Below are 224391 nucleotides of genomic sequence, written 5' to 3'. Positions count from 1 at the left end.
AATGGCGGTCGTGTTGCCGCTGCCAACGTAGCGGCGAGACAAATGCTGGGAAATGAAATGGTTGGACGCGACCTGCGCTTTGCCATTCGTCACCCGCGAGCGCTGGAGATTATTTCTGCCGGCCGCGAGGAAAGCCTCGAGGTGATCGGAATCGGGGCGGCCGACCGTCCGTGGCACCTCAGTGTACGTCCGCTGGCCAAGGATTCCGTCCTCGTACGGCTGAGCGATCGATCTGCTGTCCGATCAGCGGAGCGGATGCGCACCGACTTCGTCGCCAATGCCAGCCACGAGCTGCGGACACCTTTAGCGACCATCATCGGCTATGCTGAAACGCTGGCCGAAGAAGGGCCGGTCGACGATGCAATGCGCGAGAGCTTTGGTTTGACGATTGAAACGGAAGCGCGACGCATGCTTCGCATCGTCGAGGACCTGATGAGCCTGTCGCGGATCGAGGCCGACAGGTTCCGCCCGCCGGACGAACAAGTGGATCTTGGTGAGGTGGCCCGAATTGCAATCGAAAATGCTGCTCCGTTGCTGGATCGGCGAAAGTCTCGGATAGAATCGGACATTGACCCGAAGCTGCCGTCAATCGCGGGAGATTTCGCGCAATTGCTCCAGCTAGCGGACAATCTCATCGGCAATGCCATTCGCTATGGCTGCACCGACCAGGCCTGCACAATCGAGGTCAGGGTTCGTAGCGACGGGGCCCGGGTGATGTTTGTTGTCAGTGACCAGGGAGAAGGAATCGCCGCCGATCATTTGCCGCGGCTGACCGAGCGATTTTACCGGGTCGATTCTGCCCGGAGTCGTGAATCCGGCGGCACGGGGCTCGGTCTCGCCATCGTCAAACACATCGTCGAACGACACCGAGGGACGCTCGACATTCGATCGGCGCCCGGCCGAGGAACCGAGGTAAGCGTCGCCCTGCCGATCGCATAAGCGCACTGCCGACTGTCATGAAACCGTAACAGATTAGTCACAGGGACGCGACGAACTCGGCGCTAGGAGCGCATTGACGTCGGCGACGGGGCTGACCCCATGGGGAGTATGGCGATGAAGAAGATGCTGGTTGCGCTGCCGCTGGTGGCGTTGGTCGCGGCTTGCGGCGGCAAGGATTCGGGTGGCGGTTCCACGCAGCTCAAGATCGTCGGCTCTTCGACCGTTTATCCGTTCACCACGGCCGTCGCCGAAGACTTCCAGCGCGCCAATCCGGGCACCAGCGTGATCGTCGAATCGACCGGCACCGGTGCAGGGATCAAGCTATTCTGCGGCGGCATTGGCGGGCAGTTCCCCGACATGGTCGATGCGTCGCGGCCGATGAAGGCCAGCGAATATGCCGACTGTGCCAAGGTCGGCGCGAAGAATGTCGTCGAAGTGCCCATCGGCATCGATGGCCTGACCCTGATCCAGGCCAAGGACCACCCCCCGCTCAACCTGACCGTCGAACAGATCTACAAGGCACTGGCGGCCAATCCGTTTGGCAAGGGCGCCAACACGGCGCAAACCTGGAAGGACGTGGATCCTTCGCTCCCAGCGACCAAGATCCGGGTCCTCGGACCGCCGCCGACATCCGGCACGCGCGACAGCCTGGCTGAACTCATCCTCGAAAAGGGCTGCGACACCGACCCGGCGATGAAGGATCTCAAAAAGGCGGACGACAAGAAGCACAAGGAAACCTGCACCAAGATCCGCGAGGACGGTGCCTATGTCGAAGCCGGCGAAAACGACAATCTCCTGGTTCAGAAGATTTCGGCCGATCCGGGCGCGCTCGGCGTCCTGGGTTACAGCTTCCTCGAAGAAAATGCCGATAAGGTCGCGCCGGTTTCGATCGGCGGCGTTGCGCCGACCGAAGCGACGATCAGCGACCTCAGCTATCCGGGCAGCCGCCGGCTCTACATCTATGTTAAGGGCGAGCACATCGCCGCCAAGCCGGCCATCAAGAACTTCATCGAGGCCTATTCCAAGGCCTGGAGCAAGGGTGGCGTACTCGAGAAGCGCGGCCTGGTTCCGCTGAACCCGGCTGAGGCTGCCGCCGCGACCCAGCAGGCGACCGCACTGACGCCGCTTGATCCCAGCGGCCTGAAGTAAGCCGGAGCAACGGGCGCCATGTCCCTGACCATTGCGCTCGTCGCGGTCCTCTTGATCGCCGCAGCTGCTGGCCTGTTTGCCCGTAACCGGGCGAGCGGGCTGCGCGGCGGCAGCGAGCGGCTGAACAGCCTGCCCAACTACCATGGGCTTTATGTTGGCCTGTGGGCGGCGCTTCCCGCACTGTTGTTCCTGGCGATCTGGGCGCCGACCCAAACCGCCCTGATCAATGAAGCGGTACTGGCTTCACCCGCCGGGCAGCAGTTGCCCGACTTCGATCTCGCGCGCGAAACCATCCTTGGCGAAGCGCAGGAAATTGCGGCGGGTGAACGTGAAGCGGGCTTCAATCCGGAATCGACCGCACTCGCGCCGATCTATGCCGCGGCAAGCGCCAAATATTCCGCGGTCGGCGGCGCGATAGCCGTCGTCATCGCACTGGCCGGCGCATTCCTGGCGATGCGCCGGATCCGCGTCGATTTTCGTGCGCGTTCGGGGGTCGAGCGCTGGCTGATGGGATTGCTCGTTGCGGCCTCCCTGCTGGCGATCCTGACCACATTGGGAATTGTGCTGTCGCTGCTGTTCGAAAGCCTGCGCTTCTTCAAACTTGTCAGCCCGACTGAATTCCTGTTCGGGACCAGCTGGAGCCCGCAAATGGCGCTCCGTGCCGACCAGGCCGGCTCGTCCGGCGCATTCGGCTCCATCCCTTTGTTCTGGGGCACTGTCTTTATCGGTGCGATCATCGCCATGATCGTCGCGATCCCGCTGGGCCTGATGTGCGCAATCTTCCTCACCCAATATGCCCATCAGACCGTGCGGGCATGGCTGAAACCGATCCTCGAGATTCTCGCTGGCGTGCCGACCGTGGTCTACGGATATTTCGCCGCGCTTACCGTTGCCCCGCTCGTCCGTGACTTCGGACTGGCGATCGGCATCAGTTCGGCTTCGTCGGAGAGCGCGCTCGCGGCCGGGCTGGTCATGGGCATCATGATCATTCCGTTTGTGAGCTCAATGGCCGACGATAGCATCGCCGCGGTCCCGCAGGCGATGCGCGATGGCAGCCTGGCGCTGGGCGCCACCCGATCCGAGACGATCAAGAAAGTCGTACTGCCAGCAGCGCTGCCGGGAGTCGTCGGTGGCGTGCTGCTCGCAGTGAGCCGCGCGATCGGCGAGACGATGATCGTGGTGATGGCCGCCGGCCTATCCGCCAATCTCACCGCCAATCCGTTTGAAAGCGTGACCACCGTCACCACCCAGATCGTTCAGTTGCTGACCGGCGACCAGGAATTCGACAGCGCAAAGACGCTCGCCGCATTTGCCCTGGGCCTGGCACTATTCCTGATCACCTTGGTCCTCAATCTCATCGCGCTCCGCGTGGTGCGCAAATATCGGGAAGCTTATGAGTAGCGCGGACGCCGCCGTTTCCCGCTGGACCGGCGAGGGCATGCAAAAGCGCGTGGCGAGGCGTTACGCGGCGGAACGGCGATTCCGTTTTTTCGGCTTCGCCGCCGTAAGCCTGTCGGTAGCTTTTCTCGCCTTCCTGCTGGTCACCATGGCGTGGAAGGGGCTGGGCGGTTTCACGCAAACCGAGGCCAAGCTGGTAATCGATTTCCCGCGATCCAACCTGATGCTCGATCCGGCAACGCTTCGCGGTCCGCAGGCTCAGGAGAGCGTCGCTACGGCGGGGCTCGATGGCGTGCTGGAGCAAGCCGCGATTGCCCAATTCGGCGAGGGCGGCAGCGAGATGTTCGGCGGCGCGAGTGCCCGGGCACTGGGCGACCAGCTGATCGCCGACCCCGAATTGCTTGGGAAGAAGGTCGAACTGTGGCTTCCGGTGTCGTCGAAGGCCGATGTCGCTGCCAAGGGTGACGGCGATCCGGCGATCGAGAAGCTGGTGGCCAGGGCCGATACCAAGCGGGCGTTGAATTCCGGCTTCCTTACCGAATCCGATGCGACCGATCCTTCGGAAGTTGGCGTATGGGGAGCGCTCAAAGGCAGCTTCCTGACCATCCTGGTGACCATGGCGCTGGCTTTCCCGATCGGCGTGCTGGCGGCACTCTATCTTGAGGAGTTCGCTGCGCGGAACCGCTGGACCGACATGATCGAAGTATCGATCAACAATCTGGCCGCGGTCCCATCGATCATCTTCGGCCTGCTCGGCCTCGCCGTATTTCTCAATTTCATGCATTTGCCGCGCTCGGCTCCGCTAGTCGGCGGACTGACCCTGGCGCTGATGACCATGCCGGTAATCGTTATCGCCGGGCGCAACGCCATCAAGTCGGTGCCGCCGTCCATTCGAGACGCCGCGCTCGGCGTCGGCGCCTCGAAGATGCAGGTGGTGTTCCATCACGTCCTGCCATTGGCGCTGCCCGGTATTCTCACGGGCACCATCATCGGCATGGCCCGCGCGCTGGGAGAAACCGCGCCGCTGCTGATGATCGGCATGCGCGCATTCATCGCCTCCCCGCCCCAAGGCATCACCGACCCGTCGAGCGTGCTTCCGGTCCAGATCTTCCTGTGGTCCGACGAAGTCGGTCGTGGCTTTGTCGAGAAGACCAGCGCGGCCATTATCGTGCTGCTGATCTTCATGCTGCTGATGAATGGGCTCGCCATCTATCTCCGCAACAAATTCGAACGCCGCTGGTAGGCAGAATGAAAATGATCGAAACAATCGTCCCGAAACCGACCGAAACCGACGAGGTCAACATCGTCGAAGGACCACCCAAGATGAGCGCCCGCGCGGTCAGCGTGTTCTACGGCGAAAAGCAGGCGCTGAAGGACGTCGACGTCGACATCCACGACGACAAGGTTACGGCCTTCATCGGGCCATCGGGCTGCGGCAAGTCGACATTCCTGCGTTGCCTGAACCGGATGAACGACACCATCGCCGGAGCTCGTGTGACCGGTAATATCGACCTCGACGGCGACGATATCTACGCGTCGAAAATGGATGTGGTGCAGCTTCGCGCCCGGGTCGGAATGGTTTTCCAGAAGCCGAACCCCTTCCCCAAGTCGATTTACGAGAATGTTGCTTATGGCCCGCGGATCCATGGCTTGGCCGATAATAAGGGACAGCTCGACGAGATCGTCGAGAAGTCGCTGAAGCGGGCGGGCCTGTGGGAAGAGGTCAAGGATCGCCTGCAGGAGAGCGGCACAGCGCTTTCCGGCGGACAGCAGCAACGCTTGTGTATTGCCCGGGCGATTGCCGTCGATCCGGAAGTGATTTTGATGGACGAGCCCTGTTCGGCGCTCGATCCGATCGCCACGGCAAAGATCGAAGAGCTGATCCACGAGCTTCGCGGCCGCTATGCGATCGCCATCGTCACCCACAACATGCAACAGGCGGCACGCGTGTCGCAGCGCACCGCATTCTTCCACCTTGGCGAGATGGTTGAGTACGGCAAAACCACCGACATTTTCACCAACCCGCGCGAGCAGCGCACCCAAGACTACATCACCGGCCGTTACGGCTGATCGGAGACAAGACCATGGCCACCAGCAGTGGACATACGATCAAGGCATTTGACGAAGATCTCGACCGGCTAAGGGCGCTTATCAGCCAGATGGGCGGGCTCGCCGAACACGGAATCCGTGAGTCATTGCGCTGCCTCGTGCAGCACGACCTCGACGGCGCTGCAAAGGTGGTTGAGGACGACAAGAAGCTAGATGCGCTGGAAATCCAAACGGAACAGAGCGCGGTCCAGTTGATCGCGCTCCGAGCGCCGATGGCGGCCGACCTTCGTGACATCGTCGCGGCCATGAAAATCTCGAGCGTGGTCGAGCGGATCGGCGACTATGCGAAGAACATCGCCAAAAGGGTGCCGCTGCTTGACAAGAGCCATGCTATCGAGCCGCTTTCACTGCTTCCGGAAATGGGGCGCATGGCGACCGAAATGGTCCACGACGTTCTGAATGCATTTATCGCCCGCGACGCGGCGGCGGCGGAACAGGTCATCGAACGCGACCGGGCGGTCGACGATTTCTACAATTCGATATTCCGCACGCTGCTGACCTACATGATGGAGAATCCGGGAAACATCGGGCAATCGGCGCACCTATTGTTCATCGCCAAGAACGTCGAACGGGTCGGAGACCACGCGACCAACATTGCCGAAATGGTCTATTACGCCGCCACCGGCGACTATTATGTCGACCGCCCGAAAGGCGCGGATTCGCTGGCGGATCTGGACTAGCGTGGCGATGCTTCCCAAGCGCTTGCTGCTGGTCGAGGACGATCGCGCGCTCGCCGAGCTGGTGTCATTTCATTTTGACCGCGCGGGCTATGCCGTGACCCGCACGGGTGATGGTGAAGAGGCGCTGATCCTTGCCGACGAGGTAAAGCCCGATCTGGTGCTGCTCGATTGGATGATCGAGGGGATCAGCGGGATTGAGGTATGCCGTCGGCTTCGGCGCCGCCAGGCAACCGCCAACGTGCCGATCATCATGCTGACGGCACGCGGCGAGGAGGACGACAAGATTCGCGGACTGGAAACTGGCGCCGACGATTATCTGACGAAGCCGTTCAGCCCGAAAGAACTGGTCGCCCGAGCCGGCGCGGTGCTTCGCCGTGTCCGCCCCGCGCTGGCCGCCGAAGCCTTGTCTTATGCGGGGGTGGAGATGGATCTGGTCGCCCACAGGGTCCGCCGCGATGGTCACTCGATCCAGCTCGGCCCGACGGAGTATCGCCTGCTGCGCCACTTCCTCGAGAATCCCGGGCGGGTATTCTCGCGCCAGCAACTGCTTGAGACGGTCTGGCCGCATAGTGAAGACATCGAGCTCCGTACGGTCGACGTCCACATCCGCAGGCTGCGCCTGGCCGTCGGTGAGCCGGACTTAATCCGGACCGTTCGTTCGGCCGGTTATGCGCTCGACGCGGAAGGGGTTGCCTGAGGCATCCCGCCGACGCATGGGCTTGACCCATGGCACGCAAGAACAAAGGCAAAGGCGGCGGCAATCCCAACCGGCCCCGTTTCTGGGGCAAGCATGCTGTTGCCGCTGCGCTCGATAATCCCGATCGGAAGGTACTGAAAGCCTGGTCCACGGCCGAGGCCGCGGGTGTCATGAACTTCCCCAAGGAATTGCCGGTCGTAAGAGCGGAAGCGCCCGACCTGGGCCGGATGGTGCCACACGACGCGCCACATCAAGGTGTGGTGATCGAAGTCGAGCCACTCGAGGATATTTGGCTGGCGGACTTGCTGGCCGAGGCACCAGAGACGGCCGTGCTGCTGGTACTCGACCAGGTAACCGACCCACATAATGTCGGCGCCATATTGCGCTCCGCCGCGGCTTTCGGTGCGATCGGAATCGTCACGCAGGACCGCAACTCACCGCCCGAAGGCGGTGCGTTGGCCAAGGCCGCCTCGGGAGCGCTGGAACGCGTTCCATGGGCGCGCGTCGTCAACCTGGCGCGGGCGTTGGAAGAGATTGCGGAAGCCGGTTTCTGGCGAATCGGCCTGGCCGGCGAGGCGAAAACAGACCTCAAGGATGCGTTGGGTCCGAAGCGGGTGGCTCTTGTCTTGGGGGCAGAGGGACCAGGAATGCGGTCCAATACGCGCGAGCATTGCGATGCATTGGCCAGGCTGCCCATTACGCAGGGCATCGAAAGCCTTAACGTATCCAACGCGGCCGCAGTCGCCCTCTATGCAGCGAGCGTCGCCTGATGGTCCGGACGGTAAAGTCCCTGCACGCCAGCCTTGATGCGCTGGCCGAGCGCGAAGCGGCGTTCGCCAAGGTTATCGAGAGTCACGGGCGGCCAGAGCCAAGGAAAAGCGAACCGGGGGTGGAAACGCTTCTACGGACGATTGTCGGCCAGCAAGTCAGCGTGGCTGCGGCGCGGTCGATGTGGAACAAACTCGCTGCGAAATTCGGCCAGCCAGTAGAGCTGAAAACTTTGCTCGCGGCCAGCGACGAGGAGATGCGCGAAGCTGGGATGTCCCGGCAAAAAGCCGGTTATCTACGGAGCCTGGCGGGATTGGTACTGTCAGGGGAGCTTGATCTTGCTCAATTGCCGGATGACGATGAGGAAGCGATCAACCAGCTGACCAAGATCAAGGGCATTGGTCGCTGGTCGGCGGAAATCTACCTGCTTTTCGCGGAAGGGCGCCACGACGTCTGGCCAGCTGGCGACCTCGCTGTGCAAATTGAAATCGGCAAGTTACTTGGGCTGGAAGGTAAGCCGACCGAGAAGCAGCTGCGGGAATTGGCCGAGGCCTGGCGGCCCCATCGCGGCGCCGCTGCGGTCCTTGCCTGGCACAGCTACAATGCCCCGCCGCTAGACTAGACGGCGCTTTTAAGAAGCTATTGCCGGCTAAGGCCCATGCTGTGGGGCCGGGCGCTGAGTCCGCGGAAGATCCGCGGGCCCAGATCAAGCCGGAATGGCGCCAGCTTGTCGTCGCGATCATTGCCTCGCCCGACGAGGAAGCTGGCAGACGCCTGCCCCTCCCCGCCCGTCGAGCGGAACAGGATATTGAACGCTACCAGTGGCACGAACAGCTTGCGACCTTCGACCTCAAAGCTGTGCAATTGATCGAGCGGCAACCTGACTGCGCTCTTGAGCGATACTTTGCCATGTGGCGGAATGCCGGCCATCCGGTCTCCCGTTGCCTCGGGCTGCTCGAAGAAGGCGGCAATCTCCTGATCCTGTCCGGCATGCGCTGGAACCAGCTTGGCTTCGACCAGCACATCACGTGCCGGCGCGGCGCCACTGTTGGTCAGGACGACATCGAATTGCAGCATCACTTCGCGCTCGGTGATCACCGCTCGATCCGGCACGAACTGGAAGTTGAGCTCCGGCTTAAGACCGGTCGACCTGATCAGGCCGTCGTCAGCCAACGGAGGCAACACCGGTTTGGCGGCAGGCGACGGAATAGGATCCGGCCGCGGTGCAGGTTGGGCGCGAGGCGGAGTCGGGTCGGGCCGCGGTCGCGCCGGCGGCAGCGAAGCCGGTTCGACCTCTGCGTCCGGTACCAGCCCCGCAAAGGCCAGGCGCCCCGGATCGCCTTGTCGGCGGTTACGATCTCGGCGGCTCCAGGCGACGAATGCGCCGCCGCCAATCAACGCCAAAAGCGCGGCAAGCCACGGCCACGACCAATATTCCTTGGACGTGCCAAGTGCGGATGGAAGAGATTGAGAAACGTCGATGGGCTCGGGTGCTGGATCGGTTCGAACCTCGAGCGGCAGCGACGGAGATGAAGCCACTGGTCCTGCCGGCAGGCCGGGAGACGGTGTCGCCTGACGTGCCGGAGCAATAGCAGATCGCGATGTCGCATCTTGAGTCGGTGCCGGACGGCCATTGGACGCGGGCGGGATGGAGTCAGCCGCGGGTGATTCCGTCCGCGATCCGACGGTGGCGGGGACCGGGTCTGGGGCCGAGCTTGCGGATGGGCGCTCGGCAGGGCGCGTCACCGTGCCTTGAAGGTTGAAGTTCTGAAGCTGGGATGGACCGATCGTGTCGGAGGATGCCGGCGGAGCGGCCGTAACGTCGACGGGGGCCGCGCTATCCTGAGCCGATGCTGGCGATGTCCAGGCGAGCGCAATTACAGCGAAAGACCCGCCCAAAGCCCTAAATGTGACGCGGCGACCTGCCGTCATTCTTCCCCGCCCTGCTGGATGAGTCTTGCCCGCCTGCCCCAACGGCGCGCTTGCAGCGCCGCTATTGGCGATGAAATCGCAGTAAGACAAGCACTTCCAAGTTGAGCAGAGCTTTAACGGGCGCCGGCCCGATCAATCTCGGCGTCGCAACGCGGCAGCATAGCGCGCCGCCTTCTCGGCATAATGGGCGGCCGACAATCGCAGCATCGCCGCTTGCTCCTCGCCAAGCTGGCGGATCGCCCTGGCCGGCGAGCCAACGATCAGGCTTCGCGGCTCAAATATCTTGCCTTCGGTCACCAGCGCGCCCGCGCCGACGATGCACTGCGCGCCAATCAATGCGCCGTTGAGGATTCGGGCGCCCATTCCAATTAGCGCCTCGTCCTCAACGGTGCAGCCGTGGAGGATCGCCTGATGGCCGACGGTCACGCGAGCGCCGAGAGTCAATGGCGCTCCGGGGTCGCTATGCCCGATCGCGCCGTCCTGGAAGTTGGTCTCATCACCGAGGATGATCGGGGTGTTGTCGGCGCGGATCACGGCGCCGAACCACACACTGCAACGATTACCCAGCCGGACGTCGCCGATCAGGTCGGCCGACGGCGCGACCCAGGCGCCCTGTCCCAGCGTCGGTAGGATTCCGTCGATTTCGTAGAGCGGCATGGCGGCAGGCTAGCCCGTTATGGCGGCCCCGTCGACACAGCCCCTTCGCATCGGCGCGGAACGCGGCTAGGCTGGGGCCTGCTCGGAACGCAGGGGGACGGACCCATGAGCGATAAGCAAGACCCGCGCCGGGCGGAGCGCGTAGCGCTTCGCGCCGACATCGACTTCCGGCGCGCCGGCGAGCATCGCTGGCGTGTCAATATCCTCGACTTTTCGCCCGAAGGCTGTCGGATCGAGGCGCCGGTCAAGGTGACGGTCGACGACACCATCTGGATATCGCTGCCGGGAATCGAGACGATCCAGGGCACGGCCTGCTGGGTCAAGGAATGGGAAGTGGGCGTGGAATTCGCCAACCCGCTCTACCCATCGGTGTTCGAAATGGTGAGGGAGCGGATGAGTAAGGCCAAGTGAGCCGGCCGCTACTGGTCATTGACGAAGGAACAACCTCGACTCGGGCGATCCTGTTTGCGCCGGACGGATCCCTGACTGCATCAGCCCAGCGCCCGCTGACGCAGCATTATCCCGAGCCCGGGCAGGTCGAGCATGACGCCACCGAAATCTGGCGCAATACGCTGGAGGTTGCACAGGAAATGGTCGCGGCAGCCGGCGGGGCGGCCAATATCGCCGCGATCGGCATCACCAACCAGCGCGAGACCGTGGTCGCCTGGGATCGCTCGACCGGTGAGCCAATCGGTACCGCGCTGGTGTGGCAGGACCGCCGGACCGCGCATCGCTGCGCCGAGCTCAAATCGGCAGGGCATGAAGGCATGATCCAGTGGCGGACCGGCCTGCTGCTCGATCCCTATTTCAGCGCGTCGAAGATGGAATGGATCCTCCGCAACCGGTCCGAGGCCCGCGCGGCGGGCAATCGGCTGGCGTTTGGGACGATCGACAGCTGGCTGATCTGGAAGCTGACCGGCGGCATCGTCCACGCTACCGACGCAACAAACGCCAGCCGGACGATGCTGATGGCACTTAACGGCTCCGGGTGGGACGATGAGCTTTGCGCCCTGTTCGGGATAGACCCCGCCTCGCTTCCCAGCATCGTCGACAGCGCCGGCCAGATCGGGACGACCGATCCCGCACAGTTCGGAGCGCCGATCCCCATCTGCGGAGTGGCGGGCGACCAGCAGGCGGCGACCATCGGCCAGGGCTGCCTCACGCCTGGCGATACCAAGGCGACCTTCGGCACCGGCGCCTTCATTCTGACCAACAGCGGCGAAACGCCGCCGCATTCGGCCAACCGGTTGCTTTCGACCATACTTTGCCAGATCGGCGGCGAGCGCAGCTATGCGTTGGAGGGGAGCGTTTTCGTTGCCGGCAGCCTGATGCAATGGCTTCGGGATGGGGTCGGGCTAATCGTCACGGCGGCGGAAAGCGAACAGTTGGCGCGCTCGGTCGCCGACAATGGCGGCTGCTACATGGTCCCTGCCCTTTCCGGCCTCGGCGCGCCGCACTGGCGGCCCAACGCGCGTGGAGCGATCAGCGGCATCAGCTTCGCCACGACAAGGGCGCATATCGTCCGTGCCGCGCTGGAGGCGCAGGCCCACCAGGTCCATGACCTGATGATCGCCTTTGCCGCGGACGGGGTCCGCTGGGGGCGCCTGAAGATCGACGGCGGCATGGTGTGCAACGACTGGTTGGCGCAGGATTTGGCCGACATGCTCGACCTCACCGTCGAGCGGCCGGCGTTCATCGAGACCACCGCATTGGGCGCGGCGATGCTGGCTGCGGTCGGCGCGGGGATCTATTCCGGCCTGGACGCGGCCGCGGCGGCGATGCGGGGCGCGGTTACGACCTTTGAGCCGAACATGGGCGCGGACGAGCGCGAGCGGCGGCTCATGGGTTGGCGGGACGCATTGGGGAGAGTCTAGTTTGATCGCAATGTTCGGCTGTCCCCCGGACAGCCTGTGCTTTGATCGCTGGCTTCGCCGATCCCCCGGATCGGCTGCAGACAGCGATGGTGCCCAGGAGAGGACTCGAACCTCCACGCCCTTGCGAGCGCCAGCACCTGAAGCTGGTGCGTCTACCAATTCCGCCACCTGGGCACAGGTGCATTCGATTGCCGGTAGGCGGCGGCGCTTAGAGGGGCACGGCTGATTCTGTCAACAGCGTCATGTCGAGGCCGCTGCCGCACCTAGCCCGGGACATATTCGAGCAGGTCGCCGGGCTGGCAATCAAGCCGCTCGCAAATCGCTTCCAGGGTCTGGAACCGAACTCCCTTCACCTTGCCCGACTTGAGCAGCGAAAGATTGGCTTCGGTGATGCCGATCGCATCCGCCAGATCCTTGGACTTGACCTTGCGCAGGGCGAGCATGACGTCGAGGCGGACTATGATCGCCATCAGACGATCTCCTCCAGCTCGCTTTCGATGGCACGGGCCTGCTCCATCATCCGGGCCAGCAGAAACAGGAACAGCGCCCCGGCGAGTACCAACAGGTCGCTGAGCTCAAACGTCAACACGGCGCGCCCGCCCCCGTCGGCCAGCTTCCCGGCAATGGCGATTGCCGGCCCGGCAGAGACGTCGACCAGCATGGCCATGAACAGCCAGAAGGCAAACCCGCGAAACGAGCGCGTCACGCGCGGCCCGAATAGCGGACCGTCAGCGACCGCGCCCAGCATCTGCGCCAACCGCACCAGGGCGATTACAAACATGAGCAAGGTGAGGTCGATCAGCGCCTGTCCCGCCCATCCCGCCATGTCGGTATGGGTTTCCACCCGCAGCGGTCCGAGCGGCGAGCCCAGCCGGTTGAGCAGGTAAATGGCGACGATCAGGCCGATGCCGATCCAGACCAGCATGCGAAGGCGGCGGGCAGACCGGGCGATAGCGGGATTGTTCATCTTGACCTCATTATCGTTTTGCGATAATTTTTTTCACTTCTACAGCATAACCTTAAAGGCAAACAAGATGAGAATCCATATGCGACTCGCCGTTTGCGGTCTTTTGTTCGCCGCATCGACCGGCCTGTTTCTCCACGCCGCTTCGGCCCAGATCGCGACTCCCGCCGTGTCCGCCGTGGCCGGGCGCTCGCCGGCGATCCCCTTCGAACTCTATCGCGGCAACCGGATTGTTCTTTCCGGCCGGATCAACGGCGTCGAGACGGAGATGATGCTGGACAGCGGCGCCGGCGTGACCACGCTCGACAAGGCGTTCGCCGCCAAGATCGGGCTCAAGGGCGGACAGAAGATCGATGCTGAAGGAACTGGTGGCAGGCAGGATGCCGAGCTGTACCAGAACGTCACGATCGAAGCCGGCAACCTCAAATTTTCGGGCGCGACGGTGGTCGCGATCGATCTGACGCAGATCGCCAAGACGATCGGCCGGCCGATACCGGTGGTGCTGGGTCGCGAATTGTTCGTCAACAGCGTCATCGGCATGGATTTCGAGCAGGGCGAGATGACCCTCGCATCGCCGCAGGGCTTCACGCCCCCGGCCGGCGCGCACGAGGTCAAGCTGACGCGCGACGACACGCTTCATTTTCTGCCTATCTCGATTGGCGGCCTGCCTCCGATCGATGCGGCGTTCGACATCGGCAACGGCGGGGCGATCAGCCTGTCCCAGGAATATCATAGCAAGCAGCCACTGATCGCCTCCTTGCCCTATGGAACCAGCCTGGCAGGCGGAGTCGGCGGGCTGCACGAGGCCAGGCGCGTGACCCTGCCCACGGTTGAAATCGGCGGGTTCACTTTCGACAATGTTCCGGCCGACCTCGGCGGAAAGCCGAACGGACCCTATGCCGGCAAGGCCAATGTCGGCATCCAGATGCTGAAGCAGTTCAAGCTGACCATGGACCTCGGCCACGACCGCATCTGGCTGGAACGGGGCAAAAGGCCGGTTGAATTCTTCAAGGACCGGAGCGGGCTGTTCACCCTCCTCGAAGGCGACCATTTCAACGTGCTGCATGTGTCGCCGGGCAGCCCGGCCGATCGGGCCGGCTTCAAGAAGGGCGACAGACTGACCGCCATCAACGGGGTTGCAGTCGGGCCGGCATTCTACAACGGCCAGCTGTCGGGCTGGGCGCGCGGCGTGCCCGGGACCCGGGTCGAAATCCGCAAGTCGGATGGCGCGACTGTCACGCTGACCCTGGCCAACTACTATTAGTCTCATGACCGGCCCGCGCCCCTTGTCAGCGCGGGCCGCCCGGTCCTAGGACAGCCGGCGATTCCACCCGGCCAAGGACCGATTTTCCATGAGGCAAGCAGGCACGCCGCCGCTCATCACCATTTTTGGAGGAACCGGCTTCATTGGCCGATATGTGTGCGAGGCGCTGCTGAAAGCCGGGGCAAGGCTCCGCGTTGCCGGCCGCGACCCGCGCAAGGCCTGGTTCCTGCAGCCGCTGGGCTCGGTCGGACAGGTTTCCGCGGTCGGCGCCGACCTCGCCAAGCCGCCCACCATCGAGCATGCCCTCGACGGCGCGGACGCGGTGATCAACCTGGTCGGGGTGTTCAAGGGAAATCTGGAAGCCCTCCACGTCCAGGGTCCGGGCAAGCTGGCCGCCGCCGCAAAGAAGGCCGGCGCCAAGGCTTTCGTCCATGTGAGCGCGATCGGCGTCGATGCTGAAAGCGAATCCACCTATTCCGAGACCAAGGCGCGCGGCGAGCAGGCGGTAAAGGCCGCCTTCCCCAAGACGACGATCATCCGATCGAGCACCGTGTTCGGGCCGGAGGACGATTTCACCAACCGCTTCGCGGCGATGGGCGGCTGGCCGCTGCTGCCCGTGATCGCGCCGAAGACGCGCTTTCAGCCGGTCTATGTTCGCGACCTTGCCCGGGCGATCGCCATGGCTGCGCTGGACCCCAAGGCACATGGCGGCAAGACCTATGAGCTGGCGGGGCCGGAAGCGATGACCATGCTCGACCTCAATGCGCGGATCATGGCGCTGAGCGGACAGCAGCCCGAACTGGTCGAGGTGCCCGATTTCGTCGCGTCGGTTATTGCCGCGTTCGGCTTCCTCCCCGGCGCGCCGCTCTCCCGCGACCAATGGCTGATGCTTCAGAAGGACAATGTGCCAAGCGGCAAGCATCCCGGCTTCAAGGAGTTCGGGATCGCGCCGACCCCGCTTGGCGCCGTCGCGCCCGAATGGCTCGGCCGCTATAAGAAGGGCGGCCGCTTCGCGCCGAGCGCAGCCTAACCCGTGCCGGTACTGCTGCTCGTCATCATCCTCGGCATCGTCGAGGGCGTCACCGAATATCTGCCGGTCAGCTCGACCGGGCACCTGATCCTCGCCACCGAGCTGCTCGGCTACAAGGCCGACCAGTGGGCGCTGTTCAATGTCGCCATCCAGCCGGGCGCGATCCTGGCGATCATCGTCCTCTACTGGCGGACCTTCGTCGACGTGCTGGTCGGCCTGTGGCAGCGGCGGCCGAGCGCCTTCGCTTTTGTCCGCAACCTGGCTGTCGCGTTCATCCCGGCGGTCGTGCTTGGATTGGCGCTCGGCGACGATATCGAGCTGCTGCTCGGCAATGCGGTGGTGGTCGCCTGGGCGCTGATCGTCGGCGGCGTCGCCATCCTGATCATCGAAAGGCTGGCCAAGACCACCGACAAGGGCGGCGTGCAGAATGTCACGCTGATGCATTCGATCGGCATCGGGCTGGTCCAGTGCCTGGCGATGGTCCCGGGCGTCAGCCGGTCGGGCGCGACCATCCTCGGCGCAATGTCGATGGGCGTCGATCGAAAGACCGCCGCGGAATTCAGCTTCTTCCTTGCCGTGCCGACGCTGACCGGGGCGACCGCACTACAGCTTTACAAGCATGGCTCGACCATGCAGCCGGGCATGGGCGGCTGGATCCTGCTAGGGAGCCTGGTCAGTTTCGTGGTCGCGGTGGTGGTGGTCAAAGCGTTCGTATCGATCATCCAGCGCTACGGCTTCGCGCCATTCGCCTGGTACCGGATTATCGCCGGAGCAGTGGCGCTGGTTTGGCTTGCCGCACGCTAAAACATTGACCGGCAAGCGATAATCGCCATCCTAGGGGCGACTCGCGGGAGATTTGCAATGCGTACCATCTGGATTGCCCTGCCCCTGATGCTGGCCGCGACGCCTGCCGCGGCGGCACCGAAGGACATTCAAGTTCCGCGCGAATTCAGCGATCCGGCGATGGCCGACAAGCTCGGCAAGATGGCCGGCATCCTCACCCGCGCGCTGATGGACATGCCGGTAGGCGAGGTCGAAGCGGCAGTGCAGGGACGCGAGCCGACAACGGCCGACCGGGCCAAGCGAGTGCGCGACGAGATCGGCGGGCCGCAGGCGGAGCGGCAGGTCGAAGCGCAAGTGGCGCAATCGGGGCGGCAGATGCAGGCGGTGGGCCAGGCGCTGGTCGAATCGCTGCCGTCGCTGATGTCGGCGCTGGGAGATCTGGAGTCGCGGATGGAACGGGTGACGGCCAACATCCCGGACCCGACTTACCCTAAGCGCTGACGTCATTGCGAGCGGAGCGAAGCAATCCAGCTTTGCGACGACTGGATTGCTTCGTCACTTCGTTCCTCGCAATGACGGGTTGTTACAAATTCAACCGCCGCTAAAGCTGCCGCTTCCATGTGGCAGTTGTTCCAATTCCCTCTTTGTCCCTTTTCCCGCAAAGTCAGGCTCGTCCTTGGCGAGAAGGGCGTGGCGCATGAGCTGGTGCGCGAGAATCCGTGGGAGCGGCGCGATGAATTCGTCGACCTGAACCCGGCCGGCGAGACACCGGTAATCGTCGATTCGACCGCGGGGATCACCTTGATCGGAAGCCAGCCGATCGTCGAATATTTCGAAGAGACAGTCGACAAAATGCCGATGATCCACGGCAATGCGGTCGCCCGGGCCGAGATTCGGCGGCTGACCGTATGGTTTGACGAGAAGCTCTACCGCGAAGTGGTCGAGCCTTTGATGAACGAGCGTATGAGGAAGCGGCTGGTGAGCCGCGAAAGCCCGGATACGCGGGTGCTGCGCGAGGCGATGCGGATCGCCAACGGCCACCTCGACTATGTCGATTATCTGCTCGACCATCGGCGCTGGATCGCAGGCGCGGGCCTCAGCCTGGCCGATTTCACGGCGGCAGCGCATTTGAGCGTGATCGATTATCTCGGCGCGCTCGACTGGCGCGGCCACAAGCAGACCAAGGACTGGTATGCGGTGATGAAGTCGCGCCCGGCGTTCCGCCCGCTACTCGGCGAGCGGATGGAGGTGATCGTCCCACCGGCGCACTACGATAAGGTGGATTTCTAGCAAAGCTGCCGAGTGCAGCTGAGCGATTGCGCAGCAATCGTGAGGCAGCACGAAGAGACGGCGAATGCCGGGCGGCCTGCCGCGAAGCGGACAGGACCGACGGCGCGGATTCACTCCGCGCCGCGACCCCTCCACCAGCTACGCTGGTTCCCCTCCCCGTTCCGGGGAGGAGCTACGCCCACTTCGCTGCCACCAAATAATTCAACCTCAAATCCTCGCTCAAATGCAGTCCGCGCGTCGGGCTCATCGCAATGCCTTCGAAGTCGATGCACTCCAGCCCCGCATGTGCCAGCAGGCCCCGCATCATGTCGGGGTCGATGAATTTCTCATAGTCATGAGTGCCCTTGGGGATCTGGCCGAAGCCCTCCGCCAGGGTGATGGTCAGCAGCTTCGACCAGCCGGTCTTGTTGGGGGTGGAGAGGATCATCAGCCCGCCTGGAGCGAGCCGCGCGGAAAGCGCGTCGATGAAGTCCTGCGGGTCGGCGACATGCTCGACCACCTCCATCGCCGTGACCAGGTCAAATCGACCGTCGATGTCCTCGACGCCGGTGGCGCGATAGTCGATTTGGAGCCCCTGCCCGATCGCATGATCCCGGGCGACCGCGATCAATTCAGGAGCGGCGTCGACCGCCGTGACCCTTGCCCCCAGCCGGGCGAGCGGCTCGGCCAGCAGGCCCGCGCCGCAACCGACATCCAACGCACTCTTTCCCTCAAGCGGCTTGAAACCGCATTCGTCGCATTGCCAATGCTGGTCGATCATGTCGCGGACATAGGCGAGGCGCACGGGATTGAGCTTGTGCAGCATCGCCGACTTGCCGTTCGGGTCCCACCAGTCGGCCGCCATGCCGCCGAAATGCTGAGCTTCCTTGTCGAGGATGCTTGTTTTGGCCATGGCCTCTCCCTAACAGCAGGCCGCCATTCAAGCCAAGGACCAGATTTGCCCCGCCCAAGAACAAGAATAGTAATGAAATTCGGCGGAACCTCGATGGCCGGGATCGAGCGCATCCGTGTCGTGGCCGCGCGGGTCAAGCGCGAAGCCGACGCGGGCAACGAGGTCCTCGTCGTGGTCTCCGCCATGGCTGGCGAAACCGACCGTCTGGTCCAGCTGTGCCGCGAGGCATCCGCGCTGGCCGATCCCCAGGAATATGATGTGGTCGTCGCCAGCGGCGAGCAGGTGACGGCGGGGCTCCTTGCCATGACGCTGCAGAATATGGGCGCCAAGGCGCGCAGCTTCATGGGCTGGCAGTTGATGCGGGCCTCCGGCGTGCACGGCAACGCGCGGGTCGAAAAGGTCGAAGGCGCGCTGCTCGACGAAGCGCTGAACGAGGGCACTGTCGCGGTCATCCCCGGGTTCCAGGGAGTAAGCGAGGACGGCAGGGTCGCGACGCTGGGCCGCGGCGGGTCGGACACGTCGGCGGTGGCGATCGCGGCCGGGGTCAAGGCCGACCGCTGCGACATCTATACTGACGTCGACGGCGTCTACACGACCGATCCAAGGATCGTGCCGCAGGCGCGCAAGCTGACCAAAATCACCTTCGAGGAAATGCTTGAGCTGGCAGGTGTCGGCGCCAAGGTGCTGCAGGTACGCTCGGTCGGGCTCGCCATGCGCGAAAATCTTCCGCTGCGCGTGCTGACCGCATTCGATGATTTGCCGGGGACCGAGATCGTCCCCGAGCTAGGGGAAAATGACATGGAGCGAAACGCCATCGCCGGCATCGCCGCCGACCGCAACGAGGGGCGGATCACGCTGACCGGGATCGCCGACCGGCCCGGGATGGTCGCGGCCGTGATGCAGCCGCTGGCCGACGCCGGCCTGTCGGTCGACATGATCGTTCATGCCGCGACCGAAGGGCAGAACGCGAGCGACCTGACCTTCACCGTACCGGAAGCGATGATGGCGCAGGCGGCGGCGGTGCTGAACGCAAGGAAGGGCGACATTGGCTTTTCCGAAATCCATACCGACGATGCAGTCGCCAAGGTGTCGATCGTCGGGGTCGGTATCCGCTCCAATCCTGAGCTGGCCGCCAAGATGTTCGCCACCCTGGCGACAAGCGGCATCAATCTGCTGGCAGTCAGTGCCAGCGAGATCAAGGTCAGCGTGCTGGTGAAGGAGGATGAGATGGAGCTTGCGGTCCGGGTTCTTCACACAGCTTTCGGCCTCGATGCGCCGCGGGGAGAAGCAGCATGAGCGGCGAAGGCCTAATCGCGGAAGCCCGCGTGATGCATGGCGACGGCGGCATGGTGCGCCTCAAGGAATTGATGGCCCGCGGCACGGAATTCCTTGGGACCGAATGGGCGATCCTGGGTGGGGCGATGAGCTGGATTTCGGAGCGTCACCTCGTGTCCGCGATCAGCAATTCCGGCGGCTTCGGCGTGATCGCCTGCGGGGCGATGAGTCCCGAGTTGCTCGATGGAGAGATTGCGGGGACCAAGGAGCGCACGGCCAAGCCGTTCGGCGTCAACCTGATTACGATGCATCCGCAATTGAGCGAATTGATCGATGTCTGCGCCAGGCATGAGGTGACCCATGTGGTGCTCGCCGGCGGCTTGCCGCCGGGCGGCGCGATTGAGCGGATCAAGGGCAATGGCGCCAAGCTAATTGCCTTCACCCCGGCGCTTGCCTTGGCCAAGAAGCTGATGCGGTCGGGAGCCGACGCGCTGGTAATCGAGGGGATGGAGGCCGGCGGCCACATCGGACCGGTTTCGACCAGCGTCCTTGCGCAGGAAATCCTGCCGCACGTCGCCGCCGACATCCCGGTGTTCGTCGCCGGCGGGATCGGGCGAGGCGAGGCGATCGCCGCCTACCTCGAAATGGGCGCGGTCGGCGTCCAGCTCGGCACACGGTTCGTCTGCGCGCATGAGTGCATTGCCCATGCAAATTTCAAAAAGGCTTTCATCCGCGCATCGGCACGCGACGCGATCCCGTCCGTGCAGATCGACCCGCGCCTGCCGGTAATTCCGGTACGCGCGCTCAAGAACCGCGAGATGGAGAATTTCGCCGCCAAGCAGCGCGAGGTTGCGCAAAAGCTGGACGAAGGCGCGATCGAAATGGCCGAGGCCCAGCTTCAGATCGAGCATTATTGGGCGGGAGCGCTCCGCCGCGCGGTGATCGACGGCGACGTCGAGAGCGGATCGGTGATGGCCGGGCAGTCGGTCGGCATGGTCAACCGCGAGGAGCCGGTCGCCGACATCATCCAGGAGCTGGTCGACGAGGCCGCGGCGGCCCTGGGTTCGCGCGGCTAGCCCTGGTCCAGCCGGGCGATAAATGTCTGATACATTTTCCTCGGCCCAGAGGGCGCTGTTCGTCAAAAAGGGATTGGCCATGCACCCTGGACTGTTGGTTGCCACCGCGATGCTTCTCGGCTCCGTCGCCAACGCCCAACCCGCTGCGCCCCAGGGCCACGCAGCGAAGGGTCGATCGCAGATCTACCTGACGCTGATGGGCGAGCCGTTTCGCGGCCAGCCGGGCGCACCGCCGCCGCTCGACGACTGGATGGCCCGTGCCGACACCAATCATGACGGATCGATCAGCCTGATCGAGTTCGTTGCTGACGCCGGCCGGTTCCTGGACCTGCTTGACGTGAACAAGAACGGCCGCATCGATGCAGACGAGATCCAGCGTTATGAGCAAGTGGTCGCGCCGCCGGCGGTAAGGCTGGCAGGCGGCCTTCGGCCACCCGGATATCGGTCTACCGGTGCATCCCACGATACCTACTCCGGGGTCGACATGGGAGATGCGCAAGAGGGCGATCCCGATGCAGGCATCCAAATGCCTGGCGGGACCGGGTTCGGTCGAGGACCTGCGATGATTGCCGGATTGCCGCAGCCGGTGGCCATGGCCGACATAGATCTCAATCGGATCGTGACCAAGGAAGAATTCCAGCGGGTGGCGGTCCGGCGCTTCCAGGCAGCCGACTTCAATGGCGATCATGCCCTGTCCCGCGACGAGCTTTCAGGAAACTCGCGAAAGCATCGCTAGTTAGCGCCCACCATAGTGCTAGCCTGGAGAAGCGCGGCTGAGTTTCAGCCAGCGCCCTTGGAAAGCTGGGGCTTTCCTTGCATAGCATCGGTTCATGCCCCTGACCGCAGCCGCCTCCGCCCGCGAGATATTGACCGGCTTGCACGATGTGATGGCCAAGCGCGGCTCGGCGCAGGCCAAGCTGGACAAGGTGGTCGACCTCATCGCCGAGGCGATGCAGAGCGAGGTCTGTTCCATTTATTTGTTGCGCGAGCGGGCGCTGGAGCTGTTCGCAACCCACGGCCTCAGGAAGGAAGCGGTGCACGTCACCCGCCTCGGCCTTGGCGAGGGCCTGGTCGGCACAATCGCCGAGGAAGGGCGCATCCTGAACCTGGCCGAGGCCGCCAGCCATCCCGAGTTCGTCTATCGGCCGGAAACGGGCGAAGAGCGATTCCACAGCTTCGCCGGCGTGCCGATCATCCGCCGCGAAGCCGCGATCGGGGTTCTGGCGGTGCAGCATGCCGATCCTCGCCGTTACGACGATGTCGAGATCGAGGCGCTGCAGACCGTGGCGATGGTGCTCAGCGAAATGATCGCCAGCGCGCGGCTAGTCGACGGGGCCAGGACCGCCCGGCGCGATGCCGGCATGCAGCGGATCGAGGGGCTGAAGCTGGTCACCGGCATGGCCAAGGGCGTTGCCGTATTCCACCAGCCTAAGGTGGTGGTCGAACATACGGTCGCCGAGGACACCGAGGCCGAGCGCACCCGCGTGTACGCGGCATTCCGCAAGATGCGCGAGCAGATCGACAATATGACCCGCGAGGCCGAGTTCGGTACCGCCGGCGAGCATAATGAGATCCTCGAGACCTATAAGATGTTCGCCTATGACGAGGGATGGTCGCGGCGGATCAACGAGGCGATCGACAGCGGGCTTACCGCCGAAGCCGCGATCGAGCGGGTCCAGCAACGCACCCGCGCCCGGATGCGGGAAATCGACGATCCGATCCTGAAGGAGCGGATGCACGACCTGGAGGACCTGTCCAACCGCCTGATGCGGATCGTATCGGGCCGGATGGGGACCGCGGCGCAAACCGGGCTTACCAGGGATGCGATCCTGATCGCCAAGAACCTCGGCCCGGCCGAATTGCTCGAATATGACAAACGCCGCCTGAAGGGCGTGGTGTTGGAGGAAGGGTCGTTGACCGCCCACGTCACCATCGTTGCCCGGGCGATGGGCGTGCCGGTGGTCGGCCGCATCGGCGACATTCGTCACATCGCCAACGAGGGTGACACGATCCTGGTCGACGGCGACATGGGCACGGTTGTGGTCCGCCCCAACCGGCCGCTGGTCAACGCCTTCGAGCAGCGGATGTCGCTCAGCCAGAAGCGCCGCGCCGAATTCGCCGCGATCCGCACGCTGCCGCCCGAGACGAAGGACGGCGAGCGCATCACGCTGATGGTCAATGCCGGCCTGGCCGAGGATGCAGCCATGTTGGAAGCCGCCGGGGCCGACGGCATCGGACTGTTCCGGACCGAATTCCAGTTCCTGATCGCCGCGACCCTGCCGGGCCGCGAAAGCCAGCTTCGGCTGTACAAGAATGTGCTGGAGGCGGCTGGCGACAAGCCAGTTGTATTCCGCACGGTGGACATCGGCGGCGACAAGGCCCTGCCCTACCTGTCCGAGGAACAGAAGGACGAGAGCGAGAATCCGGCGATGGGCTGGCGCGCGCTGCGCCTCAGCCTGGAACGCAAGGCACTGATGAAGGCGCAGGCGCGAGCGCTGATCGAGGCGACCGCTGGGAAGACGCTGCGCGTAATGTTCCCAATGGTCAGCGAACCATGGGAATATGAGGAAGCGCGCGCCCTGTTCGAGGAGCAGATCCAATGGGCCAAGGGCGCCAAGCGGGGCGTGCCCAAGGCAGTCGAGTTCGGCGCGATGCTGGAAGTGCCGAGCCTGGCCGAGATGCTCGACCTGCTTTTGCCGCGGGTTGATTTCCTGTCGATCGGGACCAACGATCTTACCCAATTCCTGTTTGCCGCCGACCGGGCCGACCCGCGGCTGGCAGAGCGTTACGATTGGCTCAGCCCGGCGATCCTGCGCTTCCTGCGCCGCGTCGCGATCCAGGCGAAAGCAGCGGGCGTGCCAGTCCGCGTGTGCGGCGAGATGGCCGGGCGGCCACTCGAGGCGATGGCGCTGATCGGCATCGGCATCGACAGCTTTTCGATCACTCCAGCGGCCGTCGGGCCGGTCAAGGCCATGGTCCGGTCCATCGAGGCCGAAGCTGTCCGCAGCAAGGTAACGGCACTGCTTGCCAAACCGCCCGCCAACATGCGGAAATCGCTGGCCGATTGGGCCAAGCGGCACAGCGTCGCGATCGGCTGATTTTTCACCTCGAACTGCGGTTGACAGCGGGCCGTCCGCTCCCGACAACGGGCGCAAATTCAATGGCATCATCGGTTGGGGAAACCAATGGACGAGACGGAATTGGACGACGTCATCACGGTCGGCCAGCGCCTCAAGGAAGCTAGAGAAGCCAAGGGACTTTCGGTCGAGGATGTGGCCGCGCAGACCCGTATTCCGACGCGGCATTTGACCAGCCTGGAAGAAAGCGATTGGGATAAGCTTCCGGCCGCCACCTACTCTATCGGCTTTGCCAAAAACTATGCCGGCGTAGTTGGCCTCGACCGTAACCAAATCGGCGACGAGTTGAGGGCGGAAATGGGTGGCCGGCTAGCTGCCGCAGTCCATCCCGAGGTTTACGAAGCCGTCGATCCAGCGCGCACCATGCCAAAAGGCCTGGTGTTCGGCGCTCTCGGGGTGCTCGTGCTGGTCGTGCTTGCGCTGAGCTGGCTGAGCAATCGCTCGATGCAGCCTGACCAAGCGGTTGCCGAAGAAAATGCCGTTGCGTCCGTCGAAGCCGCCGCTGCGGCACCGCCACCGGTTGCATCCGCACCGACGTCGGGACCGGTGGTGCTCACCGCCACGGCACCGGCGTGGATCCAGGTCACCGACAATGGTCAGACGCTGTTCTCGGGCGAGCTTGCTCCGGGCCAGAGCTATACCGTCCCGGCGACCGCAACGGCTCCGCTGTTGAAGGCCGGCAAGCCCGAAGCGCTTCGGGTCAGTGTCGGCACCGCGATCGCGCCGCCGGTCGGGCCGGCCGGCAAGGTCGCCGCCAATGTCAGCCTGCGGCCTGCGGACCTGATGAAAGGACCGCCCAGCACAGCAGTTCAGCCCACCGTAGTACCGGTTGCACCAAATGTGCGGCCGGCAACGCCACCGCCCGCCCGTCGCCCAACACCGGCAGCGGTCGAGCCTGCTGCGCCGAATGTCCCGCAGGCCAATGCGACCGCGCCTGACGCGACCAATTGATTCACCCGAGCGACAGCCAATGCCTGCCATCCTGTCTGCGCTAAATTCCGACATTTCGAGGACTATCATGCGTTTCCGTTCTACCCTTCTCCTGTTAGCCGCGTCCGCTATCGCCCTCACCCCCGCCGCCGCCCAACGCCGTCCCGCAACACCCGAGCAGCGGATCGACCGGCTGGAGCGCCAGGTCCGGCAGGTGCAAAAGCAAGTATTTCCCAAGGGCCAACCGGCCGACACAGCCGGATTCAGCGACGATCCGGCGGCGACCCAGGATTCGGTGACCAACCTCAATGGCCGATTGGACGCGGTCGAGCGTCAGCTGGCCGATATCCTGCGTCAGTCCGAGGAGAACGGAAATCGTGTCGCGCAAATGGAGGCCGAGGTCGCCCGGCTTCGCGCCGACCAGGATCGCCGCCTGCGCGCGCTGGAAACGGCGCCGGCGGACAATCGGGACGCAAGCGAGCAAAGCGGCCAAGGCGACCAGGCCGAGGCCGCCCCGCCGCCGTCGCGGCCGAAGGTGGAGAATGGACCGGCCAAGCTTCAGCCGGTGGCAACCGCAACCGACGCCGGACTCGATCCCGCAGAAGCCGCCTATGACGAAGGCTATCAGCTGTGGACGGCCGGCAAATATGATGCGGCGATTAAATCGCTGCAGGCCTTCACCAAGAAATATCCTGACCACCGCCGTGCCAGCTGGGCTTATAATCTGGCCGGGCGGGCGCAGCTCGACAAGGGTCAACCGCGCGCTGCGGCCGAGACATTGCTGGCCAACTATCGCCGCGACCCAAAAGGCGAGCGTGCCCAGGACAGCCTGTTTTACCTCGGCCAGTCGCTGGTGAAGCTGGGCCAGCCGGGGCAGGCCTGCAAGGCCTATGCGGAGCTTGAAGAGGTTTATGGCGCCAGTCTTCGAGCCCCGCTCAAGACAGCCCTACCCGGCGCCAAGGCCGAGGCCAGGTGCAGCTAAGGGCATTTGCCCTATGATCCCGGCGGCAGAAGCTTCAATCCGCTTTGCCGCCGATCTCGATGCCCTTTCGCCCAGGGATGCGCGGATCGGCATCGCTGTCTCCGGCGGCCCGGATAGCCTGGCGCTGTTGTTGCTGGCGGCGGCGGCGCGGCCGGCAAGTGTCGAAGCGGCGACGGTCGATCATGGCCTAAGGCAAGAGAGCGCCGAAGAGGCGGCGATGGTTGCCGAGCTTTGCGCCGAACTCGATATCCCGCACCGGACCTTGATCGCCGATTGGAGCGAACCGCCCGCGGCCAATGTGCAAGCCGAGGCCCGGGCAATGCGCTACCGGCTACTCAACGAGTGGGCGATCGATCGCGGCCTGTCGGCGATCGCCACGGCTCACCATGCCGATGACCAGGCGGAAACGCTGCTGATGCGGCTGTCGCGCGGCGCCGGCGTCGGCGGCCTTGGCGGAACCCGCGCCCGCCGCGCCTTGTCCGAGCAAGTCGACCTGATCCGCCCGCTGCTTGGCTGGCGCAAGACGGAGCTAGCGAAACTGGTCGCCGAGGCCGGACTGACTCCGGTCGACGATCCAAGCAACCGCGATCCGAAGCATGACCGCAGCCGTATGCGGGAATGGCTTGCCGGCGCCGATTGGGCCGATCCGGCGCGCCTGGCGGTCAGCGCCTCGGCGATCCGCGAAGCCGACGAAGCGCTCGACTGGGCGTTGGCCCCGCTGATTGCGTCGCGGGTCAAGCAGGATGGGGGGGCACTGATCATCGAGCCGTTCGACCTGCCGCGGGAATTGAAGCGCAGGTTGCTGCTGGCGGCGTTCGCCGAGTTTGGCGTGGTAGCGCCTCGTGGTCCCGACCTGATCCGCGCGCTGGAAGCTCTTGAACGCGACGAGACCACGACCCTGTCGGGGCTAAAGCTGGAGGGCGGGACATTTTGGCGGCTGTCGATGGCCCCGGCCAGGCGGTCGTGATGATTGCGGAGATGTTTGTTGCGAGGCCGTGATGGACTCGACGTCACCCCCAATTCCGTTAAATTCCCGTTCAACGACTCGTGAGGGTCGCGCTTCACTAGGGGAGGGGGCGCTTGGAAACCGACATTCGATATTACCGCCGTAGAGCGTGCGAAGAGATGAGCGCCGCATCGCGTGCGGTAACGCCCCAGGCCAGGGAGAGGCGGCTCTACCTGGTCAATCTTTACCTGGACCGCCTCAAGGCGCTGAATGCGCCGTCACCATTCGATGACGAACTTCGCCCCGGTTCGGCCTTTGCCTGGGCACAGCGCCATTCGGGGCACGCCTGAATATTGAGCCACCGAGCGCAGGCGAACGATCGCGCAGCGATCAAGCGCCAGCGCGCAGAGATGGCGAAATTCAGACGGCCTGCGCTGCTCAACGATTGCACACAATCGTTTCGCTGCGCTTGGCCACTCTAGCACCGTTCCATTGTCATTAAGGGGAATGCGCCTATTTTAGGCACGCATTCTCAAGGAACGGATACGTGGACGAAAAACCAAGCGACAAGAAGCCCGGCAATCCCTGGACCAAGTCCCTGCTGATCTGGGTGGCAGTGCTGTTTGGACTGGTGCTGTTCGTCCGCGCCTTCGACAGCGGCAGCGCCGCGCAGGGCGAGCCGCTGGCCTATTCCGATTTCGTCGCCCAGGTTGACGAAGGCAATGTCCGTTCGGTGACGATCGCCACCTCCACGGTCGGCAATGTGACGATCAGCGGCAAGATGGCCGACGGCAAGGCGTTCCGAACGGTCGCCCCGCCCAACACCAATGTGGCCGACCGGCTGGTCGGCAAGGGCGTCGGCGTGGCGGTCAAGGCCGAGGAACAGTCGAGCGTCTGGCTGATCCTGCTTTACCAATCGCTTCCGTTCCTGCTGATCCTCGGCATCAGCTTCTTCGTCATGCGCCAGATGCAGAAGAATGCCGGCGGCGGAGCGATGGGCTTCGGCAAGAGCCGCCATCGCATGCTGACCGAAAAGCAGGGCCGCGTGACCTTCGCCGACGTGGCCGGCATCGATGAGGCCCGCGAAGAGCTTCAGGAAATCGTCGAATATCTCAAGGACCCCGGCAAGTTCGCGCGGCTGGGCGGCAAGATTCCAAAGGGCGCATTGCTGGTCGGCTCGCCTGGCACCGGCAAGACATTGCTGGCCCGCGCCATCGCCGGCGAGGCTGGCGTGCCGTTCTTCACCATCTCCGGCTCCGACTTCGTCGAGATGTTCGTCGGCGTCGGCGCCAGCCGAGTCCGCGACATGTTCGAGCAGGCCAAAAAGGCCGCGCCGTGCATCGTTTTCATCGACGAGATCGACGCCGTCGGCCGCCACCGTGGAGCCGGGCTCGGCAACGGCAACGACGAGCGCGAGCAGACGCTCAACCAGCTGCTGGTCGAGATGGACGGCTTCGAGGCCAACGAAGGCATCATCATCATCGCTGCGACCAACCGGCCCGACGTTCTCGACCCGGCGCTGCTGCGCCCGGGCCGGTTCGACCGCCAGGTAGTGGTCCCTCGACCCGATATTGACGGCCGCGAGCAAATCCTTGGTGTCCACATGAAGAAGGTTCCCCTGGCGCCGGACGTCGATCCGCGAGTCATTGCCCGCGGAACTCCGGGATTCTCCGGTGCTGACTTGGCCAACCTGGTCAACGAGGCCGCACTACTGGCCGCCCGCAAGGGCAAGCGGCTGGTCGCTATGCAGGAATTCGAGGAAGCCAAGGACAAGGTCATGATGGGCACCGAACGGCGCTCCATGGTCATGACCGAAGACGAAAAGCGGATGACCGCCTATCACGAGGCCGGTCACGCGATCGTCGCCCTCCACGAAGAGGCGTCGGACCCGATCCACAAGGCGACGATCATCCCGCGCGGCCGCGCGCTGGGCATGGTGATGCGCCTGCCCGAGCGGGACAATTACAGCTACCACCGCGACAAGATGTACGCGAACCTCGCCGTTTCGATGGGCGGACGCGTCGCCGAAGAGCTGATCTTCGGTTACAACAAGGTTTCGTCAGGCGCCTCTTCGGACATCAGCTATGCCACTGGCCTGGCCCGCGACATGGTCACGCGTTGGGGTATGTCCGACGCGCTGGGACCGCTGCAATATGCCGAGGCCGACGAAGAGGTTTTCCTCGGCTATTCGGTCAATCGGCAGAAGAACATGTCGAACGAAACCGCCCAGGCGATCGACAAGGAGATCCGCCGGATCGTCGAGCAGGGCTATGACCGGGCCAAGCACCTGCTGACCGAGCATGGCGACGAGCTGGAGAAGCTGGCGCAGGCGCTGCTCGAATATGAGACGCTGTCGGGCGACGAGATCAAGATTGTCCTCGAAGGCGGGTCGATCGACCGTGGCGGCATCAAGGGACCGGTCATCCCGTCAGCTGGATCGTCGATCCCGAAGGCCAAGCGGCCAAGGCCCGGCATCGGCGGCGCAGCTCCGGCGGGGACCTAAAGGACGCCGATCGCCACGGCAGTCAGGAAGAACAGCGTCCCGGCAATAAAAGAGAAAGTGACCAGCGCGAAGGTGCGGAGCACCGCGCTGGTTCGCGAAAGGCTGTAGGCCCCCTTGAGTTGCCGGTACATGTGGATCGGCGGGATGAAAAACAGCATCGAAGCGAGGCCGGAATAACCACCCGCGACGAGCAGGCCGCCGGCAATTACCAGCATCATCATGAACGATAGCGAATAGGTCACGAACACGGTGTGGTCGTAGAGCCGGTAGCGGCGGCTCATCGGGAACAACAGCCACAGGAAGGGTGCCGAAAAGGGAATCAGGAGCCAGCTATATTTGGAGGCGGCGTCCTGAATACCCGTGACCATCAGCTCCGGATTTTCCTGCCCGCGCTTGACCGCTTCCTTCACCCAGCCCGGCGCTTGGTCACTGTCGTCGAGATCGGTCTGGAACACCTGGCCGTTCTGGACGCGCTGGAGGTGAGCTAGATCCCTGTTCTCTTCGGCGATCTTGCGATCGATCGCGGCCAGATTCTGTCCGGCCGCCTTTGCCGCCGTCCGCTTCATCTCAAGCTCGATGATCTTGGCGCGCTCTTCCTTGACTGCGGTGCTGACACCCGACTTCACGGCCTCGGTGTCAGGATCGATCGCGCCGGTCGAGTTGAGCACCGCGAACATCAGGAAGACACTGAACAAATAGAGGGCCACCGGAGAAATGAACCGCGCGCGCTCGCCGGCGATGTAGCGCCGGGTGAGGTCGCCGGGGCACCAGGCCAGCATCGGCAGGGTTCGCCAGAACTTACCTTCGAAGTTCAACAGCCCGGCGACGAAATCGCCCATGAAAGCCCTGAGCGAGCGATGGATATGTGCCTTTTGCCCGCAGGCCGAGCAATAGGGCCCATTGAGGGACGCGCCGCAGTTAAGGCAGTTATTCTCGTGGGTGTGCCCGTCGTCACCAGCTTCGCCAGCGGCCGGTTCGACCGCCCGAGCCAGCAGCCCGCCGGTCACTGCCTCGCCGATGCCCTCGAGTTCGCCCATTCACATCCCCCATCGGGCACCCATCAAACTACTGTTTTGATGGGACCCTGCCGCCCTCTTACCTCTTGGCAGTGCAGCGTGCTAGCGACCTGATATGCGCATCGGCCTCCTAGGCGGCAGCTTCAATCCGGCTCACCGCGCCCATCGGCGGATGAGCCTCGCGGCCATGGAAGCGCTCGACCTCGACGAAGTCTGGTGGCTGGTGTCGCCGGGCAACCCGCTGAAAAACAAGGCGAAAGACATGGCGCCTTTTGCGGCGCGGCTTGGTTCGGCGCGGGCCATGGCACGGGGCAGCCGGATCAAGGTCAGCGATTTCGAGGCAAGGGCCGGCACCCGCTACACCGTCGATACAATTCGCCTGATCCTTCATCGCTGGCCCAAGCACCGTTTCATCTGGCTGATGGGCGAGGATACTGTGGCCCAATTCCATCAGTGGAAGGACTGGCGGACCCTGGCTCACATGGTGCCGATTGCGGTGCTTTCCCGGCCCGGCTATGATGACGATGCCCGTGCGGCGCGCGCGACGGGCTGGTTGCGGTGGTTCGTCCACCCCGCACGCCAGGCAAAAAATTGGACGGAATGGAGTGCACCGGCGATTAGCTTCCTTCGCCTGCCACCCGACCGAACTTCCGCCACTAGGCTGCGCGCACTTAATCCTGACTGGCATCGCCGCTTTTCGTCTCGCCGGCGACGCCCGGTCCATCCCTAGAGGAGTCCCTTTGGCCGATCCCAACAATGTGCCTGACGCCTCGGCCAAGCCGGTCGACGTCGAGGCGCTGCATAACCTCGTCATGAAATCGCTGGACGACGACCAGGCGGTCGAGGTGGTGACTATCCCGCTCGCCGGAAAATCGTCGATAGCCGACCATATGGTGATCGCCTCCGGCCGTTCATCGCGCCAGGTCGCGTCGATGGCCAACAAGCTCGCCGACCGCATCAAGAAGGAATTCGGCCGTCCGGTGCGGATCGAAGGACTGCCGGTGGCCGACTGGGTGCTGATCGACGCCGACGACGTCATCGTCCATCTGTTCCGGCCCGAGGTACGGACCTTTTACAACCTCGAGCGCATGTGGGCGTTCGGCGATGAGGCTCCGGCCAAGGCCGCCACTCCCGGCGCCTAGTGCTGCTCCACATCATCGCGCGCGGAAAAATTGGCCGGTCGCCCGAAGGGGAGCTGACCGAGCGTTACCTGAAGCGCATCAACTGGCCGACCAAGGTGACAGAGCTGCCCGATCGCGGCGGAGCGATGCCAGATCCAGTTCCAAATGGGGTAATCGTGGCCTTGGACGAGCGCGGCAAGACACTGTCGTCGATCGAATTTGCCAGGAAGCTGGAAGGCTGGCGCGACAATGGGCGGCGCGAGGCAAGGTTCCTGATCGGCGCCGCCGATGGCCACGACCAGTCGATCAAGGACAAGGCCGACCTGCTGCTGTCGTTCGGCCCCGCAACCTGGCCGCACATGCTGGCCAGGGCGATGCTGGCCGAGCAATTGTTCCGGGCAACCAGCATCCTCGCCAATCATCCCTATCATCGCGAGGGATGATGCGCGGCCTGTCCATACTTTTGCTGGCGATCGCTCCCGTCGTGGTGGCGGCCAGCGCCCCCGTCGCACCGGTGGGGCCGTCAGCCAATAGCAGGCTGGCGGAGGCGGAGGCTGAAGCAAAGGCGGCGGCAACGCGGCTGCAGGCGCTTGAGAGCCAGGCGGGCAAGGCCAAGTCCGAGGCGGATCGGCTTCGGGCCGAGCAGGTTGCGGCCGCGGCGGCGATCGAGGAGGCCGAGGCCAGGATCAGCGAATCCGGCGCCCGGTTGCAGCTGGCACGCGCCGAGGCGGCGCTCGCCGAACAACGCCTGGCCGACCGCAGGGCCCCGCTCGCGGCACTGCTTGCCGGTCTCGCTACCATGGGGCGCCAGCCCCCGCTGCTGGCACTTGCCGACCGGGGTTCGATCGATGAACTGGTCCGGGTCAAGGCGCTGCTCGACGCGACCATGCCCGTGATTGAGCGCCGAAGCGCGGCATTGAAGGGTGAGCTGGATCAGCGACGAAAGTCCGTCGAGGCCGCGGCAGGAGCGCGCGACGACCTGGCAAAAAGCCGCGCCGAGCTTTCACGCCGCCAGCAGCGCTTCGCCGAGCTGGAGACGAGGGCCGCCGACCGCGCCGGCCAGCTGGCCGGAGAGGCGTTCGGAGCCGGCGATCGGCTATTGGTCAGCAACGAGGCGCTGTCGAGCGCCGGAGTCGAGGCCGTTGAACGGCACGCCGCACTGCGCAGCGCCGCCGATACCGCTGCTCTGGGCCTCGCGCCGCCCCGGCCGATGCGCGGCGATTCCGCGCTTCCGCCGTCGGATTTCGCGTACAGCCTGCCAGTGGGGGCTCCGCTGACGGACGGGCTCGGCAGCATCAGCGGCGCAGGCATCATCTCCCGCGGACTGAAGTTCGACACGGCGCGCGGCGCCCAGGTCATCGCGCCCGCCGACGGCGAGATATTATTCGCCGCCCCTTACCGGGGCCAGGACGGCCTGGTGATCATCGACCATGGCAATGGCTGGACCAGCCTGTTGCTCGGTGTCGCGAGCGACAAGCCCAAAGGAGCAAGGATAGTGCGCGGCGAGTATCTCGGGCGGGCGCTGGGGTCGGTCGGGGTCGAATTGAGACGAAATGGCCTTCCGGTTTCGCCCGCCTTAATCGCAGCTTCATCTGTTCCGCTGTCAAATAGCGGCGATAAACGTTAAAACGACGCGACGCACCCTGACAGGAATTTAAGATGCAACGCCTTGCCAAGCTTCTCCCGCCCCTCGCGCTGGTCGGCGCACTGGCGATGGTCCCAGTGGCGACGACCGCCATGGCCGCGGCCGAGACCGATACGCAGAAGGAACTGGAAACCTTCTTCAGCGTGTTCGAGCGGGTCCGCGCCAACTATGTCGACAAGGTCGACGATCATACGCTGATCAAGGGCGCGATCGACGGCATGCTGGCCGCGCTCGACCCGCACTCCAGCTATGCCGAGGCAGCGGATTTCGCCCAGCTCAAGACCACCACTGACGGCAATTATGGCGGTCTTGGCCTTTCGGTTTCGGCCGAGGACGGAGCGGTCAAGGTGATCGCACCGATGGAAGATACGCCGGCTGACCGCGCCGGCATCAAGGCAGGCGACTACATCACCCACATCGACGGCGAGTTCCTCTACGGCTTCTCGCTCGACGAAGCGGTCGAGAAGATGAAGGGCAAGCCGGGCACGACGACCAAACTGACCATTGTCCGGCCGGGCCGCGACAAGCCGTTCGACGTCACCATCACGCGCGAGCGCATCGAGCTGAAGCCGGTGAAGTGGGAAGTGAAGGACAATGTCGGCATCATCAACGTCAACGGCTTTTCGGCACAGACCGGGGCACTGACGCGAGAGGCACTGATCGGGATCGACAAGGCGACCGGCGGTCGCGCGCTCGGCTACATCGTTGACCTGCGCTCCAACCCGGGTGGCCTGCTCGACCAGGCGATCGAGGTCAGCGACGCGTTCCTCGAGCAGGGCGAGATCGTGTCCGAGCGTGGCCGCGATGCGGGCGACATCGAGCGTTTCTATGCCAAGCCGGGCGACATGGCCCATGGCAAGCCGCTAATCGTGCTGGTTGATGCCGGCTCCGCGTCGGCAGCGGAGATCGTCGCTGGAGCCCTGCAGGACCATCGCCGGGCGATCGTCATGGGTGAGCGGAGCTTTGGCAAGGGATCGGTGCAGAGCGTGATCCAGACCGGGCCGCAGTCGGCGCTTCGGCTGACCACCGCGCGTTACTACACGCCGTCGGGACGGTCGGTGCAGGCCGGCGGGATCGACCCCGACCTGACCGTGCCGCAGCTGAGCGATGAGGATTACAAGTCGCGCCCCAAATTGCGCGAGGCCGACCTTCGCCGGCATTTGGTCAGCCAGGCCAAGATCAAGGACGAAGTGCTGGAGGATGACACGACGCCCGATCCGCGCTTCGTGCAGACCGCGGCCGAGCTGGAGAAGAAGGGTATCAAGGATTACCAGCTCGATTACGCGCTGAAGACCTTGAAGCGACTGGGTCCGCCGCCGGTCAACCTGGCCAGCAAGTCGGGCCGCTAATGCTCGCACGGTCGGTGCCTGCGGGCGAAACTCGCCTCAAACAGGCGCGCTTGCTTGCCTTGCTGATCCCGGCCGGATTGCTGGGCGGGGCCCTGTTCTCGCAATATGTCGGCGGCCTCTATCCGTGTGAGATGTGCATATGGCAGCGCTGGCCGCATGGACTGGCTATCCTTCTGGCGCTGATTGCGCTGACCTCGCCGATCAATTCGGCGCGAACCCGGATGACGATACTGCTGGCCGCCTTTTTGATCGCCGTTTCCGGCGCCATTGGCCTGTTCCACGCCGGTGTTGAATATGGCTGGTGGGAAGGGCTGACGCGATGCAGCACCACTGGCGCCGCCAGCCTTGAGGACATTTTGGCGGTGCCGCTGGTCCGCTGCGACCAGGTGCAATGGACGTTCCTCGGTATTTCCCTGGCTGGATGGAACGCGATCATCTCGTTAGGCGGAGCTGCTGTGGTCACATTCTTCGCCATTCGGAAAGCCCGGTGAGCGGCTGGCATCCCGGAGAGCGGCGCCCCGACCGGGAATCGATGCTGCGGGTCAACCAGGCCGGCGAATATGGCGCGACCCGCATCTATGCCGGCCAGCTTGCCGTGCTCGGCCGAAGCTCGACCGCCGCGCACCAGATCGCCCGCATGGCGGCGCAGGAGCAGCGCCACCTCGACCGGTTCGACAAGATGATGGCCGAGCGACGGGTTCGCCCGACCGCCCTGCAACCGTTGTGGAGCGTCGCCGGATTCGCCCTTGGCGCCGCGACCGCGCTGATCAGCGAACGAGCGGCTATGGCCTGCACCGAGGCGGTCGAGACCGAGATCGACAAACATTATTCGGAACAGCTGGCCGCCCTGGGCGAGGAGGACCCGGAATTTGCCGCGGATATCCGCGATTTCCAGGCCGAGGAACTGGAACATCGCGAGACCGCGCGCGAGCATGGCGCGCAGGAGGCGATCGCCTATCCACTACTGACCACCGCAATTCGTGCCGGATGCCGGTTGGCAATCGAGCTCTCCAAACGCATATGAGCGGAACCGGGATCCCGGCTCGGCCGCTTTAGCCCTTCGAGAAGGACGTGTGATCATGTCGAAACTGCCGCTGCTGAGTTTTGCCGTCACGGGAATTGCGCTTGCCCTTCCAGCGCTGGTCGCGCCGGAGCCGGCGCTCGCCCAAGGCGCCAAGATCAGCGAGATCATTGTCTACGGCACCGACCCCTGCCCGCGTTCGACCGACGACCAGGTCGTCGTCTGCGCCCGCAAGCCGGAGAGCGAGCGCTTCCGGATTCCGGAGCGCTATCGGCAAAGCGGGTCGCGCCAGTCGCGCGAATCCTGGGCCAATCGGGCGACCGCGTTCGAAACCTATGGCCGGACCGGAATCAACAGCTGCTCGCCGGTCGGGCCGGCCGGCTTCACCGGCTGCACGCAGGATCTGATCAACCAGGCGTTCAAGGAGCGCCGCGAGGAAGCCAAGGGCGCGGCGCCTCCCGAAGAATAGGATTGAGAGCAAGGCAGGCATGACCAACCAAGTGAAACTGGCAGTTTCCGTCATTGCCGCGGCGGCCGCGATCGGCCTGCCGTTGACGGTCAGCTGGAGCCGCCAAGCCGAGGCCGCCGCCAATGTCCCGCCTGCGTCGATGGTGGCACCGGCCGGCTCCCATCGCGAAGTCGCCGTCCTGGCCGGCGGCTGCTTCTGGGGCATTGAGGGCGTCTATGAGCATGTCAAAGGTGTCAGCGATGTCACGTCCGGCTTTGCCGGCATGCAGGCCCGGGGCGCCACCTATGACAAGGTTTCGACTGGGACGACCGGAAATGCCGAGGCGGTTCGGATCGTCTTCGACCCGCACCAGGTCAGCTATTCCGAGCTCCTGCGCATATTCTTCGCGGTCGCCCACGACCCGACCGAAGTAGATCGCCAGGGTCCCGATGTCGGCACCCAGTATCGCTCGGCGATATTCCCGCAGTCGCCGGCCCAGGCCAAGGTGGCGAGGGCCTATATCGCTCAATTGCAGAAGGCCCATGTGTTCAAGCGGCCGATCGCGACGCGGATCGAAAGCGGCGGGTTCGTTGCCGCGGAGGCTTATCACCAGGACTTCATGCGCAAGAATCCGAACTATCCGTACATCGTCTTCAACGACCGGCCGAAGGTCGCCGCGCTGAAGCAGCAATTCCCTAATTACTGGCGGGGCTAAGCGGCCGCCTAAAGCCCGAAACGGATCGTGCCGCGGACCGTGGTAGGTGCGCCGGGGGCGATATTGTTGTCACCGTTCGCAGTCGGGAAATAGTCGGCGCCGAAGATGTTTTCGACATTTACCTGCGCTTCGACCTGCCTGGTGATCTTGTAGAAGATGGCGCCGTCGACGCGGGCGTAGCCGGGCAGTTTCACCTGGTTGTTGATGGTGGTGAACGACTTCGACCGGGCGATTATGCCGAGCCCGACCCCGAGCGACTGGGTCACGTCATAGCGATTCCACAGGGACGCGGTGCGGCGCGGTACGAGCGGCACTTCGCAGTCACCACTGGGGCAGGCCGTGGTTGCTTCGGTGACCTCGGCCTTCTGCCAGGCAAGTCCGGCCGACATCTGCCAGTGGCTGGTGACGTTGCCGGTCAGGCCGAGCTCGATGCCCTTGCTGCGCTGCTTGCCGCTCAAGAGGAAGGTGCCGTTGCCGCTGGGATCGGCGACACGGGTGTTGGTACGATCGAGCTGGTAGATCGCCGCAGTCGCCAGCAAGCCGTCGATCGGCTGCCACTTGGCGCCGATCTCGTAATTGTCGAATCGTTCTGGCTTCAGCGCTTCGGTATTGATGTCGAGGCCGCCGAACTGGTCGCCCGACTGCGGCAAATATGACCGGCTGAAGCTGCCGTAGAATGACAGCTTGTCGCTGGGCTTGAGGATCAGTCCCAATCGCGGGGACCAGAATTTGTCCCTTCGACCGAACTCGCCGCCCAGCGGCGCCGGGCGGAAATCGTCCACGCTCAACTTGAACGAGTCGAAGCGCAGGCCGGCAATAATTTCGATCCAGTCGGCCGGGCGGATCTGATCCTGCACATAAACCGCGGCAATAGTCGCCTTGGTCCGGTTGTCGGCGTCGGTCCCAGCGCGCGCGAATGTGATTCGGCCATCAAGGTCGACCGTGGGATCGCTGAGCGGAACGATGTTCGTGCCAGCGTCAAAGAACCCGGTCTCCCGCAAGTTGCGGGACTTCTGCTGACCGACCTCGAAGCCGAATAACAGGGTCTGGTCGATGCCGCCAAGCTGATTTTCCCAGATGAGGTCGGTCTGGTTGAACAAATTCTTGCGGGTAGTGCCGTTGTTATAGGCGTTCAGCGTAACCGTATCGTTGGCCTCGATGAGATTGGCGGCGAAGATGTTCTGATAGAATTTGTCGAAATGGCCGTAGGACAGGCGATTGCGGAGCGTCAGCCCCTCGCCCAGCTGGTGTTCGACCGCGAGTACCCCGATGTGCGCGTCGACCTTCGCAAGGCTCTGATCCGGATCGCCGAAGAAGATGCTGTCAAAGCCCTTTAATGGCTCGTCGATCGCGGCCGGGTCCGTGACCGACGGAACGCCGCGGTCGGCGGTGCGGCGGTCGTGGAAATATTCGTAGCTGAGGTCGATCCGTGTCGCCTCGCCGGCTTGGATTCCGACGGTAGGATTGATGCCGTAGCGCTTGAGGTCGACGTGATGGCGGAAGCTGTCGCCATCCTCATACAGTCCGTTAACGCGCAGGCTCGCGGTCCCGCCCAGCGGCTCATTGACGTCGCCGGTCAGACGAAAGCCACCCTCGCTGTCGCCAGAGGCAGCGAAATTCTCGAAGGCCGCCGGAGCGCCGCGCTTGGTCACCCGGTTTACCACTCCGCCGCCGCCGCCGCGGCCGAAGATCATCGCGTTGGGGCCTTTCAGCACCTCGATGCGATCGACATTGTAGAAATCGCGGAAATATTGGACGTCGTCGCGGACCCCGTCGGTGAAGAAATCGGCGGTGCTGCTGTTGCCGCGCAGCACGATCGTATCGCGATTGCCTTCGCCGGAGTTGAAACTCGCCCCAGGCACGTAAAGCACGACATCGGAAATCGAACGCAGCGTCTGATCGTCGATCTGCTTCGAGGTGATGACGCTGACCGATTGGGGCACGTCCTTTAGCGGCGTGCAGGTCTTGGTCGCCGCGCAGCTCTCTTTCGCATCATAGCTTCCACGCTGACCGACAACGATGATCGGCTCGGCAAGCTCGGCAAGCTCGACTTCCTTGCTGCTGGCGTCGGCAGACACGTCCGCAGCGAAAGCAGGCATGGCAAGGAAACTGCTGGCGAGCAAGGCGGCGGCGGACGCACGAAACATGTAACGAATTCCCCTTCGACCGGATGGCCTGAAGGCGGATTAGCGTTAATGATAGTCATTCGCAATAGCGAACTATCGGCTACCCGAAAGTGCGGCGCTCTAGGCGAAGTGGAAGGCCACCAGCAGGCCTTAGTGTGACCATTCCGGCCGGCCGGACGTCATGCCCGGCTTCTACAAAGCGCCATTCGGCGAGCCACGTCGCCAGGATGGTCAGTGCCTCGGCGGTGGCGAACTGGGCGCCAACACAGGTCCGCGGGCCGCCGCCGAACGGCAGATATTGGAAGCGGTGGCGATCGCCCTTGCCGGCGAAGCGGTCGATGTCGAATGCATCGGGATCCCGCCAATATTTGCGGTGGCGGTGGAGCATCCACGGCCAGATCGAAACGATGTCGCCCGCTGCCACCTCATGCTCGCCGATGCGATCATCGGCGATGGCCTGCCGGTCGAAGCGCGGCACCGGGGGGTAGAGACGCATCGATTCCTGGACGAACAGGCGAAGCCGCTCGACACGCTCGGCAATGTCATCGGCGCCTCCGGCAAGTGCGGCGCGCGCTTCCACGGCAAGTTCCTCCTGCAACTCCGGCTGGGCGGCCAGCAGGAACAGCGTCCAGCTGATGGCATTGGCAGTGGTTTCGTGGCCGGCGAGATAGAAGGTCGCGGCATTGTCGATCGCCAGCGCCCTCGCCTCCTCATCGGGAAAGCGGTGGCGCAGCGCCTCGATCACGCCGGTGAGGAAATCTCGCGCGACCCGGCCATGCCAGCGGTCGTCGACCACTTCGGCCAGGGTTCGGCGCAGGAAGATCTGACCGCGCTTGCCCGCCCGGCCCTTGGGGGTCACCGGAAACTGGGGGAGACGCAGCAACGCCAGCATCCGCGCTTCGGAGAAGCCTTCAATCGCCGCCGCGATATGCGCCATCGACGATTCCGAGATCAAGCGCGGGTCGCCGCCGAACAGGGCCAACGCAATCACCGTCATGGTGGTGCGCGTCGCTTCGGCGGCCATGTCTTGCCGGCCCTCGCTCCACCGCTCCATCGCTTCGCGCGCGGCGCGCACGAACATCGCCCGCTGCGCCTCGACCGCGCCAGGGGAGAAGCTGGCCGCTACGATCTTGCGCTGATCGCGCCACAATGCGCCGTCGGACGTCAGCAGGCCGCGGCCGATGATCGGATCGAGCAGCGTCTTGACGATGTCCGGCTTCACATAATTGGCGGCCTGACCAAGCAGGACATGCTCGATCAGGTCGGGATCGAGCAGGATGTGGACCTTGAAGCCGAGGATGTCGCGCTTGAGATAATCGATCTCGAACGCGCGTTCCGACCATCCATAGACCGATGTGCGGGCGCGCTCGCCGAAGAAACCACGCCAGGTTGCGACCGGCTTGGCCGGCCGCGGCGGATAGGGCGGGATGAAGGCCATTGTCATTTGGGCGAACTCACTCCGCCGCCAATAGCTCCTCTGCCCCGCCAAGGTCGACCGAGACCAGCCGGCTGACGCCGCGCTCGATCATCGTCACGCCGTAAAGCCGGTGCATTCGGGCCATCGTCACCGCATTGTGGGTAACGATGAGGTAGCGGGTGTCGGTCTCGCCGGTCATGCGGTCGAGAAGGTCGCAGAAGCGGTCGACATTGGCGTCGTCAAGCGGCGCGTCGACTTCGTCCAGGACGCAGATCGGTGCCGGGTTGGTCAGGAACAGGGCAAAGATCAGCGCCACAGCTGTCAACGCCTGCTCGCCGCCCGAAAGCAGGGTCAGCGACTGGAGCCTCTTGCCCGGCGGCTGGGCCATGATTTCAAGCCCCGCTTCAAGCGGATCGTCACTCTCGACTAGCTCCAAATGCGCCTGGCCGCCGTCGAACAGGGTGGTGAACAGGCTGCGGAAGTGGGTGTTCACCTTCTCGAACGCATCGAGTAGCCGAACGCGGCCTTCGCGGTTGAGGCTGCCGATCGAGCCGCGCAGGCGGAGGATCGCCTGAGCCAGCTCTTCCTTCTCGGCGACATTGGTTTCGCGGCTGGTGTCGAGCTCGGCCAGCTCCTGCTCCGCGACAAGGTTGACCGGGCCAATCCGTTCGCGCTCCGCAGTCAGGCGGTCGAGCGTTTCCTTCTCGATCTCCGGGTCGCCGAGGTTGGCGGAGTCGAATCCCAGCTTTTCCGGCAATAATGGCGGCGGGCATTCGAATTTTTCCCCGCACAATCGGGCAAACTCCATCCGCCGTTCGACATGGGCGTCGGCGCGGGCAGCGGCTCCGGCGCGAGCTTCGCGGGCCGCGGCGGAAGCTTCCCCTGCCTCGGCAAGGGCTCTGGCGGCGACGGCCACGGCCTCCTGAGCGTCACGCTCGGCCTCGGCCGTCTTGGCGATTTCCGCCTCACTGGTCGCCGCGTCGCGCTCGATCCGGTCGATGTCGGCGGCGTGGCGCGCAGGTTCATCGGCCAGCTCCTCCTGTTCCTCCTCCATCGCCATCGCCCGGGCGGCGGTTTCGGCAAGCCGCTTCTCGGCCTGGAGCGAACGGGTGCGCCATTCCCCTGACTCTCGGCCGGCGGCAGCGTGGCGCTCGCGATCGGCAGCGGTTTCACGGGCCCGGGTCGCCGAACGAGCGCGGCAGTCGGCGACCGCCTCGCCGGCCGTCGAGGCCTTGGCGCGAGCCGCTTCGACCTCGGCCTGCAGCGTGTCGGGGTCGGGCAGGGCAGCAAGATTTCGGGTCGCGACGTCGACGGCCTCTTTCGCCGCTTCGGCCAGTGGCACCAGGTCGGCGCGGCGCTCCTCAATCCCCGAGCGCTGGGCGTCGAGCCGCTCAAGCGCGGCAGTGGCGACATCGCCAGCCCGGGTCGCGTCACGACCGGCCCGTTCGGCCTCGGACGCGGCCTTGCGCGCGGCTTCGGCCTCGGCCCGATGCGTTTCGACCGCCTGGGCGGCGGCGTCACGTGCTGCCTGGGCGCCAGCAACGGCCTGCTCAAGCCCGGGCAGTTGCCGGTCGATTTCGGTCAGCCGATTGGCACGCAACAGCCGCTCGGCTGCAGCCGCGCCGCCGCCGACGCTGACGAAACCGTCCCAGCGCCGCATGACGCCATCAAAAGTAACCAGCCGCTGGCCGACCGCCAGTATTTGACCCGAGTCGCTTTCAACAACGCCGACCTGCGCCAAGCGGCGGCGCAGGGCCGCCGGCGCGTCGACATGATCGAGCAGTCGTTCGAGGCCGACTGCCAGCGGCGGATCGCCAGCCTCCCCGTCGCTGCCTTGCCAGCGGCGCGGACCTTCGCTGCCAAGCACCGCCTCAATATCTTCGCCAAGTGCCGCCGCGAGCGCGCGCTCATAGCCTGGCGCGGCCTTGAGCTCGGTCAGCGCCGCGCCACCTCCATGGTCGAGCGCCCGCGCCAACGCGTCGCGTTCGGCCTTGGCCGCACTCTGCGCCGCACGAGCTGCCGCCAGCGCGCTTTCAGCCTCGTCGCGGGCGGTCGCCGCGTCCGCGCGTTGCTGCTCGGCCTGGGCCAGCGCCACCTCCGCATCGGCAAGCTGGCGAGAGGCCTCGTCAGCCGCCGCTTGCGCTTGCCCGATCGATGCGCGCTCCGCCGAACCGTCGCCAATCCCGGCCAGCTGCTGGATCAGCCGATCGGCATCGGCGGCGAAGCGCGCCGCCTGCGCATTGGCGGCATCCAGCGCGGCCTGGGCCACGCGGCGTTCGGCCCGCATGGCGGCTTCACGCGCCAACACTCCGGCAAGGGCGGCTTCGGCTTCGCGGGATTCCGCCTCGGTTTGGGTCAGTTCGGTCGCGATCCGGGCGGCGATCGTCTCGGCATCGGCCAGCCGTTCCTCGATCGCACGCCGTTCCTGGTCGAGTGTGTCGATCGCCCTCGCCGCGTCGGCCTTCAATGCCACCTCGCGCGCGGTTTCGGCCGATAGCGCCTGCGAAAGGCGCTCCAGTTCCGCTAGCCGGCGCACCACCGTATCGCGCTTGGCACGGGCGGTGGCCAGTTCATGCGCCAGGGTGCGGCCGGCATCGCGCGCCGCGACGGCGGAGTTGCGCCGCTCGGCCAGCGCGCCGGCGGCCTGTTCCTGAAGCGATTGCGCGGCAAGGACCGCCTGCTGCAACCGGGCGACCTCGCCCTCCGCGATCCTGGCTTCCTCGGCCGCTTCAGCCGCCGCGCGGTCGGCGTCTGACCAGCGCGAATAGAGCAGCTTGCCCTCGGCCAGCCGGATCTTGTCGGTCAGCGCGCGGTAGCGTTCGGCTGCCCGCGCCTGCCGCCTGAGCGCCGAAGCACGCGCCTCCTGCTCCGTCAGTAGCTCGTCGAGCCGTTGGAGATTGGCTTCCGTCGCGCGGAGCTTCTGCTCGGCATCCTTGCGGCGCGCATGGAGGCCCGAAATGCCCGCCGCCTCTTCCAGCATCATCCGGCGCTCGACCGGCTTTGCGGCGATCACCGCGCCGATCCGCCCCTGGCTGACCAGCGCCGGCGAATGAGCACCGGTTGCGGCGTCGGCGAACAGCAGCGAGACGTCCTTCTGGCGGACATCGCGCCCGTCGATCCGGTAAGCGGAGCCGGCGCCGCGCTCGATCCGGCGGGTCACTTCGCTCTCGCTATTTTCGTCGTTATCGGCGTCGCCGGCCTCGCGCTCGATCAGCAGCGACACTTCGGCGAAGTCGCGCGCCGGCCGGGTGGCAGTGCCGGCGAAGATAATATCCTCCATCCCGCCGCCGCGCAGCGACTTGGGCGATCCTTCGCCCATCACCCAGCGGATCGCCTCAAGCAGGTTGGACTTGCCGCAGCCGTTCGGGCCGACCACGCCGGTTAGCCCCGGCTCGATTCTGAGTTCGGCAGGCTCGACGAAGCTCTTGAAGCCGGTGAGTTTCAGCCGGCGGAAACGCAACGATTTACCCCCTCACGCTCCATCAGCTTGCAAGCGCGTCCTTGATGGCCGGCTCGAGCTTTTCCCAAGTGGCGGTCTGCTCGACCAGTGAACCGTTGATCAGGAAGGATGGCGTACCCGGAATATTGTAGGTCGTCCCGGCGTCGGTGTTCATTTGGACCAGCTTGTTGATCTCCGCCTCGTCGGCCAGGCACTGATCGCCCTTGGCGCGCGGAACGCCCCGCATCGAGGCATATTGTTTCAACCCGGCAAGATCGGCGATCGCCGAAAATTGCTGGGCCGGGGACATCGTCTGCAGATTCTGGATCGTAGCCTGGTCTGCCGCCTGGACCTTGCCGATCCAGTCCTTCTGGTCGGCAAACAGGTTGCGGGTGAGGCCGAAGAAGCTTGCCTCGCCGCCGCAGCGGGCCAGCAGGGTCGCGGTCATGTCGAACGGATCGCGGACGTAGTTGCGGAATTCCCAGCTAACCAGGCCCTTCTTCACATAATTGTCGACCAGTGCCTGGGCGCCCTGATGCTCGAACTCGGCGCAGTGCGGGCAAGTAAGCGAGCCAAACTCGACCAGCTTCACCTTGGCGTTGGGATTGCCCATGACGAAGCCGCCCTCGGCCGACTTCTTGACGATGGTCGACCAGTCGCCGTTGTTGGGCGCCGGCACCGGCGCCGCGGCGACTTCCGCGCCGCTCGAATTGCTCGCGCTTTTTTCAGCGTTGCAGGCAGTGGCGAGCAGCGCCGCCGAGGCGAGGAACAGGACAGAGATTCTCATGGGGGTCATTTGCTCCGGATGATTGGAATTGGAGTGGAAGGAAGCTTGTCGACAGCGGGAGCGCCGCGCGACCCGGCGAGCTTGCCGGCAAGCGATTCGAGCACGGTTCGAAGCTCAGGGTCGGCGATCTGGCGCAAGCCTTCGCCCAGCTCCTTGGGCACCGCGGCAAGCGGCGGCCGCTCGATCGGTGACCTGGCTCTAGGTATCCGTCCCTGGCTGAAGGCGACCTTGGTGACCGCCTCATAACCGAAGAAGCGATTGACCCTCTCGATGATCAGCGGGCCGAGATGCTGGATCAGGGGCGCATGAGCGCCCTCGACGCTCAGGGTCAGCGTTCCGCCCGACTTCTTGCCCGCCGGAAAGCGGATCGATTCCGGGGTCGACACCCTGGCATAGCGCTCACCGACGATTTCCGCCCAGCGGCTGACCACCGCGCCCTGCATGAATCCGAATCGCTTGAAGGTAATTCCAGCAATATCGCTGACAAGGTCGCCGCACGCGCGGACATGGCCGACGCGCGGAGCTTCTTCCTTGGATTCGGGACGCGGGGACTTCGCCATTTGTAACGACCATGCCATAGCGCTTTCATGCTCGCCAGTGCCGCTGAACGGCTCCTGACTCATTATGACCGATATGCACGGGCCTTGCCGTGGCGAAGCCCGCCCGGAAGCGCCCCGCCCGACCCCTATATCGTGTGGCTGAGCGAGGTGATGCTGCAACAGACCACGGTCGCGACGGTGAAGCCGCGCTTCCGCCGGTTCATCGCCCGCTGGCCGACGGTCGAAGCGCTGGCCGCGGCGCCGGACGAGGAGGTGCTGAGCGAATGGGCCGGTCTTGGCTATTACGCCCGGGCAAGAAATTTGATCGCATGCGCAAGAGAGGTGGCGGCGCTCGGCGGCTTCCCTCGAACCGAGGCGGCCTTGCGCGAATTGCCAGGGCTGGGCGCCTATACCGCCGCGGCAATCGCTGCCATCGCCTTCGGCGAACGGGCGGTCGTGGTCGACACCAATGTCGCCAGGATCGTTGCCCGTCACAATCGCATCGACCGCCCAATTGAAAAGGCCGGCGACGAAATCCGGAGATTCGCGGACGCGATGACACCAACCGACCGGCCGGGCGATTATGCGCAGGCGATGATGGATCTTGGCGCGACCGTCTGCCGGCCGAAGCGGCCCGACTGCGCCGCATGCCCACTCTCAGCCGACTGCATGGCATTCGCCGGCGGCGATCCCGAAGCCTTTCCCGTTGCAAAAGCGAGACTCGAGCGCCCGCATCGGCATGGCCTGGCCTGGTGGATCGAGCGCAATGACGCGATCTGGCTCGTCCGTCGCCCGGCCAAGGGCATGCTCGGCGGAATGGCGGCGCTGCCGGGCCCGGAGTGGGGAGACGAATGGCCTGCCGGGCCGACGCTGACCAGTATTGCGCACGGCTTCACGCATTTCACGCTATCCCTGCATATCGTTGCCCGGTCGGAGCCGATTGGTGATGGCTGGTGGCAACCGCTCAACTCGATCAGCGGGGCAGGCTTGCCTACACTCTACCGAAAGGCCGTCGATTCAGTCGTCACCAGAAAGGAAGCCCTTGCCGCCTGATCCATTCTTCAGTGGCGAAGGCCTCGACCGCGCCGACCATCTGCGCGCCGATCCGGCGGCTGTCGCAGCGTTTCTCGATCGGCCCGATGCGCGAGAATTGCAGTGGGTCGAAGGCGCGCCTGCACTCGACGAAGAGGGCAAGCTTTGCTGGGGAGCAGTGACTGGCGAGCCGCCGCTGTTCCTGGGCTTCGACAATGGCGCGCCGCGCTTTTCCAGCTTGCCCGACGGAAGCACGCCGGCCAATGCCTATGCCCACATCCATTTGCTGGCGCAGCTCGACGCCAGGGATGCGCCGACCTTCTCGGCCGCGCTCAGCCTGGCGAACTGGCATCGCCGTCACAGCCATTGCTCGGTCTGCGGGCATCGGACCGAGCCCAATCGCGGCGGCTGGTCGCGCGCCTGCCCGAACTGCGGCGCAGAACATTATCCGCGCTCCGACCCGGTGGTGATCATGTTGGCGGAGCATGAGGGCAAGCTGCTGCTGGGGCGCCAGCCGCAATATCCGCCCGGCCGCTATTCGGCGCTCGCGGGTTTCGTCGAGCCGGGCGAATCGATCGAAAATGCGGTCGCGCGCGAACTCAAGGAAGAGGCCGGAATCGAGGTTGGCGACGTCCGCTATTTGTGCAGTCAGCCCTGGCCGTTCCCGTCGTCGCTGATGATCGGGGCGCACTCGATTGCCGCAAGCGACCAATTGGAGATCGACCGCAACGAGCTCGACGACGCCCGCTGGTTCAGTCGCGACGAGGTGGTTGCCGCCCTTGCCGGAGATGCCTCGGCACCGTTCCAGGCGCCGCCCAAATGGGCCATTGCCCGAACCTTGTTGGAACGCTGGGTCGATGGCTTGATGTAAGCAAGGCTCCGTCTTAAAGGCGCTGGCACGGTTTCTTTCCATTCGGCTTGTCCGCAGGGGTTTCATGAACGATCGCAACAACACTATCGCCGGCTGGGTCCTGTTCGCCGGTATCGTCGCGCTGGGCTCGTCGATCGTCTCATCCGAAGTGTTCAACACGCACCGGCCGGAAACGATGGGCTATCCGATCGAGGGCGTCGAAGTCGAAGGGGCAACCGCCGAGGCGGCCAAGCCGATCGAATTCTACCTGGCCTCGGCCGACCCGACCAAGGGCGAGCAGGTGTTCAAGAAGTGCACCGCCTGCCACAATGCCGACAAGGGCGGAGCCAATGCGCTCGGCCCGAATCTGTGGGGTGTGCTGGGCGAGCCGGTCGGCAAGGGCGCGCATGGCTTCGCCTTCTCCGAGGCGCTGTCAGGCAAGGGCGGCAACTGGGACTGGAACAGCCTCAGCGATTGGCTGTCCAACCCCAAGAAGTTCGCTCCGGGCACCAAGATGACCTTCGCCGGCCTCGGCAATCCCGAGGATCGCGCCAATGTCATCGCCTTTTTGAACGCGCATAGCGACGCGCCGAAGCCGCTACCCGCCGCCCCGGCCGAAGCTACCGCGGCGGCCGACGACAAGGGAGCGGACGGCAAGGATGTGGCAGCGGGCAATGAAGCTGCTCCGGCTGGCAACGAGGCCGCACCGGCCAAGCCTGCCGACAAATAGACCGGCGTGTAGGCCGGCGTGCCGATCAAATAGAAAGGGCGGCCTCGAGCCGCCCTTTATGTGTCCGCTGGAGATTAATAGTCAGCAGACCTCATAATGGTGGCAGACGGCGTCCCATGCCTCTTCCGCCGTTTCGACCCAGGTGATGAGGTCGAGATCGTGGGGCGAGATAACGCCCTCCTCGGCCAGCCCTTCGAAATCGATCACCCGCTCCCAGAATTCGCGGCCAAACAGAAGGATCGGCAGCGGCCGGACCTTGCCGGTCTGGATCAGGGTCAAAAGTTCGAACATTTCGTCGAACGTGCCGAACCCGCCGGGGAACACCGCCACCGCGCGGGCGCGGAGCAGGAAATGCATCTTCCTCAGCGCGAAATAGTGGAACTGGAAGCTCAAGTCCGGAGTGACATAATTATTGGGCAGCTGCTCGTGCGGGAGCACGATGTTAAGCCCGATCGAATCCACGCCGACATCCTGTGCGCCGCGGTTGGCGGCCTCCATGAACGACGGGCCGCCGCCCGAGCAGACGACGAAGTGGCGCTTGCCGTCCTCGTCAACCGGATGCTTGCTGACGCGAGCCGCGAGTTTCCTTGCCTCGTCATAATAATGGGACTTGGCGACCAGCCGCTCTGCGACCTTCTTGTCCCAGTCGGTCCGCGCCGCTTCGAGCAGCGCGTGGGCCTTGGACGGTTCGGGCACGCGGGCCGAGCCGTAGAAGACGAAGGTCGAGGCGATGTTGGCCTCATTCATCAGCAATTCGGGCTTCAACAGCTCGAGCTGGAAACGCACCGGCCGAAGGTCGGGGCGGAGCAGGAACTCATTGTCCTGGAAGGCGAGCTTATAGGCCTCGCTCTGGGTTTGCGGGCTGGAAGGCACATGCACCGCGGCGCGGGCATCGACCTTGGCTTCGGCGAAAATCCGCTTCGGAGGTTTGGGATCAGTCATATCGGGGGAGCGGCTTAGCGTCAGCCGCGACAAGCGCAAAGCCTCAAACGCCTCCAGGCTTGCAGTATTTCTGCCGCTCTTCGGGCGAGGAACGGAGCCGCGTATCGAGATAATATCCAGCGGCTTCCGTCACATAGTCGCCGTGCTCGGCATCGATGAACGGTGCCGCATCGCGTTTCCATCCGGCGACACATTCTTCCTTGAGGCGGATCGACTGGCCGCAGTCGATGAAATTGTCGAACGCCTTGCGCCATTGGTTGAACTGGTCGCGATTCATCGGCGCGCCATGGCCGGGGATCAGCCTCGTGAACGGCGTCGCCGCCACCTCGCCCAGTGCCTTCTGCCAACCTTCGGCGCAGGCGGTATCCATGAACGGCACGATATCGACCACCAGGTCGCCGACGATCGCCAGCCCCTCGTCCGGCACGTAAAGCCACAGATCGGCCTCGGTCGCGGCATAGGGCGCGACGTGGACGTCGAGCTTGCGCCCGGCGATCTTCATTATTGCCGACTTGGTCACGGGGACGGTCGGGCGGAGCGTGTCGGGATTGTCGAGGCGGTGGCGGGCGCGGATCAGCTGCGCCTTGACGTCCGCCGGAGTCTTGGGATCGGCGAGGCGCTTGTCGGTCTGCTCGCGGCCACGCTGGAGAAAGCTCTTCAGCGCTCCTTCGATGGCGGTCGTCGCATAGACCTGCGCCCGGGGATAGGCCGTGCGAATGTCATAATTGCCGGTGGTGTGGTCGAGGTGCCAATGGGTGTTGACGATTACCGCGATCGGCTTGCCCCGCTGTTTCGCGTAAGCCAGCAAAAGTTCGGCATGCTCGGGGTGCCGGCCGGTATCGACGACGATCAGGCCCTGCGGTGCATCGAGGAAGATGCTGTTGCCATCTGGGCCCTTGTCGAGCGGCACGGAGCCCGGAATCAGCGTGTAGCTGGGCTCGACAAGCTTGACCTTGGGCGCCGCGGCGCCGGTCAGCAGCCCCGCCGCTGCCACAACCAACAAGATTGAACGCTGCATCGCCGCCTCCCCTTTTGGGAAGCAAATCACCGATTTTGCCAATCAGGAAGCCTGCTTCGACGAAAGGACGAGGCGACCGGCTTAATACACCCGCGCTTTGGGCTTGATGTAGTCGATCTCGTCGGTGAGCGTGTAGGTGTGGACCGGGCGATAGTCGATTTTGACGCCGCCTCCGTGGCCGCCCCAGCCGTCGAACCAGGCGACGGTGTGCTTCATCCAATTCTTGTCGTCGCGCTCCGGGAAGTCCTCGTGCATATGCGCGCCGCGGCTTTCCTTGCGGTTGGCGGCGCAGTGCATGGTGACCACCGCCTGGGCGATAAGATTGTCGAGCTCGAGCGTTTCGACGAGGTCGCTGTTCCAAATGAGGCTGCGGTCGGAAACGCGAATGTCAGCCATCTTCTTGTAGACCGCGTCGATTTTCGACTGGCCTTCCTCCAGCGTGCGCTCGGTGCGGAACACGGCGCAATCGGCCTGCATCGTACGCTGCATCTCGTCGCGGATTTCGGCGGTCGGCAGCGAGCCTTCAGCGTGGCGGAACTTGTCGAGCCGGGTCAACGCCAGGTCCGATGCGCCGTCCTTGAGTAGCGGCTGGGCGGCGCCAGGCTTGATCACCTCGGCGAGACGGAGGCCGGCGGCGCGGCCGAACACCACCAGGTCGATCAGGCTGTTGGAGCCGAGACGATTGGCGCCATGGACCGAGACGCAGGCTGCCTCGCCGACCGCGAACAGGCCAGGGACCACGCTGTCCGGCTGGCCGTCCTTCAGCGTTACCACCTCGCCATGATAATTGGTCGGGATCCCGCCCATATTATAATGGACCGTCGGCACCACCGGCAGCGGCTGGCGGGTGAGGTCGACCCCGGCGAAAATCTTGCCGGTCTCGGTGATTCCGGGAAGCCGCTCATGCAGGATCTTGGGGTCGATATGGTCGAGGTGGAGGAAGATATGATCCTTCCGCTCGCCGACGCCGCGGCCCTCGCGAATCTCCATCGCCATCGACCGCGACACGACGTCGCGGCTGGCGAGGTCCTTGGCCGAGGGAGCATAGCGCTCCATGAACCGCTCACCCTCGCTGTTGGTAAGGTATCCGCCCTCGCCGCGCGCGCCTTCGGTGATCAGAACGCCGACGCCGTAAATGCCGGTCGGGTGGAACTGGACGAACTCCATGTCCTGCAGCGGCAAGCCCGCGCGGAGGACCATGGCGTTGCCGTCGCCAGTGCAGGTGTGAGCCGAGGTCGCCGAGAAGTAAGCGCGGCCATAACCGCCGGTCGCCAGAACCACCGCTTGCGCGCGGAAGCGGTGGATCGATCCGTCGTCGAGGCACAGCGCGACCAGGCCACGGCATGCGCCGTCCTCCATGATCAGGTCGAGGGCGAAATATTCGATGAAGAAGTCGGCGTCATACTTCAGGCTCTGCTGGTAGAGCGTGTGGAGCATGGCATGGCCGGTCCGGTCGGCGGCGGCACAGGTTCGCTGAGCGGCCGGTCCCTCCCCCATGTTCTGGGTCATGCCGCCAAAGGCGCGCTGGTAGATTTTGCCCTCTGCGGTCCGGCTGAACGGCATCCCGGCATGTTCAAGTTCGTAAACCGCCGCCGGAGCCTCGCGGACCAGATATTCGATCGCGTCCTGGTCGCCGAGCCAGTCCGACCCCTTGACGGTGTCGTACATGTGCCAGGTCCAGTGATCCGGCCCCATGTTGCCAAGCGAGGCGGCGATTCCGCCCTGCGCCGCGACGGTGTGGCTGCGGGTCGGAAAGACCTTCGTGACGCAGGCGGTCTTCAGGCCCTTTTCGGCCGCACCCATGGTCGCGCGAAGGCCGGACCCGCCGGCGCCGACGACGACGACATCATAGACATGATCGACGATTTTATAGGCGGTCATGCGGCAACCGGTGCGAACACGATCCTGGCCAGCGCGAACAGCGCGACCGAGGCGCCCGCAATCGCCGCCATGGTCAAAAGATAATGGAGTGCGATGCGGTTGCCGTCATCATGCACATAATCGTCAACGCTGACCTTGAGGCCATCGAGGCCGTGCTTGAAGGCGGTGACGATGAGCAGCGCCATCGGAATGGCGGCCCACGCCGAGCCGAGCCATTCCTTGAGCGTCGCCAGCTCAAAATTCGGCAGCATCAACAGCGAGAAAAACAGCCACAGCGACAACAGCAGCAGGGCCACGCTGGTAAAGCGCTCCTCCAGCCAATGGCCGCCGCCGTGATGGGCCGATCCCAGCCCGCGAACCTTGCCCAGCGGGGTCGCGCTTTCTCCCTGGCTCATTTGCCCACTCCCATCAGAATGTACCAGGTGACGGCGGTCGCGGTCAGCGATCCTACCAGGGTCATGATCGCCCAGAAGCGGTTGACCTTGAGCTCGTAGCCGGAGCCGGTGTCGAGCACGAGATGGCGAAGGCCCGAGAAAAGATGCTGGAAGAACGCCCAGGTCAGGCCGACCAGCACGATCATCCCGGCCGTGCCGGTAGCGAGCTTGACGAATTCGCCGTAGGCGGCCTCGCCGCCCGCGACCGCGACCAGCCACCAGGCAAGCACCGCCAGGCCGGCGACGGTGATTGCGCCGCCGGTAACGCGGTGGAGGATGGAGACCGTCATGTGCGGCCCCCATTTCCAGATGGTCAGGTGCGGCGAAAGTGGTCGCTCGGCTTTGCTGTTCATGGGTCCTCGAACCGACGCTGGGAAAAGGTAAGCGTCCACTAGGCACCGGATCGCCAACGCGCAAGGTTGGAGGGGGCTAACCCGCCTTTAACCATTCACCCCGCATAGCGGTGCTTGAAGTCAGTTTCAGTGGGGATTCCGGTTCAAATGGCACAGGTGGTTCAAGCGATGTCGAACGGCGATTATGATCTGGCGCGGAGCCTGCATCTGTACGACACAAATGGCGACCTGCCCGGCCGCTCGCGCGAGCTGTGGAAGCTGATCAAGGGCGACGGCAAGGAGCTCGCCCGCGAATTCTGGCGCCGCTACGGTATCTCGCCCGAGGTCCGCGAGCAGTTCGACGAGCAGCGGATCGATCAGCTGGCCGACAAGATCTTCCCGTTCATCCAGGCCAAGTTCGAGCGGCTCGACAATCCGAAATGGACCCATGAGGCGCAAGGTTATGTCGCCAAGGCGCTCGGCGCGGGCCTCACCCTGTCGACCTTGCTCGCCGGCATCAACGCCGAGACCGAAGCAGCCTATGCGGTCATGCGCCGCCTGGTTGACGACGAGGAGAGCCAGATTCGCTTTGCCCGCACCCTGTCGGAAGTCCAGGCGATCGAGATCGACTGTTTCATCCACCACGGGATCACCATCACCCGCAAGGAAAGCGAAGTGGCCCAATCGCACCAGGCCGGCAGCTTCAACAGCAAGGTGATGGGCGTGGTCCAGGATTGCACCCGGGAAAGCGACGAATTGCGCGCCCAGGCCGGACATAGCGCGACCGCGGCCCGCGGCATGCTGGGCAAGACCAGCGAAGTCGCGGCGGCGGCCGAGCAATCGGCGGTGGCGATGCGCGAGGCAGCCCAGACCGCGGCCGGTCTCATTCGCGCCATCGAGGATGCAAGGACCGAGGTCGAAGTCGCCGCCGGCGTCGCGACCAAGGCCGGCGACCAGGCCGACAAGGCCGTCGAGGTCAGCAAGGCCCTGTCGAACCACGTCGAAGCGATCGAATCGATCCTCGGCCTGATCCGCGACATTGCCGGACAGACCAACCTGTTGGCGCTCAACGCGACCATCGAGGCCGCTCGTGCCGGGGATGCCGGCCGCGGCTTCGCAGTGGTCGCCCAGGAAGTAAAATCGCTCGCCGCCCAGACCGCCCGGGCAACCGACGACATCACCAACAAGATCACCGCCATTACCGCCGCGACCAAGCAGACGGTCGAGGCCAATGGCTCGATCAGCGCCACGGTCGAGGAAGTCGAGGCTTCCGCCAACCGGATCCGCCAGGCGATGGAGCTCCAGGCCCAGACGGTGACAATGATTACAGCCGCGGTCGACGAAACTGCGCTGGCCGCCGACTCGATGAGCTCGACCATCGCAGCGATCCGCTCCGACACCGAGCAGGTCGCCAAGGATATCGACAGCGTTGAGCAAGGCTTCGGTCGCTTCGGGGCCCGCATCGCCGATTTCCGGTCCGCTACCAGCGAGTTTGTTTCGACCTTCGCTGCTTAAGCGGCGAAGCCGCCTCCTATTGGCGCCAAATCAACAAAATCGTCATTCCCGCGAAAGCGGGAACCTAGGTCGTTTTTCTGGGTCCCCATTTTCATGGGGATGACGAAATAGGGTGGGCTGGTCTACGCCAGGCCCATGAACATCCTCCTGACCGGCGCCAGCCGCGGCATCGGCGCCGCAACGCTCGAACTGCTTGCTTCCACCGGCCACCAGGTCGCCGGCCATTCGACGATGGGCGACAACGGCCTGATTGCCGGAGACCTTGCCGACCCGGCGGCGACGCGCCTTATTTGGGACGCCGCGCTCGACAGGCTGGGCGGGCGGATCGACGCGCTGGTCAACAATGCCGGCATTTATGAGGGTGTCGCCGACGACGCGGCGGACCAGGAATGGCACTCGGCCTGGGACCGTACGCTCAGGATCAACCTGCAGGCCACCGCCGACCTCTGCCGGCTGGCCGTTGGGCATTTCAAGGCAAACGGCGGCGGGCGCATCGTCAATGTCTCGAGCCGCGCCGCCTATCGCGGAGACAGTCCCAGCCATTGGCACTATGCAGCGTCCAAATCGGCGATCATCGGCATGACCAAGACCATCGCCCGCGGCTACGCCGCCGACAACATCCTCGCCTTCGCGGTGGCGCCCGGCTTCACCGTTTCGGAAATGACCGAGGAATATCTGGCCGGGCGCGGCGGCGCGGCGATCGTCGCCGACATCCCGCTCGGCCGGGTGACGAGCACTTTGGAAGTTGCCGAGGCGATCCGCTGGCTGGCAATCGACGCTCCCGCCGCCTCGACCGGGTCGGTGATAGACCTCAATGGCGCCAGCTATGTTCGCTAGTATCGCGTTTCTTGCCCTTGCCGCACAGCAGATCGTCGTCCCGCTCGGCAAGACCCCGCGCCAGATCGAACGGCCGATCCACCCGGTCGAGGAATGGGGGCCGATCTGGGCGGCAAACTGCAAGGATTGGGACGAGTGGGACAAGCCCGCGCCGCCTGTTCGAATTCACGGCAACACATACCTGGTCGGCACTTGCGGCATCAGCGCGATCCTAATCGCCGGAGAGGACGGCCATGTGCTGATCGATGGAGGGACAGAGCGGGGCGCCGACCTCATCGCCGAGAATATCCGCCAGCTCGGCTTCAAGCTGAAGGACATCAAATATCTGCTGATGAGCCATGAGCATCTCGATCATGTCGGGGGAATGGCCCGGCTGCAGCAGCTGACTGGCGCGACGCTGGTCACCTCACGCGCCGCGGAAACCGTGATGAACAGCGGCGCAGCGAGCGCGGACGATCCGCAGGCTGGCGAGCACCCACCCTTCCGTGCGGCGAGCGTCGGCCGGGTAGTCGGCGACGGAAGCGATGTGCTGATCGGCAATATCAGGGTGTTCGCCATGACGACGCCCGGCCACACGCCGGGCGCGCTCAGCTGGCGCTGGGAAAGCTGCGATGGCGGCGTCTGCCGGACGATCGTTTACGCCGACAGCCTGACGCCGGTCAGCCGCGACGATTACAAGTTCAGCGCGCATCCGGAATCTCTCGAAGCCTTTCGCGCATCGATCGCCAAGATCGCAGCCAGCCCCTGCGAAATCCTGCTGACCCCCCATCCCTCATCCAGCGCCATGCGCGATCGGATGATTGGCAAGGCTCCGCTGTTCGATCCGGACGGCTGCAAGAATTATGCGGCAAAGCTCAGCAAAAACCTGGACGAGCGGCTGGCAAAGGAGGCGGCGGGCCAATGAGCTGGCGGGTCACGCTTCGCTGCAGCCGGGCCGAGGCCGAGGCGCTGCCGGAAAGCGCGGACCTGTTCGCCCATGCCGAGGAGCCGCCGGTGATCGTCGCCGACGAACCCGACCCGCACGCGCCCGACGACTGGCGAATCCACGCCTATTTCGCCGAGCAGCCGACCACGCAGGAGCTGGTCCTGCTCCGCCGCCTGGCGGCGAATGGCGAGCCGGAGGTCGAGCACCTTGAGGACACGACCGACTGGGTGACGATGAGCCAGCAGGGGCTGGGTCCGATCCGCGCCGGGCGCTTCTTCGTCCATACGCCGATGCATTACGCCGATCGGCCGGCCGACACGGTCAATTTCGAGATCGATGCAGGGCTCGCCTTCGGCACCGGCCAGCACGACACCACCGCCGGATGCCTCGCAGCGCTCGACCGGCTGGAAGTGGCCGGCAAGCGATTCGCCAATATCGCCGATATCGGCACCGGCACCGGGCTGCTGGCATTCGCGGCCATGGCGCTGTGGCCGGAAGCGCGGGCAATCGCGACCGATATCGACGACATCGCGGTCAAGGTCAGCGAAGAGAATGCGGCGATCAACGGCGTAAAGCTCGGCCATGGGCCGGGTCAGCTGCTGCTCGCCGTCGCGGACGGGATGGACCATGCGCTGATTGCCGCCCGCGCGCCCTATGATTTGCTGATCGCCAACATCCTCGCCGGTCCGCTGATCGAGCTGGCACCCGATTTCGCCAAGACGGTCGCGCCCGGTGCAACCCTGATCCTCGCCGGTTTGCTCGACACCCAGGCCGATGCCGTCATCGCAGCCTATCAGGCGGAAGGGATGGCGCTGGTCGAGCGGAGCAAAGGCGAGTGGTCAGTGCTGGTATTGGAAGCCGGCTCCTAAGCCCCCGCCACAATCTCCGCCCATTCGCCCTCGCCGATGACGCGGATGCCGAGCTCCTCGGCCTTCTTGAGCTTCGATCCCGCACCGGGTCCGGCAACGACCAGGTCGGTCTTGGCGCTGACCGAGCCCGCCGCCCGCGCGCCGAGCCGCTCGGCCTGGGCCTTGGCCTCGTCGCGGCTCATGGTTTCCAGGCTACCGGTGAAGACGATCGTCTTGCCGGTCCATTCCGTCGCCCGCGCGGTCGAGACGAAGGCGGCGGGTCGCGCCAGCGCCAGCAATTCGGCCAGTTGCTCGCGATTGTGCGGTTCGTGGAAGAAATCGACCAAAGCTTCGGCCACGACCGGGCCGATGCCATCGACCGCAGACAGCTCGGCCTGTGCATCAGGTCCCCGTGCAGCCTCCTCCAGTCCTTCGACCGAGCCGAACGCCTTCATCAGATCCTTGGCGGTAACGATGCCAACATGGCGAATGCCGAGGCCGAACAGGAAGCGCGCCGGATCGAAGCCGATTCGAGCCTCGATCGCGGCGAGCAAATTATCGACCGACTTCTCCTGCCAGCCTTCGCGGCCAATCAGCGCGCCGCGATGGTCCTTGAGGCGGAAGATGTCCGCTGGCCCATGCAGCCAGCCCAGTTCGAAGAATTCGACGATGCTCTTCTCGCCCAGCCCGTCGATGTCCATCGCCCCGCGCGAGACGAAATGGCGGAGGCGCTCGATCCGCTGGGCGGGACAGATCAGCCCGCCGGTGCAGCGGACATCGACCTCACCCTCCTCGGCGACCGCTTCCGAATTGCACTCCGGGCAATGGTCGGGAAAGAAGTAAGGCGCTCGCGTTTCATCGCGGGTGAGGTTCTCGACCACCTGCGGGATGACGTCGCCGGCACGCTGGATCCGCACCCGGTCACCGATGCGCAGGCCGAGCCGGGCGATCTCGTCGCGGTTGTGGAGCGTGACATTGCTGACGATCACTCCGCCGACCCCCACAGGCTTCAAGCGCCCGACCGGGGTCAGCTTGCCGGTGCGCCCGACCTGTATGTCGATCGCCTCCAGCGTCGTCTCGGCCTTCTCCGCCGGGAATTTATGGGCAAGGCCCCAGCGCGGCGCGCGTCCGACCTGGCCAAGGCGATCCTGCCAGTCGAGCCGTCCAACCTTATAGACCACGCCATCGATGTCGTAGGGCAAGTCGGCGCGTTCCCGCTCGATCAATGCGTAATGGGCCAGCGCCTCCTCGACCGTTTCGCACTGCACCAGCAGGTCGCTGACCGGGAAGCCGAAGCTCTCGATCTTGTTCATCGCCAGCAGCTGCAGCATGGCAAGCGGCTCGCTGACCTCGCCCCAGCCATGAGCAAGGAAACGCAGCGGCCGTGCCTCGGTCACGCTGGCGTCCTTCTGCCGCAGCGAGCCCGCGGCGGCGTTTCGCGGGTTGGCAAAGACCTTGCCGCCCGCCGTTTCCTGCCGCTCGTTCAAGGCAGCGAAATCGGCCTTGGACATGTACACTTCGCCGCGCACTTCGAGCACGTCGGGAGCGCCCTTGATCGATTGCGGGATGTCGCGGATCGTTCGGGCGTTGGGCGTCACATCCTCGCCGACCATTCCGTCGCCGCGCGTCGCCGCCAGCACCAGCTGACCTTTCTCGTAGCGCAACGAGCAGGAGAGGCCGTCGATTTTGGGCTCGGCAGTCATTGCGACCGGCTCGCCCTCAGGCAAATTCAGGAACCGCCGAACCCGGCCAACGAAATCGCGTACTTCCTCGGCGCTGAACGCATTGTCGAGGCTGAGCATCGGCCGGGCATGGGTGACCTTGGCCAGCGCCGAAGTTGGCGCCGCGCCCAGCCGCTTCGACGGCGAATCCGCTCTCACCAGCTGTGGATATTGGGCTTCCAGCTCACGGTTTTCGCGGACCAGTGCGTCATAGTCGGCGTCCGAAATCTCCGGCGCGTCCTGGTCGTGATAAAGCTTGTCGTGATGCGCGATCTGCTTGGCGAGGCGCATCAAACGGTTGGCGGCTTCTGCTTCGTTCATTCCATCCCCGCCAGCAACTCCGCCATCCTTGCCACGCTGTTCATGTTTCTTGCCGTGCCCTGTTTGACGGCGGGCAGCTTCAGCTTCGTCTTGCCGATGCCCTCGCCATAGCTGACATAGAGGAGCCGAGGCCCTAGCGCCAACCGCTCGCCCTCAACGTCGCGTGCTTCATCGATCATCGCCTTCACCGGCTCTTCGTCGACGAAATGAGCCATGACTCGGCTCGGCTTGTCGTCGCTGAATGGGTTTTTCTTCACCGCCTCCGCCATTTCCCTGGCATTGCGGACGAAGGCCGGCACCGGCTTGCCGAAATAATCGACCAGCCGCTGTTCGATCCGCTCCTTGACCGTGCTTTCGGCGAGATCGCTGGCGAACAGCAAATTGCCGCTATTGATGAAGGTGCGGACCTGTTTGAAGCCGCAGGCCTTGCCGATCGCCGTCAGCTCTTCCTTGGGCAGTTTCCCCGTCCCCGATACATTCACCGCGCGGACCATCGCGACGAAAGCGGTCACCCCAACACTTCGGCCAGGAAGTTTTCAAGGCTGGCCCAGCTGCGCCTTGCCGCCGCCTCATCGTAGGCCACGCCGGCGACGCCGATTTCGTGGGCCTTGGGATTGGTAAAGCCGTGGCCGACGTTTCCGTAAGCATGGATCTGCCAGTCGGCGCCGCCGTCGGTCAGTTCCTTGCCAAGCGCAACCACTGCTTCGGGCGGAACCATCGGGTCTTCCCAGCCATGATAGGCGGAGACCTTGGCCTTGATCGGCTGCGGCGGCAGGCCGGGCGGGTCGAACAGGCCGTGGAAGCTGGCCACGCCGGCCACGTCCGCCCCGGACCGCGCGATATCGAGCGCGCACTGGCCACCGAAACAGAAGCCGATCACGGCAACCTTCTCCGCATCGACCGCGTCCAGGTTCCAGGCGACTTCCAGCACGGCAAGCAGGTGATCGCGCAGCGCCGACCGGTCCTCCCGCAGTTCGCCCATGGCGGCGAAAGCCTCGCCGCGGTCGATCACCGGCCGGAAGCGCTTGGCGAAAAGGTCCACCACCAAGACGTTATATCCAAGCGCAACCAGCTTTTCCGCCATCCCGATCTCAAGCGGCTGCACGCCCATGACTGTTGGCAGCAGGACGACTGCCGGCCTCGCGGCACCGCTACCGTCATGGACCAGCACATGATCGAAGGTCCGGCCGTGATAGTCCTGCTTTAGGGAAAGTTGCTCGGTCATGCTGCCTCCAGTAGCCGTGCCGCCTGGGCGCGGGCTTCGTCGGTGATCGCCGCGCCCGACAGCATCCGTGCTATCTCCTCGCGCCGCTCGTCGTTCGTCAGCTTGCGCACATGGGTACGTGTAACGCCGTCCTCGTGCGCCTTTTCGATTCGATAATGGTGCGCCGCGCGTGCAGCCACCTGCGGAGAATGGGTCACCACCAGCAGCTGCGATTTCCGAGCCAGCCTGGCCAGCCGCTCACCGATCGCGCTGGCGACCGCACCGCCGACGCCGCGGTCGATCTCGTCGAATATCATCGTCTGGGCGGTCCCCGCTTCGGCCAGCGCAACCTTGAGCGCCAGGATGAAACGCGACAGCTCGCCACCCGATGCGATCCTGGTCAATGGCCCGAACGGAGCGCCGGGGTTGGTCGACACCTCGAACTCGACCCGGTCGATACCTGACGGGCCCGGCTCGGCCTCGGCCATGGCGGTGCGGAATTTCGCGGCATCGAGCTTGAGCGGGTGAAGCTCCCCGGCAACAGCTTCGTCCAGCCGTGTCGCGGCGCGAACGCGATCCTCGCGTAGCGTGCGCGCCGCGTCATCATAACGGGCGCGGGCTTGGGCGAGCTGGCCTTCCAGCCCGGCGATACGTTCGCCGCCCGCCTCGATCAGCGCCAGCTTGCCCTGATATTCCTCGCCCAGCGCGGCCAGCACGTCGGGCTCGACCCGATGTTTGCGGGCCAGCCCGCGGATATCGAACAACCGTGCCTCGACTGATTCCAGCCGCGCAGGGTCGAACGCCAGCGCCTCGGCGGCGCGAGCGATCCGGTCCTCCGCCTCGCTGCCCTCGATCAGTGCCCGGTCAAGGCTGGCAAGCGCCTCTGCCAGCAGCGGGTGATCGGCGGCGCCGCGTTCGATCTTGCGGGCGGCGGCACGAAGCTGCGCCAGCGCGCCCTCTGACCCGCCGAGCAACTCGTCGAGGCCGGTCAGCGCCTCACCCGCCTTGGCTCCGGCCTGCATCAAGGCCCGTTGCTCCGACAGGCTGGTTTCCTCGCCAGGTTCCGGTGCCAGTGCGGCGATTTCCTTGGCGGCATGCTCCAGGTAATCGCGATCGCGTGCCGCCGATTCCGCAGCTGCTTTGCCCTCGGCTAGCTCGAGCTCGATCCGCTCAACCTCGGCCCAGGCAGTCGCGACCGCGCGCATGTCGATCCGCCCGAACAGGTCGAGCAGCGCGCGGTGGCCGCGGGGATTGAGCAGTCCGCGATCGTCGTGCTGGCCGTGAATCTCGACCAGCCCGTTGGCAATGTCGCGCAGCACCGCCGCCGACACGCCTGCCCCGCCGGCAAAGGCGCGGCTGCCGCCGTCGGCCTTAAGCGTCCGCCGCACCAGCAGGGGCTCGCCCGGCTCGGGCACTATGCCCTGCTCGGCGAGCACGGCGATGGCGGGATGGTCCGACGGCAGCTCGAATTCGGCCGAAACGCTGGCCTGGTCCTGCCCGCTGCGCACAAGACCGGTGTCGGCGCGGACGCCGAGCGCCAGGCCAAGGCTATCGAGCAGGATCGATTTTCCGGCTCCGGTTTCGCCAGTGAGGACTCCAAGCCCGGGCTCGAACTCCAGCTCGAGCCGGTCGATCAGCACTACGTCACGGATCGACAGCTGCCTTAGCACGCCGCCGAAATCCCCTTAGCTGCTGGTCTGGGCAGCAAGCGCCTGGGGGACGTGCCGCTCGATCAGCTCATAGCTACGCTTGTACCATTTGCTGCCCGGATAGTTGCGGCCGAGCACGGCCGCCGCCTTATGAGCTTCATCGGGCAGCCCCAGGTTCAGATAGCTTTCAACCAGCCGCTCGAGCGCCTCGGGCGTGTGGCTGGTGGTCTGATATTGATCGATCACCGTGCGGAAGCGGGTCGTGGCCGCCAACCAATTGCCCTGGCGCTGGTAGAATCGGCCGATCTCCATCTCCTTGCCGGCAAGGTGATCGTTGATCAGATCGAGCTTCAGCCGGGCATCCGACGCGTAGCGGCTCTGCGGATAGCGGCGGATCAGCTCGTTGAAGCTGTCGGACGCCTGCTGGGTGATCTTCTGGTCGCGCGTGACGTCCTCGATCTGCTGATAATAGCTCATCGCGATCAGATAGTTGGCGTAGGGCGCGTCCTTGTTGCCCGGGTGGATCGTCAGGAAGCGCTGCGCCGAGCTGACCGCGTCAGGGTATTGCTGCGCCATATAATAGGAAAAGGCGCTCATCAGCTGAGCGCGGCGGGCCCAGACCGAGTAAGGATGCTGGCGCTCGACTTCGTCGAACAGCTTGGCCGACGCTTCATAGTCGCCCTTGTCCATCCGCTCCTTGGCCAGGCTGTAAAGCGTATTGACGTCGCGAGCGATGTAGGCGGTGTCGCCTTTCACCTTCTTGCCGGCGCAGCCGGCGACAGGAAGCAGGATTACAGGCAGCAATAATAGTGCCGCGATACGGGTCTTGTTCACCATGGAGACTTTCCTAGCGCGGGCTTCACACAAGTCCAAGCGGCCTTTCGCTCACCTGAACGCTCAAGCCGGCTTTGCGACCGTTTTATCTTCTTCGTCCTCGGTTTTGAGGAAGCTGTCGGGCTTGAGGCCGAGCCAGACCAGTGCCGGGGCGGAGATATAGATCGACGAATAAGTGCCGATGAACGTGCCCAGCAGGATCGCGACCGTCAGGCCGAACAGCACGTCGGGGCCCAGCATCAGCAGAACCGCCAAGGCCAGCATGATCGACAGTGAGGTGACGATCGTCCGCGACAGCGTCTCGTTCAACGAGAAGTTGAGCAGCGAGACGATCTCCATCTTGCGGTATTTGCGCAGATTCTCGCGGATTCGGTCGTAGATTACGACCGTGTCGTTGAGCGAATAGCCGACGATCGCGAGGAAGGCGGCGACGATATTGAGGTCGACCTGCAGCTGGGTCAGCGAGAAAAAGCCAAGCACCATCGCCACGTCGTGGAACAGGGTGACGAGGGCGCCGACCCCGAACTGCCATTCGAAGCGGAACCAGATGTAAATGGCGATGCCGATCATCGCGAAACTGATCGCCAGGGCGCCGTCCCACGCCAGTTCGCCGCTGACCTTGCCCGACACCGATTCGCCAGCCGTCACTTTGACGCCGGGGTAATCCTTGATGATCATGCCACGGACCGCCGTCACCACCTGGTTGGCGGCAGCCTCGGGCCCTTCCGGCTTGGGCAGCCGGATCTGGTATGTCTTGTTGTCGCCGAACTGCTGGATGCTGGCCTCGCCGACGTTCAAGGTGGCGACCTTGCCGCGCAGATCCTCGATATTGACCGGCTGGGCAAAGGTCGCGCGCACGACCTGGCCGCCGACGAAGTCGATGCCGAGGTTGAGGCCGCGAACGCCGACCAGCACCAGGCTGCCGACAGTGGCGATGATCGACAGGATGAGGGCGATGTTGCGCCACCTCATGAAATCGATGTTGGTGTTGTCGGGAACGAGTTTCAAAAGTTTCATCGGTTCATTCCCGTCAGATGTTTAGGGCGCGCGGGCGCGTGGACTTGACCCACAGCGCGACCAGCATCCGAGTGAAGTTCACCGCCGTGAACACCGATGTGATGATGCCGATGAGGAGAACGACCGCGAAGCCGCGGATCGGGCCCGAACCGAAGTACATCATCAGCGCGGCGGCGATGGTGTTGGTGATGTTGGCGTCGAAGATGGCCGTCGAGGCTTCCTTGTAGCCCGTCTCAAGCGCATCGAGCACTCGCCTCCCCCGTCTCAGCTCTTCGCGGATGCGCTCGTTGATCAGCACGTTGGCATCGACCGCCGCACCGATGGTCAGAACGAAACCGGCAATGCCCGGCAGGGTTAGCGTGGCGTTGAACACCGCCATGATGCCAAGGATCATGAAGGCATTCACCAGCAGCGCGATCGAAGCGTAAACGCCGAACCGGCCATAGGTGATGATCATCAGCCCGATCACCGCCAGCGTCGCGAAGATGGATGCAATGGTGCCGGCCCTGATCGAGTCGGCGCCAAGCTCGGCGCTGACGGTCCGCTCCTCGACCACGTTGAGTTTCACCGGCAACTTGCCCGAGGCCAGGCTGACCGCCAGCTGGTTGGCGCTATCGACGGTAAAGCTGCCGCTGATCTGGGCACGGCCGCCGAGGATCGGCTCGTTGATGTTCGGTGCGGACAGCACCTTGTCGTCCAGGATGATGGCGAACGGCTTGCCGACATTTTCCTGCGTGACGCGGCCGAAACGGCGCGCACCTGCGGTGTTGAAGCTGATGTCGACGATCGCCTGGCCGTCCTGGTCGAAGCCCTGCTTGGCGTTGACCAGCTGTTCGCCCGACACCATCACGCGGCGTTGGACGGCGATGGCGCCTTTGCCGTCAGCCATCGGCAACACCTGGCTGCCCGGCGGGGCACGGCCCTGGGCGACCTGATTTGGATCGGCATTGAGGTCGACCAGCTTGAATTCGAGCCGGGCGGTCTGGCCGATCAGCTGCTTCAGCGCCTCGGGATCCTCAACGCCGGGGACCTGGACGAAGATTCGCCGGTCGCCCTGGTTGATAACGGTGATTTCCTTGGTGCCGCCGGGATCGATGCGGCGGCGAACGACGTCGCGAGCCACGGTCAGCGAATCCTTGAGCGCCTGCTTCGAACCCGATTCGGTCGGGGTCAGGACGATCCGGTTGCCGTCCATCGTGCTGACTTCCCAGTCGCGCGTGCCGGTCAGGCCCTGCGGCTGGCTCAAGGTCCGCATCCGTTCGAACGCGGCATCAAGCTGGGTCGGGTCGCGAACGACGAAGCTCAGCTTGCCGCCGGACGTTGAAACATCGCCGATCTGGATGCGCGGCTCGCCGCGGCGAAGCTCGGTCGTGACCTCTTCTTCCTTGGCCTGCAGCCGCTGCTTCTGGGCATCGGCGAGATCGGCTTCGAGCAGCAGCTGGCTGCCACCGGCAATGTCGAGACCAAGGTTGATACGGGCGCTTGGAAGCCAGGCCGGCCAGCGCTCCACCTGGTCCTTGGGGAGCAGGCTGGGGATCGCCAGCAAGATGCCGGCGAGGATGGTCAGCGTAACCAGCCAGACCTTCCAGCGGGGAAAATCAAACATGTTGGACGCGGCCCTTTAGTCGTTTGCCGGGGCAGCGGTGCCGCCAACCTGGCTGAGCGTCGACTTGACCGCCTGGACGCGGACGTTCGGCGCGATCTCAACTTCCACTTCACTGTCGCCGACCTTGGTGACCTTGCCGATCAGGCCGCCGCCGGTAACGACGCGGTCGCCCTTTTTGACTGCAGCAACCGCGGCCTGATGGTCCTTCATCCGCTTTTGCTGCGGTCGGATCAGCAGGAACCAGAAGATGACGAAAACCAGGACCAGCGGGATGGTCTGGATGAAGAAGCTGGCTCCGCCCGTAGGAGCGGCGGCGGCGAGAAGCGTCGTGATGGTCATGGGATTGGAAAACTCTTCTTCATATGCGCGCCTGTAATGCCCCAAGCGCAGGAAGTGGCGGGCCGCCTATCACGCCGTGGGCTGCCTTGCCAAGCGATGCTCGTCGCCTTAGATGCGCCGCTCTCGCGTCCGAACGGGCGCGACCGGTCGGGGCGTAGCGCAGCCTGGTAGCGCATCACACTGGGGGTGTGGGGGTCGCTGGTTCGAATCCAGTCGCCCCGACCATTTTCCTTTCGCGACCGTCCGGGGGACGGCCTCAAAATGAAAATCCGACGGATGTCGAGTGATGACAGCCGCAACGCGATCGCTACCCTTCCCAAATGATCCGCCGTCGTCGAAAGCTCCGCTGGCCGGCCCGCATCGCTCTCGCGATCCTGGCGATTCCCGGATTTTATCTGTTGGCCGCGCTGATCGGCGCGCTGATCCCGGTCAATAACAGCTGGCGCGAGCCGAAACAGGGAATCACCATCTATCTCGCCAATAATGGCGTCCACGCCGACCTGGTGCTTCCGGCAGTTGTCGAGGGGCTCGACTGGCGGCCGCTGGTGCCGAGGTCGGACATGGCCAATGTGCCCGCCGATGCGCGGTGGATCGCGTTCGGGGCCGGCGAGCGGCAGGTCTATCTGGAAACCCCGACCTGGGGCGACCTGTCGATCAAGACCGCGGCGAAGGCGCTGACCGGCGGCGAGCAGGTAATGCATGTCGAATGGGTCGAGGACCCACGCTTCGCCGCTCGCGCCATTCGCCTCACGCCCGAGCAGTATCGCCGCTTGTGGGCCGCGATCCGGGAGGGCTTCGCGCTCGACGCGAATGGAAGGCCGATCCGCATCGATCATCCGGGCTACGGCCCCCGAGACGCCTTCTATCGCGGCAGCGGCAAGGCCAATGCCATCCACACTTGCAACCAATGGGCGGCAAGCCGGCTTCGCCTTGCGGGCGTGCAGGCGCCGCTGTGGTCGCCCTTCGTCCAGGGGATGGTCGCCTATTATCGCCCGGCCCAACCTCAATCGTCACCCCGGCCCTGAGCCGGGGTCTGCCTTCTCTTCACTTCGCGGGAATAAAAGGCGGATCCATGTCCGGACCGGCACTGTCCCCCAGACAGTGCCGCATGCCGGTCATCAAGCCCGGGATGACAACTAAAGGACATATCTCGATAGGTCGGTGTCCTTGGCGATTCCGGCGAGCTGCTGTTCGACGAAGGCGGCGTCGATCACCAGCGTCTCGCCCTTGCGATCCTCGGCCGTGAAGCTGATGTCCTCGACCAGCCGCTCCATCACCGTCTGCAGGCGCCGCGCGCCGATATTTTCGACCGCGTCATTCACTTCGGCGGCGATCCGCGCGAGCGCGGCAATACCGTCCTCGGTAAAGTCGATCGTCACCTCCTCGGTCGCCAGCAAGGCGCGATACTGCTCGGTCAGGCTGGCGCGGGTGGCCGACAGGATGCGGACGAAATCCTCTTCGCTGAGTGCGCTCAGCTCGACCCGGATCGGCAGCCGGCCCTGAAGCTCGGGCAACAGGTCGGCCGGCTTGGCGACGTGGAACGCGCCGGACGCAATGAAGAGGATATGGTCGGTCTTGATCGGCCCATATTTGGTCGCGACCGTGGTCCCTTCGATCAGCGGCAGCAGGTCGCGCTGGACGCCCTCGCGGCTGACCGAACCGCCGCGAACGTCGCTGACTGCGATCTTGTCGATCTCGTCGAGGAAGACGATGCCATTGGCCTCGGCGTCCGACAGCGCGACGCGGGTGACGTCGTCCTGGTCGACGCGCTTGTCGGCCTCCTCCTCGACCAGCTTGGCGAAGGCGTCGCGGACCTTGAGCTTGCGCCGCTTCTTGGGCGGGCCGCCCATCGCCTTCGACATCATCTCGCTAAGATTGATCATTCCGACGCCGCCATTGCCGGGGATTTCGAACGGCATGTTGGGCGCCTCCGCGACCTCGATCTCGACCTCGGCATTGTCGAGGCTGCCGTCAGCGAAGCGTGCGCGGAAGCTGGCGCGGGTTGCCTCCGACGAGCCTTTGCCGGTCAGCGCATCGAGCAGCCGGTCCATCGCCGCGGTTTCGCTCGCCTCGCGAACCTTTTCGCGGCGCCGCTCGCGCTCCAGCCGCACCGCCTCCTCGACCAGGTCCCGGGCGATCTGCTCGACGTCGCGGCCGACATAGCCGACCTCGGTGAACTTGGTCGCCTCGACCTTGACGAACGGCGCGTCGGCCAATTTTGCCAGCCGCCGGCTGATCTCGGTCTTGCCCACCCCGGTCGGGCCGATCATCAAAATATTCTTGGGCGTGACCTCGTCGCGCAGTTCGGGCGACAGGCGCTGGCGCCGCCAACGATTGCGCAGCGCGACCGCGACCGCCTTTTTCGCGTCATGCTGGCCGACGATATGCTCGTCGAGGGCGGCGACGATCGCCTTGGGAGTAAGACTGTCGTTCATCTCTTCGGTCGCCTCGGCGGGTTCGAATGCAAGGGGCTGGTAGTTCATCCCCGATTAGATTGGAGGCGCGTCAGGGCACTTCAAGCGGTGCAGCGGAAGTCCGCGAACAGCCTTTTGTGCGAAGAGATGATGCGGGCGATGTCGTCGGGCTGTGGGGTCGCGTCCCATTCGCCGCGCTCGAACGTCCCGCCGAGCAGGATGCCGTCGCCCCTCGGAAACATGTAACCGGCGCTGCCAGCGAAGGCATAGCGAACCTCGTGCTGCGGCTGGAGCACCGCCAGTTGCCCGCGAACCGGTGTAAGTTTCTCGTCTCCGACCAGCGCCTTGGCGCCAATTCCCGTGCAGTTGAACGCGAGCGTCTCGGGCAAGGCGGCGACGTCGGCCAGGCTTTCGAACTTGCGCATGCGGATCGTACCGCCCGCATTAAGCACCTCGCTGGTCAATTCCGCCATGAACCGCGGCGTCTCGACATACATGGTGTCGAAGGCGACCACCCGCGCAACCGGGAAAGGATGTTCTTCGGGACGCAACAATCGCCCGTTTGGATAGTAAGGATTCATCCAGTCATTGGGGTAGATCGTGTCGCGCGTTTCCTCATAGGTGCGTTGCCAGCGGATGCCGTAGCGCTCCCCGACCAATGCCTGGAATCGCTGCCAGCTATAAGCCATCGCCGACTGAAACTGGGCCATCCATTCTGGCGTCACTTCCCCTTCGCGGTAATGCCCGAACGGCGAGACCTGCCCGCCCGCAACAGCCGATGTCGTGTCGGGTGGTAAAGCGGCGGTATAAATCCTGACCGGGAAGCCAGCCTCCTGCACCAGCCGCGCGGTGGTCAGTCCCATCACCCCGCTGCCGATCACTGCGACAGGTCCTGAATGTCCCTGGAGTCCCAGGTCGGTCGCCAGCCGAGAGCTTCCCCAACTCAGCGTGATACCGGCGCCGCCGTGGCCATAATTGTGGACCAGAGATTTTTCGCCGAGAGCCTCGCGCCGAACGACGAAGCCTGCCGAGCGATACGGCCTCAGGCCCGCGACGGTGCGGATCACCCGGCTTTCATCGACCAATACCTTGGGCAGTTGCGTGCAACCGGCAACCGCGAGCGGTCGCGTGCCGGTCGTCGCGCACCCAGCGAGCAGCGCGGTCGAGCTGATCGCAAAGGTTCGGCGGTCGAGAAACATCGTTCTTACACTGCCGTTCGTGTCGAGCGAAGTCGAGACACGTTGGCGGTCCGTCCCTCGACGTCGCTCGGGACGAACGGACTAGCTACTATTCAATCGTCTCAATCGTCAGCTGGTCGTTGGTGAAGACGCACACTTCGGCAGCGATCGCCATCGCGCGCCGTGCCAGCTTTTCCGGATCCTGCTCATAGTCGCTGAGCGCGCGCGCCGCGGCGAGCGCATAATTGCCGCCCGATCCGATTGCCGCGATCCCGCCTTCGGGCTCCAGCACGTCGCCGTTGCCGGTCAGGATCAGCAACGTTTCCTTGTCGGCGACGATCATCATCGCCTCCAGGTTGCGTAGATATTTGTCGGTCCGCCAATCCTTGGCCAGCTCGACCGCCGCGCGAAGCAACTGTCCGCGGCTCGCCTCCAGCTTCTTCTCCAGCCGCTCGAACAGGGTGAAGGCATCGGCGGTTGCGCCGGCGAAGCCGCCGATCACGCTGCCGTCGCCAAGCCGCCTCACCTTCTTGGCGTTGGGCTTGATGACCGTGTTGCCGAGGCTGACCTGGCCGTCACCGGCGATGACGGTCCTGCCGTCCTTCTTCACGCCCAGGATGGTGGTTCCATGATATTTTTCCATGAGCGCGATGTGGGAAGGCCGTTCGGGACGTGCAAGCGTGAGCCTGCCAGTCGGGCAAAGCAGGCTCTAACGCCAGAATTCGAACCGGCGGTCGGGGATCAGCCACATGGCGGTGACGGCTACGTATATGGCCACCGCGATATAGGGGGAAACGAACGCCAGGCCCGTCGCGGTGGCATAGCCGATCAGGCTGACCCACTCCTTCTGCTTCGCGCCGACCGCCTCCTTGACCCTGGATTCCTCGCCCTCGGCGGCGATCAAGGCACGCTCGAGGAGATAATAGCAGAAGGCCGCCAGGATCAGCACGACGCCGTAAGCGGCGACGGGCAGGGCATGCACACCCTCTTCGCCGATCCAGCGGATCAGGAATGGCACCAGCGACAGGCTGAACAACAAGGCGTTGTTGGCCCATAGAACCGCGCCGTTCACCTTCTTCGCGGCTTGCAGCATGTGATGGTGGTTCGACCAGTAAATGCCGACATTGACGAAGGCGAGCAAATAGGCAGCGAGCAACGGCAGGACCGGCTTCAACGAGGCGAGATCGGCGCCATGCGGAGTCGGCAGTTCCAGCACCATGATGGTGATGATGATGGCGATGACCCCGTCGGTGAATGCCGCCAATCGTTCCGGTTTCATGCTTGTGCCCCTTCCGTCATTGCGAGCGAATCGATGCAATCCAGCCTGGATTGCCGCGTCGCCTCCGGCTCCTCGCAATGACGAGCCAAGTCACCGCTCCACTCCCTTGGCCTTACCCCAGGTCCGGGCCATGGTGTAGCCCAGATAGCCGGTGCCGAAGAGCATGTAGAGTTGCTCCGGAAGGCCCCGCAAATAGCTGCTCATTCCATTCGCAATGCCCCTCGCCAGCCTGGGGTCGAAAGCGGCGATCAGGCCCATCGGGATCGCCCACAGGATCAGCGCATACATGACATAGAGGAAGCTGGGGCGAGCGCGGCTGGTCCAGGGATCGGCCGACTGCGCTTCGGCGACGATCGCCTGCATCTGCGCTCCGATCGCCTGCATCTCCTGGTCGCCCTGCAGCTTGATCAGTTCCAGCTTGGCGCGGTCGCGCGCTTGGGGGTCGGGAATGATCTTGTCGAGCAGCTTCGATACCGGCCCGACGATCGCTTCGAATAGTGCCATAAATCCTCCAAATCTTCACAAATGTTCACGGTCATGGCGGTTATTTATGATATTGGTCATTCACCAATACGGTTCGCCAGCCACCCATATAGAAACGCCTCATTGGCTGGACGCTTCTCCGCCAGGCGGAGATATCTTTCCCCCTGCAATGCCTCGAGCGCGCGGAGCAGGACGGTCTCGCCGCCGGTCTTTCCGCGAGCCTCGAGGAAGGCATCGAGCGCGGCGATCGTCGCCGGCCCAACCCGTCCGTCCGGCACCAGGTCCGGATAATCCTTGCCGCCGCGGTTGAGCGCGGTCAGCGCCCGCTGGAGGAATGTGGCCGCCACCGCTGGGCCCATGTTCGCGCCGGTATCGAACAGCTCCGCCGCCACCCGCGGTGATCGCTTGGCGATATCGTCGAAGCGAGGCCTAAGCCAGTAGAGCCGGCGATAGATTGCCGCCGCTTCCTCGCGCGGCAACGTGGACATCGGCCCGGCATAGCCATGGGCCCGGGCCACGCCTTCCGTAATGCCGAACCGCGTCGGACCGCCCTTGTCGGCGGGTTGGTTCACATAGCCGCCCTCCCGCTCGATCAGCTCATCGATCAGCGCGTCCACGTCCATTTCCCGCTCCTCCGGTCCACCGAGTCGCGAGTGAATTACCTATTTGGTTATCTGTAGGACAGTGGTTGAAACCGAATTTGGTTCGAGCGGCAGCTAACCCTTCGACGAAGCCTTGGCTTCGACCAACCGTTTCTCGAAAATCTCGTGCGGCTTTTCCTGGACGTAGAAATGGGCGGCGTTTTCGCCGGTGAAGACGATCTTCGATCCGACGCCGAACTGGTCGATCTGGACCGCGGCGACGAGATCGAGATTGATCCACACCGGCTCGCCGCCGCCTTCCTTATTGTCCTGGCGTGTGCAGCAAATGAATCGCGCCATTCCTCCCCCTCCATCCTTTCCTACGCCGGATGCGGCACATTGTTCGCCGGTTGAAGCTCCGCGACCATAGCCTCGCGAATGACGAATTTCTGGACCTTCCCGGTGACGGTCATCGGAAAGGCGTCGACGAAGCGAATGAAGCGCGGAATCTTGTAATGCGCAATCTGGTCGCGGCAGAAATCGCGCAGCTCCTGCTCGCTCATCTGCTCGCCGGCCTCCAGCCTGATCCAGGCGCACACCTCCTCGCCATATTTCTCATCAGGCAGGCCGACCACGGCGACATCCTCGACCTTGGGATGGCCGAGCAGATACTCCTCGATTTCCTTGGGATAGATATTCTCGCCGCCGCGGATGATCATGTCCTTGATCCGGCCGACGATCTCGGCATAGCCCTGCTCGTCGAAGGTGGCGAGGTCGCCGCTGTGCATGTAGCCGTCGGCGTCGATCGCCTCGGCGGTCTTCTGCGGGTCGTCCCAATAGCCGATCATCACCGAATAGCCCTTGGTGCAAAGCTCCCCTGGCGTTCCCACAGGTACGATATTGCCCTCGCCGTCCACCATCTTGCATTCAAGGTGCGGCTGGACCCGGCCGACCGTTTCCACCCTCTTTTCCAGCGGATCGTCGGGATCGGTCTGGAAACTGATCGGGCTGGTCTCCGTCATGCCGTAGCCGATCGTCACCTCGCTCATGTGCATTCGTTCGATCACCTCGCGCATCACCGGCTCGGGGCAGATTGCGCCGGCCATGATCCCGGTGCGAAGCGACGAGAGGTCGTATTTGTCGAAATCGGGCGCCGACAGCTCGGCGATGAACATGGTCGGGACGCCATAAAGCGCGGTGCAACGTTCCTGCTCAATCGCTTTCAGCACCGATTCCGGTTCGAACGCATCGCTTGGGAAGATCATCGCCGCACCATGGGTCAGGCAGGCGAGCACACCCATCACCATGCCGAAGCAATGGTAAAGCGGCACCGGGACGCACAGCCGGTCGTCGGCTGTGAAATCCTGCGCCGCGCCGACGAACATGCCATTGTTGAGGATATTGTGGTGCGACAGGGTCGCACCCTTGGGCATGCCGGTGGTGCCGCTGGTGAACTGGATGTTGATCGCGTCGCGGGCGCTTAGCGTCTGCGCCCGCCGCGACAGCTCCTCGCCGTTTGCGGCACGCGCCGCCAGCTCGTCGAAACTTATCCAGCCGGGGCGCTTCGCGGACCCAAGCTTGATCGCCATTTCCAGGGTCGGGAGCTTGGCCGAGCTGAGGTGCCCGGGCGTCGAGCCCGCCAGCTCCGGCGCCAGCGTTTCGACCATGGCGAGATAGTCGCTGCTCTTGAACTCTTCAGCCGCGACCAATGCGCGCACGCCGACCTTGTTGAACGTATATTCGGCCTCGCGCAGCCGATAGGCGGGATTGATTGTCACCAGGATCAGGCCGGCGCGGGCAGCGGCGAACTGGGTCAGCACCCATTCGACGCAATTGGGCGACCAGATGCCGATGCGATCCCCGGCCTCAAGTCCGAGATCGATCAAATTACTCGCCAACCGGTCGACCTGTTCCAGCAACCCCGCCCAGGTCAGGCGGACATTCTGGTGAACCGAGACAATCGCATCTCGATCGCCCCATTGTTCGGCGGCGTTCACCAGCGCCTGGCCGATGGTGTGCTCGACCAATGGTGGGCCCGGCAGACCCTTGAAATGACTCAGCATAATCGCCTCCGTCGCGAGTAACTGATGCGCCGGTGCGACGGGAAAGGCTAGCCGTTCCAAATTGCCGGCGGCCAATGTCCGGAATGTGTGGATAGCAGACGTTAGGGGAGCCGAGGCGTAATCGCGCTTACGTTGCGGCAGGACTAGCAGGCGCGGGATCGATTCCCAAACGCAGCTGAGCATCCGCGAGCGCCTTCTCGAAGCGCTCGTCACCCCTCAGGAAGTCCAGGTCAGGGTCGAAAACGGCCGCCTTCACCAAGGTTAAATTAGCCTCGGCTAGGACAGGCACCAGCACATCAACTGATGCCTCCCGGTCCTGCAGGTAGGCGCTCAGCACGCAGCCAAAATTATACCGCATGTTCAAGTTGTCGGGGTCAATCAGCATCGCGCGCTCGATCGTTTCCATCGCCTGGTCGCGGTTTCCGGCAATCGCGTGCCCGCCCGCGCAAATGCCTAGCGCCGCACCATTGCTCGGGTCCTCGGCAAGCACCTTCTCCGCTTGAGAGTGCATCATTTCCGCCCCGCGCAGCACGCCTTCGCGGTCGCCCAGCGCCTGGTAACACATCACCAGCATCCCCCAGCTATGATAGTCGGTCTCGATGAGTTCGACCGCCTTCTCATAGTGGCGCATCGCATCGGCCGTCTTGCGTTGCGCCGTGGCGATCCGGGCCGCTTCCCGATTCACCTCCCATGAGTCCGGATCAAGCTCCAGTGCTTTGCGGATCTGTCGATTGGCGGAATCAAGATCGCCTTGTTCAGCAAAGATGTGCGCTCTTACGGCATAGGCTTCGGCGATGGTCGGGTCGATCGCCAAGGCCCGGTCCGCCGACGCTTCGCCATCTTCATCCGTAACCCCGAAATAATAGCGAAGGCTGACCTGTGCCAGCGCCATCAGGGCCCAGGCCTGTGCATAGTTCGGATCGATTTCGACCGCGCGCCGGGCAAGGCGGATCACGCGCTGCTCCCGCTTGATGTCGCCATAATTGCCCGAAACCCAATATTTCCGAGCCATGAGATAGAAATTATAGGCGTTGGCATCGCCGGTTCCGCGGCTCTCAATGGCCGTCTTCTCTTCGGGAAGGAGATTGACCTTGAGCGCGCTTACGATCGCCTGGCTGATCTCGTCCTGGATCGCGAATATGTCGGTGAGGTCCCGGTCATAACGTTCCGCCCAGACATGGCCGCCGCTCTTCCCGTCAATCAGCTGGGCCGTGATCCTGACCCGGTTCCCCGACTTGCGTACGCTTCCTTCAAGCACGTGGGTGACGCCCAGCTTTTGCGCGATTTCGGCGACGTCGATGGCAAGGCCCTTCAGCGAGAAGGCGGTATTGCGAGCGATCACCTCCAGGGCCGACACCTTCGAAAGATCGGTCGTAATGTCCTCGCTGATGCCGTCGCTGAAATACTCCTGCTCGGCGTCCCCGCTCATATTCTGGAATGGCAGAACACAGACGGAGACAGGCCGTCCGGCGATCCGGGATTTGGGACCTTGCTCAATGGCGCCCCCTGCCAGCGCCTGCACGCTTGCCGTCAGTTTGCGCCATCCAGGCACGTCGGAGGCTCCGTCCCAGTCCTTAAGGTCCGCGCATTGGATTTGATTGAACGGCATCGGCGGGATCGTGTCGTCAAGACTGGCTTGAACCAATGTTCCTAACTGGCGCGCGGCGTCGGCCTCTGATCTCACCCACTGCGACTTTGCCGAATCCGCGGACCACAGGACGAGAACCGCCTTGGCCGACTTCAGCTGTTCGTCGATAACGTCTGCGTAAGCTCGATGCGCTGGAAGTTCAGCGTCTCGCCACACGTCATAGCCCAGCGCTTTCAACGCATCTGCCGCTCGCGTGGCAAACGGCTCGTCCGGCCGCGCGTAAGATACAAAGACCTGCGCCATGCTCCTACGCGATCGTTATCAGGACTCAATCGCGATGTCATTGCAGCAGGGCGCCGCCCTGGACGGGCAGCCAATGTCAGCAATGGGTCGATTTCGGCCATTGGAATTCGATGGCCCTCTCCCTTGAGGTCGGAAGGACCGCTGCTAAGTTACCGCCATGTTCCGCACCCTATCCGTCGCGCTTGCCGCGCTCGCGCTCACGCCTGCCCCCGCCCTTGCCAAGCTGACCCCGGCCGAAACGCGGATGGTTCGCACCGTCGATGCCGAACAGGCGCGGACGCTGGCCATGCTGGAACGCTGGGTCAACCAGAACAGCGGATCGCTCAATATCGAGGGCGTAACCAAGGTCGGCGAGATGCTTCGCGCCGAGCTGGAGCCTTTGGGGTTCAAAGTGCAGTGGATCGACATGCGCTCGACCGGCCGCGCCGGGCACATCGTCGCCACCCACATGGGCAATGGTCGGGGCAAGAAGCTGCTGCTGATCGGCCACCTCGACACGGTGTTCGAGCCGGACAGCCCGTTCCAGCAATGGAAGCGCACCGGCAATGACGGCGAAGGCCCCGGCGCCGGCGACGACAAGGGCGGAATGGCGGTGATGGTGGCGGCGCTCCGCGCGATGCGCGATGCGGGAACGCTAAGACAAGCCAACATCGAGATCGTCCTGACCGGCGACGAAGAGGACAGCGGCAACCCGATCGAGGTTGCGAGGGCCGACCTGGTCGCAGCTGGAAAGCGCGCCGACGTCGCGCTCGACTTCGAAGGCCTTGCGCAAGATGTCGGCCTGGACGGATTGCGCGACATGGGGTCAATCGCCCGTCGCAGCTCGAACAGCTGGACCCTGACCGTCACCGCCCGGTCGGGCCATAGCAGCGGCATCTTCACGCAAGAAGCCGGGAGCGGCGCGATCTATGAGCTGGCGAGGATCATTGACAGCTTTCGCCGCGAGCTGCCGGAGGACAAGCTGACCTTCAACGTCGGCCTGGTCGGTGGCGGCGCGACCACCAAGCTCGACGAGGGCCGCATCCGGCTCGATGCGACCGGCAAGACCAACATTATCGCAGCAACCGCAGTTGCCCGCGGCGACCTCCGCGCGCTCTCCCAGGAGCAGTTCGACCGAACCCAGGCCAGGATGCGGGCGATCGTCGCCAAGCCATTGAATGGCGCAACGGCGAAGATCGACTTCGACCGCGACGGCTATCCGCCAATGGCTCCGACCGAGGGGAACCGCGCCCTGCTCGGCAAACTCAACCTGGTCAACCGCGATATGAACCTGCCGGAAATGGGTGAGCTCGACCCGGTCAAGCGCGGAGCGGGAGACATAAGTTTTGTCGCCGCGGACGTCGACGGGCTGGTCGGGCTCGGCCCTGCCAGCCGCGGAGATCATGCACCGGGTGAGACCGTCGACATCGCGTCCATCTGGCGCCAGGCCAAGCGCGCCGCGATCCTGATGAGCCGGCTGGCCGCCGAACGCCGCTAGGAACTTCCGCGGTTGGCCCGTCGTTTCGCCGCCGATGGGAAAAGAGACCCGGAACGGTAACGCGTCCAATGGCAATCAGCGCAGCTGGCTGTACCGGCTCGGCTGCGACGCTTCGGCCTGGTTCTCCGACCTTTCCGCTCATCCCTATGCGCAGATCGGCGTCATCATTATCTGCATTGCCTGGTTCGCGCTCGGCCTGGGCGCCGATCTCCTGACCGCTGCGCTCTCGATCCTGGCCATCTCGCTCAGCCAGATGGTGCTCAATCGCCAGAACGAGCGCGAGATCGAGGCGCATCGCCGGGACGTCGCGATGCACGCCAAGCTCGACGAGCTGATCATCGCCGCTCGCCGGGCGCATAATGAGATGGCAGGGATTGAGGATCTGCCCGAAGAAGAAATCGTCCAGCTGAAAGAGCAGCGGTTGCAGCTGGCGAGCGGCGATCAACCGCAGGGCATCCGCAAGCCCTAGCCGCGCAGGCACTCCGCCAACGCTCGCCGCGGCTCAGCAGTGGCGGGAACCACCAGAGGTGCCAGCCCGGTCAGGGAGACATTGACGGTGCCGGGACCCGCGAAAGCCTCGGCAATATCGCGGACGCTGTCGCTAACCGAAACCGACGCGCGCCACTGGCCGCCCCGGCCGTCAGTATCGGTCACGGCCGCAATCGGCACCGAGGCCGCCTTGCCATTGCCGGTAAAGCTCAATGTTGCATTGCCGCCGCCGGTCGGCGGCAGGTAGCGCACGAATACCAGCTGATTGTCGCCCTCGCGCTGCCTGTCGCACTGGATCGAGAAGGCAGGCGTCCCCGGCGGGCCGAACAGGGCTGTCCGGTCGGTCGCCCGATAGGCCCATTTGAGGCCGCCGGTGGCGGACGGCAAGGCCGCCTGCTGGATCGCTTCCGCCGCGGCTGCATTGGCGGGCGCGGCAAGCCCGGCCGCCGACACATCGCCGCTGAGCTCCACGGGCGGCGCGACGGCATTATCGTCGACCGGATCCTGCTTGGCGCAGGCCAGCAAAGCCAGAAACCCGAGGAACGGAAATAACGCAGCGAACCTCCACATGCCTTGTCAACGCGGCTGAGCGCGAAGGGTTCAGCGATTGACAGCAAGAGGCAAATTGCGGCTGATGCGGCGGCTGGCCCTTTCCCCGCCCGCGTGACGTTCCCTGGGCGGCGAAACGAGCCGGTAATTGGAGGGGGATGCAAGATGCAAGATGTGCAAGCCGCGAAGGCGCCGGTCCACCTGTGGATCGTCGGCCTGTTGTCACTCCTGTGGAACGGGTTCGGTTGCTACGACTATCTGATGACCCGGATGCGCAACGAGGCATATTTCGAAAGCATGGGCGGGGGCGTCGATCCGCAGGCCATGCTGGCCTGGGTCGACAGCTTCCCATTCTATGCCCAATTCGGCTGGGGGCTAGGCGTGTGGATGGGCCTGGCCGGTTCGATCCTGCTGCTGATGCGCCACCGCTGGGCAGTCCCGGCGCTGGGCCTGTCTTTGCTCGGCGCGATAGTTGGCCTCGGCTACCAGATCTTCCTTGCGCCGCCCGCGCCGCCCCCGATGAACGAAGGCGGCATGGCGTTCATGCCATGGGTGATCATCGGCGTCGCGGCGCTGCTCTATTATTACGGGCTTCGCCAGCGGAAAGCGGGCGTGCTCCGCTAGAGCCTAGCGCGATCGGATGAACTGGCGAATGTCGCGGGTCAGCTTGGCCCGGTCCTCGTCGCGCACGTACATCATGTGTCCGGCGTGATAATAATGGAACTCGACCCGGTCCTGGGGGATGCCGGTCCGCGACAGCGCATATTCGGCCGCGAAGAAAGGCGTGGCGAAGTCGTAATAGCCCTGGCCGACGAACACCCTCAGCCCTGAATTCTCACGCAACGCCCTGCCGATATAGGGAGTGACGTTGAGGTAGGCGTTGGTGTCGCGGCCGCCCGCCAGATTCCAGTCCCAGCTCGGGATCAGCTGCGAGATCGACTGATATTCGCGGTCGGTCTTGAAGCCGAGGCCGTCGCGTTCCCAGGCGTTGACGGCGGCGGTATAGCCCGCATCGATGCCGTAGAAGCTTGGGTCGTTGTCGATATTCTCGCCAGCGCTGTCATAGTCCTTGCCGGTGTAGCGGCTGTCGAGCCGGCCGACGGTGAGGCCGCGGTCGCGCAGCAACTCCTTCCAGAAACGGTCCGGGGTGACTCGAAGGTCGGCTCGGTCGAGGAATGCTTCGCTAAGACCGGTGAAGTGCGCCAGCCGGCTGCGAACCGAAGCGCGTTCTTCCGCGCCAAGGTTCTGGCCCTTGAGCAGCGCCGCCGCATAAGGGCCGATCGCGAAGGCTCGTGCCTCCTGCGTGAACTGCTCGACCGACGGGGCCTCGGCCTTGCCATGATAGAGCGCAACAGCTGCCATCGACGGGAGGTTGGTGATGTAGCTGAGCTCGTTTCCGGGCGTGTCTGCTCCGGCGGCGAAATCGAGCACGGTCGAGATGAGAATGATCCCGTTGAGCCCGACGTCATTGTAGGTCGAGCCTTCAAGCTGGTTGACGACCGCTGCCGAACGGGTCGTGCCATAGCTTTCGCCGCCCAGATATTTCGGGCTGTTCCACCGGCCGTTTTCATTGAGCCAGCGGCGGATCACCTCGGCGACCGACTTGGCGTCCGCGGTTACTCCGTAAAATTCCTTGGGATCGGTCTTGCCGATCAGCCGGGAGAAACCGGTTCCCGGCGGGTCGATGAACACCAGGTCGGTGACGTCGAGCAGGCTGTCGGGATTGTCGAGCAGCGGATAGGGCGGACCGCCGTCGTCGCGAGCATCCGATGGGATCGCGACCCGCTTCGGCCCGAACGCACCCATCTGCAGCCAGACCGTGCCTGAGCCGGGCCCGCCATTGAACAGGAAGGTGACCGGCCGGGACGGGTCGCGCCCCTCCTTGACGTAAGCGATGGTGACGATCGCGGCCTTCTGCGTGCCATCCTCGGCCGACAGGATGGTCTCGCCGATCGTCGCGCCATAATTTACCTTCTGCCCGCCGAAGACGCCGCTGAGGCGCGTCGTATGAACCTGCGGGACGACCTTCTCAGCCGGCGCCTGCTTGTCGTCCTTGCCGCCCTTGTCCTGGGCCATTGCCGGCGCCGCCGCCAAGGCAAGCGCCAGCGCGCATGTAATCGAAAGCCTCATTCATCCCTCCCGCGAGTCGTTTTGCGGGACCATGGCGCGGGAAGCTCGCGCGACAAAGGGCCGTCGATGAACGGGCGCTACGCGGCTGCGTGCGGCGGTATTATGAAAGGTCGGTCCCGTCGAGTGCGGTCGCGACCTCAGTCGACCCTCCGAACATCTGCGGCATGGCCAGCGCATCGAACCCATAAATGTCGGGCCGGAAGGTCACTCCATTCGCCGTCGCTGCGACAGTCAGATAGGTCATGTAAACCGGCACGGGCCGAGGCAGGTCGACTTTCGCCTCCAGCCCGTTCTGCGACTGCGGCACATAGCCGAACACCCAGCCTGCGAAGCGCTTGTAATCCTCCAGCCGGACGCAGCCGTTGCTGAGGTGGCGCTCGTCCTGCGCGAACAGCTCGTCATGCGGCGTGTCGTGGAGGTAGATGCCGAAATCGTTGGGCATTTCGAACTTCATGTTGCGCATCGAATTCCACGGTCCGGGAAGCTGGCGGACATGGACCGTGGGCTTGACCTTGCCCGAGGCGATGCCTTTCCAGTTGACCGTCTTTGGATCGATGATCCTGGCGTTGGGGCCCCAGTCCGACAGCACTTCGTAATGGAAGTCCTTGAAATAAGAGAGGCCCATTTCGCCGACCTTCTTGGCGGTGAGGCTGCGGACCAGTTCGGGCGGCACGTTCCAATAGGGATCGACCCGGGCGTTGCGCATCAGCACCGCCATGATCGGGGTCTTGGTCTTTGGCGCGCCGACCACGACGCGCATCTTGTCGGCCATGCGGTCGCGGTTGAAATAATAGACTTCCGCCGCGCCGCTATCGACCACCACATAGCGGTCGAACGCGCGGATCGCCGGAAGGCGATAGGCCCGCTCCATGTTGATCGCGATCCGCCGCGCAAAATAGGTCGAACCCCGGTTCAGGGAAGCGATGGTCGCCTTGCCGGCGATACCGTCGGGGTTCCCGAGGCCGTGCACCGCCTGATAGGACGACACGGCCTGCGCTAACTGATCGTCATAACCACCGGAGCCCGACAGCCCAAGGCGGGTGCGGAGCAAAGCGACGCGCTTGCCGGTCGAGCCGCGCTTCAGCGCCGCGCCGGCCGGAATCTTGGTCTGCGGTAGGCGGCCCCAGCTCGCCTGATATTGCTGCAGCCCTTGCGCCAGCTGGTCGAACAGCGGATTGGGCGCGCCGCGGCGGTTGGCGGCTGGGTTGAACAGGCGTTGCAGCCAGTTCTGCGGCTTCTGCTTACGCCGGGCGACGGTCGACATCTGCGGGTCGACATAGACGAAGTCGATGCCCTGCTTGATGGTCCGCGGAACCGCGACCGGTTCGTCGCCGCGCGGCTCAGCCATGAGCGGAGTCGTGGCCAGCATCGCCGCCGCGCCCAAAATAAGAACAAGCTTCAGTCGCATAAATTTTGCGCCGCGTTTGCGGCGCATTCCCCGTGAAATTTCGCTATCCCAACTCACTTGCAGGCTTTGGGTTGCGTCAAGCTGAACCGCTGGCGCCCCGCCATTTCATCTGGCAGCCTGCAAAAGTGGCGCGAACCATCATCCTCTACGCCCTGGCGCTCGCCGTCGCCGCGGCGCTGCTGCAATGGATCGAGTATCGCTACCTGGCCCACGCCTTCTCGTTCGAAATCTACCTCGCGCTGGTCGCCGTCGGCTTCCTCGCGCTCGGCGCCTGGGTCGCGCGCCAGCTCACTCCACGTGCCGCGCCAACGCCCTTTGAGGTCAACCGGGCGGCGGTCCGATCGCTCGGCCTCACGCCGCGCGAGCATGAGATTCTCGAGCGGCTGGCGTCGGGCCAGTCGAACAAGGAACTAGCGCGGGCGCTCGACATCTCACCCAACACGATCAAGACCCATCTCGCCCGCCTTTACGAGAAGCTTGAGGTCCGCAACCGCGTCGAGGCGATCGAGAAGGCACGCTTCCTCGCCCTGATCGCCTGACCGGGCGATTACCGGCAAATCACCCATCCGGGTGATAGGCCCGCACCGATTTTGCCTGTATCCCCAACTGCAATTGGGGAGGCCAAGCATGACTCGCTACGCATTGATTTATGGCGCGATCGCCGGTGCCATCGCCGGTGGCGTGCTGACCATCGGCATCGCCTCGGATTTCTCCAACCATACGACCAGCCTGTGGTTCGGCTATCTGGTGATGCTGGTCGCGCTGTCGCTGATTTTTGTCGGTGTGAAGCGCTACCGCGACGTCCAGTGCGGCGGGGTAGTCAGGTTTGGCAAGGCGTTCGCACTTGGGCTGGCCATCGCCACGGTGGCGGGGCTGGTCTACGCCCTAATGTGGGAAACTTATCTGCAGGTCTCGGGCTATGACTTCATGGCCGACTATACCCGGTCGGTACTCAAAAGCATGCAAGCCGAAGGTGCCACGCCGGCTGCGGTCCAGGCCAAGGCGGCTGAGATGCAGTCGATGGCGGAGAGCTACAGAAACCCGCTGTTCCGGATCCCGATGACTTTCATCGAGATTTTCCCGGTCGGGCTATTGGTGGCGCTGATCTCGGCCGCGCTGCTGCGCAACCCTAAGGTGCTGCCGGCGCGGCAGCGCTAGCGCTTCCCGCCCCACCTTCTCTGCGTCTTGCCAAAGCCGGTGCGCCGCGTGCCCGGTTTTCCCTGGTTGGAGTTGCCGACCGGCCTCGGCACGACGCGTTCGGGATCGGGGATGCCGAGCTCATCCTCTTCCAGCCGGCGGATCTCGTCGCGAAGGCGGGCGGCTTCCTCGAACTCAAGGTCCGCGGCGGCTTTCCGCATCCGCTCCTCAAGGTCGCCGATGTAGGCACGGAGATTGTGGCCGACGAGGTGCGGCCGCTCCTCGTCGCCGGTTTCGACCAGCGCTCCATCGCGCAGCGTGACGTCGCTCATAATGTCGTTGATGTGGCTCTTGATCGAGGCCGGGGTGATGCCGTGCGCCTCGTTATAGGCGACCTGCTTCTCGCGCCGCCGCCCGGTCTCGGCCAATGCCCGCTCCATCGATCCGGTGACCGTGTCGGCGTAGAGGATCACCCGCCCGTCGATGTTGCGCGCGGCGCGGCCGATGGTCTGGATCAGCGACGTTTCGGAACGCAGGAACCCTTCCTTGTCGGCGTCGAGGATCGCAACTAGCCCGCATTCGGGAATATCGAGCCCCTCGCGCAGCAGGTTGATGCCGACCAGCACGTCATAGACGCCGAGCCTCAAGTCACGGATCAGCTCGATGCGTTCCAGCGTTTCGACGTCGCTGTGCATGTAGCGGACGCGTAGGCCCGCCTCGTGCAGATATTCGGTCAAATCCTCGGCCATTCGCTTGGTGAGCGTGGTGACCAAGGTGCGATAGCCTTTGGCGGCGGTTTGCTTCGCTTCATGGACCAGATCGTCGACCTGGTCTTCGACGGGCTTGATTTCGACCGGCGGGTCGATGAGCCCGGTCGGGCGAATAACCTGTTCGCTGAACACGCCGCCGGTCTCGTTCATTTCCCAGGGGCCCGGCGTTGCCGAGACGAATACCGATTGCGGGCGCATCGCATCCCATTCGTTGAAGCGCAGCGGGCGGTTGTCGATGCAGCTCGGCAGGCGGAAGCCATATTCGGCCAGCGTGATCTTCCGCCGATGGTCGCCGCGCGCCATCGCCCCAATTTGCGGCACCGTCTGGTGGCTCTCGTCGACAAACAGCAGCGCGTTGTCCGGCAGATATTCAAACAGGGTTGGCGGCGGCTCGCCAGGCAAGCGGCCAGTGAGGAAGCGCGAGTAATTCTCGATCCCCGCGCAAGACCCGGTGGCGGCGATCATCTCCAGGTCGAAATTGGTCCGCTGCTCCAGCCGCTGCGCCTCGAGCAGCCGCCCTTCGGCCTGAAGTTCCTTCAGCCGCTCGGCAAGCTCATGCTTGATCGCCTCCATCGCCTGCTTGAGCGTCGGCCCGGGCGTGACATAGTGCGAATTGGCGAACACTCGGACAGTGTCGAGGCTGGCGGTCTTCTTGCCGGTCAACGGGTCGAATTCGGTGATCTCCTCGACCTCATCGCCGAAGAAGCTGATGCGCCACGCGCTGTCCTCATAGTGCGACGGGAAGATTTCCAGGCTGTCGCCGCGCACCCGGAAATTGCCGCGGGCAAAGGCCTGGTCGTTGCGCTTATACTGCAGCGCGACCAGCTTGCGGATGATCTCGCGCTGGTCGATGCTCTCGCCCTTCTTCAGGTCGAAGATCATCGCCGAATAAGTTTCGACCGAACCGATGCCGTAGAGGCAGCTGACCGAGGCGACGATGATCACATCGTCCCGCTCCAGCAGCGATCGCGTCGCCGAGTGGCGCATTCGGTCGATCGCCTCGTTCACCGAGCTTTCCTTCTCGATGTAGGTGTCGGACCGCGGCACATAGGCTTCGGGCTGGTAATAATCGTAGTAGCTGACGAAGAACTCGACGGCGTTGTCGGGGAAGTAGGCCTTGAATTCCCCGTAGAGCTGGGCGGCGAGGATCTTGTTCGGCGCCAGCACCAGCGCTGGGCGCTGGGTCGCCTGGATGACCTGCGCCATGGTGTAGGTCTTTCCCGACCCGGTGACGCCGAGCAGCACCTGGCTCACCTCGCCATTGTCGCGGATGCCTTCGACCAGCTCCTTGATCGCGGTCGGCTGATCGCCCGACGGCTGGTAATCGGATTTGAGCACGAACGGTTTCCCGCCCTCGGCCTTGTCGGGCCGCTGCGGACGATGCGGAACAAAGGTCTCGCCGGTCTCCGGTTCGGCGAGGCTGGTACGGATCTGAATCGGCATTGATGGTTATATGGGGGCGGCCGGTGCAGGGGGCAAATGCGTCATTTGACTCCGTACCGTAGTACGGAATGCATAAGGCTGCCGACTCGGAATAACAGGGAGGAATCAACATGTCCGTAGCAGTAGAACAAAGTACGTCAGAGGCAGGCCATTCGCATGGCCAGTCAATATTTGCGCGGCGGCCTTTTCTGACCGCGGTGCTGGTCGGCGTGGGCTCGCTCGCTCCGCACTTCTTCCTTTCGCCGCAGGCTTCGCTCGGCTTTTCCGCCGTGCTCATCGGCCTGATCGCCGGCATCTATTTCGGCTTCGCGGTGACGCGCGGATCGCCCCGCGACCAGTTCGTCGAATTCAACGTCAGCGGCGCCTTCGCGGTGGCGGGCATGATTGGCCTGCTGGTCGCACCGATTGTCCTGCCGCTGACCTATTTCGGCCATGCGCTGTGGGACCTGGCGCATCACAACCGTTGGAAGCTGCCGCTGGTCTCCATCCCGCAATGGTATGTGCCGTGGTGCGTGATCATCGATGTGATCGTCGGCGCCGGATTGATTCTGCTGTGGCGGGCGAACGGAATTCTCTGACGGTCAGCACTAACTGACGTTGGTACCTGGGCCATGCGGGTGGCGGCGCCTGATTGGAAGTTGCAGGTGAAACGTCGCCCCCTGGTCCGGGCTAGGCGAAGCCCAGAGGCGCCCGCCATGCTCTTCAGCAATGGTGCGGCAAAGCGGCAGGCCCAGGCCGGTGCCGGTCGCCTTCGTGGTGAAAAATGGGTCGAAGATCCGCTCGCTGCTCTCGGCGGCAATGCCGACACCGCTATCGCTGACTTCCAACAGCAGATCGTGCCCATTCAGTTGCGCGGAACGAATGGCAATACGGCGGTTCCGCCCGCGCTTTGGTTCGAGCGCCTCGATTGCATTGGCGAACAGGTTGACGAGTACCCGCTGGATCTGGACTCGATCGGCGTTGATTGGCGCCAACGCCTCATCGAGCGAGAGCTCCAGCGTAATTTTCTTGGCCGCCAGTTCCCTGTCCATCAATGAAGCCGTTTCGCGCACCAGCTGGTTCAGGTCGAACTCGGTTTGCAAATTGGGTCCCTTGGCGAACATCGCGCGGATGCTCTTGATCACGTCGAAGGTCCGCTGCCCGGATTCGCTGATGGCCCGAAAAGACCGAATGGCCATTTCAACGTCCGGTCGCGGCTTGTTCAGGGAATTGAGGCCTGCGGAGGCATGTAGGGCGACTGCAGTAAGCGGCTGGCCGACTTCATGAGAGATGGCGGCGGTGACGGTGTCCATCGACACCAGCCGGGCTTCGCGCTCTCGCCTTTGGGCGGCAGTCGACAGGGCCAGGCGCGAATAGAGCCAGCTGGTTTCAGCGATCAATGCCAGCATCACAATAAGGTTCGAGAAGAGCATCAGGGCGAACAGGCCATACCAGCCTACGGTGAATCGGGCGTCGATCACTACGTTGAGCAATGCCTGGACCAGCCAGCCGGCCAGGGCGACAAGCAGCCACAGATCAAGCACCGAGCTGCGCTTTCGGAGAAGCGCAACCGCCGCGGCGGCATAGATTGCGAAAACGATAAAATGATAGGCGGCCGCGTAGTTTTGGTTCCGCTCGGCATGATTGACGAAGAACGGCGGAAGCAGGTCGTGCCATCTGGTGGCAATGAGCGTGACCGCTGCCGCAACGGCGATTGCGGCCCAGACCCACACCATGATCCTCACCGACGGTCTTTCCACGCCGGGATGAGAAGATGCGTCGGCCTGCTTGAAGTGAACATAGGCAAGGATCGCGATCGGCAGTGCGGCGCGCCGGATCGTATAGATCCAGGCAGTCGTGTTGACCCCCGCGCCAAGCAGGCCATCCGGTGCGAAGGCTCCCGGGAAAGTGAGCATGTGCGGGATAAGAAGCAGTGCCGCAAAGACAAATCCGGTAGCCAGGACGATCAAGGCCCGCGACCTGAAGACGATCGCCTGGGCATAGAGCAGGGTGGCCGTGATCAACTCGCCGACGAACATGATGCCGTCGATCATCGGGATGAACGCCTGGACCTCGTGCAGCCTGATGCCGCGCACCGGCAAGATGACCAGCAGTGCGACGATCAGCAGGGCGACGACCGCGAGACTGAACCGCGTTTCCCGCTGGTCCGGTGACTTATCGAAGAGCCCCAATTGGTCCTGCGCCACTTTTCCCCCCAAGGGCCAGCACATCCATATGAATTGAAGCCTCTACAGACATACCAGACTGCGCTTGTAATAAAAGGCGACAGTCATGGTACATTTCGCGCCACTAAGTGGCGCGGGTAATCGGTGCGAGCCCCAAGCGGGTAGAACAAGTGACCGCGATCGGTCCACAGCGGAAATTGGCAATTGGCGTTATTCGCTATCCAACTTCGCCCATGGATTCAGGTCGGGCTCTCCGACCTTGAACAGGCGGTTGCGGTCGCGATGCAGGAATGGCTCGGCCTGCCCATGGACCTGCAGGATCGTGTCGAGGACGTAGCTCCATGACCCGTCGTCGTGGAAATCGACCTCGATCGTGTAGCTGTCGGTGCGGAACGCCAGCTCGAGAAAGGTGGTCGAGCAGATGCCATATTCGCTCGTGCCCCGCTCCGCCTTCAGCACCAGCTTCCTGGCGTCCGGGGCAGCATGGCCCGCGGCGATCGCCACCTGGCCGCGCGGGATCGCCACGGTTTGCAGGACCAGTCCGGTCGCGGGCTCCCACAGCCAGTAGCCGACCTGGTCGTGAAAGGTGATTGCTTCCTCGGGCGAGTTGATGTGGACATGATAGCGCAGGCCGTAGAACAGCTGCGGGCCGTTGGGCTGCGCGTCGATCGGCTGCATCACGATCCGCTCGGAATAGTCGCGGTGCTCGGGCCCGTCGCCCTTGGGATTGATGTCGTGCCCGCGGTTTCCTTCCCAGATGCCGGCAAGCCGGCGCAGCGGCCCTAGGTTGGCAAGCGTGTCGACCGCTTTGTCGGGCTCGGTGAAAATGTCGTCAGGGATGTCCATACCCCGCAATTTACATCGCCGTAGCGCACCCGCAATGTAGTATCGGACCATGAAACAGGCGGAGGGCGGGTTGATGCTTCGGACGATCGTTGCCGGTTTGCTCTTAATCCTGGCGGCTTGCGTCACGCCGCGCTCGACCCCGCCCCAGCCCAACTATTATGTGATGCGCCATCTGCACACGCCGGCGGGCGTCAACGACCCCGACCTCACCGCCGAAGGCCAGCGCTATGCCATTGCCGTGGCCGACTGGTTTCGACGCGATCCGCCCGACGTCATCTATGTGAGCAGCCCGAAGCGCGCCCAGCAGACCGCCGCACCGCTCGCCGCGCGGCTCAAGCTCACGCCCAAGGTTTACGACCCGAAAGACACCGCCGCACTGGTTGCCGCGGTTAAGGCGGAGCACGGCACAATTTTGATCGTCGGCCACAGCAACACCGTCCCCGACATCGTCGAGCAGCTAGGCGGGACCCGCCCCCCACCGCTCGTTCACGAGGATTTCAGCGACATCTGGCACATCGCCGGCCCTGGCCACGTCACAACCCGGGATAAGCTGAAGCTGTAATCCTCCCGGCCTAAAATGCCGTCCGGAAGGTTACGATCGGACCGCTTTGCGCCACATTGTAGAGGAAGTCCCCATGGTCGTAATTGACCTTGAAGTGGCGCCAGCCGGCCCCCAGCGTCATCTTGTGGTTGAGCTGGTAATTGACCGTCGCATTGCCTTGCCAAGTGAGATCGGACCCCATCCCGAGGCCGCCGATGTCGCCATACAAGGCCAGGCTCCATTTGCCGCCTAACGGGGCGTTGATGCGCGCGGCGACCAGCGGATCGAACCAATTCTCCGTGACCGCTCCGTCCGCGCTGCGGTTCGGTCCGTCGAGCTGCAGGCTGATCTTCAGGAAATTCATCCTGCCGCCGGCCAGCAGGTCGACGGTTACCGGCCCCTTGTTGGCCACTCGGTAGCCGCCGAGCAGCGTCACCTCGGCCGTTCGGGAATCCAGTTCGGCGTCGAGGAAGTCCTGGTTGCGGATATCGATGCCATGCTTGGCTTCAAGGTGGATGAAGGTCAGGTCGCCAAGGACCACGAAGCGGTCGCGCTGCGCCTCCGCAGCGCCCATGAAGGCAAATTTGAATGCCTTCAGCACATCGCCAAACGACAGGTCGAGACCGACCGGTTCGACCGGCCCGATGACGTCGGTCGAGCCCTCCGCGCCGGCGAACCAGACATAGCCGATCGTCGCGAACTGCCACTTCCCGGACTGCGACTGGGCCTGGCTATCGCCGGCCTCCGCCGGAGGCTGTGCCTCCTGGGCCTGGCTGTTTTCCGTCGCATCGACCGTCGATGCCTCAATGTCGGCAGCGCGGGCGACACTGGCCGAGCCGGCGAGCGCAAGCGCGCACAGTCCCCGGGCAAGGAGTATCCGCGCCGCGCTCATCGCTCGATCCGCGTGATCTTTGACCCTTCGAGCCCGAGGCCTGCCATCAGGCCCTTCTGTCCGAACGGCATGGCGTAAACGTCCTTCGCGATCGTCGTGGACGTGGTGCTCATTGCCGCACCCTTGTCCACCACCACCACGCTCGGACCGGATCCGATCGCCCATCCGTCGCTCTTTTTCAGGTAGGTGAGCGCCTTGTCGTTCATCAGGAAGAGCGCGTAGCTGAACGATTGTCCGCCGGCCTGCAGGCCGAAGGAAGCGGCTCCGATTTTGTAATAGCCGACGGCCTTTCCTTTGACGAATAACACGCCCTCTCCGCCCATGCCGCCGATCATCAGGCCGGCCTTGACGATCTTGGGAAACACCAGGATCGCGTGGGCATCCCGGGCATAGCGCTTGGCCCGGTCCGATTTGGCGTAAAGGTTATTGAGCGCCGCCTTGCCGTCGGCGTTGAGTTCGGCGGCTGTCGCCGCGCGGGCCTGCTCCACGAATGGATTGGCCACGCTGGCCAGAATGAGGCTTGCCGCCACAAGCCAATGTCGAATGCCGTTCACTTGCCAACCTCCCCATTATGATGCGCGATCATTTTGGGCGGCGGATGCGGGGTTCCACCATCAGTAATTGAACTGAGCCCGACATCGAAAAATGTCGCGTCGAAACGAACGACCCCCTCACCCGTTTGGGGGTGAGAGGGTCGACGGGGGAGCGGTTAGTTGGTCTAGAAGTTGAGCCGCAGTCCGCCGCGGATACCAATGCTGCCATAGTCGTCCTTGCCGACCTTGGCGGTTCCTTCGAGGAAGCCGGACATGGTGCCCTTCCCTTCGATCGAAATGCCGGCGTTGAAATCGGCATAGTCGCGCGGTTGATGGACCCGGAGTTCGATCGCTCCGTCGTCCCCGAGTTCGATATGGCCGTCGCCTTCGAACTCATGGACCCAGGCGCCGCCGGCGTAGAACAGGCCCCCATTGCCGCCGCCGGCCGCGAACGGGAAACCGACCCGCCCGCCGATCTTGCCGCGCAGGCTCTTGTCGTCTTCGAACCGGACCTTGGTGCCCATGATCGAGACGCTGTCGATGATGTTTCTTACTCACATCAAAATTTCCAACGAGCAGGCCAAACAGCCTTGGCTGGATGTTGCCGTCTGCAATCATGGTGGCCGGCTAAGCACGGACGGCGACGCGATCCGGTGCTGCCAATGCCTCAGCCAGCTTACAATGGTCCCACACAGTGAGGGCGAATTCCGGCTTGAATGGGTCGCGCGCCCTGCTCTCGACCAGGGAGCAACGAAATGTGCAGCCTGAAGACCATTCGCCACAGCGAGCAACCGTCCGCCACGCCGGCCTTTGAGGCTGCGCGTCACATCGAAATTCAACTCCGCCATGCCGAACAATTCGCCTACTTTGGTGTTCAAGACATGGCGATGGAATGCGCGGCGATCGTCCGTGCAACCCAGGCGCTTCGGCCGTGACTGCAATCGCCGGCACGGTTCCATATGGCGGCCAGCGCGCGGCGCTGCGGATCGTGCACACGATATTTTGCCTAGGGCTTAACCTGGCGATCACTCGGGTGCGCACCAGCCGCTACGCTCGTTACGTCATGGCGCTGCTTATCCTGAATGAAATTCGCGGCGCCTACGTCGTCTACACCACCGCCGACCAATTGCTGATGCCGTGGATTCAGTGATGCTCGCGGCCATCCTCATCATGCTCACCGCTTTCAGCTTCACTCTCGGCTGGAGAGCGGCTGGCTTCCGGCCAAACAGAATCTGACCGCAACTCGCGTGCTGCATAATGCCTCCATATCGATGAGCGATATCGGAGCAGTTTGAAGGCGCCGGCAATCGTCGGGGAATTCGGCTGTTCGTTCCAGGAAGACCGTCCGGTCCATGAGCATCCCGCTCGTCCTTGGCGCCAATTGTCGCGATGCGCGAGCACTTAAGGACCCGCTTGAAAACACTCCAAAGGGCTCGGGATTAGGCAAGGGAAAACACCCCCGGTGAAGTCATGACAAATTCCTCGAGTGAGCCCCGTCCCATGATTCTGGTCGTCAGCCACCGAGAATCAGAACGACGCTATCTGTCGCGCATTCTGGCCGGCGCCGGCTTTGCGGCGATTGCCGTTGCGTCGCTGGAAGATGCCGAGGCAGCGACGATCGACCGGACGCCGTCAGTCATGATCGCTGATCTTGGGCGCGAGCCGGGGATCGAGCCCGGCGCGGTTCGCAACTCGATCGCCGTCTATTTCGAAACTCCGATCGAAGTGCCTGTCATTGCCATCGTCCCGAAACGATGTGCCGAGTTGGGGACGGCCGCCCTGGCGGCTGGAGCAATTGACGTCTTGTTTAGACCGCTGGTGGAGCGCGAATTGTTGATCCGGCTGCGGTCGGTCCTCAAGCGCTGGCATGTCGCCATGACGCCCGCCCCCTTGATTGATGGCAAGCTGACACTCGTGGAAAACAAGATCCTCGCCCATCTCGATGCACGGCGCGGCAAGCCTGTCGCCAACGATGAGCTGATCGGTCATTTGGGCGGCATTCATAGTGTTGCCCACCTGCGCCTGCTGATTGCCGGGCTGCGCCAAAAGCTCCATTTACATTCGCCGCCGAGGTCGATCGCGACCGTCAGAGGAGTCGGCTATTCGCTGATCGTCGACTGATCCGGTGTGAAGCCTGCCCAATTCTGCAGTGGCTGCTGCCTCAAAGTCTTAGCCATCCCGCGATCAGGCTAGCCGTCAGTGCGGCCATACTCGCGCCGAGCGCAAGCGCCGCGCTCACGCCCTTTCCCCGCGCATAGACGAGTGTGATTCCGAGCTTGACCGACATGTTGGCAAGGATTGTTCCGCCAAGTGCCAGCGCGGCCAGGGCCGCGGCGATGGCTTCGGCAGGCAGCCCGCCAGCGGTGACGATCGCCGCATCGACATCCATCGACCCCATGATCAGCAAAAGGACGGCGATCCCCTCCGCGCCAAACTGGCCTTCGGCCCAGCGCGCGATGACTGCCGCGACGGCGATAAACAGCAGGAACCCAAGCGCGGGACCCAACGCGATCGGGTTCCCTGGCGGGCTGGGACCTTCGCACTGCGACGCCCTGCGATAGAGCCACCAGCCGGCGATCCAGGCGACCGCCAATGCAGGCGCCACGACCAGCACGAACGCCGGCAGTATGCGCGGCGCGAGCAACGCAACCAGCACAATGACACGCAGGTACATAACCGCGCTGGCGAGGGCGATCCCGGCTGCCTCCGCGCCGCCCGCCTCTTTCGAGCCAAGGCGCTGCGCAAGCGATTGGGTAACGGCCGTGGAGCTATAGGCGCCGCCGATGAGCGCGGTCGCGATCGTGCCCCGACGCGCCCCAAAGATGCGGTTGGCGACATAGGCCGCGAAGGAAAATCCGGTGACCAGCACGACCACCCACCACAGCTTCCACGGATTCCACGCGCCATAAGGCCCCATGGACTCGTTGGGCAGGAATGGCAGCACACCGAGCGCGATCACCGTGAACCGGGCGAGCGCCTTGACATCGCGTTCGTCGAACTTGCCGACGAAGCCATGCAATTCCTCGCGCATTGCAAGGATCAGGACGATGACGGCCGTGCTGGCGAGAGCCAGGCCGATGCTGCCCATCCCGGCGAGGAACGCCACCGCGATCGTCGCGGCGGCGGCGATAGGGCTGGTGGCATCGCCCCTGGCTTTCAGCTTGGGGGCATAGGCGAGCCCGAGGAAACCCAGCATGCCGAGGACAAGTGCCCCCGCCACCATCGGCTGGGCGGGACCGATCAGCCCGGCCGCGCCCGAGCCCAGGCCCAAAAGGCTGAAGGTACGGACCCCGGCAACCCGTTGGCCCTCCGGCTGGTCGCGCAGCTTGAAGCCGCGTTCCAGGCCGACCAGCATGCCGACCAGCAATCCCGACCCGACGCACAGCGCCTGCTGAACCCACGGTTCGAAGCCGGACGTCACCGGTTCAGGTGCTCCGCGTGCCAACGGATATGGTCGGCCATGAAGGTCGAGATGAAATAATAGCTATGGTCGTAACCCGGTTGGCGACGCAGCGTCAGCGCCATGCCGGCTCCGGCGCAAGCGCGCTCAAGCAGCTCGGGCTTCAATTCGCGCTCGAAGAATGGATCGGCATCGCCGACATCGACGAGCAGCTCGTCCAGCCGCGCCCCATCCTCGATCAGGGCAACGGCATCATGAGCGCGCCACGGCAGGCGATCCGGACCCAGATAATTTCCAAGCGCCTTCTCGCCCCACGGCACCTGGCCTGGAGCGACGATCGGCGCGAACGCCGAAACCGAACGAAACCAGCCGGGATGCCGCAGAGCCACGGTCAGCGCGCCATGCCCGCCCATCGAATGACCGGTAATAGCCTGCCGTTCCAGGTCGACCGGAAAATGCTCGGCGACCAGGCCAGGAAGCTCTGACGTGACATAGCTCCACATCCGGTAATTGGCCGCCCACGGCTCCTCGGTCGCATCGACGTAAAAGCCGGCCCCGAGCCCGAAATCCCATGCTCCGTCAGCATCGTCCGGCACGCCCTCGCCCCTTGGCGAAGTGTCCGGCGCAATGAAGATGATGCCATGTTCGGCACAGGCGGCGCGATACTCGCCCTTCTCGGTGACGTTAGCGTGGGTGCAGGTGAGGCCGCTAAGATACCAAAGTACCGGTAGCCTCGCGCCCGGCTCATGTTCGGGCACGAACAGGCTGAACGCCATGTCCGTGCCGGTGGAGGACGATGCATGGCGATAGACGCCCTGCACCCCACCATGGCTGTTCACCTCGCTGACGGTTTCGATCGTCATTGCTGCGGGCGGTACAGGCCGCACAGCTTATTGCCGTCGGGGTCGCGCAAATAAGCAAGGTACAGCTTACCGAGCGCATTCTCACGATAGCCAGGCGGATCTTCGCAGGATGTGCCCCCATTGGCGCAACCGGCCGCATGCCAGGCATCGACTTCCTCGGTTGTGTCAAAGCCAAAGCCGATCGTTCCGCCATTGGCGTGGCACGCCGCCTGTCCGTCGATCGGGTTGGAAACCATGAACACCGCGCCGCGCCGGCCATAGCTCAGCCGTCCCTTGTCGTCGGTCCGGCCTTCCTTGCCGAACAGCGCGTCGTAGAATTTTTTCGAACGCGGAAGATCGTTCGAACCGACCATCACATGGCTGAACATTTCATCCTCCTCTAGATCTCAACCGCGACTGTCGCTGTCGCCGGATCGCCGGTATTTGGCATGTCCTTCGGGTCGATCAGCAGCAGCTGGACTTCCCCATTTCGCGCGCAGGGGCGGTGCTCTGTCCCCTTGGGCACGACAATCAGTTCGCCCGGCGAGAGTGTCACCGTCCGATCGCGGAATTCCATGTCGAGCTCGCCTTCGAGGATCAGGAACAACTCGTCGGTGTCGTCATGGTGGTGCCAAATGAATTCGCCTTCGACCTTCACCAGCCGCACTTCATGATCATTGTAGCGAGCGACGATCCGCGGCGCCCAATGATCGGCAAAGCCGTCCAGCTTTTCGGCGAGATTGATCTTGTCAGCCATCAATAGACCACCACGCTGCGAATGCTTGTCCCCGCATGCATCAGGTCAAAGCCCTTGTTGATCTCCTCCAGCGTCAAGACGTGCGTGATCATCGGGTCGATGGCGATCTTCCCGTCCATATACATGTCGACGATCTTGGGGACGTCGGTACGACCCTTCGCACCGCCGAAAGCAGTGCCGCGCCAATTGCGCCCGGTGACCAGCTGGAACGGCCTTGTGGCGATTTCCTTGCCGGCTTCAGCGACACCGATGATGACGCTTGTGCCCCAGCCGCGGTGGCAGCACTCCAGCGCCGTGCGCATCACTTCGGTGTTGCCGGTCGCGTCGAACGAATAGTCGGCGCCCCCGTCCGTGATCTCGACGATCTTGGCGACGATTTCCTCGCGGCTCATGCCCTTGGTGTTGAGAAAATCGGTCATGCCGAACTTGCGGCCCCATTCCTCACGGTCGGGATTGATGTCGATTCCGACAATCTTGTTCGCCCCGACCAGCCTGGCGCCCTGGATGACATTGAGGCCGATGCCGCCGAGCCCGAACACGACGACATTGTCGCCCGGCTGGACCTTTGCCGTATTGGTCACCGCGCCGACGCCCGTGGTGACGCCGCAGCCGATGTAGCAGCTCGTCTTGAAGGGCGCGTCCTCGCGGATCTTGGCGACCGCGATCTCGGGCAGCACGGTGAAGTTCGAAAAGGTCGAGCAGCCCATATAATGGTAGATGGTCTGCCCCTTATGGCTGAACCGGCTGGTGCCGTCCGGCATCAGCCCTTTGCCCTGGGTTGCCCGGATCGCGGTGCAAAGGTTGGACTTGCCGCTGAGGCAGGTTTTACACTTGCCGCATTCCGGCGTGTAAAGCGGGATGACATGGTCGCCGGGCTTCACGCTGGCGACGCCCGGTCCGACCTCACGGACCACGCCTGCGCCCTCATGGCCAAGGATCGAGGGGAAAATGCCCTCGCTGTCGAACCCGTCGAGCGTATAGGCATCGGTATGGCAGATGCCGGTCGCCATAATCTCGACCAGCACTTCACCTGCCCTGGGGCCCTCCAGGTCGAGCTCGACAATCTCGAGCGGCTGCTTGGCTTCGAAGGCGACGGCGGCGCGGGTCTTCATGAGTCGGTATCCCCTGGTGGTTTTCGCCGCCTTGCCACGCCGAAGCGCTTCGGCCAATGCTCCACTGCAAAAGGGAAATTATGGCGAACGACTGGCTCCTGGGGCGCCATGCCCTGATCACCGGCGGCGGCACCGGCATCGGCGCTTCGGCCGCGACGCATCTCCACGCGGCGGGCGCCAAAATCTCGCTGCTCGGCCGGAGGATGGAACCGCTTCAGCGGACTGCGTCGATCGTCGGCGGAAAGGCGATTTCCTGTGACGTGACCGACCGCGACGCCATCGCCCGCTCTTTCGACGAGGCTCGGGAGGCGAACGGCCCGATCAGCTTCCTGATCGTCAATGCCGGAATCGGCGACAGCGCACCGTTCGGGCGGACCACGCGCGAAGCATGGGACCGGATCATCGCCACCAACCTCAGCGCCGCGTTCGATTGTGCCCAGCTCGGCCTTCCGGACCTATTGGCCGGGGAAGATAGCCGCCTGGTGTTCATCGCCTCCGTTGCCGGTCTCAGGGGCGCCGCCTACGCCGCGCCCTATGCCGCTTCCAAGCATGGCCTGATCGGGCTGATGCGCAGCATGGCGGTCGAATTCGCGCAGTCGAACATGACCGTCAACGCCATCTGTCCGGCCTTCGTCGACACGCCAATGGTCGACGAATCGGCCGAGCGAATCGCGTCTGTATCCAGGCGCAGCCAGGACGAGGCACGCCAATCGCTCGCCGCGATGAACCGGCATGGCAAGTTGATCCATCCCGACGGCGTCGCGACGATGATCCTGACACTATGCCTGCCGCAAAGCCGCGACGTGAACGGCGCCGCGCTAACCATTGACGGGGGCACCACCGCGTGAAGTTCAACCCCAACAGCTTCAGCCCAAGCCATTTCCTGTGGGACTTCGCCGACGGCGTCGCGACCATCACCCTCAACCGGCCGGACAAGAAGAATCCGCTGACTTTCGAATCCTACGATGAGCTTCGAAGCACCTTCTGGTGCCTCGACCAAAGCTGGGACGTCAAGGCAGTGGTGATCACCGGCGCGGGCGGCAATTTCTGCTCGGGCGGCGATGTCCATGAGATAATCGGCCCGTTGACCAGGATGGATGAGCGCGGGTTGCTCAAGTTCACGCGAATGACCGGCGACCTGGTCAAGGCGATGCGCGCCTGCCCGCAGCCGATCATCGCCGCCGTCGAAGGGGTATGCGCCGGCGCCGGCGCGATCATGGCGATGGCCAGCGACCTGCGACTGGCGGCGCCCGATGCCAAGACGGCCTTCCTGTTCACCCGTGTTGGCCTTAGCGGAGCGGACATGGGCGCCTGCGCGATCCTGCCGCGGATCATCGGCCATGGCCGGGCGGCGGAGCTGCTGTTCACGGGACGAAGCTTTTCCGCCGAGGAAGGCCATGGCTGGGGCTTCTGGAACCGGATTACCGCCAATGTGCTCGGCGATGCCCAGGACCTGGCACTTGAGTTGGCCGGGGGTCCCAACGTCGCCCATGCGGTGACCAAGAAGCAGCTCGACGCCGAATGGCATGTGCCGATCGACGAAGCGATCGAGCAGGAGGCCCAGGCGCAGGCGCTTTGCATGCAGACCAATGATTTCCGCCGTGCCTTTGAAGCATTCGCCGACAAGCGGAAGCCGGAGTTCAAGGGTGACTAGGACAGGCCTCGACTGGCTCGACTGGCCCTTCCTCGAGGAGCGCCATCGCCAGCTTCATGCCCGCGTCAGCGACTGGTGCGCCGAGAATATCGGCGAACATCATGACGACGATGTCGACACCGAGTGCCGCAATCTGGTCGCTTCGCTGGGTTCGGCGGGAATATTGAAGCTGTGCGTTGCCGATGGCGATCGGTTGCCCGATGTCCGCAGCCTGGCGCTGACCCGAGCCCTGCTCGCCAGCTGCTCCGGCCTAGCCGACTTCGCCTTCGCCATGCAGGGTCTTGGGTCGGGCGCGATCTCGCTGTCGGGGAGCGAGGCGCAAAAGGCCGATTGGCTGCCCAAGGTCGCATCGGGCGAAGCCATCGCCGCCTATGCGCTGACCGAACCGGAAACCGGCAGCGATGCCGCCAATATCGCCATGCGCGCCGAACAAATCGGCGGCGAATGGCGCCTGACCGGCGAGAAAAGCTACATCAGCAACGGCACCATTGCCGACGTGCTGACAGTGTTCGCCCGCACCGGCTCCGTCGAAGAGGGAGCGCGCGGCATTTCCGCCTTCATCGTGCGCGGCGACGATAGCGGCCTGTCCGTCGCCGAACGGATCGAGGTGATCGCCCCCCACCCGCTGGCGCGCCTCAGTTTCGACGGCGTAAGCGCCGAGCTGCTCGGCACGGAGGGCGAGGGCTTCAAGATCGCCATGCAGACGCTGAACCTGTTCCGGGTGACGGTCGGTGCCGCCGCGGTCGGCTTCGCCAGCAGGGCGCTGCGGGAAGCGGTTGGCTTCGCGACCACCCGCAAGCTTGGCGCCGGTACGCTGGCCGACAATGCGGTAACCCAGGAGAAGCTCGCCGAAATGGCGCTGGCGATCGACGCTTCGGCGCTGCTGGTCGCCCGCGCCGCCTGGCAACAGGACATGGGCAAGGCCGACAACCGCCGCGCCGCGGCCATGGCCAAGCTCCACGCCACCGATGAGGCGCAGAAGGTGATCGACATGGCGGTGCAGATGCATGGCGGGCTCGGCGTCACCAGGGGCGCCAAGGTCGAGGAACTGTACCGCGAAATTCGCGCCCTGCGCATCTACGAAGGCGCGAGCGAAGTGCAGCGGATGGTGATCGCCAAGGATCTTCTCAAGGAGCATGGCCGATGAAGTCTCTTCTTCCCCCCGGCTGGCCTCGGCCGAAAGGTTATTCGAACGCCATTAGCGCGCGCGGAAGGATGATTTTTACCGCCGGAATCGTCGGCTGGGACGAGCGGGAACATATTACGTCCTACCGTCTCGATGGCCAGTTTGCGCAGGCGTTGCGGAACATTCTCGCTATCCTCAAGGAGGACGGCGCCGGCCCGGAACATATCGTCCGTCTGACCATCTACGTCACCGAGATCCAGGAATATCTTGGCCAGCGTGACGAACTGGCACCGATCTGGAAATCGATCATGGGCACCAACTATCCGGCGATGGCACTTGTCGAAGTTAAACGGCTGGTCGAACCCGCCGCCAAGGTCGAGATTGAGGCGACGGCGGTGGTGCCGGAGTGAACATTATCGTCATCGCGAGGGGCGCAGCGACGCGGCGATCCAGTCTGGATTGCTTCGCTTCGCTCGCAATGACGAGCTAAGGAATGGCCGCTTACGACTCTTTCGTCCGCGACCGGCTGCCGCCGCCCGGCGAGCTGCCGGAATTCTTGCCTCTCGACTATCCTGAGCGCCTCAACGCGGCGGCCGAATTGCTTGGGGGCGGCAAGCCCGGCGACCTCGCCGTCGTCAATGCCCATGGCCGCTGGACTTATGGCGAGCTTGACGATTTCTCGGGCCGCATTGCCCGGCTGCTGGTCGAGCAGCAGGGACTGATACCGGGCAACCGCGTGCTGCTGCGCGGGCCCAACGGCTACACTTTGTTCGCCGCCTGGCTGGGCGTGCTCAAGGCCGGCGGCATTTGCGTGACGACCATGCCGTTGCTCCGCCCCGGCGAGATCGCCACGGTGATCGACACGGCCGAGATTGCCCATGCGATCGTCGACAGCCGCTTCATCGGCGATTTCCGCGCAGGCGCCGACCAGACGCGCTACATCAAGCATCTCGTCAAATATGATGGCGACTATGGCAAAGGCGAGCTGGAGACGCGCTGTGCGACCCTCGCCCCGCTTGCGCCGGTCGATACCGGCCGCGACGATCCGGCGATGGTCGCCTTCACCAGCGGCACCACCGGTATTCCCAAGGGCTGCATCCAGTTCCACCGCGACATTCTCGCGCCGTGCGACTGCTTCGCCGCGACCTATTTCCGAATGGGCGCGGGCGACATCGTCATGACCAGCGCGCCGATCGCCTTCACCTTCGGCCTGGGCGTGACGCTGCTGTTCCCGCTGCGTTTCGGCGCGGCCGCCGCAACCATCGAACAGCCTTCGGCGCCGGCCATGATGGAGGCGATGGTGACATTCGGCGTGACCCATCTCGCCACCGCACCGACGGCATATAAGGCGATGCTTTCGCAACCCGGCCTCGGGGAGGTGCTGAAGTCGCTGAAGTCCTGCCTTTCGGCCGGCGAGCATTTGCCCAAGGCGACGTGGGAAGCATGGAAGGAGCACACCGGTTTAAGCATTGTTGACGGCATCGGCTCGACCGAGATGATGCATATCTTCATTTCCGAAAGCGGCGACGCGATCCGCCCCGGCTCAACCGGCCGGGCCGTTCCCGGATATGAGGCGACGGTTCTGGACGACGATGGCAAGCCGCTGGCCGAGGGCGAGGGCCGGCTGGCGGTCAAAGGGCCGACCGGGTGCCGCTATCTCGATGACCGACGCCAGCTCCGCTATGTCGAACATGGCTGGAACCTCACCGGCGACACCTACCGCAAGGATGCCGAGGGCTATTTCTGGTATGTCGCGCGCAGCGACGACATGATCGTCTCGAGCGGCTACAATATCGGCGCGCCGGAAGTGGAGAATGCGCTGATCGGCCATCCCGCCGTCGCCGAATGCGCGGTGATCGGCGTGCCCTGCCCCGAGCGCGGGCAGAAGGTGAAGGCCTTCATCGTCGCGGCGGCCAATGTGACGCCGAACGAGGCCTTAATTTCAGAACTCAAGAATTTCGTCAAAGCAACGATTGCGCCATACAAATATCCGCGCGAAATCGAGTTCGTGGACGCGCTGCCCAAGACCGCGACGGGCAAATTGCGGCGGATGGAGTTGCGGAGCAGATAGTTCCCCGGCCTTCGCCGGGGAACAGCTCACTCAAACTCCACAATGACCTGATCGACCGCGAGACTGTCGCCCGCCTTGGCGGCAGTCGCCTTTACCGTCGCGCTTTTCTCGGCACGGAGGATATTCTCCATCTTCATCGCCTCGACCACCGCGACCGGCTGGCCCGCCTCGACCTTGTCGCCGGCCTGGACCTCCAGCCGGGTCAGCAGCCCCGGCATCGGCGCCAGCAGGAAGCGCGACATGTCGGGCGGCACCTTCTCGATCATGTGCCCGGCCAGCGCGGCGATATGCCTCGGGACGACCACCACGCGATGCGCCGCGCCGCGCGTTGTCAGGGTCCAGCCACGGCCCCGCTTCGCCACCTGGACGATGCGGCTGCGCCCGTCCAGGTCCGCCACCAGCAATTTGTCGCCGGGCTGCCAGTCGCCGACCACGTCGATCGCTTCGCCGCCGTCGACGATGGCGAGGTTGCCCCCGTCATAGGGAGCGATGGCGACGGTGAAATCCTGTTTGCCGATGCGGACGACCTGAACCGCCTCGGGGAACACCGGTTGGCCGAGCTGCCCGTCGATCAGCGCGGCGCGAGTTTCGTAGGTCAGCTCGACGATCGCGGCCAGGGCAGCCAAATCGCCCAAGAGCTGCTCGTCCGCCGGCGCGCCGTGGAATCCTTCCGGATATTCCTCGGCGATGAAGCCGGTCGTCAGATTCCCTGCCCGGAACCGGGGATGCTGGAGCAGCGCCGAGAGGAAATCGACATTGTCTGAAATCCCGTCGAGTTGGAAGGCGTCCAATGCCGCCACCGCCTCGTCGATCGCCGCTTCGCGGGTCGGCGCCCAGCTGATCAGCTTGGCGATCATCGGGTCGTAGAACATGCTGACTTCGCCGCCCTCATAGACGCCGTCGTCGACCCTTATGCGTGGCTCGTCATTGCGAGCGGAGCGAAGCAATCCAGACTTGCCGCTACTGGATTGCTTCGTCGCTTCGCTCCTCGCAATGACCGATGGTGACTGAGCTGGTGGCCTGTACGTCGTTAGCCGCCCCGTGCTCGGCAAGAACCCGCGATAGGGGTCCTCGGCATAGACGCGCGCCTCGATCGACCAGCCGTTGAGGGGCACATCTTCCTGGGCAAGCTTGAGCTTCTCGCCCGCGGCGACGCGGATCATCTGTTCGACCAGGTCGATGCCGGTGGTTTCCTCGGTCACCGGATGCTCGACCTGCAGCCGGGTGTTCATTTCAAGGAAGTAGAAGCTCTTTCCGCTCGGGTCGGCGCCGTTGACGATCAGTTCGACCGTGCCGGCGCTATGATATCCAACCGCCCGGGCCAGCGCGACGCACTGCTCGCCCATCGCCTTGCGCATCTCGGGCGTCACGAACGGCGACGGCGCCTCCTCGATGACCTTCTGGTTGCGCCGCTGGATCGAGCATTCGCGCTCGTTCAGGTAGAGGATGTTGCCATGCTTGTCGCCGAGCACCTGGATCTCGATGTGGCGCGGATCCTCGATGAATTTCTCGATGAACACCCGGTCGTCGCCGAACGAGTTTAGGCCCTCGCGCTTGGTCGCCTCAAACCCTTCGCGGACGTCCTTCTCATTGTAGGCGAGCCGCATACCCTTGCCGCCGCCCCCGGCCGAAGCCTTCATCATCACCGGGAAGCCGATGTCCTTGGCGATCTTCACGGCCTCCTCGGTCGTGGCGATGTCGCCGAGATAACCGGGGACGACATTGACCCCAGCCTTGGACGCCAGCTTCTTGGATTCGATCTTGTCGCCCATCGCGGCGATGGCTTTTTCCGGCGGGCCGATGAAGGCGATGCCGGCCTTGTCGAGCGCCTTGGCGAAACTTGTCCGCTCCGAGAGGAAACCATAGCCCGGATGAACCGCTTCGGCCTTGGTCGCTTTGCAGGCATCGATGATCAGCTCGGCCTTAAGGTAGGATTCCGCGGCAGGCGCCGGGCCGAGCCGTACACTCTCGTCGGCCATCCGGACATGGGGCGCGCGGGCGTCGGCGTCGGAATAGACCGCGACCGTCTTGATCCCCATCCGCTTCGCGGTGCGGATCACGCGGCAGGCAATTTCGCCGCGATTGGCGATCAGGATTTTCTTGAACATGTCGGCTCCCACAAGCCGTCACCCCGGACTTGATCCGGGGTCCGCCTGTTTTGTCTTTGAAGGCTTAAGAACAAGGCAGATGCCGGATCAAGTCCGGCATGACGAAAGCGCGACTCACTCCGCCGCTTCCTCGACCGGCGGTTTGTTGTGGCCGAGCAGGCGCAGCACCTCGTCCGCCGCATCGGCCAGGTTGGTGCCCGGCCCGAAGATCGCCTGCACGCCCGCCTCGCGCAGCATGGCATAATCCTGCGGCGGGATGACGCCGCCCGCGACCACCTTGATGTCCGCCCGGCCTGCTTCCTTCAGTGCCGCGATCAACTCCGGAATCAACGTCTTGTGGCCCGCCGCCAGGGACGAAGCGCCGACCACATCGACGTCGCTCTCGACCGCAAGCTCGGCGGCTTCGCGCGGGGTCTGGAACAAGGGCCCGGCGATCACCTCGAAGCCCAAATCGCCGAATGCCGAGCTGACCAGATTGGCGCCCCGGTCATGGCCGTCCTGGCCCATTTTGGCGACCAGGATGCGGGGCTTGCGGCCCATTCGCTCGGCGACCGATTTCGTGCCCGCGACTGCCTCGCGCCAGCGGCCGTCGTTGCGCTTCCCATAGATGCCACTCACCGGCTCAGGCTTGGTATGGTAGCGCCCGAACGCCCGCTCCAGCGCGTCCGAAATCTCGCCCAGCGAGCAACGCACCCGCGCGCAATCGACAGCGAGAGCGAGGAGGTTTCCGTCGCCCCGTGCGCCCGTCTCCAGCATATCCAGTGCCGCTCGCGCCTTGGCCTCGTCGCGGCCCTTGCGCATCTTCTCCAGCCGCGCGATTTGCCCAGCGCGGACCTTGGCATTGTCGACCTCGAGAATGTCGATTTCCGGCTCGCTCTCCAGCCGGTAGCGGTTGACGCCGACGATCACCGTCTCGCCGGTGTCGACCTTGGCCGCGCGTTCGGCGGCGGCTTCCTCGATCCGCATCTTGGGCAGCCCCTCGGCGACCGCCTTGGTCATGCCGCCGTGCTGCTCGACCTCCTCGATCAGCGCCCAGGCGCGTTCTTCCAGCTCGCGGGTCAGCGCCTCGACATAATAGGAGCCGCCGAGCGGATCGGCGACCGCGGTCACGCCGCTCTCCTCGGCCAGGATCAGCTGGGTGTTGCGCGCGATCCGGGCCGAGAAATCGGTCGGCAGCGCGATCGCCTCGTCGAAGCTGTTGGTGTGCAGCGACTGGGTACCGCCCAGAACCGCCGCCAGCGCTTCGATCGTGGTGCGTATGACATTATTGTAGGGGTCTTGCTCGGTCAGCGATACGCCGCTGGTCTGGCAGTGGGTGCGGAGCAGTTTCGACTTCTCCGTTTTGGCGCCAAGGTCGGTCATGATCCGTGCCCACAGCGTCCGCGCCGCACGCAGCTTGGCGACCTCCATGAACAGGTTCATGCCGATGCCGAAGAAGAAGCTCAGGCGCGGCGCGAAATCGTCGACGTCCAGCCCGTCAGCCTTCGCGACCCGCACATATTCCATGCCGTCGGCGAGCGTGTAGGCCAGCTCCTGCACGGCGGTCGCCCCGGCCTCGTGCATATGATAGCCGCTGATCGAGATGCTGTTGAACTTGGGCATCTCCTCCGCGCAGTAAGCGATGATGTCGCTGACGATCCGCATCGAAGGCTCGGGCGGGTAGATATAGGTGTTGCGGACCGCGAACTCTTTCAAAATGTCGTTCTGGATGGTCCCGGTCAGCGCCGCCCTTGCGACGCCCTGCTCCTCGCCCGCGACGATGTAGAAGGCCATCACCGGAAGCACGGCGCCGTTCATCGTCATGCTGACCGACATTTCGCCGAGCGGAATGCCGTCGAACAGCAGCTTCATGTCCTCGACGCTGTCGATCGCCACGCCGGCCTTGCCGACGTCGCCGGCGACGCGCGGATGATCGCTGTCATAGCCCCGGTGAGTAGCCAGATCGAAGGCGACGGAGAGCCCCTTCTGCCCCGCCTTCAAATTGCGTCGATAGAAAGCGTTGGATTCCTCGGCGGTGGAGAATCCGGCATATTGGCGGATGGTCCAGGGTCGGCCTGCATACATGGTCGCATAAGGGCCGCGCGTATAGGGCGACAGGCCTGGCAGGCCGCTGTCGATCGCCGCCGCGTCGTCCGGTCCGTAGACGTTCTTGAGGCGGATGTGCTCGGGCGTGTCGCGCGACAAATCGCGGCCCTTGCTCTCCTTGTCGGCCAAGGCTTTCCAGTCGTCGATATCCGGCTTCTTGCTCATTGGTTTCGCCCTAGCGCCGAGCGGAGGCAAAGCCAAACCTTCAACGCGGCTCGATCACGACTTCCGATGTAATCGAATTGGCGATGAAGCAGGCCTCATGCGCCTTGTGGTGGAGGTCTTCGAGCATCTCTTCGGTGGGCGCTACATCGCCGTAAGCGATCCTTGGACGAAGCGTGATGCGGGTGATGCGGGTCTTGCCGTCGCTGCCTTGGCTCATCTCGCCTTCGGCCTCGTCGTCATAGCTGGTGACGATCACCCCCGCCCGCCGCGCGAAATCGAGGAAGAACAGCATGTGGCAGCTGGAAACGCTGGCGACAAAACCTTCCTCCGGATCGACCGCATCGGGATTGGCCCAGGGCATCGGCACGATGTGCGGACTGGCCGATGCGGCGACATTGGCCAGCCCGTCGAAGTTCCAGCTGTGCGCGCGGCTGTACTGGCCCTTGGCGAAGTCCTCGCCGGGCGAGGAAAACCAGCGGATCGTGGCATAATGCTTGGCCATTGTTCCTCCCTTATTCCTCCGCGGTGCCGCGCTGAAGCGCATAGTCGACCCCTTCGGCAAGGACCGAAGGAACGACGGCGTGCCCTCCCTCGAACGACCGGAAGCGAAGGTCGAATCCGGCGCGTTTGAGCGGCGCCACAATATCGTTCCGGGTGCGCTCGAACGGCAATACCCGATCGGCCGGCGAATGGGCGATGAACAGGCGCTGCTTCGATCCGGTTGGGGATGGCTCGACGTAGAGGCCGGGGGCAATGGCGACAATGCCGCGAAATATCGATCGGTTGGCGAGGCCAAGGCTTAGCGCAAAGCTGGCGCCGTCGGAGAAACCGACCAGCAGCACCGACCGCGCGTCGGCATCACTTGCCCCTAGCGCTGTCGACAGTGCCGCCTCGATCCGGTCGGTATCGGCTCCGAACAGTCGATACACATCGCTTACGCCATCCAGCGAGGCCCGCCTCACCATCCTGACCGTATCCCATGTCGGCCCTTTCGATTGGACCGACAGCAGCAGGCATCCGCAACGGTCGGCCTCGGCACGGGCGCCTTCGATGAAGCCGCTCGCCGACATGCCCGCCCCATGCAACAGCAGGAGAAGGGGCCGGCGCCCGCCTGGGCCGCCCGCAGGGCGATAGAAATAGGCGCCCTCGCCTATCGTCTGGACGCCGGCTTTGTCGGCGGGCGCAACGGCGGTCGCGGTCAGCGACAGCTTGGGCGAGCGGGCGGTTCCGGCCGCGGGCCAGGCCGCCAGGACCAGCAAGGCGATCGGCCAGCGGGCCTTCATCTTCAATGCGCCTGCTTCGGGCTTTCCATAATCTCCGTCAGCACTCCGCCCATATCCTTGGGATGGAGGAAGAAGATCGGCGTGCCATGCGCCCCGATCCGCGTCGGCCCAAGGATCCGCACGCCCTTGCCGTCATAGAAGGTCCGCGCTGCTTCAATGTCCGGCACCTCGAAGCAAAGATGATGCTGGCCACCCTCGGGATTGCGCTCGAGGAACTTCAGGATCGGCGAGTCCGCGCCCAGCGGCTCGATCAGCTCGATCTGGCTGTTGGGCGTTTCGACGAAGCACACCCGGACGCCCTGGGCCGGCAGGTCGAACGGATCACGCACAACCTCGGCGCCCATATGGTCGCGATACATGGCAACAGATTTTTCGATCGACGGGGTGGCCACGCCGACATGGTTCAATCGTCCGAGTTTCATAGGTCTGTGCTTCTCAAGAGGCCGACGATCATCAGCGAGCAAAAGGCAGAAAACAGCACTGCAACGAGTCCGGCAAGAGAGCCAACGAAAATGAAAAGGCGGCGTCGCGCCAGTTGCCGATGATGCCCGATTCGGCCGCTATCACTTGTGACCCCGCCTTGTTGAACCGCCCGCCAAGCCGACCAAAAGCACCATCCGCCGGCTACACCTGATCCCAATGCCAGGGCTCCCAGAATGATAAAGGCGCTATCCATTACAGCGGAATATTGTCGTGCTTCTTCCACGGATTTTCCAGCTGCTTGTCGCGCCGCTTGCGCAAGCCCAGCGCGATCCGCCGCCGCGTGGAATGAGGCATGATCACTTCGTCGATGAAGCCCTTCGACGCCGCGACGAACGGGTTGGCGAAGCGCTCTTCATATTCGCGGGTGCGTGTCGCGATCTTGGCGGGATCGCCCTTTTCCTCGCGGAAGATGATCTCGACCGCGCCCTTGGCGCCCATCACCGCAATCTCGGCGGTCGGCCAGGCGTAATTCAAGTCGCCGCGCAGATGCTTCGACGCCATGACGTCGTAGGCCCCGCCATAAGCCTTGCGCGTGATTACGGTGATTTTCGGCACCGTCGCCTCGGCATAGGCGAACAGCAGCTTGGCGCCATGCTTGATGATGCCGTGATGTTCCTGGCCCACCCCTGGCAGGAAACCCGGCACGTCGACGAAGGTGACGATCGGAATATCGAACGCGTCGCAGAAACGAACGAACCGCGCGCCCTTTTTCGATGAGTTGATGTCGAGCACACCGGCCAGCACCATCGGCTGGTTGGCGACCACGCCGACCGTCTTTCCCTCGATGCGGCAGAAACCGACGATGATATTTGCGGCATGGGCCGGCTGGATCTCGAAGAAGTCGCCTTCGTCGGCGACCTTCCGGATCAGCTCATGCATGTCATAAGGCTGGTTGGCCGATGGCGGGATCAGGCTGTCGAGGCTGTCCTCGATCCGGTCCCAGGGGTCGAAGCAGGGCCGCTCGGGAATGTCGTGGCGATTGGAAAGCGGCAGGAAGCCGAAGAAATCACGGGTGGCGAGAAGTGCGTCGATGTCGTTTTCGAACGCGACGTCGGCCACTCCCGATTTGGTGGTGTGCGTGATCGCCCCGCCCAGCTCCTCTTGCGTCACAATCTCATTGGTGACGGTCTTCACCACCTCCGGGCCGGTGACGAACATGTAGCTCGAATCCTTCACCATGAAGATGAAGTCGGTCATCGCCGGCGAATAGACCGCCCCACCCGCGCAAGGCCCCATGATCACGCTGATCTGCGGGACGACGCCGGATGCGAGCACGTTACGCTGGAACACCTCGGCATAGCCGCCGAGGCTCGCGACGCCCTCCTGGATGCGCGCGCCGCCTGAATCGTTGAGGCCGATCACCGGAGCCCCGACCTTCATTGCCGCGTCCATCACCTTGCAGATTTTTTGCGCGTGGCGTTCTGACAGGGAGCCGCCGAACACGGTGAAGTCCTGGGCGAACACATAAACCAGCCGGCCGTTGATCGTGCCCGATCCGGTGACGACGCCATCGCCCGGGATCTTCTGCGTCTCCATGCCGAAGTCGACGCAATTATGCTCGACATATGTATCGACTTCTTCGAACGAGCCTGGGTCGAGCAGCACAGTAAGCCGCTCGCGCGCGGTCAGCCGCCCCTTGGCATGTTGCGCCTCGATGCGCTTTTCGCCGCCGCCCAGCCGCGCCTCGGCGCGCTTGGCCTCAAGCTGTTCGATGGTGGTCGCCGACATAGCCTCTCCTCGATGTGCGGGTGGCACGACTGAGGCACCGAGCACAAGGGAGCATTTGCCTTAGACAAATGGGAGCTTGTGTCGAAGAGATGCTGAAGTTCGGACGGCCTGCGGCGAAGCCGACAGGACCGACGGCGCGGATTCACTCCGCGCCGAAATACTGCCGTTTCAACAGGGCCGTCACGCGAGTGAATCGCGTGACGTCGATCGGGTTCGGTTTCACCGACCCGTCGGCCGGCCCGCGCCGTCTCTTGACGTAACGACGCTCGCTTCGCTCCGCTTTCGTTACGCTCGGCGGCTTAGTCGCGGTCGAGCAGCTCCTTGAGCTCGCTCAATTCCCATTCGTCGTTGCGGCTGAACGGCAGCCGGCGGCTGAGTGCAGCATAGCCAATGCGTCCAATCCGATTCTTGATCTCTTCCAGCCTGGCGAAGGCGGCGCGAACCCGTGTGGCCTGGTCCTCCTCAAGCTTCCGATCCCGATCGAGCAATTCCTCTTCGGCGGCCAGCACCAGCTCGGCCTTGACGATGCAATAGTCGCGAACCAGCGCGGCCTGGTCCGGCTTAAGCTGCGCCGAAAGCGCGGCGATCCTTTGCCCGCTGTCATCGCTTGGGAAGGCACCCGACTGCCATTCCTCCAGCCAGCGGCGATGCGTCTCGCGATCCTCGATCAGCCATTTGTGTGTTTCGCTTTCGCCGAACCTCATCACGCCGATCAGCAGGACCGGGGCGGCGATCAGCGTGACAATCATATCTTCCATCGGATGGTTGGGGAATTGATTGAAAGCCAAATGGATCAGGCTCGCCAGCAAATAGCCGGGCAGCAGCCAAACAGGGTTGAACATCCTGCCGCCCTGTTGCCGCAGCGATCGCTGGCCCAATCCATGCGCGGCCACGGCGAGCACTGCGGTGGTCGTCCCGTGCATCACGGCGGTGCCCAGTCCCCGAACCAGCCAAACCGAGGTCGTCAGCTCGGGGAAGCGGGCAAGGTAGAAAATATTCTCGATGACCGAGAAGCCGGCGCCGATCGCAAACCCGGAAATGACCGCATCCAGCTTGTAGCCGATCCGGTTGCTGAGGATCAGAACCGCCAGCGCGCAGCCCTTAAGCGCTTCCTCGATGAACGGGGCGACGATCCGGCTGTAAAAGCTGTAGCCGATGGGCAGCGTGTCGAGCATGCGGCCGCTGATCGGCCAGGCGACCAGTCCAGCCACGCAGCCGAGCAGCAGGCAGCCGATCATCTCCCACGGCGACATCAGCTTGAACACGTCGAGCCAGGCGAACAGCACCGCCATCAGCAGCACTGGGGTAAGGGCCACGACCCAATCGATCAGTTCAAATGACGCCACGGATGCGACCTTACATGATTTTCAGTGATGCAAGCCACTCCGTTCGCCCGTCGATGTCCTTGTCGCCGACACCGTGGGCGACGCCAAACGAAAAAACCATCGGCAGCCGCATCGCGACGGTGAAGGCAAGGTCGACCTGCGCGCCGAAATCGTGGAGCCGATAGCTCCGGCCTTCAGGCGACTTGAGCAGCATGGTTCCACCGAACAGTGCCGGACGCGCATAGCTCATGTAAAAGATCGGTGCGCCCAGCTCGGCAAACCTTATGGGCGGCAAATTCACTTCGCCTGTCAGCTTGGCGAATTGCCGAGCGGAGATCTGGTCGATTTCGAAGCCGGGGAAGCTTTCCAGCTCGCGGTAGCGTTTCTCCGGCCGGTTATCGACATAGTTGTTGCGGTAGCTGCCAAAGTAAAATGCGCCCAAGGGATTGTCCGATTTGCCACCCACCAGACCGCCCTGGGCGTAAATCCAGGCCGATGTATTGGCCAGCGGCAGCGGTAGGCCGTAATCGACGCCGCCCCAGATGTGTGGGTAATAATCGCCGTCTGCTGCGTCGGCCCCGCCGACCAGCTGCCATGCAACGCCTTTCTCATGATCGACGCCGCCCAGCGACTTGCGGGTATTGGTGTAACGAACGCCCGCTTCCGCCGAGAATATGTTCTTGGGGCTGGGGATGTTTTGCGCCGAAGGCAGTTGCTCCAGGCCGAAATAGGCGGCGGCGCTGCCGAACAGGTCGAGCTGGCGCGGCGGATCGTAAATCTTGGTCTTGTTGTAGCTGACGATAACCGCATCGCCCTTGCGGCTGCGCAGCACCGGACCGGCCAGGTCGTAAATGTCGGCATCGTCGTGCCAGTAGCGCAGCTTCCAGTTGAGCGTGCGATATTCGATGTCGGCGTGGAACCACTCCTTGTCCGGAATGCCGTCCCACGGCGACACGCTGAAGCTGGCGCTCAGCTGGTGGAACTGCATCGGGTCTTCAAAGTGCAGGTAGTAACCAGCGGCCGGCTTCTGCTTATAGCCTTCGACGATCGGGTAGGCGGAGGCCAGCTTCATCCGCTTGGTCGCATTATATTTGCCACGCTCGGTGACCAGCGGATCAAGATCGACTTTGGCGGGCGATCCGACGCCCCATTGCTTGAGTTCCGGGTGGGTATTGACGACCTTGGTGCCGAGGAACTCGACCGTGCCGAGATCGTCGCGCTTTTCCGGGCGAATGATCGAGGGGTTCAGCCCCTCCCCGGTATATTCGTAGACCAGCAGCTGCCCGTCCGGCCGCAGCATCGGCCGGAAGAAGCCGGTCGAGGCATTGCTAAGGACCTCATATTGCTTGGTCGACAGGTCGAAGCGGAAGACATTGGAAACGCCGGTATAATAGCTGGTGCCGTAAAGCGACTTGCCGTCGGGCGCGAAGGTGAAGCCTTCCGGCGTCGATGGCGGCAGGTCGAGCCGAGCCACTTCGTCCAGCATCCCCGATTGCTCGAGCGCCGAGCTTTTCCAAACCCGGACCGACTGAGTGCCGTTGATCTCCCCATAGCTGGCCGAAACCAGCGATCCGTCGGGCGAGAAATCGAGATCGAACGGCGTGATCCCATAGTCGAAGGTAAAGACCTGGTTGAACGAGGTGTAGGGCGGCGGCAGGCGGACGATGGTCGCGTAGCCGTTCTGGTGGCGAATGCCCCACAGGGATTTGTCGCGCGGGTTGATGGCGAAATCGCCGATCCGCGCGTCTTTCACCAGCGTGCGCTTCTGGCCGGTGTCGACGTCGATCTCGATGATGTCGCGAAACGCGTAATTATCCTCGGTGTAATAGGCTTTGCGGCTGTCCGGATCATAGGCCAGGCTGGTAACTCGATAGAGCATCATGCCCTTTATCTCGGCCAGCTTGCGCAGCTTGCCCGTGGCCAGGTCCATCGTGCCGACAAAGCCGATCTCGCCGGGATAGCGGAAGGCAGCCACCAGCTGGTTGTTGCGCTCGTCGACGAAGCCGCGTGAGATCGAGCCCAGGCCCATCGGACTGAGGTGCCGCACCTCGGTCAGCGGATAGGCCGACAGCTTCGCCAGATTCTCTTGCTGGAACTGCCGTTCCCACTTGTGCCAGTCGGCCCATGCATCATCGAGCTTCTTGCCGAATACGCGCTTGAACTGGCTGGCATAGAAACCGGCGCTGCCCTCGTCCCGCCGCAGCCACTGGACGACCTTGTCGGGCCCGTAGGTCAGCGCCAGCCAGGAGAAAAAGCGTGTGCCGTAGAGATAGTCGTTGACCCCGACCTGGAAATCGATCGCGGTGCCCTCGCTCTCCAAGCCGAGCGGTGAATAAAGCTTGTCCTTGTCCCGAACCTTGGCGCGGAACACCATCTCGTCAAAGGCTCCCTGGCCGCGGCCGAGCCCGCCCGCCATCCAGGTTTCGAAGAACACCGCCGATCCCTCGAGATACCAGCGCGGGACATTATTCCGGGGCGTCGCCAGATAGTTGTAGAGGATCGATTCCGGATGCTCCTGGATCGGCATCGGCTTGCCTGCCAGGAACCGCCGCCAAAAGGCGTCGTGCTTGTTCCAGACATCCATCGTCGCGACGTGCGCCAGCTCATGGTTGATTAGCGTGAAGAACCGTTCGCCCGGAGTGAAGGTCTCCATCGTCTGCGATAGCGGCGCGACGTCGAGCAGCACGGCATTGTTGGGCGACGAGCGCGCGGCCGCATTGCCATAATCGCCGAAGTCCTTGAGCAGGACCGTGGTCCGGTCCCACGGCTTCCAGTCGAACCGCTGCTTGTGCCAGGCGATGGCATTTTCGAACGCCCGGCCCAGGTAGGGCGTCAGATATGTCTGGACCGGGTCGAAATAGAGCAGCGAAAAATTGTCGGTTTCGAGCGTCGACAGATCCAGCCCGCCGGCACTCGGTGGGACATGCTCCGGCTCCTTCGGAGCGGGTTCGGGCTTCGGCTGGTCGGGCGGAGTTTCCGGTTGGGCGACGGGCTCGGCGACCGTGGTGGTCGCCGGCTGGGGAGGGGGCGGATCGGTCCGTTCTTGCGCGACGGCGCCGGCCGCCGCGCTGACCAGCAACGCAGCCGCGCCTCCCCTGACTAGCTGGCGGCTACGCCACTTCGCCCCGCTCATCGCCCCCCTTCCGGCCTTTCGGCCGCCGCTACTATCTCGCCTGCGCGGTAAAAGCCCCACTCTGCTGTAGTGCGGCAGCAAATGACGGGTTCAACGCCAGGGAGTTAAACGCCGGCTGCCGTCCAAGCGCCGTGAATGCGTCAGCATTCTTGGCGAAAGCGGCCAGCGCATTCGGCTGCTTGGCCAATTGCGCGAAGGCATTTGGATTGGACGTCATCGCGGCGAAGGCCTGCGCATTTGAAGTCAGCGATGCCATCATTTGCGCATCCACCCGTCCCTGCGACGCCATCTTGGCGGCATTCGCCTGGGACAGGAAGGCATTGGCGCTCTGCGCCGCCGCGGCAAGGCCCTTGGCGTCGCGGGACGCCGCCTGGAACGAGCGCGCATTGGCCGCCATGCTGTTCAGCGCAGCGGTATTGGTCGCCGCAGCCAGCAATTGCGGATTGGTCGCCAGCGCATTGAACGCCACCTGGTTCTGGGCGATCGCGTTGAACACCTGCGAATTGGCCGTCAGATTGGCCATCGCGTTGGAGTCAGCCGCGAGCTTGGCGAACGCCGCCGCATCCCTCGACATGGCCGTGTTCGCCTGGGCATTGGCCGCCGCATCCTTGAATGCCTGCGCATCCTTGGAGAATTGAGCATAGGCCCGGGCATTGGCGGCCATATTGGCTAGCGCCTGCGGGTGATTCGCCAGCGAGGCAAACACCTGCGGATATTGCGCCATGACGCTGAACAGTTGCGGCTGCAGCGCCAGCTGGCTGAATGCCTGGCCATTTTGCGCCAGCGCGGTAGCTGCCTTGGCATCAAACGCCTGCGACAGGTGCCCGTTGGCCGCGAAAGAGGCCGCCTGCGCCGCCGCCGACTGCAATGACGCCTGGTTTTGCGCGAGCGACTGCAATGCGGCGCTATTCTGGGCGATGGCATTGAACACCTGCCCGTTGGCCGTGATCGCGTTCAAGTCCCGCGAGTTGGCGGCAAGCTTGGCGAATGCATTGGCCTCGCGGCCCATCGCCGGCATTGCCTGAGGATTCTTGACCGCTGCCGCAAAGGCTTGCGGATCCTTCGAGAATTGGGCGAAGGCTTGCGGTTCGCGCGCCATGGCCAGCACCGCCGCCGGGTAGCGCCCCAGCGCTTCGAAGGCGGCCGGATTGGCGGCCATTGCCGAGAATAGCTGGGCCGATTGGGCATTGGTTTCACGCCCGGCGGCAGCAACTGCCTGAGCCTGCGCAGCCATTTTGGCAAAGGCATTCGGATCCTTCGCCAGGCCTTCGAATGCCTGGGCATTAGCTGCCAGCGACGCAAGTGCCGCCGGATTCTGCGCCAGGACGGCAAAGGCCGGATCGCGAGCGAGCGCCTGGAAGTTCTTGTCCTTGGTCATCAGCTCGAAGACGTCAGTCTGCATCAGCTTGGCGACCGATGTATCGCCTAGCGTTACGTCGCCCTCGCCGACCTGGGGCGACACATAGCGCCCGGCTGGAGCAATTGTCCCTTCCACCGGTCCGAGCGGCGGATAGACCCGGCCAAGCCCGTAGGCGGCAACGGCAACAGCCACGACAGCTGCGCCGGTGATAAGATATTTGCGGTTACTGGTATGGGTCGACTCGATAACGGTCACGTTGCACCCCCTCGCTTTGTCACCAATCGTACATCATTAACTTTTGGTTAACTAATGTCAACAAATGGAAGGCTAAAGCGTTCCAAAATTGCCGATTAGTCGAGGGCGCCGGCGTCAGGCCTCGTTGGCGTAGCTGTCCAGTTCGTCTCCGACGAGCTTCACCACATGGATAACGTTGGTCGTTCCGGACGTCCGGAACGGGACGCCGGCCATGATCAATATGCGGTCGCCGCCTTCCGCAAAATGATGGCGAAGGACCATTCGCTTGGCCTTGCCGACCATCTCCTCGAAGCTGGAGACGTCACGCGTATGTACCGCATGGACACCCCACTGCAGTCCAAGCCGGCGCGCAACCTTCATGCTCACGGTCATTGCCAGGGTCGGCACCTGGGCTCGCTCGCGGGCGATCCGCCGGGCGGTCGATCCGGACGCGGTGTAACAGGCCATCGCCCGTGCCCCGATGATCTTGACGATCTGCGCCGCGCTTTCCGATAGCGCGTCGGCGGTGGTGGCCTCGGCGGGCGTCTCGGTAAAGTGAATCCGTGCCGAATAGACCGGGTCGGCTTCGACGCTGCGGCCAATCTTGTCCATCATCGCCACCGCCTCGACCGGAAAGGCACCCGCGGCGCTTTCAGCCGAAAGCATTATTGCGTCGGCGCCTTCATAAATGGCGTTGGCGACGTCGCTGACCTCGGCGCGGGTCGGGGTCGGTGCGACGATCATCGACTCCAGCATCTGCGTTGCCACCACCACCGGCTTGCCGGCCTGCCGGGCGGCTGCGACGATTTTGTTCTGCAGCGGCGGCACCCCTTCCGGCGGCAGCTCGACGCCAAGGTCGCCTCGGGCGACCATCACCGCATCGGCAAGCTCGAGGATTTCGCCCAGCCGCTCGATCGCTTGCGGCTTTTCGATCTTGGCGAGGAGCGCGGCCCGGTCTTCGACCAGCGTCCGGGCTTCGGCCACATCCTCTGGCCGCTGGACGAACGAAAGCGCGATATAGTCGGCGCCCTGCTCCAGCGCGAACGCTAGATCCTTGCGGTCCTTGTCGGTCAGGGCCGGGATCGGGATCAGCGCGCCGGGAACATTGACGCCCTTGTTGTTGCTGACCTTGCCGCCGACTTCGACCACAGTCGCGATCTTGTCCTTCTCGACCGCCGCGACCCGGAGCCGGATCTTGCCGTCGTCGATCAGCAGGTGGGAGTCTTTCGACAGAGCTTCGAACAGCTCTGGATGCGGCAGTTCGACACGGGCCGCATCGCCCGGCTCGTGCAGGCGGTCGAGCACGAACATATGGCCTTCGGTGAGCTGGGCAGACCCGCCCTTGAACTTGCCTACCCTGAGCTTGGGGCCCTGCAGGTCGAACACGATCGTCATCGGACGGTGAAGTGTCTTCTCCAGCGCCCGGATCGCCTCGACCAGCTTGGCTTTCTCCGCCTGGCTGCCGTGGCTCATGTTGATCCGGAAGGCGTCCGCGCCCGCCTCGACCAGCGCGCGAATCATTTCCGGGCTCGACGAGGCCGGACCCAGCGTTGCCAGGATTTTCACTTTCCGCTCACGGGGTTTCAGCATTGGCTTGCCATAGCGGCTGTTGCTCCCTGTTCAACCGGCTTGAGGCCGACCGGCCGGTCGCCTACTGAGCCGGCTCAATTGCAGTTTCATGAGATTCGAAGAGGGCACCCCATGAGTGAAGGCGTTGTCGCGGCAGACCAGCTGCGGCTGTTCATCGAGCGTATCGAGCGACTTGAAGAAGAGAAGAAGGGCATCGCCGACGACGTCAAGGACGTCTACGCCGAAGCCAAGGCCAATGGCTATGACACGAAGACGATGCGCAAGGTCGTCGCCTTGCGCCGCATGGAGACCCATGTCCGGCAGGAAGCCGACGCGCTGCTCGAAACCTATCGCTCGGCGCTCGGCCTAGGCTAAGAGGACGCAAATGGCCGGCCATTCCAAATTCAAGAACATCATGCATCGCAAGGGCGCGCAGGACAAAAAGCGCTCGGCGATGTTTTCCAAGCTAAGCCGCGAAATTACGGTCGCGGCGAAGATGGGCCTGCCGGATCCCGACATGAACGCCCGGCTCCGGGCTGCCGTCCTGGCTGCCAAGGCTCAGTCGATGCCCAAGGACAATATTCAGCGATCGATCGACAAGGCGTCGGCGAGCGATGCCGAAAATTATGAGGAGGTCCGCTACGAAGGCTTCGGCCCGGGCGGCGTCTCGATCATCGTCGAAGCGCTGACCGACAACCGCAACCGGACCGCGACCAATGTCCGCACCGCCTTTTCAAAGAATGGCGGCAATCTGGGTGCCAGCGGCAGCGTCAGCCACGGTTTCGACCGGATGGGGTTGATCGAATATCCGGCCAGCGCTGGCGATGAGGAAAAAATTCTCGATGCGGCGATCGAGGCCGGCGCCGACGACGTCCAGAGCGACGAGGACGGCCACGAAATCTGGACCTCGATCGACACGCTGCACGAGGTCGCCAAGGCGCTCGAAGCGGCGATCGGCGAAGCCGAGGCGGTCAAGCTCGGCTGGAAGCCGCAGAACGAGACGGTCGTGGTCGGCGACGACGCGGCGACGCTGATGAAGCTGATCGACGCGCTGGAAGAGGATGACGACGTCCAGACTGTCTGGGGCAATTATGATGTCCCCGACGAGGAGCTGGAGAAGCTTGCCTAAAGTCCTGGGATTGGACCCCGGCCTGGGCGCGACCGGCTGGGGTTTGATCGAGGCCGAAGGCAATCGCCTCCGTCACCTCGCCAATGGCCAGCTCAAGACCGACGCGTCGGAACCTTTGCCCCGCCGGCTATCGCACCTCGCCTCCCAACTCGAGTCACTGCTCGCCGATCACGCCCCTGACGCGGCCGCGGCCGAGGAAATATTCGTCAACAAGAATCCGCAATCGACCTTGAAGCTCGCCCAGGCCCGCGGCGTGGTGCTGATGGTCGCCGCCCGCGCCGGGCTCGACGTCGGCGAATATGCTGCCCGGCTGGTCAAGAAGGCGGTGGTCGGGACCGGCTCTGCCGACAAGGCGCAGGTCCATGCGATGGTCCAGCGCCTCCTCCCAGGCTGTGCTATTTCAGGCCCCGACGCAGCCGATGCGCTGGCGGTGGCGATCACTCATGCTCACCACCTCGCCAGCGCCCGGCGCCTCGGCTGAGCTAGGTCAGCACCACCTCGACCTTCTGCTCCTCGGCCAATTCCTCAACCGGACGCCCTTCGATGAAGTTAAGGATGTCCGCGTTGATCAGGTCGGGATGCGTCGCATGGCAGCCATGCGGCAAATCCTTGTAGGTCTTGAGTGTCCCGTTGGGCAGCAGCTTGGCCGCCAGCGGCCCTGAGTCCGCGTAGGGCACGATCTGATCGTCCTCGCTGTGGATCACCAGCACAGGCTGCTGGATCCTCTTCAGATCCTCGGTGAAGTCGGTCTCGGAAAAGGCCTTGATGCATTCATAACCGGCCTTGACGCTGCCCATCATCCCTTGCCGCCACCAGTTGCGGATCAGGCCTTCAGACACCTTCGCACCAGGGCGATTGAACCCGTAGAACGGACCGGTGGGCACATCGAGATAGAGCTGGGCACGATTGTCGGCCAGCGCCTTGCGAAAGCCGTCGAACACTTCGATCGGGGTTCCGCCCGGATTGCTGTCCTTCTTGACCATTACCGGCGGGACGGCATCCAGCAGCACGGCCTTGGACACGCGGCCCGGCTCGGCCTGGGCGACATAATGGGCAACCTCGCCGCCGCCGGTCGAATGGCCGACATGGACCGCGTTGCGAAGGTCGAGCGCAGCAACCAGGTCGATGACGTCGGAGGCGTAGGTATCCATCTCATTGCCGCTGTCGGTCTGGCCAGAGCGGCCGTGACCGCGCCGGTCATGGGCGATCACCCGATAGCCCTTGTCGAGGAAGAACATCATCTGGTTGTCCCAGTCGTCGGAACTGAGCGGCCAGCCATGATGGAAATGAATTGGTTGCGCGTCCTTCGGACCCCAGTCCTTGTAGAAAATCTCGGTTCCGTCGCGGGTATTGATCGTCGGCATCGGGCAGCCTCCTTGGCTCCAGAGTGATTCCCCGCCCCCAGTCCGTCTCGCCGCTTATCATTGCGCTTTTGCGTCAGCCCCTGGCCAAAGGAGTCCGACTCGTCGCAATGGCGAACGGCAATTTTCGCTTATCACGATTTGCTACGCGCCGCGCTGGCCTATGCGCAGCTTTTGTGACTCGCTTGCGCCGGCGATGAATTGGCCTAGACGTTTGGGCCATGATCGCCCGCCTCGCCGGAAAGCTTGTCGAGACCAGCGCCGACGGCGCCATCATCGACGTTCAGGGCGTCGGCTACCAGGTGCAGGCCAGCGGACGCACGCTGGATGCCCTTGGGCCCGCCGGGGGCGATGTCGTCATCCTGACGGAGCTACAGGTCCGCGAAGATGGCTGGACCTTGTTCGGATTCGGCTCGGCAGGCGAACGCGAAACATTTCGCGCCTTGACCAGCGTCCAGGGGGTTGGCGGTCGGGTGGCACTGGCGATCCTGTCGGTGCTCGACCCGGTTGAACTTGCGACTGCCGTCTCGCACGGCGACAAGGCCATGGTCGCGCGGGCCAACGGGGTCGGCCCCAAGCTCGCCCAGCGGATCGTCAACGAACTGGCCGGCAAGCTTGGCGCCCCGGCTCTCGCCGGCAGCGCGGGCGCTCCTGCCCCGCGCGGCGGAGTTGCCGCCGACGCGCTGTCGGCGCTCGCCAACCTCGGCTTCAAGCCGGCCGAGGCCAACGCCGCGGTTGCTGCCGCCAACGACGAGCTGGGTCCCGAAGCCAGCCTCGACGCACTCGTCCGGCTCGCGCTGAGGAAGGCGGCCAAATGATCATCGCCCTCTACAGCGCCAAGGGCGGGGTCGGAAAGACGACGCTGGCCGTCAACCTCGCCTGGGCCAGCGCCACTTTGTCGAAGCGCCGCACCTTGCTGTGGGACTTGGATGCCCAGGCCGCCGCCACCTATATCCTCGGCCAGGATCCGCCCGGCGGCCACAAGGCCGAACGCAGCATCATCCGCGATTCCGATCCCTCCAAGCTGATCCGCGCGACCGCCATCGAGCGCCTTGACCTGCTGCCGGCCGATCAGTCGCTACGCGACCTCGATCATGCCTTCCACGACCTCGGCAAGCGCAAGCGGCTGGCCAAGGTCGCCAGCAACCTGACTGGCGATTATGACCGGATCATCATCGACTGCCCGCCCGGCATGACCGACACGGCCGACCAGATATTGCGCGCGTCGGACCTGGCGGTGGTGCCGGTAATCCCCGCCGCCCTGTCGCGGCGCGCACTCGACGAGATCAAGGCGCACGTCGCCCAGAAGAAAGGGCCCAAGGTGGTGCTGGCCCCGGTCTTTTCGATGGTCGACAGGCGCCGCGCGCTGCACCGCAACGCATTGATTGCGCAGAAGGGCTGGCCGGTGATCCCGATGGCCAGCGCCTATGAACGGATGAGTGAGGAGCGCGCGCCGGTCGGCGAGCTGTTTCCACGGTCCAATCTGGCGGTCGAAGCGGTTGCCGACGTCTGGCGGCGGATCGAGAAAGCGCTGGCGAAGTGACCATCCATTCCGCCTCCTGCCGCTGCGGGCAGCTCAAAGCCACTGTCGCTGGCGATCCCGTCCGCATGTCGGTCTGCCATTGCCTCAATTGCCAGAAACGCAGCGGAAGCGCCTTCGCCGCCCAGGCTCGCTGGCCGGCCGAGCAGGTTACGCTCGAAGGCCGCTCAAGCTCCTTCGAACTGGTCGGCGACAGCGGCAAAGCGGCCAGATTCTATTTTTGTCCGGAGTGCGGCTCCGACGTCTATTACGACAACAACGACAGGGTCGACGGGCAGATCGCCATTCCGCTCGGCGCCTTCGACGACCCCTATTTCCTGACGCCGAACTATTCGATTTACGAAAGCCGCAAACACGGCTGGGTCGAGATAGTGGGCGACGGCGTGGAGCACGATTGACCGCCAACACGGCCTCCTGCCGCTGCGGCCAGTTGCGGGCCACGGCCCAGGGCGATCCGGTGCGGGTCTCCATCTGCCATTGCCTTGCCTGCCAGAAGCGCACGGGCAGCGCCTTTTCCGCCCAGGCTAGGTGGGAGGCGGAGCGCGTCACGTTCGAAGGCGAGTCCCGGCGGTGGGTCCGCACCGCCGACAGCGGTCAGCAAACCACCTATCATTTCTGCCCGAACTGCGGCTCGACGGTCCATTACGGCGGCGGCAATTTTCCGGAGCTGGTGGCGCTGCCGCTCGGGGCGCTCGAAGACCCCTATTTCGACTGCATCGACTATTCGGTGTGGGAACGCCGCAAGCACCCCTGGGTGCAACTGGTCGGCGAGAATATCGAACACAGGGACTAATTCGGTCGGGGGGAAATATGTCACGGCGGCTTTTATCGATCGTCGGAGCGCTAGCGCTCACGGCGTGCTCTGCGGGAGCGGACACCAAGACGGCGGAGGTTGGCGTCGCCAATTTTCACCGGGATGTGGATGCCGGCAAAATTGCGCAAATCTACGATACGTCGGCACCGGAAATGAAAAGCTCAATCACTCGCGACGAATTCGTCAAATTATTGACCGTGATGCGCACCAAGTTGGGCCCCTACAAATCTGGCAAGACCACTGCCTGGAACATCAATGTCGGTACTGGAGGCCACCTTGTGACGTTGAACCGCGAGGTGCAATTCGAACGCGGGCCTGGTACCGAGGAATTTGTTTTCCGCGTTGAGGGCGGGAAAGCCGTGTTGGTTGGTTGGCACGTCTATTCCAATGTTCTGATCACCGGTTAGCCGCCCCACGCCTCCCGATACACCCGCAGGAAATTGCCTCCCATCAGCTTCTCCAGCCGCGCCTGGCTCCAGCCGCGCCTGGCAAGATCGTCGGCGAAGCGGCGGTAGCGGTCGACGCTATTGTAATCCTCGACCAGCGGATAGACCCCGACCGCCTCTCCCGGGGCGGCGATGCCGGCCTTGATCCGCTGTTCCTGCCATTCCTTCAACTTCCGCTTGGTCTCTTCGTCGAGCGTGGTCGGAAGCACGCCGTTGTCGGTGCCAATGCCGACATGATCTTCGCCGGCGACGTTGGCGACATGTTCGACATGGGCCAGCAGGTCCGCGCCTTTGGGATGACTGTCGAGCGTCAGGAACGGCATGAAATAAACGCCGACTACCCCGCCCTTGTCGGCGACCGCCTTGATTGTCGCATCGTCGGTATTGCGGGGATGGTCGGTCAGCGCCTTTGCGCCGGTATGGCTGATGACCAGCGGCCGCTTGGCCTGCGCCGTCGCCTCGGCCATGGTTCGAGCGCCGCCATGACTCAGGTCGAGCAACAGCTTTTCCGCCTCGATCCGCTCGATCGTCGCCCGGCCGAGCTTCGACAGGCCGGCATTGGCAGGTTCCAGCGCGCCATCGCCGCTGAGGTTGCGATTATTGTAGGTCAGCTGGACGGTCATCACCCCGTCCTTCTTTAGCTGCGCCAGCCGGTCGAGTTCGGGCCCAACCATCGACGTGTCCTGAGTGCCGAGCAGCCAGGCGAACTTCTTTTCGCGCTTGGCCTTCAAGATGTCGGCCGCGGTCCTCACCATCACCAGGCGGTCCGGATTGGCGTTGAGGATATTCTTCTTGGCCGCGACATCCTTCTGATAGTCCGCCCAATTGTCGGCACCGTTGCCGACCGGGAACACCGTGTCGCGGAGCAGCGTGACGCCGGTTGCGACCATCTCGCTCCATGCCCGGTCGCTGAGCCGCAACTGCTCCTCCGGGCCATAGGGATCACCCACGCCGCCCAGCGCATCGATCACGATTGCCTGGTCGTACCACCCCGCCCTGGATGGCTGCGGCTTGCCCATGGCGGGCGCGGCCGCCAGTGCCGCGCTCCCCGCCAACATCGTTCGCCGGTCGATCAACATGCCCCACCTCCCTGTTCGCGGCGCAGCGTGACCAATTGCGCGGGCCGATGCAACTTGTCACAAGGTTCGCGCATGGCCACCGATCCCGCCCGCATCACTACGCCAGAGCGGACCGCAGAGGACGCGGATGTCGCCCTGCGCCCCAAGAGCCTCGACGAATTCATCGGCCAGCAGGCAGCGCGCGAAAACCTCCGGGTGTTCGTCCATGCCGCCAGGGCGCGCGGCGAAGCGCTCGACCATGTGCTGTTTCACGGCCCCCCGGGCCTCGGCAAGACCACGCTCGCCGGGATCGTCGCACGGGAAATGGGGGTCGGCTTTCGCGCCACCTCGGGCCCGGTGATCGCAAAGTCGGGCGACCTTGCCGCATTGCTGACTAATCTTGAGGACGGCGATGTCCTGTTCATCGACGAAATTCACCGACTCAATCCCGCGGTCGAGGAAGTTCTCTATCCGGCGATGGAGGATCGCGCGCTCGACCTGATGATCGGCGAGGGGCCATCGGCCCGTTCGGTCCGGATCGACCTGCCGCGCTTCACCTTGATCGGGGCCACGACCCGCCAAGGGCTGCTGACGACTCCGCTGCGCGACCGGTTCGGGATCCCGGTCCGGCTGAACTTCTACACCAATGAGGAGCTGGAGCAGGTCGTCCGCCGCGCCGCCCGGCTGCTTGGCGCACCGACCACCGCTGAAGGCGAGCATGAGATTGCCCGGCGAAGCCGTGGCACGCCGCGCATTGCCGGCCGCTTGCTGCGGCGCGTCCGCGATTTTGCCCATGCCGCCGGCTCCCCGGCGATAGACGCCGAAGTTGCCGACCGCGCCCTGACCCGGCTGGAGATCGATCGGCTCGGGCTCGATGCGATGGATCGGCGTTACCTCACCATGATCGCCGACCTTTACGGTGGCGGCCCGGTCGGGATCGAGACGCTGGCGGCCGGCCTCAGCGAGCCGCGCGACACGCTTGAGGAAGTGATCGAGCCCTATCTCATTCAGCTGGGCCTCATCGCCCGCACGGCACGAGGTCGCTGCCTCAACGGGCGCGGCTGGACCCATTTGGGCCTGACACCGCCGCAGGGAGCGCAGACGGGATTGTTCGACCAGGGAGACAAATGATGTTGGTTGCCGCCGTCCTGCTCGCCGCCGCCCAGGCCGGCACCGCCCCGGCCTTGCCCGACTATTCGAGCGGATCGAACTGGCTGTGCCTGCCCGGTCGAACCGACATTTGCTCGACCCCGCTCCGGACGACGGCGCTGAATCCCAACGGCTATGGTTCGACGGGGCAGTCGCCAGTGGTCAAGAATGCCGGAGTCGACTGTTTCTACGTCTATCCGACGGTCAGCCGCGACAAGGGCGTCAACAGCGACCTTGTGCCTGATGAGGAACGGGTCGCGGTCGAGGTGCAGTTCGCCCGATTTGCCGGGACCTGCCGCACCTTCGCTCCGATTTACCGGTCGATGACGGTCGGACTGATCACCGCCGTCGCCGCCGGCGCCGACTATAAGGGCCCGTTCGCAACCGCCTATGGCGACGTTCGCGCCGCCTGGCGGGAATATCTTGCAAAGTACAACAAGGGGCGGCCGTTCGTGCTGGTCGGCCATAGCCAGGGCAGCTGGATGCTGCAGACGCTGATCGCGCAGGAAATTGAAGGCAAGCCGATCGCCGGCCAGATGAAGCTGGCGCTCATCCCCGGCTTCAATGTGCTTGTTCCGCAGGGGAAGCTGGTCGGGGGCACCTTCAAGTCCACGCCGCTTTGCTCGCGGCCCGGCCAGACCGGCTGCGTCATGACCTGGACCAGCTACCGCGAGAAGAATGCTCCGCCGCCGGGCGCCATATTCGGCTATGCCGAACTTCCCGGCATGACCGTCGCCTGCACCAACCCGGCAGAGCCCGGCGCAACGGGCTGGATGCCGCTCGACAGCTATTGGTACGCGTTCAGCAAGCAGCCGGTTCCGGGCGGCCCAATCGAATGGTCTGCCGAAGGCTCCCCGCCCTCCCCCTTCCTTCGCACCGAAGGACTGGTGTCGGCCAGGTGCGTCAACGAAGGCCCGCGCGGCTATCTTTCGATCCGCACCAACGCCGACCCCACCGACAAGCGCACCGACCGGATCGGCGGCGAGGTCGGAGTGCTCGGTTTCTTCATTCCAGGCTGGGGCATGCATCTGGCCGACATGAACGCGCCGATGGGCGACCTCATTCGCGAGGTCGAAGCGCTGAACGGTGCCAAGTCGGCCAGCGGCCAGCCCCGTTAGGGCCACTTTTCGCCCTCCAAGGGTTGCGGGCCGAGTCCGGGGCTGGTTAATGCGGAAACGATGGATTCATCCCCCTTTGACCAACCATATCGCGGCGGGTTCGTCGGCGATCAGCACCGCTTCGCGCTGACGGTCTATTTCGAGGACACCGACACCGCCGGGATCGTCTATTACGCCAATTATCTGAAGTTCATGGAACGTGCGCGCTCCGACATGCTTCGGGCGGTCGGCATCGACCAGCAAGCGGCCAAGACCGCCGGCGAAGGCGTCTATGCCGTCGCCGAAGTCGGCATCCGTTACCTCAAACCGGCGCAACTCGGCGACGATTTGCTGGTTGTATCGACCGTCCAGCAGGTGCGGGCAGCGAGCGTCACCATTCATCAACGAGTCATGCGGGGAACTGAAACATTGGCGGATGCTAACGTCACCGCTGCCTTTCTCGACCCGAACAACCGGCCCAAGCGGCAGCCCCGCGCATGGGTCGAGCAATTCAAGCAAATCAGCGAGAAATAATGCCTGACGTGCAAGCAGCCGCAGACCTGATGAGCCCATTGAACCTGTTTTTGCAGGCGGACGTGGTCGTCAAAATCGTGATGCTCGGCCTGTTGTTGGCCAGCATCTGGACATGGGCGATCATCTTCACCCATTCGATCCGCCTCAAGAGCATCAATCGCCAGACCGAGCGGTTCGAACGCGACTTCTGGGCGACCAGCGACATCGACGCGTTTCACAACAGCCGCGGCAACGACCGGTTGCCGATTGCCGCGGTCATGTCGGCGGCGATGGACGAGTGGCGCCGCTCGACCAAGACCGCGCAGGTCGACCGAGCTGGCACGCGCGAACGCCTCGCGAGCCGGATGAATGCCGCGGTCGCGTCGGAGCTGGATCGCCTCAGCGACCGGCTCAACATCCTCGCTACGGTAGGGTCCGTCGCGCCCTTTGTCGGCCTGTTCGGCACGGTGTGGGGCATCATGCGTAGCTTCACCGCAATCGCCGGCGCCAACAACACCTCGCTGGCGGTGGTCGCGCCGGGCATCGCCGAAGCATTGTTCGCGACCGCAATCGGCCTGTTCGCGGCAATTCCAGCGGTCATCGCCTATAATCGGCTGACGCACGGCCTCGACCGGCTTGAGGCGCGGCTCGGCCGCTTCGCCGACCGGTTCCACGCCACCTTGAGCCGCGAGCTCGAAGTGGAGATCGCCTCGGGTCACTGATGGGCGCCAACCTCCCTTCCTCGTCCCGCCACAGTCGCCGCCGAGCGCCGATGTCGGAGATCAACGTCACCCCGCTGGTCGACGTCATGCTGGTTCTGCTGATCATCTTCATGGTCACCGCGCCGCTGCTGGTTGCCGGCGTTCCGATCGACCTTCCCGAAAGCCGGGCCGGAGCGCTCGACCAACAGGCCAAGCCGGTCCAGATTGCGATGGACGCAGGCGGCCGGATTACCATCGACGACTTGGCCGTAGCCGATGCCGAACTGCCCCGGGCGCTGGCCAATATCGCCGCCCAGCCGCAGCCGCCCGAAGGCCGCCGCATCTATCTTCGCGCCGACCGCACGCTGGATTACGGCCGGGTGATGCGCGTGATGGGTGAGCTAAACCGTGCCGGCCTCAACCGGGTCGCGCTGGTTTCGGTCGGGCCGGAACAGCGGCCATGAAGCTCGACCGCGCGGAATGGACCGGAACGGGCGCGGCCCTGTTGTTTCACGTCGCCCTGATCGGCGCACTGTCGCTGAGCCTTGCCCACGTCGCCAGCGTCCCCGAATCGCCAGCCATGGACGTCGAGTTCGTCGAGGACATCGGCGAAACCGCCGCAGCCCCGCAGGCGATCGCCGTCCCGCCGCCGCCGAGCCAGGCCCCCGAGATTGGAGAGGCCGAACCAATTGAGCCCGCCCCGGCAATCCAGCCCAAACCACAGCCAAGCATCGTCCCTGCCCCAGCCAAGCCCCAACCGGTTCGCCCGGCCAAGCCCGCGCCCCGCGCTTCGCGCATCGGCTCCGACTTCCTCAAAGGCATAGAGGACGACGACCTCGCACCCCGGGCCGGCCCCTCGAAACCGGCGGCTCCGACCTTTAATGCGACCGCGCGCATGAGCATCGGTCAGGCGATCCTCCGCCAGGTCCAACCTTGCGCCGACCGCCAGCCATTCATCGGCGAAGGCGCCAGCCAGGTCCGGTTGACCGTCAATCTCAAGCTTGCCCGGAACGGCCGCCTGATCCGCCCCCCAGTTGTGCTCCGGACTTCCGGCGATCCCGACGACCGTGCCAAATATGGCGAGCTGCTGGAGGACCAGGTCCGCCGCATCTTTGCCGATTGCAGCCCCCTTCGCCTTCCGGCCGAGCTTTATGACACGCCCACCGGCGGCTGGAATGACTTCACCTTCACCTACAGGGTAAATTGACCATGCGTCTGATCCTTACCGTCCTGTTCGCCGGCCTGGCCGGCTCCGCCGTCGCGCAGGAGGACCAGGCCCCGGAACTGGTCGGCGGCAGCGTGCGCACCAGCACGGCGATCGCCGTCCCGGTCATGCCGGGCGATGTGGTCGGCCGACAGGTGGCGGAAGTGATTGCGTCCGACCTCCGCTCGACCGGCATGTTCACGCCGTTGGGGCCGAGCGGCCTTCCATCCTACTCCGTCGACGAGGCGAGCAGCCCGGCCTATCCGAACTGGCGCAACGCTGGAGTCGCCGCGCTGGTCTCGGGCTATATCGAGCCGCGCGCCGACGGACGCATCACCCTCGCCTGCTATCTGCACGACGTCACCGCCGGCCGGATGCTGGCCAATCAGGGTTTCGCTGTCACCGCCTCCGACTGGCGCCGCGCCGCCCACAAATGCGCCGACCTCGTTTATTCGCGCCTGTCCGGGCAGCAGCCCTATCTCGACACCCGCGTCGTCTATGTCGCGGAGACCGGTCCCAAGAATAACCGGCAAAAGCGCGTCGCGATCATGGACAGCGACGGCAGCAACCACCGCTATCTGACCATTGGCCGCAACACCGTAGTGACCCCCCGTTTCAGCCCGCGCGGCGACAAGCTGGTCTATGTCAGTTACATCGGCCGGAAGCCTCGCGTCCTGCTCTATGATGTCGCGAGCGGTCAGGAGCGGCTGCTGATCCCCGGGGATCACATCAGCTTCGCCCCGCGCTTCTCTCCCGATGGCCGCGACGTGGCCTTCTCGATGGCCGAAAATGGCAACACCGACATCTACATCGTCTCAGCGAGTGGCGGCTCGCCGCGCCGGCTGACCAGCGCGCCCGGCGCCGACACTTCGCCCAGCTTTTCGCCCGACGGCCGTCAGATCGTGTTTGAAAGCGACCGCTCCGGTACTCAGCAATTATACCTGATGGGCGCCGACGGCGGTGGGCAGCGGCGGATCAGCTTCGGCGGCGGCCGCTATGCCTCGCCAAGCTGGAGTCCGGCCGGCAATCTGATTGCCTTCACCAAGATCGCGGGCCCGTTCCGCATCGGGGTGATGAACGCTGGCGGAGGCGGCGAGAAGGTTCTTACCGACGGGTGGCAGGACGAAGGTCCCAGCTGGGCGCCCAATGGCCAGTTCGTGATGTTCCATCGCACGCCGCAGGGAGCCGGCGCGGCTCGGCTCTATGCCGTACCGGTCGACGGCGGAGCTGCTCGCTTGATGCCGACCCCGGTCGGCGGATCCGACCCCAGCTGGTCGCCGTTGAACAACTGACATCGCGCAACTTACCCGCATTTCGACCTTTATCCTGAACAGGAAACCCAAGGAGTGGATATGAACAAGACCGTATTGATCAGCATGACCGCGCTGGCCCTGGCCATCGGCGGTTGTGCCAAGCGCACTCCGCCGCCCGCGGACGTTACCCAGCCGCCGGTAACCCAGACCGATCCCAACTCGACCGATCCCAACAGCCTGGAAGTGGTCGAGCTACCGGCGCTCCAGGCCGACCTGGTCGCCAAGGCGGGGTCGGACACGGTCTATTTCGGGACTGACGAATATTCGCTCGACCAGGCGACCCAGACGACACTCGCCGCGCAGGCTCGCTGGATGCTTGCGACGCCCAATGTCCGCGCTTCGATCGAGGGCCACTGCGACGAGCGCGGCACCCGCGAATATAATCAGGCGCTGGGCGAGCGCCGCGCCAATGCGGTTCGTGACTTTCTCGTGGCGCAGGGAGTGCCGACGTCGCGGCTGGTGGTGACGAGCTGGGGCAAGGAGCGCCCGGTGGCGACCGGTTCGAACGAAGAAGCCTGGGCGCAGAACCGCCGCGCCGTGACGGTGATTATCCGCTGAGAATTGCGCCCGGGATCCGGCCCGCATGAAGCGTGCCGGGTCTCCGGCTCAGCTTAGGCCGCGTGGCGTTGTTGGCCGCTATGGCCAAGCCAGGCACGAGCCTGGCGCTGCGCCTCGGCAATTTCGCGCGCCGTCATCTCGATCGAGATTTCGGCCCGGCAGGCCTGGCTGCGGGTATCGCCGGACAGAGCGGCAAGATTGAACCATTTATGCGCTTCGATCAGGTCAACGGCGATTCCGCCGCGGCCGGTCGAAAATGTGACCCCTAGTTCGTAAAGCGCCTCTACGCTTCCGGCCTCCGCGTCGGCCATCCGGCTGCGGAGGAAGAAGTCGGCACTCTTCTGACTGATCGCCATGAAACGTCCCCTGTTTCTCGTCTGGAAGCGAAATTCGCGCCCAAGGGACAAATAAATGGTTAACGGCGCGGTGACCCTGTCGGTCAGACTGTGTCCGAAATGACACTGACATTGTCGATCAGTCGGACATTTCCGAGGAATGCGGCGGCAATCAGCCGGCCATTTTGCCGGTAGCGGTCAAGCGGTTCGAGGCTGTCTCCGTCGACATAGGCGACATAATCGACCGGCCCGAACCCGGCCTCTACAAGCCGGGCGATCGTCCGTTCGATCGCCGCTGCCGGTTCGTCGCCGCCGGCAATGGCGGCAGCCAGTTCCCGCAACAGTTGAAACATCGCCGGCGCTTTGGCGCGATCATCCGCGTTCAGCAGCGCGTTGCGCGACGACATTGCCAGCCCGTCTTGCTCGCGGATGGTCGGGTGGCCGATGACCTCTATCGGCAGGCCAAGGTCGGCATTCATCCGCCGGATCACGGCCAGCTGCTGCCAGTCCTTCTCGCCGAAAATCGCGACATTGGGCATGGTAGCTATGAACAGCTTGCTGACCACGGTGGCGACGCCATCGAAATGGCCCGGCCGATGCTCGCCTTCCCAGCGCCCGCTGATCCCGGCCACGCTGACCGTGGTCGCGAAGCCCTCGGGATAAAGCTGGTCGGGCGTCGGCATCCACAGCAGGTCGCACCCCGCCGCCTCCAGCTTGGCCGCATCCTCTTCTTCACGCCGCGGATAGCGTGCGAGATCATTGGGGTCGTTGAACTGCAGCGGATTGACGAAGATCGTCGCGATCACCCGGTCCGCGCGAGACTTCGCCGCAGCGACTAAAGCCAGGTGTCCGGCGTGCAGCGCGCCCATCGTCGGCACCAATGCCAATTTTTCACCAGCTTCCCTCGAAGGGGAGAGGGCCGGGAACAAATCGCTTAACCTTCTAATGATTTGCATGCGATTCCGGCCTTCGATATCTCTATGGCGGGGGCTGTCCTTATTCGGACGGTTGTGGGATTCACAAGGGGAATAGCAGGCCATGGGCCAGCCGCACTTCATCGTTTTCGCCAATGAAAAGGGCGGCACCGGCAAATCGACGACCGCGGTCCACACCGCCATTGCGCTGGCAGCGTCCGGCCACCGGGTCGGCGCGCTCGATCTCGACCAGCGCCAGCGGACCATGACCCGCTACCTTGAAAATCGCGACGCCACGATGCGCCGGCTCGACAGGAAATTGCCTTTTGCCGCCTATGAAGTGCTGGAGGACCAAAGCGAAACCGGACTCGATGCCGCAATCTCGCGCCTCTCCGAGCAGGCCGACGTTCTGGTGGTCGATACGCCGGGCCGCGACGATCCCATTGCCCGCGCCGTCATTCTCAAGGCGGATACGCTGGTCTCGCCAATGAACGACAGTTTCGTCGACCTTGACCTGATCGGCCAGGTCCATCCCGAAAATTTCAAGGTGACCAAGCCAAGCTTCTACGCCGAGCTGATCTGGAACAGCCGCACCCAGCGCGCCAAGGAAACCGGCAAAAGTGTCGATTGGGTGGTCCTGAGGAATCGCCTCCAGCACATTAGTTCGCACAACCTTCAGCGGGTCGGAGCCGCTCTCGATGAGCTGGCCCGCCGCGTCGGCTACCGGGTTATTCCCGGCCTCGGCGAACGCGTCATCTATCGCGAACTGTTCCCCAAGGGCCTGACCTTGCTTGACCTTGGCGAACTCGGCGAAGTTGGCCTCGGTCATATCGCCGCCCGCCAGGAACTGCGCGAAATGATCGCCGGTCTCGCCATCCCTGGCGAGGATGAAGTGAAGGTCGCGGCCGCCGGCTAGGGAACCGCCGCCGCTTTCCGTCATTGCGAGCATAGCGAAGCAATCCAGCTTTGCGCGGACTGGATTGCTTCGTCACTGCGTTCCTCGCAAAGACGATTCCCGAGAAACGACAAGCGGGCAAAATGACTTATATTTTCAATCGCACCATCCTGCGCGAATATGACGTAAGGGGTATCGTCGGGCAGACCCTAAGCGCCGACGATGCCTATGCGCTGGGCCGCAGCTACGCCGCCCTGGCGACATCCGAGGGGGCGACTCGTGTCGCGGTGGGTCGTGACGGCCGCACCCATTCGCCGGAAATGGAACAGGCACTGGTTCGCGGCCTGACCGAGGGTGGCCTAGACGTCGTGCGGGTTGGCATGGGTCCGTCCCCGATGCTTTACTTCGCCGTCTCGACTCTCGACGTCGACGGCGGCGTCCAGGTCACCGGCAGCCACAATCCGGCCGATTACAACGGCTTCAAGATGCTTCTGAACGGTCGCTCGGTTTTCGGCGCGGAGATCCAGGACCTCGGCCGCCGCGCAGCCGAGGGTGACTGGAGCGAAGGCCGCGGCGAAGTGACCGAGACCGACATCGTCGATGCATATGTCGATGCCTTGGTCAAAGATTTTGACGGCAAGGCCTACCGGATCGGCTGGGACGCCGGGAACGGCGCTGCCGGCCCGATCCTCGAGAAGCTGGTGCGGCGCCTGCCGGGCGAGCATTTCACCCTCTACACCGACGTCGACGGCCGCTTCCCCAACCACCATCCCGACCCGACCGTCGAAGCCAATCTTGCCGATCTGAAGAAGCTGGTTGCGGACCATGACCTCGACTTCGGCGTTGCCTTTGACGGCGATGCCGACCGCATCGGCGCAGTCGATAGCAAGGGCCGGGTGATCTGGGGCGACCAGCTGCTGATCATCCTTGCCGGCCCGGTGCTGAAGGACCTGCCCGGCGCGACGATCATCGCCGACGTCAAGGCCAGCCAGACCCTGTTCGATCGCATCGCCGACATGGGCGGCAAGCCCCTGATGTGGAAAACCGGGCACAGCCTGATCAAGTCGAAGATGAAGGAAACCGATGCGCCGCTCGCCGGCGAGATGAGCGGGCACATTTTCTTCAAGCATCAATGGTACGGCTTCGACGATGCGATGTACGCGGCGGTGCGGCTGATCCGAGCGGTATCGGAAAGCGGCAAGTCGCTGACCGAGCTCAAGTCCGAAATGCCCTTGTCGGTGGCGACTCCAGAGCTACGCTTCCAGGTCGACGAGAGCCGCAAGTTCGCGGTCATCGATGAGGTCGCCGGGCGCCTGGCTGCAGAGGGCGCCGACGTCAATTCTACCGACGGCGTCCGTGTCAGCACCGCTGATGGCTGGTGGCTGCTGCGCGCTTCCAACACGCAAGATGTGCTGGTGGCCCGCGCCGAAGCCAAGGACCAGGCCGGGCTCGACCGGCTGATGGCGACCGTCAACGACCAGCTCACGAAGAGCGGCATTACCGCGGTCGAGGCTGCCCATTGACGATTTCGTGACGCGGGGCAGCGGATTCGCTATGGAGAGTCCATGTCCGACCTGCGTTCGATAGATGCTGGCGATACGGCGATGGGCGTGCCCACCGAGAGCCTCTGCCGAGTGCTCGAACTGGCGGTGGCGGACAGCCCCCTCGAGGAAACGCTCGGTGAGCTGATCGGCATTGTCGAATCGACCTCGCGGACGGGAGTGCTGGGCTCGATCCTGTTGCTCGACCAGGACGGCATACATCTTCGCCATGGCGCTGCGCCAAGCCTGCCGGAAGCCTATTGCGCGGCGATCGACGGCGCCGTGATCGGCCCCTCTGTCGGCTCCTGCGGGACGGCCGCCTACACCGCCGAACCGGTGTTCGTCAGCGATATCGCCAATGACCCGCTGTGGGCCGATTTCCGGGAGCTGGCCGAAGCAAATGGCCTGGGTGCCTGCTGGTCGACCCCGATCCTGACCTCGGGCCGCAAGGTGCTCGGCACCTTCGCCATGTATCACCGCGGGCCGCGTGAGCCGAACGTCAGGGACCTGGTTCTGGTCGATCTTGTCACGCAAATTGCCGCGCTGGTAATCGATCGCGATCGCGCCCAGTCGACCCTGCGCCACATTGCGAAAATAACGAACTAAGCGATTGTTGTCCGGCAGTCCCCCGGGCTGCCTCAGCGTCAATCGTCCTCGTCTTCGTAACCGACCAGGTTTAATTCGCGCGCCTTGATCTGGTGCAGCTGGCACCAATGCATCAGCGCATCCTCGCGGCCGTGGGTGATCCACACTTCCCTGGGCGCCACTTCCCTGATGGTCCGGGTCAGCTCGTCCCAGTCGGCATGGTCGGAGATGATCAGCGGCAGCTCGACGTTACGCTGCCGCGCGCGTTGGCGAATCCGCATCCACCCTGACGCCATCGCCGTGATCGGGTCGGGCAGTCGGCGCGACCAGCGGTCGTTGAGCGCGCCAGGGGGACAGAGGATGATCTTGTCCTGAAGCTCGGCCTTGGGCACCCCAGTAGCCAGTCTAAGCTCGCCCAGCGGGACGCCCAACTCTTCATACAGCCGGCACAGCCGCTCCAGCGCGCCGTGGATATAGATCGGGTCGTGAAAGGCCCGCCTGCGCAGCTCCATGATCACCCGCTGCGCTTTCCCCAACGCATAGGCCCCGACCAGGACGCAGCGCCCCGGCTCGGCCCGGAGGCGATGGAGCAGCCGATCGATCTCGCTGCCCGTATCGGGGTGGCGAAACACCGGCAGGCCGAACGTCGCCTCGCTGATGAAGATATCGCATGGCGTCACTTCGAACGGCGGGCAGGTCGGGTCGCTCCGGCGCTTGTAATCGCCCGAGACGACGACTCGCTCGCCACGATGCTCGAGCAAGATTTGCGCGGAGCCCAGCACATGGCCGGCGGGAACGAAGCTGACGTCGACGTCGCCGATCCGCACCTTCTCGCCATAACCCACCCCAACCCCGCGCTGGTCGCCGTAACGCGCCTCCATGATCGCCAGCGTCTCCGGCGTCGCCCACACCTTGCCATGTCCACCGCGGGCATGGTCGGCGTGGCCATGCGTAACCAGCGACCGGTCCCTGGGCCGCGAGGGATCGACCCAGGCGTCCGCCGGTTTGACGTAAATGCCTTCGGGAAAAGGCTCGATCCAACTGCCAAGGCGCGCCATATCGCTGATGTGAGAGCCCTTCCCCTTATTGTCGAGCAGTGGTTCGCGGACCGTGGCTGGATCCCGCGACGCCACCAGCTGGAAATGCTCGGCGCCGCCAGCTCGGGCCAGCATATGCTGCTGGTCGCCGCGACCGGCTCGGGCAAGACTCTCGCCGGCTTCCTGCCGACCATAGTCGACCTCATCGAGAATCCGGCCGAGGGCCTTCATACCCTTTATATTTCGCCGCTGAAGGCGCTGGCGGTCGACGTCCAGCGTAACCTCCTCGCCCCGATCGAGGAGATGGGGCTCGACATACGGGTCGAGACCCGCACCGGCGACACGCCTTCGGACCGCAAGGCCCGCCAGCGCGTCCGCCCGCCGCAAATCCTGCTGACCACGCCTGAAAGCCTCAGCCTGCTTTTGAGCTACCCCGACAGTGCCTTGCTGTTCGAAAGCCTGAAGACGGTGGTTGTCGACGAAATCCACGCCTTCGCGCGTGAAAAGCGCGGAGATTTGCTTGCCCTGTCGCTGTCACGCCTGCTGGCACTAGCGCCCTCACACCGCCGGGTCGGCCTCAGCGCGACCGTCGCCGATCCCGATGCCTACCGCAGCTGGCTCGCCCCCGATGCCGACATGGATCTGGTCCGCCTGGTCATCGGCGATCCCGGCGCCGAGCCCGACCTATCCATCCTGATCCCGGAGAACCGCATCCCCTGGGCCGGCCATTCGGGCTATCATGCGGTGCGCGATGTGATGAAGCTGATCGAGCAGCACCGCACCACGCTCATCTTTTGCAACACCCGCGGCCTCGCCGAGCTCACTTTCCAGAAGCTGTGGTCGGTCAACGACCAGTCTCTGCCGATTGGCATCCATCACGGCAGCCTGGCGGTCGAGGCGCGCCGCCGGATCGAAGGTGCAATGGCGGCCGGCAAGATTCGCGCACTGGTCGCCACGGCCAGCCTCGATCTCGGCATCGACTGGGGCGACATCGACCTGGTCATCCAGATGGGGGCGCCCAAGGGCAGTTCGCGCCTGCTGCAGCGCATCGGCCGCGCCAACCACCGCCTCGACGAGCCCAGCAAGGGCCTGATCGTTCCCGGGAACCGCTTCGAATATCTCGAGGCCCGCGCCGCGCTGGATGCGATCGACGATGGCGAGCTCGATCCTGACAGTTTCCGCCCCGGCACGCTCGATGTCCTTGCCCAGCACGTCATGGCCATGGCCTGCGCCGGTCCGTTCGACGAGCGCGAGCTGTTGGCCGAGGTCCGTTCCGCCGCGCCCTATGCTGCCTTGAGGGACGAGACTTTCGGCGAAATCCTAAGTTTCGATGCGACCGGCGGCTATGCTTTGAAGGCCTACGACCGTTTCCGCCGGATTGTGGAAGAAACCCCTGGCCGCTGGCGATTGGCCAAGCCTGCCGTCGCGCAGCAGCACCGGATGAACGCCGGAGTGATCGTCGAGCAGCCGTTGATGGATGTCCGCTTCAAGGGCGGCCGACGGCTCGGCACGATCGAAGAGGGCTTCGCTTCGGTCCTGGCACCGGGAGATCGCTTCTTCTTCGCCGGCCTCAGCCTCGAGGTCGAGCGGATCAAAGACACCGACATCATCGTCCAAGCGTCGAAGAAATCGGCGCGGATCGTCACCTATGGTGGCCAGCGCATGTCGATGTCGACGCACCTCGCCAACCGGGTCCGGGCGATGCTTGCCGACCGCAACGACTGGCATCGCTTTCCTGACGACGTCCGTGAATGGCTGGAGGTCCAGTCGGAACGCTCGATCCTGCCGGAACCGCATCAACTGCTGGTCGAGACATTCCCGCACGAGGGCCGCCATTACATGGTCGCATACAGCTTCGAAGGTTGGAACGCGCACCAGTCCCTCGGCATGCTGCTCACCAAGCGGATGGAAAATGCCGGCCTCAAGCCCCTCGGCTTTGTCGCCAACGACTATGGCCTCGCCTGTTACGGGCTGGAGCCGGTCACCGACCCCCAGTCGCTTTTTTCCCCGGACATCCTCGAGCGGGAATTCGTCGAATGGGTCGAACGCTCCTTCCTCCTGAAGAACGCCTTTCGCGAAGTGGCGGTGATCGGCGGCCTGGTCGAGCGGCAGCATCCGGGGAAGCGCAAGACGGGGCGCCAGGTCAGCTTCTCGACCGACCTCATCTATGACGTGCTCCGCAAATACGAACCCGACCATCTGCTGCTTCGCGCTGCCTGGGACGATGCGCGCACCCGGCTGACCGAGGTCGGCCGCCTGGTGCGGCTGGTCGATCGCGCCGCCGCGACCATGGTCCATGTCGAGGTTGACCGAATCACGCCAATGGCGGTGCCGCTGATGGTGATCATCGGGCGCGAGGCAGCACCGGAAGGGACTGCCGACGAAGCGTTGCTGGTCGAGGCCGAAGCGCTGGCCGAGGAGGCGATGCGGGTCGATTAGTTCATTCGGCCTCAACCTGCCGGATCGTAGGGCGAGCAAATGCGCGCGCCGATCTTGCTAGTTCTTCCGCTCGCCCTTGCCGGGTGCACCACCATTGCCAGCACGGCGGTCGACGTAGTCACCCTGCCGGTCAAGGCTGTGTCGGCGGGGGTAGATGCCGCGACCACCAGCCAGTCGGAGGCCGACGAGAAACGCGGCCGCGAGCTGCGCAAGGCCGAGGAGAAAGCCGGACGCGAGGCACGCGAGCGTGAGAAAGCCTGCCGCAAGGCGGCGGAGCGCGACGAGCCCTGCCCGCCGCCCCAAGACTGACAAGAGGTTGCCGTTCGCCCCGAGCGTAGTCGAGGGGCGTGTCTCGACTACGCTCGACACGAACGGCGAAGGTTATTTTCTGCCTGTTGAGCGCGCTACCTCATAGAGGAAATCGGCGTAGAGAATCGCCTGGCCGTCGAAGCCAAGCACTTTGGGATTGCTGCTGTCGATGAGCAGCCATTCGTTGGGCGCGTGCGCACCGCCGCCGCGTCCGCCGCCGAACTGACCGGCGGCCAGCTTCAACGGCTCTCCGGTGAATACCACGCCCGGCCAGCTTCCGGCCGACCGCGCCGACATGGTCATCGGGATTCCCGCCGCTGCCAGTGTTGCCTGTTCAACCTTGATAAGGCGGCTGTTCTCGTCGGTTTGCGTCGGACTGTAGCCGCCGCTGACGTTGACCTCGATATCGCCGAACCCGCGCTTGGCGAGGTGCGCCTTGATCTTCGAAACCGCCTCGTCCTTGGTCATGTCGGGCACCAGCCTGAGGTCGAGCTTGGCTTCGGCCCGACCCGGCAGGACCGTTTTGCCGCCCGGTCCGGTGTAGCCGCTGACCAGACCCTGGATGTTGACCGTCGGTTGCTCCGCAAGCCGATATTGCGAGGTCAGATAATCCTCGTCCTTGTACCAATGCTTGATACCAAGGACCTTCATGTCATCGGCCTCACTTCCGGCGGCGACATCGGCGGCGATGATTTCTTTCTGACGAGCCGTCAACGGCTTCACATTTTCATACCAGCCGTCGATTGCCGGCGTCTGGCCGTCCTCGGACACCAGCGTGTTGAGTGCCTTCACTAGGTGCCAAACCGGGCTGTCGACACTGGCCTTGAGGCTCGAGTGGACGTCCTTGTTGGGTCCCCGGCCCCATTTCTCGCCACTTGAGATCAGCTGCAGCTCGACCACGCCCTTGGCGCCCAATGACAGCGTGACGGCGCCATCGACCGATTGGCTGGCCGACGGAATGATGATTCCGACTGCCTTCTCCAGCGCCGCGCGAACCTCGGGCTGGGTGACGATCTGCGAGAAGTGGGTCGAGCCGATTTCCTCTTCGCCCTCGGCCACGAATACCAGATTGACCGGAAGCTTGACCCCGGCGGTCTTGAATGCGCGCAAGGCGGTCAGAAAAGCGGTTTCCGGCCCCTTCTGGTTGACCGCGCCGCGGCCGATTAGCGCCTTGCCCTCGCCCGCCCGGTCGACGATCCGACCTTCAAGCGGCGGCGACGACCATTCGGCCGGCTCATAATGTTTGACGTCGTACATGAAGTAGATCGCCAGCGTGTCCTTGGCGCCGGCATCGAGCGTGGCGAAAACGCCCGGCACGCCGTCGGTTGCGACCACCTTCGCCTGCTGGAAGCCGGCATCGAGTGCCAGCTGGCGCATATATTCGGCGCCTTCCTTGTGATTGAGATTCATGTTGGCGATGGTCGGCAACTTGATCCAGTCGCGCAGCCGCTCGATCGATGAGTCATGGTCGGCCTTGATCGCGGCGACAACCTTGTCGCGTCCCGGATCGCCTGGCTTGGCCGTCGCTGCCTGAGATACGCAAAGCGCCAGGCCCAAGGCCACGCTTGCCGTCAATTTCCGCATATGGATTCCCCCTCTTTTTTAACGTTGCGGATCGAGACTGGAACCTTCTCGCCTGCTCGTCCAGAGTGCGCGTGCATGCGGTACTTCTTGGACACCGAATATAATGGCTTCGGCGGAGCGCTATTGAGCCTGGCGCTGGTCCCCGAGGATGGCGGCGAGGAGTTTTACATTACGCTGGAATGCGATGCCGAATTGGATCCTTGGGTCGAGCGGCACGTCATCCCCTTCCTCGATATGGTACCCGAAGGACTGGTCAGCGCTCGAATGTCACGCCAGTCGGCGGCAACTGCCCTTGCTTCCTGGCTGGCGCATGACGAGGCGCCCGACATCGTTGCCGACTGGCCCGAGGATTTGGCACAGATCTCAATGCTGCTGGTGACCGGCCCGGGAACGATGATCCAGGTTCCGCCGCTCAGCCTTCATTTTGTGCCGCTGCATGGCTTCTCGACCGCGGCCAACAGTGTCGTCCCGCACAACGCCCTCCACGACGCCCGTGCACTGCGCGATCATGTGATGGGGATCGAGCCCTAGCCCGTCATCGCGAGCCGCGAAGCGGCGCGGCGATCCAGCCTTGACTGCTTCGTCGCATTGCTCCTCGCAATGACGCCCAAGTTCGACTAGTCCGAATCGATGGTTCCCCTTTCGTTCGCCGGTCAGAATTTCTTCGCAACGCCGGAGGGCGCGCTTCACTGGCCGGCGGAGCAGGCGCTGCTGGTGGCCGACCTGCATCTCGAAAAGGCCAGCTGGTTCGCGAAGGCGGGGCAGTTCCTGCCCCCCTATGATTCGCTGGCGACCCTTCAGGCCCTCCAGGGCGACGTCGAGCGAGCCGCGGTCAAGCGCCTCTATTGCCTTGGCGATTCTTTCCACGATCGTTTTGGTTGCGAGCGGTTGCCGGCAGCGGCCCGCGATCTGCTTGCGTCGATGACTTCCAGGATCGATTGGGTGTGGATCGTAGGCAACCACGACATCGGTTTCATCGACCATTGCGGCGGCCGGATCGAGGAGGCGTGCGAGGTCCGCGGAATCGTCCTTCGCCATGAAGCCGAGGAGGGCGATCCGCGGCCAGAGATGTCCGGACATTTCCATCCCAAGTTCCGCCTGAGCCTGAGAGGGCGCCACGTTTCGCGACGCTGCTACGTCGCCGGCGCGACCAAGCTGATCCTGCCGGCCTATGGGGCTTTCACCGGCGGGCTCGATGCTGGCCATCCAGAAATCGTGAAGAAGGTCGGGCCGGGCGCCTCGGCGCTGGTGCCGTCGAGCAACCGGCTGCTGCGCTTTCCGATTGCCGCCTAAGCAAGCTTCGCCGGAATCCCGGCTTGCCGCTCCCTTAGGCGAGCTTCGCCGGGATTAGGCCGCGAACGATGTTGCCGATGAAAAATCCGCCATCAAGGTCGGCCGGCGTCAGGTCGGCTTCCTCGGCGCGGCCTTCCTCGATCAGCTTGGCGCGGAGGATCCCCGGCATGATCCCCCGGGTCAGCGGCGGGGTCTGCAACTTGCCGCCGCGCTCCACGAAAATGTTGGTCCGGCTGCCCTCGGTCAGTTGGCCTTCCGGATCGGTGAAGATCGTCTCATAGGCCTCTTCACCCTGCCGCGCTTCGTCGAGGAAGCGGCGGTCGGTAGTCTTGTAGCGCAGCCGGAAATCGCTCGGATCGACCGGCAGGGGCCGAACCGCAACGGACACGGGCACCTCTGCGGGATCGTCATATTGCTTGACCTGGATCGCCATCGATCCAGTGCGGGAAAGTAGCAGGCGAACCATGGCGCGGTGCTTGCGGCCAAAGGTGGCCGCCTGAAGCTCGTTGCGCGCGGCATGGCGATCGAACTTGAAATCGAGGTCGGTGGCGGAGCACTTCATCCGGTCGAGGTGCCGTTCAAGCTCGACGATGCCCTCGCTTGGATCGAACCCCATGGTTTCGATCAAATCAAAATCCTGCGCGTTGCGCCTCACGAAATCCCCCTTCAACAGGCACTCCGCCCACTCATCGCTTGGGACGCTATCGACGACAAGCCCCGAACCGAGCCCGAGCCGCGCCTTGGTGTTGCCTTCAGCCAATTCGAGCGTCCGGATCAGCACATTGAAAGCCGCATCGCCCGGCTCTCCATGCTGGTTCGGTTCGATCCAGCCCATCGATCCGGTGTACGCACCCCGTGGCTCCGGTTCGAGGCGGGCCAAAGCCTCGATCGCCGCAATTTTTGGGGCGCCGGTTACCGAGCCGCACGGGAAAATGGTCCGGATAACATCGACCGCGTCGCATTCGATCCTGAGGCGCGCGGTGATCCGGCTGACCATCTGGTGGACCGTTGGATAGGTTTCGACCACGAACAGCTCGGGCACCTCGACGCTGCCCGGCACTGACACTTTCGCCAGATCGTTCCTCATCAGATCGACGATCATCAGATTCTCGGCCTGCTGCTTCTCGTCCGTTGACAGCTGTTCTGCCACTGCCCGGTCGGCTTTAGCGTCGGTCAGACGCCCTGCCGTGCCCTTCATTGGCCGGGCCTCGATAATGCCGTCGCGAATCGTGAAAAATTGCTCGGGCGACAGCGAGACGATCGCGCGGCCGCCATGGACCAGCACCCCGCCCCAGCCGGACTTCGAGGATTGGCGCAAGCGGGCATATAGCGCCAGCGGCTGGCCGGCGATCGCAACATCGCAGCCGAACGTCAGGTTGGCCTGATAGAAATCGCCCGCAAACAAATGCTCGCGGACCTGGTCCGCGGCCGCTTCATAGCTGGGCCGCCCGATACGCGGCCGAACCGGTCCGATATAGGCCCCGTCCGGCGAGGGCAGCAGCGTCTCGATATCAGGCGTTTCATGACCCTCGAACAGGCCGAAGCAGAGCAAGGGGCCTTCGCCGCGCCGCGCACTTCCGGCCAGCTTGGATTCGAAGGCATGGCCCGCCTCATAGGCGAGATAGCCGGCCGCGTGTCGCCCCGCTCGCAGCCCGGCCCGGATGCGCCCCAGAGCGGGTTCGACCTCGTCAAGATCATGGGCGGCGATGATCTCCACGGGTTGGCGGTAAAGCCGCGGGGCCGCGCCCCCTTCCCGCGCATCGTCGAACAGCAGCCACATATGATCGCCTTGCCCCCACCAACCGGGCTCCGTAAAGCCTCCGCCTCACGGTCCGAGGGGTTTCATCCACATGCGTTCAGCCTTGATTATTGCCGCCCTGCTTATTTCTTCGCCGGCGCACGCCCAGCAGCCGATCGACCCCAAGGTCCAGGCGCGGATCTACCGAATCCTCGAGAAAACGCCGCTCATCGACGGTCATAACGACATTGCCGAGCAGCTTCAGGAAAGCCACGGCTTCAGTGTCGAGCGATTGGCCGATGGCACCGACAAATGGCCGGATCATCCGCTGATGACGGACATGGCGCGGCTTCACGCGGGGCGAGTCGGCGGCCAATTCTGGTCGGTCTATATCGATGGCACCTATACCGGGGACGAGGCGATCCGCCGCACCATCCAGCAGATCGATATCGTCGATCGCATGATCAAGGCCTATCCCAACGATCTCGAGAGGGCCCTGACCGCGGACGATGTCGTCCGAATCCACAAGAAGGGCAAAGTCGCCTCGCTGATCGGTATCGAGGGCGGGCGGCAGATCGGCGGCTCGCTCGCGGCCCTGCGCCAATTCTACCGGCTTGGCGCTCGCTACATGACGCTAACCCACAACCAGACCACCGAATGGGCCGACAGCGCCACGGATGATCCCAAATTTGGCGGCCTCAGCCCGTTCGGGATCGAGGTGGTGCATGAGATGAACCGGCTCGGCATGCTGGTCGATCTGAGCCATGTCTCGGCCGACACGATGAAGGACGCGATCGCCGCAAGCAGGGCGCCCGTCATCTTCTCCCATTCGTCGGCGCGCGCCCTGGTCGGCCACCTTCGAAATGTTCCCGACGACGTGCTTCAGCTGCTTCCGGCCAACGGCGGAGTCGTGATGGTCAATTTCGTGCCCGACTTCGTCTCCGATGCGGTGTGGCATTGGGGCGCCGAGAAAAACGCCGAGGAGGCCAGGCTCAAGGTGTTTCATCGCAACAGCAAGGCTGAGGTCGAGGCCGGGTTGAAAGCCTGGGAAGTGACGCATCCCCGGCCCGCGGCGTCAGTCGCCACCGTAGCCGACCATGTCGAGCATATCGCCAAGGTTGCCGGTTACGATCATGTCGGCCTTGGCGGCGATTTCGATGGAATTCCCTATACGCCCGAGGGCCTGACCGGCGTCCAGGACTATCCCAACCTGTTGGCTGAACTGATCCGCCGCGGCTGGAGCGACGAAAATCTCCGGAAGCTGGCGGGTGCCAATGTCCTGCGCGCCCTTGGCCGTGCCGAAGCGGTATCGGCCTCCCTGGCAAATACTGCCCCGTCCCTCGCGACGTTGGAACCGGCCAAGTGAGCGATCCCCCGCTTCGCGCCGCGATCGTCCCCGTCACTCCGCTGCAGCAGAATTGCACCCTTTTGTGGTGCACCGAGACCATGCTCGGTGCCTTCGTCGATCCGGGCGGCGACCTTGACCGGTTGAAGGCCGCCGCCGCCCAGCACGGCGTCACAATCGAGAAAATCCTGCTCACCCATGGTCACATCGACCATTGCGGGCAGGCCGGGATTCTCGCCGCCGAATTGGGCGTGCCCATCGAGGGTCCGCACGAAGAGGATCTGTTCTGGATCGCCCGGCTGGAAGATGACGGCCACCGTTACGGCATCGACGGCAAGCCGTTCCAGTCGGATCGATATCTGGTCGATGGCGACACGGTCACGGTCGGCAAGCTGACACTCAGCGTTCGTCACTGCCCGGGCCACACGCCGGGCCATGTCGTGTTTTATCACCCCGAATCGAAGCTCGCCCTGGTAGGTGACGTGCTGTTCCAGGGGTCGATCGGGCGAACCGACTTCCCGCGTGGCAACCATCAGCAGCTGCTCGATTCGATCACCCAGCGACTTTGGCCGATGGGCGACGACACCCGCTTCGTTCCCGGCCACGGGCCAATGTCGACCTTTGGCCATGAGCGGGCGACGAATCCCTTTGTCGCCGACAAGGTCCTCGCCCGCGCCTGAAGCGCTTGCGTCTCCGCCTGATTTCGCTATAGGGCGCCTTCGTTCGCGACGATCCAGCCGCCGCCGCGGGTTCACCCGATGAGCAGAGCGAGGATAGTCGCATATTTTTTTGGCAGTGATTTAAGGAAGAGCCGAGATGGCCGTCCCTAAGAGAAAAACTTCGCCCTCGAAGCGTAACATGCGCCGCAGCCATCATGCGCTGAGCCCGGCCAGCTTCCAGGAGTGCCCGAATTGCGGCGAGCTTAAGCTCCCGCATAACCTCTGCTCGGCCTGCGGCCACTACAACGGCCGCGAGATCGTTTCGACCGAGGCCTGAGCGGCAACGCGGATCAGGGCGCCACACGCATGGCCGTGAGCCCGCGCATCGCGATTGACGCAATGGGAGGGGACATTGGCCCGGCGGTCATTATTGCCGGCATGGCCCGCGCGCGCCGCAAGGACCGCAGCCTGCGGTTCGAACTGTTCGGCGACGAGCAGATAATCGGCCCGGAGCTCGCCAGGCACCAGCCCCTGATCGACGCCGTTGCGGTCCACCACACTACCGATGCCATTCAGGCGTCCGAGAAGCCGAGCCAGGCGATCCGCCGCGCCAAGTCCACCTCAATGGGCCTGGCGATCAACGCGGTGAAGGAAGGCCATGCCGATGCCGCCCTGTCGGGCGGCAATACCGGAGCGCTGATGGCGATGGCCAAGCTTGCGCTCCGCACCATGCCGGGAATCGACCGCCCGGCGCTCGCCGCGCTGTTGCCCACGCTCGGCACGACCGACTGTGTGATGCTCGACCTCGGCGCCAATACCGAGTGCGACGCCCAGAATCTGGTTCAGTTCGCGGTTATGGGCTCGGCCTATGCGCGAACCGTGCTGGGGATCGCCAAGCCGAGGGTCAAGCTGCTCAATATCGGCACCGAGGAATTGAAGGGCACCGACGAGCTCAAGGAAGCCGCCGCGCTGCTGCGCGATGCCGACTATCTGCCGCTCAAGTTTGAAGGATTCACGGAAGGCGACCGGCTTAGCCGCGGCGACCTGGATGTGATCGTGACAGACGGATTTTCAGGCAACATCGCGCTCAAGACTGCCGAAGGAACGGCGCGATTCGTGACCGATCTGCTGCGGCGCGCCTTTACTTCGTCTCTCCGGTCCAAGGCCGGCTTCGCACTGTCGCGGCCCGCGCTTAACCTGCTCAAGGTCCACCTTGATCCCAACAATCACAATGGCGCGGTGTTTTTGGGGTTGAATGGGCTAGTGGTGAAGAGCCATGGCGGGGCAAACGCCAAGGGCGTGGCAAATGCAATCGGGGTTGCGGCCTCCATGGTTCGCAACGACATCACCCGGAAAATCGGCGAAGACCTCGACAATTTCCGGGCCCATGCGTTCAATGGTGAGGTTGCCGAATGACTTTGCGTGCCGTCGTTAAGGGTACCGGATCGGCCCTGCCTCAACGGCGCGTCGACAATGCCGAATTGGCAAAAGAGGTCGACACATCGGACGAATGGATCGTCGAGAGGACCGGGATTCGCAGCCGCTACATCGCCGCCGACGGCGAGACGACAGCGACGCTGGCGGTCGAGGCTTGTCGCAAGGCGCTTGAAGCCGCTGGCCTGGAGCCTGGCGACATCGGCCTGATCGTGCTGGCCACCGCCACTCCGGATCAGACCTTTCCGTCATCGGCCACGAAGGTCCAGGCGCTGCTCGGGATCGACGATTGCATCGCGTTTGACGTGCACGCTGTCTGCACCGGCTTCCTCTATGCACTCACTGTCGCCGATTCGATGCTCCGCGGCGGCAACGCCAAGCGGGCGTTGGTGATTGGCTCGGAAACGTTCAGCCGCATATTGGACTGGGAAGATCGCACCACCTGCGTGCTGTTCGGTGACGGCGCGGGCGCGATCGTGCTTGAGGCAGAGGAGACCGAGGCAGGTATTCTTTCGACCAGACTGCATGCCGATGGCCGGCACAACGGCCTCTTGTTCGTGGACGGCGGCCCATCGACCACCGGCACCGTCGGGAAGCTAAGAATGAAGGGACGGGAGGTTTTCCGTCACGCGGTCGTCAATCTGGCGGACGTGCTTGGCGAGGTGCTTGCCGACGCCGGCCTCGGACCGTCCGATATCGACTGGGTCGTCCCGCACCAGGCCAATGCCCGGATCCTTGATGCGACCGCCCGGAAACTGGGTCTGGCGCCCGAAAAGGTCATCGTCACCGTCGATCGTCATGCCAACACGTCCGCGGCCTCGGTGCCGCTGGCGCTCGACGTTGCCGTGCGAGACGGAAGGATCAAGCGCGGCGACCTGTTGGTGCTTGAAGCGATGGGTGGTGGCTTTACCTGGGGCGCGGCCGCTCTCCGCTATTGAAAGCCAAGGAAAATCTGACAAAGTTGAATTGCGGGGCGCAAGGCTTTGCGATAGCGTAACGAATTATCGGTACCAGCGCTTTTCTTGAGGGGGCGGAGATCATCATGGCAGACGCGGGTATTGCCCGTTCCGACGGATTGCATTCGGGCACGCTGACGCGTGCGGACCTTTCCGACATTGTGCACAATCGGCTGGGCGTGTCGCGCGCCGAGAGCGCCGGCATTGTCGAGCGCGTCCTGCACCACATGTGCCATTCGCTAAGCGTCGGCCAGAATGTGAAGATTTCCGGCTTCGGCACGTTCATCCTGCGCGACAAGGGTCAGCGGATCGGCCGCAATCCCAAGACCGGTATCGAAGTGCCGATTGCGCCGCGCAGGGTAATGACCTTCCGCGCCAGCCAGATCATGCGCGACCGGATCGCCAAGTAGCCGCCAGGATGGCGACCGGCGAAAAGGCTCCGGACGCCTTTAGGACGATCGGCGAGCTTTCCGCCGAGCTTGGCGTCGCGCAACATATCCTGCGCTACTGGGAAACCAAATTTCCGCAGCTGAAGCCGCTGCAGCGTGCCGGCAACAGGCGCTATTACCGCCCGGACGACGTTGCCTTGGCAAGGCGCATCCATCGCCTGCTCAATGACGAAGGCTATACCGTCAAGGGAGTGCAGAAACTGCTCCGGGCGAAGAGCGGGACAACCGACGAACCGCTGGTCCTCCAGCCGGCGAATGTCGTCCCACGGCCCGAATATGGGGTCGATACCCCGATACCCGAAGAGCAAGGTCGGATCGATGTCGAACGCCTGATGGCGCTCCGCCACCGCCTTGCAGCGGCCCTCGACGCCTAGTCGAGCTCTTTTGGCCTGAGGAAGCGGGCCAATCGCCCGACGCTCCCACCCGCTTCATCCCAATTGTCGATCGGCAACTCGATTTCGACCAGTGAGCCGGTCGGCATTTCGACCGCATGGCCCAGCAGCTTGGAGGCCAGGCGCTCGAAGCCGGGATTGTGGCCTACCATCATGACCTTGCCGACCTCATTGTCTATCTCCTGCACGATCGACAGCAATTCGCCGGTGGAAGCGTCATAGATTCGCTGGTCGTATCGCGGTGACAGGCCCGCGAGCTGCGCGGTCTCGGCGGCTCGCGCGGCGGGGCTGGACAGGACCAAATCATAGCTCAAGCCAAGGTTGCGGATTTCTTCGCCGATGCGGGGCGCATCGCGTTCGCCGCGCTCGTTCAATCGCCGGTCGAAATCGCGGCCGCTGGTTGAATCGCGCTCGGTCTTGGCATGGCGGAACAGTGTCAGGCTCTTCATTGGACAGTCTCCGCGGGCTCAACGCGACTAACGCCAAATAGCTTCGCGCGAACGCGATCGAGCGCCCTGTCGAGCGGAACGCGCGACACTGTGACTTCCGGCGGGAAGGCGTCCAGAAGCCGGGAGGGAAGCGCACTCGACAGGATGACGAACAGGCCCCGGTCGCCCTGCCGCCGGATCAGCCGGCCGAACGCCTGGGCCAGGCGCGCGCGCACCACCCGATCGTCAAAGGCACTGCCACCGCTGGCCAGCTTTCGCGCCGCATGAAGCACGGTGGGGCGCGGCCAGGGCACGCGCTCCATCACGACCAGGCGGAGGGATTCGCCCGGAACATCGACCCCGTCACGCAGCGCGTCGGTGCCGAGCAACGATGCATGGGGATCGTCGCGGAAGATATCTACCAGGGTGCCGGTATCGATCGGGTCGACATGCTGGGCGAGAAGCGGCAGCCCCGCCCGCGCCAGCCGGTCGGCGATCCGGGCATGGACCCCGCGCAGCCGCTGGATGGCGGTGAACAGCCCGAGCGTTCCACCTTCCGCCGACTCGATCAGCCGGGCATAGGCGCCGGCCAGCGCGGCAATGTCGTTGCGCCCGATGTCGGTGACGATCAGCACCTCGGCCTGGGCGGCATAGTCGAACGGACTGGCCGCTTCGAAATGACCAACCGGATTACCCAGATGCAGAGCGCCGGTCCGCTCCTCGGCACTTGGCCAGCCATCGCTGCCTCGCAACGTCGCCGAGGTGACCAGAACGCCGTGCGCCGGCTCCAGCACGGTCCTGGCAAACGGCCTGGTGGGGTCGAGCCAGTGGCGGTGGAATCCTACGTCATATTCGCGCCCCTCGACCCGATCGATCGCCAGCCAGTCGACGAAATCCGGATCGGCGACGCCACCGACGCGGCCGAGCAGGGCGATCCAGGCGGCGAGCGTTTCGCGGCGCCAAGCCAGGCCACCGATCGCACCTTCGACCCGGGCGCGGGCCGGGCCGTCGAGCCAGTCTGGCGCGTCTTCGAGCACGGCTTCGAGGCGGCGGCCGAGCGCGGCCAGCGGCTTTGCCAGAGCCTCGAGAGATTCCATCGCCGCCGCCGCCGCGGTGACCAGATTGCCGTCAGGCTCGGCCAGTTCGGTTTCGAGTCCGTAGCCGGCCTCCTGCGCCTTGGCCCGGGCATAGACCGTACCGCGGACCTCGGACAGCAAGCCCTCGAGCGGGCCGAATGGTTCGCCCTCAGCTAGCCGGACGAGCCATCCTTCCGACGGTAGGGTGCGTGCTGCTTCCACCGCATTATCAAGAGCCTGCGCACCCGCCTCGTCGTAGGAGCAGACGTCGAGCAGCCGCGCGGCGAGGCCCCTGCGGCGGCCGCGCGACTTGCCCTCAGGTCCGACGATCCAGCGCCGCATCTCAATCGCTTCCTGCCCCGTCAGAGCCGCCGAGAAAGTCGAGTCCGCCGCATCGAACAAATGATGGCCCTCGTCGAAGATGATCCGGCTGGGCGCGTCGGGACGCCCTCTGGCGGCATTGACCATCACCAGCGCGTGATTGGCGATGACCAGGTCGGCCTCGCGTCCGGCGCGCTCGGCCCGTTCGATGAAGCATTTCCGATAATGCGGACAACCGGCATAGACGCATTCGCCGCGGCGATCGGTCAGCGCGGCCGCTCCGGCGCGGCGGAACAGGCTCGGCAGCCAGCCCGGAAGGTCGCCGCCGACCATGTCGCCATCCTTCGAATAGGCTGCCCAGCGTCCGACCAGCTGGGCCAGCACCGCCGCCCGACCGGCAAACGCGCCCTGCATCGCGTCCTCCAGATTGAGCAGGCAGAGATAATTTTCGCGGCCCTTGCGGATCACGATTCGGCGATTTCGCTCGGCGACATTGGGAAACAGCTTCTTCCCCTCGGCATCGAGCTGCCGCTGAAGCGCCTTTGTGAAGGTCGAGACCCAGACCGTGCCCTGCGCCCGGTCGGCCCAGAGCGAGGCCGGAGCCAGATAGGCGAGCGTCTTGCCGATGCCCGTACCCGCCTCGGCCAACAGCATATTGGGCTCATTCTCGGCGCGGCGCGGAGCGAAAATTGCGGCTGACCCCGCCGCCATTGCCCGCTGGCCCTCGCGCGGCTCCGACCCCTTGCCGGTCAGCTCGGAAAGCCTGGCTTCGGCATCGGCCGGCGGGATCGACACCGCTCTGGGCTGCGGCCGCTCGCCTGCCTCTTCCCACTGCGGCAGGCGGGAAAAGAGCATTCGCTCGCCGCGCTCGGGCATGGCGAGGGTTCGTCCGACAAGGGGCGCCCAGCTCCAGCCGAGCCGGGTCAACGAGGCATTGGCGGTCCAGGCCCCTTCCCGCTCCGGCCAGTCGTCGCCCAGGCGGTCAAGCAGCGCCTGGGCGATCGCGACCAGAGTCGCCGCGGCTTCCCGGTCGCCAGGCGGTGGCTCGACACCGCAGGCCCTGGCCAGGCCCGATACTGTCGGCACCGCGAAGCGCGCCGGATGGACGAACGCGAAAAGCTCCAGCAAATCGAGCCCGGACACGTCGGCATAGCCGAGGCGCTGGCCGACCAGCGGAGCGTTCAAGATGATGTGCGGAGTTTCGGCCAGACGGGCAATCGCCTCGCCGCGTGACGCCTCACGGACCTCACGCCCGGCGGCGACCCAGATGCCGGCATGGGTTGCATGGAGAGCGGGAAGAGGCAAAGGAGCGGCCACGACTGCATGCAGCTTGGCGATGCGGGAACGAAAGGGCAACAGTTGCGCGACGAAGCGATCCGAAATGCGGCCATGACCAGCAAGGCCTGGCCCTATGAGGAAGCGCGCAAGCTTTTGAAGCGCTGGGCCCCTGATGGTCCTTTTGGCGCCAAGGATGGGCCGGTGATTTTCGAGACGGGCTATGGCCCGTCGGGCCTGCCGCACATCGGCACGTTTAACGAAGTGCTGCGGACGACGATGGTCCGCCACGCCTATGAAGAACTTACCGGCGGCGCGGCGACCCGGCTGATCGCGTTCAGCGACGACATGGATGGTCTGCGCAAGGTCCCGGACAATGTCCCGCAGCAGGATATGCTGACCAACTACCTCGGCATGCCGCTGACCAAGGTGCCCGACCCGTTCGGCGAATATGAGAGTTTCGCGCATCACAACAATGCGATGCTGCGGCGCTTTCTCGATCGTTTCGGCTTCGAATATGAGTTCGCTTCGTCGACCGAATATTATGCGTCGGGGCGGTTCGACGAAACCATCAAGCAGATCCTCGGCAAGTGGGACGAGGTGATGGGGGTGATGCTGCCGACGCTGCGCGAAGAGCGGCGCCAGACCTATTCGCCGGTGCTGCCGATCTCGCCGACTAGCGGCAGGGTGCTTCAGGTGCCGGTGCGGGTCGTAGACGCCGGGGCGGGCACGATCGCCTTCACCGACGAGGACGGCAGCCAGGTCGAGCAGTCGGCGCTGTCGGGCAAGTCGAAGCTGCAGTGGAAGGTCGACTGGGCGCTGCGTTGGGTGGCGCTGGGCGTCGACTATGAAATGGCCGGCAAGGACCTGATCGACAGCGTTATCCAGTCCGGCAAGATCACGCGCGTGCTCGGCGGCCGGCCGCCCGAGGGCTTCAATTACGAGATGTTCCTCGACGAAAAAGGCGAGAAAATCTCTAAGTCGAAGGGCAACGGACTCAGCCTCGATGAATGGCTGACCTATGGCAATGAAGAGAGCCTGTCCTTCTTCGCCTATCGCGAACCGCGCAAGGCCAAGAGCCTGCACATCGGCGTGATCCCGCGCGCGGTCGACGAATATTACCAGTTTCGCGGCAATTACCCGGCTCAGCCGGTCGAACAGCAACTCGGCAATCCGGTCCACCATATCCATGGCGGCAAGGTGCCGACGGATCGACTGCCAGTGTCATATGGTCTGTTGCTGAACCTGGCAGGCGTGCTGGGCGCGCAAGCCACTCCGGAACGGCTCGCCGAATATGTCGAAAACTACCTTGGTGGACCGACCGACAGCAAGGAACTGACCAAGCTGATCGATCTTGCGGTCAATTATGCGCGCGATTTCGTCGCTCCCACCCTGAAGCGCCGAGCCCCGCAAGGACATGAGGTCGACGCGCTCAAGGGTCTCGACTCCGAGCTTGCCAAGCTGGCGCCGGACACGCCGGGCGACGAAATCCAGAATATCGTGTTCGAGGTCGGCAAGCGCTATCCGTTCGAAAGCCTGCGCCATTGGTTCCAGGCGCTATATGAGACGTTGCTGGGATCGCCGCAGGGGCCGCGGATGGGCAGCTTCATCGCGCTTTACGGGATCGACAATAGCCGGCGCCTGATCGCGGAGGCGCTGGCGGCAGTCGAGGCCTAATGGCCGCTATCCAACCATTGCGGGCATTGGGAAGATCCCGAAACTGCAGCACCTCCGGTCCGCCGAAGCTTTCGAACAGCAATGCCCTCACGGATTGTCCTGGTTCTTGGTAAGGACCGCGGGCCAGTTGGCGTCGCCGCGCCCGATTGCGGCCGCCTGGTCGGCTTCCCACAACTCCTTCGCCCGGGCATTGAAGTTCAGGTAGAGTTTGCCGTTTACGATCTTCCACTGTTCCGGATCGCCTGAGGCCAGATAGCCCTGGCTTACGGCCCAGGCGCAGTAGCCGCCAAATTGCGGCGCATAGGCGGACGGGTTCGCTTGGAAGCGAGCCTTGCCTTCCTTGGATGCGAACCGCCACGTTACACCTTGAAGCATCAGCTCATGCTTGGCGCTGCCACGGACAGCCTTGCCGTCCGTGAAATAAGCGGTGACGTCATAGCCTCCGGCAGCAAGACCGTCCGAAGCGGAATAGACTGCCGGTGCCGGATGGTTTGCCGCAGGCACGGCGGTCGGTACAACGACCAGCGACAGGGCCAGGAACGCCAACTTCACAACATCCTTACGCATATATTCTCCCATTCTCTATTCACGTGGGTCAGGAAATTCGGAGCGGCCGGTCGAGCGAAAAGCGGCCTCCGCCCAGGGCTATCAGCGGCAGCATGAGTCCCGCCCAGCTGAGGTGCGTCGGCCAGGCATCGGGATAGACGAACGTCTGGATGACCAGCGTCATGCCGAGCAGCGCCGCAGCCGACAAACGGGTAAAAAGGCCGAGCACCAGTAGGACCGGGAATAGGTGCTCGGCCCCCGCCGCCATGTAGGCGGCGAGCTCTGGAGGCAGAAGCGGCAGCGCATATTCGCTGCGGAACAACTCGATGGTGGTGTCGGGGATCGTGAAGATACCCTCGACCTTGGTCCTTCCGGATTGGAAGAAGACCGCTGCGATGCCGAACCGCTGCACGATGAGTAGCAAGGACGGCGAGAGCATGCGTTCGGCAATGCCGGTCAATCGCTGATAGGCTGAAGCGGGCGCGATTTCGGTAATGGTGGCCATGGATGGTCCTTTCCTGTTGGTCACGTGAGGAGGAGCGCGCCGGCGGCGACGCCTTGGCGCAGGAGTTCGGGAAGGTTGGCGGTGGGGAATGCTGTCGCGACCTTTTCCACGAGGCCGGCGACGGACGTCGGAACAACGCATTCGGTCAGCAGCTGGTGAAGTGCGGCATCGATCGGCTCGGCCCGGACGGAAGAGCCGGACCTGGTGAACAGCGCGCCTTCCTCGACCCAGTCGGGCTCAAGCTCGGCGATCGACCAAGGATCGCGATGGGCAAGCCAGATGGTCATGGCAGGCGTCGCGGTCCAGGCAAAGCGGGCCGCGGGGTGCAAAGCGATCCGCGCCGCCGGGCTCGGCTGCAACGGCTTTGCTATCGCATCCGGAGCCAAGAACGATTCCAGCCACAGCCAGTCGAGGCGGGCCACATCGGCGAGATAGGGCAGTTCGCAGGTCCAGGGCTGACATCGCAGGAAGCCTGCGAAGTCGCGGCCGTAGTCCGATAGCACGGGACCCTTCGGCGGCTGCTCGTGGCGAAATTCCAGCGCGACCTGGGTGAAGGCTTCATCCCCCAGCAGCATGTCGACCGTCGGGTAAGAAGCGCGCAGTGCCTCGACCGCACCTCGTGCCGAGGTATTGCGATATACGGCGAATGCCTGAGACTGGAGTGACGGTACGGCCTCGCCGTCTGTCATCAAGGCCTGGGCGAAGTCGCGCTGAAAGCTTGCCAGGTCAGGCATGGCAAACCTCGCGGGTGCCCGCCATCATCGCAGCGGCTTTATCGCGCTCGGCTAGCAGCACATTGAACGCCGGAATGGATTCATCGCGTTCTATGAGGGTAGGTGGGCGATCGGCGCCGCAACGCGCGAGCAGCCAGTCATACAGCTGCCACACCTCTTCGGAGATTGGCGCGTCGTGGCTGTCGATCAGCAATGCGTCGCCCAGCAGCGGGTCCGCAGAATGGCCAGCCAAGTGGATCTCGCCGATGACGCCGCGCGGCAGCGCATCGAGGTAGGAGATCGGATTGAAGCCGAGATTGGTTGCGCTGACGAACACATTGTTGACGTCGATCAGCAGTCCGCAGCCCGTGCGCTTTACCAACTCGGCCAGGAACAGGCTTTCGGGCCAATCGTGCCCCTCAAGCTTCATATAAAGCGAAGGGTTTTCGATCAGGATCTGACGACCAAGCGCGGACTGGGTGATGTCGATGTTACGGACGATGACATCCAGCGCCTCATTGGTGCGCGGAAATGGCAGCAGGTCGGGAAAGCAGGTGCCGTCGTGGCGCGACCAGGCGAGATGCTCGGAGACAAGGAACGGCTCAAAGCGATCGATCAGCCGCTTGAAGCGGGCGAGATGATCGCGATCCGGTTCGTCGATGCCGGCCAGGGAAAGGCCGACTCCGTGAAAAGACAATGGGAAGCGCTGGCGCAGCGCGTCGAGCATCGCCAGGCGAGGGCCGCCTTCGACCATATAATTTTCGGCATGGACTTCGAACCACAGCCCGGCCGCCGGACAGGCCATCGCCTGTTCGTAATGGACGGGCTTGAAGCTCAGTCCGGCAGTCGGGGTCATGGTACTTAGCCAGCCTTCGGGGTCAGCGAGCCGAGGCCCTTGGGCGTCTTGATCGCGGTGCAGGTACCCTTGGCGACGAACTTCCAGGCATTGCCGGCATAGTTGCGCTTCGACGTACCTGCACAGCTGGTGCCCGGGCCGGCAGCACAGTCATTCTTGCCGGCGAGCGAAACGCCATAGCATTTGTCTGCATTCGGCTGCGGCTTGGCCGGGCCCGCCGTCGCCGCGGTGGCGGCAAAGGCAGTCAGCGCGGCTGCAGTGATAGCGGTCTTCAACATGGTCCATTTCCTCATGAAGTGTTGGAGCCTTCATGATCGCGGAAATGGCCGCACGCGTCACAGTCCGAGGCGGCATGGGATCGATACGCAATCGGTATGGCGCCGTATCGAGTGCCGGGTGTATGAAGGCCTACTTTCGGAAAAAAGGACCTTCCGATGGAAATGCAGCAGGTGCGCTATTTCGTTGCGCTTGCAGACACTTTGAATTTCACGCGAGCGGCTGAAAAGTGCAACGTCAGCCAGCCGGCCTTAACCCGTGCCATCCAGCAGCTGGAACATGAGCTTGGCGGGCCGCTCTTCCACCGTGAGCGTGGCAACACCCATTTATCCGAGCTCGGCCGGATGATGCTGCCCTACCTGGCAGGCGTCGATGAGCAGTGCAAAGCCGCCAAGGAGCAGGCCAAGGCCGTCAAGAAGCTGGAACGGGCGACGCTGACGATTGGCACCATGTGCACGATCGGGCCTCAGCTGGTGTCGAACCTGATGATCCGATTCCAGGCCGCGCATCCTGACGTAGAAGTGCGCGTCGTCGACGCCGGCGCTCCGCAAATGATCGAAATGCTCGAAAAGGGCGAGCTTGAGGTGGCGATTGTCGGCGTGCCCGGCGAGCTGCCCGAATCCCTTCATCAACTGCCGGTCTTCCAGGAACGTTTCGTCATCCTGCTGCCACCCAATCATAGGCTGGTCGCTCACGACGAGGTCAAGGCTGCGGAACTCGACAAGGAGCCCTATGTCAGCCGGTCCAATTGCGAGGTGTTTGAACCGGTCAGGAAGGAGCTGAACACTCGCGGTGTATATCTGCGCAAGGTTTTCAGTTCGCCGCGCGACGATTGGGTTCAGGGAATGATTCAGGCCGGACTCGGACTTGGTTTCTTCCCGGAGTTCAGCGTGACCTATCCAGATCTGGTGGTGCGCCCGTTGGTCGATCCGACTTTCTATCGCACCGTTTATCTCGCCACAGTCCGGGGGCGCCCGCATTCGCCGGCGGTCGGCGCATTTGTCCAGGAGGCCCGGCGCTTCCCTTGGCCAAGCAGCCGCCTACCCGCACCGGTCGCCGAGACAATCGTCGTCGGTGAGCAGGTCATGGCAGTCGGCTAGCGCGTTCAACGCAGCAGGAAATCCCGCGTAGAGAGCTGTCTGCATCAAGGCTTCGACAATCTCCGCCTTGTCGATGCCGCTGGCCGCGGCGGACTGGACATGGATCCGCAATTGCGGGCCGGCGCGGCCGCTGGCGGCGAGTACGGCAATCGCGATCAGTTCGCGGCTCCTTAGATCGAGTGCGTCCCTGGCATAAAGGTCGCCGAAGGCGAACTCGATCGTCATCCGGGCGAAGTCAGGCGCCACTTCGGCGACCCCGCTTTCGACGAAATGGGCAAGCTTGTCCGAAGCCAGACGTTCGGCGATGTCGATTCCCCGACGATAACGTTCACTCATTTTCCTACTTTCAAGACAAGGCCGGCCCCCAAGACTGCTGCAAGGCTGAGCGCGGCGAAAACGCCCCCAACGGCTGCGAACCACCCGAAGCGGTCGAACAGCTGGCCAATCGCGGCGGCGCCGAACAGTCCGCCGCAGTAATAGGCCGACAGATAGAGCCCGCTGGCCGCTGCCTTGTCACCATCCGCAATGCGGCCGACGTGACCGGTGGCGACAGCCTGGGCGAAAAAGGTCCCGATGCCGACCAGGGACATGCCGACGAGAACCGCGGCAAGATTAGGTAACAGGAGCAGCACAAGCCCCAGCAGCGCGATCGCCAGGCTCGCGGGCACGGTCACGGCCGGACCGTATCGATCGGTGACGCGGCCGGCGGCCGGGGTCGTCAGCATCGACGGTGCGAACACCAGGAACACCAGCCCAAGCGCGCCCATCGAAAGCGCGTGCGGCGGTCGCATCAGGACGAAGCCGACATATGTGAAAACGCCGATAAAACCGAAGAGAATCAGGAAGCCGATCGCGAATGTTCGGCGCAGCGCGGACTGTGCAAGATGGCGCGCCCAGGCCGACCAGAAACGGGCGTTGCCCGCGATGGGCTCAGGCTCGTTGCGGGTCAAAGCAAATGCTACCAGCAGCGATCCGGCTATATTAAGCGCGGCGAAGAACAGGAAACTTGATGTGGCGCCGACAAGGCCGGCAACGAATGCGGCGGTCAAGCGGCCGATCAAGTTACTCGCGACGACGCCGGTGACATAGGCGGCCAGTGCCGCCGCGGTGCGGTCCTCGCACCGCTCGGCCAGATGCGTCAGCGTGAGGGTGAAGGCGGTCGCCATGAAGAGGCCCTGGATCACCCGCAGCAATGCGAAGGCGGTCAGGTTGGGCGCGAATGCCAGGAGCGCCGTCGGTGCGGACAGGATGAGCAGGCTCAAGGTGATGGCGCGTTTGCGTTCGACGTTCGCACTGAAGGCACCGACGAGGAGCCCCGCGACGGCCATGCCGAGCGTCGTCGAATTGGCCGCAACGCCAATCTCCGAAGCCGTCACTCCATATTCGATCGCAAGGCTCGGCAAGATCGCCTGGGTCGCGAACAGGTCGACCAGGGTCAGAAAGCCGATGACGGCAATCAGCAGCGAACGCGCCGGCGAAAGGGTCGGCGGTGCGATGGTTTGAGTTACAATCTGATCCATTACGAACCTGCTGACGGATTGGCGTCCCGTCCGGGGGCTATGGACGGGACGCCAGGGGTTGCCGGCTAGAGGGCGTGGGCAGCCGGCGCGGGGAACCATTATTTGCCGTGGAACACGTCCGACGACAGGAGAACCGCGGGCTCGGCGCCCTGGTTGATCCAATAGTGCGAAATGCCATCGGCCTCGCGGCTGATGTCGCCGGCATGATGCTCGATCGGGGCTGAGCAATCCGAGCGATACTCGGTGATCGATCCACTGACGGTGACGATCAGCGCTGGACGATCGGCGTGGCTGTGCAGCGGGACGATGCCGCCCGGCTGGACGACCAGGCGGCGGGTGCGCAGCTGGCGGCCATCGACTTTGATTTCCTTGCCGAGATCGACCGCGCCGATCACGGTTTCGGTCACGTCCTTCGGCATCGTTGGGGCGTTTGCGAGGGCATTGGCACCCGCAGCAGAACATTGTCCGGCGAAAGCCGGGTTGGCTCCGCCAAGCGCGGCGATGGCAATGATGCCAGCCGCGACAGTCGTCTTGGTAAGATTGAACATTGCCGTCTCCTATTCAGCGAAATGGGCGTCGTGGGCGGGCGTTCGATGGGCGAGATCTCAGGATCGTTCCCGTCCGGCATCGACTGAGCCCAGCCCCCGACGTCCTTCAAAAATGAACGAGACGGCGCCGCGCGTGAAATCGAGAGGCGGCATGGAGTCGATGCACAAACTGAATTTTCGTTAGCCGCCCCGACACGTCATCCTTTGCAGACATCAAAGGAGATGCCGATATGCTTACGCAGACGATGGACCGCGCCGATCTCGCTCGTCCGCTTGCTGGGAAGGTTGCGATCGTCACCGGTTCGACCAGCGGAATCGGACTCGGCATTGCCCGTTCCTTTGCGCACGCGGGCGCCGACGTCGTGATCAACGGCCTTGGCGATCCGAAGGAAATTGAGAAGGTCTGCGGCGAACTCGAGAGCGGCAGCCCATTCAGCCGGGTAGCCTATAACGGCGCCAACCTGAAGGATGGCACCGAGGCGGGGAAGCTGGTCGAGGAAACGGCTGCCGAGTTCGGCCGGGTCGACATCCTCGTCAACAATGCGGGCATCCAGCACGTCAGCCCGATCGAGAGCTTTCCGCCAGAAAAATATGAGGCGATCATCGCTCTCAACCTGTCATCCGCCTGGTACACGATCCGCGCTGCACTGGCGGGAATGAAGGAACGTGGATTCGGCCGGATCATCAATGTGGCCTCGGCCCACGGCCTCGTCGCCTCGCCATTCAAGAGCGCCTATGTCGCCGCCAAGCATGGCGTCATCGGCCTGACCAAGACCGTCGCGCTCGAAGGCGCCGAACAGGGCGTTACATGCAATGCGATCTGCCCCGGCTACGTCTGGACGCCTCTGGTCGAAAACCAGATCGACGACACCGCCAAGGCGCGTGGGATCAGTCGCGAGGAGGTGATCCGCGACGTCTTGCTGGCGGCGCAACCGAACAAACGATTCGCCACGGTGGAGGAAATCGGCGCGCTGGCCGTCTTCCTCAGCAGTCCAGCAGGTCAGTCGATCACCGGGGCATCGCTCCCGGTCGACGGCGGCTGGACGGCGCACTGAGATGACCAAATCGCTATCCAAGGAAGTAGAAGCGCTCGGCCAGACCGTCTTGGTACTGCAGGGCGGGGGTGCGCTCGGCGCCTATCAGGTCGGCGTCTACGAAGCCCTGCACGAAGCCGGCGTCGCACCCGACTGGGTTATCGGCACATCGATCGGTGCGATCAACGCCGCGCTGATCGCGGGGAGCAAGCCAAGCGAGCGCATCGAAAAAATGTGCGCCTTCTGGTCGCGCGTCGAAAACGATGCCTTCGTCCCGATGGGACTTCCCTCCTGGATGGAGTCGGCGGCCCGGAACTGGTTGTCGATCAGTTCGGGCGTCCCCGGCTTCTTCAGCCCCAATCCGATGGCCTTCGTAAGCCCGCACCAGAAGCTCGGCGCCGATGAAGCCGGCTATTATTCGGTCGAGCCCCTCCGTCGTACCCTCGAAGAGCTGGTCGACCTCGACCAACTCAATAACGGCGGGACTCGAATCACCGTCGGAGCATCCTGCGTCCGGACGGCCGAGATGCGCTATTTCGATTCCCGCGACATGCCGCTGGCGCTGGATCACATCCTTGCCTCGGGCGCGCTTCCGCCTGGCTTCCCGCCGGTGCGGATCGACGGCGAACTTTATTGGGATGGCGGCATTCTCTCCAACACGCCGGTCGAGGTGGTGTTCGACGACAACCCCCGCCGCGACAGCCTGGTATTCGCGGTCCATATCTGGAACCCGCATGGCCAAGAGCCGCAATCCATCTGGGAGGTGATGAACCGCCAAAAGGATGTGCAATATTCGAGCCGTGCGGTGTCGCACATCCAGCGGCAGCGCCAGATCCACCGGATGCGGCACATCATCGCCGAGCTTTCGAAGCTGGTCCCCGAGGATCGTCGCAACAGCAATCTTTTCGCCGACCTAAAGAGCTACGGCTGCCTGACCCGGATGCATGTCGTCCGGCTGCTCGCGCCCGCGCTCGACCATGAGGATCACAGCAAGGATATCGACTTTAGCGCTTCCGGCATCCGCCGCCGCCGCGAGGCCGGTTACACCGACACGATGCGGACGCTCGACAAGGCTCCGTGGCGCAATCCGGTCGACGAACTGGAAGGCTTTGTCCTCCACGAAGCCAGTGGCGGCGAGATGGTCGCAACGCCGGCGGCAAGCCGATGAGCGGTCTCAACATCGCGGTCCTGCTTGGCTCCGTGCGGCGCGACCGCGTCGGGACGCGCGCTGCCAAACTGGTGATCCGCGAGCTGGAAATGCGAGGGCACCAGGTCCAGCCGGTCGACCCGCTCGAACTGCAGCTTCCGCTGCTCGACCGGATGTATAAGGAACATCCCAAGGGCGACGCTCCCGAGCCGCTGGAAATGCTGGCGGAGATCTACCGCCGGGCGGACGGCTTCCTGGTGGTCAGCGGCGAATATAATCACGGTATTCCGCCAGCACTTAAGAACCTGCTCGACCATTTCCTCGAGGAGTATTTCTGGCGGCCGTCGGGCATCGTTTGCTATTCTGCCGGGGGTTTCGGCGGCGTACGCGCGGCGATGCAGCTGAGGATGACGCTGGCCGAGCTCGGCATGTCGAGCGTGCCGAGCATCCTGCCAATCCCGCGGATCAGCCAGACGATCGGCGAAGACGGGGTGGCAATCGAACCGCTGGTCGACCGGTCAGCCAGGCGCTTCCTCGACGAATTCCTGTGGTATGCCAACGCGCTCAAAGAGGCGCGAATGAATGGCACGCCTTATTAGGTCTTTGTTCGGTGAAAGGTCAGGCTGATGTTGATGTCGATTGCCGCCGCAGCTGCCGTGCAGTCTGCGACTGAAGCACCATTTGCCCGCCAACCGGGCAACGTCGTCATCCCTGTGCAGGCGGACAACCGGAAGGACTTGGACGAATGGGGCTATGCCGACGCCGTTATCGACGGTGATCGCATCTGGTTGTCGGGAGTCGTCGCGGGCTTGAGGCCCGGCGAGACGATGGCAAACCAGGAGGCGGCTTATGAACGCGCGTTCCGCAGGCTCGAGGACGTACTCAAGCGCGCCGGGTCAAGCTTTGACGGCGTCGTCGAGATCACCACATTCCATACCGACCTTCCCGCACAGATCGAAGCGTTCAAGAAGGTGAAGCACCGCTATATTCGCGGCCCCTTCCCTGCCTGGACGGCGATCGACATCGACCGGCTGGTGCCGGACCGCGGCCTGGTCGAGATCAAGCTCGTGGCGCGCCGTTCACCTGCCGTGAAATAGCGGCCGATACGGCTGACGCATCGAAACCATACGCAATCGCGATTTCTCAGCGGCCTTCCGAAAAGCGACAATCTCCCTGCCTTCCAAGGAGAGAGAGAATGAAGCGCAAGAAGAAGATTTCAGCGCCGCTCGTCGCAGTCGTGATCGCGACTGGATCGCTTACCGGCTTGGCAGCATTGCCTGCCCAGGCCGCAACCCCGGTCGCATCGGCACCAGCCGACGGAGTAATCAGGCAGGGCAGCGATTATACGTTCGACGAGACTATCGTCCGCCTTAAGGCCGACATCGCCGCCAAGGGCATCCGTCTTTTCGATGAGATTGATCACCATAAGCTCGGCGCCGGCGTTAACCTGCAGATTGGCCGGTCGACCCTGTTGCTGTTCGGCAATCCGCCGCTTGGCGTCCAATTTCTTCAGGCCAATCCGCTCGCAGGATTGGATTGGCCGGTGCGCATGCTGGTGACCCAGGACGAGGACGGCACCGTGTGGATCAGCTGGACTGACTTCCGCTTCGTTGCCGGCCGCTACCAGCTTTCCAACCGCGACGCGCAAATCGCCATGGCGAGCGAAGTCGCCGCCTCGATCGCCTCAGCCGCAAGGAAACAGCCATGATCAGCGCCAGCCTCCCCATCGGGGCGAAGCCCCAGCTCCACCGTCGTGATCTCGTCGCGATCATGCCCTATCTCAACCGCAAGGAGTTCGATGCCAAGCCAGCCTGGGAACAGGCGCGCCAGGTCGAGGGCGTCCTCCAGCGCCTCGCCTCCGCATCTCGCATGCAGTGAGTTCCCCCGTGCCGGCTTCGCTCCCGGTCGGCGCACCTGGCCTCCCGCCGCTCGGCGGGGGGCCTCTTGCCGTGTTTCGGATATTCTGGTGGGCGCTATTGATCGCCGCGCTGGCGGCTGTCGCCTGGTCTTTGATCGATGCGGCAACCCCAGCAATAATCCTGGCGCTTAGGCTTGCCAAATCGACGGTACTGATCGCGGTCGCGGCCATCCTTTTCAGGCGGCGGCCACGGGACCCCGTCGCGGCGCTTCTGGGACTTTCGTTCCTGCTTTGGACGATCAGCAGCAGCGTCAATTTCTCCCTGCCCGCCGGCGCAACCTGGCCGGTCTTGCTGGACCGAATGAGGTTCCTGCCTTTTGCACTCGCGCTCCTGCTATTCCCCAACGGCCAATGGCGACCGCGCTGGACCAAGGCGATTGCCGGCGCCATTTTCGCGACATTCTTCCTCGGCTGTGCCGAAGCGGCAGGGCTCGTCGCAACCAGCCTTTACTTGCCCATCGCCATCGGCTGCGTGCTTGCAGGTCTGGCCACGCTGGTGGTTCGCTATCGCGCGACTGAGCCCGGCGCCCAGCAACAACAGCTCAAATGGGTTTCATTAGGCCTGTTTGCCGGCATCGGCCTGATCCTGATGGCGCGAGCAGCCGCGTGGTTTGCTAGGGATGCGGCAATGCCTCTGGCAGGCAGTGTTGCGATCGAGGGTGCCTTCCAGTTTGGCATCATCATCCTGGCACTGGGCTTTTTGATCTCGCTGCTCCGCTTCCGCCTTTACGATGCCGAGGCCGCCATCAGTCGCTCGGCGATTTACGCCGCACTCACGCTTTCCGTGGTCGGCATATTCGCTGCCGGCGAAGCCCTGATCGAACTGGTCGGCCAGCAATATTTCGGATCCAGTATCGGCAATGTTTCGGGCGCCGTTGCCGCGGCCCTGGCGGCCATATTGCTGACGCCACTTCACAGGCGGATAAGCAATTGGGCTGAACAGCATTTCCAGCACGACCTGGCTGTCCTCAAACAAGAGCTGCCCGATCTCCTGATTTCTCTGTCCTTCGGGGCCTCGGTCAAACGCCTTGCGGAAACGGTGCTGCCGCGCATCGAGCAAGCCGTTCAATCAACGCGAATGGCCTTGCTTGTGGACGATCGACTTGTGATGACTCAGGGCATCAACAGGGCCGCCACGCAAAAGCTTCTGAAAGGCTGGCGGCCCCCGCAAACTGAAGTGCGGATGGATTGCGACAATGACGCAGCATTTCCACTGCAAATCGCGTTGCGCTGCCCTCTTGGCAGAATCCGTGGTTGGCTGTTGCTTGGCCCGCGACCTGATGGCAGCGCATACGGAAGAGACGATTCCGCGGCACTGATGGCGATCTTGCCCGGCCTGCAGCGAGCCTTGGTCCTGGTAGCCGAGAGGGAAGCTGAGCTGAGCAGGCAAAATCAGGCTCTTGCGAGCCTGAATCGGGGAATAGCCGCGCTCACGGGGCGGATGGACAGGCTCGAAGAAACTTCAAGGGTGCGAATGATATGAAACGTCACAACCCATTCCCAGTTCTGAAGTCATATGAGGCGATTTACGCACATGGCGTAGAGGTGCCTCCTGCGGCTCGAACGATCCACGTCTCCGGTCAGGTCGGAGTTGGCAGTGACGGGCGCCTGGCAGAGGGTGGATTTCAGGCTCAATGCCTGCAGGCGATTGCTAACATCGAGGCCGTGCTCAATTCAGCGCGGATGACGCTCGACAATGTTGTGAAGGTAACCGTCTTCCTCACGCAGCGTGAAGATCTGTCGCTGTTGCGTGATGTGCGCGCCAATCATCTGGCGGTAGCTCCCGCGGTTACGGTCATTATCGTGGCGGGTCTGCACGATCCCGATTGGCTGGTTGAAATTGAAGCGGTTGCCGCGGCCGAGCCCTGATCGGGCAGTACTTTGCACGACTGGGCGTTAAGTGCCGGTCAGGCGAATATGTCAGCTGACGGCTTCCGCGACCTTGTCGACCCATTCGGGGTAGAAGAGGGAAGGCCTGACAGACCAGCCAGCCGCAATCGCATCCTGCACCGGGATCGACTGAAGAAGATTCCTTCGCTGGTCGGGATGGACAGCGGGAAGGGCCGCGGCGGCGCAAAAGGCACTGAGCAGCCATGGCCGGATGCGCGGACCCATCAGGCGCTCATAAAGGAAGCGGAAGGCCTCAAAATCTTCGAGCTTGCCTTCTGCAAGGTCAGCGGCTGCGACATTGATCAAGGGAGCGATGAACGGCTCGGTGCCTTCTGGATCGATATCGTCGGGGATGCAGGCGCCGATCAGCTCAAGCGACCGGTAACGGCGTTTCTGAGCTTCGATCTCGCGAAGTTCTTGCGGGCCTCGCGCCCAAAGGTTGGCCTTGCCGCGGCCAAGGCCGACGTCGAGCGACCTTCGGATGAAGCGTTGTTCGGCAGCTGAGAAGGCAGCGAACAGCTTCATTTCGGCGAGTATCTGCGTTGAAAGTTTCCGGTCCATCGCGAACTCCTTTCGGTTCGACGAGGTGTTTTCCCATGGAAGGCTGGTTGGCTTCCAATACCGGTCGCGCATCAAGTTCATGCCACCCAGTTGATACTTGGGTCCGCCTTCCACCCTAATAGGTCATTGGATGGCGGGCGGGAAAAGCCATTTCGCAAGGATTCCGGCCAGCGCCGCACCGGTCAGTTGCGCAACTATGAACAGCGGAACATCGGCGGGTGAAATTCCCGCGAAAGTGTCCGACAGGCTGCGCGCGACGGTTATCGCCGGGTTGGCGAAGCTGGTGGACGATGTGAACCAATAAGCAGCCGTAATGTATAGCGCGACACTCGCCGGCACCCACTCGCGCCGATAGCGCACTGTCCCGAGGATCGTCAGAATCAGGCCGAAGGTAGCGATGGCCTCTCCGGTCCATTGGCCCAACCCCGTCCGAGCCTTCACGGACAATTGTAAGGTGGGCAGTTCGAACATCAAATGCGCGGCCCACGCGCCAAGAATGCCAAAACCAAGTTGGGCAATAATATATGCCGCGGCGTCGCCCCAAGGCAGTTCCTTGCGCGACGCTGCCACTAGGCTGACGGCCGGATTGAAATGAGCCCCCGAAATGGGGCCGAGCATGGTGATCAGGACAAACAATATTGCGCCGGTTGCGATGGTGTTGCCGAGCAACGCCACCGCATCATTTCCGCCCGATAAATGTTCGGCCATGATGCCGGACCCTATCACGCAGGCGAACAGGAAGAATGAGCCAATGCCTTCGGCGGCCAGCCGCCTACCAATTGAGGGCATATCAGGCAGCGGGCTGGTCCTGATTCTGGCCAATTTCACGCAAGCGCCTTTGCAGGCTCATTTCGTCGATGCTCTCCAATGGCAATGCGAGGAACAGCTCGATGCGGCGACGTAGCTGGTTGTAGGCGTTCCAGAAAGCCTGTGCCTGTCCTTCGCCCTCTACGGCGGCCGGGTCTTCAATTCCCCAATGGGCCGTCATTGGTTGACCTGGCCAGACTGGGCAGACTTCGCCTGCCGCATTGTCGCAAACAGTGAAGACGAAATCGAGATCGGGAGCGCCCGATCCCGCGAACTCATCCCAGCTCTTCGAACGGAACCCGCCCGTGTCATGGCCGAGGTCGTTCAACAGCGCGATGGCGGCGGGATGTACCGCGCCCTTGGGAAAGCTGCCGGCCGAAAAGGCACGAAAGCGGCCCATTCCCTGGCCATTGAGGATTGCTTCAGCGAGGATCGATCGAGCCGAATTGCCGGTGCATAGGAACAGCACATTGTAGACGGGCTGGGTCATGCCGATCATCCGCAGCTGGAGATGCAGGCCGGCGCCGAAGCAATGTCAGGCGCGCAGCAGCTATCGTTCGACGCGCTAAGCGATGCGGCGGTCAGGATCGGGCTGTCGCCATAGTCGGTGGCGTCGCCGTTTGTCAGGAATGTCTCCCATACGACGCCGTCAGGATCGGCAATCCAGCTCTTCTCGCTCTTGGCGTAGCAGCATGTGGTCGCGCCCTCTTCAAGCACTGGGCGGTCAGCCGCCTTCAGCCGTCCGTAGACCTCAACCAATTCCTCGCCGTTTTCGACCTGGATGCCGAGATGCTCGATGCCCTTTGCTTCGTGGTGACCCGCCGAAATGGCGAAATTGACCCGCGGATCGTCAAGCATCCACTTTGCATAATCATGTTTGATCACCGTCGGTCCGGCGCCGAACAGGGTGGAGTAGAACCGGATCGATTGGCCGAGGTCATTCACCCCGACGTGGACGTGCATGCGCTTCACGCGATTGCCTTTTGGTTGGAGGTGGCTTGCGTCGGCGCACAGTCGGTGCCTCCGCAACAATTTTCCGTGAGAAAGCCAAGCAACGCATTCATAGCGTCATAATTGGCGGTGTAGATCAGCGATCGGTGCTGGCGTTCCTGGATTATCAGGTTCGCGCCGCGCAGCTGGGCGAGATGGAAGGAAAGCGAGCTGTTTGGAATGCCAAGCTTGTCGGCGATCGCACCGGCGGAAAGCCCGCCTCTACCGGCCTGGACCAATAGCCTGAACAGCGCCAGCCGATGCTCCTGGGCCAGTGCGCCGAGGGCCGTGGTGGCTGCGTTTGCGTCCATCAGCGGAAGTTAGCCCAACTGATCCCCGCCGCGCAGCAAGGACTGGGTGGAAGGACAGTGAAGACCTCCCACAGGCTGTGAAGAAATTTTCCGACGAGTCGCATGATTCTTCCTTTCGATAATCATCGAAATGACAAATTGGCTGCCTGATGTCAAGGACAATTCGATATTTATCGAAATGATCGCGTTTGGCCGCTCCTCACCCAGCCGTTAGTCGCGACCGGCCGGATCCCCACCTGAGCATTTGGGCCTGCATTGCACGGCAAGTGCCGCTGAAGTAGCAAAAGCCCAGGGGGAAACCATGCGCCGAATAGGAAATCTTCCGCTCGGGCTGCGCATCCTGGCCGGAATGCTGCTGGGCATCACCATCGGTGTGTCGCTTCCGAAAGCGGGAACGGCCGAATGGGCCGACACTCTGGCTGTGTCTGGCCGGATTGTTGGGAAACTGTGGCTGGCATCGTTGCAAATGACCGTATTGCCCTTGGTCTTTGCGTTGCTGACGACCGGCCTCGCCCGGGCAGGGTCTGGCGCGGCGGGAGGGGCCACAGCCAAACGCGCGGTCGCCGTCTTCGCGATACTCTACGCGTTCGCACTGCTAATCGGTATTGCCCTCAATCTCTTGCTACTCAACCTGTGGCCGGTTTCTTCGGCCGCGGTGGAAGCGTTTAGGAATGTCGGATCGACATCCGTCGACGCGACAGTCCCATCCGTTGGCGACATTATTCTGGGCATTGTACCGACGAACATATTCGCGGCGCTGGCTGCCGGGGCGGTATTGCCTGTTGTTGTGTTCGCGCTTTTGTTTGGGCTGGCTGCGGCGCGGGCCGATGCGCCTCGTCGGGATAGCATCGTAAAACTCATCGATACGGTGGCCGATATCATGTTCACGATCGTCGGCTGGGTACTGGTTCTTGCGCCTCTGGGCGTACTTGGTCTGGCATTGGCCACCGCTCACGAAACGGGCGTTGCAATGCTTTGGGGATTGGGTGGCTACTTGCGCCATATGATTACCGTCATTCTCGTCATGCTGGCGCTAGCTTATCCAGTGGCCGTATTTTGGGGCCGCATCAGCATTCGTCGATTTGCGGCGTGTGTGGCACCAAGCCAGTTGGTCGCGCTCGGGACGCAGAGTTCCATGGCGTCGCTACCCGTAATGCTGAAGTCCGCTGACACGCTCGGCGTTCCCGAAGAGACCGCCAACGTCACCCTGCCGCTGGCCGTTTCCGTCTTCCGGTTTGTCGGGCCGCCCCTGACAATGACCTATGCGGCCTATGCCGCGGCAATGGCGGGTGCGCCGCCTTCTTTGGAGCTAATGATTCTTTGCGCAGCGATTGCCATGCTGATGGAGTTCGCCGGCGTCGGGCTTCCAAATCAGGTCAGTCTGTTTGCGCTTGCTGCGCCGGCGTTTGCAGTGCTCGGAGCACCGCTCGGATTTCTGCCAGTGTTCCTGTCCGTCGATGTTATTCCCGACGCGCTCGCAACGACCGGAATCGTCAGTATGGACGTTGCCGCGGCGACGGCAGTCAATCGAATGCAGCCGCCTGCCGAATGATCGCCGGTAACGACCGCTATCCGCGCTGACGAAACGTCAGTTCGATGTCAGGCCTTGCTCGGCCTTGCGCAGGCCTTCAGCAATTTTCAGCAGATCTGACTTGCGTGAACGGGCAGCAAGGGCGTCCCACGCTTCGGCGGCGCGAAGCTGGCTGTCCTTCACATTTTGCAGCGTGGCCCCGTCGGACCTGGCACGCGCTTCATCCGCCTGCGCCTGATAGAAATTGGTTTGGCTAGACGACAAAATATTCTCCTGGCCCAACCGGGCCAATCCGATCGGACAGTTCACCAATGTGGGGCTAGAGCGCCTTGACGTTGGTTGCGCTTTCTCGACCTCGGCGATCCGGGGCCAGCTCGTACTCGACCCGCTGATTCTGGCTGAGCGTGCGGAGGCCCGCTGCTTCGAGCGCCGAGACATGAACGAATGCGTCGGCGCCGCCCTCGTCAGGCGTGATGAACCCGAAGCCCTTGGCGTCGTTGAAGAATTTTACCGTGCCCTGTGGCATCTTGAGCCCTTCCAAAGGGGGGCGGACCGACAATCGATCCGCTTGCAAGCTAGGAGAAGCGGAGAGGAAGGAGGGAGCGGTCGCACCGCTCGAACCCGACGTCATGCGACTGGTAGCAAGCAAGTGACTAGCCTCTGTCGGCCGATTTGCAAAGATTGTTAATGTTCGCTTGTCAGCGAATCACGGCCAGCGGGCGATCAAACCTTCCGGGAGAGAAATTTTATTTTAGGGGCCGTAGCTTAGGATCTGGATATCCGGCGTGCGGCGAAGCTGGGCGCCGACCCCGCCGCCGCTTTGGACAGCCGGCTTGGCGGCCTTCGTGGTTTTTGCAGCCGCAAGCTTGGCGTGCTGGTGCGACTTGGCGGTGCAATTCTTGTGCTTGGCCGGGGCCGCAGCCGGGGCCTGCGCGGCGAGCGCCAGCGACACGGCAGTGATCACGGTTGCGATTCGCGACAACATAATAATGACCCCTCAGGCCATCCTTATACGCTCTTCAGGCCGCCGACGCAGCGCATTTCCACTAGTACGCTCGCCAGATTTTGGCAATGTTCGATCGATGTTCGACAGTTTCGATCTCAAGCTCCTCAATGCGCTTCAGGAGGATTCCGACCGCACCGCCGAGGAACTGGCCGAGATCATCGCCCTGTCGTCATCGGCCATCGCACGGCGAATCCGGCGCCTCAAGGAAAGCGGGGCAATCGCTCGGACGATTGCCTTGCTGTCGGCAGAGATCGTCGACCATCGCTTGCGCGCAATCGTTCGCCTGCAGCTTCACGAGCATGAGAAGGCTGGAGACTTCACCGACTTTCGCAATCGCCTGGAAGCGCGTGACGAGGTCCAGCTTTGCCTGGAGGTAAGCGGCAGCGACGATGTGATGCTGTTGGTCGCTTGCCGCGACATGGCCGAGTTCAATGATTTCGCCGACAGCGAATTGGCCGCGAGCCCGATCGTTCGCCGCTATGAAACCAGCTTCGTCAAGAAAGAGATTAAGAACCGGCCGATGGTGCGGCTCGACGAGCGCGACGCTTGAGGACGGACGCCGCGCTCGCAGTCGTCTTTCAGCTCGCCTTCTTGGCGGCGATCCACCGATCGATCTTCTGCTCCAAAATCGCCAATGGCAGCGATCCGGTCATCAGCACCTGGGCATGGAATTCGCGGATGTCGAACTTGGGCCCAAGTTCCGCCTCCGCCTTTCGCCGCAGCCGCTGGATGGTCATCGCCCCGGTCTTGTAGGCAAGGGCCTGGCTGGGGATAGCAATATAGCGTTCGACCTCCGCCGTGGCGTCGGTCTTCCCCATGTCGCTATGGGCGATCATATAGTCGATCGCCTGATCGCGGGTCCAACCCTTGCTGTGGATGCCGGTGTCGACCACCAGCCGCATGGCACGCAGCATCTCGTCAGACAGGGTGCCGAAGCGCTGGATCGGATCCTGGTAGAAGCCCATGTCATAGCCGAGCGTCTCTGCATAAAGCGCCCAGCCCTCGACATAGGCGGTGTTGCCGCCGAACCGCATGAATGGCGGCAGGTCCAGATTCTCCTGTGCCAGGCTGATCTGGAAGTGGTGGCCCGGCGAGCCTTCGTGGAGATAAAGCGTCGTCATTCCCGGCGTCGTCCGTGACGGCAGGTCATAGGCGTTGAAATAGAAGATGCCCGGGCGAGTGCCGTCCGGCGTTCCCTGCTGGTAGCTACCGCCGGCCTCGAACTTCTCGCGAAACGGTTCGTAGGGGCGGATTTCCAGTTTCGCCTTGGGCAGCGTCGAAAAATAGGCCGGAAGCTTGGCGTCGACCGCCTTGCCGATATCGTAATAGCCCTGCGTCAGCGCCTCACGCGTCGGCTTTTTGAACTTCGGATCGGTGCGAAGATATTCGAAGAATTGGGTGAGGGTTCCCTTGAAGCCGACTTCCTGCCTCACCTTCTCCATTTCACCGGTGATGCGTTCGACCTCCTTGAGGCCGGTCTGGTGGATCTCCTCTGGAGTCAGCGGCAGGGTGGTCGTCGATTCCACCAGGTAGCGGTAGAGCTTGTCGCCGCCCTTCATGTACATCAGACCGACGCCGTCGCGCGCCTTGGGCAGATATTCTAGCCTGAGGAAGTCGCGCAGCCGGGTCAGCGCCGGATAGATCTGGTCGGTGACCGCCGCGCGGTAGGCGCCGGTCAGCCGAGTGCGATCGGCCGCGCTTATGCCATCCGGGAATTGCTTGACCGGGCCGTAATAGGATGACTCCTCGGGCTTCTGGGCAAGCTGTGTGTCGAGCTGCTCGATCATGTTGCGGACCGTCAGCTTGGTCTCGACGACGCCGGCTTGCTCGCCCTGGCGGAAGCGGCCGATGGCACGGTCGATATAGGTCACGGCGTCAGCATGGCGCTTCAGATTGTTGTCGTAATCGGCAACCGTCTTGAACGGCGCAGCGCCCTTGCCGCTGGCGAAGGTCGGATAGAATGTGTGGAACCCGAAGAAATGGTTGAGTGGCCGCACCACGGTCAGCGCAAGCAAGTCCGGCTGAAGCCCGCGGAGCGTATCCTTGGTGGAAAATTCGAACACGTCGTAGGCGATCTGGTCGGTCGCATCGAGGTCGGCGCGGTTGATCGCGTGGAGCGCCGCGAGATCGGCTTCCGACGCGGCCCGCTCGCCATCGAAATATTGGTCGGTGATATTGTCGCCGAGACGGTCGGCATAGCGCAGGTCGCCGCGGAACAGGGCCGACAGCGGGTTGCGCTTGAGGCTGGCCTCGTCGCTTTCCTTGAACAGCCGGAACAGCCGGTCATGGGCGGTTTCGGCGGTCTGCTGGGCAGTCGCGGGCTGAAGCGCGGCCTGAGCCGCGGTCAAGGGAGCCGGCAACGCGATTGCGGCAGCGGAAATGGCAAGGAAAAGCTTCAGTTTCATGGTCGACCCCTTGATCATCGCGCCAGTAAGGGGCGCGCCCGGTTCGCGGACGCCAAAAGGGGCGCCGCGGAACTCGCAACGCCCCTTCGACCAACGGTCAGGCCGAGTCTACTAAAATGACCTACCAGAAGAAGTTGTAGATCACGTCGGCGACCTGGCCGGTGTAGATGTTCACCAGCAGCGCATCGTCATAGTAGCGCACCCAGCGATAGGGCCCGTAGGCTGGCGGCAGGCGGTACTGCCACGGATCGTTCAGCCAGAAGCTCGAGCCATAATAGCTCGGCCACAGGTTGTAGCCGATCGAGAAGCGGCGGTAGTTCCAGCCATAGGGATCATAGTAGCGGCTCAGCCGATACAGCGAGCTGTAGCGGTTGCGATTGCTGCGCCAGTCGTACCGGTGGTCGCGGCGCCAGTCGCTCGACCAGCGGCGGTTGTTGTTGTGCGACCAGCGACGATCATGGTCATTGTCATTGTCCCTGCGGACTACGACTTCGCCATGCTGGCGAGCATTCTGGTCGCGGCCGGCCTGGAGGACGCCGCCAAGGAAGCCGTCGGGCTTGCCATCTCGGCGTTCGACGCGGCGAATCCGGTCGGCGACCGGCTGCTGCTCGGCGCGCTGTGCCTGCACGGGCTGGTCCGCCTGGACCTCGACAATGCGCTCGACGCGAGCCGGGCGGCTGCCGCGATCGGCGTGCACTCGGGGCGAATCGCCGTTCGGCCGTTCGACGCGCGGCGTGCGCTGCGCATTTTCGCTCGAACGCTCGGCGCGCTGGCTGTGACGCGACTGATCGTTCGACTTATTGTCGCCACGGTCCGACTGCTCGGAACGTTCGCCGCGCGATCGATCGCCGGGCTCGGCGTTGGCTGCGGCCGGCATCATCGCGCTGGCCATCAGCAGGGGGATTAGAAACTTACGCATTACTCAATTCTCCAACGTCCGACTTCATGAGTCGTTGAAGGGGAAATTGAGCCTGATCCCCTGAGCCGTTGCTGAACCGAACCGATTACGTTCGTTCAGCTTTGGGGGGCGCTACTGGCGGTGCCGGCGCGGCGTTCAACGGTGCCGTCAGCTGGGCCGCGCGGGCAACGGCTTTCAGGATGCGCGGGGTCGCCCCGCACCGGCAGATGTTGGGCAGCGCCGCCAGTTGATCGGGCGTCGGATTGGGGGTTGCGCGCATCAGGGCCGCCAGGGCCATGATGAAGCCTGGGTCGCAGCGGCCGCACTGGCTTACCTGCTCGGCGGCCCAGGCCTGCTGGAGCGGATGGGCGCGATCATTGGACAGGCCTTCGATGGTCGTGATGTCGGCGCCCTCGGCGGCGGCGATGGTCAATTGGCACGACAGGGCGGCATGACCATCGACGATCACCGTGCAACTGCCGCAATCGCCGCTGTAGCAGCCATGCTTGGTACCGGTGAGGTTGGAGGCATCGCGCAGCGCGAACAGCAGCGGCGTCTCGGGATCGAGCTTATAGTGAATCGCCTCGCCATTGACGGTCATGCTGGTCATCTCGCGCCTGCTTAGCTTGCAATAAGCGGGGGCGCGAGACCATGATGCAGGCATGGGGCGGATCCACACCGCGCGGGAGCGCATCGGATATAGCGAAACGGGCAGCGGCACGACGACGCCGATCCTCTTCCTGCATGGCGTGGGATCGGACAAAAGCATCTGGGCGCCGCAGCTCGACCATTTCGGCAAGACACGCCGGACGGTCGCGTTCGACTATCCAGGCTATGGCGAGAGCGAATTGGTCGAGCGCGCGACCCGCGACGATTACGCCTCGGCTATCCTGGCGGCGATGCGGGCGCTTGGGATCGAGCGCGCGCATATCTGCGGCCTGTCGCTTGGCGGAGTCATCGCCATCGCCATGCATGCCGCGGCGGCGGAGCGCTGCGCCTCACTGATCATCGCCGACAGCTTCGCGGTTCATCCCGACGGGCAAGCCATCCATGACCGGTCGATCGCCGCCAGCCACGGCATGACGATGCGCGCACTGGCCGAGGCCCGCTCCGGCGTGCTGCTGGGCAGCGCTGCAACCGAGCAACTCAAGGCCGAGGTGATCGAAACCATGTCGGCGATCGACCCGGTCGCCTATCGCATCGGCGCCGAGGCAGTGTGGCTGGCAGACCAGCGCGCGCGGGCTCAAGCGATCGACGTGCCGACGCTCATCCTGGTCGGCGACGAGGACCGTATCACGCCGCCTTCGCTGTCCGATGAGCTGCACCGGCTGATAGCCGGATCGAAGCTGGAAGTGATTTCCGGTTCCGGCCACCTGGCCAATGCCGAGCAGCCGCAAGCGTTTAACTCAGCGATTGAATCCTTTCTCGCCGAACTAGGATAACCAACTGTTAACCTAGTGATTTAAGGCTGTTTTTTCCTTGTCCTGCGAAAAGCAGGGCATGAACAACGCCGCTTGCTTCGCTCGACGCATCCTCCCCGGCCTCGCCGTGGTCGCGCTCGCCGTTCCGGCCCAGGCGCAGGTCGTCAATGGCTCTTACCGGTCGATGACGAAGACCGAGGCGATCCTTGGTGGGGCACCGAGCGCCTTGGCGGCAATCACCTCCCAACAGGGGGGACGGCCGCTGTATAGCAGCCATGTCGAACCCTCCGGCCGCGGCGCGCCGATCCGGTCAGCGGTGATGACATATGATCGTGGACCGATCTCAACCGATCGGCCCGACATATTCAACAGCGTCGCACTGGCGATTGGCCGGAGCCCGCTCGATGCGCGCTGGAACAAGGTTGCGGGGGCAGGCGTCGGTGGAAACGCCGGCGCCTTCGCCGCCTCGCTGCGCGACGAGGGCATCATCGCCAAGCTCGAGGCGGTCAACAGCTACGTCAATTCGCGAGTCCGCTTCGTCGACGATCGGATCCAGTTCGGTGTCGCCGATCGCTGGATGGCGGCGTCGGAGACGCTGTCGCGCGGCCGTGGCGACTGCGAGGACTTCGCGCTGGCCAAGCGCGCCATGCTGCGCGCCGCCGGCGTGGCCGAAAAGGACCTATACCTGGTGGTGCTGAAGGACCTGACCCGCCGCGCCGACCATGCCGTATTGGTAGTGCGCGCGGCCGGCCGCTTCCTGGTCCTCGACAACGGCACCGACCGGATCGTCGATTCAAGCGACATCCAGGATTACCGGCCGGTTCTGACCTTCACCGCCGGCCATGCCTATACGCATGGCTATCGCCGTGACATGCCGCCGATGATCTATGCCAGCAACCGGGTTGCTGCCCCGGTGGTCCTTGCCGAGGCAACGTTCGAGCCGTCGTCTGGTGAGGGCGACCTTCCGGACGTGGTTCGGGAAACCGCCAGCCTGGTCCCGGCGGTCGTCAGCCTCTAGCGCTCGCGCAGCGCGTCGCTGCGTGCCTTCAAAACCGGTTTCAGCAAATAGCTGAGCACGCTCTTGCGGCCGGTAATGATCTGCGTGTCGGTCATCATGCCGGGCGTGATCGGCAGCTTGCGGCCGGCCGCGGTCAGGAAACTGCGATTGGTCTCGACGATGACGATAAAATAGGCCTGCCGCTCGGCTTCGTCATAGATGCTGTCGGCCGATACGCGGACGACTTTGCCGTCAAGCCCGCCATAGGAGGAGAAGTCATAGGCGGTAACCTTGACCAGCGCCTTGTCGCCAACCTTGATGAAGGCGATGTCGCTTGGCTTGACCCGGGTCTCGACGAGCAGCTTGTCGCCCATCGGCACCACTTCCATCACCTTCTCGCCGGCCTGGACGAACCCGCCAATAGTGGTGACCTGCACGTCGTTGACGACGCCGTCGACCGGCGAGCGCAGTTCCAGCCGGCCCGACTGGCCGCCGACGCCGCGCAAGGACTGCTCGTTGACTGCGATCTTTTGATTGACCTGGCTGGCCTCGTTGAGCGCTTCCTGGCGGAAGGTGAAGGAGGCTTCGCTGGCCTGGCTGTTCGCTTCGCTCACCGCGGCCATCGCCCGGCCCTGCTGTTCACGGGCGGCGGCGATCCGGCCTTGCAGGTCGACCACTTCCCGCTGCGCGGTGGATAGCTCGGTCTGCGGAACGATGTTCTTCGCCGCCAGCGGCGCCAGCCGATCCACATTTTCCTGCGCCAGGACCAGGCTGCGCGACAGGGAGCTGATTGTCGCGGCGGCCTCCGCTCCCTCGCGGCGGCGCTGCTCGGCCGAAGAGCGCAGCGCGGCGACCCGGCTGGAAAGTGCCTGGCGTCGAACCGCGCTCAACGTGGCCTCTTCGCCGCCGACTGACGTCGAGGACCCGTTCCCTTCCGCCTCCAGACGGGCGGACCTGGCCTGCAATGCTTCGGTTTCGGCCTCGATCGAGCGATTTTCAGGATTGTCGAGCCTGGCCAGCAACTGGCCCTTCGTGACGCGCTGGCCCGACCGGACCAGCAATTCCGCGACGGTCGCCGGGGTCGACGACTGGATCAGCTGGATCTTGCTCGACGGGATGACCTTGCCCTGGCCCTTGGTGACTTCATCCACCTGGGCCAGGCTTGCCCACAGCAGGAACAGGCCAAATCCGACCGACACCGCGACGATGATCAGCCGGGCCCCGGTCAGGGGCTCGCGCCGCCGCTTGCTAGCGGGAGTCTGGAAAGGAAGCGTTGCCATTGGTCCGAACCTATTCGTTTACTAGCGCGCCGCCAGAACAACCGGAGCCGCCGGTTCCGGAGCCTTGGTCTGCTGATGATCGGCAACCGATTTGGTCGCCGATCCGCTTTCCGACGGCATCGGGATATTGAGGGTCCACCCCTTGGTCGTGTCGAGCAATCCGCCGACATCGTTTTCGGCACGCGGAATGGGCGGCCCGGCAAGTGCCGGATCCTCCACCGGAACGACGCTGCCATCGGTCAGTACCGCCTGCCGCAGCGGCGGACGAAGCGACAGCGGATCGGCCGGCTCACCGATATAGCGGCCGGTGAAGGCTGCGGTGGAACCCCAGGCGCCCGGCCAGCGGTAGAAAATGTGCGCGCCGATCTGGACGATCTTGGCCAGTCGCGGAGCCCAATAGGGCGCGACATAGTCAGCGTGATAGTGGGTGGCGGCTCCGACCGAGCGGTCGACGAACCCGTCCAATGCGGCGGCGGCAACCTGCTCGGCTTCCTTCCACGCGTGTAGTGCCGGCCGGCGATAGAGCGATCCATCGCAGACGAAACTGAACTGGCAGACCGGATCGCGGGCGCCTTGATAGACGACACCGCACACCGACTTCGGGAAAGCCGGATGGCGGAGGCGATTGATCACTACCTGGGCAACCGCCTGGCGGCCTTCAAGCGATTCGAATCCGGCTTCGTAATAAACGGCCTGGGTCATGCAGAGCAGCGCCCGGCGCCGATCGAGCGGATCGGAATTGGAGAGGTCGAACGGGCGCGATGCAAGCACCGGCGCTCCGCTGAACGGCATTGCCGCGTTGATCAGCTTTGCCTGATCGCCGATCGCCCGGTTCTCGACCAGATGCTGTCCCGACGTGGCGGCCATGAGCGACGCGGCAACGGCCGGTGCGATGGTGACCGTCGCCGACGCCGCATCGGGTTGGATCGGCAAGGTGGTGCCGCCGACCACCGCGCCGAGCAAAGCCGCCACGGCAAAGCCGAAATTGCGCCGGCCTAGCCCGAAGTTGCGGGAAAGGGTCATTGCCCCGCCTCCGGCTGCTGGGCGGCCGCCGAAAGCTTGCCGAGGACCTGGTCGCGCGGACCGTCGGCAAGGATCTTGCCGGCATCGATCACGATCAGCCGGTCGCAGATCGAAAGCATGTTGTGACGATGGGTCGATACGACCAGTGCCTGGTCCTTGGCCAATGCGCCCTTCAGCTTCTCGATGAAATAAAGTTCGGTCTGGGTGTCCATCGCGCCGGTCGGCTCGTCGAGGAACAGCAGCTTCGACGGCGACACCAGCGCCCGGGCCAGCACCAGCAGCGATCGCTGACCGCCGGAGAGCAGTGAACCGCGCTCTCCGACCGGCCGGTCGAACCCGGCGGCATCGCGCGACAGGAAGATGTCGGCACCCGAACGGACCACCGCGTCGATCAGCTGCTGGTCTTCGGCGCCCGCCGCACCAAGCATCAAATTGTCGCGAACCGAACCGGAAAACAGCTCGGCGTCCTGGCCGACGAACCGGAAACTGTCGCGCAATTGATGCGGATGATATTGGCGGCTGTCGAGGCCATCGACCAGCATCTCGCCATCGGTTGGGGCATAGAGGCCGCACATCAGCCGGCCAAGCGTCGATTTGCCCGAGGCAACCCGGCCGATGATCGCGATCCGTTCGCCCGGCTCGACCTTGAGGTTGAGGCTGGACAGGCTATCGACGCTGGCGCCCGGATAACGGAAGCTGGCGTCTTTCAGCTCGATATGCCCGACGCGGATTTCCGGCACGATGCTGCGCGCGGCGACTTGCCGTTCGTCGGTCGCTTCCATCATCCGCTGCAGGGAATCCAGGGTCGTCATCGACTGACGGGCGCGGGTGATGAGGAAGGCGAACTGGCCGATCGGCGACATTGCACGGCCTGCCAGCATGACGATGGCGATGATCGCGCCCATCGTGATCTTGCCCTCGTTGAACAAATAGAAGCCGCCGATCACCAGCCCGACGCTGATCGCCTGCTGGCTGACCGAGGCCAGGTTGACCGCGATTGCCGTCAGCCTGCGCATCTTCTCCTGCGTGGCGGCCGACATGGAGGCGTAGCGGCGCCAGCGGCCGAGCATTTGCCCTTCCGCGCGCGAGGCCTTGAGCGTTTCGATGCCGGCGATGGATTCGACCAGCACGCTATGCTGCAGCGAACTGTCGGCCTGGGCGTCCTGCGCGGCGCCGGCCATCCGCTTCTGGAGAGTGACGCCGGCGATCAGCATGGCGACGATGCCGAAGATCGGCACCAGCACCAGCGGCCCGGCGAGGACGGTGATTAGCACCAGGAAGATCAGCAGGAAGGAGATGTCGACCAGCAGGACGACAGAAGTCGATGCGAAAAAGTCGCGGACTCCTTCATATTCGCTGACCCGCTTGGCGAACGCTCCGGTCGAGCCCTGACGCTCGGCCATCGGCAGGTTCATCACTTTTTCGAACAGCTTCTGCGAATATTTGGCGTCGAGGCGCCGGCCGATCTCATCGACCAGCTGGCCGCGGGCGACCCGAAGCGTATAGTCGAAACCGAGCGCCAGCATCACGCCAAACGCCAGCACCCAAAGCGTCGAAATGGCCTTGTTCGGGATCACGCGATCGTAGACGTTCATCGTGAACAGCGGCACGGCCAGCGCCAGCAGGTTGACGATCAACGCGGCAAGCAGGACCGGCCAGAATTCCTTGCGGACTTTCCACACCTCGGACCAGAACCAATGGGTCCGGCGGGCTTTGTCCCATGGACGCTCCCCGGCGCGTTCCGCGGTAGGATCAAGCTCTACCGCCACCGCCTGGCCGGTGAAGGCCTCTTCGAGGTCGCTGGTGGGAACCCACATCGGCTCGGCGGTGCCTGGCGCGTAGACCAGGGCTTCGCCCGCTTTCATTTCGATGAGGACGATGGCCCGATCGTCGTTGAGTTCGACGATTGCCGGAAGCTGTTGCAGCCGCCATCCGGCAAGGCGGCGGCGAGCCACGGGCTCACCACGCATTCCCACTTGATCGAGCGCAGGCTCGATCTGGTGGAACGGCAATGTGCCCGTGGCCGAAAGCGCCAACCCCGCGCGCAGCAAGACCGGGGAAGACGGCCTGTCTGCGCGGCGCGCGAGGAAAGTCAGGCAGTCGAGGACAGGGTCAATCTCACGCGACGGCGTGGAATCCAGCCAATGCATGATACTCAACACCCGTCCCCTTCATACCTGTTACTGGCCGCCCGTTGGAGCCGGCTCGGGAGCCGGTTCGACCGGCGCAGGCGCCGCCGCGGATGCGGGCGGTCCCATGACCGGATACGGGATGCTATTTTCCTGCCGGTCTTCCGGCGGGATTGGATTGACGTGGAACTTGTCGCGCTGGTTCATCACCGCCTCGGCCGGCATTTGCACGCCGAGCGCGTCGATCAGCCGGTTGGAAGCCGCCAACACGCGATACTGCGCATAGAGCTTGGACATCCGGGCCGTTTCCAGCGAAGCCTGGACATTGAAGCGCGTGTTCTGCGCATCCAGCACGTCAAGCAGCGAGCGCCGGCCGACATTGAACTGCTCCCGATAGGACAGCAGCAGGTCGTCCGTCACGCGGCTTTGCGTTTCAAGCTCGCCGACCAGCCGCGATTGGTTGGTCAGGCGGCTCCACGCAGAACGCACATCTTCTTCCGCCTGGCGGGTCCGCTGGAACAGCCGGTTATGCGTCTCGTCGGCGCGTTCCTTCTGCTCACGGACATTGGCTGTGTTGGCGAAACCGTCGAAGATCTTCCAGCGCATAACCACGCGAGCCGTGAGGTCGCTGGTCCGGCCCTGGAAGCCGTCGATGTCGTCGCCGTAGCGGGCACTGGCTTCGGCGTTGAAGCGCGGTCCCAACAGTGCCTGAGCGGTCTTGATCTCTTCCTTGGAGGTATTGAGATCGGCGATCGCTTCCTGGACGCGCGGGTTGTTCTGCCGAGCGGCCTCTTCGGCCTCCGGCAGACTGGCCGGCATATTGGCCGACAGATCGGGCGGCATGTTGACCGCATCGATCGGAACGCCGGTCAGCGTCTGGAACTGGATCGCCGCCGTATCGAGGTCCTCATTGGCCTCGGTTATGCGGGTCCGCGCAGCTTGCAGCCGCTCTTCGGCCTGTTGCTGGTCGGCGACCGAGATCGATCCCCGGGCAACGCCTTCGCGCAAGTCGCCGGCAAGCCGTTCGTGGAAGGTCGCATTGTCGCGGGCAATGGCTACCAGCCGCTGTTGCAGCAGATAGTCGATATAGGCACGGCTGACGTTGAGCGCGACGAATTCGCTACGCTCTTCGATCCGGGCCGCTGCCGCGTCGGTGCGCGAAGCCTGCCGCTTGATCTCGGCGACACGGCCGCCGCTATTCCACAGCAGCTGGTCGGCGATCACGAAGCCTTCGATCGGCTCAAGCCGATCGTTGGCGATGTTGAGGTCGCGACGGGTTGGGTTACGCAGTTCGCGAAGTCCGGCCGATCCCTCGACGGAGACGGTCGGATACCACAGGCCTTCGGCCTGTTTCCGCTCTTCCTTGGTGGCCAGCTTGTTGCTCACCGCCTGCCGGATTTCCGGGTTGGTATTGAGAGCGGCCTGGACGGCCTCTCTCAGATCGACCGCATATGCAGGCGATGTGCAGAGCAGCACCGCCCCGGGAACGATCGTCGTCCAGTGCTTCCTTGTCATGTCTTCCCCCTTCTGGTCAGAGGCAAAGACCCTCCCCGTCCACCAGGGAGGGCCGCTACCTTGGTTAGCCGTTGTGAGCCGGCTGAACCGCGTCGTGATGGAGCATTTCCGCACCCATCTTCATCATCATGTCGCTGCCCGGGCCGAAAGCCCCCTGCATCGCCATGTCCCAAGCCGGCACGTTGGTGCCCGCGTGACTTGCCAAAGTGACAAGTGCCGCATCGCCGCCGTTTCCGCCGTGGATTGCGTTAAGCACCGCGTCGACCACTGCCGGCGCATTGCCCTGGGCCAGGACCTCGGCAACGATCTTGCCGGCGGTCGAGCTGTCATGCTCGCCATGACCGGCCAGGTTCGCTGCCTGCAGTGCCTGGGCCGAGACCATCGCCACCGTCGGTGCGATCGGCATTGCCCCAGCTCCGTGCATTGCCGGTCCATGGTCGGCGACGACATTCATGTTGAAGGTCGGAGCCGTGTGGATCGCCGACGCAACGTCGAGCGCATGCCCGCCGCTCTGGCTGGCGGTGAAGCTGTGGCCCGAAGTGGCCGGAGCCACATCGTTCACCAGCTGCATCGTCTCATGGCCGAACGACTTGGCCGAGATCTGCGATCCGCTGAAGTCCTCTCGGCCCGAGAAGCGGGTCGAGCTCAGCTGGAACTGCTCGTGCGCCATATTGGCCAGCGTCGGCTGGTCGAAGCTGTGCAGCGCCGTCGTCGACATTGCCGCGAAGCCCGAGGCCGCAACCATCGCCGAGGTGACGCCGAGGTTGTTGCCGTTGCCGAAGCCGTTACCGTTTCCGCCCAGGCCGCCCAGCTTCCCATTGTCGTTCGAGGTGAACGACAGGTTCGAGAAGCTGTCACCGCTGATGGTCTTGGCATCCATCGTCGAGAAGGACGTCGCGGCGAATCCAGGCGCATCCGCTGCCGGATCGATCTGAATCTGCAGCGCGTCGGTCACGACAACCGAGTCGCCGTCCGCGTCAGTCAGCTTCAGGTCGAACGCCAGGTTGATGGGATCGCCGGTATCGACCTGGCCGATCGCGAACACGCCAAGATCGAAGCTGTTCGTAGTCGACAGATGCCCTGCCGGACCGATGCCCGTCGCAAGCGACGTGACCGCAAGCGCGTTGAAATCAGTGCCGGTCGAGATGCCGTAGCGATCGCCTTCCTGGACACCGGTGAACGTCACCGATCCATCCGATTCCAACCGGGCGTAGACGCCATAGGCAACCGTCGTCCAAGTATTGACCGGCCCAAGGGCGACGGTCACCGCCGGCTCGTTTGGCGTCCCGTCATCGGGGCCGTCGTTATAGCCGTCGATCGTGACCGTCGTGATCGCGACAGTGCTCGCATCCGAGAATGCGGGGTTGGCACCAACCGGGGTATCGTCAATCACCGCAGTATCGGCATTCGAGGTATTCAGAGCGTAGACGCGGAAGGCAACAGTCTCGGTCTGAGACCCCTGAACCTGCGGGATCAGCTGGATGTATTCCTTGGTGCCGATATGACCGTCGTAGCTGAAGCCATTCGCCTTGGCTGCGTTGGCCACCGCATTTTCGACGAAGTCGATGCGAACGGTTTCGCCCTGGTCCATCGACTGGTTGGCCGCGCCGACCGTCGAGGAGCTGGTGTTGATCGTCGCATTGTTGCCGCTCGCCGACGCCGTCAGGATCAGGTCGACCGGATTGTTCGGGTCGAGATCACCCACCGCCCGAACATCGAGGTTGCCGGCCTTCGAGCTGGTCAGGTTATCGAACGAAACGCCAGCGCCATTGTCGATCGTACCTTCCATCGTCACCGTATAGGTGCCGGCGCCCTGGTTGAGCTGTACGGTGAAGACAAGCTCGCCATCCGTGCCGTTGGTGCTGTTGGTCCGGCCCTGGAGGGTCTGACCGTTGTTCGACAGCCAATAGTCGATCTCGTCGCCGCCCGAAGTGAAGCCGCTGTCATCGCCATTGACGATGTTTGCGAACTGCACCAGGCCCGGCGTATCGGTGCCGACATTGTTATTGATGTTGGCATCGACATCGAGGTCGGCGGTGGCCGAGGAGCCTGCTTCGTTGAACAGCTCGCCGGTGCCGATCGCTTCCGGATCGAAGGTCCGGGGACCGTCGTCCTGGATGTTGAACACGCCGCGGCCGATGTTGATTTCGGCAGTGTCGGTGTCGCCATCGAAGTCGGTCACGGTCTGGATGACCTTCATCAGGTCGGCCGTTGCCGTGTTGAGCGTCGCCAGGTCGTCCAGCGCGGCCCCGGTGGTACCCGCGACCGGATGCCAGATGTTGTTGACCTGGGTGAACGTCACCACGCCCGTCGCCGTATCGATGGCGATCGTGAAGTAGGTGGTTCCATTGACCGCGCCGGTGATCAGCGTGCCCGCGCCGTTGATGTTGAGCACGATCTGCGAGCCCTGGCCGTAGCCGTCGATCACCGTCTCGGTGTCCGTGCCGTCGAGCGCGTACAGGCCCGAGTTCACGTTGGAGCCGGTGAGCGCCAACTTGTAGACCGTGCTGCCAGCGCCGTCGGCACCGTAGTTCACGCTCGCGCCGTTCACGAAGTTGACCGAGAAGTCGATCGTCGCCGAGGCATCGCCGTTCGGAAGCGTGCCGCCAGTCGTATCGGTGCCTTCCGCCCGAGTTTCGTCGAGCGTCACCGATCCGACCGCAGTCGCGCTGAGAGCCGCATCCGGGCCATCGTCGGTGAAGCGCAGGTTGGCTGCGATATTGGCAACCTCGCTATCCGTCACCGTGTCGCCGTCCTTGTCGGTCAGCGTCGCCGACGCCGTCAGGGTGATCAGGCTGTCGACCATTTGGGTGGCCAGCTGATCGTTGAACGGAGGTCCGCTCGGATTCTCAACCGCGTGATCGATCTGCTGATACTGGGTCAGCGTGACGATGCCGCCAGAGTCTACCGAAACGTCGAAGATGGTGTTGCCGGCATCTACCAAGCCCGCGCTTGCCGCCGTAGAACCGACCACCTTTCCGGCAATCAGGAACAGGTGGATGTCGGCGCCATGCGAATTCAGCAGGGAGTCGACGCCAGGCGCGGAAACGCCAAGCGCAAATCCCAGGGTCGCAGGAGTGTTGGTACCGTCGGCACCGGCCGACTGGGTCAGCCCGAACACACCGGCGAAGTTACCGCTAACGGTCACCGCCGTGTCGCTGTTTGCGCCAATCGTCTGGGCATCGTCCGTGGTGAGCAGCACCGAGGACTCGCCGGTCTGGGTCACGTTGATCGTCGGCGTATCGTCGTCGACGTTGATCGTGATTGTCGCCGGCTCCACGTCATTGTCCGCGTCATTGACCTGAACGCCGATCGAGAAGGTCAGATTATCCTCGAAGTTGCCCGACTGGCCCGCGCCCGCCCCCGGATTGGTCGGGTCGTGCAGGATTGGATTGTTCTGAGTGACGGAGAAGGCGCCAGTCTCGAGGTCGAGCTGGATCGTCATGACCGTCACCGGGCTGCCGTTCTGCTGCTGGACGATGAGGAGCGTGTCCGCATCGCTGGCCGCACCGATGGTGAAGCCTGTCGGCAGCGTGTTGACGCCAGTGAACGAGTAATCCAGGTCGCCGTCGCCGCCCGTACCGTTAAGCTGGCCGTTGACGACGTTGCCCGGAACCGTGTCGGGATCGTCATCGCCCGGACCGTCCAGATTGCCGCCCTTAGCCGGGATGACATCGTCATCCAGGCGGATTAGGTCGGGATCAGCCAGGTTCGGGAAATTATCCTGGATGCCGATGGTCAGCGTTGCGGTGACCGTATCGCCGTCGGCATCCATCAGCGTATAGGTGAACGTGTCGCTGACGCCGCCGACATTGTCGGTCCGCAGGTAGCTGTAGTCGCCATTCGAGTAGATGGTCAGCGTGCCGTGGTCGCCCAGGATCTGGACCGACCCGCCGGCCGGCACGTCCACGTCGGGCGAGCTGGCATGGTCGATATGGCTGATGCGGCCAGGGGAGTCTGTGCCGACACTGTCGGCGACGCCGTCCTGGTTGTTGGCATCTTCCGCGACCGCGACTTCGATACCGGTGATGACGTTGCCGGTCGCGGGACCGTTGCCACCAAGGATCGAGTCGGTGTCGTTTTGCGCCGTCGGACCGGAGTCCTCGACCTGGAACACGCCGGTGCTGACATCGATCGACGCGGTGTCATGATCGCCGTCGGCGTCGGTCACCGTCTGGTTGACGAGTACCGAGTTGGCAAGCGCAGTCAGGGTCGCCGTATCGTCGCCGCTGGCGGTATTCGGATGCCAGATATTGTTGACCTGGGTGAAGGTGACGACACCCGTCGCCGGATCGATGGCGATCGTGAAATAGGTCGTTCCATTGACCGCGCCGGTGATCAGCGTGCCTGCACCGTTGATGTTGAGCAGGATCTGCGATCCCTGGCCGATGCCGTCGCCGACCGCCGAAGTGTCGGTCGGATCGAGCGCATAGAGGCCCGAGTTGACGTTCGGCCCGCTCAACGACAGCGAATAGGCAGTATTGCCTGCGCCATCCGTGCCGTAGTGGGCCGGGCCGTTGAAATTGTCGGCAAAGTTGGCCGTGATCGTCGCGAGACCCGCAGGGGCGTTGTCGCCCACCGGATCCTGGCCGATCGGACGGCTTTCGTCGAGCACCAGAGTATCGACCGGAACCGCATTGTTGACCGATGCGTCGGGGCCGTCGTCCTCGATCTGGAAGACTCCGGCACTGACGTCGATCGACGCGCTGTCATGATCGCCGTCCGCATCCGTGATCGTCTGCTGGACCAGTACCGAGCCGGTACCGGCATTGAGCGTCGACGTATCGTCGTCGTTGCCGGTATTGCTGTGCCAGACATTGTTGACCTGCGTGAAGGTCACCACGCCGGTTGCCGGATCAATGGCGATCGTGAAGTAAGTGGTGCCGTTGACCGCGCCGGTGATCAGCGTGCCTGCTCCATTGATGTTGAGCAGGATCTGGTCGCCCTGGCCGATGCCGTCGCCGACCGCTGAAGTGTCGGTGGGATCCAGCGCATAGAGTCCGGAGGCGACGTTGCTGCCGTTCAGGACAAGCGAATAGGCAGTATTGCCCGGACCATCCGTGCCGTAGACGCCGGCACCGACGAAGTTGTCCGCGAAGCTGGCCGTGACGGTCCCGAGACCGGCAGGGTTGCTGTCGCCGTCGGTTTCCTGGCCGACCGGACGGGTCTCGTCGAGCACCAGAGTATCGGCCGGAGCACCGGTGTTGACCTGGGCATTGGGGCCATCGTCTTCGATCTGGAAGACGCCGGCGCTGACATCCACCGTGGCGCTGTCATGGTCGCCGTCGGCATCGGTCACCGTCTGCTGCACCAAGACCGAGCCGGCCGAGGCGTTGAGCGTCGACGTGTCGTCGTCATTGCCGGTGTTGCTGTGCCAGATATTGTTGACCTGGGTGAAGGTCACCACGCCGGTGGACTGATTGATGCTGATCGTGAAATAGGTGGTGCCATTCACGGCACCGGTGATCAGCGTGCCTGCCCCATTGATGTTGAGCAGGATCTGGTCGCCCTGGCCGATTCCGTCGCCGACCGCCGAGGTGTCCGACGGATCGAGCGCATAGAGGCCGGAAGCGACATTGCTGCCGTTCAGTACCAGCGAATAGACCGTGCTTCCGGCACCGTCGGTGCCGTAGCTGACCGGAGCCATGAAATTGTCGGCGAAGTTGGCCGTGGTGGTCGCAAGACCGGCCGGGTTGCTGTCGCCGTCGGTTTCCTGGCCGACCGGACGGGTTTCGTCGAGCACCAGCGTGTCCAGCGCCGCCTGCGGATTGACCGCCGCGTTGGGACCGTCATCCTCGATCTGGAACACGCCTTGGCTGACATCGACCGAGGCCGTGTCATGGTCGCCGTCGGCATCGGTTACGGTCTGGTTGACCTTGACCGATCCGGCCGTGGCATTGAGCGTCGACGTGTCGTCGTCATTGCCGGTGTTGCCGTGCCAGACATTGTTGACCTGCGTGAAGGTCACCAAGCCCGTCGCGGGATTGATCGCGATCGTGAAATAGGTTGTGCCGTTCACGGCACCCGTGATCAGCGTACCCGGCCCGTTGACGTTGAGCAGGATCTCGTCGCCCTGGCCGATGCCGTCGCCGTCCAGCGTGGTCGTGTCGGACGCGTCGAGCGCGTAGATGCCCGAGTGAACGTTGGCGCCGCTCAGCGACAGCGAATAGGCCGTGTTGCCGGGTCCATCGTTGCCATAGTCGATCGGCGCGACGAAATTGTCTGCAAAGTTGGCGGTAGCACTCACCAAACCAGCCGGGTTGCTGTCGCCGTCGGTTTCCTGGCCGACCGGACGAGTCTCGTCGACGACCAGCGTGTCGAGTGTCGCCTGCAGGTCCACCTGCGCATCGGGGGCGTCGTCGAGGAAGTGGAAGTCCTGGGCGATGGCGATCGGCGTGCCGATCGATGCCTGGTCGCCGTCCCCGTCGGTGATCGTCGCGCTGAGCGTGATCAGATTGTCATCGCTGAACGTGATGTCGTCGTTCGGATCGTTCGGATCGGCGTGGATAACCGCGCGCGCCTGGTCGAGCGAAACGCCGCCGGCGGCATTGACGCTGATCGTGAAGACGATCTCGCCGCCGACGCCGGCGCGGCCAACGACCTCGCCGCTCTCGAGCGACAGCACAACGGGCAGACCGCTCTGCGAGTCGACCAGGCCAGTGCTGCCCGGATTGAATCCGAGGTTGAACTGGATTGAGTCGCTCGACGCGGGGCCGTCCGCCCCGAAGTCGAAGTTGAACAGGCCGGCAAAGCTGGTCGGTCCGGCATCACCGCCCAAGTTCGTCTCGTCGACGATCAGCGTAGGCTCGCCCTCTCCCGACAGGCTCACCGAAGGGCCATCGTCGTGGAACTGGATCAGGCTGGTGATGTCGACCGGTTCCGACGTGACATGGTCCTGGTCGAAATCGGTTGCCGTGACCGTGACCCCAAGCGAACCTTCAGCAAGGAAGTCGATGTCGTCGGCGTCGGTGGCGTCCGGATGGAACAGGCTGAGATATTGCTCAACCGTGACAATGCCGGTCGTGCTGTCGATCTGGATCGCGAATGCGGCCGTTTGGGTACCGTCGACGATACCAACGACGACGCCATTTGAAAGCTCGACGAGATTGATCGCCGTTCCTTCGGTCGTGGTCAGGCCCGACACCGAGCTAAGGACGACGAGATCATAGGAAATTCCGCCGCCATTGGCGGGGCCGTCAGCGCCGAATGCGGCGTTGGCGTCGACCACCGAGTCACTGGTGCTGCCCTTGCCGATGGCGAGGCCGCCGGCGAGGTCAGGATCATTGCCCGCGGTTACTCCGCCGACCAGCGGAATCGCTGGGCTATCCGACGGAAGAGTCTCGTCAAGGACCGCCGCACCGACTTCATGGAGAGACGGACGGATCGAGGGGCCGTCATCGGCGAACTTGATGTTCGCGCCGATGCCGACGCTGGCGGTGTCGGTGACCGTGTCGCCGTCGCCGTCGGTGACGGTGCCGGTTTGAGTCAGGGTTACCGCGCCATCAGCAAGGGTGGCCAACTGATCTTCATAACCCGGGCCCGGAGGCGTCGGGTCGGCCGCTATCGGATGGTCGATCTGGGCGTACTGATTAAGAGTCACCACTCCGGTGCCGGAGTCGACGGAAATGTCGAAAATCGTGTTCGACGCGTTGACCGCGCCGGCAGTCGCCGCGGTCGAACCGACGATCACGCCGCCAACATTGTAAAGGTTGATCGCCGCACCGTGCGACGACAGGTTCGAAGCCCCGCCGGTCGTGCTCAGCGCATAGCTGAAATTCGCGGTGCCCGGACCGTCAGCGCCGAAAGCGCTGCTGTGCGAGAAGATGCCGCCGAAGTCGGCGCTTGTGCTGTCCGTATCCGTATCGGTCGGGTCGCCATCGGTCTCGGCGTCCTGCGTGAGTAGGACGACATTGGCATCCGAAGCCACGGCTACATCAACGGTCGGCGTGTCGTCGTCGACGTTGATCGTCAGCGTGCCGCCGGCAGTATCGCCATCTTCGTCGGTAACCGAATAGTTGAGAGTGAAGATGAGGTTGTTCTCATCGCCTCCGGCCGGGTGATCGAGCGCTTGCAGCTGTTCGACCTCGTAGGCCCCGGTAGCGGGGTTGACCGACACGGTGATGACATGGACCGCATTCTGCAGGATCCAGATATCTCCGTTCGGCTGTTCCACATAGCTGAAGCTTGCATCGGGCAGCGATCCGCTCGCCTGCAGGTCCCAGGTCAGGTTGCCGTCGCCGCCCGAACCGGGCAGCGAGCCACTGAAGAAGTTGGAGCCGGCATCGTCACCGACGCCGCCGGCAATGCCGCCTTCCTGGGCGTCATCATCAAGCACGGCAAAGGCCGCCCCGGCCTCGGGCTCTTCATCATCGATGTCGAACACTTCCTGCGGCTCGGGCGGAATATAATTATACTCGGTCGGCGGAATCAGGTCGCCAAGCGGCACACCCGGATCCAGCGGCGGCGGCGGAACGGCAAAGTTGCCGCCGCTCGACGGCACGTTCTCGCCCGCGGCCGGAGCCACTTCCTGACCGATCAGCAGCGCGGCAACGTTGGTCGAGGGAACCTCGACACCGCCGAGCACCAGCTGCGGCACGAAGATCGCGCCGTCGAGGATGATCAGCTGCGTTCCGTCGGGCATGTCGACAACCAGGTTGCGGCCGACGACATGGACATCGCTCAGCTCAACACCGGCCGGCAGCGTGACTACGCCGTCGGGGCCAACGACGATCTGTTGCGCATCGGCCTTGATGGCGAGCGGGGTCTTGCCGATTTCGACGACCAGCGATGCGGTGTCACTGGCACCATTATTATCCGCGAGCGTGTAGGTGAAGCGGTCGCGGACATTTTCGACGCCCTTATTCGCCTGATAGACATAATTGCCTTCGGCATCGACGCTGAGCTTGCCATATTCGCCCAGGACGCTGAGCTTGCCGCCGGCGAAGCTCGAGTCTTCGCCGCCCTTGCCGGCAATGGCGGTGATATGGCCGCCGGTGGCGACGTCCGCGCCGGTCGAACCGGTCTGGGTTCCCTCACCTGAGATCAGGTTGCCAGTGGCAGAGCTCTTCGAACCGGCTGCCAGCTGATCCGTATCGTCGTTCGCTACCGGGCCCTGGCCCTGGAACGCACCCGTGTGGGAAGCATCTTCGTACCGCATAACACCTACCCCTTGCTGCGGCGCGGCTCTCCCGCGACGCGTTAATTACGCTCTGGCAGGGGCGATGCGTTAACCGGAATTGGTTAATGCAGCCGCGAATAGTCGAGACCGCCCCCGCGCTCGTAAGGCAAAAGAAACACCCCAATTGTGAAATTTACAAGCTTGTGCGGATTCATGGCAGAAGAGACATGGGCCATTCAGCGGTTTCTCGTTAGAAATTCTTGGTTAACATTGCTACTTCTACTAAGTAATAATTGTTCATATTTGTCGAAACGCGAAAATCTAAAGAGAAAATACAATATGTTTTGCGTGAACTGTCGCAAAGGAGCCTTGCGAATAGATTCACGGAATAGGCAAAAAGTTAATTCGCGTTAAATTTATGACTTGGGTTACCGAAAGGTTAACAAGGCCTTGGACGGATCGGGCCGATGATTCATCCGGGATTCCACGTAGTTCGACAGCTGTGGAAAAAATTGCGGACTAAACGTCCCGCTTTGGGAAATTCAGCCCCTAATGCAGCCATTTTCGCCGCGACTCGGAGATGGCGGGATGAGTCGCCGGTTCGGGTCCGCCGCCAGAATCGATGATGGCTGGTGCATCCTTCCCGACAGGTCGTTAGCATGGCCCCGGAACGGGAGAGATGAGGTTGAAGATTGCGTGCATTGGTGGGGGCCCTGCCGGCCTCTACTTCGCCATATCGATGAAGCTTCGCGACCCGCGTCACGAGGTTCATGTTTTTGAGCGCAATGCCGAAGGCGTGACCTTTGGCTGGGGCGTGGTCTTCTCCGACCAGACCGTCGAAAATCTCATGGCCAACGACCCGGTCTCCGGCCGGATCATTGCCGACGAATTTGCTCATTGGGACGACATCGACGTCCATATCCATGGGCATTGCGTGCGATCATCAGGGCATGGGTTCATCGGCATCGGGCGTAAGCGGCTGCTTGAGATCCTGGCCCGGCGTGCGAGCGAGCTTGGCGTCGAAATCCACTATGATACCGAGTGCGATCCCGACCTTGCGGCATGGAATGATTGGGACCTGGTAATCGCCGCGGACGGCATCAACAGCCGCTTCCGCGAAGCCTATGCCGAGCATTTCGGGGTCGACGTGCAGGAGCGGGCCAATCGATTTGTCTGGCTTGGCACACCGAAGACGTTCGACGCTTTCACCTTCGCTTTCGAGAAAACCGAGGCGGGATGGATTTGGGCTCACGCCTATCGTTTCGCCGATGACTGCTCGACCTTCATCGTCGAATGCAGCGAGGAGACGTGGCAAGGCCTTGGCTTCGATCGGCTGGAGCAGGCCGACGCGATCGCCCTGTGCGAGCGAATCTTCGCCAAATATCTCGACGGCCAGCCGCTACTCAGCAACGCTTTGCATTTGCGCGGGTCGGCGGTGTGGCTCAAATTCCGGCGGATCATTTGCGAGCGTTGGCATTACGACAAGCTGATTTTGCTCGGCGACGCCGCCCACACCGCGCATTTCTCGATCGGGTCGGGCACCAAGCTGGCGCTTGAAGACGCGATCAAGCTGGCCGAGGTGCTTAACCGCCCCGGCCTCGACCGGATCGAAGCGCTGGCCGAATATCAGGCAGAGCGGAACCTCGAAGTGCTCAAGTTGCAGAATAGCGCCCGGAATTCGACCGAATGGTTCGAAACGGTCGAGCGTTATCTCGACTTTGAGCCGTGGCAGTTCGCTTATTCGCTGCTGACCCGATCCCAGCGCATCAGCCATGAAAATCTGCGCCTGCGCGACCACAATTGGCTCGAGCAAACCGAACGGACTTTTTGGACCAGGGCGACCGGCAAGGAAAAGACTGCCTGGCCGATGTTCGCGCCGTTCAAGCTGCGCGAAATGGAGATTCAGAACCGCATCGTCGTCTCGCCGATGGCGATGTACTCCGCGAAGGACGGCATTCCGGGCGACTTTCACCTGGTTCATCTGGGTGCGCGCGCGCTGGGCGGCGCCGGCCTCATCTTCACCGAGATGACCTGCGTTTCGCCGGAAGGGCGGATCAGTCCCGGCTGCACCGGCATGTGGAACGGGGAACAGGTCGCGGCGTGGAAGCGGATCGTCGAATTTGTGCATGCCAACAGCAAGGCGAAAATCTGCCTCCAGCTCGGTCATTCGGGCGGCAAGGGGTCGACCAGGCTTGGCTGGGAAGGCGACAATCTGCCGCTTACCGCGGGCAATTGGCCGGTCATCTCGGCCGGCGACGTCCCCTGGTCGCAGGAAAACCAGCGGCCCCGATCCATGTCCCGGGGCGATATGGATGAGGTCAAAGCGCAGTTCGTCGCGGCCGTGCGAATGGGCATCGAAGCCGGGTTCGACATGGTCGAGTTGCACGCCGCCCACGGCTATCTGCTGTCGAGTTTCATCACCCCGCTGCAGAACAACCGCAGCGACGAATATGGCGGCAGCCTGGAAAACCGGCTGCGCTATCCGCTCGAATTGTTCGATGCGATGCGCGAGGCATGGCCGGCGGAGCGGCCGATGTCGGTTCGCATATCCGCCAATGACTGGGCCGGTACCGAAGGTGTCACCCCAGACGAGGCCGTGGCGATTGCCAAGGCTTTCGCCCGCGCCGGCGCCGATTTGATCGATGTCTCGGCGGGCCAGACCTGGGCCGACGCCAACCCGGTTTATGGCCGGCTGTTCCAGACACCCTTCTCCGACAAGATCCGCAACGAGGCCAGGCTCGCGACAATGGCGGTCGGCAACATTACCGACCCCGACCAGGTCAACGCCATCCTGACCGCCGGCCGCGCCGATTTGGTGGCACTGGCCCGGCCGCACTTGGTCGACCCGATGTGGACGCTTAGAGCCGCTGCGATGGCCAATTACCGCGATCAATGGGTGCCTCCGCCCTATCTAGGCGGAATGGCGCAAATGGCCCGCCTGTTCGAACGCGAGGCGGAAATGAAGGCGGCCGAGTTGAAGGCATAGCAGCAAGGTTCGGTGGCAGGCGGATCAACTGTCTCGGGACTTGACCCGATATTTTCGCTTCCAACCAGCAATCAGAGTCTTTTCAGTTGGTCGAAAACAGCTCAAATTGAACCGGACAAGAATGGGGAAGTCGATGCAGGATCGAATCTTCGGAGACCGCGAAAAGGCGATGGAAGCCGACTATTTCCGCAAGGAAGAAGCCAGGCTGCTCGAAAAGCTGCGCCAGAACGCGAAGATCGATGAGATCGCCGAGGCCCTGAGGGACCAGCTCCAGGTAAACGACCCAGACCTGCTCGTTGCCGTCCGCGATCTCGGGATCAACGCTGAAAACGCCTCCGCCTTTCTGCTGGCGCCTTTGGTGCAAGTCGCCTGGGCAGAGGGCAAGGTGCGCAAGGACGAGCAGGCGGCGGTGCTGAAGATCGCGCGGGACCGGGGCATTGAGGAAGGCTCGCCATCCGATGGGCAATTGCACGAATGGATGGTCAATCGGCCGGCCGACGAATTGTTCAAGGCATCGCTCAGGGCCATCAAGGCCGGGCTCGCGGTGTTACCTGGACCTGAGCGTCATGAGCGGATCGAGCGCATTCTCGACGGTTGCCGTGCGGTCGCGGAAGCGTCCGGAACGGAAATCGCCCACCAGCTCGGCCTTGGAACAGGAGTATCGAAGAGCGAGGCTTCGCTGCTCGATTCCATCGCCAGCGAGCTGCGCTCGCGCGACTAGGCTATTCGAACCAGTCCCAAATATTGCTGCTGGTGAACGACCATTTGAAGGTCATTTGCGCGCGGGTGTCGGACCCATCTTCGCCGTCGTTATCGGTGCGCTTGCCCCACAGCAGCTCGAGACCGGCAAGGACATTGTCTGCCGGCGCATAGAGCAGGTTGGCCGAGGCATATTCGCCCTTATGGAAGGCGCTGCCGTCCTGGAAGTTGGTGTTGTCGACCTTGGTAAAGCTATAGCCGATCGCCGAGCTGAGCTGCTTCGACCATTGCAAGTCGACATAGGCTGAAACGCCCAGCAACTTCACCGCCGTTGCTTCGGGCACGAGGACGAGTCCGCCCGGCTGCGGGACGACGTTGATCGACGGCGCCAGATCCATGCCGCCATCGTTCAGATAGGTTGCGATCCCGCGCCCATAGACGATTCCGAGCCGTGGGGTCGCAAGGCCGAGCTTGAACGCGCTAGTGAGGTTAAGGCCCCAACCCGTTTCATGGCCCTCCGGCTCATTGCCTTCTGTGCCCTTTGTGTCGAACCCGACCTTGCGCAAGATGCCGGCCAGGCGAACATGGCCCCAGTCGCCGCCGTAGCGCACCGCCGCAGTCAGGTCGGGCAGTTCCTCATTGGCCTGGATGCTTGATGCAATATCTTCATCAATCAGACGAAGGTTGCCGGTATCGATGTCATCACTTGGATGCTCAAGCGCGACTGCTGCCTGCCAGCCGCCGGAGTCCAGGAAGGTCCAGCGGATCTGCGGCGTCCGTACGAACACCATGCCGGTCGGGCCCCAATAATCGACCACGTTGGGGAAAATGTCGCCGTCCATGAACAATGTATTGGTCTGGCCGATCAGGAACTGGCCCCACTTCGCGTACATGTGTCGGACGCGGAAGGTCGTCTGTCCCTCGTCGACCCCGGTTCCGTATAGGTCGAACTCAAACTTTGCCTCATAGGGCTTGCCGGCCAGGATCCCGGTCGCCTTGGCCCCCAGCCGCGACTGTCGGACACTGAAGATCGACTGGCCGTTCCCGCCGAAAATGCCTTCCTCCGTCGGGATCCGCGATGGCCTGAGCGTCGCATCCCAATTGGGATTGACGCGCTTGAAATCCTGGATCGCATCCAGCTGGACGAACCCATAGAGCTCAAGATTATGGTCCTTCGCGCGCTTCGGTGCCTCCGGCGTATATTGTACGGGAGGCGGCGTGATCCCCAGCCGCTGTTCGAGCGCGGTCATGCGCGCGCGCAAGTCCTGAAGGTCCTGGATCGCCTGCTGGCGTTCTGCCTCCGTCAGCGGCTGCGCGCTCTGAGCAGCGGCAGCGGCCGTTGCGAGCAGCACCGGCTGCTGGGACTGTCCCGACACTTGGCTGGTTTGATCTGCGGCCCAGGCAGGCGTTGCGACAAGCGCGACGGATGCGGCGAGGACGGCTTTGCGCATAGATCCCCCAAGTCTGCAGAATTTATTGCCGGACTATGCTCGGTGACCGCTGGCCGATAACTCAGGCTAAGCCTGAGTTGCTTGGGTAATATTGCCGATGCAGGCGGCTAAGCGGCGTTGAGGCCCGCGGATCTGAAGATCGATACAGCCCGCTCAACCCCCTCGTTGGTCGGAGGCTCGGTCCGGGCCAGCTTATATTCGATCCCCAGCCGCTCCCATTTGTACCGGCCCATCTGATGGAACGGGAGGATCTCGGCTCGCTCCACCACTCCGAGCGATGCGCCGAAGCGGGCTACCGCTTCCATCTCGTCGGGATGGTCGGTTAATCCGGGCACGAGGACGTAGCGCAGCCACATTGGCCGGCGAAGCGATGCGAGGCGCTCGCCAAATTTGATAACCTCCTCGTTGCGAAGGCCGGTCACCTGTTGGTGCTGGTCGGGCGTGAACGCTTTCATGTCGAGAATGACCAAATCGATATTCCGAAGCTCGTCGTCGGTCATCCGATCGCCGTAGTAACCGTTGGTTTCGATCGCGGTGTGGACGCCCATTCCCTTCACCGCATCGAACAGCCGGGCGGCGAACCGGTCCTGCATCATCGGCTCGCCCCCTGACAGGGTAAACCCGCCGCCCATCGCTTTCAGCCCATTGGCGTATTTGCGTATTTCGCCGATCGCCTGTTCTAGCGTTACCGGGATGCCGTTCCGAAGCGTCCAGGTGTCGGGGTTATGGCAATATTGGCACCGGAACATGCAGGCTGTCGTCCAGGCAACCAGCCGAATTCCCGGACCGTCGACTGCCGACCCCGTAGTAAAGCTGTGCAGGAAGCCGAGATCGCCCGTCTTGAGCGCGCTTTTGACGTCCATGTCCGGAACGTCTTCGCCAAGATGCACTCGCATCTCGAACGGTGAAGCGGCTTCGAGGGGAGCCGTATTCTTCGAGGCATAGGTAGCCATATCATTCGCCGTGGAAAGTGCGGTTGATCACGTCCATCTGCTGCTCACGCGTCAGCCGGACGAAGTTCACCGCATAGCCGGACACGCGGATCGTCAGGCTGGGATATTTCTCCGGATGATCCATCGCATCGATCAGCGTGTCGCGGTTCAGCACATTGATGTTCATGTGATAGCCGGTCGTTCCGAAGAAACCGTCGAGGATGGATGTCAGGTTGGTTACCTGGTCCTCCCTCGTGCGGCCCAGCCCTGTCGGGACCAATGACGTCGTCAGCGAGATTCCGTCCTGGGCATCGCGATAGGGAATCTTGGCGACCGACGCGGCCGATGCGTGAACGCCATGGCTGTCGCGGCCGTGCATCGGATTGGCCCCCGGAGCGAAGGGCTCGCCCTTTCTGCGCCCATCGGGCGTATTGCCGGTCGCCTTGCCATAGACGACGTTGGACGTGATCGTCAGGACGGACTGGGTGTGCAGCGCGTTCCGATAGGTCGGGAACTTCCGCAGCTTGCCCATGAACGTCGAAACAAGCCAAGCCGCCATCCCGTCGACGCGATTGTCGTTGTTCCCGAACAGTGGGAAATCGCCTTCGGTAACATAGTCGGTGATGAGGCCGGTCTCGTCGCGGACGACCTTCACCTTGGCATATTTGATCGCCGACAGGCTGTCGGCGACCACCGACATTCCCGCTATCCCAAACGCCATGGTGCGGACCGGAGCATAATCGTGCAGCGCCATCTCGATCCGCTCATAGGCATATTTGTCATGCATATAGTGGATGCAATTCATGGCTGTGACATAGGTGGCAGCGAGCCAGTCCATCATCTTGTCGAACCGGTCGACGACGTCGTCGAAGTCGAGATAGTCGCCTTGCACCGGCTCGGTTGCCGGAGCGACCTGCTTGCCGCTGACTTCGTCGCGGCCGCCATTGATTGCGTAGAGCATCGCCTTCGCAAGATTCGCGCGGGCCCCGAAGAACTGCATTTGCTTGCCCATCGCCATGGGCGAGACGCAACAGGCAATCGCGCCGTCATCTCCCCACGCCATCCGCATGATTTCATCGCTCTCAAACTGGATCGAGCTGGTGTCGATGGCGACCTTCGATGAGAAGCGCCGGAATCCCTCAGGCAGCTTCGGCGAGTACCAGATTGTGAGGTTCGGTTCCGGCGCCGGACCAAGATTGTACAGCGTATGCAGGAAACGGAAGCTGGTCTTCGTCACCAACGGGCGGCCGTCGTCGCCCATCCCGGCGATCGATTCCGTAACCCATGTCGGATCGCCGGAAAAAAGATCGTCATATTCGGGCGTCCTCAGGAAACGGACGATGCGCAGCTTGATGACGAAATCGTCGACTATCTCCTGCGCCTGGCTTTCGGTCAGCGTGCCGTTGGCCAGGTCGCGTTCGAAGTAAATGTCGAGAAACGTCGAGACGCGCCCCAACGACATTGCTGCGCCATTCTGTTCCTTCACACTGGCGAGGTAGCCGAAGTAGAGCCATTGAACCGCTTCCTTGGCGGTTGTCGCCGGCCCGGAAATGTCGAAGCCATATTTGGCCGCCATTTCCTTGAGCTCGCCGAGCGCGCGGATCTGCTCGCTCAATTCCTCGCGGTCGCGAATGATATCGTCGGTCGACCATTGGTCGTCGAGTGCGGCCTTTTCCCGCTGCTTCACCTCAGTCAGGCGATCGACCCCGTAGAGCGCGACCCGGCGATAATCGCCGATGATCCGCCCGCGGCCATAGGCATCGGGCAGGCCAGTCAGCACATGCGAGCTGCGGCATTTGCGGACATCGGCCGTATAGGCGTCGAACACGCCGTTGTTGTGGGTCTTGCGATATTTGGTGAAGGTTTCGACCATCACCGGGTCGGGCTTGTAGCCATAGGTCTCGAGCGAGGTGAGGACCATTTTGAGACCGCCATTGGGCATGATCGCGCGCTTCAGGGGCGCCTCGGTCTGCAGGCCGACGATTACCTCATTCTTCTTGTCGATGTAGCCCGCGTCATGAGCGGTAATCGAGCTTGGGATTTGCGACACGTCGAGCACGCCCTTCTTGCGTTCCTCGACGAACAAGTCGGTCAGCTTCTTCCAGATGGCAGTGGTCCGCTTGGTCGGGCCCGCCAGGAAAGCTTCATCGCCGTAATAGGGCTCGTAATTAAGCTGGATGAAATTGCGGACGTTGATTTCCTTGGTCCACAGCCCGGGCTTGAAGTCCGAAGGGGCGGCGCTCTTGGGAGCCATCGTTGGCCGGGGTTCTAGAACTGTGGTGGACATGGAAATCCTCCGTCGTGGGGGTCAACTGGTTGCGAGTTCAGGAGTTTGCGTTCCCGTAGTACCCCGCGCCTTGGGTCCGGTTTCGCGCAGGAACAGGGTCAGGATGATCGCCAGTGCGATTCCGTAAATCAGCGGCTGAAACGTATCTTGATAATGACCGAGCTGCCGCGACCCGCCGCCGCTTGCCTCGGCGAGCATGCCGGCAAAGATCGGCCCGAACAGCGCGGTCATGGAAAAATTGATGAAATTGATGACACCGGTCGCCGTGCCGCTGAGGTCAGGCCGGTTCGCTTCCTTGATCACCGTATAGTTGATCATCGCGGAGCCCGACACGATCCCCGTCAGCAGGCCGAGCGCATAGGGCGGGAGCACACCGGTCGGCCCGTAGAGTATGAAGGCGAGGCACAGCAGCAAGACGATCGTCGAGCCGAGGATCACCGGCTTGCGGCGACCGATCCGATCGCTCAACCACCCCAGCAAGGGGCATCCGATTATCCATCCGAACGGAACCGAAGCGGAACGAAGGACGGCTTCCGAATAGGGGATATTATGTGCTTCCTCGAGGAAACGCACGCCCCAGACCATGTCGAAAATGGTGGTGGGCATAAAAATCAGGCCGGCAATCAATCCGCACAGGATCGACTGCGGGTTGGCAAAAATGGTGCCGAATCCACGGAGCGCTACACCAAGCCCAGGCCTGGCGGTGACCTCACCGGACGAGCTTTGAGACCGACGCGAAGGAATAAGGACGAACAACGCAATCGCGATTGGCAGTCCGATGAAGCCCATCCACAGCCAGAAACTGTTCCAGGCGACACCGCCGCCGATCAAAGGGCCGACGACGAACTGGCCCGCGGAGCCGCCCGCCATACCGAACATCTGGGTCAGGCCGATCATCGTCGCCGCCCGGGATGCCGGCATGTAGGTGGATACCAGATAGATTGCGCCGATCAGGGCGAATACGCCGCCAGCGCCCTGCATGAAACGGCCAATACTCGCCAGGGTCGGATCCCCGGTCGAAAACAGGATCGAGCCAACCGCCACCGCCGCCGCGCCGACTGGCACGACCGCCCGCGGCCCGACCTGGTCCATTGCTACGCCGGCAACGAGGCTGAAGGGCGCGTATCCCCAGTAGAAAAGCCCCACCAGCGAGGCGATGCCGACCGCGCTCATGCCAAACGCCTGGGTAAGGTCCGGCATCATCACCGCCGGAGCGGAACGCATCGAATATTGGTAGAAATAGAAGACAGCGGTCAGGAGCCAGGCGGCAGTAATCGCCGCCCCCGCTCCCGACCGCTGTGCCGGCATGGTCATTCGCTATCAACAGAGCGTCAGGGAAACGGCGAGGCCGCCTTCCGACGTTTCCTTATATTTGGAATTCATTTCCTTGGCCGTGATTGCCAGGGCCTGGACGGTTGAGTCGAAGTCGACGCGGCGATTGGCCGGGATTTCATTCTTGGCGATCAGATATCCGGTCCAGGATTTGACCGCGCCAAATGCACAACGCTCGATGCAGGGAATCTGCACGAAGCCGGCGACCGGATCGCAGGTCATTCCGAGATGGTGCTCAAGCGCCCCTTCCGCCGCATTGGCGACGACTTGCGGCGGGGCGTCCTGGGCCTGGGCTACCATTGCCGCCCCCATTGCGGACGCAACGCCGATCTCCGCCTGGCATCCACCTTCGGCAGCAGCAAGCGTCGCGTGGTGCTTGCACAGATAGCCGACGACCGCCGCCGCCAGCAGGCCTTCGCGCAGCTTTTGGTCAGACAGCTTGGCCCCCTGCGCATCCAGGGAATAAAGGACGGCCGGCATAACCCCCGCCGAACCACCCGTGGGGGCGGTAATGACCAAGTGGCCGCGAGCATTCTCCTCGGAACCGGCAAGCGCGGCCGCCGAAACGATGCCGATGCCGCGCCGTGCCAGCGACGTTTCCTTCATCGCATTCTCGTAGACGTCATGGGCCTTGGTCTTCAGCTTGATCGGTCCGGGAAGCGTGCTCGTCGGAGCCGCCAGGCCGGTCTTAACCGTCGCCCGCATCGCGCCGATGATCTTGTCCAGGAAGGCGTTGATCTCGGCCTCGCTCCGACCCGAAATCGATGTTTCATTGGCCATGGCGACCTGCGCGATCGAGATGTTGTCGCGCGCGGTGTACGCAAGGACTTCCTTCATCGATTCGTAGGGATATTTCGGAGGGTTCTTCTTCGGGGGCTGATAACCCTTCCATTCGATGAAGCCGCCGCCGACCGAATAATATTCCTGCTCCAGCAACACCTTGTCGCCGGCCATCAGCTTGGCGGTCATGGTGTTGGCGTGCGGGAAATCACCCTTGGTCGCATCATAGATTATGTCCTTGAGCGACGCGTTGATCGTCTTCGACCCAAGTTTGACCGGGTATACGTTGTCCGGCTCAGCTTCCATCTTGTCGAGAACGGCAACCGGGTCGATTGTCGCCGGCTCATAGCCGATGAGACCGGCAAGCGCTGCTCGCTCCGTCCCATGGCCTTTACCCGTCGCGCTAAGACTGCCGTAGAGGTGCACCTTCAGTGCCGTGGCCTGGTTGAGCTGGGCCTGTGGCAACTTGATCGCCCGCTGGTAGAAGTCATAGGTAATCCGCATTGGGCCGATCGTATGCGAAGAGGAGGGTCCGGGGCCGACCTTGTAGAATTCGTCGACCATGGTCATCACCGGGCCCTTGGAGTCCTTCACCACCTGCAGGTTGGGATTTTCCTTCCCCTGCAGTGGGGGTTCGGCGGGCTCCTGCGCGAACAATGGATTGACCTGCCCACCCAGCGCGGCAATTGCGGCCGCCATAGCGCTCCGCACCATGAAAGTGCGCCGGTCCGATCCCGTTGGCGGCTCTGACAAATCCAGCTCGGGAAGCGCCACGGCGTCCTGGTCAAACGCTTGATTGTCCATGTCAAATCCTCCCAGATGGGGAGACGCGACGATCGCCAAGCACAGATCGTGCCGGTTCGCGCCCCAATACCCCGTCGAGGCGAACTAAGGATTTACGGCGGAGAATCGGTATCAGGGCCAACCCCGATAGGGCTTCGGCGAAATGCTGATCGCACCCTAATGGAGGTCCCCAAAGCAGGAAGCCTGGGACCGTCATCGCCGCGTCGCAACGTTATCGGCGAGCCCAGTCCAGCTTTCTAAGCGCCGGCCTGGATGTTGTAGTCCCGCAGATAGCGGCCGACCGCGGACTCGACCGTTGGCGCAAAACGATCCTCACCGAGCAGGCCAAACAGGCCGAACCGTTTCAGCTTGTCCTTCACGGGGTCTTTAAGCTCGGCGAACCAGAGGTCGACCTGGTCTGCTTTCAGCATTTCGTCCAGATCGGCCAGCGAGTCCGCGGACGTCACGTCAATGCTGGTGATCGGTGCCGCCGCGACGACGACCCGCCTGACTGGCGTCGGCGATGCCGCAATCGCATCCTGGATGCGCTGGTTGAACAGCTCGGCATTGGCAAAAAACAGTGGCGCGTCCCAACGGAACAACAGCAGGCCCGCTATCCTCTGGGCATCGGGATAGCGCGTCATGTCGTGATAACCATCGACGTCTTTGGGCTTGCCAAGCACCGCCCAATGCGGTCGCCAGCCGTCCCAAAGAAATTCGATGACGGCCAGCACGATCGCGATACCAATTCCGGTGATGGCGCCGAAGACCGCGACCCCCGCCGTGCACACGATTGACAGCCAGAACTCCCAATTCTGAATACGAAAGATGCGGACAAGATCGCCAAATTCGAACAGGCCAATGGCCGCCGCGATGACCACCGCGGCAAGCGCCGAATTGGGCAGGTCCTTGAACAGCATGGGCGCGACAACGATCACCAGCGCCACGACGAGCGCGCCAACCAAACCTGTCAGCTGGGTCTTGGCGCCGGCTGATTCAGCGACCGGAGTACGCGATGAGCTGCTGCTGATCGGGAAGCCCTGGAAAAATCCTGCGGCAAGATTGGCCGCGCCGAGGCCGACCATTTCCTGATTGGGGTCGACCCGGGTGCCGGTCTTTATCGCGTAGGTTCGCGACAACACGCTCGTGTCGGCAAATGCGACGATTGCCACAGCGAAGCCGCCCATCAGGATGGGGAGAATGTCGCTGGGCTGGAGCCAAGGAATCGAAAAGCCGGGAAGGCCTTGCGGCACCGGCCCAAGTACCTTGACCCCAAATTTCTCGGACAGGTCGAACCAGCCGGCGATGAAGGTCGCCGCGATGACCGCCACCAGGATAGCGCCCATTCTCTTGTGCGCTTTCAGCACCAGGATCACCAAGAGGGTCCCGCCCCCCAACGCCGTACCAGGCCAATTAGCCTTGCCGGCAACGATCGCCTCGCCAATGGCCCACAAGTCGCGAAGTGGACCTGTGCTCTCGATCGAAAATCCGAATAGCTTGGGCAACTGGCTGATCAGCACAGCGAGAGCGATGCCATTCATGTAGCCGTAGCGGATCGGCTTCGAGAGCAGCTCGGTAATGAAGCCAAGACGGGCGAGGCCGGCAACGATGCAGACACCGCCGGCAACGATCGCCATGGCGCTCGAGATCATGATCGCGCGGCCTGGATCGCCCAGCGAAAGCGGCAGCACGACCCCAAGGATGATAGGCGCCAGCGAAGAGTCCGGGCCAAGCACCAGGATGCGGCTCGGCCCAAACAGAGCGTAGACGATCAGCGGAATAATCGTGGCGTAAAGCCCGTTGATCGCGGGGACTCCGGACGCGACCGCATAGGCGATTCCGACGGGCACCAACATGGTCGAGAGGACAATTCCGGCAACGATGTCGTTGCCGAGCCAATTGACCTGATAATCGCGCAACATCTGGAGACCGGGGACCCACTTGGCCCAGCCGGGCGGGTTAAGTGCGGCCTGGTCTATGGAGATGGGCGGTTGCACATTGCACCCTGACAAGTGGGACGGTCAGTAGACTTCCCGAACCAGCTTCACCTTATGAAGGTTCAGCTTATCGTCGTACCGGTTCTTGTTCGATCGCTTGGGCAGGTGGATCTTGGACCGCTTGATCTTCTTGTAGGGGATCAGGGACAGGATGTGCTTGATGCCATTTAGCCGCGCCCGTTTCTTGTCATCGCTTTGGACCACGTACCAAGGCGCCGCCGAATGGCTCGTTGCTTCGAACATTGCATCGCGAGCGCGCGAATAATCGTACCAGCGCGAATAGGATTTGACGTCCATCGGGCTGAGCTTCCACTGCCTCAGCGGATCCTTGATTCGCTGGCGGAACCGACGGTCCTGCTCCTTCATCCCGACCTCAAGCCAAAGCTTGATCAGTATCACTCCCGATTCGACCAGCCAGCGCTCAAACTTGGGCACATTCTCGAGAAATTTCTCAATGTCCTTTTCGCTGGTGTAGCCCATGACGCGTTCCACGCCCGCGCGATTGTACCAACTGCGATCGAAGATCACGACTTCGCCGGCAGCCGGCAAATGCTCGACATAGCGTTGCAGGAACAGCTTCTGCCGCTCGTTGCCGTTTGGCGCGCTGAGAGCCACCACCCTGAATGTCCGCGGACTGACTCGCTCGGTAAGCCGCTTGATCAATCCGCCCTTGCCGGCCGTGTCGCGGCCCTCGCACAGGATGACAATACGTGCGCCGGTTTCGCGGACCCAGTCCTGCAAATAGCATAGCTGGACCTGGAGCTTTTCGAGCGCCTTCTCATAGTCCTTGCGCGACAGCTTCAAGCTCTCGCGATCCTTTGGGGATGGCTGCTCCTTCGTGCCGGCCCTTTCTGGCTTGGGCGGCGCCTTCCCATGAACCTGGACAGATTTGTGGATGTTCATGAGCACCTCCGTGGACGGCGCGAGCATTCAATCACGCGTTCACCTGTAGAGATATCAGGGGATGCCCTGATCGCGATGGGTGGTTGCGTTAGGTAACGCCGATCACAGCGGGGTGCCGTTCTGGCCGCCTCCATTTCGAGGAGAATGCTGATGTCGCTGCTGGAAGCGGAGGTCGTCAGCCGGAACAATCACGAAAAATTTCATCGGCTGGTCGAAAGGGCGCAGCAGCAAGCGCCACTGAAGGTCGCCGTCGCTCACCCCTGCGACCAGGTGTCGCTGGAAAGCGTCGTCGCGGCCGCCAAGCTGAGACTCATTGAACCGATCCTCGTCGGCCCCGAGAAGCGCATACGCGAAGTCGCGGCGGAACATGGGATCGACATCGGCAAGTTCGAGATCGTCGATGCCGAGTATAGCCAGGACTCGGCCGCCAAAGCGGTCGAGCTTGTCCGCGAAGGCCGCGCCGAGGCGCTGATGAAGGGCAGCCTTCATACCGATGAGCTGATGGGCGCGGTGGTGAAGCGGGACACCGGTCTTCGAACGTCCCGGCGCATCAGCCATTGCTTCGTGATGGACGTGCCGGATCACGACCAGCCGCTGATTATCACCGACGCCGCCGTCAACATCGCGCCCGACCTCAAAGGCAAAGTCGACATCACCCAAAATGCGATCGACCTCGCCAAAGCCCTGGGGGCGAAGGAGGTGCGGGTCGCGATCCTGAGCGCCATGGAAAGCGTCAATCCCGACGTTCCATCGACCCTGGAAGCGGCGGCGCTATGCAAGATGGCCGATCGCGGACAAATCACCGGCGCGCTTCTCGATGGGCCGCTGGCGCTGGATAATGCCATCAGCCCCGAGGCCGCGGCGATCAAGAAGATCAAGTCGCCGGTCGCCGGCCGGGCCAATGTGCTCGTGGTTCCCGACCTCGAAGCCGGCAATATGCTTGCCAAGAGCCTGTCATTCCTGGCCGACGCGGATGCCGCCGGCATTGTCCTCGGCGCCAAGGTGCCGATCATCCTGACCAGCCGGGCAGATGAGGAGACCGCGCGTCTGGCATCCTGCGCGGTTGCCCAGTTGATTGTCGCGGCGCGGCGGGCCGACGCCTCCGCAGCCATTCAATAAGCGGAGCCGCAACAATGGCCGAATGCATCGCCGTAATGAATGCGGGCTCGTCGAGCATCAAGTTCGCCTTGTTCCGCCATTCCTCCGACCACGAATTGCTCTTTGGCGGACAAGTCGAGCAGATCGGCGTTGCTCCTCGCCTGACCGTCAAGGATTCCGATGGCGAGACGGTGCTCGAAAACGAATGGAAGGCGAATGAGCTCGATCACCGAACAGCGACGCGGACGATCCTCGAAACTGCGATCAGCCTGCTCGGCGGCAAGGCGGTAGCAGGTGTCGGGCACCGCGTTGTCCACGGTGGCACTCAATTCACCGCCCCGGTGATTGTCACCAAGGAAGTTGTCGACGCGCTCAAAACACTCTGCCCGCTGGCACCGCTTCACCAGCCGCATAATCTGGTGGCGATTGAATCAATTGCCGTGGCCGCGCCTCATATTCCCCAGGTGGCCTGCTTCGATACGGCCTTTCACCGCTCGCAGCCTGCGCTGGCCCAGCAGTTCGCCCTGCCCCGCGAACTGACGGAATCCGGAATTCGCCGGTACGGCTTCCACGGCCTATCCTATGAATTCGTTCGCGGGCGCCTGAAGGAAATCGCTCCGGACCTGGCCGCGGGCCGGGTCATCGTCGCCCACCTCGGCAATGGCGCCAGCCTTTGCGCGATGAAGGCGGGGAAGAGCGTCGCGACGACGATGGGGTTTACGGCCGTCGAAGGCCTGATGATGGGCACTCGCTGCGGCAGCATCGATCCGGGCGTGCTCATCTACCTGATGGACGAGAAAGGCCTGGACGCGCGCGGCCTGGAAAAGCTGATCTACAAGGAGTCCGGGCTCGGCGGCGTTTCCGGGATATCGTCGGACATGCGCACGCTCCGTGCTTCGGACGATCCGCGGGCGCGTGAGGCCATCGATCTCTTCATCTACCGGATTGTCCGGGAAATCGGCTCGCTTGCGGCGGCCCTTGGCGGACTGGACGGGCTGGTCTTCACCGGCGGTATCGGTCAGCGCGACGCGAGGACACGCGCGGAAGTCGTCGACGGATGCGGTTGGCTGGGCGCAAAGCTGGACGAGGACGCCAATGCGAGGGCCGAAGGGCGCATCGATGCGGCCTCGTCACAAATTCCTTTATGGGTGATTCCGACCGACGAGGAACGCGTCATTGCGCGGCACACCTCCACCTTGCTCAACCTCTGAAGAGTCGATGCGTCAATGGAGCCGGCGGGCGACGCCTGTACGGCCGGCCGGATTGGCTGGGGGCTGCGCCGAATATTGAACGGCTAGTTTGAGATATTGGGCCAGCATCTCCAGCTGGCCCTCGAGTTCAACCCGCGACTGAAGCGCAATGTTTGGCGACAGGAGCGCCTCGGACGTTTCGTGGATCGCGAACAGGATCGTTTGCCTGAACGCATCGATGTTCTGATCCCAGAAATCCTTAAGATCGCCATCGCGCCGGCCAAGCGTCCTTAAGCCGGTCTCCAGCTCCTCGATGCTGAAGGTTGCGCTGCCACGCTCGATCGGTCCTACGGCGAATTCCCGGTTCGGGCTTTGGGCGTGAGCCATCGCTTCTCTCTCGGGAGGAATGCATCGCGAACTTGGCCGCGGGCTAGATATGGTTCGCTTGGCCGTAATCCCGTCGGCCTAGGATCGATCGCGGACGCCCGATATTGGGATTTCACCGGAGCTCCTGGACGCGGTTCAATAGCGTCCGCTTGTCACCCATTGCGGTCATCGGGTGAAAGGAGATTTGACCGTTTGCGCATGGCGAAATGCCATCCCGAAGCGTCGCAACATGGTCCTCCGCAACTGCTCGGCAATGGTGTATGTGTAGCAGATGTCCCGCCTGGTTATTTCAATCGGCGCAGCATTGCTCCTGGCCTCTCCCGCCCAAGCAAGCGACAAGGGCTGGGGAACTGCCAGCGACATCGGCCGCGATGCGCTTGTCCTGACGGCGCTCGGCCTTCCAACTGTTCAGGGCGACTGGCAGGGCACTAAACAGGCTGCCTTCTCGCTTGGCGCTTCCTATGCCGTCACCTTCAGCCTGAAGCACATTGTCCACGAAGAGCGTCCTGACGAAAGCGACGACAAAAGCTTTCCATCCGGCCACACGTCTTCAAGCTTTGCGGCGGCGGCAACGCTGCAAAAGCGTTACGGCTGGGAAATCGGCCTCCCCGCCCACGCAGTCGCCGCATTCGTCGGAGTAGCCCGCGTCAAGGCCGACAAGCATTTCGTACATGATGTGATAGTGGGCGCCGCAATCGGCGAAGCCGCGGGCTTTCTATTGACCAGCCCGAAGGATGAAGGGGTGCAATGGCTCCCGTGGGGAGACGCCCATGGAGGTGGAGTCACCATGGCGATGCGCTTTTAGCGAAGGGCCGACGCTTGTAGCCGCGCACGGATAAATATCGCTTATCGGACCCGCTGGCAGATTGATTAGCCTTGGCTGCGACCGGCGATTAGGCCCCGCGACACAATTTGAAGGAGATCGTCGTTGTCCAATTCCGTCACGGCCGTACGCGCCGCTCCTCCCCAAGTCGCGCAGGCCCACTTCGAGGCAGAGTTTACGTTCGAGACCGATTGCTGGGATGTTCATGACGCGCTTTCCTCGGGCTCACCTGGTTTCGTGCTGCTGGACGTACGTGGCCCCGCACTCTTTGCCGCAGGACATGTGCCGGGTGCGATCAACCTGCCGCATGGCAAGATCATCGGATCGAGGATGCGCGAATGGCCCGAAGGCACGCTGTTCGTCACTTACTGCGCGGGCCCGCATTGCAATGGCGCAGCCAGAGGTGCGCTCAGGCTCGCCCGGCTCGGTCTTCCGGTAAAGGTCATGGCCGGCGGCATTACCGGATGGATCGACGAAGGATTCAAACTGGAAACTGGCTTCGGCAGCGCCAATGCCACCCAATTGGCCGAGGTCATATATTGAACGCCAATGTCCCCAATGGATGGAAAGCGGTCTATAGCTTGACACTTAAATAGCAGCAGCGCTTTCTCCAAATACTCGGTCCAACGGGAGGGGAGACCCATGGCTGAAGTTGGCAAGGAAGCGCCTGACCGCCGCAATGGCGAAGACCGCAGGAGTGACGACAGGCGGAAGGGCGGCGATGCACGTCATATCCCGGCCGAGGGTGACCGGCGGAAGGAAAATAGGCGTAAGGACCAGCGGCGGGACTAAGCTCGACTGTCGGCAAAAGGTGGCAGGCGGTCACGTCATGTCGAGAAAGCCATCGGGGACATGGAGACCGGCTTCCATGTCTGAGTTGAAGGCGCCATTTTCCGGTTCAAGCGTCAGGCAATCCTGGGCATCAGTTCCTCGAGGTCGATCGGCTTGCGAATGACGGGGCGTCTCGCGCGCGTCGGCTACCGCATCCTCGCAAATCCATCCGCTTGACTCTTCGCAGGCCGAAGCGCACCTGAGAACAAATCAGGAACATATGATGCGCGAGTCGGTTGATTCTCTTGCTGTGATCAGGCGGAATCTGGCCTTGATTGCCGGAGGCAGGCTGCTGTCCGCCGACCGGCGGGTGGCGACCGGTCATATGGCGCTCGACGCCGCGCTGGATGGCGGTTTGGCGCGGGGCCGAGTGCATGAGCTGTTTGCAGCCGAGGCCGCGGATGGACCGAGCGCCGCTGGCTTCGCGGCGATGCTCGCACTCAGGACCGGAGGCCGCCAAACGCCGATCTTCTGGCTGCGCAGCGACAAGGCCGAGCGGCATGGCGGCTTTATCCATTCTCCCGGCCTCATCGAATTGGGCGGCGAGCCGGATGCGCTGGTGCTGGGAATCGCTCCGGACACTAAAGGGCTGCTCAAAAGCGCGGCCGATGCGGCGCGATGTTCCGGCCTTAAGGCGTTGGTGGTTGAATGTTGGGGCAAATGCCCCGAGCTCGATCTAACCGTCAGCCGGCGGCTGGCGCTGGCCACCGAGCAATCGGGGGTGACCCTGTTCATGCTGCGGCTGGAAGCGGAACCGCTGCCCAGTGCGGCCGACACGCGCTGGTCGGTCGGTGCGGCGCCGTCACGCCCGTTGGAGGCCAATGCGCCCGGGCCGCCGATGTTCGAAATCGAATTGCTGCGCCGTCGCGCCGGGCCTTCGGGCATGCGCTGGCGCCTGGAGTGGGATCGTGACCAAATCATCTTCCGAGAGCCGGCGCATGTTGGCGCTGTGTTTTCCCTTCCTGCCGGCCGACCGGCTGCGGCGTCAGCCGAATTGCGGCTTAGCGCCTGAAGTCCCGCTTGCCTTCGCCCGCAAGGTGAAGGGAGCGCTGCGCCTGGCGGCAGTCGATCAGGCGGCGCGATCGCTGGGGCTGGAACAGGGCATGGCGCTGGCCGATGCGCGGGCGCGGGTGCCGCTGCTGGAAGCGGTCGAGCAGGACGAAGCGGCTGATCGCGCCTGGCTCGAACGGCTGGCCGATGGCTGCATCCGCTATACGCCGATGGTCGCACTGGACCCTCCCTACGGGCTGATCCTCGATGTCACCGGCTGCAGCCATTTGCTTGGCGGCGAGAAAGGGCTGGCAACCGATGTCGAGGCCCGCATGGCGACGCTTCGAATGACGGTACGGCTGGCGTTCGCCGATACGCCCAGGGCGGCCCATGCCCTGGCAAGATATCAGGCCGTTCCCGCCAAGGATGAGGCGGCGGCGATTCGGCGGTTGCCGGTGGCGGCGCTGGAGCTGGCACCGGACACGACGCAAGGCCTGCTTCGCGCCGGGCTCAAAACGGTCGGCGAATTGGCCAGGCGACCAATGAGCGCCATCGCTGCCCGCTTTGGAGCCGAGGCGGTTACCGCGTTGCGGGAAATGCTTGGGGAGGCCGCCAGGCCGATCGAGCCGCGCATTCCCCTCGCTCCGATCCTTGCCGAACGGCGCTTCGCCGAGCCGGTGGCGCGCACCGAATATGCGATTGCCGTGTTGGGCGAGCTGGCCGCCGAAATCGGTTGGCAGTTGGAGCAAAGGCACGAGGGTGGACGGCGATTCGAGGCCTTCTTCTTTCGCAGCGACGGGCTGGTCCGCCTGCTTGTCGTCGAAACCAGCCAGCCGAACCGCGATCCGGCACTGATCATCCGGCTGATGAATGAGCGGATCGAAGGCCTTAATGACCCGATCGATCCCGGTTTCGGCTTCGATCTCATCCGCCTGGCGGTACCGGCCACCGAACCGCTGGCCCTCACCCAGCTAAGCCTGGAAGGCGGCGCGGCGAAGGAAGCCAAGGTCGCGGCCCTGATCGACCAGATCGCTACTCGCCTGGGACGTGGCCGGGTCCAGCGGTTCGTCGCCCGCGACACCCACATTCCCGAGCAGATGCAGCTCGCTTTGCCGGCGGTCGAGATCGGCGAGCCCAGTGCTTCCTGGCCCCAGCCGGCGCCCGGCGAACCGCCGCTGCGCCCGCTTCACTTGTTCGATCCGCCGCAGCCGATCGAGGTTATGGCTTTAGTGCCCGACGGCCCGCCGCGACGCTTCCGCTGGCGCCGCAAGGATCACTTCATCAAGCGATTCGAGGGGCCGGAGCGGATCGCGTCCGAATGGTGGAAGCGCAAGGACGGCGCAGTCGACAAGGCCGGCCTGACCCGTGACTATTACCGGGTCGAAGATGCGCGCGGCCGCCGCTTCTGGGTCTTCCGCCATGGCTTGTTCGACGAAAAGCCTCAGCCGCAATGGTATCTGCACGGCCTGTTCGCATGAGTTTCGCCGAGCTCGTCGCCGCGACCAACTATTCCTTCCTGCGCGGCGCTTCGCATCCGGCGGACATGGTCGGCCGGGCGTTGGAGCTGAACATGAAAGGCATCGGCATTGCCGACCGAAACAGCGTCGCCGGAGTAGTTCGCGCCTGGAGCGCACTCAACGATACTTGCGAGCAAGCCCGAATGACGCCGGAGGAAATCGGCTTCAGGCTGATCGTCGGGGCTCGCCTGGTCTTCGCAGACGCGACCCCGGACATCATCGCCTATCCGGCGACGCGCCATGGATGGGGCCGTCTGACCCGGCTGCTGACCCTCGGCAACCGCCGGGCGGAAAAGGGCGATTGCACCCTCCATTTCGCCGACTTGCTCGCTCATGCCGAAGATCTGTTGCTGATCGTGATGGCCGATGAAAGCCATGAATTCCTGCTCCGGCGCCTGGCCGATGCGCGGCCCGAAGCGGTGTGGCTGGGCGCGGCGATGCCGCATCGGGGCAGCGATCGGCGCCAGCTTGCGAAACTGAAACGGCTGGCGGAGCGGATCGGCATTCCGCTGCTGGCGACCAACGACGCGCTTTACGCTTCGCCCGGCGACCGGCCTTTGCACGACGTCGTGACCTGTATTCGCGAAGGCGTGACGATCCAGTCCGCGGGACGGCTGCTCGCCGCCAACGCCGAGCGGCATTTGAAATCTCCGCAAGAAATGGTCCGGTTGTTCCGCGACTGTCCTGAAGCGGTCACGGAAAGCCTCGACTTTCTTTCCCGCATCCACTTCAAGCTCGACGAACTGCGCTATGAATATCCGCACGAGCCGGTGCCCTATGGCTGGACCGCGCAGGGCTGGCTCGAAAATCTGGTGGTGAAAGAGGCCAACCGCCGTTTTCCCGACGGCTTGCCGAGCAAATGGCGAAAGGTGCTGGACGAGGAGTTCGGCCTGATCCGCAAGTGCCAATATGCAAATTACTTCCTCACCGTTCACGACATTGTGAAATATGCGCGCGAGCAGGACCCGCCGATCCTCTGTCAGGGACGCGGGTCGGCGGCCAATTCGCTGGTCTGCTACCTGCTCGGCATCACCCCGATCGACCCGGTCGAGAACAACCTCCTGTTCACCCGCTTCCTGTCCGAAGAACGCCGCGAGCCGCCCGACATCGACGTCGATTTCGAGCACGAACGGCGCGAGGAGGTGATGCAATATGTCTATCGCCGTTACGGTCGCGAGCGGGCGGGGATCGCCGCGACGGTGATTCATTATCGCTCGCGCAGTACGGTTCGCGAAGCCGGCAAGGCGCTCGGTCTTTCGGAAGATGTCACCGCCCGGCTCGCCCGCACTATCTGGGGCAGCTTCGAAAATGATCTGGAGGAGGATCGCTACGGCGAGGCCGGGCTGACGCTCGCCAATCCGGAAATCGCGCGGCTGAAGGCAATCGTCGACCGGCTGATCCAATTCCCCCGCCATTTGTCGCAGCATGTCGGCGGCTATGTGCTGACCGAAGGCCGGCTCGACGAGATCGTGCCGATCCACAATGCGGCGATGGTGGATCGCACCTTCATCGAATGGGACAAGGACGATATCGATGCGCTGGGGCTGATGAAGGTCGATGTGCTGGCGCTCGGCATGCTGACCTGCATCCGCAAGAGCTTCGATTTGATGCGGTTGGGCGGGCTCGGTGACTGGCAGCTTGATACCGTCCCGCCCGAAGATCCGGCGGTCTATAACATGCTCTGCCAGGGCGACAGCATCGGGGTGTTCCAGGTCGAAAGCCGGGCGCAGATCAACATGCTGCCGCGCCTCAAGCCGCGTTGCTTCTACGATCTGGTGATCGAGGTGGCACTGGTTCGTCCGGGACCGATCGAAGGCGACATGGTCCACCCCTATCTCCGCCGCCGTAACGGAGAGGAAGAGGTCGAGCTGCCGTCACCGGGCCCGCCCCATCCGCCGGACGAACTGCAGGAGGTGCTCGGCCGCACCTTCGGCGTGCCCCTGTTCCAGGAACAGGCGATGAAGATCGCCATTGTCGCCGCCGGCTTTACCCCCGATGAGGCCAACGGCCTCCGCCGCGCCATGGCCACCTTCCGCAATCTCGGTACCATCCATCAATATGAATCGAAGATGGTCGAGGGGATGGTCCGCCGCGGCTACGGCCGCGACTTCGCCAAGCGCTGCTACAACCAGATCAAGGGGTTCGGCAGCTACGGCTTTCCCGAAAGCCACGCCCAAAGCTTCGCCAAGCTGGTCTATGTCTCGGCATGGCTGAAGTGCCACCATCCCGCGGTGTTCACCTGCGGCCTTTTGAACTCGCAGCCAATGGGTTTCTACGCGCCCGCCCAGCTGGTTCGCGATGCGACCGAACATGGGGTCGAAGTGCGCCCCCCCGACATCAACGCCAGCGACTATGACAATCTGCTCGAGGGCCAAGAGGATGGCGGCCATGCGATCCGGCTCGGCTTTCGCCAGGTCGACGGTTTCCGCAAGGAATGGGCGGAGAAACTGGTTGCCGCACGGGGCGCGGGCTTCACCCAGGTCGAGCAATTGACCCAGCGCGCCGGGCTGCCGTCGCGGGCGTTACATTTGCTGGCCGATGCCGATGCCTTTGGGTCGATCGATCTCAAGCGGCGCGACGCTTTATGGGAAGCGCGGCGCACGCCGCAGGGCGTGCTGCCGCTGTTCGCCCATGCCGAGGCAGCCGAACTGGGCAAGGAAAGGGATGCCGGGCTGCCGGCGATGCCGCTACCGGAAGAAGTGGTGACCGATTACCAGGTCACGCGCCTGTCACTGAAGGGCCATCCGATGCAGTTCCTGCGCCAGGCCCTCGATAGCGAAGGCGTGCTCAGTTGCGCCGGCGCATCCAATGCCCGGAACGGGCGGATCGAGCGCGTAGCTGGCGTCGTCCTGATCCGGCAGCGGCCGGGCAAGGGCAATGCCCTCTTCCTCACGCTGGAAGATGAAACCGGAATCACCAACGTGCTGCTATGGGCGCGCGATTTCGAGCGCTACCGGCGCGAGGTGATGGCTGCCCGGCTGATGGAGGTCGAAGGCGAAATCCAGCGCAGCAAGGAAGGAGTAATGCACCTCATCGCCCGCCGCGTGTTTGACCGCAGTGCGCTATTGAATCAGCTGACCGGCGACCAGCCGATGCGCACGCCGATGTCGCCCGCCGATGGACCGCGCAATGGGCCCGATCCGCGCCATGGCCATCCGCGCAATGCCCGCATCCTGCCAAAGTCGCGCGACTTCCACTGAGATCAAAGCGCCTCGACGATCGTCACATTGGCGATCCCGCCACCCTCGCACATCGTCTGCAGGCCGAACCTCTTGCCGCGTGCTCGAAGCCCATGGACGAGGGTCGCCATCAGCTTGGTTCCGCTCGCGCCCAGCGGATGGCCAAGCGCGATCGCGCCGCCATTGACGTTGAGCCTGTCGGGATCGGCATCGAGCTCGTTCAGCCACGCCAGCGGCACCGGCGCGAACGCCTCGTTGACCTCGTAAAGATCGATTTCGTCGAGCTTGCGGCCGGACCGTTCCAGCGCCCGCCGAGTGGCCGGGATCGGCTCCTGCAACATGATCACCGGATCGCCGGCGGTGACCGTCAGATTGTCGATCCTTGCCAGCGGCGTCAGCCCGTGCCGCTTCAGCGCCGCTGCTGAAACCACCAGCACGCCCGACGCACCGTCGCAGACCTGGCTGGCGTTGCCGGCGGTAATCATCCCGTCCGGTGCGACAGTCTTCAACTCGGCCAGCGCCTCAAGGCTGGCGTCGGGGCGGATGCCCTCGTCGCGGTCGTGGCGGCGAGCATTCCCTTCCTTGTCGAGTCCCTCGACGATCACGATCTCGCGTTCGAACGCTTCACCTTCGGTCGCCGCCGCAGCCTTCTGGTGGCTCGACAGGGCGAAGCGATCCAATTCCTCCCGGTCAAATCCGTAGATTTGCGCCATCATTTCGGCGCCGGTGAACTGGCTGAACTGGTCGACGCCGTAGCGCCCCTTGATCGATTGCGGCCACGGACCGATGCCGATCCCGGCCTGCATCGGCAGAATCACCGGCGTTCCCATCGGCACGCGGGTCATGCTTTCGACTCCGGCGGCGATCACAACGTCCTGAGTCCCGCTCATCACCGCCTGGGCGGCGAAATGCAGTGCTTGCTGCGAGCTGCCGCACTGCCGATCGATGCTGACCGCCGGAACGCTGTCGGGAAGGTCGGACGCCATCACCATGTTGCGTCCGATGTGGAAGCTCTGCTCGCCAACCTGGCTGACACAGCCGACGATCACATCCTCGATTGCCGCCGGATCGATGCCGCTCCGCACCACCAGCGCGTCGAGCACCGCCGCGCCGAGATCGGCCGGGTGCCATTCGCGTAAAGCCCCGCCGCGCCGGCCACCTGCGGTCCGCAGCGCCTCGACAATATAGGCTTCGGCCATCAGTTCCCCCCTATCTCGGTTGACCAGGCCAGCACGAATTTGCCCTCACTGGTCAAACTCCTCGCCGCCCCGCTGTCAATCAATGCGCATTCGCCGGGTTTCAGCTGCCCCACCGGAGCATCGATCGGCAGCAGCTGGACGTCGTGCATCAGCGAAGGCAGTTCCGGCGCCACTCCCGCGCACCACGCCACGCCGAAATGCGGGCCGCCGACCAATACCCTGCTTTGGGCGCCGACGCTGGTGTCGAGCGCATGACTATGAGGCCTGGCCCTCACCACATTTGCCGCCTTCGCAAGATGAAGTTCGCGCGGCCGCCCATAATCATAAAGCCGGTAGGTAAGATCGACCGCCTGCTGGATCTCCAGCACGGTCAGTCCGGGCCCCAGTGCGTGGATAGTGCCCGCCGGATTGTAGATGAAGTCGCCCTTCTTGGGCCTGCGCCAGTCAATCAGGTCGACGATCGAGCCATTGCGCGCCGCCGCGATGAGCTCGTCGGCCGGCACATCGCGCAGCGTGCCGATGCCAAGTTCGGCATCCTCATCGGCATCGAGCACGATCCAACATTCATCCTTGCCCCGCGGATAGCCGCGCTGGCGCGCGGTCGCGTCGTCCGGATGGACCTGGACCGACAGCCGCTCGGTCGTGAACAGATATTTGACCATGACGTCGAGCGGCCGGTCCGCCGGCGGCTCGAACCAGATTTCCCCGACTTGCCGCGCGGGATCGACGTGGAATCGAGGGTCGATGCCTGTCCTGCCCCAGGGCTTGTCGACAATCCTGGTCGGCAGCTGCTCCATCACGCCATCGCCGCGATCAGTTCCTTGAGCGGCAGGAAGGCGAAACCGATCGAGCTGTCGGAAATTCCATATGGCATGAACAGCTGGTCACCGACACGCATCCCGCCGCAGGTGTAAACGACATTGGGGACATAGCCGTTGCGGTCGTCGTCCTCGGCTTGCAGGATCGGATAACGAGTACGGCCGAGGATTTTCGACGGGTCGTGACGGTCGAGCAGCACCGCGCCAAGCGCATATTGACGCATGGCGCCGACGCCATGGGTCAGCACCAGCCACCCCTCGTCGATCAGGATCGGCGCACCGCAATTGCCGATCTGGATGAACTCCCAGGCATATTTGGGTCCCATCAGCAGGTCGCCGCCTTCCCAGTGGGTAAGGTCGTCGGATCTCAGCAGGAACAGGTTTTGCCCGTCCTGGCGGCCGAGCATCACATATTGGCCCCCCATCTTCTCGGGGAATAGCGCCATGCCCTTGTTGCGCGCCGCATCGCCGGTCATCGGGACAAGGTCTATTTCGCGGAAATTATCGGTCCGAAGCAGCTCGGAGCGGATGCCTCGGCCGGAAAAGGCGGTATAGGTCCCGAAATATTCCCTGGTGCCATCCTCATGGGTGAAATGGGTCAGCCGCAGATCCTCCAGCCCGTTGGCCTGGGCCGGCGTCATCGGGAAGATTACCATGCCCGATAGATTGGTGTCCTCGTTGCGGAACACCCGCACCGGCCCGTCGCACTTAGTGTCGAGACCCGGCGCGTCGGCGGCGGTGGCGAATGGAGGCTCGGACGCCAGCTGCAATCCGCCCTTTGACGACACCAGTCCTTCCCGGAACGCGATCGAGCTGATGTGACCTTCGCCGACCGCGCGAAGTGAAATCAGGATGCGGGTCGTATGACGGTCCAGGCCGGTCTGGTCAGGGTGCGGCACGATGCTGGGGTTCATCAGCGCCGCCGCGGCATAGCTATATTCGTGGCAGAAATAGGCGCCGATCATCTGCTGGCGCTTGTCGCCAATGCCGTCGAGGGGCAGGGCCAGCATATCGCAGATTTCCTGGAACCGCTTCAGGAAGACTTTCCGGGTCTGCCAGTGGCGCTGCTCGAAATCATGCATCACCGCCTTCAGCTGGCGGCCGAGCTCGCGGTCGTCGAGCTTGAGAATGGCATTGACGAGCCGCTGTGCGCGATCGTGGTCTGCATCCCCCTGCCAGGCGAGGTGAAAGGGTCGAACGACGACCCGCGAAGGATCCGCCTTGAGCCGAAGCGGATGAAGTTGGGACTGGATCATCGACCCTCAAGCGGCGGCGAAGGAACCCGTATCTGCGGTGCTGCCGTCATCCTGTCCAGCCCATTTGCGTCCTCCAAGGGCCTCTCTCATCGTCAGTGCGGCAAGATGCAGCGACAGGATCGATTCCGCCCCCTGGTTGCGGTTGATCCCGGTCGCCATCAACCCGTCGAAGCAACCGCCGTCGCGGGGGTCGGCCAGGGGTATTCCCGCATCATTATCGCCAAAGAACCAGGCGAAAGCCGCCTGCGCCACCTGCCGCCACTCATCCTCGCCTGTCGCTTCATAAGCGGCGCAGGCCGCATCGACGGTCGCCGCCGCCTCGATCGGTTGCTGGTCGAACGCCAATGGCGGTGCATAGGGACGGCAGAATCCATGGCAGCCGACCGGTCGGAACATGCCGCGCGGACTGGTCTGATGGCGCGTGAGCCAGCGAAGGGTTTCGAGGCCGCGCTCAACCATCGCCGGCTTGTCGAGCGTCATCCCCGCCCGGATCAACAGTTCCGGCAATCGCGCATTGTCATAGGCCAGTTCGGGCTCGAACCAGTTCCAGCCGTCGCGGGCGTAGCGGAAGTGCAAATGCATCAACTGGGTGGCCGACTGATCGATCAGCCAGCGCGCCAAATCATGGTCGGTTCGCTTGCGCAGCAGCTCCAGCCCGCCCATTGCCGCAAACATCTTTGCGCGGGGCGCCGAAAGTTCGTCGGCAAAGGGCGCCGCCTCTTCAAACAGCTTCAGCGCCCAATCCCTGATGCCGGTCGACGCGGCGCGAGTTGCGGCCATCGCCAAGGCCCATAGCGTCCGCCCATTGCTGTCCTCGGAACCACAGCTTTCCAGCCACCGCCGGTCATAGGCCATGAAGTTGCGGAAGCGCCGCAGGTCCGAGTTCCAGCCATGCTGGATGAATCCGGCGTAGATCGACGCGAGGTCGGCCGACTGGGCGTCATGTCGCCGCACCGCCAGCATCAGCGCCCGTGCGTTGTCGTCGATACAATAGCCATGGTCGCGATTGGGCACCGAATGGACCGCGTGCTGCAATATGCCGACATTGTCGGTCATCCGCAGCACAGCAGCCAGCGGAAGTGCCGACGGTTGCGGCAAGAGTCGCGGAATGCTCGGCCGGCTTCGTCCCTGAAATGGGGCCAGCGATCGCTCGACGACCCGCGGCCACAGCATTTCGCGACCCCGCCGATAGGCCGCCCGGGAAATCGTTCGGCGTAAATCATCATCCGACAGCAAGCGGTTGGTCGCTTCCGCCAGACCCTTGGGATCGGCCGGCGGCACGATCACCCCATGGCCATCGGCCAAAATCTCGGTGGCATGGACATAGGGGGTCGAGATGACCGGCTTACCGACCGCCACCGCATAGGCCAAAGTTCCCGACGTAACCTGGACCATGTTGAGATATGGCGTAACGTAAACATCGGCTGCCTGAAGCATGTCGAGCAGCTCATCTTCGTCGACGAACCGGTCGACGAAACGGACATGGTCCTCGACACCCAGCTCGCGGGCCAGCTCGGCCAACATGGCGCGATGCGATTCACCTTCGCTGCGCACGAGATTGGGGTGGGTCGCGCCGACGATCTCGTAAAGCACGTCAGGATGTTCACGGACAACTTCCGGCATTGCCTCGATCATGTGGCGGATGCCCTTGCTGGGTGCGATCAGGCCGAACGTCATCAGGACCTTGCGGCCCTGCCATTTGAAGCGCGGCTTGAGATCATCGGGATCGCGCAGCGGCCGGTCGGGCACGCCATGCGGGATGACCTCGATCCGATCCGGCGAGACGCTGTAGCGCCGCCGCAATATGGTCGCCGCCTTGGCCGCCATGACGATAGTCCGGTCCGCCCGGGCAATAAGCCTGACCATGACTGCTTCCTGTTCGTCGCTTGGCTCTTCGAGCACGGTGTGCAGCGTCAGGATCAGCGGCAGTTTGGTTGCGCTGATCAGCTCCAAAATGTCGGAACCGGCCGGCCCGCCGAATATGCCATATTCATGCTGCAGCCAGATCGCCTCTGCCCCGCTCGCTTCAATCGCTCCCGCTGCCGCGCGATAGGCTGCCTTGTCGTCGAACGCGATGGTGTGGACGTCGGCGGAATATTCGACGCCCGAACCGTCATCCATCGCATAATGGTCGACAGCCATCGCCGGATAGCGATGCCGCAGCGCATCGGCGACATGGCTGGTGAAGGTCGCCAGCCCGCATCTCCGGGGCAGCGCATTTCCGACCAGTGCAATGCGCGCAAAGGGCACAGCGCTACTTGGAGCCTCGATGGACTCTTCGGTGGTGATGGGACGGTCAATAAAGTCGAGCACTATTCCTCGGCGATGTTCGTGAGGGGAAGGCCCACGGCCGAGCGCCGCGTTCCATACCCCCAACGATTGGAATGGGTACGAGTTGCGTGGATTCGTTCGCAGGCGCACAATAATTTGCGAGCGCTTTGGCAAGCGACAGCGCTTGCGCTAGGTGGCACGGGCGATGAGCGCGACGCTAGTATCCAATCTCGGCTGGTATCCTTCCAGCTGGCGCGGCCATCCGGCGCGGCAAATGCCGCACTATGCCGACGATGGCGCGGTGCAGGCCGTTGAGGCCAGGCTCGACGCCTCGGCGCCGGTGGTCCGGATCGAGGATGCTGCCCGGTTGCGCGATCTAATGGCCGATTTGGCCGGAGGCCGCGGCTTCCTCCTTCAGGGAGGCGATTGTGCCGAGAGCTTCGACGATCCGGTAGCGGAACAGGTTGCGGGCATCGTCAGCCTGTTCGACGCCATGACTGACCGAATAGGGCCCAATATGGCGGGACCGCTGGTTGAGATTGCCCGGATCGCCGGCCAGTTCGCCAAGCCTAGAAGCGTGCAGGACGAAACCCATGACGGCGTGACTCTGCCAGCGTATCGGGGCGACATCGTCAATGGCATCGACTTCGACGCCGAGGCCCGTCAGCCCGAACCGCTGCGGATGATCCGCGCCCATATGCAATCGGTCGGTACCGCCGCCAGCCTTGCCGCGGCGCGGGGACCGGGCGCGCCGATATTCACCAGCCACGAAGCCTTGCTGCTGCCCTACGAGGAGCCGCTAACCCGCCGCGATTCCGCCGGGCGGTGGTGGGCGACGTCGGGTCATATGCTGTGGCTCGGCGATCGCACCCGCCAGCTTGACAGTGCCCATGTCGAATATCTTCGCGGGATTGAGAATGTCGTCGGGGTGAAGTGCGGGCCGACGCTTGCTCCCGGTGAATTGGCCGAGTTGATGGACCGGCTCGATCCGCTTGGCCGTCCAGGCAAGCTCGTCCTGATCGGCCGTTTCGGTGCCAAGCGCATCGGCGACGTACTGCCGCCGCTGCTGGAGGCCACTAGGGGCCGGCCGGTGGTTTGGACGATCGATCCGATGCACGGCAACACCAGCATGACCGGCAAGCGGAAGGTCCGCCGCCTGCCTGACATATTGGCGGAAGTTGATGCTTTCTTCGCCATCGCCCGCGACCAAGGCGTGCATCCCGGCGGCGTGCATCTCGAAATGAGTGCGCTCGATGTCACCGAATGTATTGGCGGCCGCGGCCCGGCGTCGATCGACGAGTTGGAGAAGAACTGGCTGACCGCCTGCGACCCGCGGCTCAACCGCGCCCAGGCGATCGACCTCGCCGCCCACGTCGCGGCGCTGCTGGCGTGAAGCTGAGCGCCAGGCCCGCGGGGCCGCTACAGGGCGAAGCTGAAGTCCCCGGCGACAAGAGCTGCTCGCATCGTGCGCTGATCCTTGGCGCCATGGCCGAGGGCGAGACTCGGATTTCCGGCTTGCTTGAAAGCGACGACGTGGCGGCGACGGCGAGGGCGATAGAGAGCCTCGGAGCCGAGGTGCGGCGGGACGGCAAGGATTGGCTTGTTCGCGGGCGTCCTTGGGAAGGGCCCGTGGCGATCGACTGCGGCAATAGCGGCACCACCGCACGGCTTCTTATGGGTGCCGTGGCGGGCATGCCCGGTGTCCACGCCATGCTAAGCGGTGACGCATCTCTCGCGGCCCGACCGATGCAGCGAGTGACCTTGCCGTTGGCCAGGATGGGAGCCGGGATCCAGGGCGGTGATCACCTGCCAATTACAGTTGAAGGCGCGCTGCTGGGCGGCATCGAGCATCGCAACGTGCCGGCCTCGGCCCAGGTCAAATCGGCAATCCTGCTGGCCGGCCTTGGTACCAGCGCGCCAGTCACGGTGATCGAGCCGGTTCCGTCCCGCGACCATACTGAAATCATGCTTCACCAGTTCGGCTGCCAGGCGTCGGTCGACGATGGTCCGAACGGCTGGGTCACCTCGCTCGGTGCGCAGCGGACGCTTGCGGCTTGCCATCTCCACATCGGCGCCGATCCGTCATCGGCCGCCTTCCCGCTGGTCGCCGCGGCAATCGTTTCCGGCTCCACCATCATGGTCCGCGGAATGCTGGTCAATCCGCTGAGAACCGGTCTCTATGAAGTCTTGGAACGGATGGGTGCTGGCGTCGAGCTGTCCGGCGAGCGCATCCAATCGGGCGAAATCGTCGCCGATGTCCAGGTCAGGGCCGCGCCTTTGGCTCCCTGCCATGTCAGCGTCCAGCAGGTCCCGGCGATGATCGACGAGATTCCTGCGTTGGCTGTCGCTTGTGCCTTCGCAGATGGAGAAAGCATCATCGAAGGGCTCGGCGAGCTGCGTTTGAAGGAAAGCGACCGGTTCGGAGCGATCGTGGCCGGGCTTGCGGCTTGCGGCGTGAGCGCGGTTGCCGACGGGGATGCCCTGCGAATTTTCGGTGGGGGAAAGGTTCGCGGCGGTGCAAGTATCGCGACACAAGGCGACCATCGCATCGCCATGGCATTCTTGACGCTTGGTTCTGCCGCCGAGCAGCCTGTCGAGGTTGACGAGGCCGAAATGATCGGCACCAGCTTTCCAGGCTTCGTTGAAGTGATGCAATCGCTGGGAGCGGACATCGGATGAGCGTCAATAGCTTCGGCCATTTGTTCCGGCTGACGACCTGGGGCGAAAGCCATGGACCGGCGATCGGCTGCGTGGTCGATGGTTGCCCGCCCGGACTCGACCTCGACGAGCCTTGGGTGCAGCAATTCCTCGACCTGCGCCGTCCTGGAACGTCGAACAATGTTTCGCCACGACAGGAGCCCGACCGGGTTCGTATCATGTCGGGCGTTTTCGAAGGCAAGACGACCGGGACGCCGATCGCCATGACCATCGACAATGTCGATGCGCGGTCGGCGGACTATCCGAAGGACGCGCCCCATCGTCCGGGACATGCCGACTTCGCCTATGACGCCAAATATGGCTTCCGCGATCCGCGCGGCGGCGGGCGGGCTTCGGCGCGCGAGACCGCCATGCGCGTTGCCGGCGGCGCCGTCGCCCGGCTGGTAATCCCGGAAGTGAATATCGCCGCGAGCGTGGTCGAAATCGGCGGCGAGCCGGACGAAAGCCGCTGGGAAGAGCTGCTCGACGACGCCCGGACCGCTGGAGACAGCCTCGGCGCGATCATCGAATGCGTGGCAGTTGGTGTTCCCGCCGGCTGGGGCGCGCCGATTTACGCCAAGCTGGATGCCGGACTGGCCGCGGCATGCATGGGCATCAACGCCGTCAAGGGAGTCGAGATTGGCGAGGGATTTGCCGCCGGCCGGGCCCGCGGGAGCGAGAGCATGGAGGCCAAGCAGGCCAGCGGCATCGACGGCGGCATTTCGACCGGCAGGGCGATCACGATCCGCGTGGCCTTCAAGCCGACCTCAAGCATCGGCATCGGCGGCCGGCACGATCCATGCGTCGGGATCCGCGGCGCGCCGGTGGTCGAAGCGATGGTCGCACTGGTGCTGGCCGACCATAAGCTGCTGCACCGCGGCCAGTGCGGATAGGCCTGCAGTCAGCCTAATGGCACTTGAACCGGTCGAACGGCTCCAGGCAGTCCTTGCAGCGCCACTGCGCCTTGCATGGGGTCGAGCCGAAGCGGCTGACTTCCTCGGTATCGGTTGAGCCGCACCGTGGGCAGGTCGCGACCTTGGCCAGCTCGGGCGGGGCGATGCCATAGTCGCGCAGCTTTTCCTTGCCCTCCTCGCTGATCCAGTCGGTCGACCATGGCGGTGACAGGACCGTCTCGATGGCGACGTCGCCATAGCCGTTGGCGTCAAGCGCTTCGCGAATGTTGCGTTCGATGAAATCAGTCGCTGGACAGCCGGAATAGGTTGGCGTGATAGTGACCTTGTCCGTCTCGATCGCGCGAACGATGCCAAGGTCCATGATCGACACGACCGGGATTTCCGGATCCATCACCGCCTCCAGGACGGCGCGAATGCCCGCCTCGCTCACACCCGTTCCAGTGCCAGCGCAATGCCCTGGCCGACGCCGATGCACATGGTGGCCAGTGCATAGCGGCCACCGGCGCGCTGCAACTCCTCCGTCGCGGTCATCGCCAGTCGCGCGCCCGACATGCCGAGCGGATGGCCGAGCGCAATCGCCCCGCCATTGGGGTTCACATGGGCGGCATCGTCGGGGAGGCCGAGCTGGCGCATCACCGCCAGTCCCTGCGCCGCGAACGCCTCATTAAGTTCGATCACGTCGAGGTCGCCGACCTGCAGGCTCAACCGGTCGAGCAGCCTGTTCGTGGCCGGCGCCGGGCCGATACCCATGATCCGCGGAGGAACTCCCGCAACCGCCCCGCCAAGCACTCTGGCGCGCGGAGTGAGGCCATATTTCTCGACCGCCGCCTTCGACGCGACGATCAGCGCCGCCGCGCCATCGTTGACCCCGCTGGCGTTGCCGGCGGTGATCGACCCGTCCTCGCGGACGATCGGCCTTAGTTTGGCAAGCGCCTCGACGCTGGTTTCTCGCGGATGCTCGTCGCGATCGACGACGATCGCATCGCCCTTGCGCTGCGGAATGGTCACCGGCACGATCTCCGCGGCGAGCCGGCCATTGGCCTGGGCGGCGGCGGCCCGGCGCTGGCTTTCCGCCGCGAACCTGTCCTGGTCCTCCCGGCTGACCTGAAACTCCTCGGCGACATTCTCGGCGGTCTCAGGCATCGAATCGATGCCATACTCGGCCTTCAGCGCCTTGTTGACGAACCGCCAGCCAATCGTCGTGTCGTAGACCGCATTGGCGCGGCTGAACGAGCTTTCGGCCTTGGGCATGACGAATGGCGCGCGGGTCATGCTTTCGACGCCGCCGGCGACGATCAGCTCTGCCTCACCCGCCTTGATCGCCCGCGCCGCCATCGCCACCGCATCGAGCCCGGATCCGCACAGCCGGTTGACGGTCGTGCCCGGAGCGCTCGTTCCAAGCCCCGCCAGAAGCGCCGCCATGCGCGCGACATTGCGGTTATCCTCGCCGGCCTGGTTGGCGCAGCCAAGGATAATATCGTCGAGCGCCGACCAGTCGACGCCATGGTTGCGCTCCTTCAGCGCCCTCAGCGGAATCGCGGCAAGATCGTCGGGGCGGACCCCGCTCAGCGCTCCGCCATAGCGGCCGATCGGCGTGCGGACGGCGTCGCAAATAAAGGCTTCGGTCACTCACTGTCTCCGGTCTCGATATAGGGACCGCCGATGCTTCTCGAAAATCCCTGAAACTCGGCCACCGGCCTGCCGGCGTCGGTCCGCACGCTGACATTGTAGACGCCGGACCGGACGACAAGAGCCGCCTCCTGCGCTTCCGCCACCAGCACCTCGCCCAGCTCCGCTCCGTCAAGGAACACCATCGTCGCCTGC

Annotated in this window: 219 protein-coding genes and 2 tRNA genes (2 of these 221 running past the window's edge); 115 read left to right on the top strand and 106 right to left on the bottom strand. The window is 63.7% G+C overall.

Going from position 1 to position 224391, the window contains the following annotated elements:
* The 9 genes from LZ518_RS13105 to LZ518_RS13065 form a co-directional block, all read left to right on the top strand.
* Positions 1 to 939, top strand: partial view of an ATP-binding protein gene (locus LZ518_RS13105; RefSeq protein ID WP_249916416.1) — the 3' portion only. The gene continues 66 nt to the left of window position 1, outside the view; the window shows 939 of its 1005 coding nt (coding positions 67-1005); the start codon falls outside the window, past its left edge; its stop codon occupies positions 937 to 939.
* A gap of 108 nt (positions 940 to 1047) precedes the next feature.
* Complete coding sequence (locus LZ518_RS13100; RefSeq protein ID WP_249916415.1) at positions 1048 to 2088, top strand: substrate-binding domain-containing protein; 1041 nt, start codon at positions 1048 to 1050, stop codon at positions 2086 to 2088.
* An 18-nt stretch (positions 2089 to 2106) separates the two neighbouring features.
* A complete protein-coding gene (gene pstC / locus LZ518_RS13095) occupies positions 2107 to 3489 on the top strand; it encodes a phosphate ABC transporter permease subunit PstC (RefSeq protein WP_249916414.1) in 1383 nt (460 codons plus the stop codon).
* Entirely contained in the window at positions 3482 to 4729 is a 1248-nt protein-coding gene (gene pstA / locus LZ518_RS13090) for a phosphate ABC transporter permease PstA (RefSeq protein WP_249916413.1), read from the top strand. Before pstC ends, pstA begins: the two co-directional genes overlap by 8 nt.
* A gap of 80 nt (positions 4730 to 4809) precedes the next feature.
* A complete protein-coding gene (gene pstB, locus LZ518_RS13085) occupies positions 4810 to 5556 on the top strand; it encodes a phosphate ABC transporter ATP-binding protein PstB (protein ID WP_249916577.1) in 747 nt (248 codons plus the stop codon).
* Positions 5557 to 5570: 14 nt separating this feature from the next.
* Positions 5571 to 6275, top strand: coding sequence for a phosphate signaling complex protein PhoU (gene phoU, locus LZ518_RS13080; protein ID WP_249916412.1), 705 nt, complete (start codon positions 5571 to 5573; stop codon positions 6273 to 6275).
* A 7-nt stretch (positions 6276 to 6282) separates the two neighbouring features.
* Complete coding sequence (gene phoB, locus LZ518_RS13075) at positions 6283 to 6972, top strand: phosphate regulon transcriptional regulator PhoB (RefSeq protein WP_249916576.1); 690 nt, start codon at positions 6283 to 6285, stop codon at positions 6970 to 6972.
* A gap of 29 nt (positions 6973 to 7001) precedes the next feature.
* Entirely contained in the window at positions 7002 to 7742 is a 741-nt protein-coding gene (rlmB, locus tag LZ518_RS13070; RefSeq protein ID WP_249916411.1) for a 23S rRNA (guanosine(2251)-2'-O)-methyltransferase RlmB, read from the top strand.
* Entirely contained in the window at positions 7742 to 8362 is a 621-nt protein-coding gene (locus LZ518_RS13065; RefSeq protein WP_249916410.1) for a DNA-3-methyladenine glycosylase family protein, read from the top strand. Before rlmB ends, LZ518_RS13065 begins: the two co-directional genes overlap by 1 nt.
* Before the next feature lie 17 nt (positions 8363 to 8379).
* On the opposite strand, the gene LZ518_RS13060 is transcribed toward LZ518_RS13065, so the two are convergent.
* Positions 8380 to 9279, bottom strand: coding sequence for a hypothetical protein (locus LZ518_RS13060; RefSeq protein WP_249916409.1), 900 nt, complete (start codon positions 9277 to 9279; stop codon positions 8380 to 8382).
* A 525-nt stretch (positions 9280 to 9804) separates the two neighbouring features.
* Positions 9805 to 10329 (bottom strand): gamma carbonic anhydrase family protein, encoded by a 525-nt coding sequence (locus tag LZ518_RS13055; protein WP_249916408.1) that lies wholly within the window; start codon positions 10327 to 10329, stop codon positions 9805 to 9807.
* A gap of 105 nt (positions 10330 to 10434) precedes the next feature.
* Here LZ518_RS13055 and LZ518_RS13050 point away from each other — a divergent pair, with 105 nt between their 5' ends.
* Positions 10435 to 10740 (top strand): PilZ domain-containing protein, encoded by a 306-nt coding sequence (locus LZ518_RS13050; protein ID WP_249916407.1) that lies wholly within the window; start codon positions 10435 to 10437, stop codon positions 10738 to 10740.
* A complete protein-coding gene (gene glpK / locus LZ518_RS13045) occupies positions 10737 to 12203 on the top strand; it encodes a glycerol kinase GlpK (protein ID WP_249916406.1) in 1467 nt (488 codons plus the stop codon). Before LZ518_RS13050 ends, glpK begins: the two co-directional genes overlap by 4 nt.
* Before the next feature lie 87 nt (positions 12204 to 12290).
* Here the strand turns inward: glpK and LZ518_RS13040 are convergent.
* The 3 genes from LZ518_RS13040 to LZ518_RS13030 all read right to left on the bottom strand — a co-directional run bounded on the left by LZ518_RS13040 (position 12291) and on the right by LZ518_RS13030 (position 13170).
* Positions 12291 to 12377, bottom strand: a tRNA-Leu gene (locus tag LZ518_RS13040).
* A gap of 89 nt (positions 12378 to 12466) precedes the next feature.
* A complete protein-coding gene (locus LZ518_RS13035) occupies positions 12467 to 12673 on the bottom strand; it encodes a helix-turn-helix domain-containing protein (protein ID WP_249916405.1) in 207 nt (68 codons plus the stop codon).
* The gene (locus LZ518_RS13030) at positions 12673 to 13170 is read right to left on the bottom strand and encodes a DUF2975 domain-containing protein (protein ID WP_249916404.1); all 498 of its coding nucleotides are present in this window, start codon (positions 13168 to 13170) and stop codon (positions 12673 to 12675) included. Before LZ518_RS13030 ends, LZ518_RS13035 begins: the two co-directional genes overlap by 1 nt.
* A 79-nt stretch (positions 13171 to 13249) precedes the next feature.
* Here LZ518_RS13030 and LZ518_RS13025 point away from each other — a divergent pair, with 79 nt between their 5' ends.
* From LZ518_RS13025 to LZ518_RS13005, 5 genes are all read left to right on the top strand, one after another.
* Positions 13250 to 14431 carry an aspartyl protease family protein gene (locus LZ518_RS13025; RefSeq protein WP_249916403.1) on the top strand — a complete coding sequence of 394 codons (1182 nt, stop codon included), beginning with the start codon at positions 13250 to 13252 and terminating at the stop codon, positions 14429 to 14431.
* An 88-nt stretch (positions 14432 to 14519) separates the two neighbouring features.
* Entirely contained in the window at positions 14520 to 15461 is a 942-nt protein-coding gene (locus LZ518_RS13020) for a complex I NDUFA9 subunit family protein (RefSeq protein WP_249916402.1), read from the top strand.
* A gap of 3 nt (positions 15462 to 15464) precedes the next feature.
* The gene (locus LZ518_RS13015) at positions 15465 to 16265 is read left to right on the top strand and encodes an undecaprenyl-diphosphate phosphatase (RefSeq protein WP_249916401.1); all 801 of its coding nucleotides are present in this window, start codon (positions 15465 to 15467) and stop codon (positions 16263 to 16265) included.
* Between the two features lie 57 nt (positions 16266 to 16322).
* On the top strand, positions 16323 to 16745 hold the full coding sequence (locus LZ518_RS13010; RefSeq protein ID WP_249916400.1) for a hypothetical protein: 423 nt from the start codon (positions 16323 to 16325) through the stop codon (positions 16743 to 16745).
* Between the two features lie 117 nt (positions 16746 to 16862).
* Entirely contained in the window at positions 16863 to 17534 is a 672-nt protein-coding gene (locus LZ518_RS13005) for a glutathione S-transferase family protein (RefSeq protein ID WP_249916399.1), read from the top strand.
* Between the two features lie 172 nt (positions 17535 to 17706).
* Here LZ518_RS13005 and ubiG read toward each other — a convergent pair whose 3' ends face one another.
* Positions 17707 to 18426: a bifunctional 2-polyprenyl-6-hydroxyphenol methylase/3-demethylubiquinol 3-O-methyltransferase UbiG gene (ubiG, locus tag LZ518_RS13000; protein WP_249916398.1), complete on the bottom strand. Its 720-nt coding sequence runs from the start codon at positions 18424 to 18426 to the stop codon at positions 17707 to 17709.
* A gap of 72 nt (positions 18427 to 18498) precedes the next feature.
* On the opposite strand from ubiG, the gene LZ518_RS12995 reads away from it, so the two are divergent.
* From LZ518_RS12995 to ftsH, 9 genes are all read left to right on the top strand, one after another.
* Positions 18499 to 19722, top strand: coding sequence for an aspartate kinase (locus LZ518_RS12995; protein ID WP_249916397.1), 1224 nt, complete (start codon positions 18499 to 18501; stop codon positions 19720 to 19722).
* Entirely contained in the window at positions 19719 to 20777 is a 1059-nt protein-coding gene (locus tag LZ518_RS12990) for an NAD(P)H-dependent flavin oxidoreductase (protein ID WP_431358225.1), read from the top strand. Before LZ518_RS12995 ends, LZ518_RS12990 begins: the two co-directional genes overlap by 4 nt.
* A 22-nt stretch (positions 20778 to 20799) precedes the next feature.
* Positions 20800 to 21513 (top strand): EF-hand domain-containing protein, encoded by a 714-nt coding sequence (locus tag LZ518_RS12985; protein WP_249916396.1) that lies wholly within the window; start codon positions 20800 to 20802, stop codon positions 21511 to 21513.
* Positions 21514 to 21607: 94 nt separating this feature from the next.
* Positions 21608 to 23875: a phosphoenolpyruvate--protein phosphotransferase gene (gene ptsP / locus LZ518_RS12980; protein ID WP_249916395.1), complete on the top strand. Its 2268-nt coding sequence runs from the start codon at positions 21608 to 21610 to the stop codon at positions 23873 to 23875.
* Between the two features lie 87 nt (positions 23876 to 23962).
* A complete protein-coding gene (locus tag LZ518_RS12975; RefSeq protein WP_249916394.1) occupies positions 23963 to 24865 on the top strand; it encodes a helix-turn-helix domain-containing protein in 903 nt (300 codons plus the stop codon).
* A gap of 67 nt (positions 24866 to 24932) precedes the next feature.
* Complete coding sequence (locus tag LZ518_RS12970; protein WP_249916393.1) at positions 24933 to 25826, top strand: tetratricopeptide repeat protein; 894 nt, start codon at positions 24933 to 24935, stop codon at positions 25824 to 25826.
* A gap of 13 nt (positions 25827 to 25839) precedes the next feature.
* On the top strand, positions 25840 to 26793 hold the full coding sequence (tilS, locus tag LZ518_RS12965; protein ID WP_249916392.1) for a tRNA lysidine(34) synthetase TilS: 954 nt from the start codon (positions 25840 to 25842) through the stop codon (positions 26791 to 26793).
* Positions 26794 to 26951: 158 nt separating this feature from the next.
* Entirely contained in the window at positions 26952 to 27122 is a 171-nt protein-coding gene (locus tag LZ518_RS12960) for a hypothetical protein (RefSeq protein ID WP_249916391.1), read from the top strand.
* A 197-nt stretch (positions 27123 to 27319) separates the two neighbouring features.
* Positions 27320 to 29275, top strand: a complete 1956-nt coding sequence (gene ftsH / locus LZ518_RS12955) for an ATP-dependent zinc metalloprotease FtsH (RefSeq protein WP_249916390.1) — start codon at positions 27320 to 27322, stop codon at positions 29273 to 29275.
* On the opposite strand, the gene LZ518_RS12950 is transcribed toward ftsH, so the two are convergent.
* Complete coding sequence (locus LZ518_RS12950) at positions 29272 to 30312, bottom strand: DUF3667 domain-containing protein (protein WP_249916389.1); 1041 nt, start codon at positions 30310 to 30312, stop codon at positions 29272 to 29274. The genes ftsH and LZ518_RS12950 overlap by 4 nt on opposite strands.
* A gap of 94 nt (positions 30313 to 30406) precedes the next feature.
* On the opposite strand from LZ518_RS12950, the gene LZ518_RS12945 reads away from it, so the two are divergent.
* Genes LZ518_RS12945 through msrA form a run of 9 tightly spaced genes read left to right on the top strand, consistent with a single transcriptional unit; the run spans position 30407 to position 36590 of the window.
* On the top strand, positions 30407 to 31021 hold the full coding sequence (locus tag LZ518_RS12945) for a nicotinate-nucleotide adenylyltransferase (RefSeq protein WP_249916388.1): 615 nt from the start codon (positions 30407 to 30409) through the stop codon (positions 31019 to 31021).
* A 10-nt stretch (positions 31022 to 31031) separates the two neighbouring features.
* Positions 31032 to 31433, top strand: a complete 402-nt coding sequence (gene rsfS / locus LZ518_RS12940) for a ribosome silencing factor (protein ID WP_489146322.1) — start codon at positions 31032 to 31034, stop codon at positions 31431 to 31433.
* A complete protein-coding gene (locus LZ518_RS12935) occupies positions 31433 to 31855 on the top strand; it encodes a 23S rRNA (pseudouridine(1915)-N(3))-methyltransferase RlmH (RefSeq protein ID WP_249916387.1) in 423 nt (140 codons plus the stop codon). The genes rsfS and LZ518_RS12935 overlap by 1 nt, the downstream gene beginning before the upstream one ends.
* Entirely contained in the window at positions 31852 to 33039 is a 1188-nt protein-coding gene (locus tag LZ518_RS12930; RefSeq protein ID WP_249916386.1) for a murein hydrolase activator EnvC family protein, read from the top strand. Before LZ518_RS12935 ends, LZ518_RS12930 begins: the two co-directional genes overlap by 4 nt.
* Positions 33040 to 33071: 32 nt before the next feature.
* Positions 33072 to 34406 (top strand): S41 family peptidase, encoded by a 1335-nt coding sequence (locus LZ518_RS12925; protein WP_249916385.1) that lies wholly within the window; start codon positions 33072 to 33074, stop codon positions 34404 to 34406.
* Positions 34406 to 34897, top strand: coding sequence for a disulfide bond formation protein B (locus LZ518_RS12920; protein ID WP_431358224.1), 492 nt, complete (start codon positions 34406 to 34408; stop codon positions 34895 to 34897). The genes LZ518_RS12925 and LZ518_RS12920 overlap by 1 nt, the downstream gene beginning before the upstream one ends.
* A 41-nt stretch (positions 34898 to 34938) precedes the next feature.
* The gene (locus LZ518_RS12915; RefSeq protein ID WP_249916573.1) at positions 34939 to 35430 is read left to right on the top strand and encodes a demethoxyubiquinone hydroxylase family protein; all 492 of its coding nucleotides are present in this window, start codon (positions 34939 to 34941) and stop codon (positions 35428 to 35430) included.
* Between the two features lie 55 nt (positions 35431 to 35485).
* A complete protein-coding gene (locus LZ518_RS12910; protein ID WP_249916383.1) occupies positions 35486 to 35896 on the top strand; it encodes a hypothetical protein in 411 nt (136 codons plus the stop codon).
* 19 nt (positions 35897 to 35915) lie between these two features.
* Positions 35916 to 36590: a peptide-methionine (S)-S-oxide reductase MsrA gene (gene msrA, locus LZ518_RS12905; RefSeq protein WP_348538687.1), complete on the top strand. Its 675-nt coding sequence runs from the start codon at positions 35916 to 35918 to the stop codon at positions 36588 to 36590.
* Between the two features lie 8 nt (positions 36591 to 36598).
* Here msrA and LZ518_RS12900 read toward each other — a convergent pair whose 3' ends face one another.
* The 5 genes from LZ518_RS12900 to LZ518_RS12880 form a co-directional block, all read right to left on the bottom strand.
* Positions 36599 to 38737, bottom strand: a complete 2139-nt coding sequence (locus LZ518_RS12900; RefSeq protein WP_249916382.1) for a TonB-dependent receptor — start codon at positions 38735 to 38737, stop codon at positions 36599 to 36601.
* A 79-nt stretch (positions 38738 to 38816) separates the two neighbouring features.
* Positions 38817 to 40160, bottom strand: coding sequence for a cytochrome P450 (locus LZ518_RS12895; RefSeq protein WP_249916381.1), 1344 nt, complete (start codon positions 40158 to 40160; stop codon positions 38817 to 38819).
* 10 nt (positions 40161 to 40170) lie between these two features.
* On the bottom strand, positions 40171 to 43593 hold the full coding sequence (locus tag LZ518_RS12890; protein ID WP_249916380.1) for a chromosome segregation SMC family protein: 3423 nt from the start codon (positions 43591 to 43593) through the stop codon (positions 40171 to 40173).
* A gap of 22 nt (positions 43594 to 43615) precedes the next feature.
* Positions 43616 to 44359, bottom strand: coding sequence for a thioredoxin domain-containing protein (locus LZ518_RS12885; protein ID WP_249916379.1), 744 nt, complete (start codon positions 44357 to 44359; stop codon positions 43616 to 43618).
* A 5-nt stretch (positions 44360 to 44364) separates the two neighbouring features.
* Positions 44365 to 44919 (bottom strand): DUF721 domain-containing protein, encoded by a 555-nt coding sequence (locus LZ518_RS12880; RefSeq protein ID WP_249916378.1) that lies wholly within the window; start codon positions 44917 to 44919, stop codon positions 44365 to 44367.
* Positions 44920 to 44946: 27 nt separating this feature from the next.
* On the opposite strand from LZ518_RS12880, the gene LZ518_RS12875 reads away from it, so the two are divergent.
* The 3 genes from LZ518_RS12875 to LZ518_RS12865 all read left to right on the top strand — a co-directional run bounded on the left by LZ518_RS12875 (position 44947) and on the right by LZ518_RS12865 (position 47510).
* Complete coding sequence (locus tag LZ518_RS12875; RefSeq protein WP_249916377.1) at positions 44947 to 45951, top strand: A/G-specific adenine glycosylase; 1005 nt, start codon at positions 44947 to 44949, stop codon at positions 45949 to 45951.
* A complete protein-coding gene (nudC, locus tag LZ518_RS12870; protein ID WP_249916376.1) occupies positions 45941 to 46801 on the top strand; it encodes an NAD(+) diphosphatase in 861 nt (286 codons plus the stop codon). Before LZ518_RS12875 ends, nudC begins: the two co-directional genes overlap by 11 nt.
* A gap of 64 nt (positions 46802 to 46865) precedes the next feature.
* A complete protein-coding gene (locus LZ518_RS12865; protein WP_249916375.1) occupies positions 46866 to 47510 on the top strand; it encodes a c-type cytochrome in 645 nt (214 codons plus the stop codon).
* 81 nt (positions 47511 to 47591) lie between these two features.
* Here LZ518_RS12865 and LZ518_RS12860 read toward each other — a convergent pair whose 3' ends face one another.
* The 5 genes from LZ518_RS12860 to sdhC form a co-directional block, all read right to left on the bottom strand.
* Positions 47592 to 48452: an LOG family protein gene (locus tag LZ518_RS12860; RefSeq protein WP_249916374.1), complete on the bottom strand. Its 861-nt coding sequence runs from the start codon at positions 48450 to 48452 to the stop codon at positions 47592 to 47594.
* 43 nt (positions 48453 to 48495) lie between these two features.
* Positions 48496 to 49470 carry an MBL fold metallo-hydrolase gene (locus LZ518_RS12855; RefSeq protein WP_249916373.1) on the bottom strand — a complete coding sequence of 325 codons (975 nt, stop codon included), beginning with the start codon at positions 49468 to 49470 and terminating at the stop codon, positions 48496 to 48498.
* An 81-nt stretch (positions 49471 to 49551) separates the two neighbouring features.
* On the bottom strand, positions 49552 to 51351 hold the full coding sequence (sdhA, locus tag LZ518_RS12850; RefSeq protein WP_249916372.1) for a succinate dehydrogenase flavoprotein subunit: 1800 nt from the start codon (positions 51349 to 51351) through the stop codon (positions 49552 to 49554).
* Complete coding sequence (sdhD, locus tag LZ518_RS12845; protein ID WP_249916371.1) at positions 51348 to 51746, bottom strand: succinate dehydrogenase, hydrophobic membrane anchor protein; 399 nt, start codon at positions 51744 to 51746, stop codon at positions 51348 to 51350. Before sdhD ends, sdhA begins: the two co-directional genes overlap by 4 nt.
* Positions 51743 to 52138 (bottom strand): succinate dehydrogenase, cytochrome b556 subunit, encoded by a 396-nt coding sequence (gene sdhC / locus LZ518_RS12840; RefSeq protein WP_249916370.1) that lies wholly within the window; start codon positions 52136 to 52138, stop codon positions 51743 to 51745. The genes sdhD and sdhC overlap by 4 nt, the downstream gene beginning before the upstream one ends.
* 147 nt (positions 52139 to 52285) lie before the next feature.
* On the opposite strand from sdhC, the gene LZ518_RS13480 reads away from it, so the two are divergent.
* From LZ518_RS13480 to LZ518_RS12820, 4 genes are all read left to right on the top strand, one after another.
* Positions 52286 to 53632 carry a methyl-accepting chemotaxis protein gene (locus tag LZ518_RS13480; RefSeq protein WP_283938200.1) on the top strand — a complete coding sequence of 449 codons (1347 nt, stop codon included), beginning with the start codon at positions 52286 to 52288 and terminating at the stop codon, positions 53630 to 53632.
* A gap of 135 nt (positions 53633 to 53767) precedes the next feature.
* Positions 53768 to 54469 (top strand): SDR family NAD(P)-dependent oxidoreductase, encoded by a 702-nt coding sequence (locus LZ518_RS12830; protein ID WP_249916369.1) that lies wholly within the window; start codon positions 53768 to 53770, stop codon positions 54467 to 54469.
* The gene (bla, locus tag LZ518_RS12825) at positions 54459 to 55373 is read left to right on the top strand and encodes a subclass B3 metallo-beta-lactamase (protein WP_249916368.1); all 915 of its coding nucleotides are present in this window, start codon (positions 54459 to 54461) and stop codon (positions 55371 to 55373) included. The genes LZ518_RS12830 and bla overlap by 11 nt, the downstream gene beginning before the upstream one ends.
* Positions 55370 to 56263, top strand: a complete 894-nt coding sequence (locus LZ518_RS12820; protein WP_249916367.1) for a 50S ribosomal protein L11 methyltransferase — start codon at positions 55370 to 55372, stop codon at positions 56261 to 56263. Before bla ends, LZ518_RS12820 begins: the two co-directional genes overlap by 4 nt.
* Here the strand turns inward: LZ518_RS12820 and ligA are convergent.
* The 8 genes from ligA to yajC are packed head-to-tail and all read right to left on the bottom strand — an operon-like array spanning position 56260 to position 64933.
* Entirely contained in the window at positions 56260 to 58284 is a 2025-nt protein-coding gene (gene ligA, locus LZ518_RS12815; protein WP_249916366.1) for an NAD-dependent DNA ligase LigA, read from the bottom strand. The genes LZ518_RS12820 and ligA overlap by 4 nt on opposite strands.
* Entirely contained in the window at positions 58281 to 58796 is a 516-nt protein-coding gene (locus LZ518_RS12810) for a DUF1697 domain-containing protein (RefSeq protein WP_249916365.1), read from the bottom strand. The genes ligA and LZ518_RS12810 overlap by 4 nt, the downstream gene beginning before the upstream one ends.
* On the bottom strand, positions 58793 to 59509 hold the full coding sequence (locus tag LZ518_RS12805) for a dienelactone hydrolase family protein (RefSeq protein WP_249916364.1): 717 nt from the start codon (positions 59507 to 59509) through the stop codon (positions 58793 to 58795). The genes LZ518_RS12810 and LZ518_RS12805 overlap by 4 nt, the downstream gene beginning before the upstream one ends.
* The gene (recN, locus tag LZ518_RS12800) at positions 59506 to 61158 is read right to left on the bottom strand and encodes a DNA repair protein RecN (protein ID WP_249916363.1); all 1653 of its coding nucleotides are present in this window, start codon (positions 61156 to 61158) and stop codon (positions 59506 to 59508) included. Before recN ends, LZ518_RS12805 begins: the two co-directional genes overlap by 4 nt.
* A gap of 15 nt (positions 61159 to 61173) precedes the next feature.
* Positions 61174 to 61974 (bottom strand): outer membrane protein assembly factor BamD, encoded by an 801-nt coding sequence (locus LZ518_RS12795; RefSeq protein ID WP_249916362.1) that lies wholly within the window; start codon positions 61972 to 61974, stop codon positions 61174 to 61176.
* A gap of 60 nt (positions 61975 to 62034) precedes the next feature.
* A complete protein-coding gene (gene secF / locus LZ518_RS12790) occupies positions 62035 to 62988 on the bottom strand; it encodes a protein translocase subunit SecF (RefSeq protein ID WP_249916361.1) in 954 nt (317 codons plus the stop codon).
* Between the two features lie 13 nt (positions 62989 to 63001).
* The gene (secD, locus tag LZ518_RS12785; RefSeq protein WP_249916360.1) at positions 63002 to 64594 is read right to left on the bottom strand and encodes a protein translocase subunit SecD; all 1593 of its coding nucleotides are present in this window, start codon (positions 64592 to 64594) and stop codon (positions 63002 to 63004) included.
* A 15-nt stretch (positions 64595 to 64609) separates the two neighbouring features.
* Complete coding sequence (gene yajC, locus LZ518_RS12780) at positions 64610 to 64933, bottom strand: preprotein translocase subunit YajC (RefSeq protein WP_249916359.1); 324 nt, start codon at positions 64931 to 64933, stop codon at positions 64610 to 64612.
* Between the two features lie 148 nt (positions 64934 to 65081).
* On the opposite strand from yajC, the gene LZ518_RS12775 reads away from it, so the two are divergent.
* Positions 65082 to 65158, top strand: a tRNA-Pro gene (locus LZ518_RS12775).
* A 95-nt stretch (positions 65159 to 65253) separates the two neighbouring features.
* Positions 65254 to 65958, top strand: a complete 705-nt coding sequence (locus LZ518_RS12770; RefSeq protein WP_249916358.1) for a TIGR02117 family protein — start codon at positions 65254 to 65256, stop codon at positions 65956 to 65958.
* Between the two features lie 111 nt (positions 65959 to 66069).
* Here LZ518_RS12770 and hslU read toward each other — a convergent pair whose 3' ends face one another.
* The 9 genes from hslU to LZ518_RS12725 all read right to left on the bottom strand — a co-directional run bounded on the left by hslU (position 66070) and on the right by LZ518_RS12725 (position 74822).
* Positions 66070 to 67368: an ATP-dependent protease ATPase subunit HslU gene (gene hslU / locus LZ518_RS12765; protein ID WP_249916571.1), complete on the bottom strand. Its 1299-nt coding sequence runs from the start codon at positions 67366 to 67368 to the stop codon at positions 66070 to 66072.
* Positions 67369 to 67448: 80 nt separating this feature from the next.
* Positions 67449 to 68546, bottom strand: coding sequence for an FAD-dependent oxidoreductase (locus tag LZ518_RS12760; protein WP_249916357.1), 1098 nt, complete (start codon positions 68544 to 68546; stop codon positions 67449 to 67451).
* A gap of 88 nt (positions 68547 to 68634) precedes the next feature.
* Positions 68635 to 69168, bottom strand: coding sequence for an ATP-dependent protease subunit HslV (hslV, locus tag LZ518_RS12755; RefSeq protein ID WP_249916356.1), 534 nt, complete (start codon positions 69166 to 69168; stop codon positions 68635 to 68637).
* 66 nt (positions 69169 to 69234) lie between these two features.
* On the bottom strand, positions 69235 to 69804 hold the full coding sequence (locus LZ518_RS12750) for a TMEM175 family protein (RefSeq protein ID WP_249916355.1): 570 nt from the start codon (positions 69802 to 69804) through the stop codon (positions 69235 to 69237).
* 90 nt (positions 69805 to 69894) lie between these two features.
* On the bottom strand, positions 69895 to 70308 hold the full coding sequence (locus LZ518_RS12745; protein WP_249916354.1) for a holin family protein: 414 nt from the start codon (positions 70306 to 70308) through the stop codon (positions 69895 to 69897).
* A gap of 56 nt (positions 70309 to 70364) precedes the next feature.
* Positions 70365 to 70910, bottom strand: a complete 546-nt coding sequence (locus LZ518_RS12740; RefSeq protein ID WP_249916353.1) for a glycoside hydrolase family 108 protein — start codon at positions 70908 to 70910, stop codon at positions 70365 to 70367.
* A 93-nt stretch (positions 70911 to 71003) separates the two neighbouring features.
* A complete protein-coding gene (locus LZ518_RS12735) occupies positions 71004 to 71228 on the bottom strand; it encodes a hypothetical protein (protein WP_249916352.1) in 225 nt (74 codons plus the stop codon).
* 20 nt (positions 71229 to 71248) lie between these two features.
* A complete protein-coding gene (locus LZ518_RS12730; protein WP_249916351.1) occupies positions 71249 to 72931 on the bottom strand; it encodes an AMP-binding protein in 1683 nt (560 codons plus the stop codon).
* Between the two features lie 127 nt (positions 72932 to 73058).
* A complete protein-coding gene (locus LZ518_RS12725) occupies positions 73059 to 74822 on the bottom strand; it encodes a TIR domain-containing protein (protein ID WP_249916350.1) in 1764 nt (587 codons plus the stop codon).
* A gap of 157 nt (positions 74823 to 74979) precedes the next feature.
* Here LZ518_RS12725 and LZ518_RS12720 point away from each other — a divergent pair, with 157 nt between their 5' ends.
* A complete protein-coding gene (locus LZ518_RS12720; RefSeq protein WP_249916349.1) occupies positions 74980 to 76299 on the top strand; it encodes a M20/M25/M40 family metallo-hydrolase in 1320 nt (439 codons plus the stop codon).
* A gap of 34 nt (positions 76300 to 76333) precedes the next feature.
* On the top strand, positions 76334 to 76768 hold the full coding sequence (locus LZ518_RS12715) for a low affinity iron permease family protein (RefSeq protein ID WP_249916348.1): 435 nt from the start codon (positions 76334 to 76336) through the stop codon (positions 76766 to 76768).
* Here LZ518_RS12715 and LZ518_RS12710 read toward each other — a convergent pair.
* Positions 76765 to 77358, bottom strand: coding sequence for a hypothetical protein (locus LZ518_RS12710; RefSeq protein WP_249916347.1), 594 nt, complete (start codon positions 77356 to 77358; stop codon positions 76765 to 76767). The two genes, LZ518_RS12715 and LZ518_RS12710, sit on opposite strands and share 4 nt — an antisense overlap.
* 144 nt (positions 77359 to 77502) lie before the next feature.
* Here LZ518_RS12710 and LZ518_RS12705 point away from each other — a divergent pair, with 144 nt between their 5' ends.
* Positions 77503 to 77961, top strand: a complete 459-nt coding sequence (locus LZ518_RS12705) for a hypothetical protein (protein WP_249916346.1) — start codon at positions 77503 to 77505, stop codon at positions 77959 to 77961.
* Positions 77962 to 77964: 3 nt separating this feature from the next.
* Here the strand turns inward: LZ518_RS12705 and LZ518_RS12700 are convergent, their stop codons facing one another.
* Positions 77965 to 79467, bottom strand: a complete 1503-nt coding sequence (locus LZ518_RS12700; RefSeq protein WP_249916345.1) for a S10 family peptidase — start codon at positions 79465 to 79467, stop codon at positions 77965 to 77967.
* A 100-nt stretch (positions 79468 to 79567) separates the two neighbouring features.
* Positions 79568 to 80815 (bottom strand): L,D-transpeptidase family protein, encoded by a 1248-nt coding sequence (locus LZ518_RS12695; RefSeq protein ID WP_249916344.1) that lies wholly within the window; start codon positions 80813 to 80815, stop codon positions 79568 to 79570.
* A gap of 185 nt (positions 80816 to 81000) precedes the next feature.
* Between LZ518_RS12695 and LZ518_RS12690 the strand changes: the two genes are divergently transcribed.
* Together LZ518_RS12690 and LZ518_RS12685 are read left to right on the top strand one after the other, a co-directional pair.
* Positions 81001 to 81414 (top strand): response regulator transcription factor, encoded by a 414-nt coding sequence (locus LZ518_RS12690; RefSeq protein WP_249916343.1) that lies wholly within the window; start codon positions 81001 to 81003, stop codon positions 81412 to 81414.
* 88 nt (positions 81415 to 81502) lie between these two features.
* Complete coding sequence (locus LZ518_RS12685) at positions 81503 to 82033, top strand: DUF4199 domain-containing protein (protein ID WP_249916342.1); 531 nt, start codon at positions 81503 to 81505, stop codon at positions 82031 to 82033.
* Here the strand turns inward: LZ518_RS12685 and uvrB are convergent.
* Positions 82030 to 84225 carry an excinuclease ABC subunit UvrB gene (gene uvrB, locus LZ518_RS12680; protein WP_249916341.1) on the bottom strand — a complete coding sequence of 732 codons (2196 nt, stop codon included), beginning with the start codon at positions 84223 to 84225 and terminating at the stop codon, positions 82030 to 82032. The genes LZ518_RS12685 and uvrB overlap by 4 nt on opposite strands.
* Positions 84226 to 84335: 110 nt before the next feature.
* Here uvrB and LZ518_RS12675 point away from each other — a divergent pair, with 110 nt between their 5' ends.
* Positions 84336 to 84803 (top strand): DUF6010 family protein, encoded by a 468-nt coding sequence (locus tag LZ518_RS12675; protein WP_249916340.1) that lies wholly within the window; start codon positions 84336 to 84338, stop codon positions 84801 to 84803.
* Between the two features lie 9 nt (positions 84804 to 84812).
* Here LZ518_RS12675 and LZ518_RS12670 read toward each other — a convergent pair whose 3' ends face one another.
* Complete coding sequence (locus tag LZ518_RS12670) at positions 84813 to 86411, bottom strand: MASE4 domain-containing protein (protein WP_249916339.1); 1599 nt, start codon at positions 86409 to 86411, stop codon at positions 84813 to 84815.
* 189 nt (positions 86412 to 86600) lie between these two features.
* Complete coding sequence (locus LZ518_RS12665; protein ID WP_249916338.1) at positions 86601 to 87236, bottom strand: FABP family protein; 636 nt, start codon at positions 87234 to 87236, stop codon at positions 86601 to 86603.
* Between the two features lie 49 nt (positions 87237 to 87285).
* Here LZ518_RS12665 and LZ518_RS12660 point away from each other — a divergent pair, with 49 nt between their 5' ends.
* Positions 87286 to 87798 carry a SixA phosphatase family protein gene (locus LZ518_RS12660; RefSeq protein ID WP_249916337.1) on the top strand — a complete coding sequence of 171 codons (513 nt, stop codon included), beginning with the start codon at positions 87286 to 87288 and terminating at the stop codon, positions 87796 to 87798.
* 10 nt (positions 87799 to 87808) lie between these two features.
* Here the strand turns inward: LZ518_RS12660 and LZ518_RS12655 are convergent, their stop codons facing one another.
* The 3 genes from LZ518_RS12655 to LZ518_RS12645 form a co-directional block, all read right to left on the bottom strand.
* The gene (locus tag LZ518_RS12655) at positions 87809 to 88669 is read right to left on the bottom strand and encodes a hypothetical protein (RefSeq protein WP_249916336.1); all 861 of its coding nucleotides are present in this window, start codon (positions 88667 to 88669) and stop codon (positions 87809 to 87811) included.
* Positions 88666 to 89223: a lipid-binding SYLF domain-containing protein gene (locus tag LZ518_RS13580; RefSeq protein ID WP_249916335.1), complete on the bottom strand. Its 558-nt coding sequence runs from the start codon at positions 89221 to 89223 to the stop codon at positions 88666 to 88668. The genes LZ518_RS12655 and LZ518_RS13580 overlap by 4 nt, the downstream gene beginning before the upstream one ends.
* A gap of 164 nt (positions 89224 to 89387) precedes the next feature.
* On the bottom strand, positions 89388 to 89726 hold the full coding sequence (locus tag LZ518_RS12645; RefSeq protein ID WP_249916334.1) for an autotransporter domain-containing protein: 339 nt from the start codon (positions 89724 to 89726) through the stop codon (positions 89388 to 89390).
* A gap of 231 nt (positions 89727 to 89957) precedes the next feature.
* Between LZ518_RS12645 and LZ518_RS12640 the strand changes: the two genes are divergently transcribed.
* From LZ518_RS12640 to LZ518_RS12630, 3 genes are all read left to right on the top strand, one after another.
* Entirely contained in the window at positions 89958 to 90137 is a 180-nt protein-coding gene (locus LZ518_RS12640; RefSeq protein ID WP_249916333.1) for a hypothetical protein, read from the top strand.
* The gene (locus LZ518_RS12635; protein ID WP_249916332.1) at positions 90134 to 90352 is read left to right on the top strand and encodes a hypothetical protein; all 219 of its coding nucleotides are present in this window, start codon (positions 90134 to 90136) and stop codon (positions 90350 to 90352) included. The genes LZ518_RS12640 and LZ518_RS12635 overlap by 4 nt, the downstream gene beginning before the upstream one ends.
* A 350-nt stretch (positions 90353 to 90702) precedes the next feature.
* The gene (locus tag LZ518_RS12630; protein ID WP_249916331.1) at positions 90703 to 91323 is read left to right on the top strand and encodes a winged helix-turn-helix domain-containing protein; all 621 of its coding nucleotides are present in this window, start codon (positions 90703 to 90705) and stop codon (positions 91321 to 91323) included.
* A 40-nt stretch (positions 91324 to 91363) separates the two neighbouring features.
* Here LZ518_RS12630 and LZ518_RS12625 read toward each other — a convergent pair whose 3' ends face one another.
* From LZ518_RS12625 to LZ518_RS12605, 5 genes are read right to left on the bottom strand one after another with little or no spacing between them, the layout of a single operon-like run.
* Positions 91364 to 92647, bottom strand: a complete 1284-nt coding sequence (locus LZ518_RS12625) for an MgtC/SapB family protein (protein ID WP_249916330.1) — start codon at positions 92645 to 92647, stop codon at positions 91364 to 91366.
* On the bottom strand, positions 92620 to 93465 hold the full coding sequence (gene fghA, locus LZ518_RS12620; protein ID WP_249916329.1) for an S-formylglutathione hydrolase: 846 nt from the start codon (positions 93463 to 93465) through the stop codon (positions 92620 to 92622). The genes LZ518_RS12625 and fghA overlap by 28 nt, the downstream gene beginning before the upstream one ends.
* Positions 93462 to 93833 carry a VOC family protein gene (locus tag LZ518_RS12615; protein WP_249916328.1) on the bottom strand — a complete coding sequence of 124 codons (372 nt, stop codon included), beginning with the start codon at positions 93831 to 93833 and terminating at the stop codon, positions 93462 to 93464. The genes fghA and LZ518_RS12615 overlap by 4 nt, the downstream gene beginning before the upstream one ends.
* Before the next feature lie 11 nt (positions 93834 to 93844).
* Complete coding sequence (locus tag LZ518_RS12610; protein ID WP_249916327.1) at positions 93845 to 94201, bottom strand: cupin domain-containing protein; 357 nt, start codon at positions 94199 to 94201, stop codon at positions 93845 to 93847.
* A complete protein-coding gene (locus LZ518_RS12605) occupies positions 94201 to 95313 on the bottom strand; it encodes an S-(hydroxymethyl)glutathione dehydrogenase/class III alcohol dehydrogenase (RefSeq protein ID WP_249916326.1) in 1113 nt (370 codons plus the stop codon). Before LZ518_RS12605 ends, LZ518_RS12610 begins: the two co-directional genes overlap by 1 nt.
* A gap of 80 nt (positions 95314 to 95393) precedes the next feature.
* Between LZ518_RS12605 and LZ518_RS12600 the strand changes: the two genes are divergently transcribed.
* The 5 genes from LZ518_RS12600 (at position 95394) to LZ518_RS12580 (ending at position 100164) form a co-directional block, all read left to right on the top strand.
* Positions 95394 to 96161: an SDR family NAD(P)-dependent oxidoreductase gene (locus tag LZ518_RS12600; protein ID WP_249916325.1), complete on the top strand. Its 768-nt coding sequence runs from the start codon at positions 95394 to 95396 to the stop codon at positions 96159 to 96161.
* On the top strand, positions 96158 to 96967 hold the full coding sequence (locus tag LZ518_RS12595) for an enoyl-CoA hydratase family protein (RefSeq protein ID WP_249916324.1): 810 nt from the start codon (positions 96158 to 96160) through the stop codon (positions 96965 to 96967). Before LZ518_RS12600 ends, LZ518_RS12595 begins: the two co-directional genes overlap by 4 nt.
* Positions 96960 to 98114 (top strand): acyl-CoA dehydrogenase family protein, encoded by a 1155-nt coding sequence (locus LZ518_RS12590; protein ID WP_249916323.1) that lies wholly within the window; start codon positions 96960 to 96962, stop codon positions 98112 to 98114. Before LZ518_RS12595 ends, LZ518_RS12590 begins: the two co-directional genes overlap by 8 nt.
* Positions 98111 to 98503: a RidA family protein gene (locus LZ518_RS12585; protein ID WP_249916322.1), complete on the top strand. Its 393-nt coding sequence runs from the start codon at positions 98111 to 98113 to the stop codon at positions 98501 to 98503. Before LZ518_RS12590 ends, LZ518_RS12585 begins: the two co-directional genes overlap by 4 nt.
* An 83-nt stretch (positions 98504 to 98586) precedes the next feature.
* A complete protein-coding gene (locus LZ518_RS12580; RefSeq protein WP_249916321.1) occupies positions 98587 to 100164 on the top strand; it encodes an AMP-binding protein in 1578 nt (525 codons plus the stop codon).
* A gap of 26 nt (positions 100165 to 100190) precedes the next feature.
* On the opposite strand, the gene LZ518_RS12575 is transcribed toward LZ518_RS12580, so the two are convergent.
* The 10 genes from LZ518_RS12575 to pyk form a co-directional block, all read right to left on the bottom strand.
* On the bottom strand, positions 100191 to 102272 hold the full coding sequence (locus tag LZ518_RS12575) for an acetyl-CoA carboxylase biotin carboxylase subunit (protein WP_249916320.1): 2082 nt from the start codon (positions 102270 to 102272) through the stop codon (positions 100191 to 100193).
* A 114-nt stretch (positions 102273 to 102386) separates the two neighbouring features.
* Positions 102387 to 104522, bottom strand: coding sequence for a methylmalonyl-CoA mutase (gene scpA / locus LZ518_RS12570; protein WP_249916319.1), 2136 nt, complete (start codon positions 104520 to 104522; stop codon positions 102387 to 102389).
* A 40-nt stretch (positions 104523 to 104562) separates the two neighbouring features.
* Positions 104563 to 105024 carry an OsmC family protein gene (locus LZ518_RS12565; protein ID WP_249916318.1) on the bottom strand — a complete coding sequence of 154 codons (462 nt, stop codon included), beginning with the start codon at positions 105022 to 105024 and terminating at the stop codon, positions 104563 to 104565.
* 10 nt (positions 105025 to 105034) lie between these two features.
* Complete coding sequence (locus LZ518_RS12560) at positions 105035 to 105805, bottom strand: alpha/beta hydrolase (protein WP_249916317.1); 771 nt, start codon at positions 105803 to 105805, stop codon at positions 105035 to 105037.
* A 2-nt stretch (positions 105806 to 105807) separates the two neighbouring features.
* Positions 105808 to 106227 carry a methylmalonyl-CoA epimerase gene (mce, locus tag LZ518_RS12555; RefSeq protein WP_249916316.1) on the bottom strand — a complete coding sequence of 140 codons (420 nt, stop codon included), beginning with the start codon at positions 106225 to 106227 and terminating at the stop codon, positions 105808 to 105810.
* A 253-nt stretch (positions 106228 to 106480) separates the two neighbouring features.
* Positions 106481 to 108016 (bottom strand): acyl-CoA carboxylase subunit beta, encoded by a 1536-nt coding sequence (locus LZ518_RS12550; protein WP_249916315.1) that lies wholly within the window; start codon positions 108014 to 108016, stop codon positions 106481 to 106483.
* Positions 108017 to 108315: 299 nt separating this feature from the next.
* The gene (locus LZ518_RS12545) at positions 108316 to 109362 is read right to left on the bottom strand and encodes a PrsW family intramembrane metalloprotease (protein ID WP_249916314.1); all 1047 of its coding nucleotides are present in this window, start codon (positions 109360 to 109362) and stop codon (positions 108316 to 108318) included.
* A 10-nt stretch (positions 109363 to 109372) separates the two neighbouring features.
* Positions 109373 to 112474 carry a YncE family protein gene (locus LZ518_RS12540; RefSeq protein ID WP_249916313.1) on the bottom strand — a complete coding sequence of 1034 codons (3102 nt, stop codon included), beginning with the start codon at positions 112472 to 112474 and terminating at the stop codon, positions 109373 to 109375.
* A gap of 31 nt (positions 112475 to 112505) precedes the next feature.
* Entirely contained in the window at positions 112506 to 114089 is a 1584-nt protein-coding gene (locus LZ518_RS12535) for a hypothetical protein (protein WP_249916312.1), read from the bottom strand.
* A gap of 114 nt (positions 114090 to 114203) precedes the next feature.
* Positions 114204 to 115658, bottom strand: coding sequence for a pyruvate kinase (gene pyk / locus LZ518_RS12530; RefSeq protein WP_249916311.1), 1455 nt, complete (start codon positions 115656 to 115658; stop codon positions 114204 to 114206).
* A gap of 111 nt (positions 115659 to 115769) precedes the next feature.
* Here pyk and LZ518_RS12525 point away from each other — a divergent pair, with 111 nt between their 5' ends.
* From LZ518_RS12525 to ruvC, 3 genes are read left to right on the top strand one after another with little or no spacing between them, the layout of a single operon-like run.
* Positions 115770 to 116012, top strand: coding sequence for a DUF2312 domain-containing protein (locus LZ518_RS12525; protein WP_249916310.1), 243 nt, complete (start codon positions 115770 to 115772; stop codon positions 116010 to 116012).
* Positions 116013 to 116022: 10 nt separating this feature from the next.
* Entirely contained in the window at positions 116023 to 116766 is a 744-nt protein-coding gene (locus LZ518_RS12520) for a YebC/PmpR family DNA-binding transcriptional regulator (protein WP_249916309.1), read from the top strand.
* Positions 116759 to 117247 carry a crossover junction endodeoxyribonuclease RuvC gene (ruvC, locus tag LZ518_RS12515; protein WP_249916308.1) on the top strand — a complete coding sequence of 163 codons (489 nt, stop codon included), beginning with the start codon at positions 116759 to 116761 and terminating at the stop codon, positions 117245 to 117247. Before LZ518_RS12520 ends, ruvC begins: the two co-directional genes overlap by 8 nt.
* 1 nt (position 117248) lies before the next feature.
* On the opposite strand, the gene LZ518_RS12510 is transcribed toward ruvC, so the two are convergent.
* On the bottom strand, positions 117249 to 118130 hold the full coding sequence (locus LZ518_RS12510; protein WP_249916307.1) for an alpha/beta fold hydrolase: 882 nt from the start codon (positions 118128 to 118130) through the stop codon (positions 117249 to 117251).
* A gap of 218 nt (positions 118131 to 118348) precedes the next feature.
* Here LZ518_RS12510 and ruvA point away from each other — a divergent pair, with 218 nt between their 5' ends.
* The 5 genes from ruvA to LZ518_RS12485 are packed head-to-tail and all read left to right on the top strand — an operon-like array spanning position 118349 to position 120888.
* Positions 118349 to 118945, top strand: coding sequence for a Holliday junction branch migration protein RuvA (gene ruvA, locus LZ518_RS12505; protein ID WP_249916306.1), 597 nt, complete (start codon positions 118349 to 118351; stop codon positions 118943 to 118945).
* Complete coding sequence (locus LZ518_RS12500; RefSeq protein ID WP_249916305.1) at positions 118942 to 119670, top strand: ParA family protein; 729 nt, start codon at positions 118942 to 118944, stop codon at positions 119668 to 119670. Before ruvA ends, LZ518_RS12500 begins: the two co-directional genes overlap by 4 nt.
* Positions 119667 to 120065, top strand: a complete 399-nt coding sequence (locus LZ518_RS12495; RefSeq protein ID WP_249916304.1) for a GFA family protein — start codon at positions 119667 to 119669, stop codon at positions 120063 to 120065. Before LZ518_RS12500 ends, LZ518_RS12495 begins: the two co-directional genes overlap by 4 nt.
* A complete protein-coding gene (locus tag LZ518_RS12490) occupies positions 120062 to 120460 on the top strand; it encodes a GFA family protein (protein WP_249916303.1) in 399 nt (132 codons plus the stop codon). Before LZ518_RS12495 ends, LZ518_RS12490 begins: the two co-directional genes overlap by 4 nt.
* A gap of 17 nt (positions 120461 to 120477) precedes the next feature.
* Positions 120478 to 120888, top strand: a complete 411-nt coding sequence (locus LZ518_RS12485; RefSeq protein ID WP_249916302.1) for a DUF4019 domain-containing protein — start codon at positions 120478 to 120480, stop codon at positions 120886 to 120888.
* Here the strand turns inward: LZ518_RS12485 and LZ518_RS12480 are convergent.
* Positions 120885 to 122006 carry a dipeptidase gene (locus tag LZ518_RS12480; RefSeq protein ID WP_249916301.1) on the bottom strand — a complete coding sequence of 374 codons (1122 nt, stop codon included), beginning with the start codon at positions 122004 to 122006 and terminating at the stop codon, positions 120885 to 120887. The genes LZ518_RS12485 and LZ518_RS12480 overlap by 4 nt on opposite strands.
* A 72-nt stretch (positions 122007 to 122078) precedes the next feature.
* Between LZ518_RS12480 and ruvB the strand changes: the two genes are divergently transcribed.
* From ruvB to pal, 8 genes are read left to right on the top strand one after another with little or no spacing between them, the layout of a single operon-like run.
* Positions 122079 to 123116, top strand: coding sequence for a Holliday junction branch migration DNA helicase RuvB (gene ruvB / locus LZ518_RS12475; RefSeq protein ID WP_249916300.1), 1038 nt, complete (start codon positions 122079 to 122081; stop codon positions 123114 to 123116).
* The gene (locus tag LZ518_RS12470; RefSeq protein ID WP_249916299.1) at positions 123113 to 124252 is read left to right on the top strand and encodes a DUF3089 domain-containing protein; all 1140 of its coding nucleotides are present in this window, start codon (positions 123113 to 123115) and stop codon (positions 124250 to 124252) included. Before ruvB ends, LZ518_RS12470 begins: the two co-directional genes overlap by 4 nt.
* Before the next feature lie 60 nt (positions 124253 to 124312).
* Complete coding sequence (locus LZ518_RS12465) at positions 124313 to 124765, top strand: YbgC/FadM family acyl-CoA thioesterase (protein WP_249916298.1); 453 nt, start codon at positions 124313 to 124315, stop codon at positions 124763 to 124765.
* A gap of 29 nt (positions 124766 to 124794) precedes the next feature.
* Positions 124795 to 125466 (top strand): protein TolQ, encoded by a 672-nt coding sequence (gene tolQ / locus LZ518_RS12460; protein ID WP_249916297.1) that lies wholly within the window; start codon positions 124795 to 124797, stop codon positions 125464 to 125466.
* Positions 125466 to 125909 (top strand): ExbD/TolR family protein, encoded by a 444-nt coding sequence (locus LZ518_RS12455; RefSeq protein WP_431358223.1) that lies wholly within the window; start codon positions 125466 to 125468, stop codon positions 125907 to 125909. Before tolQ ends, LZ518_RS12455 begins: the two co-directional genes overlap by 1 nt.
* On the top strand, positions 125906 to 126652 hold the full coding sequence (locus tag LZ518_RS12450; RefSeq protein ID WP_249916295.1) for a hypothetical protein: 747 nt from the start codon (positions 125906 to 125908) through the stop codon (positions 126650 to 126652). The genes LZ518_RS12455 and LZ518_RS12450 overlap by 4 nt, the downstream gene beginning before the upstream one ends.
* Positions 126653 to 126654: 2 nt before the next feature.
* Entirely contained in the window at positions 126655 to 127941 is a 1287-nt protein-coding gene (gene tolB / locus LZ518_RS12445; protein ID WP_249916294.1) for a Tol-Pal system beta propeller repeat protein TolB, read from the top strand.
* A 60-nt stretch (positions 127942 to 128001) separates the two neighbouring features.
* On the top strand, positions 128002 to 128520 hold the full coding sequence (gene pal / locus LZ518_RS12440; protein ID WP_249916293.1) for a peptidoglycan-associated lipoprotein Pal: 519 nt from the start codon (positions 128002 to 128004) through the stop codon (positions 128518 to 128520).
* 53 nt (positions 128521 to 128573) lie between these two features.
* On the opposite strand, the gene LZ518_RS12435 is transcribed toward pal, so the two are convergent.
* Positions 128574 to 128876 (bottom strand): SEL1-like repeat protein, encoded by a 303-nt coding sequence (locus LZ518_RS12435; protein WP_249916292.1) that lies wholly within the window; start codon positions 128874 to 128876, stop codon positions 128574 to 128576.
* An 83-nt stretch (positions 128877 to 128959) separates the two neighbouring features.
* Entirely contained in the window at positions 128960 to 129811 is an 852-nt protein-coding gene (panC, locus tag LZ518_RS12430; RefSeq protein WP_249916291.1) for a pantoate--beta-alanine ligase, read from the bottom strand.
* 82 nt (positions 129812 to 129893) lie between these two features.
* On the opposite strand from panC, the gene LZ518_RS12425 reads away from it, so the two are divergent.
* The 3 genes from LZ518_RS12425 to LZ518_RS12415 all read left to right on the top strand — a co-directional run bounded on the left by LZ518_RS12425 (position 129894) and on the right by LZ518_RS12415 (position 132811).
* The gene (locus tag LZ518_RS12425; RefSeq protein WP_249916290.1) at positions 129894 to 130685 is read left to right on the top strand and encodes a division plane positioning ATPase MipZ; all 792 of its coding nucleotides are present in this window, start codon (positions 129894 to 129896) and stop codon (positions 130683 to 130685) included.
* A gap of 122 nt (positions 130686 to 130807) precedes the next feature.
* Complete coding sequence (gene pgmG, locus LZ518_RS12420; protein ID WP_249916289.1) at positions 130808 to 132187, top strand: phosphoglucomutase/phosphomannomutase PgmG; 1380 nt, start codon at positions 130808 to 130810, stop codon at positions 132185 to 132187.
* 42 nt (positions 132188 to 132229) lie between these two features.
* The gene (locus LZ518_RS12415; RefSeq protein WP_249916288.1) at positions 132230 to 132811 is read left to right on the top strand and encodes a GAF domain-containing protein; all 582 of its coding nucleotides are present in this window, start codon (positions 132230 to 132232) and stop codon (positions 132809 to 132811) included.
* 38 nt (positions 132812 to 132849) lie between these two features.
* Here LZ518_RS12415 and LZ518_RS12410 read toward each other — a convergent pair whose 3' ends face one another.
* On the bottom strand, positions 132850 to 133848 hold the full coding sequence (locus LZ518_RS12410) for a ligase-associated DNA damage response exonuclease (protein WP_249916287.1): 999 nt from the start codon (positions 133846 to 133848) through the stop codon (positions 132850 to 132852).
* Between the two features lie 9 nt (positions 133849 to 133857).
* On the opposite strand from LZ518_RS12410, the gene LZ518_RS12405 reads away from it, so the two are divergent.
* Positions 133858 to 136266 (top strand): ligase-associated DNA damage response DEXH box helicase, encoded by a 2409-nt coding sequence (locus LZ518_RS12405; protein WP_348538686.1) that lies wholly within the window; start codon positions 133858 to 133860, stop codon positions 136264 to 136266.
* A gap of 39 nt (positions 136267 to 136305) precedes the next feature.
* Positions 136306 to 136575 carry a hypothetical protein gene (locus tag LZ518_RS12400; protein WP_249916286.1) on the top strand — a complete coding sequence of 90 codons (270 nt, stop codon included), beginning with the start codon at positions 136306 to 136308 and terminating at the stop codon, positions 136573 to 136575.
* Between the two features lie 72 nt (positions 136576 to 136647).
* Here the strand turns inward: LZ518_RS12400 and LZ518_RS12395 are convergent, their stop codons facing one another.
* Positions 136648 to 138159, bottom strand: a complete 1512-nt coding sequence (locus tag LZ518_RS12395; RefSeq protein WP_249916285.1) for a M20/M25/M40 family metallo-hydrolase — start codon at positions 138157 to 138159, stop codon at positions 136648 to 136650.
* Positions 138160 to 138234: 75 nt separating this feature from the next.
* Between LZ518_RS12395 and LZ518_RS12390 the strand changes: the two genes are divergently transcribed.
* On the top strand, positions 138235 to 138690 hold the full coding sequence (locus tag LZ518_RS12390; protein WP_249916284.1) for a hypothetical protein: 456 nt from the start codon (positions 138235 to 138237) through the stop codon (positions 138688 to 138690).
* A gap of 99 nt (positions 138691 to 138789) precedes the next feature.
* Positions 138790 to 139452, top strand: a complete 663-nt coding sequence (gene pdeM / locus LZ518_RS12385; protein ID WP_249916283.1) for a ligase-associated DNA damage response endonuclease PdeM — start codon at positions 138790 to 138792, stop codon at positions 139450 to 139452.
* A 34-nt stretch (positions 139453 to 139486) separates the two neighbouring features.
* Here pdeM and pabB read toward each other — a convergent pair whose 3' ends face one another.
* Positions 139487 to 141232, bottom strand: a complete 1746-nt coding sequence (pabB, locus tag LZ518_RS12380) for an aminodeoxychorismate synthase component I (RefSeq protein ID WP_249916282.1) — start codon at positions 141230 to 141232, stop codon at positions 139487 to 139489.
* Positions 141233 to 141302: 70 nt separating this feature from the next.
* Here pabB and LZ518_RS12375 point away from each other — a divergent pair, with 70 nt between their 5' ends.
* The 7 genes from LZ518_RS12375 (at position 141303) to LZ518_RS12345 (ending at position 146407) form a co-directional block, all read left to right on the top strand.
* The gene (locus LZ518_RS12375) at positions 141303 to 142556 is read left to right on the top strand and encodes a dipeptidase (RefSeq protein WP_249916281.1); all 1254 of its coding nucleotides are present in this window, start codon (positions 141303 to 141305) and stop codon (positions 142554 to 142556) included.
* The gene (locus LZ518_RS12370) at positions 142553 to 143215 is read left to right on the top strand and encodes an MBL fold metallo-hydrolase (protein WP_249916280.1); all 663 of its coding nucleotides are present in this window, start codon (positions 142553 to 142555) and stop codon (positions 143213 to 143215) included. Before LZ518_RS12375 ends, LZ518_RS12370 begins: the two co-directional genes overlap by 4 nt.
* 136 nt (positions 143216 to 143351) lie before the next feature.
* Positions 143352 to 143531, top strand: a complete 180-nt coding sequence (gene rpmF, locus LZ518_RS12365) for a 50S ribosomal protein L32 (RefSeq protein ID WP_119532944.1) — start codon at positions 143352 to 143354, stop codon at positions 143529 to 143531.
* Positions 143532 to 143560: 29 nt separating this feature from the next.
* Positions 143561 to 144610, top strand: a complete 1050-nt coding sequence (gene plsX, locus LZ518_RS12360) for a phosphate acyltransferase PlsX (protein ID WP_249916279.1) — start codon at positions 143561 to 143563, stop codon at positions 144608 to 144610.
* Positions 144607 to 145566, top strand: a complete 960-nt coding sequence (locus LZ518_RS12355) for a beta-ketoacyl-ACP synthase III (RefSeq protein WP_283938197.1) — start codon at positions 144607 to 144609, stop codon at positions 145564 to 145566. The genes plsX and LZ518_RS12355 overlap by 4 nt, the downstream gene beginning before the upstream one ends.
* 104 nt (positions 145567 to 145670) lie before the next feature.
* On the top strand, positions 145671 to 145994 hold the full coding sequence (locus tag LZ518_RS12350; RefSeq protein WP_249916278.1) for an integration host factor subunit alpha: 324 nt from the start codon (positions 145671 to 145673) through the stop codon (positions 145992 to 145994).
* A gap of 8 nt (positions 145995 to 146002) precedes the next feature.
* A complete protein-coding gene (locus LZ518_RS12345; RefSeq protein WP_249916277.1) occupies positions 146003 to 146407 on the top strand; it encodes a MerR family transcriptional regulator in 405 nt (134 codons plus the stop codon).
* Here the strand turns inward: LZ518_RS12345 and LZ518_RS12340 are convergent.
* Positions 146404 to 146874 (bottom strand): SixA phosphatase family protein, encoded by a 471-nt coding sequence (locus tag LZ518_RS12340; protein WP_249916276.1) that lies wholly within the window; start codon positions 146872 to 146874, stop codon positions 146404 to 146406. The genes LZ518_RS12345 and LZ518_RS12340 overlap by 4 nt on opposite strands.
* Positions 146871 to 149567: an ATP-dependent DNA helicase gene (locus tag LZ518_RS12335; protein WP_249916568.1), complete on the bottom strand. Its 2697-nt coding sequence runs from the start codon at positions 149565 to 149567 to the stop codon at positions 146871 to 146873. The genes LZ518_RS12340 and LZ518_RS12335 overlap by 4 nt, the downstream gene beginning before the upstream one ends.
* A gap of 6 nt (positions 149568 to 149573) precedes the next feature.
* Between LZ518_RS12335 and LZ518_RS12330 the strand changes: the two genes are divergently transcribed.
* A complete protein-coding gene (locus LZ518_RS12330; protein ID WP_249916275.1) occupies positions 149574 to 151202 on the top strand; it encodes a lysine--tRNA ligase in 1629 nt (542 codons plus the stop codon).
* A gap of 87 nt (positions 151203 to 151289) precedes the next feature.
* Here the strand turns inward: LZ518_RS12330 and LZ518_RS12325 are convergent, their stop codons facing one another.
* Genes LZ518_RS12325 through LZ518_RS12305 form a run of 5 tightly spaced genes read right to left on the bottom strand, consistent with a single transcriptional unit; the run spans position 151290 to position 154100 of the window.
* Positions 151290 to 151769, bottom strand: a complete 480-nt coding sequence (locus LZ518_RS12325) for a YHS domain-containing (seleno)protein (RefSeq protein ID WP_249916274.1) — start codon at positions 151767 to 151769, stop codon at positions 151290 to 151292.
* Between the two features lie 28 nt (positions 151770 to 151797).
* Positions 151798 to 152253: a DoxX family protein gene (locus tag LZ518_RS12320; RefSeq protein ID WP_249916273.1), complete on the bottom strand. Its 456-nt coding sequence runs from the start codon at positions 152251 to 152253 to the stop codon at positions 151798 to 151800.
* Between the two features lie 20 nt (positions 152254 to 152273).
* A complete protein-coding gene (locus tag LZ518_RS12315) occupies positions 152274 to 152987 on the bottom strand; it encodes an HvfC/BufC N-terminal domain-containing protein (RefSeq protein WP_249916272.1) in 714 nt (237 codons plus the stop codon).
* Complete coding sequence (gene bufB / locus LZ518_RS12310; RefSeq protein ID WP_249916271.1) at positions 152980 to 153822, bottom strand: MNIO family bufferin maturase; 843 nt, start codon at positions 153820 to 153822, stop codon at positions 152980 to 152982. Before bufB ends, LZ518_RS12315 begins: the two co-directional genes overlap by 8 nt.
* Before the next feature lie 5 nt (positions 153823 to 153827).
* Complete coding sequence (locus LZ518_RS12305) at positions 153828 to 154100, bottom strand: BufA1 family periplasmic bufferin-type metallophore (RefSeq protein WP_249916270.1); 273 nt, start codon at positions 154098 to 154100, stop codon at positions 153828 to 153830.
* A 156-nt stretch (positions 154101 to 154256) separates the two neighbouring features.
* On the opposite strand from LZ518_RS12305, the gene LZ518_RS12300 reads away from it, so the two are divergent.
* Complete coding sequence (locus LZ518_RS12300) at positions 154257 to 155198, top strand: LysR family transcriptional regulator (protein ID WP_249916269.1); 942 nt, start codon at positions 154257 to 154259, stop codon at positions 155196 to 155198.
* Here LZ518_RS12300 and LZ518_RS12295 read toward each other — a convergent pair.
* The 3 genes from LZ518_RS12295 to LZ518_RS12285 all read right to left on the bottom strand — a co-directional run bounded on the left by LZ518_RS12295 (position 155139) and on the right by LZ518_RS12285 (position 157266).
* Entirely contained in the window at positions 155139 to 155534 is a 396-nt protein-coding gene (locus tag LZ518_RS12295; RefSeq protein ID WP_249916268.1) for a carboxymuconolactone decarboxylase family protein, read from the bottom strand. The genes LZ518_RS12300 and LZ518_RS12295 overlap by 60 nt on opposite strands.
* Positions 155531 to 156718: an MFS transporter gene (locus LZ518_RS12290; protein WP_249916267.1), complete on the bottom strand. Its 1188-nt coding sequence runs from the start codon at positions 156716 to 156718 to the stop codon at positions 155531 to 155533. Before LZ518_RS12290 ends, LZ518_RS12295 begins: the two co-directional genes overlap by 4 nt.
* A 98-nt stretch (positions 156719 to 156816) precedes the next feature.
* Complete coding sequence (locus LZ518_RS12285) at positions 156817 to 157266, bottom strand: cupin domain-containing protein (protein WP_249916266.1); 450 nt, start codon at positions 157264 to 157266, stop codon at positions 156817 to 156819.
* A gap of 230 nt (positions 157267 to 157496) precedes the next feature.
* Here LZ518_RS12285 and LZ518_RS12280 point away from each other — a divergent pair, with 230 nt between their 5' ends.
* From LZ518_RS12280 to LZ518_RS12245, 8 genes are all read left to right on the top strand, one after another.
* A complete protein-coding gene (locus LZ518_RS12280; RefSeq protein WP_249916265.1) occupies positions 157497 to 158321 on the top strand; it encodes a 3-hydroxybutyrate dehydrogenase in 825 nt (274 codons plus the stop codon).
* 1 nt (position 158322) lies between these two features.
* Positions 158323 to 159468 carry a patatin-like phospholipase family protein gene (locus LZ518_RS12275; protein WP_249916264.1) on the top strand — a complete coding sequence of 382 codons (1146 nt, stop codon included), beginning with the start codon at positions 158323 to 158325 and terminating at the stop codon, positions 159466 to 159468.
* The gene (locus LZ518_RS12270) at positions 159465 to 160046 is read left to right on the top strand and encodes an NADPH-dependent FMN reductase (RefSeq protein ID WP_249916263.1); all 582 of its coding nucleotides are present in this window, start codon (positions 159465 to 159467) and stop codon (positions 160044 to 160046) included. Before LZ518_RS12275 ends, LZ518_RS12270 begins: the two co-directional genes overlap by 4 nt.
* 27 nt (positions 160047 to 160073) lie before the next feature.
* A complete protein-coding gene (locus LZ518_RS12265; RefSeq protein WP_249916262.1) occupies positions 160074 to 160544 on the top strand; it encodes a RidA family protein in 471 nt (156 codons plus the stop codon).
* Positions 160545 to 160642: 98 nt separating this feature from the next.
* Positions 160643 to 161155 (top strand): DUF302 domain-containing protein, encoded by a 513-nt coding sequence (locus tag LZ518_RS12260; RefSeq protein ID WP_249916261.1) that lies wholly within the window; start codon positions 160643 to 160645, stop codon positions 161153 to 161155.
* Entirely contained in the window at positions 161152 to 161325 is a 174-nt protein-coding gene (locus tag LZ518_RS12255; protein ID WP_249916260.1) for a hypothetical protein, read from the top strand. The genes LZ518_RS12260 and LZ518_RS12255 overlap by 4 nt, the downstream gene beginning before the upstream one ends.
* 491 nt (positions 161326 to 161816) lie before the next feature.
* Positions 161817 to 162848 carry a hypothetical protein gene (locus LZ518_RS12250; protein WP_249916259.1) on the top strand — a complete coding sequence of 344 codons (1032 nt, stop codon included), beginning with the start codon at positions 161817 to 161819 and terminating at the stop codon, positions 162846 to 162848.
* Entirely contained in the window at positions 162845 to 163234 is a 390-nt protein-coding gene (locus tag LZ518_RS12245) for a RidA family protein (RefSeq protein ID WP_249916258.1), read from the top strand. Before LZ518_RS12250 ends, LZ518_RS12245 begins: the two co-directional genes overlap by 4 nt.
* Before the next feature lie 51 nt (positions 163235 to 163285).
* Here LZ518_RS12245 and LZ518_RS12240 read toward each other — a convergent pair whose 3' ends face one another.
* From LZ518_RS12240 to LZ518_RS12220, 5 genes are all read right to left on the bottom strand, one after another.
* Entirely contained in the window at positions 163286 to 163816 is a 531-nt protein-coding gene (locus LZ518_RS12240; protein WP_249916257.1) for a hypothetical protein, read from the bottom strand.
* 123 nt (positions 163817 to 163939) lie between these two features.
* Positions 163940 to 164605: an aquaporin gene (locus LZ518_RS12235; RefSeq protein WP_249916256.1), complete on the bottom strand. Its 666-nt coding sequence runs from the start codon at positions 164603 to 164605 to the stop codon at positions 163940 to 163942.
* 1 nt (position 164606) lies between these two features.
* The gene (locus LZ518_RS12230) at positions 164607 to 165113 is read right to left on the bottom strand and encodes an arsenate reductase ArsC (RefSeq protein WP_249916567.1); all 507 of its coding nucleotides are present in this window, start codon (positions 165111 to 165113) and stop codon (positions 164607 to 164609) included.
* Between the two features lie 5 nt (positions 165114 to 165118).
* Positions 165119 to 165595: an ArsI/CadI family heavy metal resistance metalloenzyme gene (locus tag LZ518_RS12225; RefSeq protein ID WP_249916255.1), complete on the bottom strand. Its 477-nt coding sequence runs from the start codon at positions 165593 to 165595 to the stop codon at positions 165119 to 165121.
* Entirely contained in the window at positions 165592 to 165924 is a 333-nt protein-coding gene (locus LZ518_RS12220; RefSeq protein ID WP_249916254.1) for an ArsR/SmtB family transcription factor, read from the bottom strand. Before LZ518_RS12220 ends, LZ518_RS12225 begins: the two co-directional genes overlap by 4 nt.
* 301 nt (positions 165925 to 166225) lie before the next feature.
* Here LZ518_RS12220 and LZ518_RS12215 point away from each other — a divergent pair, with 301 nt between their 5' ends.
* Positions 166226 to 167476, top strand: coding sequence for a dicarboxylate/amino acid:cation symporter (locus tag LZ518_RS12215; protein ID WP_249916253.1), 1251 nt, complete (start codon positions 166226 to 166228; stop codon positions 167474 to 167476).
* Between the two features lie 36 nt (positions 167477 to 167512).
* Here LZ518_RS12215 and LZ518_RS12210 read toward each other — a convergent pair whose 3' ends face one another.
* The 3 genes from LZ518_RS12210 to LZ518_RS12200 all read right to left on the bottom strand — a co-directional run bounded on the left by LZ518_RS12210 (position 167513) and on the right by LZ518_RS12200 (position 168440).
* On the bottom strand, positions 167513 to 167719 hold the full coding sequence (locus LZ518_RS12210) for a hypothetical protein (protein ID WP_249916252.1): 207 nt from the start codon (positions 167717 to 167719) through the stop codon (positions 167513 to 167515).
* 55 nt (positions 167720 to 167774) lie between these two features.
* The gene (locus tag LZ518_RS12205) at positions 167775 to 167981 is read right to left on the bottom strand and encodes a cold-shock protein (RefSeq protein WP_249916251.1); all 207 of its coding nucleotides are present in this window, start codon (positions 167979 to 167981) and stop codon (positions 167775 to 167777) included.
* A gap of 225 nt (positions 167982 to 168206) precedes the next feature.
* On the bottom strand, positions 168207 to 168440 hold the full coding sequence (locus tag LZ518_RS12200; RefSeq protein WP_249916250.1) for a hypothetical protein: 234 nt from the start codon (positions 168438 to 168440) through the stop codon (positions 168207 to 168209).
* A 97-nt stretch (positions 168441 to 168537) separates the two neighbouring features.
* Between LZ518_RS12200 and LZ518_RS12195 the strand changes: the two genes are divergently transcribed.
* Positions 168538 to 169011: an Lrp/AsnC family transcriptional regulator gene (locus LZ518_RS12195; RefSeq protein WP_249916249.1), complete on the top strand. Its 474-nt coding sequence runs from the start codon at positions 168538 to 168540 to the stop codon at positions 169009 to 169011.
* A gap of 28 nt (positions 169012 to 169039) precedes the next feature.
* On the opposite strand, the gene LZ518_RS12190 is transcribed toward LZ518_RS12195, so the two are convergent.
* The 3 genes from LZ518_RS12190 to LZ518_RS12180 all read right to left on the bottom strand — a co-directional run bounded on the left by LZ518_RS12190 (position 169040) and on the right by LZ518_RS12180 (position 172374).
* Positions 169040 to 170866, bottom strand: a complete 1827-nt coding sequence (locus tag LZ518_RS12190) for a DUF885 domain-containing protein (protein WP_249916248.1) — start codon at positions 170864 to 170866, stop codon at positions 169040 to 169042.
* A 121-nt stretch (positions 170867 to 170987) separates the two neighbouring features.
* On the bottom strand, positions 170988 to 171785 hold the full coding sequence (locus LZ518_RS12185) for an RcnB family protein (protein WP_249916247.1): 798 nt from the start codon (positions 171783 to 171785) through the stop codon (positions 170988 to 170990).
* Between the two features lie 85 nt (positions 171786 to 171870).
* The gene (locus LZ518_RS12180) at positions 171871 to 172374 is read right to left on the bottom strand and encodes a (2Fe-2S)-binding protein (protein ID WP_249916246.1); all 504 of its coding nucleotides are present in this window, start codon (positions 172372 to 172374) and stop codon (positions 171871 to 171873) included.
* 52 nt (positions 172375 to 172426) lie between these two features.
* On the opposite strand from LZ518_RS12180, the gene LZ518_RS12175 reads away from it, so the two are divergent.
* Entirely contained in the window at positions 172427 to 173206 is a 780-nt protein-coding gene (locus tag LZ518_RS12175; protein WP_249916245.1) for an alpha/beta fold hydrolase, read from the top strand.
* 58 nt (positions 173207 to 173264) lie between these two features.
* On the top strand, positions 173265 to 174203 hold the full coding sequence (locus tag LZ518_RS12170; RefSeq protein WP_249916244.1) for a transglutaminase-like cysteine peptidase: 939 nt from the start codon (positions 173265 to 173267) through the stop codon (positions 174201 to 174203).
* On the opposite strand, the gene LZ518_RS12165 is transcribed toward LZ518_RS12170, so the two are convergent.
* The 5 genes from LZ518_RS12165 to LZ518_RS12145 form a co-directional block, all read right to left on the bottom strand.
* Complete coding sequence (locus tag LZ518_RS12165) at positions 174200 to 175462, bottom strand: HlyD family type I secretion periplasmic adaptor subunit (RefSeq protein ID WP_249916243.1); 1263 nt, start codon at positions 175460 to 175462, stop codon at positions 174200 to 174202. The two genes, LZ518_RS12170 and LZ518_RS12165, sit on opposite strands and share 4 nt — an antisense overlap.
* 21 nt (positions 175463 to 175483) lie before the next feature.
* The gene (locus tag LZ518_RS12160; RefSeq protein WP_249916242.1) at positions 175484 to 176485 is read right to left on the bottom strand and encodes a cell wall hydrolase; all 1002 of its coding nucleotides are present in this window, start codon (positions 176483 to 176485) and stop codon (positions 175484 to 175486) included.
* The gene (locus tag LZ518_RS12155; RefSeq protein ID WP_249916566.1) at positions 176482 to 178635 is read right to left on the bottom strand and encodes a type I secretion system permease/ATPase; all 2154 of its coding nucleotides are present in this window, start codon (positions 178633 to 178635) and stop codon (positions 176482 to 176484) included. Before LZ518_RS12155 ends, LZ518_RS12160 begins: the two co-directional genes overlap by 4 nt.
* Before the next feature lie 30 nt (positions 178636 to 178665).
* A complete protein-coding gene (locus LZ518_RS12150) occupies positions 178666 to 180129 on the bottom strand; it encodes a TolC family protein (RefSeq protein ID WP_249916241.1) in 1464 nt (487 codons plus the stop codon).
* A gap of 64 nt (positions 180130 to 180193) precedes the next feature.
* A complete protein-coding gene (locus LZ518_RS12145) occupies positions 180194 to 189286 on the bottom strand; it encodes a DUF5801 repeats-in-toxin domain-containing protein (protein ID WP_249916240.1) in 9093 nt (3030 codons plus the stop codon).
* Positions 189287 to 189926: 640 nt separating this feature from the next.
* Here LZ518_RS12145 and LZ518_RS12140 point away from each other — a divergent pair.
* Together LZ518_RS12140 and LZ518_RS12135 are read left to right on the top strand one after the other, a co-directional pair.
* Complete coding sequence (locus LZ518_RS12140) at positions 189927 to 192233, top strand: bifunctional salicylyl-CoA 5-hydroxylase/oxidoreductase (RefSeq protein WP_249916239.1); 2307 nt, start codon at positions 189927 to 189929, stop codon at positions 192231 to 192233.
* Between the two features lie 133 nt (positions 192234 to 192366).
* Complete coding sequence (locus LZ518_RS12135; protein WP_249916238.1) at positions 192367 to 192954, top strand: hypothetical protein; 588 nt, start codon at positions 192367 to 192369, stop codon at positions 192952 to 192954.
* Position 192955: 1 nt separating this feature from the next.
* On the opposite strand, the gene LZ518_RS12130 is transcribed toward LZ518_RS12135, so the two are convergent.
* The 7 genes from LZ518_RS12130 to ppk2 form a co-directional block, all read right to left on the bottom strand.
* Positions 192956 to 194383 (bottom strand): DcaP family trimeric outer membrane transporter, encoded by a 1428-nt coding sequence (locus tag LZ518_RS12130; protein WP_249916237.1) that lies wholly within the window; start codon positions 194381 to 194383, stop codon positions 192956 to 192958.
* A gap of 107 nt (positions 194384 to 194490) precedes the next feature.
* Complete coding sequence (gene pflA / locus LZ518_RS12125) at positions 194491 to 195336, bottom strand: pyruvate formate-lyase-activating protein (RefSeq protein WP_249916236.1); 846 nt, start codon at positions 195334 to 195336, stop codon at positions 194491 to 194493.
* Between the two features lies 1 nt (position 195337).
* Positions 195338 to 197569 (bottom strand): formate C-acetyltransferase, encoded by a 2232-nt coding sequence (pflB, locus tag LZ518_RS12120; protein WP_249916235.1) that lies wholly within the window; start codon positions 197567 to 197569, stop codon positions 195338 to 195340.
* 54 nt (positions 197570 to 197623) lie between these two features.
* A complete protein-coding gene (locus LZ518_RS12115; RefSeq protein WP_249916234.1) occupies positions 197624 to 198916 on the bottom strand; it encodes an MFS transporter in 1293 nt (430 codons plus the stop codon).
* A gap of 6 nt (positions 198917 to 198922) precedes the next feature.
* The gene (locus tag LZ518_RS12110; protein WP_249916233.1) at positions 198923 to 200518 is read right to left on the bottom strand and encodes an L-serine ammonia-lyase; all 1596 of its coding nucleotides are present in this window, start codon (positions 200516 to 200518) and stop codon (positions 198923 to 198925) included.
* A gap of 236 nt (positions 200519 to 200754) precedes the next feature.
* Positions 200755 to 202494 carry a SulP family inorganic anion transporter gene (locus LZ518_RS12105; RefSeq protein WP_249916232.1) on the bottom strand — a complete coding sequence of 580 codons (1740 nt, stop codon included), beginning with the start codon at positions 202492 to 202494 and terminating at the stop codon, positions 200755 to 200757.
* A gap of 24 nt (positions 202495 to 202518) precedes the next feature.
* Positions 202519 to 203397 carry a polyphosphate kinase 2 gene (gene ppk2, locus LZ518_RS12100; RefSeq protein WP_249916231.1) on the bottom strand — a complete coding sequence of 293 codons (879 nt, stop codon included), beginning with the start codon at positions 203395 to 203397 and terminating at the stop codon, positions 202519 to 202521.
* A 150-nt stretch (positions 203398 to 203547) separates the two neighbouring features.
* Here ppk2 and LZ518_RS12095 point away from each other — a divergent pair, with 150 nt between their 5' ends.
* Together LZ518_RS12095 and LZ518_RS12090 are read left to right on the top strand one after the other, a co-directional pair.
* Positions 203548 to 204516, top strand: a complete 969-nt coding sequence (locus LZ518_RS12095; RefSeq protein WP_249916230.1) for a phosphate acetyltransferase — start codon at positions 203548 to 203550, stop codon at positions 204514 to 204516.
* Positions 204517 to 204530: 14 nt separating this feature from the next.
* Positions 204531 to 205706: an acetate/propionate family kinase gene (locus LZ518_RS12090; RefSeq protein ID WP_249916229.1), complete on the top strand. Its 1176-nt coding sequence runs from the start codon at positions 204531 to 204533 to the stop codon at positions 205704 to 205706.
* Positions 205707 to 205718: 12 nt separating this feature from the next.
* Here the strand turns inward: LZ518_RS12090 and LZ518_RS12085 are convergent, their stop codons facing one another.
* Positions 205719 to 206072 (bottom strand): hypothetical protein, encoded by a 354-nt coding sequence (locus tag LZ518_RS12085; RefSeq protein WP_249916228.1) that lies wholly within the window; start codon positions 206070 to 206072, stop codon positions 205719 to 205721.
* A gap of 271 nt (positions 206073 to 206343) precedes the next feature.
* Here LZ518_RS12085 and LZ518_RS12080 point away from each other — a divergent pair, with 271 nt between their 5' ends.
* The 6 genes from LZ518_RS12080 to LZ518_RS12055 all read left to right on the top strand — a co-directional run bounded on the left by LZ518_RS12080 (position 206344) and on the right by LZ518_RS12055 (position 213433).
* Entirely contained in the window at positions 206344 to 206877 is a 534-nt protein-coding gene (locus LZ518_RS12080) for a phosphatase PAP2 family protein (RefSeq protein WP_249916227.1), read from the top strand.
* Between the two features lie 123 nt (positions 206878 to 207000).
* Complete coding sequence (locus LZ518_RS12075; protein WP_249916226.1) at positions 207001 to 207438, top strand: rhodanese-like domain-containing protein; 438 nt, start codon at positions 207001 to 207003, stop codon at positions 207436 to 207438.
* A gap of 99 nt (positions 207439 to 207537) precedes the next feature.
* Entirely contained in the window at positions 207538 to 207687 is a 150-nt protein-coding gene (locus LZ518_RS12070; RefSeq protein WP_249916225.1) for a hypothetical protein, read from the top strand.
* Positions 207688 to 207997: 310 nt separating this feature from the next.
* Positions 207998 to 208738, top strand: coding sequence for an ImuA family protein (locus LZ518_RS12065; protein ID WP_249916224.1), 741 nt, complete (start codon positions 207998 to 208000; stop codon positions 208736 to 208738).
* Positions 208665 to 210194 carry a Y-family DNA polymerase gene (locus tag LZ518_RS12060; protein ID WP_249916565.1) on the top strand — a complete coding sequence of 510 codons (1530 nt, stop codon included), beginning with the start codon at positions 208665 to 208667 and terminating at the stop codon, positions 210192 to 210194. The genes LZ518_RS12065 and LZ518_RS12060 overlap by 74 nt, the downstream gene beginning before the upstream one ends.
* The gene (locus LZ518_RS12055; RefSeq protein ID WP_249916223.1) at positions 210191 to 213433 is read left to right on the top strand and encodes an error-prone DNA polymerase; all 3243 of its coding nucleotides are present in this window, start codon (positions 210191 to 210193) and stop codon (positions 213431 to 213433) included. The genes LZ518_RS12060 and LZ518_RS12055 overlap by 4 nt, the downstream gene beginning before the upstream one ends.
* A gap of 2 nt (positions 213434 to 213435) precedes the next feature.
* Here LZ518_RS12055 and LZ518_RS12050 read toward each other — a convergent pair whose 3' ends face one another.
* The 4 genes from LZ518_RS12050 to LZ518_RS12035 are packed head-to-tail and all read right to left on the bottom strand — an operon-like array spanning position 213436 to position 218998.
* Entirely contained in the window at positions 213436 to 214611 is a 1176-nt protein-coding gene (locus LZ518_RS12050; RefSeq protein WP_249916222.1) for an acetyl-CoA C-acetyltransferase, read from the bottom strand.
* Positions 214611 to 215408, bottom strand: coding sequence for a class I mannose-6-phosphate isomerase (locus LZ518_RS12045; protein WP_249916564.1), 798 nt, complete (start codon positions 215406 to 215408; stop codon positions 214611 to 214613). Before LZ518_RS12045 ends, LZ518_RS12050 begins: the two co-directional genes overlap by 1 nt.
* Positions 215408 to 216685, bottom strand: coding sequence for a glycoside hydrolase family 130 protein (locus LZ518_RS12040; protein ID WP_249916221.1), 1278 nt, complete (start codon positions 216683 to 216685; stop codon positions 215408 to 215410). The genes LZ518_RS12045 and LZ518_RS12040 overlap by 1 nt, the downstream gene beginning before the upstream one ends.
* Before the next feature lie 6 nt (positions 216686 to 216691).
* Complete coding sequence (locus tag LZ518_RS12035) at positions 216692 to 218998, bottom strand: glycosyltransferase family 4 protein (protein WP_249916220.1); 2307 nt, start codon at positions 218996 to 218998, stop codon at positions 216692 to 216694.
* A 163-nt stretch (positions 218999 to 219161) separates the two neighbouring features.
* Between LZ518_RS12035 and LZ518_RS12030 the strand changes: the two genes are divergently transcribed.
* The 3 genes from LZ518_RS12030 to LZ518_RS12020 are packed head-to-tail and all read left to right on the top strand — an operon-like array spanning position 219162 to position 222546.
* On the top strand, positions 219162 to 220349 hold the full coding sequence (locus tag LZ518_RS12030) for a 3-deoxy-7-phosphoheptulonate synthase (RefSeq protein WP_249916219.1): 1188 nt from the start codon (positions 219162 to 219164) through the stop codon (positions 220347 to 220349).
* Positions 220346 to 221635: a 3-phosphoshikimate 1-carboxyvinyltransferase gene (aroA, locus tag LZ518_RS12025; protein ID WP_249916218.1), complete on the top strand. Its 1290-nt coding sequence runs from the start codon at positions 220346 to 220348 to the stop codon at positions 221633 to 221635. Before LZ518_RS12030 ends, aroA begins: the two co-directional genes overlap by 4 nt.
* Complete coding sequence (locus LZ518_RS12020) at positions 221632 to 222546, top strand: chorismate synthase (RefSeq protein ID WP_249916217.1); 915 nt, start codon at positions 221632 to 221634, stop codon at positions 222544 to 222546. The genes aroA and LZ518_RS12020 overlap by 4 nt, the downstream gene beginning before the upstream one ends.
* Positions 222547 to 222559: 13 nt before the next feature.
* On the opposite strand, the gene paaD is transcribed toward LZ518_RS12020, so the two are convergent.
* The 3 genes in view from paaD to paaI are tightly spaced (each overlapping or abutting the next) and all read right to left on the bottom strand, a layout consistent with a single transcriptional unit that may run on beyond the window.
* On the bottom strand, positions 222560 to 222997 hold the full coding sequence (gene paaD / locus LZ518_RS12015; protein WP_249916216.1) for a 1,2-phenylacetyl-CoA epoxidase subunit PaaD: 438 nt from the start codon (positions 222995 to 222997) through the stop codon (positions 222560 to 222562).
* Entirely contained in the window at positions 222994 to 224196 is a 1203-nt protein-coding gene (gene pcaF, locus LZ518_RS12010; protein ID WP_249916215.1) for a 3-oxoadipyl-CoA thiolase, read from the bottom strand. The genes paaD and pcaF overlap by 4 nt, the downstream gene beginning before the upstream one ends.
* On the bottom strand, positions 224193 to 224391 hold the 3' portion of the coding sequence (paaI, locus tag LZ518_RS12005) for a hydroxyphenylacetyl-CoA thioesterase PaaI (RefSeq protein ID WP_249916214.1). Its footprint extends 248 nt past the window's final position; only the last 199 of its 447 coding nucleotides appear in the window; the start codon falls outside the window, past its right edge; its stop codon occupies positions 224193 to 224195. The genes pcaF and paaI overlap by 4 nt, the downstream gene beginning before the upstream one ends.

Source organism: Sphingomonas brevis (assembly GCF_023516505.1).
GTDB lineage: Bacteria > Pseudomonadota > Alphaproteobacteria > Sphingomonadales > Sphingomonadaceae > Sphingomicrobium > Sphingomicrobium breve.
The sequence above is the reverse complement of the archived record's forward strand: the minus strand, read 5'-3'. Positions and strand labels throughout refer to the sequence as shown.

Excerpts from the sequence above, each read along its gene's own strand:
- LZ518_RS12795 (WP_249916362.1), bottom strand. The coding sequence starts at position 61,974 with ATGGTGAACAAGACCCGTATCGCGGCACTATTATTGCTGCCTGTAATC.
- LZ518_RS12580 (WP_249916321.1), top strand. The coding sequence starts at position 98,587 with ATGGCCGCTTACGACTCTTTCGTCCGCGACCGGCTGCCGCCGCCCGGC.
- LZ518_RS12435 (WP_249916292.1), bottom strand. The coding sequence starts at position 128,876 with ATGGCGATCAGTCAGAAGAGTGCCGACTTCTTCCTCCGCAGCCGGATG.
- LZ518_RS12375 (WP_249916281.1), top strand. The coding sequence starts at position 141,303 with ATGCGTTCAGCCTTGATTATTGCCGCCCTGCTTATTTCTTCGCCGGCG.
- LZ518_RS12155 (WP_249916566.1), bottom strand. The coding sequence starts at position 178,635 with ATGCATTGGCTGGATTCCACGCCGTCGCGTGAGATTGACCCTGTCCTC.
- LZ518_RS12950 (WP_249916389.1), bottom strand. The coding sequence starts at position 30,312 with ATGGGCGAACTCGAGGGCATCGGCGAGGCAGTGACCGGCGGGCTGCTG.
- LZ518_RS12415 (WP_249916288.1), top strand. The coding sequence starts at position 132,230 with ATGTCCGACCTGCGTTCGATAGATGCTGGCGATACGGCGATGGGCGTG.
- LZ518_RS12705 (WP_249916346.1), top strand. The coding sequence starts at position 77,503 with ATGCAAGATGTGCAAGCCGCGAAGGCGCCGGTCCACCTGTGGATCGTC.
- LZ518_RS12995 (WP_249916397.1), top strand. The coding sequence starts at position 18,499 with ATGAAATTCGGCGGAACCTCGATGGCCGGGATCGAGCGCATCCGTGTC.
- LZ518_RS12090 (WP_249916229.1), top strand. The coding sequence starts at position 204,531 with ATGGCCGAATGCATCGCCGTAATGAATGCGGGCTCGTCGAGCATCAAG.
- pflA (WP_249916236.1), bottom strand. The coding sequence starts at position 195,336 with ATGGCTACCTATGCCTCGAAGAATACGGCTCCCCTCGAAGCCGCTTCA.
- LZ518_RS12190 (WP_249916248.1), bottom strand. The coding sequence starts at position 170,866 with ATGAAACTGAAGCTTTTCCTTGCCATTTCCGCTGCCGCAATCGCGTTG.
- LZ518_RS13020 (WP_249916402.1), top strand. The coding sequence starts at position 14,520 with ATGAGGCAAGCAGGCACGCCGCCGCTCATCACCATTTTTGGAGGAACC.
- LZ518_RS13050 (WP_249916407.1), top strand. The coding sequence starts at position 10,435 with ATGAGCGATAAGCAAGACCCGCGCCGGGCGGAGCGCGTAGCGCTTCGC.
- LZ518_RS12510 (WP_249916307.1), bottom strand. The coding sequence starts at position 118,130 with ATGCCGACGATCAATACCCGCGACGGAACCGAGATTTTCTACAAGGAC.
- LZ518_RS12095 (WP_249916230.1), top strand. The coding sequence starts at position 203,548 with ATGTCGCTGCTGGAAGCGGAGGTCGTCAGCCGGAACAATCACGAAAAA.
- LZ518_RS12910 (WP_249916383.1), top strand. The coding sequence starts at position 35,486 with ATGTCGAAACTGCCGCTGCTGAGTTTTGCCGTCACGGGAATTGCGCTT.
- LZ518_RS12695 (WP_249916344.1), bottom strand. The coding sequence starts at position 80,815 with ATGGCTGAGCCGCGCGGCGACGAACCGGTCGCGGTTCCGCGGACCATC.
- pal (WP_249916293.1), top strand. The coding sequence starts at position 128,002 with ATGAACAAGACCGTATTGATCAGCATGACCGCGCTGGCCCTGGCCATC.
- rlmB (WP_249916411.1), top strand. The coding sequence starts at position 7,002 with ATGGCACGCAAGAACAAAGGCAAAGGCGGCGGCAATCCCAACCGGCCC.
- msrA (WP_348538687.1), top strand. The coding sequence starts at position 35,916 with ATGACCAACCAAGTGAAACTGGCAGTTTCCGTCATTGCCGCGGCGGCC.
- pabB (WP_249916282.1), bottom strand. The coding sequence starts at position 141,232 with ATGTGGCTGCTGTTCGACGATGCGCGGGAAGGGGGCGCGGCCCCGCGG.
- rpmF (WP_119532944.1), top strand. The coding sequence starts at position 143,352 with ATGGCCGTCCCTAAGAGAAAAACTTCGCCCTCGAAGCGTAACATGCGC.
- LZ518_RS12470 (WP_249916299.1), top strand. The coding sequence starts at position 123,113 with ATGATGTTGGTTGCCGCCGTCCTGCTCGCCGCCGCCCAGGCCGGCACC.
- panC (WP_249916291.1), bottom strand. The coding sequence starts at position 129,811 with ATGCAAATCATTAGAAGGTTAAGCGATTTGTTCCCGGCCCTCTCCCCT.
- LZ518_RS12900 (WP_249916382.1), bottom strand. The coding sequence starts at position 38,737 with ATGTTTCGTGCGTCCGCCGCCGCCTTGCTCGCCAGCAGTTTCCTTGCC.
- LZ518_RS12115 (WP_249916234.1), bottom strand. The coding sequence starts at position 198,916 with ATGACCATGCCGGCACAGCGGTCGGGAGCGGGGGCGGCGATTACTGCC.
- LZ518_RS13480 (WP_283938200.1), top strand. The coding sequence starts at position 52,286 with ATGGCACAGGTGGTTCAAGCGATGTCGAACGGCGATTATGATCTGGCG.
- LZ518_RS12960 (WP_249916391.1), top strand. The coding sequence starts at position 26,952 with ATGAGCGCCGCATCGCGTGCGGTAACGCCCCAGGCCAGGGAGAGGCGG.
- LZ518_RS13055 (WP_249916408.1), bottom strand. The coding sequence starts at position 10,329 with ATGCCGCTCTACGAAATCGACGGAATCCTACCGACGCTGGGACAGGGC.
- LZ518_RS12710 (WP_249916347.1), bottom strand. The coding sequence starts at position 77,358 with ATGTGGAGGTTCGCTGCGTTATTTCCGTTCCTCGGGTTTCTGGCTTTG.
- LZ518_RS12305 (WP_249916270.1), bottom strand. The coding sequence starts at position 154,100 with ATGTTGAAGACCGCTATCACTGCAGCCGCGCTGACTGCCTTTGCCGCC.
- LZ518_RS12055 (WP_249916223.1), top strand. The coding sequence starts at position 210,191 with ATGAGTTTCGCCGAGCTCGTCGCCGCGACCAACTATTCCTTCCTGCGC.
- LZ518_RS12770 (WP_249916358.1), top strand. The coding sequence starts at position 65,254 with ATGATCCGCCGTCGTCGAAAGCTCCGCTGGCCGGCCCGCATCGCTCTC.
- LZ518_RS12730 (WP_249916351.1), bottom strand. The coding sequence starts at position 72,931 with ATGCTGAGTCATTTCAAGGGTCTGCCGGGCCCACCATTGGTCGAGCAC.
- LZ518_RS12020 (WP_249916217.1), top strand. The coding sequence starts at position 221,632 with ATGAGCGTCAATAGCTTCGGCCATTTGTTCCGGCTGACGACCTGGGGC.
- hslU (WP_249916571.1), bottom strand. The coding sequence starts at position 67,368 with ATGAACGACAGTCTTACTCCCAAGGCGATCGTCGCCGCCCTCGACGAG.
- LZ518_RS12930 (WP_249916386.1), top strand. The coding sequence starts at position 31,852 with ATGATGCGCGGCCTGTCCATACTTTTGCTGGCGATCGCTCCCGTCGTG.
- phoB (WP_249916576.1), top strand. The coding sequence starts at position 6,283 with ATGCTTCCCAAGCGCTTGCTGCTGGTCGAGGACGATCGCGCGCTCGCC.
- ppk2 (WP_249916231.1), bottom strand. The coding sequence starts at position 203,397 with ATGAACATCCACAAATCTGTCCAGGTTCATGGGAAGGCGCCGCCCAAG.
- pgmG (WP_249916289.1), top strand. The coding sequence starts at position 130,808 with ATGACTTATATTTTCAATCGCACCATCCTGCGCGAATATGACGTAAGG.
- pflB (WP_249916235.1), bottom strand. The coding sequence starts at position 197,569 with ATGGCTCCCAAGAGCGCCGCCCCTTCGGACTTCAAGCCCGGGCTGTGG.
- uvrB (WP_249916341.1), bottom strand. The coding sequence starts at position 84,225 with ATGCCGATTCAGATCCGTACCAGCCTCGCCGAACCGGAGACCGGCGAG.
- ligA (WP_249916366.1), bottom strand. The coding sequence starts at position 58,284 with ATGAACGAAGCAGAAGCCGCCAACCGTTTGATGCGCCTCGCCAAGCAG.
- LZ518_RS12975 (WP_249916394.1), top strand. The coding sequence starts at position 23,963 with ATGGACGAGACGGAATTGGACGACGTCATCACGGTCGGCCAGCGCCTC.
- LZ518_RS12315 (WP_249916272.1), bottom strand. The coding sequence starts at position 152,987 with ATGCCTGACCTGGCAAGCTTTCAGCGCGACTTCGCCCAGGCCTTGATG.
- sdhA (WP_249916372.1), bottom strand. The coding sequence starts at position 51,351 with ATGACCGCCTATAAAATCGTCGATCATGTCTATGATGTCGTCGTCGTC.
- LZ518_RS12865 (WP_249916375.1), top strand. The coding sequence starts at position 46,866 with ATGAACGATCGCAACAACACTATCGCCGGCTGGGTCCTGTTCGCCGGT.
- LZ518_RS13035 (WP_249916405.1), bottom strand. The coding sequence starts at position 12,673 with ATGGCGATCATAGTCCGCCTCGACGTCATGCTCGCCCTGCGCAAGGTC.
- LZ518_RS12725 (WP_249916350.1), bottom strand. The coding sequence starts at position 74,822 with ATGGCGCAGGTCTTTGTATCTTACGCGCGGCCGGACGAGCCGTTTGCC.
- LZ518_RS12920 (WP_431358224.1), top strand. The coding sequence starts at position 34,406 with ATGCTCGCACGGTCGGTGCCTGCGGGCGAAACTCGCCTCAAACAGGCG.
- LZ518_RS12985 (WP_249916396.1), top strand. The coding sequence starts at position 20,800 with ATGTCTGATACATTTTCCTCGGCCCAGAGGGCGCTGTTCGTCAAAAAG.
- LZ518_RS12275 (WP_249916264.1), top strand. The coding sequence starts at position 158,323 with ATGACCAAATCGCTATCCAAGGAAGTAGAAGCGCTCGGCCAGACCGTC.
- LZ518_RS12640 (WP_249916333.1), top strand. The coding sequence starts at position 89,958 with ATGTGCAGCCTGAAGACCATTCGCCACAGCGAGCAACCGTCCGCCACG.
- LZ518_RS13065 (WP_249916410.1), top strand. The coding sequence starts at position 7,742 with ATGGTCCGGACGGTAAAGTCCCTGCACGCCAGCCTTGATGCGCTGGCC.
- LZ518_RS12750 (WP_249916355.1), bottom strand. The coding sequence starts at position 69,804 with ATGAAACCGGAACGATTGGCGGCATTCACCGACGGGGTCATCGCCATC.
- LZ518_RS12880 (WP_249916378.1), bottom strand. The coding sequence starts at position 44,919 with ATGGCGAAGTCCCCGCGTCCCGAATCCAAGGAAGAAGCTCCGCGCGTC.
- LZ518_RS12525 (WP_249916310.1), top strand. The coding sequence starts at position 115,770 with ATGAGTGAAGGCGTTGTCGCGGCAGACCAGCTGCGGCTGTTCATCGAG.
- LZ518_RS12085 (WP_249916228.1), bottom strand. The coding sequence starts at position 206,072 with ATGGCTCACGCCCAAAGCCCGAACCGGGAATTCGCCGTAGGACCGATC.
- LZ518_RS12645 (WP_249916334.1), bottom strand. The coding sequence starts at position 89,726 with ATGGGCACCAAGGTCCGGTTCGAAGACGACAAGAGCCTGCGCGGCAAG.
- LZ518_RS12915 (WP_249916573.1), top strand. The coding sequence starts at position 34,939 with ATGCTGCGGGTCAACCAGGCCGGCGAATATGGCGCGACCCGCATCTAT.
- fghA (WP_249916329.1), bottom strand. The coding sequence starts at position 93,465 with ATGACGATCGAAACCGTCAGCGAGGTGAACAGCCATGGTGGGGTGCAG.
- secD (WP_249916360.1), bottom strand. The coding sequence starts at position 64,594 with ATGTTTGATTTTCCCCGCTGGAAGGTCTGGCTGGTTACGCTGACCATC.
- phoU (WP_249916412.1), top strand. The coding sequence starts at position 5,571 with ATGGCCACCAGCAGTGGACATACGATCAAGGCATTTGACGAAGATCTC.
- LZ518_RS12485 (WP_249916302.1), top strand. The coding sequence starts at position 120,478 with ATGTCACGGCGGCTTTTATCGATCGTCGGAGCGCTAGCGCTCACGGCG.
- LZ518_RS12745 (WP_249916354.1), bottom strand. The coding sequence starts at position 70,308 with ATGGCACTATTCGAAGCGATCGTCGGGCCGGTATCGAAGCTGCTCGAC.
- LZ518_RS12110 (WP_249916233.1), bottom strand. The coding sequence starts at position 200,518 with ATGGACAATCAAGCGTTTGACCAGGACGCCGTGGCGCTTCCCGAGCTG.
- LZ518_RS12605 (WP_249916326.1), bottom strand. The coding sequence starts at position 95,313 with ATGAAGACCCGCGCCGCCGTCGCCTTCGAAGCCAAGCAGCCGCTCGAG.
- LZ518_RS12340 (WP_249916276.1), bottom strand. The coding sequence starts at position 146,874 with ATGAAGAGCCTGACACTGTTCCGCCATGCCAAGACCGAGCGCGATTCA.
- tolQ (WP_249916297.1), top strand. The coding sequence starts at position 124,795 with ATGAGCCCATTGAACCTGTTTTTGCAGGCGGACGTGGTCGTCAAAATC.
- LZ518_RS12550 (WP_249916315.1), bottom strand. The coding sequence starts at position 108,016 with ATGTCGGCGACCACCATCGAACAGCTTGAGGCCAAGCGCGCCGAGGCG.
- LZ518_RS12520 (WP_249916309.1), top strand. The coding sequence starts at position 116,023 with ATGGCCGGCCATTCCAAATTCAAGAACATCATGCATCGCAAGGGCGCG.
- LZ518_RS13010 (WP_249916400.1), top strand. The coding sequence starts at position 16,323 with ATGCGTACCATCTGGATTGCCCTGCCCCTGATGCTGGCCGCGACGCCT.
- LZ518_RS13025 (WP_249916403.1), top strand. The coding sequence starts at position 13,250 with ATGCGACTCGCCGTTTGCGGTCTTTTGTTCGCCGCATCGACCGGCCTG.
- bufB (WP_249916271.1), bottom strand. The coding sequence starts at position 153,822 with ATGACCCCGACTGCCGGACTGAGCTTCAAGCCCGTCCATTACGAACAG.
- ruvA (WP_249916306.1), top strand. The coding sequence starts at position 118,349 with ATGATCGCCCGCCTCGCCGGAAAGCTTGTCGAGACCAGCGCCGACGGC.
- LZ518_RS12080 (WP_249916227.1), top strand. The coding sequence starts at position 206,344 with ATGTCCCGCCTGGTTATTTCAATCGGCGCAGCATTGCTCCTGGCCTCT.
- LZ518_RS12700 (WP_249916345.1), bottom strand. The coding sequence starts at position 79,467 with ATGAGGCTTTCGATTACATGCGCGCTGGCGCTTGCCTTGGCGGCGGCG.
- sdhD (WP_249916371.1), bottom strand. The coding sequence starts at position 51,746 with ATGAGCCAGGGAGAAAGCGCGACCCCGCTGGGCAAGGTTCGCGGGCTG.
- LZ518_RS12560 (WP_249916317.1), bottom strand. The coding sequence starts at position 105,805 with ATGAAGGCCCGCTGGCCGATCGCCTTGCTGGTCCTGGCGGCCTGGCCC.
- LZ518_RS12740 (WP_249916353.1), bottom strand. The coding sequence starts at position 70,910 with ATGGACGTGGACGCGCTGATCGATGAGCTGATCGAGCGGGAGGGCGGC.
- LZ518_RS12265 (WP_249916262.1), top strand. The coding sequence starts at position 160,074 with ATGTTGATGTCGATTGCCGCCGCAGCTGCCGTGCAGTCTGCGACTGAA.
- LZ518_RS12300 (WP_249916269.1), top strand. The coding sequence starts at position 154,257 with ATGGAAATGCAGCAGGTGCGCTATTTCGTTGCGCTTGCAGACACTTTG.
- LZ518_RS12425 (WP_249916290.1), top strand. The coding sequence starts at position 129,894 with ATGGGCCAGCCGCACTTCATCGTTTTCGCCAATGAAAAGGGCGGCACC.
- LZ518_RS12655 (WP_249916336.1), bottom strand. The coding sequence starts at position 88,669 with ATGAGCGCGGCGCGGATACTCCTTGCCCGGGGACTGTGCGCGCTTGCG.
- LZ518_RS13030 (WP_249916404.1), bottom strand. The coding sequence starts at position 13,170 with ATGAACAATCCCGCTATCGCCCGGTCTGCCCGCCGCCTTCGCATGCTG.
- LZ518_RS12400 (WP_249916286.1), top strand. The coding sequence starts at position 136,306 with ATGCGCGCGCCGATCTTGCTAGTTCTTCCGCTCGCCCTTGCCGGGTGC.
- LZ518_RS12615 (WP_249916328.1), bottom strand. The coding sequence starts at position 93,833 with ATGTTCAGCCATGTGATGGTCGGTTCGAACGATCTTCCGCGTTCGAAA.
- scpA (WP_249916319.1), bottom strand. The coding sequence starts at position 104,522 with ATGAGCAAGAAGCCGGATATCGACGACTGGAAAGCCTTGGCCGACAAG.
- pdeM (WP_249916283.1), top strand. The coding sequence starts at position 138,790 with ATGGTTCCCCTTTCGTTCGCCGGTCAGAATTTCTTCGCAACGCCGGAG.
- plsX (WP_249916279.1), top strand. The coding sequence starts at position 143,561 with ATGGCCGTGAGCCCGCGCATCGCGATTGACGCAATGGGAGGGGACATT.
- LZ518_RS12600 (WP_249916325.1), top strand. The coding sequence starts at position 95,394 with ATGGCGAACGACTGGCTCCTGGGGCGCCATGCCCTGATCACCGGCGGC.
- hslV (WP_249916356.1), bottom strand. The coding sequence starts at position 69,168 with ATGGAAAAATATCATGGAACCACCATCCTGGGCGTGAAGAAGGACGGC.
- LZ518_RS12135 (WP_249916238.1), top strand. The coding sequence starts at position 192,367 with ATGCAGGATCGAATCTTCGGAGACCGCGAAAAGGCGATGGAAGCCGAC.
- LZ518_RS12575 (WP_249916320.1), bottom strand. The coding sequence starts at position 102,272 with ATGTTCAAGAAAATCCTGATCGCCAATCGCGGCGAAATTGCCTGCCGC.
- sdhC (WP_249916370.1), bottom strand. The coding sequence starts at position 52,138 with ATGAACAGCAAAGCCGAGCGACCACTTTCGCCGCACCTGACCATCTGG.
- LZ518_RS12990 (WP_431358225.1), top strand. The coding sequence starts at position 19,719 with ATGAGCGGCGAAGGCCTAATCGCGGAAGCCCGCGTGATGCATGGCGAC.
- LZ518_RS12220 (WP_249916254.1), bottom strand. The coding sequence starts at position 165,924 with ATGGACGCAAACGCAGCCACCACGGCCCTCGGCGCACTGGCCCAGGAG.
- LZ518_RS12895 (WP_249916381.1), bottom strand. The coding sequence starts at position 40,160 with ATGACAATGGCCTTCATCCCGCCCTATCCGCCGCGGCCGGCCAAGCCG.
- LZ518_RS12805 (WP_249916364.1), bottom strand. The coding sequence starts at position 59,509 with ATGACCGAGCAACTTTCCCTAAAGCAGGACTATCACGGCCGGACCTTC.
- LZ518_RS12455 (WP_431358223.1), top strand. The coding sequence starts at position 125,466 with ATGGGCGCCAACCTCCCTTCCTCGTCCCGCCACAGTCGCCGCCGAGCG.
- LZ518_RS12450 (WP_249916295.1), top strand. The coding sequence starts at position 125,906 with ATGAAGCTCGACCGCGCGGAATGGACCGGAACGGGCGCGGCCCTGTTG.
- LZ518_RS12175 (WP_249916245.1), top strand. The coding sequence starts at position 172,427 with ATGGGGCGGATCCACACCGCGCGGGAGCGCATCGGATATAGCGAAACG.
- LZ518_RS12760 (WP_249916357.1), bottom strand. The coding sequence starts at position 68,546 with ATGTTTCTCGACCGCCGAACCTTTGCGATCAGCTCGACCGCGCTGCTC.
- LZ518_RS12030 (WP_249916219.1), top strand. The coding sequence starts at position 219,162 with ATGAGCGCGACGCTAGTATCCAATCTCGGCTGGTATCCTTCCAGCTGG.
- LZ518_RS12130 (WP_249916237.1), bottom strand. The coding sequence starts at position 194,383 with ATGCGCAAAGCCGTCCTCGCCGCATCCGTCGCGCTTGTCGCAACGCCT.
- LZ518_RS12285 (WP_249916266.1), bottom strand. The coding sequence starts at position 157,266 with ATGTTCAATCTTACCAAGACGACTGTCGCGGCTGGCATCATTGCCATC.
- LZ518_RS12925 (WP_249916385.1), top strand. The coding sequence starts at position 33,072 with ATGCAACGCCTTGCCAAGCTTCTCCCGCCCCTCGCGCTGGTCGGCGCA.
- LZ518_RS12715 (WP_249916348.1), top strand. The coding sequence starts at position 76,334 with ATGGGAAAAGAGACCCGGAACGGTAACGCGTCCAATGGCAATCAGCGC.
- LZ518_RS13100 (WP_249916415.1), top strand. The coding sequence starts at position 1,048 with ATGGCGATGAAGAAGATGCTGGTTGCGCTGCCGCTGGTGGCGTTGGTC.
- LZ518_RS12945 (WP_249916388.1), top strand. The coding sequence starts at position 30,407 with ATGCGCATCGGCCTCCTAGGCGGCAGCTTCAATCCGGCTCACCGCGCC.
- LZ518_RS12395 (WP_249916285.1), bottom strand. The coding sequence starts at position 138,159 with ATGCGGAAATTGACGGCAAGCGTGGCCTTGGGCCTGGCGCTTTGCGTA.
- LZ518_RS12390 (WP_249916284.1), top strand. The coding sequence starts at position 138,235 with ATGCGGTACTTCTTGGACACCGAATATAATGGCTTCGGCGGAGCGCTA.
- tilS (WP_249916392.1), top strand. The coding sequence starts at position 25,840 with ATGATCCCGGCGGCAGAAGCTTCAATCCGCTTTGCCGCCGATCTCGAT.
- mce (WP_249916316.1), bottom strand. The coding sequence starts at position 106,227 with ATGAAACTCGGACGATTGAACCATGTCGGCGTGGCCACCCCGTCGATC.
- LZ518_RS12180 (WP_249916246.1), bottom strand. The coding sequence starts at position 172,374 with ATGACCAGCATGACCGTCAATGGCGAGGCGATTCACTATAAGCTCGAT.
- LZ518_RS12235 (WP_249916256.1), bottom strand. The coding sequence starts at position 164,605 with ATGCCCTCAATTGGTAGGCGGCTGGCCGCCGAAGGCATTGGCTCATTC.
- LZ518_RS12970 (WP_249916393.1), top strand. The coding sequence starts at position 24,933 with ATGCGTTTCCGTTCTACCCTTCTCCTGTTAGCCGCGTCCGCTATCGCC.
- LZ518_RS12660 (WP_249916337.1), top strand. The coding sequence starts at position 87,286 with ATGAAACAGGCGGAGGGCGGGTTGATGCTTCGGACGATCGTTGCCGGT.
- LZ518_RS12345 (WP_249916277.1), top strand. The coding sequence starts at position 146,003 with ATGGCGACCGGCGAAAAGGCTCCGGACGCCTTTAGGACGATCGGCGAG.
- LZ518_RS12290 (WP_249916267.1), bottom strand. The coding sequence starts at position 156,718 with ATGGATCAGATTGTAACTCAAACCATCGCACCGCCGACCCTTTCGCCG.
- LZ518_RS12855 (WP_249916373.1), bottom strand. The coding sequence starts at position 49,470 with ATGCAGCGTTCAATCTTGTTGGTTGTGGCAGCGGCGGGGCTGCTGACC.
- LZ518_RS12245 (WP_249916258.1), top strand. The coding sequence starts at position 162,845 with ATGAAACGTCACAACCCATTCCCAGTTCTGAAGTCATATGAGGCGATT.
- LZ518_RS12350 (WP_249916278.1), top strand. The coding sequence starts at position 145,671 with ATGGCAGACGCGGGTATTGCCCGTTCCGACGGATTGCATTCGGGCACG.
- LZ518_RS12060 (WP_249916565.1), top strand. The coding sequence starts at position 208,665 with ATGTTGGCGCTGTGTTTTCCCTTCCTGCCGGCCGACCGGCTGCGGCGT.
- LZ518_RS12480 (WP_249916301.1), bottom strand. The coding sequence starts at position 122,006 with ATGTTGATCGACCGGCGAACGATGTTGGCGGGGAGCGCGGCACTGGCG.
- LZ518_RS12540 (WP_249916313.1), bottom strand. The coding sequence starts at position 112,474 with ATGAGCGGGGCGAAGTGGCGTAGCCGCCAGCTAGTCAGGGGAGGCGCG.
- LZ518_RS12630 (WP_249916331.1), top strand. The coding sequence starts at position 90,703 with ATGATTCTGGTCGTCAGCCACCGAGAATCAGAACGACGCTATCTGTCG.
- LZ518_RS12585 (WP_249916322.1), top strand. The coding sequence starts at position 98,111 with ATGAAGTCTCTTCTTCCCCCCGGCTGGCCTCGGCCGAAAGGTTATTCG.
- LZ518_RS12050 (WP_249916222.1), bottom strand. The coding sequence starts at position 214,611 with ATGGCCGAAGCCTATATTGTCGAGGCGCTGCGGACCGCAGGTGGCCGG.
- LZ518_RS12885 (WP_249916379.1), bottom strand. The coding sequence starts at position 44,359 with ATGAGAATCTCTGTCCTGTTCCTCGCCTCGGCGGCGCTGCTCGCCACT.
- yajC (WP_249916359.1), bottom strand. The coding sequence starts at position 64,933 with ATGACCATCACGACGCTTCTCGCCGCCGCCGCTCCTACGGGCGGAGCC.
- LZ518_RS12195 (WP_249916249.1), top strand. The coding sequence starts at position 168,538 with ATGTTCGACAGTTTCGATCTCAAGCTCCTCAATGCGCTTCAGGAGGAT.
- LZ518_RS12325 (WP_249916274.1), bottom strand. The coding sequence starts at position 151,769 with ATGCGTAAGGATGTTGTGAAGTTGGCGTTCCTGGCCCTGTCGCTGGTC.
- secF (WP_249916361.1), bottom strand. The coding sequence starts at position 62,988 with ATGAAACTTTTGAAACTCGTTCCCGACAACACCAACATCGATTTCATG.
- LZ518_RS12150 (WP_249916241.1), bottom strand. The coding sequence starts at position 180,129 with ATGACAAGGAAGCACTGGACGACGATCGTTCCCGGGGCGGTGCTGCTC.
- LZ518_RS13005 (WP_249916399.1), top strand. The coding sequence starts at position 16,863 with ATGTGGCAGTTGTTCCAATTCCCTCTTTGTCCCTTTTCCCGCAAAGTC.
- LZ518_RS12860 (WP_249916374.1), bottom strand. The coding sequence starts at position 48,452 with ATGACTGATCCCAAACCTCCGAAGCGGATTTTCGCCGAAGCCAAGGTC.
- LZ518_RS12355 (WP_283938197.1), top strand. The coding sequence starts at position 144,607 with ATGACTTTGCGTGCCGTCGTTAAGGGTACCGGATCGGCCCTGCCTCAA.
- LZ518_RS12875 (WP_249916377.1), top strand. The coding sequence starts at position 44,947 with ATGCTCGCCAGTGCCGCTGAACGGCTCCTGACTCATTATGACCGATAT.
- LZ518_RS12465 (WP_249916298.1), top strand. The coding sequence starts at position 124,313 with ATGGATTCATCCCCCTTTGACCAACCATATCGCGGCGGGTTCGTCGGC.
- LZ518_RS12170 (WP_249916244.1), top strand. The coding sequence starts at position 173,265 with ATGAACAACGCCGCTTGCTTCGCTCGACGCATCCTCCCCGGCCTCGCC.
- ruvB (WP_249916300.1), top strand. The coding sequence starts at position 122,079 with ATGGCCACCGATCCCGCCCGCATCACTACGCCAGAGCGGACCGCAGAG.
- LZ518_RS12295 (WP_249916268.1), bottom strand. The coding sequence starts at position 155,534 with ATGAGTGAACGTTATCGTCGGGGAATCGACATCGCCGAACGTCTGGCT.
- LZ518_RS12260 (WP_249916261.1), top strand. The coding sequence starts at position 160,643 with ATGAAGCGCAAGAAGAAGATTTCAGCGCCGCTCGTCGCAGTCGTGATC.
- ptsP (WP_249916395.1), top strand. The coding sequence starts at position 21,608 with ATGCCCCTGACCGCAGCCGCCTCCGCCCGCGAGATATTGACCGGCTTG.
- LZ518_RS12820 (WP_249916367.1), top strand. The coding sequence starts at position 55,370 with ATGAGCTGGCGGGTCACGCTTCGCTGCAGCCGGGCCGAGGCCGAGGCG.
- LZ518_RS12255 (WP_249916260.1), top strand. The coding sequence starts at position 161,152 with ATGATCAGCGCCAGCCTCCCCATCGGGGCGAAGCCCCAGCTCCACCGT.
- LZ518_RS12735 (WP_249916352.1), bottom strand. The coding sequence starts at position 71,228 with ATGGCGCGATTCATTTGCTGCACACGCCAGGACAATAAGGAAGGCGGC.
- LZ518_RS12240 (WP_249916257.1), bottom strand. The coding sequence starts at position 163,816 with ATGGACCGGAAACTTTCAACGCAGATACTCGCCGAAATGAAGCTGTTC.
- LZ518_RS12270 (WP_249916263.1), top strand. The coding sequence starts at position 159,465 with ATGAGCGGTCTCAACATCGCGGTCCTGCTTGGCTCCGTGCGGCGCGAC.
- pstA (WP_249916413.1), top strand. The coding sequence starts at position 3,482 with ATGAGTAGCGCGGACGCCGCCGTTTCCCGCTGGACCGGCGAGGGCATG.
- LZ518_RS12565 (WP_249916318.1), bottom strand. The coding sequence starts at position 105,024 with ATGGCCAAGCATTATGCCACGATCCGCTGGTTTTCCTCGCCCGGCGAG.
- ubiG (WP_249916398.1), bottom strand. The coding sequence starts at position 18,426 with ATGGCCAAAACAAGCATCCTCGACAAGGAAGCTCAGCATTTCGGCGGC.
- LZ518_RS12665 (WP_249916338.1), bottom strand. The coding sequence starts at position 87,236 with ATGGACATCCCTGACGACATTTTCACCGAGCCCGACAAAGCGGTCGAC.
- LZ518_RS12320 (WP_249916273.1), bottom strand. The coding sequence starts at position 152,253 with ATGGCCACCATTACCGAAATCGCGCCCGCTTCAGCCTATCAGCGATTG.
- pstC (WP_249916414.1), top strand. The coding sequence starts at position 2,107 with ATGTCCCTGACCATTGCGCTCGTCGCGGTCCTCTTGATCGCCGCAGCT.
- LZ518_RS12165 (WP_249916243.1), bottom strand. The coding sequence starts at position 175,462 with ATGGCAACGCTTCCTTTCCAGACTCCCGCTAGCAAGCGGCGGCGCGAG.
- LZ518_RS12070 (WP_249916225.1), top strand. The coding sequence starts at position 207,538 with ATGGCTGAAGTTGGCAAGGAAGCGCCTGACCGCCGCAATGGCGAAGAC.
- tolB (WP_249916294.1), top strand. The coding sequence starts at position 126,655 with ATGCGTCTGATCCTTACCGTCCTGTTCGCCGGCCTGGCCGGCTCCGCC.
- LZ518_RS12230 (WP_249916567.1), bottom strand. The coding sequence starts at position 165,113 with ATGACCCAGCCCGTCTACAATGTGCTGTTCCTATGCACCGGCAATTCG.
- LZ518_RS12215 (WP_249916253.1), top strand. The coding sequence starts at position 166,226 with ATGCGCCGAATAGGAAATCTTCCGCTCGGGCTGCGCATCCTGGCCGGA.
- LZ518_RS12675 (WP_249916340.1), top strand. The coding sequence starts at position 84,336 with ATGTCCGTAGCAGTAGAACAAAGTACGTCAGAGGCAGGCCATTCGCAT.
- pstB (WP_249916577.1), top strand. The coding sequence starts at position 4,810 with ATGAGCGCCCGCGCGGTCAGCGTGTTCTACGGCGAAAAGCAGGCGCTG.
- LZ518_RS12720 (WP_249916349.1), top strand. The coding sequence starts at position 74,980 with ATGTTCCGCACCCTATCCGTCGCGCTTGCCGCGCTCGCGCTCACGCCT.
- pyk (WP_249916311.1), bottom strand. The coding sequence starts at position 115,658 with ATGCTGAAACCCCGTGAGCGGAAAGTGAAAATCCTGGCAACGCTGGGT.
- LZ518_RS12330 (WP_249916275.1), top strand. The coding sequence starts at position 149,574 with ATGCAGCTTGGCGATGCGGGAACGAAAGGGCAACAGTTGCGCGACGAA.
- LZ518_RS12610 (WP_249916327.1), bottom strand. The coding sequence starts at position 94,201 with ATGGCTGACAAGATCAATCTCGCCGAAAAGCTGGACGGCTTTGCCGAT.
- LZ518_RS12280 (WP_249916265.1), top strand. The coding sequence starts at position 157,497 with ATGCTTACGCAGACGATGGACCGCGCCGATCTCGCTCGTCCGCTTGCT.
- LZ518_RS12500 (WP_249916305.1), top strand. The coding sequence starts at position 118,942 with ATGATCATCGCCCTCTACAGCGCCAAGGGCGGGGTCGGAAAGACGACG.
- LZ518_RS12685 (WP_249916342.1), top strand. The coding sequence starts at position 81,503 with ATGACTCGCTACGCATTGATTTATGGCGCGATCGCCGGTGCCATCGCC.
- LZ518_RS12045 (WP_249916564.1), bottom strand. The coding sequence starts at position 215,408 with ATGGAGCAGCTGCCGACCAGGATTGTCGACAAGCCCTGGGGCAGGACA.
- LZ518_RS12185 (WP_249916247.1), bottom strand. The coding sequence starts at position 171,785 with ATGCGTAAGTTTCTAATCCCCCTGCTGATGGCCAGCGCGATGATGCCG.
- LZ518_RS12410 (WP_249916287.1), bottom strand. The coding sequence starts at position 133,848 with ATGGCGCGCCTTGGCAGTTGGATCGAGCCTTTTCCCGAAGGCATTTAC.
- LZ518_RS12830 (WP_249916369.1), top strand. The coding sequence starts at position 53,768 with ATGAACATCCTCCTGACCGGCGCCAGCCGCGGCATCGGCGCCGCAACG.
- LZ518_RS12205 (WP_249916251.1), bottom strand. The coding sequence starts at position 167,981 with ATGCCACAGGGCACGGTAAAATTCTTCAACGACGCCAAGGGCTTCGGG.
- LZ518_RS12140 (WP_249916239.1), top strand. The coding sequence starts at position 189,927 with ATGAGGTTGAAGATTGCGTGCATTGGTGGGGGCCCTGCCGGCCTCTAC.
- LZ518_RS12160 (WP_249916242.1), bottom strand. The coding sequence starts at position 176,485 with ATGACCCTTTCCCGCAACTTCGGGCTAGGCCGGCGCAATTTCGGCTTT.
- LZ518_RS12145 (WP_249916240.1), bottom strand. The coding sequence starts at position 189,286 with ATGCGGTACGAAGATGCTTCCCACACGGGTGCGTTCCAGGGCCAGGGC.
- LZ518_RS12040 (WP_249916221.1), bottom strand. The coding sequence starts at position 216,685 with ATGATCCAGTCCCAACTTCATCCGCTTCGGCTCAAGGCGGATCCTTCG.
- bla (WP_249916368.1), top strand. The coding sequence starts at position 54,459 with ATGTTCGCTAGTATCGCGTTTCTTGCCCTTGCCGCACAGCAGATCGTC.
- LZ518_RS12200 (WP_249916250.1), bottom strand. The coding sequence starts at position 168,440 with ATGTTGTCGCGAATCGCAACCGTGATCACTGCCGTGTCGCTGGCGCTC.